The organism is Arthrobacter sp. UYCu723 (assembly GCF_054059215.1).
Genome location: NZ_JBSSBW010000001.1, coordinates 1,199,063 through 1,419,873, shown reverse-complemented (window position 1 = coordinate 1,419,873; position 220,811 = coordinate 1,199,063). Strand labels below are relative to the sequence as shown.

Here is a 220,811-nt window from a genome sequence, read left to right as displayed (position 1 = left end):
GCCGGTGGGGTGTCGGTCCGCAATGTTCCCGGCGGATGCCGGTTCGATGTCACCCTCCCGCGGTTCGGAGCCCGCACGGCTTAAGGGCCCGGCGTCGCGGAGCGCCGCGGGACGGTCGTTGCGGGGGCCCCATCGCAGCCGGCGTCCGGGATCCCCGGCGGCGGGTCTTCGGCCCTGCCTGTCCCGGTCAGCGGCTCGCGCCTCGCTGGGGAGCGGTGGCAAATTCGCGCATGCCTTCGGCAAAGCCGACGGCCGGGGACCAGCCCAGTTCGGCTTTGATCCGCTCGGAGGAGGCGGTGATGTGCCGCACGTCTCCGAGGCGGTACTCGCCGGTCACAACCGGCATCGGACCGGAACCGAACTCACTCAGCACCCGGGCTACGTCGCCGATGGTGTGCACTTCGTCGGCCCCGACGTTATAGGCGCGGAAGCCCGGGCCGCCGCCGGACAGCGCCTCCGCTGCGGCGGTATTTGCCGCGGCGACATCCCGGACATGGATGAAGCTGCGCCGCTGCGCGCCGTCTTCGAACACGCGTGGCGCTTCGCCGCGGGCCAGAGCCGAACGGAACAGCGAAGCGACGCCGGCGTAGGGAGTATCCCTGGGCATCCTGGGGCCGTAGACATTGTGGTAGCGCAGCGCGACCGCTGAGCCGCCGGTACTCCTGGCCCACGAAGCGGCAAGATGCTCCTGGCTGAGTTTTGATGCGGCGTACACGTTCCGAGGATCCAGCGGGGCGTCCTCGGTGACCATCGCCGGGATCAGGACTGCGCCCGTTTCCGGGTTGCGGGGATCGAAGATCCCTGCGCGCAGGTCAGCCTCGTCACGGGGACCCGGCCTGCAAGGCAGCCCGGTCTCGGAGTCCGTGTAGGCACCTTCGCCGTATACCACCATCGAGGAAGCCAGGACCAGCCGCGGGATGGCACGGCGTTCCATGGCAGCCAGCAGGACAGCGGTCGCGAAGTCGTTATTTCGGATGTAGTCGGGCGCGTCCGCGAAGCTGACGCCGAGCCCCACCTTCGCGCTTTGGTGGCAGACAGTGTCCATTCCCTCCAGCGCGCGGTCCACCGCGTCCGGGTCTGTGACATCTCCGGTCAGCAACTCCACCCTCGGATCAAACTCCGGCGGGCCGGCGTGGAGGGCAGGGTCCAGCGAATCCAGCACCCGGACTGACCATCCTTTGGCGAGCGCGGCGTCGACGATATGGGAACCGATGAACCCGGCACCGCCGGTGACGAGGAGCCTCACCGGGCGGACACTCCCTCGCCCGCAACCGGAAGAGCCATGATCCGGTCCACGGCTGTCTGATCCATCAGGGTGCGGGGGGCATAGTCATCGCCAATCGCGGCGATCGTCGCTTCGAGCACGGCCAGGACGCTGCGCTGGGCATTCTTCAGGCGCGCAAAAACGGCTTCGGCGGTCACCGGATCCGAACCGTCATGCCCGGTATCGGAATCGGTGATGAACGCCAGGTTGGCAAAGCCCATGTTCAGCTCGGCGGCCAGGACGGGTTCCGGGTACTGGGTCATGCTGATGATGTCAGCGCCGCCGGTGACGTACCAGGCCGACTCGGCCTTTGTGGAAAAGCGTGGCCCGTTGACAACCACCACGGTTCCCTGCGGAACGTAGCGGACATCCTGCGCCGCCAGCGCGGCACCGAGAAGTGAACGCAGTGCCGGGCAAAACGGCTCCGAGGCCGGCAGGTGCTGGACGCCGGCCGGGGTGACGCCGTCGGCCACGGTGCCGTCGAAGAAGGTATCGGTGCGTCCCCAGGTCCGGTCGATCAGTTGGTCCGTGACAACAAACGTCTCCGGCCCGAAGCCTTCGTGCAGTCCGCCCACCGCCGAGGAGGAAATCACCGCCTCGACGCCCAGGCTCTTGAGCGCCCAGAGGTTCGCCCGGTAGTTGATCTTCTGGGGCGGCAGCGAATGTTCCCCGCCGTGGCGGGGTAGGAATGCCACCGTCCGTCCGGCGACGTCGGCCAGCGTCACGGGGCCCGACGGCGGTCCGTAGGGAGTGCCGACGTCGACGGTCGCCCGGATTCTTGCGCCGGGGAGCCGGTATGTCCCGGAGCCTCCGATGATTCCGACGCGCGCCTGTGCCGTGCGGCTTGCTGATTGTTCCATAGGGCCATCCTGCCAGCCGTGCGGGAGCTCCGATGACGGGGCCGGTCCGGTCACCGCTGATCCGGGCTGCGGCTCAAGGCCTCGGTCCGGAGCGCCGACGCGGCGGCCAGGCGCAGCCCAGCTCGGCGCCGCAGCCAGGCTCCGGCGCCAAGTGCGGCGCCCGCGGCGAGGAGAACGCCCTGGTTGATCGGCTCGCTGTAAGGCTCGACCTTGGGCACCATGTAAATGACGTCCAGGGCAAGGATCACCGCGGTGTACTCCCACCTCCGGCTGAGCACGATGAACGGCAACAACATCAGCGCGTACCAGGGATAGTTGGGGCTGACAATCAGCAGGGTCAGCCCGATCATGACGGTCTGCTGGTCCCAGACGTTGTCGGCGCGTGTCCGCCGCATTACTCCCAGCGCCACGACGGCTAGGGCGGCCGCGCTGAGAAGCGGCGGCCACGTGCCGGTGGAAACGATCTGCGCGAGGCCGAACCGGATGCCGCCGCTCTGGCTGTACCCCTCTTCCCTGAGGTATCCGGGCAGGAACCCGAGAACCCCGGCCCCGGCGACCGCCAGGTACGGCACGTAGAGGAGCACGAACGTGCCCGCCGCCGCGGCGATGAACCTGACCGGGCGCCGGAAAAGCAGTGCGGGCGCGGCGATGACCGGGATGAGTTTGGTCGCCACCGCCGCCCCGAACGCCGCTCCCGAACGGAGCGGCCTCTCGCCGGCCAGCAGCATGCCGGCGGCCAGAATCAGCGCTCCGCTGAGCACGTCGACATGGGCGTTGTTCACCGCCTCAAGAAGCACGAACGGGCTCCACCCCCACACAGCGGCCAGCTCGCGGGGCAGCCCGCGTCTGGCCAGCACACGGAGCAGCATCAGGGTGACGGCCACACTGATGAGCAGCCCGCCGAGCTGGAAGGGGATGTAGCCGACGGTGTCCGGCACGGTGGCACGCACGCCGAGGAAGTAGAGCTCGGCCGCGGGCGGATAGATGGTGGGCACATGCGGCCGGTTGATCGCCGTGCACAACGGATCCCCGGAGGGAAAACCGGATGCGGCAACGGATTCCGTCCCGAACAGGTCCTGGGGACAGACAGGTTTGCCAGCGGGGCCGGAGGCGCCCGGCGCGAACAGCCAGCCGGGCCGGAGGCCGCTGAGGGTCTCGTCGATGGGCACATAGGAATAGGGCGAGATGCCTGCTTTTTGAATGATGCCGTCCCACGCATACCGGGCTGAATCGTTGCTGGTCCGGGGCGGGGCGCTCACGGCAACCACGCCCAGCAGGACAGTGCCCGCGACGATGACGGCTCCCACCCGGCGCCGCGGCACGTGCCGCAGGAGCAGGACGGCAGCGATGAGGACCAGCCAGGATAGGCAGGTGCCGACGACGGGCGCCGGCTGGAACGGGTTGCCGGGGAGCACCATCCACCTCAACAAGGCCGCACCCGCAAGGAACACGAAGGGAAGGACCACAAAGAGCCTGATCCCGTTTGTGCGGATTGATTCTGATGTACTGGCAGCCACCCTACCGATCCTGCCTCATTTCGGGCGCTGCCTTTGCGCTCTGCCGAAGGTTTCAGCGAATCGTAAGGTCTGGCGGCAGTTCGGCGGCCGGAATGGTGGTGTGATCTACGTATGGAGAAGCTCACCAACGCCTTGGCCGCCAGATTTGCGTCGCCGACGCGCAGTACGCGGCTGACGGTTGTTCTGGGGCGGTGGCTCGGCCTGAGCTTCACCATCTGTTTCCTGACGGGTCTTTTGAGCCACGGGTTGCAGGAACCGCCGTCGTGGATGTTCTTCCCCACCCGGCCTGTCTGGATCTACCAGCTGACCCAGGGGCTCCATGTGACCGCCGGTATCGCTGCCATTCCGCTGCTTCTGGCAAAGCTGTGGTCCGTCTACCCCGAATTGCTGAAGTGGCCTCCGATCAAGTCCGTGGCGCACGGCCTGGAGCGGGCTTCCATCGCCTTGTTCATCTCCTCTTCGCTGGTGCAGCTGACCATCGGCCTGATCAACACCTACAAGTGGTACCCCTGGCCCTTCCCGTTCCGTGAAACGCACTTCTGGCTGGCCTGGGTCATCTGGGGGTCGCTGCTGCTGCACATTGCCGTCAAGCTTCCGGCGATCATGGAGCACTGGCGCGCCCGTCCGGGCCGCGGGTCCGCGGGGGCTTCCGGCGCGTTGGTCCCCGTGCGTGAGACGAACGATGACGCGCCGCTGACCGACGACGGCGTGGCGCTGACCGACGACGGCGTGGCGGCGCCGGGCCGCTGGTCGCGGCGTGCTTTCCTGGCCGCCGTCGGGACCACCACGGGGGTGGTGGTGCTCACGACGGCCGGGCAGTCGTTCTCGTGGCTGGACCCGCTCAACTTTTTCGCGCCCCGGAACATGGGAACGGGCCCTCAGTCCGTTCCGGTGAACCGCACTGCCGCCGATGCGAAGGTCGCGGCCCTGGCCGGCGCTAAGGACTGGAAGCTGACCGTCAGCCACCAGGGGATCAGCCGTTCCTTCACCTGGGCGGAGCTCAAAGCCCTGCCGCAGTACGAGCACGAGCTGCCCATCGCTTGTGTCGAAGGCTGGAGCCAGACGGCCCGGTGGAGGGGCGTGCGGATCCGGGATCTGATCGGCGCTGTCGGCGCCCCGCCGTCGTCCTCGCTCCGTGTCACTAGCCTGGAACCTGAGGGCGCCTACCGGATCATGTCCATGCCCGCCATCTACGTGCAGGATGAGCTGACCTTGGTGGCCCTGGAAGTCAACGGGCAGACTCTCGATCTGGACCACGGGTATCCGGCCCGCATCATCGCCCCCGGACGCCCCGGCGTCCTGCAAACCAAATGGCTGCAGACTGTGGAGGTCCTGTGAAAACCGTGAAGAGCGCGAAGGTTTCAACCCCGGCCCGGGCGGGAAATTCCGTGAAGATCACGCGGTACGTCCTCGGAGTGGCGGGCGCAGGGTTGATCGGGTACGGGCTTTTGGGGTTGCCGACCAAGCTCGGGCCTCCGCAACTGATCGGGCTGCTGATCTGGCTGGCGGTGGCTGTCCTGCTCCACGACGGCGTCATGGTGCCGGTCTCCACCCTGGCCGGCGCGGGTCTCACCCGGGTGGGGTCCCGGCTGCGTCCGGCGTCGGCGGCGGTTCTCCGCGGCGCGCTTATGACGGGCGCCGTGGTAACGCTGATCGCGGGGGTGCTGCTCAAGGCGCAGTCCGTGGCCCGCAACACCAGCGCACTGGAGGGCGACTACGCCGCCAATCTGCTCTGGTTCTGGGCGATCCTGGTTACCCTGGCCGCAACCCTCATCTACGGGCTTGAACGTGCCTATAGGTCTGAACGTGGCGGCTCCGGCCGCGGCGAGAGACGGTAGAACACGCGGCCTTGACGGTGCTGGATGGCGGAGACCGTCCATCCAGCGGACTGCGCCCGGGATTCCAGACCTGCCCCGCCGGTCCGCGCCCAGCTGAAAGGCTCGCTCCGGTTGCCCAGTTCGTCTTCCAGCACCGCCGGGTAGGCGGTATCCAGGTCCTCGTCGGCCTCCACTTCCACCAGGAGCGTCCCGGAGGGTGCAATGAGCTGCCGGCAGCGGCGAAGCAGGGAGGTGATACTTCCCCCGATGCCGATGTTGCCATCGAGCAGGAGAACAGTCTGCCAGTGCCCGGATTGGGGTACCGCGGCGAATACCGACTGCTCCAGGGCGCGGTCACCGCGGCCGCGTGCCCAGCGGACCGCTTCGGCGCTCGTGTCTATGCCCACCGCCTGCAGCCCAAGTGACCGGGCCGCCGCCAGCAGCCTGCCGGGTCCGCAGCCGACGTCGAGGATCGGCCCTTGAAGACTGTGCAGGAGTGACCTTTCCATCAGGCTGGCATCCTCGCACCAGCTGCTGACATCGAATTCCACAGGTTCCGCGTGATGGTACTGGCTCTCCGGGCGCAGCGTCAGCGTTCCGGCACCATTCTGCAGGGCGCGGGCGTACGGCTCGCGCCGGCCCTGGCCAAAGAGCGCCACGGGTGCAACCCCGGCGGCGGTCACCGCAGGACTCCGGCGCGTAGGGGTTCGCCCTGTGCCAGATCCGAGGCCTCATCCACTGCGAAGGCGAAGTCTGTGCCCGGAATTTCAGCAGCGATCTGCAGGGCGTCGCTGAAGTGGTCCATGTCCCGAAGCTCGGGGAGCATTCCGACGGAGAGTCCGGCCGCGGCAAGCCGGGCGAGCTGCTCGGCTCCGGTGGTGTCAGTGGACATCGGCACTCCCCGGAGCAGCGCTCCGTCGGGCCGGAGCAGCGCAAGGGCCCAAAAGCCGCCGTCCGTTGCCGGCCCCAGCCAGGCTTCGTGCCGGGGTGCGTCCGAGGACCAGTCGCGCAGCAGTGGAGCGACGTGCTCCGTTGAGAGCTGCGGGGTGTCCATGCCGACAATGAGCAGCGGCCCCGTGGCTGCATCGCAGATGGCGGCCAGACGCTCGTCGAGGCCGCCGGCTGCCTGCGGCAGCACCGTGAATTGCGCCGCGTCAAGCGCGTTCGGGGTTCCGTCCATGACCAGAACCCTGTGGTGTGCCCGGAGAAGCCGAAGCGTGTTCAATGTGCGGCTGAGACTCAGCTGCGCCAGCGCGGCCGCGGCTTCGGGTGTCAGCGGAGGGCTGAGTCGGGTCTTGACCTTACCCGGCACGCACTCCTTGGCGATGACCGCAACTGTCAGATCCATGCTGTCCCTCATATGGTTTCTTCGTCGCGGGCGGCGGTCCGGATGGGTCCGGAAGCCGAAGCGGTGGCGGCAGCCTTGAGCTGGGCGGACATATCCTTGACCGCGGTCAATGTTCCGCGGACGGTGCCGGTCACCTTCGACTTCCCGGTGCGCGGGGCATAGGGCACGGGGACCTCCCGGATCCGCCAGTGCCGCAGGCTTGCCTTGAGGAACATCTCCAAGGGGTAGCCGCTGCGGCGGTCCTCCAGTCCCAGAGACAACAGACCCTCCCGGCGTGCGGCCCGCATCGGGCCGAGATCCGTGACCCGTTCCCCGGTCAGGCGCCGGAGCCGCCACGCCAGGACAACGTTGGCGATGCGGGCATGGAGGGGCCATGACCCGCGCTGGGGCTGCCGGCTGCCCAGCACCAGGTCCGCGCTTCCGTCCATGACGGGCGCGAGAAGCGTCGGCAGCTGCGCCGGATCGAGTGAGCCGTCGCAGTCGCAAAAAGCGACGAACTCTGCCGTTGAGGCGAGCAGGCCGGCATGGGCGGCGGCCCCGAAGCCCCGGCGGACCTCCGTCACCACGACGGCGCCCAGGCTGGCCGCCAGCGCGGCGGAACCGTCCGTGGAGCCGTTGTCGACGACGATGGCCCGGTACCCGCGCGGCAGGCGGGACAAAACCCACGGCAAGGCACCTCGTTCGTTCAAGCACGGCAGAACGACATCAACCCTTGCGTCGGTCATTTCAACCATCCTTCAAGGCTACGGATCCGGCAGCGTTGCTTGGCCCGGGAATCCTTACGGTATGCGCACGGAAAGTGCCGCGGACCTTCAGTGAGGGGCCGCGGCCTTCCCGCCGGTGCAGACCATGCATCCGGCAAGTTTTCCCGTGTGGGTTATTTGGTGTTGACGGTGATTTTGGCGATGCCGACGAGCATGTCGGCCTTCACGGCGTCGGTCTTGAAGGTTTTGTTCAGCAGGCCGGCGGCGGTCTCGGAGATCAGCACGCGGGTGCCTTCCAGGACGGCGGTGTCTCCGGACTTCGCCAGCGGCTTCAGGGTGGAGCCGTCGAGGTTGAAGATGTAGGCCTGCTTCGCGGCGGTTTCGCCGTTGACGGCGACGTCGCCGTAGAGCTTGGAGGTGCCCGGGTCGATGGTGAAGTTGGTCAGGTCCACCTTGGTGTCGCCGGCGGTGAGGGAGAAGCCGGAGCCGGCGTGGCTGATCAGGCCCTGGACGTAGGGGCGGTAGGCCTTGGCGGGGTCGTAGTAGTCAACCTTGCCGGCGGTGATGGGGAAGACCAGCGACCCGTCGGTGAGCGCGGCGGTGCCGACGACGCCGGGGGTCAGCTTCAGGGCCTCGAGGGCGGCGGCGAAGGAGGCGTCCAGCTTCACGGCGGTGCTGACCCCGGTCAGGGCCGGGATGGACGCCAGCGGCTTCGGCATTTCGGCCGACGCCGAAGAGGCGGCCGGGGCGGGGGCGTTGTTGGCCGGGCTGCAGGCGGCCAGGGAGAACATGAGGGAACCGGCGGCGGCGACGCCGAGGAATGTCTTGAGTGGGGTATGCATGGTGTGCTCCTTTTGTGTGGTGGGGGTGTCCCGTTCCCGAAGCCGTCGTGTTGGCCCGGGTTTTCCGGCGGGTCCGGAGTGGTCTGTCAGGAGTACTTCGGCGGCGGACCCCGCTCCGGATGGGTCCCGCCGCAACCGTCACCATTCCGTTACACCCACCCGGCCAGGCGCCGCGATGTCGACCCGCCGGCCACATCTTTGGTCGTCAAGGTGAGGCGAGGCCGAGTTGATAAACCCTGCTCGGCCCTAAGCCAAAGTTTTTGGACGAGGGCGGCCCCAGCCGAAGAGTCGACGCCGGCCGCCATGGCAACCGAGTCGAGTACTCACTGAACAACCAGCACATGCTTGCTGGTCTGGTCGTCGAGGCATCGAGGGCGATGGAGCGATTCACCCAGTTCCTGGCCGCCGAGACCTCCCGGTGGACAGAGCAGCCATTGCAGGTGACTCTGTTCGGTTCCGCGGCCCGCCGCGAGATGCGCAACGATTCGGACATTGACCTGCTGTTCGTCGTCCCGGACGGGGCTAGCGACCAGCTGTACGAAGGGATCGGTGACCTGGCCGTCGACGCGTACCGCCTCACCGGCAACGACGTCCGTCCGGTGGTCTACGAGGTATCCGAAGTCCACCGCGCGCCGGTCTTCGACTCGATCGACCGCGATGGCGTCCACATCTTCGGGGACAGCCGTTGGCTCTCGCGCCGGCTGCACGCGTTGGCGGTTGCCTGACGACGGCCCGCACGAACGCTAACGCGCGGCTCGAGGAAGCCCGCGTGTTCCTGGAAGCAGCGGAGACCATCGACACGCTGAACCGCCGTCGTATCCAGGGACGGGAAAATAGTACTCAACGCGGCGAACACCGCCAGGAACAGCCACAGGAGAATGCTGCGCCCGCGGCCCCAATGCTGTGCGGGACCCGGCGACTCAGGCGTGCGGTGTCCAGACCCAGGGAGTGGTGGTGGTGACTTCTTGGAAGCCGAGACGCCGGAGGATGGGCCTGCTGGCGTCAGAAGCATCGACCAGAAATAACTTGGTGCCGCGCTGGACCGCGATTTCGGCGCGGCGCGCAACGAGGGCACGGTAGATGCTTTGGCGACGCCACTGAGGCAGCGTCGATCCGCCCCATAGGCCGCCAAAATCGGTTCCGGGAACCGTGACCAGCCAGCCGGCCGAAACAATCTCACGCCCGGCCTCCGCGACCATGATGACGATGTCGCCAGGGGTCGAAGCCAGGCGGTCAGCCAGGTCATCGGACAGCCAGGACCGGTCCTGGCCCCAGACTTCGGATTCCATCCGGGCGACTCGGACAAGGTCCTCCCCGTCGGTCGTCGCGCGAAGTGACAGGCCGGTGGGGAGCGGGGGCAGCCCTGCCACTTCTTGGGCAGTGCAGATCAGAACCGTCTCTTCGTCCTCGGGCTCAAAACCGAACAGTTCCAGTCGCTGGGTCAGGTCCGCACGGTCATTGCCGTACGTCTTCCACTCGACGGCCTCGCCGCGCTCTGCAAATAGGTGCCCAACCGGCGGATGAGTGCATCCAACTCATCGACACTGAGCGCATCAAGGTCCTGGGCGAAGGCAAGCCCGCGCACGGGTGTCGTGACCCGAAGCAATGGTCCGTCCCAATCAAAATCCCAGCTACCCGGCAGCCGTGTCGCGATCCCCCCACGAACCTGTTGGTCGTGAGCGGCGAGGAGCTCTGCAGTGGTAAGCATTAGCCGATCCTGCCACACGGGCGGGCTCGGACCTCCGCTTAAGCTCGCTTTCAAGCTCGTTGACCTGTTAGAAACGATCAGTTTGTGACAAGCGGTGACCGCCAGCGGGGAATGGCGGCTCCTTCGCAGGATGAGTTGGCGGTTTCAGCGTCCAACCTTCTGGTAGAGAAGCTGCAGCCAGCGATTCACTTTCTCGGAATTGGAACACCAAAGTGCAGGTCCAGGTGCCGTCACGTCAGCTGGTCAACGTCCTTTTGAATCTCCCCCGGATTGAGCGCGCCCCATCTGCCAAAGTTTTTTGGGTCGCGTGGTTACACTTTGGGGGCTGCCGGACATTAACAGGGCATGAGCCTACAAACAGTCCGTAAGGAACGAGGGGACTTGGAGAAGGAGAAGCGCTTCTTGGCCGCGCATGCTGCCGGCCACGACCGCATCTATCGCTATTTCCGCCGTCGAACAGAAAACGCCGCTACCGCTGAAGACCTTTGTGCCGAGGTCTTCAGGATCACCTGGGAGAAGACAGGGCCGGACGACAGCCTTTCAGTCATGGTCCTCTTCGGGATAGCGAAAAACGTGCTCCGCAACCATGACCGGTCATCTGTCCGGTCCGCCGGCCTCCTCGGAGCTCTTCAGTTCGAACGGAACCACGAGCGCCACAATGATGAATCCCCCATCCATGAGGCACTGAGTCAACTTGGCCCCGACGATCGCGAAGTACTGCTTTTGACATACTGGGACGGCTTCAGCTCCACCGAGGTCTCCGACCTGCTTAACACCAGCGCCACCGCGGTCAGGATGCGCCTGCACCGGGCCCGCAAGGCACTCAGCCACCTACTTCAGACCCAGACGCAGCCAGAGGGAGCAGCAAGATGAACAAAACCACTATGTCCGGTGACCTCGAAAGCCATCTTGCATCTGTCGATCCGGGAAACTCAGTCACCGAATCTGAACTGGCCAGGAGCCGGGCCAGATCGCTGTCCTTCCTGACTCCCGACGCCGGCTCGGTGCCCCATGACCAGCTTCGCGCGGGCCACCTGGATGGGCCGTACACGCCCGTCGAAGCCCGGCCTGCCGTTACTTCGCTGTCCTCGCGCCGCCCGCGTCGGTTCGTGCGCCGGGTTGTGCTCGCCTCGGCAGCCGCCGCCATGCTCGTCGGGGCGATCGTGGCCGCCGACGTCATTGTGCCCGGCAGCCACGGCGGCGCAACCGCCGAGGCAGCCGAAGTGTTGAACGCCGCCGCAGCCGCAACCATCACCACGTCCGACCCGCTCGTCGGACCTGGCCAATACCTGAAGATAGATACCACAGCCGTCTACGCCATGGGCGTCCTATTGGGGGACCCTGGAGGAGACCGCCGTACGGTGGAGTGGCTGGACAAGTCCTCCGACCATCTCTACGTTCCCGCCGACCAGACAGCCGAATGGATCTGGAACCGCGAAGCCCGCATCCCAACGACGTTCTTCAGCGAGGATGCCAAGGCGGAGGCGGCCAAATACCAGCAGTCCCAGGCCGGTGACCCCATCAGGATGGGAGAACTGCTGAGGGCACCGGGTGGGAACTTCTACGGAGAACAGCGGATGCTGTTCGCCGGCATGCCCCTGCTCGAGGGGGTGAAGACTCTGCCCCGTGACCCCCAGGCCCTCCTGGACACAATTCGTCAGCGAGGAAAGCAAGGCAGGCCGGAAGCCGAAACGCTAGAAGCCATCGCGGAAGCCCTGGGCACCGGAGTCGTCCCGGCAGACCTCCGCGCTGCACTGTACAAAGCGGCCGCGCTCATTCCCGGAGTCACCGTCGTAGACCGGCAAGCGAACCTTGACGGCAAGGTAGGCACAGCGATCGGGATCGAGCGTCCGGGCATAGAAACCCGGATGGACATCATTATTGATCCGGCCACCGGGCTGCTGATCGGAGAACGGGAGGTTGCGCTGACAGCCACCGCTGATTTCCCCGCCGGAACGGCGACATCCTGGACCTCGGTTCAAACCTCAGTGGTCGATTCTGCGCCCTAGCAACCACTGAACCATCGGAAGACCTCCCGGCATCACGAGCTCCCGGGAGGTCTTCTCACTGTTCAGACCTCCGGTCTCATCGACGGCCCGGCGCTTCCGGCCAGATCCAGCCGGCACAACCGGCAGTCCAGGGTGTGAGTGAACCTTCAATCGTGGGTGCCTGCGACCCCGGATATGCTTGATTTTTCTCCCGATCAGGGACCCCTAGCGCATATCGCGGAAGCCTCCGTGAACTCTTTTGCGGGGAACGGGCAATACATAGTGTGAGCACAGACAACGACATCATCAGGCGGTCCCGGGCCAGCCCAGCAATTTTCGGGGAGTTGTACGACAGACACGCCTCAGTCATCTACAGATACGCCGCCAGAAGGGCCGGCGACTTCGCCGCCGACGACGTCACGTCGGAGACCTTTCTGGTCGCCTGGGAACAGCTGGAAACCTACGACCTTGACCGGGAAGATGCCCGGCCCTGGCTGTTCGGCATCGCCATCAATCTGCTCCGGCGGCACCACCGGGCCGAAGCCAAGGTGCTGAAAACCGCGGCGAAAGCGGCTTCACGGGAAGCCGTGGCTGATGCTTCGGACCGGATCGCCGGCCAGGTGGACGCCGGTGTGGCCACCGGGCGCATCGCCGGCACGCTGAAGTCCATGGCCGCCATCGACCGCGAAACGCTGCTGCTCTACGCCTGGGCAGACCTGACCTATGAGGGCATCGCCCTGGCCATGGACGTTCCGGTGGGCACCGTGCGGTCCCGCCTGAACCGCGCCCGCCGGACACTGCGGACCCAGCTCAACCTCGGAATACTTGATGAAACGGAGAACGACCATGGACGACTTGCAGCTGCTCCGCGAAATGCGTAGCGACATCGGCTCCGCCCCACCGGCCACCCTGGCCCGCGGCCGCACCAAACTCATGGCCAGGATCGACTCCGCTTCCCGTCCCGGGGCAACGACCAGTACGCACGCTCCAGCCAAGGTGAGTCCGATCCGCATCCGGCGCCGCATTGCGCTGGCCTCGGCAGCGGCAGCTTTCCTCGTGGGCGTCATCGTGGCGGCCGATGTTGTTCTGCCCGACCGTCCGGGAGCAACTGCCGAAGCAGCCGAGGTCCTGAACAACGCCGCGGCGGCAACCATCAAGACCTCCGACCCGGTGGTGGGACCGGGCCAGTACCTGAAAATCGAAACGACCGCCCTCTACGGCGCAAGCAGTGGTGGTACGGGGGGAAGCGTGTCCTGGCGGGAAAAAACCGGGGGCCAGGTCTATGTTCCGGCAGACCGGAAGGGGGAATGGGTCTGGAACCGTGAAGACCCTGTTCCTATGCAGTTCTCCAGTGAAGCCGCCAAGGCCGTAGAAGCCGAGATACGGAAAGCACGGCCGACGGAAGGGCGGCCCCTGCTGGTCGGGATTCTGCGTGCCCCGGGGGGCGCTTTCTACGGGAACGAGCAAACAGTCCTTAACGGCACGCCCCTCAACGAAGCCGGCAGCCTGCCCAAGGATCCATGGGCCCTGCTGGACGTCATCTACGAGCGGACAAAAGGCTCCGGGAAGTCCCCTGAAATAAAGGCCTTCGGTGCGATCGCGGATGCCCTGCGCACCGGCGTCATCCCTGCCGACCTGCGCGCCGCCCTATACAAGGCCGCCGCGCTCATCACCGGCGCCACCGTCGTGGATAAGCAGGCAACAGTTGACGGCAGGACGGGCATCGCCATCGGCATCCCGTCCCCGGATGGAGGATCCCGGACGGAGATCATCATTGATCCCGCCTCGGGACTGGTGATCGGCGAACGGGACGTCCTGCAGAAGGATTACCCTGATTCCCCCGCAGGAACAGTCATGTCCTGGACCTCCGTGCGGACGTCCGTGGTGAACTCCGCCCCCTAAGCTCCATCGGACAAGAATGGCCGCCTGGAAAGCTCAATTCCAGGCGGTCATTGCCCGCTCGCCTCGCCTCCGCCGCACGACACGGCCAGATCCAGTGATGCGAAGCTGGCGTCACACTATTCACTCAGTGTATAGATGGAGGGGTGAACAACTCCCTCACCCTGCTGGGCCTTCTCAGCCGCCAGCCCAGCTACGGCTACGACCTCAAGCACTCCTATGATCGCTATTTCGGGGCCGGGAAGCCCCTGGCCTTCGGGCAGGTGTATTCCACTCTGGCCCGGATGATCCGTGACGAGCTGATCCGCGCCCTGGGTGAGGAGACCGGCGGCGGTCCGGACCGCAAGAAGTACGAGATCACCGTTGCCGGCATGGACAAGGTGCGCGAGTGGTTGTTCACCCCGGATGTTCCATCGGAGACGCTTCAAAGCAACCTCTTTGCCAAGACCGTGATCGCCTTGCTGATCGACGATGACGCCGACCGGCTGCTCGACGTGCAGCGCAGCGAACACATGGCCCGCATGCGCGAACTGACCCGCCTGAAGCAGGACGCGGACCTGCTGCGGGTCCTGATGTGCGACCACGGCCTGTTCCACATCGAAGCCGACCTGCGCTGGATCGACCTCACCAGCGCCCGCCTCACCCGACTCAAGAAGGAGCTCCAGAGCGCATGAACACCAATGACACCACTGCACCCATCCTCAGTGCCCGCGGCCTGCACCACTCCTTCGGGCAGACCGAGGCCTTGCGGGGCATCGACCTCGACGTCCACGCAGGCGAAGTACTCGCCGTCGTGGGCCCGTCCGGATCCGGCAAGTCCACGCTGCTGCACTGCCTGGCCGGTGTTCTTGTCCCCGACGGCGGTTCGGTGACGTACAGTCCAGCAGGCCGGTCCCCGATGGAGATCAGTGCCCTCGGTGAGCCGAAACGGGCCCGGCTGCGGCTGACGGATTTCGGGTTCGTCTTCCAGTTCGGCCAGTTGCTGCCGGAGCTCACAGCGGTGGATAACGTCAGCATCCCGCTGCTCCTAGCCGGGACCAGGCGCCCGGAGGCGCTGCGCCGGTCGGCGGACCTGCTGGAACGCCTCGGCCTGGACGGGTTGGGCGCGAAGCTGCCCGGTGAACTGTCCGGAGGCCAGGCCCAACGAGTCGCCGTAGCCCGTGCCCTGGTGACCTCCCCTGCCGTGCTGTTCGCCGATGAGCCCACCGGCTCCCTGGATTCCCTCGCCTCAGAGAACGTGCTGACGCTCATGCTCGAGCTTGTCCGCGAAGCGGGCACCACCGTAGTGATGATCACCCACGATGCCCGCACCGCCGCATATGCGGACCGGGAAGTCATCGTGCGCGACGGCGCAATCAGCGCCGGCTACCGGGTGTCCGCGTGAATCCCGGGTTGCTCAAACTGGCAGTCGTCGGCAGCCGGTCCGCCTACGGCCGACTCGCCGGAATCGCTGGAGGGATCGCCGTCGGAGTATGCCTGCTGTTGTTGCTCTGGGGCGGCGCCAACGGACTGAGCGCCCGCGATGACCGCGGTGCCTGGCTGCGCGTGGACGGGAGCCTATCGGCCAGTACCCCGGTGGCCGCCGGCGATCCCGCCGCCGCGGGACCGGCAACACCAGCGCCTTTGACAGCCGACACTGTGCTCATGAGGACAAACCCGGTGGAGGTCTTCCGCGACCAACTGATCAACCGCCGCGATTTCGCGGCACTGAGCTCGGCCACCGTAAAAATTCCCGGGATCGATCATCTTCCGGCGCCCGGCCAATACTATGCCTCCCCTGCCCTCCAGCGCCTGATCGAGTCAACGCCACGGGACGAGCTTGGAGACCGTTTCGGGCAGTTTGCCGGCACGATTGACGATGCCGCCCTGCCCGGACCGGATTCCCTGATCGTCATCACGGGAGCAACGGAAACCGAACTCCGCCAGAGCGGGAGAGCTTTCCTGGTGTCAGACTTCACGACCAACCCTTATGGTGGCAGTGCGGCCGCCTACAGCACGGTGCTGTCCATCGGGGCCATTGCGGTGTTCTTCCCCGTGCTGCTGCTGATCAGCATCGCCACCGGCCTGGGCGCGGTCCAGCGCCGGGAACGTTTCGCGACCCTGCGCCTCATTGGCGCATCCCCACAGGTAATTTCGCGGATCGCCGCCGTCGAAACCGCTGTCCCCAGTCTGGTCGGTGCACTGCTGGGCGTCGTGCTGGCCGCCGTGCTGAGGCCGGCTGCCGCACAGATACCGGTCAATGGAAGCAGGATGTTCGAAGCTGATCTGGGCGCCGGGTGGGTGGCTGCCACCGCCGTCGTCGCCGTGGTGGTCGCGGCCTCGGCACTGGTGGCCGCGCACCGCACGGCCCGGGCAGGCATTGGCCCCCTGGGGGTGACGCGTGCCGTGCACGAAAAGACACCCACCATGTGGCGGATCGTGCCCTTGCTGGCCGGACTGGCCGCCATGATCACGGCTGTCGTCATCATCCGGATCCTGGAAGTGCGCCTGCCGTGGCTGGAATCACCGCTGCTCATCGGCGGTTTTGTGCTGATCCTGGTGGGCATCGTGGTCATCGGACCCTGGCTGACCCAGCTGGTGAGCCGGATCGGGCTGCGCCAGGCGCGGAGCGCTGCGGCAGTCATTGCCGCCAGCCGGATCCAACGAACCCCGGTGGCGACATTCCGTTCCGTATCGGGGCTCGTCATCGCAGTGTTCGTCGTCTCCGTCTTCGCCGGAGCATCCAGCATCATCGAGACCGCAGAGACGCCGCCGGCCCGCCCGGGTCTGCTCCAGCCCACCAGCCTCCACGCGACCGTGGGCACCGGACACACCACTGACGTGGTCTCGGAAGCCGCGCGCAAGGCCAAGGAACTGCCTGGAATCCGGAGCGCCACCGTCGGCTACGGCCCGGCAGCCCTCTCCGGAAGGGATGCAGGCCCTGAAATCTACCTTCGCGCCGCGGATGCTCCCGGCCTGGGATTCGAGGACATTCCGGCAACAGAGGCCGTTGCCGTTGATTCGTCGTTCCTCTACTTCTGGACAACGCAGCCACTTGCCCTGACCCCGGCTCCCGCCGGAACCCTGGACGGACTGGTACCGGTCGTGATTGTGCTCGGCACCGATGGGACTCCCGAGGCCATGGACCGCGCCCGGACAGCGCTGAACGGTTCAGGCATCACGGCCATCCCGGCCACCTCCCCGTTGGACATCAAATTGCAGTCCGCCACCCGCCTGATTCAAGGCCTGGCGGTGCTCGCCTACCTCGGCATGTTCGTCGCAATCGCAATTGCCGGCCTGTCCCTGGCCGTCGCCACCGCCTCCGCCGTCCTGGACCGGAAACGCGTCCTCGGCCTGATGCGGCTGATGGGAATGCCGGTCTCCGTCCTGCGCCGGATCATCACCCGCGAGGCAGCCGTCCCGCTCCTGACCGTGCTGCTGCTCTCGATCGGACTCGGGTTCCTCGTGGCCTGGCTGATGGTCACCGGCATCAACGACGCCTACCGGGTGACCTGGCCGGCGCCCGACTACTTCGCAGCTTTGGGCCTCAGCCTGCTCCTGGCCCTCGGCGCGGTGGCCGCAACCTTCAGCCTCATCCGGGGCAATACAGCAATGACGGTTACACGCTTCGAATAGGAGCGCCACGGCCCGCACGAAGGTTGTCCCATCGGTGCCAGGAGGCCCCGACCAGGAAGTCTGGTCGGGGCCTCACTTGCCGCCTCATTGGCCCGTCGCACTTCCTTGGGACTGACACGCCAATCGTTTGCGATCAGCGGGCTCGGCGGAGGCGTAGCAGGCTGCGGACCGTGGCAAAACTTTCTGGGTCAATGCGCGGCGCCCGGAAAACTCACGTTGCAATATCCGATTTTTTGGATATGCGTGTATAGCCTCTGATACGCGGCTGCTTGCAGCATGCGCCCGGGAACTCCGACGACAATAATTCTGGTCCGGGGCTTCTACGGTGCTCACTGTCTCGCAGCATCATAGACATCCCGCCGGTCCGGCGAGGGACGGGCGGGACGCACGGATCCGAGAAAAAATGCCCGCTTACGAGTTGGCCGGCTCCGCCCGGGACGGATGCCACCGAAGCCATTTGTCGTCCACGGCGCCGAGTACGTCGATGCCATGGTGCCTTGCCAGGAGGAGGATATGAGCGAAAACGTCGGCTATTTCAGCTTTGAAATTGTCCTCAATTTCGACTTGGCTCAACCCCTTGGATCGTGCCTGTCCGGTCTTCATAAGGTATGCCTGCGTGAGCTCTCCGACTTCTTCATGAAGCTTGAGTGTGTACCAGTTCGAGTCTCGCTCGATTCCATTTGTTCGCGCATACCTTTCAGATACGTCTTCTAATTCTTGCTCGAGTTGGCTCAGATCCATGGGGCAACCCTAAGGCCGCCTTGACGTGAGGGGTCAAAGGCACGCGGGCCAGATGTTCGCAGCTCGGCGACGACAATCTCATGGACTCATGGACTCATGGACTAGGCCTGGTCTGGGTCCAGATGATCGACATCGGTGAGAGCGACCACGGTGCGGTTGCGCCAGAATTTGTCCTGCCGCAGGTGAGTGATCGCCCCGGGTTTGGTCGCGAAGGATACGAAGCCTGCTGCTTCCACGGGGACCTGCAGCCACGTGGTGATGACGAAGGTCTGTGCATAGCCGTGTGTGACGACGATGTGGTCGTGGGCGCGGTCGGCCATCAACTCGCGCACGCACGCGCCGATCCTGGCCGCGACCTCGCGGCGGGTCTCCGCACCGGGGATGGGGCCGCGGTGATCAAGCCGATCGTGGTCGGGCGCCGGGACCTGCCGGTGGGCGAGCCAGCCGTTCGGCCGTCCCTCGGCTTCGCCGAAACTGATCTCCCGCAGCCGTGCATCCGGTGTGACGGGGGCGCCGAGCACGGTGGCAATGATCTGAGCGGTATCGGTGCAGCGGGCGAGGTCGGACGTGGTGATGCGCACCGGCCGTCTGGGCGACGGCGGCGCTCCAGTTCCTCCGCAACAAGGCCGGCGTCGCGGCGTCCGAGCGGGGTCAACTGCGAGTCATACCAGCCGCCGACGAGGTCAAGCTCCGTGTGCTCAGCGTGCGGATGGGTCACGACGTAGATCTCATGCATGGGCTGCCTTCCCCGAATATGTATCAGTGCAGGATTGGGGGTCGGCCGGACGGAGCCGGGAGTACATGTACAGATCCTTGCGCCGTCCGCCGATCTCTTGCCAGCTCCGCAGCAGCCCCTCGCGGGCATAGCCGCTGCGCTCGGCTGCGCGCCACGAGCCCTCGTTCCACGGCTCCACGTATAGCTCCAACCGGTAAATGCCTGACCTGGCAAGGCCTAACTGGAGAGGGCGTTCAGTGCTGTGGACGCGGCGCCTTTGCCCCGGTGGCTTGGCGCGATCCAATACCCGATGCTCGCCCGCCCCTGGTTTATGTTTTTCAACCACAGCCCGATCTGCCCGACCGCCCGGTTAGATGTTGCATCGGCTATTGCGAAGGAATAACCGGATCTGTTGGCCAGGCGTTGGTGCTGCCTTTCGATGAAGGACAGGGCTGCCAGTCTGGATCGGCTAGCGGGAACCGTCGTGATTAACGGGATCAGCGGATCCCTCGACGCTTCCTGGACAAGCGCAATATCACTGGCTGCAAACGGACGGAGCAGGTACGGTGGGGCATCAATTATGGGCTGATCCAGGGCATCCATTCACCAAACTCTACGGGCGGCCTCGGACTGCTGCTGTTGGCCTGCCGCAAGCCGTGCTTCACGCCGCCGGCATGCTCATTTCCACGGCTCAAGCCCCGATGCGACGCAGCACCTCCGCGTAGGCGTCATGGGCTAGTTCGAGCTGGAGGGCATCGCTGGGCGCGAACCATTTGACCTCGTCGTGCTCTTCTGCGGCAATATTCGCGGGGTTGCCTGACCATTCCGTGAGGACCCATCCGGAAAGAGCCAACCCGTCCGGCGAGTCCTCGTTTTCGCGGATGATGAAGTCGGGATCACCCGAAGGCGAGGCAACTATTACCGCGATTTCCTCACGAAGCTCACGAGTCAAAGCGTCGCCGGCCGTTTCGCCGTTCTCGACATGACCACCAGGAAAGTCCCACTTACCGGCATACCAGCGCACGGACGGGCGCCGGTGGCACAGGAGAACTCCCAAAGGCCCGACGAGCGCCCCGACTACAACACGATGGGTCATGGAACGAGTCGACCAGACAGGTTCGCGTCACACAAATCACAGCAGTCATGTCCGTCCGATGCACAAACCCCTACCGTTCGAGAAGACTCGAGCCTCGATCCATCCAGGCAGCGATCGTTAGCGTTCGCACTCGTTGCAATAGGCGTGGCCGTTTTTCTCACGGGCGAGCTGGGAGCGGTGCCTGACCAAGAAGCAGGAGTAGCAGGTGAACTCGTCTTTCTTTTGCGGGATCACCTGGACAGTGAGTTCTTCGGCGACGAATTCGCCGCCGGGGACGTCGAGCCCGTCCAGGCCGTCGGCTTCGTCCAGGTCCCGGACGACGCTTCGTGCGTCCGGGGCGTTGGCGGACTGCAGAGCCTCCAGGGAGTTGTTTTGTGATTCCTTGACGTCGGAGCGGGGTTCGTCGTAGTCGGTTGCCACTGAGGTGGTTCTCTTTTCTCGTGTTGCGGGTGTCGGCTATGCAACGTACACGATCTCGTCCGTATTCCATAGCCATTGGGCCGAACGAATTGCCTGTGGCGGCAGATTCGTGAAGTCCAGGGCAACCCGTGACCTCATGAGGTACTCGGGCGTCCAAGAGATGGTGTGAATTGTCAGGGCCTGCGCAGACGCTGGCCAGGGAGCCTAACGGGTGCCAAACGGACCGGGCAGTTTCGAAGTGTCGCTCTGTAGGCTGTAAAAATGCCGACTGAATTTGTTGTGGGCCTCGCCGTGGTTGTTTTGCTGTTGCTGCTCTTGCGGCTTTTTGTTCCCGGATTGCCCCTGGTGGGGCTGGCAGCCAAACTGGCCGCCGTGGATTTCGCACTTGCCGCGGCGGGGCTGCTGGGCCTCATGCTTCACTGTGCGTCGATGTTCTATCAGCCGCTCGTTGCCTTTATCCCGGGCAGCGCCGCCATCACCGAGCAGATCAATTCTATGGGCACCGCCAGTGTGATCTGGTACGTCGTTCCGGCGCTTCTGCTCCTGGCGGGCCTTCGGCGGCAAAAACCGGTGGTCCTGACTGTTTTGGCCGCCTCGCTGCTGGCGGTCGGGCTGACCATGTACAGCGGCGCGCCGCTCTCCACCCATCTCGCTGCCATCTTTGCGGCCGGCGTGGTGACCGCGGCCATCATGTTCCTTCTCGTCCAGCCTCCCTGGCAGGTCCGGCCCGAGCCTCACCGGGATTAACAATGGTGGGCCCGTTCGGCCCGGCAGCCACTTTGTAGATCAGGCCCGTTGTAGATCACGCCCGCCCCTTCAGGAACGGAAGGGTGCCGCGGACCCTCACGGAGGCCCGCACCGTTGTCCGCCTGCGTCCGCCTGCGTCCGGTCAGGGCCGGCGGGGGAGGCCGGGGTGGAGTGCGTGCAGGGTGGTGGCGGTTACGATGCCGTAGGCCAGGTGGGGGATGATGTCGCTGGCCCAGTCCGTGGGTGACCAGGTGCGGGGGTCGGTGATTCCGAGCATGGTCATGGGTCCGTTGCTGCCAAGGAGTGCGCCGGCGGTCGCGGACAATGAGGAGCCGAGGAGTCCGGGCCGGTAGCCGGCCTCCCGGGCGAGGCCGAGGACGGCGCCGACGCCGGCGCCGACGACGAGCCCTGTGAGCGGGCCGAGTCCGGCGATGCGGTTGGTGCGTTCTTCCTCGTTGCCCTTGATGGTGAGGCCGGTGACGTCGGCGAGTTTTTCCACGGTCGCCTCCGGGGTGCTGCTGGCGGGACGGGCCCGCCAGACCATGTCCAGGTAGGTGAGGGTGTTCAGTGCTGTGGTCCCGGCGGCCCCGGCGGCGGCTCCTGCGGCGAGCGCGCGGATGAATCTCATGGCTGCGGTGCCAGGCCGGTGACCACGTAGGCGAGGGCGACGTCGTCGTCGGTGGCTGTGAGGTGTTCGACGGCGATGTTCAGATCCGGGAATGACGCGCGCCGTCCCGTGAACAGGTCTTTGAATCCCTGCGGGCCCGGTCCCTGTTCGGGTGCGGGGTCGTGGTCGACGCAAGCGGCCGCGACGACCACATCGAGGTGATCGAGCCTGCGGCTGTTCGCGGCGGCTCCGAAGCGCTCCTGAGCGTGGATATTTGCGTCCCTGGTCATGAATCCTCCGGTTGTGGTCATCGGGCCGGTCCGCGCGGACCGCCGCTGTGGTCATCTGTCATCCTGCCCGCTGATCCGTTAGGGAGCAAGGGAGCAGTGCGTGTCCCGCCACTTCTGCTGACCCACAGCGGCCCCGGTTCCGGCTTTAGTGGGCGGCCTTGCTGGCAAGGGCGAGGCCGACGACGGCGCGGTTGCGGCCCGCAGCCTTCGCCTCGTACAGGGCGCCGTCCGCTTCCCGGATCAGCCGCTGGAGCCCGCTGATGCGGTTCCGCGTGTCGACGATTCCGAAGCTCGCGGTGGCCGGCGGCGCGCCGTCGGGCAGGGAGCTGTGCTCAGCCAGCACCGCATTGATCCGGTCCGCGATCCGTACTGCCTCTTCCGCATCGACGCCGGTGAGCAGCATGGCGAATTCCTCGCCGCCGTAACGTCCCACCAGATCGGCGGTCCGCATCGCGGAGCGGCAGGCATCGCTGAAGGCCCGGATGACGCCGTCGCCCGCGTCGTGGCCGAATGCGTCATTGATGGCCTTGAAGCTGTCCAGGTCCGCCATGACAATCGCCGTTTCAAGGCCGGCGTCCAGGTTGTTCCGGAGCTGCTGTTGCGCCTGTTGCGTGAATTCACGGCGGTTCAGCAGCCCGGTGAGCGCATCCCGGGAGGCCAGTTCCTTCAGGTCCTCGGTCCGGCGGGCCGTGTTCAGTGCGGTGATGCTGGAGGAGACGACCACCAGCAGCACCATCGCCATCAGCAGGGTGACGCCGGTGCCGAACAGGAGCTGGAACAGCGCGTTCTGGGGTCCAAGGACGGCCAGCCCGGCCATCCGGCTGAGGTAGTAGGCGGCACAGACAGCGGTGGCGATGGCGAGCGAGCGCACCAGGTGCCAGGAGCTTGCCCGTTCGCGCCAGAGCTCGAGTGAGGCCAGCCCGATTGCCGTCCCCATCATGGCCAGCAGGACGATGCTGCCGATCCGGGTGTCGCCCGACGTGTGGACCGCGAAGCCAACCGTGCAGGCCGCAGCAGCGGGAAGGGCCAGCAGCACGGGGCGGACGCGTCGTCCCGCCAGGGAGCGTACGCCCGCCCAGACGCAGCCGGAACCCAGCACCATGACCCCGTTCCCCACGCTCGGCGCCCAGGCCACGCCCGAGACCTCGCCCAGGAAGTAGAAGACGGCGGCACAAAAAAAGGAGCCGACGGCGACGCACCACCAGCCGGCAAACGGTGCCCGGCTCTTCCGGTAAGTGTCGAAGTAGAACAGCACCAGCATGGTCAGCGTCATCACGGCGAAGACCACCATGAGCGTTGACCTGTCGAGTAGGACCATTTCCGAACGATTTCCAAGCTGCCGGAGGCGGCCCCCGGCAGACCCTCAGCGTAGTTCCCTGCCGGATCAGGCCCCGGCCGGGTCAAGTCTCTCAGAACCCGGACCGGCACCCGGGTTGCGACGCGGTCTGCGGCTGGCGCCCCATACGTCAGGGTTAGTTGAGGCCCGTGTGGGCCCGGCCTGGTGCAAGATGGTGGCATGGACGCCGCCGCTGCCCTCAATGAGATTGCATTCTGGCTCGAACGCGAGCTTGCCCCCACGTTCAAGGTGCAGGCGTTTCGGAAAGCCGCCGGAATCATCGCCGGGCTGGAACTGGGGGAGCTCGAGGCGCGGGCCCGGGACGGCCGGCTCAAGCGGACGAAAGGGATCGGGGACCGCACCTTGGAAGTCATCCGGGAAGCCCTCGACGGCGATGTGCCCGGCTATCTGGCGGGACTGCGCAGCCGTGGCTCCCACCCCCTGGCTGAAGGCGGCCGAGAGCTGCTGGGATTGCTTCGGGGAGATCTGCACAGCCACAGCGACTGGTCAGACGGCGGGTCTCCGATTGAGCTCATGGTGGACGCCGCGCAGCTGCTGGGCCGCGAATACCTTGCGCTGACCGATCATTCTCCGCGGCTCACCATCGCCAACGGGCTGAGCGCCGAGCGTCTGGAGCAGCAGCTCGACGTCGTGGCACGCATCAACGCCCGCAGCAACGGGGACTTCCGCCTGCTGCGCGGTATTGAGGTCGACATCCTCGAGGACGGCACACTGGACCAGACGCCGGAACTACTGGAGAGGCTTGATGTGGTGGTGGCAAGCGCCCACTCGAAGCTCCGCTCGGACAAGCGCACGATGACCCGGCGGATGCTCAACGCGATTGCAGACCCGCACACGGACGTGCTCGGCCACTGCACGGGCCGGCTGATTCAAGGGCCGAGGGGGACGCGCCCCGAATCGGAGTTCGACGCGGAACTGGTCTTCGCCGCCTGCGCGGAACACGACGTGGCGGTCGAGATCAATTCGCGGCCGGAACGCCAGGACCCGCCGGACCGGCTCATCCAGCTTGCCCTCGACGCCGGATGCCTGTTCAGCATTGACAGCGACGCGCACGCCCCGGGCCAGCTCGATTTCCTCCAGTACGGGGCCGAGCGGGCGGCAGCCAACGGCGTCCCGGCGGAGCGGATCATCACCACCTGGCCGCTGGAACGCCTGCTGGCCTGGGCCGCGTCCGGTAACTGAATCCGGCTGTTTTGTGGCTCTCCTGACTCTTCCGTGGGTCAATTTCGGCCGGGGAGCACCGGTCGGTGTCCGCCGAGGCTGAGCATGGCGAGGGCGATGAGGGCGTCGGGTGATTTGAAGCCGAAGGCGATGCGGGTGATGAGTCGGATTTTGGTGTTCATGGATTCGATGCGTCCGTTGGAGAGGCCGTGCTCGATTGCGGCGAGGATCGCGGCGCGGTGGTTGACGATGCTGCGTTGGAGTTTCACGAACGCGGGGATCCGGCAGCGGCGGGCCCAGCCGACCCATTTGTCGAGGGCTTCGGCGGCTTCGTCGAGGGGGAGTTTGAAGATCATGCGGAGGCCTTCTTTGAGGTAGTAGGCGCGGCCGAGGGTGGGGTCGGTGTGCACGACCCAGGCGAGCTCGACCTGCTGCTTCTCGGTGAGGTTCTCCGGGTTCTTCCAGTGCGCGTAGCGGGAGTTCTTGAGGCCGGCCGCTTGGGCGCTGTCCGGGCGGGCCGGCGCATCGGCAGCAGGCCGGCCTCGGCCCCGTCGCGCCTCGTTACTGCGGGCCGCCTTGCGGGCATCGTTCCACGCGGCCCGACGGACTTCATCGAGGGCGTCGGTGGCGAGGTTTCGCAGGGATGCCATGAGTCTCGGGGCGTTGCCTGTACGGATCTGGGATTTGTCTTCCAGATACGTGACGTCTCGGGTCCAGTGGAGCTGGTTCTCTATCGTCCAGTGCCCGCGGATCCAGGTGTTGAGGTCGGCGGCGCTGGCTTTGTCGGCCGGCAGGGATGTGATCACATAGACGGTCTCAACACGCCACTTCCTGCCGCTGAGTGTGCGGGATCGGCGGGTGATCCGTGCGGCCTGGGCCGCATGCGGGAACAGTATCCCGGCCTCGATCGTGACGACTTTGATGGCCCTGCTGCCAGTGCGGCCATGGCTACGATATTGGTGCCGGTTCCCTACCGGCACCTGCTCCCACGGCAGCGACTTCAATTGCCGCTGCAGACTCCTCTGGTTGCCCTTGACGCAAAGGACATAGTGCGCGCCACGGGTATGGAGATACTGCGCATGGGCGCGTTGGGTATGCATCGCATCTGCCGTAACCACAACACCGTCCAGGTCGTTGAACGTCTCCAGGAGGGTGGTAAACATGGTGATCTCATTCGTCTTGACGCCCACGTCAACTTGCCCCAGAACAGTGCCGGTGGCGTGGTCCACGGCGGCCATCAGATGCACCCGGGAGCCGCCACCATTCTTCGCTCCACGGACTTCTTTCCCGTCTATGGCAATGACAGCCGGCTTCACCTGAGCGGTGACCCAGGCGCCGATGGCGGTATCGAAAGCGTCCCCATCCACTCGGGCAAGCACGCGTTGCATGGTGGTCACGTGCGGGACGCTGATCCCCACTTTGGCCAGTGGCTTGCGTCCCGTGTCGGCCGCCCATTCAGCGATTTCAGCGAAAGACTTCGCCCCGGAAAGGACCGCGCAGATCGCCAGCACAAGGATCCCGGTCAGCCCATACCGGACGCCCCGGCGCTTCCTCGGATCAGGGACAGAAGCAAGGACCTCCCGCATCGTTCCCGGCGTCACGGCCGACTTCACATCCTCTGGGATGTGTTCCAACTGGCGAGCAAGGGACTTGATAGGGGAAGATGGCACGAAGGAACTCCTGGCTAAACAGCGATCTTGAACAATCACCTGTTTAACAGGAGTTCCCCTACTTTAAAAGCACCCCACCCGGCGCGTGTCAGCGCCTATCCGCCGGACGAGCTCGACGACTTTGCATCAGCCCTGTCCCGCACCGGTTCCGCATCGAGCCTGTCGGCCTGACCGAGGCGACCAGAACCCCGGATTCATCGTCAAATTCGATGGCCTCGACGACCGTTTTCTCGACACCGAGGAGAGTTCGCCATAGTCTTGCATTTCGCACGCCGTTTTCCCGTCTGAAAGTTTCTGTTCCTTGAACAGTCAGAAACCTAGACAGGAAGCGGCGTGCGGTTACGTCCCGCTGAGTGGTGGAGTTTTTCTCGACACCGTGCAGGTCAGTTATTTGATTATGCTGCCGTGAGTTCGGGGAGCAAAATCGTCTCCTCTATCGGCGTGGCGGGGGTCGTGTTCATGGCTTTGAGTTCGGCCATGGAGGCCTCGGAGAGGTAGCGGCGGTCGCCGGCTTCCCATTCGTCGTGTTGCTCGACCAGGACCGCGCCGGCGAGCCGGAGGAGGGCCGCCGGGTTGGGGAAGACTCCGACGACATCGGTCCGTCTTTTGATCTCTTTGTTGACGCGTTCCATGGGATTCGTGGACCAGATCTGACGCCAGTGCCTGGCGGGGAACCCGGTGAATGCGAGCACGTCATCCCGGGCGTCGCCGAGCATGGCGGCAACCTTCGGGTGGGATTTGAGGAGCATCCGGGTGACTTCGTCGAACTGGGTGTTCACGTGTCCGGCGTCGGGCTGGGCGAAGGCGGTGCGGATGATCGAGGCGACCATGTCCTGGGATCCCTTCGGCACGGTCGAGAGCACATTGCGCATGAAATGCACGCGGCAGCGCTGCCACGCCGCGCCTTGGAAAACCGTGCCGATGGCTTTCTTCAGGCCGCTGTGGGCGTCGGAGATCACCAGCTTCACTCCGTCCAGTCCGCGGGCCTTCAGGGACCGCAGGAACGCGGTCCAGAATCCCTCGTTCTCGCTGTCGCCGACATCGAACCCCAGGACTTCCCGCCGCCCGTCCGCGGCCACGCCGAAGGCGACCACGACAGCCTGGGACACGACGCGGTGCCCGACGCGGGCCTTGCAGTAGGTGGCGTCGAGGAACACGTACGGGTAGTCCATGGCCGAGAGATCGCGGTCCCGGAACGCACCGACTTCGTGGTCCAGGTCCTCGCAGATCCGGGACACCTCGGACTTGGAGATCCCGGTCTCGGCCCCGAGCGCTTTGACCAGGTCATCGACCTTCCGCGTGGAAACCCCGTGCAGGTAGGCCTCCATCACCACAGCGTAGAGGGCCTGGTCCACGCGGCGGCGGCGTTCCAGCAGGGCCGGGAAAAACGACCCGTTCCGCAGCTTGGGGATCTTCAGGTTCAGGTCCCCGGCGGTGGTCGTCAACGTCCTGGGCCGGGACCCGTTGCGTTGGGTGGTCCGTGCCTCGGAGCGTTCGAACGGGGCGGCGCCGATGAACGCGGTCGCCTCGGCCTCGATGAGCTGCTGGTACAGGGTTTCGGTCGCGGCACGTATTCGATCGGAGACGTCGGTGAGTTTCAGTTGGCCAAGGAGGTCAAGCAGGGCAGACTGGTCTAGAGCCATCGTGTGTTTGTGTCCTTTGTGAGTTCTTTGATCGGTTCTCACTGACCATCGCACGATGGCTCACGACGTTGCCGGAGCAACGCGTAACTGCTGAGATCTACACCACTCCACGGGACGTAACCCGGCGTGCGTTCGTTAAGGCGCGCTGAAAACGCCCACGGAAGAGTCAGGAGAGCCTGAAAAAAGGACATCATGGCTTCATCGAGCTTTGCTGAGGCCAGTCTGGACCATTGTCGTACTAGCTTTTCAGGGCCGCAGCCGCGACCCTCCGGGGAAGGGGAAAATCTATTTTCACGTTAGGGGTGATTGCCCTGACGATCGAGGTGTGTCGGCAGTGGCCGGAAATTTTCTTCCCCGGTCATGCCATCGGCGAGTTCGTACGCAATCTGGCGTACGCTCTGAGCGGCGCGGTTTTATTCAACTGGATACTTATCGAGATTCCAGCGCAGCGTCGTAGGCGTCTCGCTTATCCACGCCACCAACTGGCTCTCCAGTTCCTAGTCCAAAGCGGGCCTCTTATGCTCGCCTGGTATCGCGGTGCCGCTCAGCTATTGGGGGTGGAAGAACGTAGCCTGGATGCATGGGACCGGGCGAGTATAGAGAAATGTGTGCGCTCGATATATGAGAAAACCCCCGTTGTGGCTCAGGAGAGACGTCAACTACTCGGCGTAGCTATTAACGGCATTCAAGTGTCCTTGGATGGCCTGGAAGCGGCTGCTGACTTTCTTGATCCCGACGTGGCGGTAGCTCTATCTCTCTTTCCAGCCGCGAAAGGAATGCACCAGCTACAACCACTGGGGGCTGACGACCCGGAACCATGGAAGCGAGATGTTCATATTGCCTGGGAACTTCTCGAAGCGAGCAGGAGACTCTACGAAGCATTGCGGTCATGTGTGCCGGACCTTGAACTCAACGTTGAAGACGGAAACGTCATTTTTCCGGATAAATCAACTTGGCACGTGAGCTTGAACGAATTGGTCCGTGAGGCTCAACCGGATTCAAAAACGACTCTGTCAATGGAGAGTTCCGCCGTTTCGACCTGATAAGTGGAATGGGCCGGCTAGAGAACTAGCCGGGCCCATCGCGGATAGTAGGGGATTCGAACCCCTGAGGGAAGTTGCCCTCGGCGGTGTCATACCGTCGTAGCAACAACATTGGTTTGAGCGGTGGGAGTTGCTGGTGGTTCGCAGGGCGTTGGCGATGTCTGACAGGGCGGATATTGCGGTAGGCATCAAGGCGGGCTGGACGGACCGGCGGATCGGTGCGGATATTGGCCGTGATCACACGATCGTGTGGCGGGAGCGACGCCGCAATTCCACGAAGACGCGGGCATACCGGCCGGTCACGGCGGACGTGAACGCGGAGAAGCGGAGGTCGCGTCCGCAGACACGGAAGATCGATGGGAATCCGGTGCTGGAAGCCCGGATTCGCGCTGATTTGAAGAGGTCGAGAACGCCACGGCAGATCGCTGGGCGTTTGCAATTGGAAGCGTCAGAGCCCAGCGTTGAGATCATGACCAAATCCCCTGATGCCGACGGCGCTACCGTCTCCCACGAGGCCCTCTACAGGTGGATCTACGCCCTGCCTAAAGGCGAGCTGGCCAAGGCCGGGATACTGCTGCAATCCAAGCGCACGAAGCGGAAAAGCCGTAAGCCCCTGGGTGAGCGGACCGGCGGCCGGATCATCGGGATGGTCAGCATCGATGACCGGCCCGAGGAAGCGACCGACCGGCGTATTCCTGGCGCGTGGGAGGGGGATCTCATCGTGGGTAAGGGCGGTAAATCCGCTGTGGCAACGCTCGTGGAACGATCGAGCCGGTTCGTGATCATGCTCGGCCTGCCCGAAGGTAAGAAGGCACACGGCCTGGCGGACGTTCTCATTGACCGGGTCCACGATCTGCCGGCCCTGATGCGTGGCTCCCTGACGTGGGACCAGGGTACCGAGATGGCCCGCCACGCCGCCTTGACCGTGGCAACGGATCTGCCCGTCTACTTCGCCCACCCGCATTCACCATGGGAGCGGCCAACGAATGAGAACACCAACGGGCTCATCCGCGAGTACCTCCCCAAGGGCACAGAGCTGACCAGTCACCAGCCCTACCTGGACTCCATCGCCGACGAACTCAACGACCGCCCACGAAAAGTTCTAGGCTTCTACACGCCACGGGAAGTATTCAACAAGCTACTCAACGACAACGTTGCTTAGACGAGTTGACACCGCCCTCCCTAAAACGTCGGCCGCGAAATCGAGAACCGCGTCACCGGCAACGACAGCCTCCGGCTCAAAGACCAGGGACTGAAAACTGAGACGACGTCGGCCGTTGACTACGGCTCAGCGGACCGCCAGGAAGCCTTCGCGGCATCCCTGGCTACAACCGGAGCGAACGAAACCCAAATCCGAGGGCGCGCCGCTGCCGAACGCAGCGAGGGCACCCACCCCAGCGCAGCCGTCACCATGAGCAAAGACGCAGCTAAGGCCAAGAAGAGCCGCACAGGCGTAGCAGTGGGCTCCGAGAGGAGCAAAAGCGGCCCAGCCCTGTAGGGCGATACAAAAACGGGGGAACAACCAACAGGTGGCAGGGCCCTCGAACGCCAGGCCGGCGCCCATCTTCTCGCGGTCGTAGAAGGCCGTGTCGAAGCTCGTGGGCTTTCCGCCGCTGCTGAAGACCACGGGACGCCGCACGATGACGGCGGCGGCAAGGTCGTCGTTGCCCTCCGGGGCGAGTGGTGGGGCGAGCTCGTCCAGCACTGACCTTACCCCGATGCAGATCTGGCGTCAGGAACGGCATAACTGGAAATTCCAATTCCCCGCGTTGTCCGCACATACTGGCTGCCCGTCTTAACGGCCCCTATCGCTCCTTTGTGGGTCAGAGAAGGGGCCCTTTCCTTGGCTTGAGTCGAGCCGTCGTCCTGATGCAGCGCCAGGACTGGTAGCTCTGAGTGACGCCGGCGCAGTCACGGCTGGGAGCAGGGTTGTTGCATCGGCAGATGGCAAAAGGAGAAGAACGCCTGCGGTGCAGGACCACCAGGCGACAGGCGTATGATTCCGCGGCACGCGATAGCTTTGGCCGTATCTGATCTATTTCACCGGGCTCCTTCTGTGCGTGGATTACTCGGCGATGTCCTCCGCCCATAGTTCGGGGTGTTCATCCTGGAAGGTGCGCATCATCTCGACGCATCGGGCATCATTCAACACCACCACTTCGACGCCGCGTGAGCGGAGAAGTTCGAATTCGCCCAGGAACGTCTCGGCCTCGCCCACCACCACGCGCGGAATCTTGAATTGGATGATGGTCCCGGTACACATCGCACACGGCGCCAGGGTGGTGTACAGGGTTGTGTCCCGGTAGCTCTTCTGGCGTCCGGCCGCCCGCAGCGCCGACATCTCGCCGTGGGCGTTGTGGCCGCTGGCAATGACGACCCCGCCGCGGGCCAAGGCAGCACCGATCGGAATGCCGCCCTCTCGAAGGCTCTTTTGTGCGGCCTCGTAGGCAGCGTCGAAGACCTGGTCTGTGATGGTTCGTTCAGTTTCGGACATGGGTGCAGTCTAATTCGCGGGCGTCCAAGAATTATGGGTAAGGCCGCTGACGGCTTGATATTGGCCCGCGCTCAATGACTCAAAGACTCCGGCGGTGACAGACATCCGGTTTCATGCTGCAACGGTCAGCTCTAAGCCTGAATCCACCGGCCGGCTGTCGCTGATGGCCGGATGGCAGGACCTCGCTGTCCGGTGGTGTTCCACTGTTTCTTTCGGTTGCGCCGTATCGGCTGGATTGACAGGGTTCAGGCCGGTTTGGGCGGCGGGAAGATCGTGTCGAAGAGCTTTTCCCAACCGTCCTGCCACGGCCAGTTTTCGGGCAGATGCAGTCTGATACGCCGGGCCGAAGATGCGGTCCGGGCGGCGACGTTGATGATTTTGGTCCGGATCGTCACGGTGGTGGCTTTGGCGAAATGCCCTCCGGCGCGGGTGAGGTTGAACGCCATGGCCGCGGCGGCGAGCCAGGCGGCGTTGGCGTTGAACTTTCCGGAGGGCAGGTGGGCCAGCGGACCGGCGCGCAGATCGGAATGGACCTGCGCGATCACCGCGTGGGCGCGGTGGGTCTTATCCGCCTTGACGGTGTCCAGGACGTCTGCGGCGACGGTGGTGAAGAACGCGTGAAACCGGTGGGTGTGAAACAGGGTTTCCTGACCCGTGACGGCCTTGGGGTTCAGTTCCGGGACCCTGCGGACCACCAGCCTGCCGGCAACGCGGTCTTCATATTTCTTGGAAATGAACGCGGTGAACCCGATTTCGGCGACCTCGGCATCGGAGATCCAGGTGTTGGATTCCTCGTCGAAGATCGCATTGGTGTATTTGATCTTCTCCCACGCGGAGTCCGGGATCTTCGCGATGGCTTTCTTCACGTGCGGGTCCATCCGGGCCGTGATCGAGACTTTCGCGTCGGCCCGTGCCGCGGCGGTGACAACCGCGTGGTTGTAGAACGCGCTGTCCGCGCGCAGCAGCACCATGCCGTCCGCGTCCGCCGAACGCAGCCGATTCACGGTGGCGAGGGTGTCGGCCACGAATTTGCCGGCCCCGCGCCGAACTGGTGGCGCCTTTGCGCAGCCGCGCCCCGGTGATGACGGGTGCGGCCTCGTTGGTGGTGACGGTCCCGATCAGCGCGTTCAGGCCCTTGACGCCGTTGTCCCCGTAACCGGCGCCCTGCTTCTGATAGCCGTAGGTCGCCTTGACCGTGTCGTCGATATCGACCAGTGCCAGAGCGTCGATCCCGGCCGTGACCGGGGCGGCCCTGGCCAATGCGGGCAGCCAGCGGGAGGCGACCGCGTCGAGCTGGCGGACATGGCCGAAAGTGAACGTCCGCAGAAACGATCCCAGCGTCGAAGGCGCGTAGGCGCCCTTGAACAGTTTCCCCATCCCACCGTGGCGCAGCAGTCCCATATCATCGATGGAATCGGCGCCGGCAACCATCCCGGCGACCAGGGCCGTGACCTTCAACCCCGCGTTGGCACCGAAATAGTCCGGCAGTTTCAGATGCTCATCGACCAGTTCCCCGAGCCCGGTTTTCCCGGCCAGACCCATGACCGGGACCAGCCCCGCGGCCGACACGAGATTCGGATCATCAAAAGCGCTGGAAATAGCCGACTGGGTATGGAAAAGTTGCATCTACGGAATGCTCCTCTGCAAGGCGAAAACGGAACTCTAGACAAGTCCTATTTTCCCTGATCAGAAGGGCATTTCCGGTTTAAAACGCCGGACCGGCCCAAACCCAACCGGTGGATTCAGGCTAACCCGGATTTTTCATCGGACGGTGGTCGGGGCGCCGGGCCCGGTTTTTGCCGTCCGGGCGGGCTGAATCGGATTTCGGGCGTGGCTGATGGGCCCGGTGTCGGCGGGCGGGGCGCGGGCTTCCACTGGTCCCGTTGGTGTTCTTCTTTCCTGCTCGTTGGTTGGCGGGGGCTGCGGTGTCAGGTCCGCAGCAGGAGTGCGGGGCGGTTCGCGGCTGCGGCGATCCGGCTGATCGCTTCGAGCAGTGCGGCGATGAGGGGCTTTTCCGGTGCGGCGTCGGGCAGCAGCAGGTGGTTCCGGCGGGCGCGGGTGATGACCTTCCCAGCGGTGGCGAAGAGCCGGTAGCGCCAGCGTTTGATGTCCCAGCCCCGTGCCTTGTGGCCGTCGGGCAGGGCGGTGAGCTGGAGCCAGGAGACCAGGTTCGCGGCCAGCACCGCGAGGTTCGCCCAGGCCTGGTTCGCGGGAAAATCGAAGAACGGGAGCTTGCCCAGGCCGGTGTTCTTCAGCGTCTTGATGCGGTTCTCGGCCCGGCCGCGGGCCCGGTGCCGGGCATCCAGGAACGGCCCGTGCCAGCGCGGGGCATTGGTCAGGAACGCTGTCACACGGTGACCGTCGAGGTCGAGCAGGGTCGGTGTCGCACCGGGGTGCAGCGGCTCGGCGCGCAGGAAGATCTTCGTCCCGGGCGGGTAGTCCTCCAGCGGGATCACCTGCGTGGCGTTGATGACCCAGGCATCGTCGCGTTCGTTGCCGTCCTGGTCCAGGGCCGGCTGCCAGTATTTCTTGTCGTTGATCCAGTCGATCATGTGGGCCTTGCCGACCGGCACCGGGTACGAGGCGGAGAACTGCACGCCCCGCCCGTGCAGGTACCAGAGGAACTTCCGGGACGCGCCGGCGCTGTCGGTGCGGACCAGGATCTTCTCCCCGTCCAGTTCCCCGTCTTCACCGTAGAGGGAGTCGGGCAGGACGGCGATGGCGGCCTCGAAGATGCGGATGTGGTCCTCGGCGTTGTTCGCCGTGGCCCCGCCGTGGCGCATCAGCACCGCGAGTTCCTCCCCGGTGCCGCTGCCGGCACCGTAATCGACGCTGGCGGTGAACGGGGCGAATCCGAACCCGCCCTTGTAGTTTCCGGTGTCTTGTTCCTTCTCCGAATGCGAGGTCACCAATGTGGCGTCGAGGTCGATGAGCAGCGGGTCCGCGGCCGTCGCCTTCACCGCGGGACTGCGGTCCCCTGCGCCTTCCCAGGCCCGGGTCCGCAGTTCCTTGGCCAGGGTCGAAAAGCCGTAATCGAAAACGTCCGGGTTCTTCACGGTGCGTTCGAAGAACCGCGAGACTGTCGCGTTCGAGGGCACGTTGCCGAACACGCCGGGCTCGGAGCGCAGGATGTCCAGGTCCGAGACGTGCTCGCCGCCGGCGGCGAGCATCACCGCCAGCGACCCGAGCAGCCTCCCGGGCCGGTGCGAGGCCATCGCGGGGACGAACTGCCCGAGCCGGTCCTCGCACAGATCCCGGAACCCGAGGGCGTCGATGAAAGACGTCAGGAGCCTGGCACCGGCATGGGAGACCAGCGACTGACCGGTGAAAGTGACCGGGACGGACGGGAAGACCTTGGTAGGCTGGTGCATCGAAAAGGTGCTCCTTCAAGACACGGAAATAACGGCGTAGACACCCCTATTTTCCCTTGTCAGAGCACCTTTTCGTCTCTTAAACACACCCGTCAGCCCCACCCTGATGAAAACCCCGGGCTAAGGCTGCTCAACGAACTGGAACGATTCGTTTACGAGGCCACCGGAGTGCCACTCGATGGCCCGGGCCACGCCGTCAGCGATCCGGTGAAGGGATGTAGCGATGCCTGAGGGGAGTCCGGACCAAGTGCTTTTCTGCCGCATGACGATGGTTAGATCTCAGACCAGGTTATCCATGCGCCGCGGGACGGAATCGAGGCACGCAAATCCTTGTAGTCTGCAGCAGGCATTGCGGCGCGGACGCACAGGGAATCAAGACGCACGGTAACACCGGCGTCGACTAAGCCTTGATCCACCGATGTTGATTGGGGCTACGTCGGCGTTTTAAACCGAGAATGGCCGCCTTTTCAAGGAAAATGAAGTTTGTCTAGAACTCATTTTTCACCGAAAAGAGGCCATCTCGTAGATGCAAGTTTCCCACAAACCATCCGCGGTGTCGGTTTCCTTTGACGAGCCCAATCTCGTGTCGGCTGCCGGGCTGCTGCCGGTCATGACGCTGGCCCGGGACGCCGGGCTGCACGAGCTCGCCCAGGACTGGCTGACGGTGCCGACGGATAAGGGCGCGAACGCCGGGCTGAAAGTCGCTTCCCTGGTCGCCGGGATGGTCGCCGGGGCAGACTCGATTGATGACATGACCCTGTTGCGCCACGGCGGGATGAAGCGGCTCTTCACCGCCTGCTACGCGCCCTCGACCCTGGGCTCGTTCCTGCGGTCCTTCACGTTCGGGCACGTGCGCCAACTGGACGCTGTCGCCTCCCGTTTCCTGGCCGGCCTGGGGACCCGGGCCCCGCTGCTCGGGAGCCCCGGGGCGGAGGACTTCGTGTTCGTCGATGTTGACGACACGATCATCGAGGTCCACGGCTACGCCAAGCAGGGTTCCGGCTACGGGTACTCCGGGGTCCGCGGCCTGAACGCCCTGCTGGCCACGGTCTCCACCAAAGACACCGCCCCGGTAATCGCGGCCCAGCGGCTGCGCAAGGGCGCGGCGAACTCGGCCCGCGGAGCCAAACGCCTGATCACCGATGCCCTGTCCACGCTCAAAGGCCTCCAGACCGGAGGGCAGAGTCGCGGGCGGGTGCTCTGCCGGTTCGATTCGGCCTTCTATGGCCATGCAGCGGTTTCCGCCGCGCTGGCCGGCGGGGCCGAGGTCTCGGTGACCGTGCGCATGGACCCGGCCGTCAAACGGGCTATCGCCGGGATCCCGGAGACGGCATGGGAAATGATCGAATACACCGACGCGGTCTTCGACGAGACCACCAACACCTGGGTCTCGAAGGCTGAGGTCGCCGAAACCGTGTTCACCGCGTTCTCCTCCCGGAAAAAGGCCGAGCAGGTCACCGGCCGGCTGGTGGTGCGCCGCATCCCGGAACTGAACAAGAAAGCCAGCGACGGACAACCCACCTTGTTTGAAACCCATCGGCACCACGCGTTCTTCACCACCGTGGACGCCAAGGTTCTGGACACTGTCGCCGCGGACCAAACCCACCGCAAACACGCTCAGATCGAGCAGGTGAACGCCGATCTGAAGGACAGTGCGCTGGCTCATATGCCCTCAGGTGTTTTCGCGGCGAACTCCGCCTGGCTGGTTGCCGCGGTCATGGCCTATAACCTCACCCGCGCCGCCGGGCTCCTCGCCGCAGGCCCCTTCGGCAAGGCCCGGACCGGCACGATCCGCCGCAAACTCATCCACGTCCCGGCCCGCATCGCCACCAGCGCCCGGAAAATCCGGCTTCATCTCCCCGAAGCCTGGCCCTGGCAAACAGCATGGCAGGGCCTCTTCGAGCACCTCTACCCGCCGCCACAACCGGCCTGAACCCACACCAACCAGCCACACGGCGCAACCAGGACCACCAGTGGAACACCCCGACAGCGAGGCCGGATGATCCACCATGCCCAAACACCTCACCGCAGCCAGCCCGGAATTACGCCCGGGACCGGCTGCCGATCGGTGGATCAAGGCTAAGTACGCGCCGAGTATCGCAGCCGCGCCTGCCCCGCCGGCCATTTCCCACAGCAGTTCCATGGTGTCCCTTCAAGGGCGATGCCCGGGCTGCTAGTGGCTGGGCGTGTCGTTGGTGGTGGGTTTTGAGCGTTTTGGTGGAAGCATTGCTGAATGCATGAGGTAGCTGGCCCGCACCTCGCTGACTCCGCAGCCGGTGCAGGTCTTCCACCGGTGTCCGTAGGCCGGTAGAGTCTCGTCCTGTCGGCCGTATCCTGGCCTGGGTGCACCCTTGGGTATCCGATGGGCGTAGTCCCGTGACAGGAAAGGCGCCGCGGGAAAGTATCCCGCGGCGCCTGAGTTTTACTGTGTGAATCGTGCTCTCTGTTGGTTCGGGTCCCGCCTACGCCGGAACGACTGCAGTCGCGGGCTCACTGAGCAGTTCACTTGCGAGGTCGACGGCCAGATCTTCGACGACCTGTCCGTACAGCAGCCCGCCCTTGGCTGCGCTGGAGCCCGCAGCCGATGAGAGGCAACCGGTGGCGGGTGTCCGCTCCGGCACCACCGGGAGCCTGTCGAAGCGCGGCAGGACCGCGGCAGGGCCGTCGACCAGGCTGTCAATGGCTACCTGGGCCGGTTCGAGGTGGAGCATGAGCGAAGTTTCCAGGACCCCGCCGTGCTCGATGTCCCAGCCCGGGAAGCCACCGGGATAGACCTGCCCCAGCGTGTCCTCGCTGACGAAGTCCCAATACGACAGCAGCAGCACGCTCTGCTCTGCCCCGGGCTTGATGCCCAATTCCTCAAGGGCAAGATCGATTCCCTCGAACAGGAACTGGTAGTTCTCGAAGTGGCCGTTGATGAATACCACGTGCCGGACGCCCTGATTGAGGAAGGACTTGACCAGGTTGCGGGCCACGCCGGTAAGGGTGGCGCCGTCCAGGCTGGTCGTACCGGAGAGGTGGTTGCCTCCGCCGGACTTCTGCTGCGATTTGTACCCGTACGCGATCGGCTGGGCAACAAGTCCACCCAGCCGCCGGGCAACACCCTCCGCGAAGTGGGATGACAGGATGGTGTCCGTTCCCAGCGGAAGGTGTGGACCGTGCTGCTCCAGGGACCCGACGGGAATGAGGACGATCGCGTCCCCGGACGCCAGGACTTCGCGGTAGGCGAAAGCATCCATGTCTTCCAGAAATACTGACTTGTCCATGCTGGTGGTGCTCCTCGTTAAGTACAGTGTGGAAATAGCGCCGGTTGCCGCCGAGTATCAGGCGCCGGCGATGGTGCGGGCCGGGGCCGGTGCCGTGGTTGCGTCGGCGCTGGTCAGGTGCAGGTAATGGCGGTGGTAGCGGGGTCCCATGATGGCGTAGGCTGCGGCGCTGGTCAGGCCGCCGGCGAGCCAGGAGAGGTCCCAGCCGCCGAGGGCCACGGCGATGGGTCCCTGCATGGCCGGCACCAGCCCGTACATGAACAGCCAGGTGGAGAAGATGCCGATCAGCAGGGATGCGATGCCGGCCGGGTTCACGCCGGGCAGTCGCTTGGTACCGACGGCGTCGAACAGCCGGGTGGGGTCGCCGGGCCAGCGCTTCTCGATCCAGAAGTAGTGGACCAGCATGACTCCGCCCCAGGCTGCTACCCAGGCGACGAGGCCGATCAGCCAGGCGTCCAGGACGGCGGCGAAGTCTTCCTGGAAGATGAAGAAGACGACGGCTGCGAGGGAGAAGACTCCGACGAACAGGTTGAGCTTGCGGCGGCTGATGGTGATGTCCAGCGCCTGAGTGGCTACGGAGAAGGTGTAGATGTTCAGGATGTTGGTGGCGATCGGTCCGTGCAGGACCATCAGCAGCACCGGGAGTGCCATGACGCCGAAGTTCTGTACGATCAGCTTGCCGGGGTCGATCTCACCGCTGTTGGTGGCCAGGCTGGCGCCGAGAATTCCGAGCCAGACGACGGGGATGAACTGGCCCAGCACGGAGGCCAGGTAGAGCTTGCGCTTGGGGACTTCGGTGCTGACGAAGCGGGAGTAGTCGGCGGCGTAGGTGAACCAGGTGATGCCCCAGCCGATGCCGATGGCCGTCATGACTGCGCTCATCGCGGCGATCCGTTCGGAGCCTTCGAGGATGTTGCCGGCGGGGCCGGCGTAGGTCCAGTTGATCTTCATGCCGAACCAGGCGACGACGGACATCACGGCGAGGATGATGATGGTCGGCGGGACCGTCCACTTTTCGAACGCCGCGATCGCCTTGTAGCCGAACCAGGCGATAGCGACCTGCGCGGCCATGATGGCGGTGGCCACGCCGATCTTCCAGGCATAGTTGTGGGCTGTCGGGTCCACCCAGCCGAGGGTGCCGAAGAGTGCCATGACGAGGTCCAGGATGATCCAGGTGTTGACGGCGCACCAGCCGATGACCAGCAGTGCCTGGATGGCTGCCGGCAGGTAGTTCCCCTGCCGACCGAAGGCGGCCCGGGCCAGTACCATGCCGGTGGCCCCGGTCTTTTGGCCGAGGAGCACAAAGCAGCCGAAGAGCAGCATGCCGATCAGGTTCCCCAGAACCAGAACGATGACTGTATCGGAGAATCCGAGGCCGAGGTGGATGCCGAGGGCGCCGAGTACCCAGTTGATCGGGGCGAGGTTGGCGCCGGCCCAGATCCAGAATTGACCGGAGACTTTCCGGGTCCGCTGGGATTCGGGAATGGGCTGGAGCCAGGCCTCGTGGTCTATGTGGTCCTCGTTGACCACTGGACCGGCGGGCATCGCCGGGGATTGTTCACGCATTGGAGCCTCCGTGAGAGTTTTAGGTCCTTCAAGGTTATGTGGCACGCACCACATCTACCTACATATAATGTGTCTATTCAATGCTTGTTCTATGCGACGGAGCGTCATGACAATACGCCTTCAGGATGTCCTGAACCACCCGACGCTGTCCGTCGCTGACCCCGTCATCCGGGCCGCGGCCGGCAGAGCGGCCGGCACCCAGCTCCGCTGGATCCACTCCAGCGAAATTCTGGACATCGCTCCCCTTCTTGACGGCGGGGAGCTGCTGCTGACGGGAGGCGAGGCTTTGGCTTACGTCTCCGAGGAACGGCAGATCATGTACGTCCGCCAGCTGGCAGAGCGGGGCGTGGCCGCGCTGGCGATCGAAACCGGCGTCACCCTCCCCTCGCTCCCGTCCGCGATGGTGTCGGCCGCCGAGGCAGCCGGCCTTCCGCTAATCGAACTCCGCAAAGTGGTGCCGTTTGTTGGTGTGATGCAGGCCATCAACTCAAAACTGGTCAGCGAGTCGGTGGCCCAGTTGCGGCGGGCGGACGAGGCGAGCCACGCGATGGCCGTGGAACTGGCGCACGGAGGCAGCCTGGACCGGATTCTGGCGGTGCTCGCCGGCATCATCAATGCCGAAGTGACGTTAGTTTCCCTCGCGGGCGCAACGCTCGCCAGCGCGACGCCGGGCGTCGCCGACGAAGACGAAGACGATGAAATTGCCGGCTCAGCTCCCGCCGGCCAGGTTCACGCCGGTCTGATCCACATTGACGTGCCGGTGCGCGGCATCCTTGCGGCGCAGCTGGTGCTCCGGGTCCCGGCGCACGAGGACGAAAACCTTGCCCGCACTGCCGGAAAACGCTCGGTGGATATCCTGGCCCTGGCCATGCTGCAACGGATGTCGCCCGGCCTCCGGGAGGTTGCGGTAGCTGTCCTGATCCGCGCGATTGATTCAGGCAGCCAGTCGTGGCGGCTGCAGCAGTTGGCCTCGGCAGCCGGAATCCCGGCGTCCGTCCCGCTGGTGGCCGTGGTGGTCCGGTCAGATACCTCTCAGCAGTTGCGGACGTCGGTGGAGCAGTTGCTGGCCCGGGCGGCGCACTCCCACGCCACTTACGTCGACAACGCTGAGCTTCTCGCGGTGGCGAACCTTGGCGGCGACAATCCGGACGAGAGCCGGCAAAAGCTTATAGCCGGTCTGTTGGAGCTCCCGGTCCTGGCCAGAACGCTCGCGGCTGTTGGCCCCTTGGTGGCCGGAGTTTCGGATGCTCCCTGGTCGCTGTCCGAGGCCAAGCTCACCCTGGAATTGGCCGCTTCCCGGGAACAGTCCCGTTCCGAAACTGGCGGCGCGCACCATCCCGTCGTTGACGCGGAGGCGTTCGCCGTGGAGCGGCTCGCCGTTCAATCGCTGGACCCCTATCAACGGCGGAATTTTGTGCGCCAGCAGCTGGGGTCGCTCCTGGATCATGATGCACGCCGCAACTCGCGGCTGCTCGAGACTCTGGAAACGTGGCTGGATTGCGGCTGCAACACCGCCCAGGCGGCGAGGGAGCTGCATCTGGAACGTCAGTCGATGCACCAGCGGCTGCGGCGGATCTTCGAGCTCTGCGGCGGTGATCCCAGGGAAACGGGACGGCTGGCCGCCTTGCATTTAGCCACCCTGCTCGCACGGCTCGTCTGAGGAGTAACCCCCCATTGAGCCTCGCCGCCGCCCGGGGCTGCCCTCAGCCCTGGCTTTGGTTGGCGAGTTCCGGGTTTCCGCCCAGCCGCGTGGTGACCTGGTGCGCAGCGGCGGCGCAAGCCTCGCCGAGGCTTTGCAGTCGTTCGCGGGAAACGCGGAACCGTGGGGCCGGGATGAGGACGGCGGCTACGATGTCGCCGCGGTGGTCGTAAACGGGCGCGGCCACGCCGACTTCGTCGATGGAGGATTCACCGTAGTTGATGGCCCAGCCGCGGCGGGATATGTCGCCGAGTTTGATCTGGTAGCCGTCCAGGCTGGCATCGTCCAGCCCCGGATAGGTGATGGTTCCGCTGCGGAGTAGGGCACGGACGCGCTCGGCGGGTTCGGCGGACAGGAAGACCTGGACGGAGGCGCTCATGGCGTCCTGGTACCGGGCGCCCAGCGGGGTGGTGTGTTTGATCTGGTGGTGGCTGGCGATTTGTTCCACGCACATTGATTCGGTGCCGTTCCACACCATGAGGGCGCTGGTTTCGCCGGTTTGTTCGGTGAGTTCGCGCAGGACCGGGTAGGCTACGCGCCGTTCTTCCAGTTCGGCGAGCAGCGGTCCGGCGACGGCGATCAGTCCCAGGCCGAGGCGGAAGCGGCGGGTTTCCGGGTCGCGTTCCACCAGGTGTTCCTGTTCGAAGGTGGCCAGGATCCGGGAAACCGTGCTCTTGTGCAGACCGACCCGGTTGGCGATCTCGGTGACGCCGAGCAGCGGCTCGTCGGCGGTGAAGGTCCGTAGCACGGCGATGGCGTTGACGATGACGGAGGTGCCTTTGGTGTCGCCGTTTCCGGTGGTCTCGGGAGATTCTGCTGGGGTCATGGTGTCTACCATCATTCCGTATGAGGGCCGAGAAGCGGCGCCACGTTGACCGTGGCGCCGCTTCTCTGTCCGTCCCTTTCAGGGGGTTGGGCCGGTCAGGCGCCGATGATGTTGTATTCAGGGCCGAAGGGGAACTTCGTGATGTTCTCGGCTCCGTCGTTACCGACCACCAGGATGTCGTGCTCGCGGTAGCCGCCGGCGCCCGGCTGGCCGTCCAGGACGGTGATCATCGGTTCCATGGAGACCACCATGCCCGGTTCCAGCACGGTGTCGATGTCCTCGCGGAGCTCGAGCCCGGCCTCCCGGCCGTAGTAGTGGCTGAGGACGCCGAAGGAGTGGCCGTAGCCGAAGGTCCGGTTGGCAAGCAGTCCGTGGCCCACGTAGATCTCGTTCAGTTCCGCAGCGATGTCCTTGCAGACCGCGCCCGGCTTGATGAGTTCGAGGCCGCGCTTGTGGACCTCCACGTTGATGTTCCACAGCTCCAGGGAGCGCGCGTCGGGTTCGCCGTAGAACAGGGTGCGCTCCAGTGCGGTGTAGTAGCCGGAGGTCATGGGGAAGCAGTTCAGGGACAGGATGTCGTGTTCCTGGATCTTGCGGGTGGTGGCCCAGTTGTGGGCGCCGTCGGTGTTGATGCCGGACTGGAACCAGACCCAGGTGTCGCGGATTTCGGAGTCCGGGAAGGTCCGGGCGATTTCGTGGACCATGGCTTCGGTGCCGATCAGGGCGACCTCGTATTCCGTGATCCCGGCGGTGATCGCGTTGCGGATGGCCTCGCCGCCCAGGTCACCGATGCGGGCTCCGTGCTTGATGACCTCGATCTCCTCAGCCGACTTGATCATCCGCTGGCGCATGGCCGCCTGCGCGACGTCGACCAGGGTGGCCGATTCAAAGGCTGCCTGGATCTTGTTGCGGTTGTCCAGCGGGAGCGAATCGTCCTCGACGCCGATCCGGCGCGGGTTGATGCCGCGGGTGCGGAGCACCTCCTGGATGGCGAAGATGTAGTTGTCCCGGCGCCAGTCCGTGTAGACCACGTTGTCGCCGTAGCTGCGGCGCCACGGCATGCCGGCGTCGATGTTGGCCGTGACTGTCACGGTGTCGTCCTTGGTGACCACCATGGCGTAGGAGCGGCCGAAGTAGGTGAAGAGGAAGTCGGAGTAGTACTTGATGGAGTGGTAGCTGGTCAGGACGACAGCGTCCAGGCTCTTTTCCGCCATGATGCGGCGCAGGCCGGACAGCCGGCGTTCAAACTCGGCGTCTGAAAAGGTCAGCTTTTCCTTCTGCCCGTTGTGCAGGACTTTCAGTCGCTCCAGTTCGGAAATCGACGAGGCGTTGGCAGATGCTGTGCTGGTCATTATGGTGATGCCTTTCTTCGGTGCTGTTCTTTTTCATCAGGAAAGTTGGCGCGGACTGGTTTATTCGTGGGTCAGTGGTTCTTTGCTGGTTTCACGGGAGAGTGCGACGGCGATCAGGGAGATGACTGCGGCCGCGACCAGGTAGAAGGCTGGAGCCAGATCGTTGCCTGTGGCGGCGATCAGGAGGGTGGCCATGAAGGGTGCGGTTCCGCCGAAGAGCGCGTTGGAGAGGTTGAAGCTGACCGCGAAGCCGCTGTAGCGGACACGTGTGGGGAACATTTCTGCCAGGAAGCTGGGCAGTGTTCCGTCATTGAGGGTGAGCATGGCGCCCAGCAGGATCTGGACCAGGACGATCACCAGGAAGTTCCCGGTTCCCAGCAGAGCGAAGGCGGGCACCGTCAGCACGATGAACGTGATGGATGCGGCGATGAGCACCCTCTTGCGGCCGTAGCGGTCTGAGAGCATTCCGGTCAGGAAGATGAAGCCGATGTAAGTGATCAGCGCGATCGTTGTGGCCAGGAAGGATTCGGTTGCACCGAGACCCAGTTCCGAGGACAGATAGGTTGGCATGTAGCTGAGGATCACGTAGAAGCCGACGGCGTTGAGCAGCACAGCTCCGACGGCCAGAAGCAGCTGCCGCCAGTGTTTCCGGAACAGACTGGACACGGGTGCCTTGACGGCCTCGCCCTCGGCGGCCAGTTCGCGGAACACCGGGGTGTCTTCCAGCTTGGTGCGGATGTAGCGTCCGATCAGGCCCATCGGGGCGGCCAGCAGGAACGGCAGACGCCACCCCCAGCTGTGCATTGCCTCGGTGCTGAGCAGGACTGTCAGCAGGCCCGCGAGGAGGGAGCCGAGCAGCAGGCCCGCGGCGGTGCTGGCCGGAACGACGGCGGCGTAGAGTCCGCGTTTGTTGGCAGGGGCGTATTCCACCAGGAAAGCGGATGCGCCGGCGTATTCACCCGAGGCGGAGAAGCCCTGGGCGACGCGGATGATCAGGAGCAGGATCGGAGCCCAGATGCCGATCGTGTCGTACCCGGGGATCAGGGCGATGCAGAACGTTGCCCCGGACATGATCAGGATCGACAGTGACAGGGCGGTCCGCCGCCCGACCTTGTCACCGATATGGCCCCAGACGAAACCGCCGAGCGGCCGCACCATGAACGAGATCGCGAACAGGGCAAAGGTCAGCAGAAGCCCTGTCTGCGGATTGGACTCGGGAAAAAAGACTGCGGCGATTGTGACAGCCAGGTAGCCGTAGACGGCGTAGTCAAACCACTCGACGAAGTTGCCGATGAAGCTGGCAGCGACCACTCGCCGTCGAGTGTCCTTGCTGACCGCGGAGTGTCCCTCACCCGGGCCGGAGCCGCCGGCCGCCGGCTGTGAAGCTGCGGGGTCCGGAGCCCGCCGGGAGCTGGGGTCCGGGATGGTTACCGCCTTGTTTGGTTCGTTACTCATATGTCCACCAATGAAAATTTGGGTTGCATTGAACGCAACGCTGTTGCATCAGATTATGCGTGAGCTGGAACACAGTCAAGGGTTGTCTATTAGCAGGAAAACAAATCTGCTTACACTCCGCGCCGGAGAAAATGTGATTGACGCAACACCACTCACGATCTAGAGTTGCATTCAACGCAACACTGTTGCATTCGTCTATCTGTTTCCTTGAACCGAAAGAGGCCGCCATGACGGGCACCCTGAATGAACCCCTGGCCAGCGTCGACGCCGACGTCGCCCGGGCCATTGACCATGAGCTGGACCGCCAGCAGTCCACGCTGGAGATGATCGCGTCCGAGAATTTCGCCCCGGCTTCGGTGATGGAGGCGCAGGGTTCGGTCCTGACCAACAAGTACGCGGAAGGCTACCCGGGCAAGCGCTACTACGGCGGCTGTGAGCACGTTGACGTGATCGAACAGCTCGCGATCGACCGGGTGAAGGCCCTGTTCGGCGCGGAGGCCGCCAACGTGCAACCGCACTCCGGCGCCCAGGCCAACGCCGCGGCCATGTTTGCCCTCCTGGAACCGGGCGACACGATCATGGGGCTCTCGCTGGCGCACGGCGGACACCTGACCCACGGCATGCGCCTCAACTTCTCCGGCAAGCTCTACAACGTGGTCCCGTACCATGTGAGCGAGCACAACCACGTGGTGGACATGGCGGAAGTGGAGGCCCTGGCCCTCGAGCACCGCCCCAAGATGATCGTGGCCGGCTGGTCGGCGTACTCCCGGCAGCTGGACTTCGCGGAGTTCCGCCGGATCGCGGATCTGGTGGGAGCCTACCTGATGGTGGACATGGCGCACTTCGCCGGACTCGTCGCCGCCGGGCTGCACCCGAACCCGGTGCCGTATGCCGACGTCGTCACCACCACCACGCACAAGACCCTCGGCGGCCCGCGCGGCGGGGTGATCCTAAGCAGAGAGGAGTATGCGCGCAAGATCAACAGCGCCGTGTTCCCCGGCCAGCAGGGCGGTCCGCTGGAACACGTGATCGCGGCCAAAGCCGTTGCCTTCAAAATCGCCGCCTCGGCCGAGTTCAAGGAACGCCAGGAGCGCACCCTCGAGGGTGCCCGCATTCTCGCGTCAAGGCTCCTGCGCGATGACGTCGCCGCAGCCGGGATCTCCGTGGTCAACGGCGGCACCGATGTGCACCTGGTCCTGGTGGACCTGCGGCACTCGGAGCTGGACGGACAGCAGGCAGAGGACAGGTTGCACCGGATCGGCATCACCGTCAACCGCAACGCCGTTCCGTTTGACCCCCGCCCGCCCATGGTCTCCTCCGGACTGCGGATCGGCACCCCCGCCCTGGCCACCCGCGGCTTCGGCGCCCCGGAATTCACGGAGGTGGCTGACATCATCGCCTCCGCACTCATTTCACCGGCAACAGACAACGAACTCAGCGACGAAACCGCCGCCGGCCTCCGCAGGCGCGTGGCCTCCCTGGCGGCACGATTCCCTCTGTACCCGCACCTTGGCGGCAAGGCAGCGGCATCCGGGCTTGAGGCAGAACTGATTGGAGCAGCACAATGACCACGGAACAGCTTCCGGAACACCCGGACTTCCTCTGGCGCAACCCCGAGCCCAAGTCCTCTTACGACGCCGTGATTGTCGGCGGCGGCGGCCACGGGCTCGCCACCGCCTACTACCTGGCCAAAAACCACGGGATGACCAACATCGCCATCCTCGAAAAAGGCTGGCTCGCCGGCGGCAACATGGCCCGGAACACCACCATCATCCGTTCCAACTACCTCTGGGACGAGAGCGCGGCGATCTACGAGCACGCCCTGAAGCTCTGGGAAATCCTGCCGGAGGAACTCGAATACGACTTCCTGTTCAGCCAGCGCGGCGTGATGAACCTGGCCCACACCCTCGGCGACGTCCGCGAAAGCATGCGCCGGGTCGGCGCCAACAAGCTCAATGGCGTGGACGCCGAGTGGCTGGACCCCAAGCAGGTCAAGGAACTCTGCCCGATCCTGAACATCAACGACAACATCCGCTACCCGGTCATGGGTGCCACCTACCAGCCCCGCGCCGGCATCGCCAAGCACGACCACGTCGCGTGGGCCTTCGCCCGTAAATGCGACGAGCTCGGCGTGGATATCATCCAGAACTGCGAAGTGACCGGCTTCCTCAAGGACGGGAACCGCGTAGTGGGTGTCAAGACCAGCCGCGGCACCATCCACACCGAAAAGGTCGGTCTCTGCGCGGCCGGCCACAGCTCGGTCCTCGCCGAAATGGCCGGCTTCCGGCTGCCGATCCAATCCCACCCGCTCCAGGCACTCGTGTCTGAACTGCACGAACCCGTCCACCCCACCGTGGTCATGTCCAACCACGTCCACGTCTACGTCTCCCAGGCACACAAGGGCGAACTGGTCATGGGCGCCGGCGTCGACTCCTACAACGGCTACGGCCAGCGCGGCTCCTTCCACGTCATCGAGCACCAGATGGCAGCCGCCGTCGAACTTTTCCCGATCTTCGCCCGCGCCCATGTGCTCCGGACCTGGGGCGGGATCGTGGACACCACCCTCGACGCCTCCCCCATCGTCGGCACCACCCCGGTGGAGAACATGTTCGTCAACTGCGGCTGGGGAACCGGCGGATTCAAGGGCACCCCGGCGGCCGGAATGACGTTCGCGCACACCATCGCCACCGGAACACCGCACACCCTCAACCAACCCTTTGCACTCGAGCGCTTCGAAACCGGCGCCCTGATCGATGAACACGGCGCCGCCGCCGTGGCCCACTAGAAAGAGGTACGGACATGCTCCTGATCCCCTGCCCCAACTGCGGCCCCCGGGACGAAACCGAATACCACTACGGCGGCCAGGCCCACATCGCCTACCCCGAAAACCCGGCAGAACTCACCGACCGCGAATGGGCCGAGTACCTGTTCTACCGCGACAACACCAAGGGCGCCTTCGCCGAACGCTGGCTGCACAGCACCGGCTGCCGGCAATGGTTCAACATGCTCCGCGACACCGTCACCTACGACATCCAGGCCGTCTACCCGATGGGCACGCCCCGGCCCGCCGCGGCCGCCCCGGCGGCCGAATCCGGCACCGCCAGCACCGCCGCCGACAGCACCACCACCGGAAACGCCGCGCCCAGCGCCTCCGCAACCAGCACCACCGCCCCGGAAGGAGCAACCAAGTGACTTCCCAGAACGCCCGCCTCGCCGCCGGCGGACGCATCGACCGCACCATCTCCTGGCGCTTCACCGTGGACGGCGAGGAATTCACCGGACACCCCGGCGACACCCTCGCCTCGGCCCTGCTTGCCAACGGCCGGATCGCCGCCGGCAACTCGCTCTACGAGGACCGTCCCCGCGGCATCATGTCCGCCGGCGTCGAGGAATCCAACGCCCTCGTCAGGATCGAGGCCCGCTTCCCGGGCCACGTGGCCGAGTCCATGCTCCCCGCCACCACCGTCACCCTCGTGGACGGACTCAAAGCGGACCTGCTTAACGGGCTGGGCCGCCTGGACCCGGACGAGGACCGTGCAGAGTACGACAAGAAGTACGTCCACGCCGATGTCCTGGTGGTCGGCGGCGGCCCCGCAGGCCTGGCCGCTGCCCGCCAGGCGGCCCGCACCGGCGCCCGGGTCATCCTCATTGACGACCAGCCCGAACTGGGCGGGACACTCCTGTCAGGCTCCACGGCGCCCGGACTGGCCGAGGCCATCGAAGGAAAGCCGGCCCTGGAATGGGTGGCTGACGTGGAAGCCGAACTGGTTTCGGGGGCCGAATGCACCGTCCTGAACCGCACCACCGCGTTCGGCGCCTACGACTCCAACTACGTCATCGCAGTCCAGAACCGCACTGACCACCTGTCCAGCCCGGCCGCATCCGGCGTGTCCCGCCAGCGGATCTGGCACATCCGTGCCGCGCAGGTCATCCTGGCCCCCGGCGCCCACGAACGCCCGCTGGTCTTCGAAAACAACGACCGGCCCGGCATCATGCTCGCCTCCGCCGTCCGCAGCTACCTCAACCGCTACGCCGTGCCCGCCGGTTCCCGGGTGGTCATCAGCACCACCAACGACAGCGCCTACGCACTCGCCTCTGACCTCCGGGCCGCCGGAATCGGCGTCGAAGCCGTCGTCGACGCCCGCCCCCGGCTCTCGAAGGTGGCTGCGACCGCCGTCGAAGCCGGCACGCGGGTACTGATCGGCAGCGCGGTTGCCAACACCTCCTCGGACGCCGATGGCCGGCTGGACGGTGTAACCGTCCGCAGCATCAACGACGCCGGCGAACTCACCTCCGGCGTCGAAGAGCTCGCCTGCGACCTGCTGGCCGTCTCCGGCGGCTGGTCACCCGTGGTGCACCTGCACTCCCAGCGGCAGGGCAAGCTCCGCTGGGACGAGGACCTTGCCGCTTTCGTGCCGAGCACCGTCGTTCCGAACCAGCAGATTGTCGGCTCCGGCCGCGGCAGCTTCGAATTGGGCGACTGCCTCGCCGAGGGCAGCTCGGCCGGGGCCGCGGCGGCCATCGCCGCCGGCTTCAGTTCTACGTTCGCGCCATCCGCACTGGGCGAGCCAACGGCATCCGCTCCGACCCGCCAGCTGTGGCTGGTCCCGGGGGAGAGCGGCACGCCGGATGACTGGCACCATCACTTCGTGGACTTCCAGCGTGACCAGTCGGTGGCCGACGTCCTGCGCTCCACCGGCGCCGGGATGCGGTCCGTGGAGCACATCAAGCGTTACACCTCCATCAGCACCGCCAACGACCAGGGCAAGACCTCCGGGGTGAACGCGATCGGCGTGATCGCCGCCGCACTGCGGACCGCCGGCGAAGCGTCCCGCGGCATCGGGGACATCGGCACCACCACCTACCGCGCCCCGTTCGCCCCGGTGGCGTTCGCCGCCCTGGCCGGACGCCAGCGAGGCGAACTGTTCGATCCCGCCCGGCTGACGTCCATCCACCCGTGGCACGTCGCCCGGGGCGCCCTCTTCGAGGACGTCGGGCAGTGGAAGCGGCCCTGGTACTACCCGCAGAACGGTGAGGACATGGACGCCGCGGTCCTGCGCGAATGCGCCGCCGTCCGGGAGTCCGTCGGATTCATGGACGCCACCACCCTGGGCAAGATCGAGATCCGGGGCAAGGACGCCGGCGAGTTCCTGAACCGCATCTACACCAACGCGTTCAAGAAACTCGCGCCGGGATCCGCCCGCTACGGCGTGATGTGCACCCCCGACGGGATGGTCTTCGACGACGGCGTCACGCTGCGCCTGGACGCGGACCGGTTCTTCATGACCACCACCACCGGCGGCGCCGCGAAGGTGCTGGACTGGCTGGAGGAATGGCTGCAGACCGAATGGCCGGACCTGGACGTGCACTGCACCTCCGTCACGGAGCAGTGGTCCACCATCGCCGTCGTCGGACCGAAATCCCGCGCCGTCGTCGCGAAGCTGGCCCCGGAACTGGCTGCCGACGGCGGCCTCGAGGCCGAGGCTTTCCCGTTCATGATGTTCAAGGAAACAACCCTGGCCTCCGGCGTCCGGGCACGGATCTGCCGGATCTCGTTCTCCGGCGAACTGGCCTACGAAATCAACATCCCGGCCTGGTACGGGCTGAACACCTGGGAAGCCGTGGCCGCGGCCGGGGCGGAATTCAACATCACCCCCTACGGCACCGAAACGATGCACGTGCTGCGGGCCGAGAAGGGCTACCCGATCGTCGGGCAGGACACCGACGGGACCGTGACCCCGCAGGACGCCGGCATGGAATGGGTCGTATCCAAGGTCAAGGACTTCATCGGCAAACGCTCCTATGCACGCAAGGATGCCGGCCGCACCGACCGGAAGCACCTGGTCAGCGTCCTGCCCGTGGACGGCACGATCCGGCTGCCCGAAGGCACCCAGCTGGTGGAGCAGGACATCACCGTCAACCCTGCCTACGGCCCCGTCCCCATGCAGGGATTCGTGACCTCCAGCTACCACAGTGCGGCGCTGGGACGCTCATTCGCCCTGGCCCTGATCAAGAACGGCCGCAACCGGATCGGCGAAACCCTGGTGGCCGCCGCCGGGGACCAGCTGGTGGACGTCGTTGTCGCAGAAACCGTACTTTTTGACTCTGAAGGGACCCGCAAAGATGGCTAATACAGCAGCACTCCATGGCGTCAATGGACTGCGGGACATCCGCCGCAGCCCCGCCTCCCACCTGACGCCCGCACTTGAATCCGGCTCCATCCCGGGAAAAGTAGTCCTCAACGAAGGCCCCTTCCAGACCATGGCCGGAATCCGCGTTGACCCCCGCTCCGAGGAAGGATCACGGATCGCGTCCCTTACCGGCGGCCTGCCGGCACGCTGCGGCGACGTGACCGGCTCGGACCGCATCAGCGTCCTCTGGCTCGGTCCGTCCGAGTTCATGGTCGTGGCACCGGAAGCTGCCCACGATTCCCTTGGCGGCAACCTCATCGGCTCTCTCACGGAAGCACTGGGCGACGCCCCGGGCCAGGTGGTGGATCTCTCCGCCAACCGCACCACGTTCGAACTGTCCGGTCCCCGGGCGCGGGCCGTCCTGGAGAAGGGCTGCTCCCTGGACCTGCACCCCCGCGTCTTCAAGCCCGGAACAGCCCTCGCCACCGAGGTCGGCAACATCCCGGTTGTGCTGCAGAAGACCGGGGAGGAAAGCTTCCGGCTCTTCCCCCGGGCATCGTTCGCGGACTTCCTTGGCCGGTGGCTCCTCGACGCGATGCGCGAATACGCCTCCCCCGAGGTCCCCTGATGGCGCTCAGCGTCCTGGACCTGTTTTCTGTTGGCATCGGGCCGTCCTCCTCCCACACGGTCGGCCCGATGCGGGCGGCGAAGCTCTTTGCCGACGGCCTCAAAAGCGGCGGGCTCCTGAGCTCAACCACACGGGTGCAGGCCGAACTGTTCGGCTCCCTCGGCGCCACCGGCCGGGGCCACGGTTCAGACAAGGCCGTGGTCCTGGGCCTTCAGGGCCAGGACCCGGAGAGTGTGGACACCGGAACCGCCGATGACCAGGTGGCGGCCGCTGCCCTGGATGCCGAACTCCGGATCGGCGGAGACCACCGCGTGGACTTCAACTGGGACGAGGACGTGGTGCTGCACCGCCGCAAGTCCCTGCCGGCCCACCCCAACGGCATGACCTTCCGGGCGCTGGACCACACCGGCGCCGTCCTCAGCGAACGGAGCTTCTATTCCATTGGGGGCGGCTTCGTGGTTGACGGCGATGCCGACGCCGGCGACCAGGTGGTGGCAGACGACACCGTGCTGCCCTACCCCTTCACAACAGCCGACGAACTCCTGGCCATCTGCGATCGGGAGGGCATGTCCATCGCCGAGGTCATGCTCGCCAACGAACTCGTCTGGCACAGCGAGGCCGAACTCCGGGACAAGCTCCTGGCCCTGTGGGCGGTCATGCGCCAGTGCGTGGAGAACGGCTGCGCGGCCGAGGGAATCCTGCCCGGCGGGTTGAACGTCAAGCGGCGGGCCCCTTCCCTGTTCAGGACGCTGGCAGCAACCGCTGTCAGCGCCGACGCGGAAGCCCGGAACCCGTCCCCGGTGCAGGTGCCTGCCGACCCGCTGCTCGCCATGGAGTGGGTGAACCTGTTCGCCCTCGCCGTCAACGAGGAGAACGCCGCCGGCGGGCGGATCGTCACCGCACCCACCAACGGTGCGGCCGGCATAGTGCCGGCCGTCTTGCACTATTACGTCAAGTTCGTCCCCGGAGCCAACGACGACGGCGTCGTCCGTTTCCTGCTGACGGCCGCCGCCGTCGGGATCCTGTTCAAGATCAATGCCTCCATCTCCGGGGCCGAGGTCGGTTGCCAGGGCGAGGTCGGATCGGCCTGCTCCATGGCGGCGGCCGGGCTGTGCGAAGTCCTCGGCGGCACCCCGGCGCAGGTGGAAAACGCCGCCGAGGTCGGGATTGAACACAACCTCGGGCTGACCTGCGACCCTGTCGGCGGGCTGGTGCAGATTCCGTGCATCGAACGCAATGCCATTGCCAGCGTCAAAGCCATCAACGCCGCCCGCCTGTGCCTCCACGGCGACGGCAGCCACAAAGTGTCGCTGGACAAAGCCATCAAGACCATGCGCGAAACAGGAGCGGACATGAAAACCAAGTACAAGGAAACCTCCCGCGGGGGCCTCGCCGTGAACGTGATCGAGTGCTGAACCGTGGAAACCCTAACTGGCAGCGCCGCTGAATACGTCCTGACCCTCGATTGCCCGGAAACACGGGGGCTCGTCCACGCCGTCTCCGGATTCCTGCTGGAACAAGGCTGCGACATCCTCGAAAGCAAGCAGTTCGATTCCCAGCTGGACGGCCACTTCTTCATGCGGGTCCACGTCTCATCGGCCGGGGACCAGACCACCCTGGATTCGCTCCGGGACGCCTTCGCGCCGGTCGCCGAAAAATTTGGCATGCAGTGGCAACTGCGAACCCACGGGACGAAACGCCGGGTCCTGATCATGGTCTCGAAATTCGAGCACTGCCTCAACGATCTGCTGTTCCGCGCCCGGATCGGGGAACTGCCGATCGAGATTGTCGGGGTCGTCTCGAACCATCCGGACCACCGGGGAATCGTCGAATGGCACGGCATCCCCTTCTTCCACGTGCCCGTCACGGCAGACACCAAGCCCGCGGCCGAACAGCGGCTCCTGGAACTGATCGACCGGCTGGACGTGGAACTGGTGGTCCTGGCCCGCTACATGCAGGTCCTCAGCGACAACCTCACCCGCCGGCTGGATGGCCGCGCCATCAACATCCACCACTCCTTCCTGCCAAGCTTCAAGGGCGCGAAGCCGTACCACCAGGCGCACGCCCGTGGCGTGAAGACCGTCGGCGCCACCGCCCACTACGTCAACGCGGAACTCGACGAAGGGCCAATCATCTCCCAACAGGTGGTGGAAGTGGACCACACCTACGGGCCCGACGACCTCGTGGCCGCCGGACGGGACACCGAGCGCAAGGCACTCTCCAACGCCGTCCGCTGGCACTGCGAGGGACGCGTCTTCCTCCAAGGCAACCGGACAGTCGTGCTGAAATAGCTGTCCACCGGCACGTCGGGCGATAGCCGCCTCATGCTGGCTTCTGTCACCACCACAACAACGAAAGACACATCCAGTGAATCAGTCACTTCCCCGGGTCACGGGCAGCAGCCGCGTTAAGCGCGGCATGGCGGAGATGCTCAAGGGCGGCGTCATCATGGACGTCGTCAACGTCGAGCAGGCCCTCATCGCCGAGGACGCCGGAGCCGTGGCAGTCATGGCGCTCGAGCGCGTTCCCGCCGACATCCGCGCCCAGGGCGGTGTGTCCCGCATGTCCGATCCCGACATGATCGAGGCGATCATCGCGGCCGTGTCCGTGCCCGTCATGGCGAAGGTCCGGATCGGCCACTTCGTCGAGTCACAGGTCCTCCAGACCCTCGGTGTGGACTACATCGATGAGTCCGAGGTCCTGACCCCGGCCGACTACGCGAACCACATCGATAAGTGGAACTTCACGGTTCCCTTCGTCTGCGGTGCCACGAACCTCGGTGAGGCCCTGCGCCGCATCAACGAGGGCGCGGCCATGATCCGTTCAAAGGGTGAGGCGGGCACCGGAGATGTCTCCAACGCCACCACCCACATGCGCCAGATCCGCGCCGAGATCAAGAAGCTCGCCGGCATGGCCGAGGACGAGCTCTACGTCGCCGCCAAGGAACTGCAGGCCCCGTACGAACTGGTCAAGGAAGTTGCCGCCACCGGCAAGCTCCCCGTGGTGCTGTTCACCGCCGGCGGCATCGCCACCCCGGCCGACGCTGCCATGATGATGCAGCTCGGCGCGGACGGTGTCTTCGTCGGGTCCGGGATCTTCAAGTCCGGCAACCCGGCCCAGCGTGCCGCCGCCGTCGTGAAGGCGACCACCTTCTTCGACGACCCGGAAGAGATCGCCAAGGCCTCCCGCGGCCTGGGCGAGGCCATGGTCGGCATCAACGTGGACGAGATCCCGCAGCCGCACCGCCTCGCCCAACGCGGCTGGTAGCAAAACCATTCTGAAAGGAACCGCCTTGATAATCCGCCATGACGACTGGTCCCACCTCATCGGTACAACAGTGGACATCAGGCTCCGGGGAGAAACTGTCCGCACAGGCCGCGTTGACCACGCCACAAAAGACTCCAACATCCTCTGGCTCGCCCAGGACGGCAACAACCCGAGGAAAATGATCGACAAAGCCCAAGGCTACGAAGCATGGGGCGTCTCCGCGTTGCCTCTCTGACCTCGGGGAATCTCCGTACAGTAGCGCATCCCCCTCTGCGGATGAACGCCCCGTCGCCAACCCTTCGGTGTGCGTGACTCAACGATGTTGTTAACTGCTGCCTTTCGGTGATGCACGCCCAAATGCCGGTGCTCCGCGGTACGAAATTTCCCTTGCCCTCTTGACAAGAAACGCCTACATTTTGTCCGGGTGATCTGTCCGGCTGATCTAAACACCCGAGGCCGGAACGCGTGGCGCGTTCCGGCCTCAAGTCTCCGGCCATCAGCTGCCGACTTTTGGTGCAGCCTATCGCAAAATCACGGTCCGGTTGCCGAGCAGCAGGATCCTGCCCTCGCAGTGCCAGCGGACCGCGTTGCGCAGGGCGGCGCATTCGGCGTCCCGGCCCACCGCCACCAGGTCGTCCGGGGTGTAGGTGTGGTCCACGTCGATGACCTGCTGCGAAATGATGGGCCCCTCGTCCAGTTCGGCATTGACGTAGTGGGCCGTGGCGCCCACGGTTTTCACGCCCCGGTCATAGGCCTGGTGGTAAGGCTTGGCACCCTTGAAGCTGGGCAGGAAGGAGTGGTGGATGTTGATGGTCCGGCCTGCCAGCTGGGCGGAGAGGCCGTCGCTGAGGACCTGCATGTAGCGGGCCAGGACCACCAGTTCCACGTCAAGTTCATCCACGAGTTCCAGCAACCTGGCCTCGGCCTCCGGCTTGGAGTCCTTCGTGACCGGCAGGTGGAAGAACGGGATGCCGTGCCACTGGACCAGTCCCTCCTGGTCGCGGTGGTTGGACACCACGGCCACGATGTCGATCGGAAGATCTCCGGTGCGTGCCCTGAAGAGCAGGTCGTTGAGGCAGTGCCCGAATTTCGAGACCATGACCAGGACCCGGCGCTTGCGGCCCTGTGGCTCCAGCTGCCAGTTCATCTTCCATTTTTCCGCCAGGGGCGTGAAATCCCCGCGCAGCTGCTCGGTGCCGAAGGACTCCTTCGCGGAGGAGAAGTGGACGCGCATGAAGAAGTGCCCTTGCCCGCGGTCGCCGTACTGTTTGATGTCGATGATGTCGCTGCCGTGATCCAGCAGGAACCCCGAGATCGCGTGGACGATGCCGGGGGACTCCGCACAGTCAAGGGTGAGCACATGCTCGGTCAGGGCGGTATGTTCCGCCGGTTCCTGGGTGGGATTGTTCAAAGTCTGCGCGGTGTTCATTGACCCTGCCGCCCGCTGGCTGCTTCCTGTTCCAGGGCGAGTTCGGTGGCGAGGTCGGCCTGGAATGTCGCGTAGCGGGCCAGGTGGACGGGGCGCCGGCGCAGGAAGAACCAAGCAATGCCAAGAATGATGAACCAGACCGGTGTGACCAGCAGGGCCGTCAGCGTGTCCGGCTGGGTGGTCAGTGTCCAGAGCACGAAGGCGAAGAAGGCGAAGACCACCCAGACCATGGGGATGCCGCCGGGCATCTTGAACTTGGATGCCTCGTGCAGGTGCGGGCGGCGCTTGCGGAAGGCAATGTAGCTGGCCAGGATGATGGACCAGACGAAAACAAAGCAGACAGCGGACACGGTGGTCACCATGTCGAAGGCCTTGCCGATGTCCTGGCCCGCGTACATCAGCACCACGCCGGAGAGCAGCAGTACGCAGGACAGGAACAGCGCGTTCTGCGGGACTTTCCGACGGGACAGGGCTCCGAACACGGCCGGAGCGTCGCCTTCCTGCGCCAGGCCATAGACCATGCGCGACGTGGAGTAGATGCCGGAGTTGGCCGAGGACATGGCCGAGCTGAGCACCACCAGGTTCACAACGGTGGCGGCGGCACCCAGGCCGGCCAGGGAGAACATGGCGATGAAGGGGCTGTGGCCGGCCTGGAACTGGGTCCAGGGGGTGACGGACATCAGGATGATGAGGGCGCCTACGTAGAAGAGCAGCACGCGGATCGGGATGGAGTTGATGGCGCGCGGCAGGTTCTTCTCCGGATCTTTGGCCTCTGCAGCCGTGGTGCCCACCAGTTCAATGCCCACAAAGGCAAACACGGCAATCTGGAAACCGGCTACGAAGCCCATGAACTCGTTCGGGAAGAAACCGCCATGGCTCCACAGGTTGGTGAAGGTGGCCGGGCCGGCGTCGGACTGGAAACCGCTAAAGATCATGAACAGGCCCACCACGATCAGCGCCGCGATGGCGATGATCTTGATCAGCGCGAACCAGAACTCGGTCTCACCGAACGCCCTCACTGTGGCCAGGTTCAGCAGCAGCAGGATGGCGATGGTGACCAGCCCGGGGATCCACAACGGTAGACCCGGCCAGAGTTCCTGCGAATAGCCGGCAATCGCAATAACATCCGCGATTCCGGTGATCACCCAGCAGAACCAGTACGTCCAGCCCGTGAAGAAGCCGGCCCAAGGTCCGAGCAGGTCCGCGGCAAAGTCGCTGAAGGACTTGTAGTGCAGGTTGCTCAGCAGCAGTTCGCCCATCGCCCTCATGACGAAGAACAACATAAAGCCGATGATCATGTACACGAAGATCACGGAAGGCCCGGCCGCCGAAATCGTCTTGCCGGAGCCCATGAACAGGCCGGTTCCGATGGCGCCGCCGATCGCAATCAGCTGGATATGCCGGTTGCTGAGCTGCCTCTCCAGGTGCGGGGCTTGCGCCAGGTTTTCAGTCTGGGTCTTCATTTTGCTGCTCCTTGAATCGAAACGAGTTCGGTAGCCACAGGACTCGACGGCGGGGTTGCCCGGTCCGTCACCGCGTTCAGGTGATTGAAAGTGTAGAAATGGATGCCTGATACCCTGTCCGGGTGTTCGGCAAGCTCGGAAATCAGGGACGCAGGCTCGTACCTTTCCCCGCTGAGGAGCCGGCGGGCCAGCGGGCCCTTGCGGCTGAGGAATTTCAGGGAGGCGCCGACGCCGATCTGGGTGCCAAGGGCGACCAGCCTGGTCCTGGGCACGGTACCGGCGACCCCCGCCCAGACCGGCAGCTCCACGCCCTCGCGGCGCAGCAGGCCCACGTAGTCCACGATCTTCTGGGCGGAAAAGCACATCTGGGTGACAATGTGGCTCGCCAGGTGCTGCTTGGCCAGCAGTGCGTCCAGGAGGTCGAGGCCGACGACGGAGGGGTGCCCCTCGGGGTAGCCGGCGACACCAATGGAGATTCCACCGCCGGAGTACTGGGCGATGTCTTCCATCAGCTCTGCCGCCGTGCCGTAGGGTCCGGCGGCCCGCGGGGAGTCCCCGCCGATGGCAAAGACTTCCCTGATGCCGGCCGCGTCGCAGTCGCGCAGGATTCCGACGAGCTGGGAGCGCTCCTGCAGGGCGCGTGCCGCGAGGTGCGGGACCACCGCGTAGCCCAGCTGGGCCAGCTCGACTGCCGCGCGCATGGTGCGCCCGATGCCGTGGTGGGGCAGGCAGGTGATGGTGAGTGTGGTGCCCATGGGCGCAGCCGCCGTGACTTTTTCGACGATGTCTTCGGAAGGGATGATCTCTAGTCGTGTGGGGAACATCTTTGGTCCTTTACGGGTGTTAGACGCCGGCGTGCGCGGCGAGGATTGAGCTGGCTTCCTGGCGGGTGCTGCCGGAGCTTTCGATGTGGGCGAGCTCGGCGGGGATTTCCCAGCCCTTCTTGCGCATCGCGGTGGCCCAGAGGCGGCCGGCGCGGTACGAGGAACGCACCAGCGGCCCGCTCATGACACCGAGGAAACCGATCTCATCGGCTTCCTGCTGCAGGTCCACGAATTCCTGCGGCTTGACCCAGCGGTCCACCGGCAGGTGCCGCTCGCTCGGACGCAGGTACTGCGTGATGGTGATCAGGTCGCAGCCGGCGTCGTGCAGGTCCTTGAGGGCCTCGGAAATCTCTTCCCGGGTTTCGCCCATGCCCAGGATGAGGTTGGACTTGGTGACCATGCCCAGGTTGCGGCCCTGCGTGATGACGTCCAGGGAGCGGTCGTAGCGGAAGGCGGGGCGGATCCGCTTGAAGATCCGGGGCACGGTTTCGACGTTGTGCGCGAACACCTCGGGCTTGGAGTCGCAGATGGCCTGGATGTGCTCGGGCTTGCCGGAGAAATCGGGGATCAGCAGTTCGACGCCGGTGCCCGGGTTCAGTTCGTGGATCTTGCGGACCGTTTCGGCGTAGAGCCAGACGCCCTCGTCGGCGAGGTCGTCGCGGGCCACACCGGTGACGGTGGCGTAGCGCAGCTGCATTGCCTGGACGGAGCGGGCCACCTTGGTCGGCTCGAAAACGTCAACGGGGGAGGGCTTGCCGGTATCGATCTGGCAGAAGTCGCAGCGGCGCGTGCATTCGGAGCCGCCAATCAGGAAGGTCGCTTCCTTGTCTTCCCAGCACTCGAAGATGTTGGGGCAGCCGGCCTCCTCACAGACCGTGTGCAGGCCTTCCTTTTTGACGAGGTTTTTGAGCTGCACGTACTCGGGGCCCATCTGGACCTTGGCCTTGATCCACTCGGGCTTGCGTTCGACCGGTACTGCCGAGTTGCGCTGTTCAACGCGCAGCAGCTTGCGGCCTTCAGGTGCCAGGGTCATAGTTTTCTTTCTTTTTGTTGTCAGCGTGCTTGTAGGTGGGTCTGCCCTCAGTTCCCATGGGTCGCTCCTCTAGCACTCCACCACGTTGACGGCGAGGCCGCCCATGGCTGTTTCCTTGTACTTGGAGGACATGTCCTTGCCGGTTTCGCGCATGGTCACGATGACCTCATCGAGGGAGACGCGGTGCGTGCCGTCGCCCCAGAGCGCCATCTTGGCGGCGTTGATGGCCTTGGCCGCGGCGATCGCGTTGCGTTCGATGCAGGGGATCTGCACGAGCCCGCCGATCGGATCGCACGTCAGGCCGAGGTTGTGTTCCATCGCGATCTCCGCGGCGTTCTCCACCTGCCCGGGGGTTCCGCCCATGACTTCGGCCAGGCCGGCGGCCGCCATCGACGACGCCGAACCCACCTCGCCCTGGCAGCCCACCTCGGCGCCGGAGATCGAGGCCTGCTCCTTGTAGAGCACCCCGACGGCGGCGGCGGTCAGCAGGAACTTGACGATCGTCTCGTCGCGGTCCTGCTGGGTGGCCTTGTCCATGCCGGGGGCAAAGTGCAGGGCGTAGTACAGCACGGCCGGGATGATGCCCGCCGCGCCGTTCGTGGGGGCCGTCACGACCCGCCCGCCGGAGGCGTTTTCCTCGTTGACGGCCAGCGCGATCAGGTTGACCCATTCCTGCCAGTACTTCGGGTCCCGGTCCTTGTCCTCCTTCAGGAGCCGCTCGTGCCAGTCTGGCGCCCGGCGGCGGACCTTGAGGCCACCGGGCAGCAGGCCATCGCGCTTGAGGCTGACCTGCACGCAGCCCTCCATGACGGAGTAGATGTGCAGCAGTCCCTCGCGGATCTCCTCCTCGGTGCGATTATCTTCTTCATTGACCCGCATGACGTCGCTGATGCTGAGAGAGGTAACCCGGCAGTGCTCCAGCAGTTCCGCGGCGGTGCGGAACGGCAGCGGCAGTTCCTTCTTGGACTCGTCCAGTTCCTTCAGGGCCGCGTCTTCCTCGCCCTCGCGGACGATGAAACCACCGCCCACGGAGAAGAACGTGACCTCGTGCAGCAGGGCGCCGTCGGCGTCGGAGACGCTGAACTTCATGCCGTTGGTGTGGCGCGGGAGCACGGTGAGCGGGTGCAGGACCATGTCCGATTCCCCGTACGGCAGCGGCATGCCGGAGGCCGGGTCCGCGCCGCCGCCCAGGTTCAGGGTGCCGGTTTCGGCGATCGATGCGAGCCTTTCCTCGACCTCATCGGGGAGGATGACTTCGGGGTGGTATCCCTCCAGGCCCAGCAACACGGCGGTCATGGTGCCGTGGCCGCGGCCGGTGGCGGCCAGCGATCCGTAGAGGTCAACGCGCAGCGAGGCCACGCGGTCCAGCGCACCGGAGTCCTTGAGTTCACCCGCGAAGACCGCGGCGGCCCGCATGGGGCCCACGGTGTGCGAACTGGATGGTCCAATACCAATCGAAAAAAGGTCGAAGACTCCAACGGCCATGGTCGGTTCCTAACTAGATAATCGTGGCAGGGACGGTGGGTGAGACGATCAGCAGGCCCCTTTGGGACCGACATCCGGAAGCGTGCGTCTAAGGGAGCGACACGTCCGCTCAGCGGGCGTCTTCGCGACCGAGCACGCGGAGGATGCCGGTCCCAATGGGCCGCGAGCCCCGGAGCCGGTCCCGGCGCCGTTAGGCGAGATTGGCCATGCCCGGGTAGAGCGGGTGCGCGGCGGCGAGGGCCTCCACGCGGTGACGCAGACCGGAAAGGTCGGCGCCGGCGTCGGCGGTCAGGGCCTCGGCGATGATGTCCGCGACCTCCGCGAAGGCTGCTTCGCCGAAGCCGCGGGTGGCCAGCGCCGGGGTGCCGATCCGCAGGCCTGAGGTGACCATCGGCGGGCGGGGGTCGAACGGCACGGCGTTGCGGTTGACCGTGATGTCGATTTCCGCGAGGCGGTCCTCGGCCTGCTGCCCGTTGAGCTCGCAGTTGCGCAGGTCCACCAGGACCAGGTGCACATCGGTGCCGCCGGAGATCACGTTGATCCCCTTGGCCGTGACGTCCGGCTGGACCAGGCGCTCGGCCAGGATCCGGGCGCCGGCGAGGACCCGTTCCTGGCGTTCCCTGAACTCCGGGGACGCGGCGATCTTGAAGGCCACGGCCTTGCCGGCGATGACGTGTTCCAGCGGGCCGCCCTGCTGGCCGGGGAACACCGCCGAGTTGATCTTCTTGGCGATGCCGGCGTCGTTGGACAGGATGATGCCGCCGCGCGGACCGGCGAGGGTCTTGTGCGTCGTGGACGTGGTGACGTGCGCGTGCGGCACCGGGGAGGGGTGCAGCCCGGCGGCGACCAGCCCGGCGAAGTGCGCCATGTCCACCATCAGGTAGGCGCCCACGGAGTCGGCGATCCGGCGGAACTCGGCGAAGTCCAGCTGCCGGGCGTAGGCGGACCAGCCGGCCACGATCAGCGCCGGCCTGTGCTCCAGCGCCAGCCGCTCCACCTCGGCCATGTCGATCCGGTGGTCCTCCTCGCGGACCTGGTACGGGACCACGTTGTACAGCTTGCCGGAGAAGTTGATCCGCATGCCGTGCGTGAGGTGCCCGCCGTGCGCGAGGTTCAGGCCCATGATGGTGTCGCCCGGCTTGATCAGCGCGTGCATGACCGAGGCGTTGGCCTGCGCGCCGGAGTGCGGCTGCACGTTGGCGTATTCCGCACCGAAGAGGGCCTTGACGCGGTCGATCGCGAGCTGCTCGATCACGTCCACGTGCTCGCAGCCGCCGTAGTAGCGCTTGCCCGGGTAGCCCTCGGCGTATTTGTTGGTCAGCACGGAGCCCTGCGCCTGCATCACGGCCACGGCGGTGTGGTTCTCCGAGGCGATCATTTCCAGGCCGTTCCGCTGGCGGGTGAGTTCGTCGTCGATCTTCGCCGCGATTTCCGGGTCCAGCTCGGACAGGTCTGCGTCCAGGCTCGGCGAGACAACCTGCTCAATGACGGATGTGTTGCTCACAGTTCACCACCGTTCGCAGCAGCGTATTCCTCGGCCGACAGCAGCGGGCCCTCGGACTCCACCGCGACCTTGAAGAGCCAGCCGGCACCATAGGGGTCCGTGTTGATCAGCGCGGGGTCAGCGGCGACGGCGTCGTTGATCTCGGTGACCTCGCCGGTGACCGGAGAGTACAGGTCCGAAACGGATTTGGTGGACTCAATCTCACCGCACGTCTCACCGGCGGTCACGGTGGAGCCGACCTCGGGCAGGTCAACGTACACGATGTCGCCCAGGGCGTCGGCGGCCACGGCGGAGACACCGATCACGGACGGTCCGGAGCCGTCAACGGCAACCCACTCGTGCTCTGCAGAGTACTTCAGTTCAGCAACTACCTTGCTCATATCAAATTCCTTAGGGTCGAAAGGGAGAAGAATTACTTCTGGCGCTTGTAGAACGGCAGGGCGACGACTTCGAAGGGCTCGGTCTTGCCGCGCAGATCGATGTCCAGGACGGTGCCGGGTTCGGCGTGCTCGACGTCGACGTACGCCATGGCCACCGGGTAGCCCAGGGTGGGGGACGGCTGGCCGGAAGTGACCTCGCCGACGAGGGTGCCGTTCTTCAGGACCGGGTAGTGGCCGCGGGCCGCGCGGCGGCCCAGGCCCTTGAGGCCCACGAGCTTCTGACCGGTTGAGGTGCCGACGCCGGCTGCCTTGATCGCGGTCAGGGCTGCCTTGCCGATGAAGTCGCTTTCCTTGGCGAGCGAGACAACCGGGCCCAGGCCTGCGGCGTAGGGGTTGCCGTGGCGGGAGAGCTCGTTGCCGTAGAGCGGCATGCCGGCTTCCAGGCGCAGCGAGTCGCGGCAGGCCAGGCCGGCCGGGATGAGCCCGCGGCTCGCACCGGTTTCCAGCAGTGCATCCCAGAGGCCTGCGGCGTCCCCGTTGGGCACGTAGATCTCGAAGCCGTCTTCGCCGGTGTAGCCGGTGCGGGCGAGCAGCAGCTCCTGGCCATTAATCTCTACCTCGACGGCGGCGTAGTACTTCAGCTCGGTGACGAGGGAGTGCTGTTCGGCCGGGACCAGGGTCAGCAGAATGGCCTCGGCGTTGGGGCCCTGGACGGCGATCAGCGAGGTCGCGTTGGAGACGTCCTCCACCACGACGTCGAAGCCTCCCTCTTTGCCGGAACCGGCCCTTTCGGCCAGCGCGGCGGCGACCACCTTGGCGTTGCCGGCGTTGGGAACCACCAAGTACTTGTCGGTGCCGTCGGCCCCCGCCGGACGGCGGTACGAGATGAGGTCATCGATGATGCCGCCGTCTTCCTGGCAGATCAGCGAGTACTTGGCCTTGCCCACGGCGACCGCGGAGAGCTTGCCGGCCAGGGCGTAGTCCAGGAACGCCGCGGCGTCGGGGCCGGTGACCCAGACTTCGCCCATGTGGGAGAGGTCGAAAAGGCCGGCGGACTGGCGGACCGCGTGGTGTTCGGCCAGCTCGGAGTCGTACTTCAGGGGCATCTGCCAGCCACCGAAGTCGGTGAAGGAGGCGCCGGCCTTCTGGTGCTGCTCGTAGAGAGCGGTGTAGTTCTCAGTCATCGGGGAAATCCTTAGTTTTCGAAGTCTGCTGTGTTGTCCTCGAAAGCTTCGAGGGGTGGGCAGGAGCAGACGAGGTTGCGGTCACCGGCTGCGCCGTCGATGCGGCCCACGGGCGGGAAGTACTTGTCCTGCTTGAGGTGGTGGACCGGGAAGGCTGCCTGCTCGCGCGGGTAGTCGCGGTTCCAGGCGGAGGAGACGACGGCGGCCGCGGTGTGCGGTGCGTTGCGCAGCGGGGAGTTCTCCAGGGTGAAGTCGCCGTTGGCGACCTGCTCGATCTCCTGGCGGATCGTGATCATGGCCGTGATGAAGCGGTCGATCTCGGCGAGGTCCTCGGACTCGGTGGGCTCCACCATCAGCGTTCCCGCCACGGGGAAGGACAGGGTGGGGGCGTGGAAGCCGTAGTCGATGAGGCGTTTGGCCACGTCTTCCGCGGTGACCCCGGTGCGGGCGGTCAGTTCACGAAGGTCCAGGATGCATTCGTGGGCCACGAGTCCGCCTTCACCGGTGTACAGGACCGGGAAGGACTCGTTCAAACGGCTCGCGATGTAGTTCGCAGCCAGCAGCGCGGACTTGGTGGCCTCCGTCAGGCCCTGGCCGCCCATAAGCTTCACGTAGGCCCAGGAGATCGGCAGGACACCGGCGGAGCCGAAGCGTGACGCGGAGATGGCCACGCCAGTCCCTGGCACGGAAGCGCCGGCTTCGTGCGCGGCCTTGTTGGCATCGCCCGGCATGAAGGGTGCCAGGTGGGCCTTGGCCGCGACCGGGCCGACGCCCGGGCCGCCGCCGCCATGCGGGATGCAGAACGTCTTGTGCAGGTTCAAGTGGGACACGTCGCCGCCGAACTTGCCCGGCCGGGCAAGGCCCACCAGCGCGTTCAGGTTGGCGCCGTCCACGTAGACCTGGCCGCCTGCCGCGTGCACGGAGTCGCAGACCTCGCGCACGTCGGCGTCGTACACGCCGTGCGTGGACGGGTAGGTGATCATGATGCAGGAAAGCGCATCCTTGTTGGTGTCGATCTTCGCGGCGAGGTCCGCGTGGTCGATCGTGCCGTCAGATGCCGTGGCGACCACGACGACCTTCATGCCGGCCAGCACTGCCGAGGCGGCGTTGGTGCCGTGGGCCGAGGCTGGGATCAGGCAGATGTCGCGGTGCTGATCGCCGCGGGACAGGTGGTAGCCGCGGATGGCCAGCAGGCCGGCGAGCTCGCCCTGGGAACCGGCGTTCGGCTGGATGGAGACCTGGTCGTAACCGGTGATCTCCGCCAGGTCAGCTTCCAGGCCATCGATCAGTTCACGCCAGCCCTCAGTCTGGGAGTCCGGAGCAAACGGGTGGATGGAGGCGAACTCCGGCCAGGAGATGGCTTCCATTTCGGCCGTGGCGTTCAGCTTCATGGTGCACGAACCCAGCGGGATCATGGTGCGGTCCAGCGCGAGGTCGCGGTCGCTGAGCTTGCGGATGTAGCGCAGCAGCTGGGTTTCGGAGCGGTGCGTGTTGAACACCGGGTGCTGCAGGAAATCGGAGGAGCGCACCACCGAGCCGGGCAGCTCAAAGCCCGTTGCAGAGCCAACCGGACCGGCGCCAAAGGCGACGGCTACCGCGGAGAGGATCTCCGGCGTCGTGGTCTCGTCAATGGAGACACCCACCGTGTCCGCGTCGATGGAGCGCAGGTTGATGCCGCGGGCTTCCGCCGCGGCGATGACCTTCTTGGCCTTGCCCGGGACGCGGACGGTGATGGTGTCGAAGAAGGACTCGGAAACGAGTTCGCGGCCGGCCGTCTTCAGCGTGGTGGCGAGGGTGCGGGCGTTGCCGTGGACGGTCTCGGCGATGGCCAACAGGCCTTCGGGGCCATGGTAGACGGCGTACATCGAGGAGACGATGGCCAGCAGTGCCTGCGCGGTGCAGATGTTGGAGGTGGCCTTCTCGCGGCGGATGTGCTGCTCGCGGGTCTGCAGGGCCAGACGGTAGGCGGGGATGCCGGTGTTGTCCTTGGAGACGCCGACGATGCGGCCCGGGAGGGTGCGCTCCATGCCTTCACGGACGGCCATGTAGGCGGCGTGCGGGCCGCCGAAGAACAGTGGAACACCCAGGCGCTGCGCGGTTCCGACGGCGATGTCCGCGCCCTGCTCACCCGGAGGGGTGATCAGGGTCAGGGCCAGCAGGTCCGCTGCGACCGTGACCAGCGCGCCGCGTTCCTTGGCGGCGGCAATCACGCCGGACTGGTCCCACACGCGGCCGGAAACGCCCGGCTGCTGCAGCACGATGCCGCTGATCTCGCCGTCGGGCAGGCCCTGGGAGAGGTCCGCGACCTCCACCTCGAAGCCAAGCGCCTCGGCGCGGCCCTTCACGATCGCGATGGTCTGCGGCAGCACATCGGCGTCCAGGACGGTCTTGCCGCCGGCAGCGGATTTGTTCTTGTTGGCGCGGCGCATCAGCAGCACGGCTTCTGCCACCGCGGTGGCTTCATCCAGCAGGGAAGCGTTGGCCACCGGGAGGCCTGTGAGGTCCTGGACCATGGTCTGGAAGTTCAGCAGGGCCTCGAGGCGGCCCTGGGAGATTTCCGGCTGGTACGGGGTGTAGGCGGTGTACCAGGCCGGGGCCTCGAGGATGTTGCGGCGGATCACCGGGGGCGTGACGGTGTCGTAGTAGCCCTGGCCGATCATCTGCACGGCCGTCTTGTTCTTTGAGGCCAGGCGGCGCAGCTCGGCAAGAACCTCAACCTCGCTCAGCGCGTTGTCCAGGCTGAGGGCGGTTTCCTGGCGGATCGAGTCGGGAACGGCAGTGTCCACCAGGCCATCAACGCTGTCGTAGCCGACAGCCTTGAGCATGGTGTCGATGTCGGCCTGGCGGCGGGCACCAATGTGACGGTCTGCAAACGTGGAAAGGGACGACTGAATCGTCATGAGGAACTCCATAATTCAGGTGGCACTAAGGGTGCCACGATGATTCGGGTTCCTCCCCGCTCTGTCTTGGACCTGAGAGATTCCGCAGACCCTGCTGTTACAGGGTGCCGCTTGCACCGTCGGTGAGTAAGGCCGGAGCCTTGCTGCTTTCCAGAGTTGCCTTGCCGCGGCGGTACATGGGCCTGAGAGATTCCTGGGGAGGATTTGCTCCTACGGCGCCTGCTGAATGTACCGGCAGGACTCTCCCGCCGCAGTTCATAAGCACGCATCACTCGTAAGTGACGCGCTTCACACACTAGCTGCTTTCCCGACTGCGTGCAAGAAAAATAAGTCATTTTTATCCGAGTGTGGTCCCTCTTGACATTGTCGAGTGACGGTGTTCACAATTGTCGCTGTGACTTCGGCAACGACGCCAGCCACCCTGATTCTCCGCTCCTGAGTCAACGGAAGCGGACTAAACAATCCCTGACGAAACTCCCGGATCCGGCCGAGTGATGCGTCACTCGAGGCCCGCCAGCGCTGCTGCACGCGTCGGCGCCGGCGTTTTTTGCGCCCATTTTGGCGCACTCCACCGCACACAGGAAAGAATCCATATGACGGAACTTCGTTCGACCCTCACTGCCGACGGAACAGCCCCAAGGCCTTCATCGCCCCCGCACCTTGCACGCTCGCTGAGCAACCGGCACATCCAGCTCCTGGCCATCGGCGGCGCCATCGGCACCGGCCTTTTCATGGGTTCCGGCAAGACCATTTCGGTGGCCGGGCCCTCCGTGATCTTCGTGTACATGATCATCGGCTTCATGCTGTTCTTCGTGATGCGGGCCATGGGCCAGCTGCTGCTGTCCAACCTGAACTACAAGTCCTTCAGCGACTTCGCCGGCGACCTCCTGGGCCCCTGGGCCGGCTTCTTCACCGGCTGGACCTACTGGTTCTGCTGGGTGGTCACCGGTGTGGCGGACGTGATCGCGATCGCCGGCTACGCCGAGCAGCTGTGGCCGGGCATCCAGCTCTGGGTCCCGGGCGTTGCCACCATCATCATCCTGCTCCTGCTGAACCTGCCCACCGTGAAGGCCTTCGGCGAGACCGAATTCTGGTTTGCGCTCATCAAGATCGTGGCCATCGTGGCGCTGATTGTGGTGGGCCTGGTGATGATCTTCACCGGCTTCCAGTCCAACGCCGGCACCGCCAGCTTCACCAACCTCTGGAGCCACGGCGGCTTCTTCCCCAAGGAATTCATGGGCTTCGTGGCCGGTTTCCAGATCGCCGTGTTCGCGTTCGTGGGCATTGAACTCGTGGGCACCGCCGCGGCCGAAACGAAGAACCCGGAGCACAACCTGCCCCGCGCCATCAACGCCATCCCGCTGCGCGTCATGCTCTTCTACGTCGGCGCCCTGATCATCCTGATGTCCGTCACCCCGTGGACCGAGTTCCAGGCCGGCCACAGCCCGTTCATCGGCATGTTCTCGCTGGCCGGGCTGGGCATCGCAGCGACCGTGGTGAACCTCGTGGTGCTGACGTCCGCGATGTCCTCCGCCAACTCGGGCATCTATTCCACCTCGCGGATGGTGTTCGGGCTGGCCAACGACGGCGACGCCCCCAAGCTCTTCGGCCGCCTCTCCACCCGCAAGGTCCCGCAGAACGCCCTGTTCCTCTCCTGCGTGCTGCTGCTCGCCGGCGTGGCCCTGCTCTACGCGGGCAAGGACGTCGGCGTCGCGTTCGACATGGTCACCACCGTGTCCGCCGTCTGCTTCATGTTCGTCTGGTCCATCATCCTGGCCAGCTACCTCGTGTTCCGGAAGCGCCGCCCCGAACTGCACCAGGCCTCACCGTTCAAGATGCCCGGCGGCATCCCCATGGTCTGGGTGGTCTTCGCGTTCTTCGCGTTCCTGATCTGGGCCCTGACCACCCAGCCGGACACCCTCACCGCGCTGCTGGTCACGCCGATCTGGTTCGCCATCCTGGGCGGAGCCTACGCCGTGGTCCGCAAGTCTCCGCTGCACCAGGCCCGCGTGGCCGAGTGGAAGGCCATGGCAGAGTCGGAAACCCTGGCCGCGGAAGCAGCCGCAGTCTAGGAGCCACCGCTTAAGCACGGCGCCGGAACCCGAGATGGGTTCCGGCGTCGCGCTTTAAGGGACTGCTTAGGACTCGGCCTTGCTGTCATTTTCCGAAGACGGGTGTCGCGGAATGTCCGAAGTCCACCCAGGGTGGGAGTCTTATCCGCGGCTTCTGAGCCGGATTGTCCGTGCCTGGTGGATGGCAGCCAGGGCAACCGCGCTGGCGGTGAGTCTCAGGGCGTGGACCCTGTACCACCGCTTCAGCAGGGGGTTGCGGCGCATCTCGCTGAGCGGTTGTGGGCTGAAGAACAGGTCGGGGTTGATGGACCGGAGCAGGTATGCGGTAGCGGCCGCACCCGTCGTGGAGCTGGCTGCAGCCACTATGAGCCAGACCCTGCTGTTGGAATGATTCCAACCCGCCGCGAGGGCAGCGATGGCGGCAGGGGCGTTGATCGGGGCGATCGGGGCGTAGTAGCGGCCGGGGCTTCCCGCTCCAAAGGGGGACCGCGGGAGTTCACGGCTTGCTTCCGAGGCCGCGACCCGGTGCGGGATTTTGACGAGGGCCTCATAGAGATTGCCGAAGAACCAGTGCGCGTGGCTGAACTCCGCTACACCCAAGAGCCGATCAGCGAGCAAATCTCGACGGCCTGAGGAAATCTGTCCCATGCCCACAATCTACCCCCGATGCTCAGCGCCGGGCCATGTCCATGTGGACGGTCGCCGGGACCGCATCACCCGGGCCATCTAAACCGCGGCTGCTCCCGGTTCAGGAATGCGTTGATGCCGATTCCCATGTCCGGGCTGTCTGGCATGGCTGCCCAGGCGTCCTCCCATTCCTTGTCAATGCCAGAGTGATTCATGTCCGTCAGGTTCACCAGGTGCTTCATGGAATGCATTGAAAAGCGGGAGTGGTTCAGGAGGGAGCTGACAATGGAGCTGCACCGCTCCTCAAACGCATCGTCGGGAACGGCCTCGGCCACCAGGCCGAGGGCCTGGGCTCGGGCTGCGGTAAACGCCTTGCCGGTGAGGAGAATGAATTTCGCGTTGGCGTGCCCGACCTGACGCACGAGCCGCTCGATGCCGGGCCGGGGGTAGATGATGCCGATCTTGGCCGGGGTGATGGCGAATACGGAGCGTTCGCTCGCGATGATGAAATCGCAGGCTGAGGCGATCTGCCAGCCCCCTCCCATGCAGGCACCGTCAACCATTGCCATGGTGGGTTTCGTGATCGATGCGATGGCTTGGTCGGCCCGGCTCAGTTGGTCGACGCTGGTGTCATCGTCCTGCCGGTCCAGAAGCACCGAGGACAGTTCGCCGATGGCCGCGCCCGCGCAGAACGTATTGCCAACGCCGCGAAGTGCCACGACGGTGACGTCAGGATCGGCATCAAGCCGTGGCATCAAGTCCTGGAGCTCCAGGCACATGGTCTTGGTCAGGGCGTTCCGCTGGGTGGGATTGTCGATCTCGACTGATGCCACCCCGCCGGTGATGCTGACGTTGATTCTGGGGTTGCGTGCTGAATTGCTCATCGCCGCGCTTCTGCCGTTTCCTTGTTGGTCTTCAAGTGGCCATTGGCCTCAAGCCGCTCGATGTCGTCGTCGGAGAAGCCAATCTCCCGCAGGACCTCCGCGGTGTGTTCGCCCAAAAGGGGAGGCGGTGACAGAATCTCGCTGGCCTCGCCGTCGAGACTCAGAGGCCCCCGCAGAAGCGGCAGTGCGGAACCGTCGCGCCGCCGGCTCTGCTGGACCAGACCCAGAGCGGCCACCTGCTGGGATGCCAGGGCTTGCGTGTAGTCGTAGATCGGACCGCACGGGATGCCTGACTGGTTGATCATCGGGACCCACTCCGCGGCGGCCTTGGAAGACAGCGCCGATTCAATAAGCTCCGTCAGCTGGTCTCTGTTTGCCGAGCGGTCCGCGCCGGTGATGAACCGGGGATCCTCCACCGCCAGTTGAACTTGGAGCAAATCGCAGAACGCCCGCCACTGCTTGTCATTGCCGACGGCGATGTTGATGGGTTCCGTGGCGGTCTTGAATATGCCGTACGGGGCGATCACCGGGTGGTTGTTTCCCTGAGGAAAGGGGGTCTCGCCGAGGCTGAGGGCTCTCTGGCCCTGGAACGCCGAAAGGTTCAGTGCCGTTTCCAGCAGGGACGTTGATACGCGGCTGATGGAGTGGCCGTTGCTCCGTCCCAGCAGTGCTGAGACGATGCCGAAGGCGCAGACCATTCCTGAGGTGATGTCCACAATCGGTACGCCTACACGGTAGGTGTGCCCGGGATCGGCGCCGGTGACGGACATGAGTCCGGACATTCCTTGGATCACCTGATCCAGGCCAGCGTCGTCCTTGAGCGGGCCGGCGGCGCCGAAGCCGGTGACGGACCCGACGACGAGCCGGGGGTTGAGCTCTTCGAGGTGCTCCGCGGTCAGCCCCATTTTCTCCAGGGTGCAGGGCTTGAAGTTCTCGACCAGGACGTCCGCCCCGGCGATCAGCCTGCCCAGGATTTCCCGTCCCTCCGGGGAGTAGAAGTCGAGGCAGACCGATGTCTTGTTGCGGTTCACAGAGTCGAAGTAGAGGCTGTGGTTGTCCTGGAACGGCGGCCATTGGCGGGCTGTGTCGCCGCCGTTGATGCTCTCGACCTTGATGATCTTGGCGCCCATGTCGGCAAGCAACGCGGTGCAGTACGGGCCGGCAAGCGCCCTGCTGAGGTCAACCACGGTGACTCCGTGGAGTGGCTTGATCATGATGGATTCCCTAATTCGTGTGGCACGGAAGACGGTTGAGCGATGTTCACAAGCTGGCAGGGATGACGAGCGCGCCGACCAGCATGAGCGGGCCGACCACCACCATTGAGAGGCCCCAGCGCGTGAGCAACTTGGTGATACGCGGCCGTTCGTCCTCATCGACGGTGGCCACAAAGGTGGCGCCGACCGTGGAGAATGGCGAGACGTCCACGATGGATGAACACACGCCCAGGGCGGCGATGACTGCCCAGCCGGCGATGTCCCCGGACGCGACCAGCGGCAGGGCCAGCGGCACCAGCGCCGCGAGCATTCCGGTTGTGGAGGCAAAGGCAGAAACCAGGCCGCCGATGGCGCAAATCACGAGCGCAGCAAGAAGCGGAGTCCCGGCGCCGGCGGCTGCTTTGCCGAGCAATGCGACGGCGCCCATGGTCTGAAGCACTCCGACGAACGTGATGATGCCGCCGACCAGAAGGACGGTGGACCAGTCGATCTTGGAGACTGCCGTCTTGCCCGAGTTTGGATCGCAGAGCGTCAGGACTGAGGCGAAGGCGAAGCAGAGGATGCCGATGTCCGGATTCCCGCCAAGGAGCGCCATCACGCTGACTGTCAGGACCAGGCCTGCCATGCAGAGCACGGTGATGATCTGGTTCCGGTTCATCTTTTCCGCCGCCGCCGCCACCGCACCCGGCTCGTCCAGAACCTGCACCCCGTGAGCCACGACCCGCCGGCTCCGCGCGGCATTGCCGTCGCGCTCAAAGGGGTGCGAGGGATTCGGGCGGCTTGTACTGAACCGCGGCAGATTGCCGAAACCGTCGGCGGTGCGGGTGTTCAGCAACTTGAAGCCGCCAAAGAGCACATAGGCGGCAGCGACCAGGAGCAGGTTTGCGCCAAGGGCGACGGTGAACAGCACCAGCGGGTCAAGACCGATTCCCGCGGCGCGGGCCGTTCCATACGTAACGATGCCGAACAGGCTGGTGGGGGCGAAGGCGCCGGCACTTAGGCCGGAGCCCATCGCGATGCCCATGAGCATGCGGTCGATTTTGTATTTCTTCGCCAGCGGCATGCCGATGGGAGCCATGACGAGACCGGCCAGGGGCGATCCCATGGCCGAGATCCCGGCGGTGAGCGCGAAGAACGCGAGGGGAAGGAAGAATGCCCTGTCCCCGACCTTGCTAATGGCTAGTCCGATAATGCGGTCGATGGTGCCATTGGCCTGGGCAATGGCAAAGAAATAGGTCACACCGACCAAGAGGACCAGGATCCCGACAGGGAAGCCCGCCACCACTTTCTCGATTGTCATGCCTGCCATCCAGATGCCGACGCCGGCGGCCGCGGCAAACATGAGCACGCCGATGTGCACCTTGCGCAGACTGGCCACCGCAAATACGCCAACAAAAATGACTAAAGCCGCAATTTGAATACCCATAGGGTCCGTTCTCCAATCAAACATCATCGGTCCACTGGTTGAACCACCGGTTCATTTCTGGAAGTCGGCTGTAATGTAGATCACTAAAGTGGGGCGGTCAAGGGCCAGCGATGATCAGGAGGTCGAATGAGCACTCAAAGCGTCGTCACGGCAATGAGGGTTCTCGAAGCCGTATCGGATAACCAGCCGGCGGGCCTGTCCGAACTCAGCCGCGAGGTCGACGTCCCCAAAGCCACCGTGCTGCGCATGCTCCGGACGCTCGGCGAACTTGGGTGGGTGGCGCAGTCAGAGGCGCAGGCCGGCAAATGGGTGCTGACCAACCATGCCTTTGCTGTGGCCAGCCGGGGCAGCAGCGGATCCGCGATCCGGGACGCCGCGATGGGGCCGTTGAACGGCCTGCAGCTGGACACCACCGAGACGGTGCACCTGGCCGTGCCGGACAGGCGCTTCATGTTGGTACTCGAACGGCTCGACACCCCGCACGTGCTGCGGGCCTTCCTGCCTTTGGGCTCGCGCGTGCCCATGCACGCTTCGGCCACCGGGATCGCGTACCTGGCCGCAGCCGAGGAGAGCTACGTGGACGAATACCTGTCCGTTCCGCTGGACGCCGTTACCCCTCAGACAGTGGTGGATCCGCCGTCGCTTCGGCAGATGATCGCGGACACCCGGGACCGCGGATTCTCCATCAACGAACAGGGCCTGAGTACCGGAATCACCTCCATCGGCGTCGCGTTCCTGGGCCCGGGCCAGGCGCCGGCCGGATCGATCTCGATCTCGGGTCCGTCGAGCCGGATTGTCCGCGAAAAATTCGATGAATACGGCCAAGCCGCCGTTGGAGCCGCCCGGGATATCAGCCGGGCGCTAGGCTCGTACTCGTCCAAGAGGTACTGACTCCGCGGCTGACGCCGGCTTCCTGCTGAACGGGGAGAAGAAGTGGATCGGCAACGGTTCCATCGGCGGCATGACGGTAGTCTGGGCCCGGGCCGAGGACGGCCAGGTGCACGGCTATCTGGTGCCCCAGAACTCCCCCGGCTACACGGCGACCACGATCGAAGGAAAGTCTTCTCTTCGGGCCATCTGGCAGGCCCACATCCGGCTGGAGAACGTCTTTGTCCCGGCCGAAAATGTCCTGCCGGGCGCCAACTCCTTCAAGGACACCACCCGGGTGCTGCTGGCCACCCGGTTGGGGGTCGCCTGGTCCGCTGTCGGCCACGCCACCGCCTGCTATGAGACCGCGGTGCAGTACACGGCGCAGCGCCAACAGTTCGGCCGCCCCCTGGCCGCCTCGCAGATCGTGCAGGAACGGCTGGCCCGGATGCTCTCCGAACTGGCAACCATGCAGCTGATGGTCATCCAGATGACCCGTCTGGATGAGGCTGGAAAACTCACCCCGGTGCAGGCATCGCTGGCAAAGTACACGTGCACCAGAACTGCGCGGTCCATCGCTTCGAACGCGAGGGATCTGCTCGGCGGCAACGGCATCCTGCTGGCCAACCGGGTCGCCCGGCACATGGCGGACATCGAAGCGATCCACACCCACGAGGGCACCGAAACCGTCCAAGCCCTGATCATCGGCCGCTCCATCACCGGCATCTCCGCCTTCAATTAAAGCGGCCGCCGCCGGCATCTCCGAGCAACTGCTGGTCCGGGTCCAGGACGCCCTCGCCGAAGAGATCGGACTCATGCTCGACGAAGGTGTCGTCGCCACCGCCCAGGACTTCGACCTGTGAATGATCACCGGGGGCCGGCTGGGCCCCTGCACCTGGGCGGCATCGCCCCCTACGTGGAGCGGACAGGAGCCTCCGAAAGAGTCAACGGGCGGTTGTTCCGTCCAGCCTCGAACGAGGAACTACCGGATCGCCAGCATGCCCTTTAGCGGATACGGAGTGAGGCAAGCCGCACCCGGACCGTCGACCCTGTCCACGTGCTTATGGGGGAGAGGGCAGCGAGGCGGTCGTCAGTCCCACTGCCCGGGCCGGACCCGTGGAACCAACTGCTGTCTCGACTTATTGACCTCTGCCTTCCTACGTGATCCGGGCTCAACACCAGACCGTAGGCGAAGATCGTCCCGTAGGCGCCGCCCTCGGCCAGATCCGCGGTGGCGGCCAGGGTTCGCCTTACGCTGGTGTCATCCTGCCAGTTCGGTAGCATGGGAATTCCGAGCACCAGGAGCGGAAAGGGGCCTTGCCATGACGGGATCCCCGGCGTCCCAGCCCGCCAATCACCGCCTGAGTCCTGCGCTCGTCACTGCGGTCGACCCCGCGGTCGTCGGGAGGCTCCGGGCGGCCGGCTGCGTTTTCGCCGAAGAAGAGGCCCGGCTGCTGGCCGCAGCCGCCGGCTCGACGGAGCAACTCGATACCCTCGTGGACCAGAGGGTTTCGGGGCTGCCGCTCGAGCACATCCTCGGCTGGGCGGAGTTCTGCGGGCTGCGGATCGACGTGGATGCCGGCGTTTTCGTTCCCCGCCGCCGCACCGAGTTCCTCGTGCGGCAGGGGGTGCTGCTCCTGCAGGCATCCGGGCAACCGTTTCCGTTGTCCGACGGCGCCGGTCTTCCGGTCGTCGTCGACCTGTGCTGCGGTTCGGGGGCCGTCGGGACCGCGCTCGCGGCACTGGCGGGGCCGGTGGAGCTGCACGCTGCCGACGTCGACCCGGCTGCGGTCAGCTGTGCGCGTCGGAATATCCTCCCCCTCGGAGGGGAGGTCCACGAGGGCGATCTGTACGGTCCGCTGCCGGCGGGGCTGCGCGGGCGGGTCGACCTGCTGGCGGTCAACGCGCCCTACGTGCCTACTGCGGGGATCAGGACCATGCCGCAGGAAGCCCGCCTGCACGAGCCGCGGGTCTCCCTCGACGGAGGTGCGGACGGGCTTGATGTACAACGGAGGGTGGCAGACGCGGCGACGCAATGGCTGGGACCGGGCGGGCACCTGCTGATCGAGACGAGCAGGCGTCAGGCGCCGCAGACGGTGGACTTGTTCCTCCGCAACGGGCTGACCGCCCGGGTGGCCAGATCCGAGGAACTGGATGCCACGGTGGTCATCGGTGCGCTGGTGTAGCTAAGACGCCTTGTCCGGATCAACGTTAGTGGCCGCCCCGGCAGCAGTGGCTCCGCCCTCGTCGGACCAGTCCTGGCCGGCCTGGTCGTTCAGGGCCGGATCCGACTCGACATCGGGCGCCGCGAAGGCCGCGGAGGTCCCGAGATTGACTGTTACCGGATGCGTGCTGTGGGCCGGGATGTTGCCTTCCGGAACCCCCTTGGCAGCCCCCTGAGCGCTGCCCTCGCGGCGGAGGGCGGAACCGATGACGGTTCCGGCGCGGCGCGCGGCCTCGGTGAACTGTTCCGACACCTCGGGGGCCTTTTCCTTGACTACCTCGCCAGCGGCGGTCAGCTTGTCCTGGACAGGTTTGCTCTCCCAGAGGGCTGCAGCCCGGGACTTGAGCTTTTCGTAGGCTGCCCGACCGGACCGAGACCCGAGGACGTAGCCCGCGGCCATTCCGGTTCCGAAGAGAAGTTTGGCTTTCATGCTGTACTCCTGCTCTTTAAAGTTTGTAGTGTGGCAAAAAGCGGGCCCCGGGATAAACCCCGGGGCCGGCTGTCAGCCAGGCTCCGCTATTAGCGAGCCGAGCGCCTGGTGATCATGCCATAAACGAGCAGGACGATGATCGCGCCGCCGATGGCCAGCAGCCACGTCGACAGCGAGAAGAACTCATTGATGCCCGTGTGGAAGAGCAGTCCGCCAATCCAGCCGCCAAGAATGGCACCGACAACGCCGAGCAGCAGCGTCATGAAGATGCCGCCGCCCTGCCGGCCCGGCAGGATTGCCTTAGCGATTGCTCCGGCGATCAGACCCAGAATCAGAAATGCGAAAAAACCCATGTTTATCGTTCCTTCTTCTTTCATTGAGGAGACACCCGGGTTGCCGGGTGCGCTTCATCCTTCCGCATCAATACTAATCATGCTTAGTAAAAAAGAGCCACCCGGGCTGGGGGAAAATCCCCGGCTCGCCTCACCAGGCATAGTCCTCCGGGGCGGTCCGGTGGCCAGGGAAGATTTCGTCGAGACGCTTGAGCGCATCGGCGTCGAGCGTCACATCGAGCGCGCGGACGGCGGCGTCGAGCTGGTCCTGGGTGCGGGGGCCCACGATCGGTGCGGTCACGGCGGGCTGGTGCAACAGCCAGGCCAGGGCCACGTCCCCGGGTTCGTGCCCCAGTTCACCGGCGAAGTCCTCGTACTGCCGGATCTGTTCCTCGTGTGTCTTGAGGGAATCGAGCGCGCGGCCCTCCGCGCGGCGGACGCCGTCGCGCTCCTTCTTCAGCACGCCGCCGAGCAGGCCGCCGTGCAGCGGCGACCAGGGGAGGATGCCCAGGCCATACTGCTGCGCGGCCGGAATGACTTCCAGCTCCACATTGCGGGTCAACAGGTTGTAGATGGACTGTTCGCTGACCAGCCCGTTCGTGTGCCGTCGCGAGGCTGCCTCCTGCGCCTGGGCAATGTGCCAGCCGGCGAAGTTGCTGCTGCCCGAGTACAGGATCTTGCCCTGCTGGACGGCGACGTCGATTGCCTGCCAGATCTCGTCCCACGGGGTGTTCCGGTCCACGTGGTGGAACTGGTAGAGATCGATGTAGTCGGTCTGCAGCCGTTTCAGGCTCGCGTCCAGGGCCCGCCTGATGTTCAGGGCGGAGAGCTTGGACTCGTTGGGCCGGTCCGTCATGGTGCCGTAGAGCTTGGTGCCGAGCACGGTGCGTTCGCGGCGTTCGCCGCCTTTGGCGAACCAGCGGCCCAGGATCTCTTCCGTCCAGCCCCGGTGGCCGCTTCCGCCGTAAACATTGGCGGTGTCGAAGAAGTTGATGCCGGAATCCAAAGCCGAATCCATGATCGAGTGGGCGTCCGCTTCCTCGGTCTGGGGGCCGAAGTTCATGGTGCCCAGGCAGAGGCGGGAAACTTTCAGGCCGGAGCGGCCCAGATGGGTGTACTGCACGGATTCTTCCTCGTTTTCTCTTGCTGGGACGTCCTAAAGCTGGCTGTGCGACGCCGTGGCGGGGTCTGAGCCGATCCGGGAACCGGTCTCCAGCTGTGTGATGGCGGCCAGCTCCGCGGGAGTCAGGGTGATGGCCGCTGACTTGAGGTTTTCCAGCATGCGGCCCGGCGTCGAGGACTTGGGGATGGCAATAGTGCCGGAGCCGAGGTGCCAGGCGAGAACGATCTGAGCCGGCGTGGCACCATACTTGTCGGCCAGGGCCGTGACCGTATCTTCAGCCAGGTCTGAACCCTGCCCCAGCGGGCTGTAGGCCTCGACGGCGATCTCCAGCGAGCGGCTCCTGGCGGCGAGTTCGCGCTGCTGGAAGCTGGGGTGGATTTCGATCTGGTTGACGGCCGGAACCACCTCCGCGGCTCCCAGGAGTGTGTCCAGGTGGCCGCTGAGGAAATTGGAGACACCGATCGCGCGGACCTGCTGCTGGGCGTAGAGCTGCTCCATTGCCTGCCAGGCTTGGGTGTAGAGCCCTTGTGCGGGCACCGGCCAGTGGATGAGGTAGAGGTCGATGACCTCGAGTCCCAGCGCCTTCCGGCTGTTCCGGAAGGCTTCGCGAGCGTTGCCCTGCTCGCCGTTCCGCAGCTTGGTGGTGACGAAGAGTTCCTCGCGCGGGATTCCGGAGGCGGCAATCGCCGCCCCCACCCCCGCCTCGTTGCGGTAGGCGGCGGCCGTGTCGATATGGCGGTAGCCGGCGGCCAGCGCGTCCTCGACGATCCGCTGGGTTTCCTCCGGCGGCACCTGGAACACGCCGAAGCCCAGCTGGGGGACGGTCACCCCGTTGTTGAGCGTCACTTCGGGGAGGATGGGGCGCTGCGCGGCGGCCGCTTCGGTGCCGCCGGGCTGGATCTCGGACATCTCGTGCTCTCTTCGCTGGTGGGGCCGGACCCTTGTGATGTTCCGGTGCTGCTTGAGGGTCCCTGTCGAACCGAGCCTATGCAGTCCCGCAGGGGATTCGGAAAATTCCTCAAAGCCATGCGGTCGCGGCTGAAGCCGGAGGATGCCGGCCTGCCCGGCGGTGTTGGCGCGGCATCCCCATGCGGTGCCGTCCAGTCACAGGGTGTGCGCCCGGCGCTGCGGCAGTTGCTGGAGGCCGGGGGGACGTGTCGGCCCTGGTCCTCGGGCGTCCTGCGGCTACGCCGCCCGATCGTCGGCGAGCCGGAACTGAATTTCGGGAACCTCGTCCTGCCGGACGATTCCGGCCAGATGCTGCGGATCTTCTCTGCCCGGCCGGGGACGCCGTCGGCCGATTCGCTGATGCTGCTGGCCAGCTACGGCGCCCCGGCCGCGGACATCAGCGCTCCAGGCGGAATCCGAGCTTGATCGTCACCTGCCAATCGGCAACCTCGCCGTTTTCGAGGTGGCCGCGGACTTCCTTCACTTCAAACCAGTCGAGGTTGCGCAGGGTCTTTGCTGCCTCCGAGATCCCATTGCGGACGGCCGCGTCAACGCCTTCATTCGAGGTTCCGACAATTTCAGAAATGCTGTAAGTGTGATTAGACAACTTCGCTCCTCGTGATCGCCTTCGATGCCCGGCTGCGGGCCGTTCCTGCAGATTAGCCGACAGATCGCGGCTGGACTAGGGGTGCGGCACGGCGCTTTCGGACCCAGCGACCGGACCCGGCCGGGGACGTTTGGCTGCCAGCGGCGCACCGTCGCCCCGTGGCCGGACCCGGCTCACCATCCAGGGCAGCAGGTAGTTCGTGAGCCAGGCGACGTCGCCTGCCTTGCTTTCCCGCCAGCCGCCGGACGGCAGGGGCTTGGGTTGCAGGGGCCGCAGGCTGTGGGGCACGTTCAGGGTCTCCAGGACCATTGCCGCGATGGTGTGGTGGCCCATCGGCGAGAAGTGCAGGCGGTCCGGATCCCACATCCGCGGATCCGACAGTTGCCGCAGCGTCCACAAATCGGCGATAACGCCGTTATGGCGCGCCGCGATGGTCCGGATGTTCTCGTTGAACACGGCCACTTTTCCCCGGATATGGCCAAACAACGGAGTGTCCCCCCAGTCCGGGCCGGTGAACAGAACGATGGTCGCCCCGGTGGCGCTGAGCATGCCCACCGCGGCGTCGAGGGTGGCGGCCAGCCGGTCCGGATCGCTCCGGTGGAAGACGAGATCGTTGCCGCCGGCCGAGAGGGTGACCAGATCAGGCTTCAGCTCGATCGCAGGGCCCAGCTGCTGGTCCAGGATCTGGCGAAGCACGAGTCCGCTGATGGCGAGGTTCGCGTACGCGAAGTCCCTCCGTCCCTCGCTCAGCTCTTCAGCAATACGGTCCGCCCAGCCCCTCATGCCGCCGGGACTGCGCGGCTCAGGGTCCCCGATCCCCGCGGTGAACGAATCCCCCATGGCCACGTACCGGTTCCACGGCCCGGCGATCCCTGCACCCGCGGTGTGGCCCCTGGTGTGGACTGTGGCGCCGGGGCGGCCGGCGCCTGAATCGAAGAAACGGGCGGCGTTCACATTCCCAGCAATACGCTGATATTCCGGGCGCCGGTAGGTACTAAGGTCCCTTGCGCGCCGAGGGCGGGAGGGTGCTCCGCGGCATTGTTCCATGTAGTTATACCGCTAGGGGTATACCTAATACTGCCCGGGGTATACGATGGATAAGAAGTCGACTGCTCCCGGAGGTGCCCATGGAACTCGATCCCGCCGACATGAAGTCCGTCATCAACCGCCTTCGTCGTGCCCAGGGCCAGCTTGCTGCCGTCACCCGGATGATCGAGGAGGGCCGCGACTGCAAGAGCGTGGTGACCCAGTTGGCGGCCGTCTCCAGCGCCTTGGACAAGGCCGGATTCTCCATTATCGCCACGGGCCTGCAACAGTGCATGCAGCAGGAAGACCCCAGCCTGGACCGGGCTGAGCTGGAAAAACTGTTCCTCTCCCTGGCCTGAGCCCGGGCAGCCCGGATGCCGCCCGGGCGCACTGCACGCCGCCGCAGCTTCGTGGTGCGCCCTAGCTAGGCGGAATGCACCTTCAGGACGTAGCTCTTGAGGTCGTCGAGCGTCTGCTGCATGTGTGCGTCCATGGCGTCGCGGGCGCGGTGCGGATCGCGTGAGGCCAAGGCATCCGCGATCTGCTGATGGTGCCAGACCGCATGCTCCTGGATGTCCGGCACCTTCGAGGTTTCGGTGCGGCCCTTCTCCAGAATCCGGTGCAGGGGTTCGAACAGCACTGCGGCAAAGACGTTCTCGGAGGCCTTGAGGATGAGGTCGTGGAACGCCAGGTCTGCCTCCACAAAAGCCGCGACGTCGTTGCTGCCGTGGGCGCTCCGCATCGCCTCCAGATGCCCGTAGAGGCTCTCGAGGTCGGCGTCCCCGATCCGGGCCGCGGCTAGTTCGCAGGCGCCGCTTTCCAGCATCCGGCGGAGTTCGATCAACTGGACGGCCGCGGAAGCATCGTTTTTCCCTTCCGAGGCTGCCCGCAGCACGGCCTCCAGGGATGCCCAGCGGTTGAGCGGGTTCACGAAAGTGCCCCGGCCCCGCTCCACGCTGAGGATTCGTTGGGCCTCCAGGGTCTTCATTGCCTCGCGTACGGTCATGCGGCTGACTTCGTGCCTCGCGCTTAGCTCGAGCTCGCCGGGGACACTTGTTCCCGGCGGAAACTCGCCGGCAATGATCCGGTCCAGCAGTTCGTCCGCCACGACCCCGACCAACGATTTCCTAGCCAATATTCCCCGTCCAACGACTTGGTCCTGCTTGATGACGTCCTGCTCGATGACGTCCTGCTCGAAGACACAGTCAACTTGCGCGCCCCTGTGCCTTATGACACACTATCACTCGGACATAAGATGTCAGACATCTTACAAATATCTCAACTGCGGACCTGCCGCAGATCTATATACACAATGGAGTGCAAAGTGCCCCTTGAAGCAGACGTACTCGCCGCCTTCCCGGCCGAGGTACAGATCCCCGCCCGGCTGGTCGCCAACAGCGTGGCCGCCTCGGCCCAGGACTTTCCCCGGATCCTGGTGGTCCTTGACGATGACCCCACCGGCACCCAGTCGGTAGCGGATCTGCCGGTCCTGACCCGCTGGGAGCCGGCCGACTTCGCCTGGGCCTTCGCCCACCAAATCGACGGCCAACGCCCCCGCGCCGTTTATGTGCTCACGAACACCCGCAGCCTGGACCCGGCCGAAGCGGCAGGCCGCAACGAGGAGGTCGTCCGGAACGCCCTGGCGGCCGCCGGTGCCGCCGGATCCAGTGCTGCTGAAGTCGCGATCCGCCTGAGTTTCGTCAGCCGCAGTGATTCCACCCTGCGGGGCCACTACCCGCTGGAACCGGATGTCATTGCCGCCACCGTCGCCGCGGTCAGCGGCGAGCAGACTGACGGCGTCGTGATCGTCCCCGCGTTCCCCGACGCCGGCCGCGTCACCATCGGCGGCGTGCACTACATGCGCGGCCCCGGTCCGGAGGTCGGCCGGCTCACGCCCGTCGCCGAGACGGAATTCGCCAAGGACGCGAGCTTCGGCTTCGCCAACTCCGAGCTGGCCAGGTATGTGGAGGAGAAGTCCCAGGGGCGTTTCGCCGCGGACTCGGTGATCGTCCTGGATCTGAACATCATCCGCGCCGGCGCCGCCCGGGACGGTGTCCCAGCGGACCCGGCCGTCTCCGCCAAGGCCATCGCCGACGCGATCGAGACCGCCGAGCAGTCCACCCCGATCGTCGCGGACATCGTCACCGAAAACGACCTCCGCGCCCTGGCCCTCGGCCTGGAGGAAGCCGAACGCCGCGGCAAGAAGCTCCTCTACCGCGTCGGCCCGCCGTTCGTCCGCGCCCGGATCGGCCAGGAGATCCGTTCCGAGCTCAGCGGCGAGGAAGCCTACGCCGGCAACACCCCCTCGGAGGCCGGCGGCCTGATCGTCGTCGGCTCGCATGTCGGCGTCACCACCCGCCAGCTCAAGGTCCTCACCGAACAGCACAGCGCCGCCCGCATCGTCGAGATCGACGTCGAACAGCTCCTCGGCGAGGAAGCGGACAGCTACCTGGACCGGACCGTTGACACGGTTATCGAAGCCCTGCACGGCGGCGACGTGATCGTCCACACCAGCCGCCTGCTGATCAAGACCGACGACGCCGCCGCAAGCCTGCGGATCGCGCGCACCGTCTCGGCCGCCGTCGTCGCCGTCGTGAACCGCACGCTCAAGGCCTTCCCGCCGCGGTTCGTGATCGCCAAGGGCGGCATCACGTCCTCGGACGTCGCCGCCCACGGGCTGGAGATCCGGCACGCGATCGTCCGCGGGCCCATGCTGCCGGGCATCGTGAGCCTCTGGGAACCGGTGGACGGGCCCGCGAAGGGCATCCCGTACATCGTGTTCGCCGGCAACGTCGGCGACGACGAGTCCCTGGCCCAGGTCACCCGCAAACTCAGCAACACCTTCTAGTCCCCACCTGCCCCTGGCAGGTGTGGGCCCACCCAAACTCACGCCTTCAACGGAGAAAACCATGACCGCACAGCACATGACCGCACACGACTACACAGTCGCCGTCCTCGGCCTTGGCGCCATGGGCCTGCCGATGGCCACCCGCCTGGCCACCCGGCTGACCGTCCACGGCTTCGACATCGCCGAGCCGCGGCTGAAGCTCGCCGAAGAGGCGGGCATCCGGACCTTTGTCTCCGCCCGGGACGCCGCCGGGGGCGCCGACGCCCTGCTGCTGGCCGTGCGCAACGGCGAACAGCTCGACGACGTCCTCTTCGGCGAGAACGGCGTCGCCTCCGTGCTGAAGCCGGGCGCCGTCGTGATCCTCGGCAGCACCGTGGGCACCGAAGCCATCCCGGCCACCGTCGCCCGCCTCGCGGAATCCGGCGTGGCCCTGGTCGACGCGCCGCTCTCCGGCGGACCCAAGCGCGCCGGCGAAGGCGACCTGCTGATCGTCGTCGGCGCCGAGCCGGCCGCCCTGGAAGCCGCCCGCCCGGTCCTGGAACTGCTCGCCTCCACCCTGACCGTGGTCGGGGACAAGCCCGGCGACGGCCAGGCCCTCAAGACCGTCAACCAGCTGCTGTGCGGCATCCACATCGCCGCCGCCGCCGAGGCCATGGCCCTGGCCGACGCCCTGGGCCTGGACCAGGCCAAGACCCTCGCCGCCCTCGAAGCCGGCGCAGCAGGCTCCTTCATGCTCTCCAACCGCGGCCCCCGGATCCTGGAGGCCTACACGGAAAACGGCGCCGAGGTCCTCAGCCGCCTGGACATCTTCGTCAAGGACATGGGCATCGTCGGCAAGGCCACCCGCGCCGCCGGACTCGCCGCCCCCGTGGCCGCCGCCGCCGAGCAGCTCTACCTCCTCGGCCAGGCCCAGGGCCTCGCCGCCGCCGACGACTCCGCCGTCATCAAGGTCATCGCCCCCACCAAACGCACGGCCTAGCAAGAATCCCTTCTGCTTCCCACCCCTACTTTTACGACACATTCCTGTCAAAGGAGACACCCTCACGATGACCCCCCTGATCAACTCCCTGGCGGTGCGCGCCGCAGACGCGCCCGTCATCAAGCCTGCCGTGGAGCTGGGAACTCCGCTGCTGCTGACCATCGCCGTTGCCGGCGTAGCCCTGCTTCTGCTGATGATCATCCGCTTCAAGATCCAGGCCTTCGTGGCCCTGCTGAGCGTCAGCATCCTGGTGGCCGTGGCCGCCCAGATCCCGCTCAAGGACGTGTTCACCGTGGTGGCCAACGGCGTGGGAAGCACGCTGGGCAAGGTCGCAATCCTGATCGCCCTGGGCGCCGTGCTGGGCCGGATGATCGAGGTCTCCGGCGGCGTCCAGTCACTCGCGGACCACTTCACCCGGAAACTGGGCGCCAAGCGCGTGGCCGTGGCCCTCACCGCCGTCGGCTTCCTCGTCGCCATCCCGGTCTTCTTCGAGGTGGGCATCATCGTGCTCGTCCCGATCGTCTACGCGTTCTCCAAGATCGCCAACCTGCACCCGGTGAAGTTCGGCCTGCCGATGGCGGGCATCATGCTCTCCATCCACGTCGCGGTCCCGCCGCACCCGGGAATCGTGGCCGGCGCGGGCGTGCTCGGCGCAGACATCGGCCTGATTGCCCTGATTTCCCTGGCCATCTGCGTGCCGCTCGGCTTCCTGTCCTACTGGGTGGCCAGCATCATGAACCGTAAGGACTACGAGCTGCTGCCGAGTGTTAAGGCCCAGGTCGACGAGTTCGGCTCCGATTCGCTGGTCCGAGCCGGCCACGTCGGCCCCGGCCACCACGCCATCGCCCCGCCCCGCCCGGGACTGATCATCTTCCTCATCGCCGCGCCGATCACGCAGATCCTGCTGGGCACCGTCGGCACCCTCGTGATCGACAAGAAGGACTACTGGTACGGCGTCGCCGCCTTCGTCGGCAACCCGTTCTTTGCCCTCCTCGTGGCGGTGGGGCTCTCCTTCTTCCTCCTTGCCGTCCGCCGCCAGTGGTCCCTGAAGGAAACCGGTGAGATCTTCGAGGGCGCGCTTCCGCCGATCGCCTCGATCCTCATGGTCGTGGCCGCAGGCGGTGTCTTCGGCGGCGTGCTGCAGGTGTCCGGCATCGGCAAGGCGCTCTCCGAGACGCTCGACACGCTGGGTGTGCCTTTGCTGCTGCTCGGCTTCATCATCTCCCTCGCGCTCCGTGCCGCCCAGGGCTCGGCCACCGTCGCCATCGTCACCACCACGGGACTCCTGTCCGCTGCGGTGGCAGCCGGCGGTTACACCCCGGCGCAGATTGCCGTGATCGTCATCGCGATTGGGTTCGGTTCCCTTGGGCTCTCGCATGTGACCGACGCCGGCTTCTGGGTCGTCGTGCGCTACTACGGATTGACCGTGGCGGACGGGCTACGCACCTGGACCGTGCTGACCACCATCCTCGGGCTCGCAGGCTTCGCGCTGACGTTCGTGGCCTGGATCATGGTGGGAGGCATGAGCGCCTGATGCGGGCCCGACTCGATCACCTTGTTTCCTCTGCCCTCCAGCAGGGCTCGGCGGTGCCGGCCTTCACATGCTACGACTTCACCACGGCCCTCGCCGTGGTGGGCGCGGCCGAGGAGGCCGGCCGGGGCGCCATCCTCCTGGTGGCGCCCAAGACGGCGGCCACGCCGAACGGCCTGCGGCTGATCGCCGCTCTTCGCGGGCTGGCCGACGGCGCCGGCGTGCCTATCGCAGTCCAGCTGGACCACGCCGCCGACCTCACCGTGATTGCCGACGCCGTCGCCGCGGGGGCGGACTCCGTGCTGGTGGACGGATCGTCGCTGCCGTACGAAGAAAACATTGCGCTGGTCCGGGCAGCCCGGACGGCCCTGGACGGGCAGGGGAGCGCCGACGTCGTCCTCGAAGCCGAACTCGGCGGCATCGCCGGCGACGAGGACCGCGCCTTTGAAGCCGACGCTGCAGGCAGCGCACCGGCAGCAGGCACCGCCGGTCTCACCGACTCCGGCCAGGTGGAGGACTTCGTGTCCCGGACCGGCGCACAGCTGCTGGCCGTGGCGGTCGGAAACGTCCACGGGAAGTACCAGGGGGAGCCACGGCTCCGCTGGGACGTGCTGCAGGACATCGCGGTGCGCACCCGCATCCCGCTGGTGCTGCACGGCGCCTCGGGTATCCCCGCCGCCGAACTCGTCAAGGCCGCCGCCATGAACGTCGGCAAGGTCAACTTCAATACCGAGCTGCGCACCGGAATACTGACGATGCTGGAGGAACGCACAGTGGCGCACCGGGCTGACGGCGAAAACCTCCAGGGCCTGCTGGCCGAGTGGGACCACGCCGCACGGAACTTCGCCGCGAACGCCCTGCGCACACTGTCCCGCTGACGCCGGCGCAAGACGCAACCGGCGGAAGGGGGAGGCCAGGATCAGACCATGATCCTGGCCTCCCTCCTTTTGGCCTGAACCAGTGGAGCAGCCTTGCGGATCCAGGCACCGCCTTTCTGGCGGCACCACGCCACAGCGTCGCTGACCCACAGCAGTGGTTCCTCGTGGGGCTTGCAGTGTATGTACTGCGAGCCCTCCCCACTACCGTGAGATTTCAGATGCTTTGCGATCATCCGGCGGTCGGCCCGTTCCAAAGATTCGTCGCTTTCCAGCACAAGCTTGGTTGCCCCGCGGCCACCAGATCAGCTTCCGAAGCGTGCTCTCCCGGAGCTCAGGCAGTAGTCGTGAATACTCAGGTGCGCCTTTCCAACTCCTCGTCAGGGTCATTTGCGGGGCTACTCGCCTCCGGACGGGCGAGGAACGCAAGCCGTTCGTGGATCCAGCCCCCGAGCTCGGCCAGGGTCTGGCCGGTAACGCCGTGCCCGCCGGGATCGCGGCGTGCGTATGCAGATGCAGCGGATTCCGTGACCAGGTACCGCCAGGTGCGCTGCAGCAGCTCCGGCGGGATAACTCTGTCCTGCTCACCCTGAGCGACGAATACCGGAACACCGGCCAACCGGGCAGGCGTGACGGGCACGCCTGCGTCGAACGGCAGGGTGCCATACAGAATCGCCGCGCCGGCAAAGCGTTGCGGGTCCGCAAGTAACAGGCCGCCCGCGAAGGCCGCGCCCCCGCTGAAACCGACCAGCACAACCGGCCGGCCGGCCGGGGCCACGGCGTCAAGCCAGGTCCGGAACCACGCCATGGTATCGGCTAGCGACTCCGCGACGGGGCGGCCGATGCCGCGGTTGGCGAACCACGCATAGCCGCCGCCTTCGGCAATCGGCGCCCGTACCGCGGCATAGGCAGGACCGGATGGCAACTGGTCGGCGAGACCGATAATCTCACGTTCGTTTGAGCCCCGGCCGTGCAGCAGCACCACCAGTGGCTGCGCCGGGTCAGATGATCCGGCAGTCGCCACCACAGGCGGGGTGTTGGTGGGTTGCATCTAGTTGGTGACCTTAAGGCCGGTGTCCCAGTTGAAGTCGGAGAACTCGGGGTTGGCCTGGAGTGTCATCAGGACAAACTGGAAGCCTTCGAGTTCCCCGGCGCGCTTGAGCGGTCCGACGACCAGGGGGCGCAGGCCTGCGGTGCTGACGAAGCTGCTGACTGCATTGGTGGCGTCGGCGTCGTCTCCGGCGATGAAGACATCCAGCGGCTGGCCGCCGGACTCGCCGGCGACAAGGGTGCCCGCGAAGGTGGTGTTGAAGGCCTTGACCACGTTTGCGCTAGCCGGGGCAAGCTTGGCGATTTCCTCGGCGGCGGACGTGCCTGCCTCCACCACCAGTGAGTCGAAGGTTTCGAAGTTCACCGGGTTGGTGATGTCCACGATTGTCTTTCCGGCCAGGGCTTCGCCGTACGTGCTGACCACGGACTTGGCGGCATCGAAGGGGACGGCCAGGACCACGATGTTGCCCTGCGGGGTGTCGGCGGTGGTGCCGAAGGTGACGCCTGCCCCCAGCTCGTTGGCCAGGGCCTGGGCCTTAGCGGTTTCCTGGCCGAGGATCTCGACTGTCTGGTTTGCGGCGAGGGCGCGGGTGGCGATGCCCCGGGCCATGTTGCCGTTGCCAATGATGGTGATGTTCGTCATGGGGGTCTTCTTTCCAAATATGCGGGCGAGGAGGATTTTCATCAGATTCTGTTCTGTCGAGTGATTTTTCAATACTTGAAGCTACAACCAACATACTCCTGAAAAGTTGAATACTCAAGCATTTGCGTGATTGCGCAGCTGCTCTACGTTGATGACGTCCATGATGACGCCGCCCTTGAACATCTCCGCCGTGCCGCGCTTGACGTGGCCGCAGGGCAGCAACCTTGCGCTGGGGCCGCCCGTCGCACTGGTCCTGTACTCCGGAAACAGTCTCCCTCGGCGATGCCGCCTCAACGGGCCCACGCTGGGACTCCTTGGCGGGGGAGCGGCATGTTTTGCGCTCGCGGTTCTGCTGCCGGGCCGCGACGGCCGGGAGGCATCCGAGGACGGGTCGGACGGACGGGTCGGACGGACCATTGCCACGCCCGCCTTTTAGTGCCAATGTCGAACCATGACGGAGAACTCGGCAGCCACTGAAGACACGTTCCGCCCGGACGTCACCACCACCCGCAATGATGCCCTGCACCGCTACGAGTTGCACGTCGGCGGCAAGCTGGCAGTCGAGATTCGTTACATCGACGAACCAGGCCACGTGGACTTCATCCGCACCGACACAGTGGAACAGTTCCAGGGCCAGGGGCTCGGCAAAGTGCTGGCCCACTTCGCCTTGGATGACGTTGTGGCGTCAGGCAAACGGATCATCCCGAACTGTCCGTTCATGTACCGGTACCTCCGCAAACATGACGCCTACAACCAGTGCGTCGACTGGCCGGAGCAGCCCCCGCCGGGAGCCTGATCGAGGTTCCGTGCACCTCCGGACAGGGCCCGGGGCACCACCTGGCCGCGGGACTGCCCCTGGCCTGATGGGCCGCCTGGCTCGCCTAAGCTGTCGCTATGACGCCAACCGCCGAGAAGCACTCTGACACCACTGCCCTGATCACCGGCGCCACCGCGGGAATCGGGGCGGAGTTCGCCCGCCAGCTCGCCGAGCAGGGGCACCATGTGGTGCTGGTTGCCCGCGACGCCGCCAGGCTCCAGGCCAAGGCGGAGGACTTGGAGCGGCGCTACAGTGTCCGCGCCGAAGTGATCTCCGCCGACCTGGCGGACGACGCCGGCGTGGCCACCGTCGTCGCACGGCTCTCAGATCCTTCACGGCCGGTGGAGATCCTGGTCAACAACGCGGGGATCGGTTTGCTGCGTTCCTTCGCGGAGAACGATATTGCCGAAGAGAGAAGGCATCTCAAGCTGCACGTTGAAACCGCCATGGAGCTCAGCCATGCCGCGCTGCAGGGAATGCTGGAGCGCGGGTCCGGCAGGATCATCAACGTGGCCAGTGTGGCGGCATTCCTGCCCCGCGGAACGTACTCCGCCGCGAAGGCCTGGCTGCTGAGCTTCTCCCGCGGCGCCAACCTTGCCTATGCCAAGCGCGGCGTGAACGTCACGGCGGTGTGCCCCGGCTTCACGCACACCGAGTTCCACGACCGCATGGGCATGGACAAGGCGGTGGCTCCGCGCTGGATGTGGCTGCAGGCGGAACGTGTGGTGCGCGAAGGCCTGGCCGACAACGGCAAAGGCAAGGCCGTCTCGATCCCGACCAGGCGTTACAAGCTGCTGACCGCGGCCGCGAGGATCCTGCCCTCCCGGTTTGTGGCCGGGCCGCCGCGCCGGGCGAAGTAGCCTCTCACCGCCGCCGGCGGATCAGGACAACAACGAGGATGCCGATGCCGGCGCCAAGCAGGGTCTCGACGGCGCGTTCAGTTACCAGCGTCCGGGGGTCTGCGGGGGCTGCGAGCTGGGTCATCAGCAGGATCACTGGCGTGAAGGACACCATGGCCAGCCCATAGTGCCGGGTCATGAACAGCTCCGTGGTGAATTGCAGGACAATCACGAGCAGTGCCAGGACAGCGGTCTCGTGGCCGGGAAAGGCACGCAGGGGAGAGAGCACCCAGGGAAACAGCACCAGGGAAACCACGACGAGTCCCACCAGGGTCCCGACGATCCGGTGCAGGCCGCGGTAGACGCTGCTGGGCATGTCCGCCCCTGCCAGGGGCACTGCCGCGGCGGCCATAGCCCAGTGCGGGTGCCCGCTTCCGCTGAGGACCCCGATGGATCCGGCCACCCCGACCGCGGCGAGATAGCGGGCCGCATGAATCCGGGCTGCCCGGCGTCGGGCCCCGAGCAGCGGCGGGACATCGCGTTCGGCGCCGCGTTCCCAGACGCGGCCTCGCATCCAGCCGCCAAAGCCAACCACCATGGAAAACAGAGCGGACAGCGCGCCGATCAGGACCGCGGTGTGCCAGTGGACGGTTGTGGGAATGGAGGCGCAGGCGCCCAGGGCCAGAATACCGAAGAACGGGCCGTTGGGCTTCAGTGCGACCTTGTCCGCGAACACGGACCCTGCCACCGCCAGCAATGCTTCGGTGACTACGAGCACCCAGGATTGGACATGGTTTATCGAGAGGAAGACGCCGACGGCCAGCCCGCCCACCAGCAGGAAGGCGGCCTGGCCCTGGTGCTTGAGCCGCAGCTGATGGGGCTCGGCCCGGCCGTACATGCCGGTCAGGGCGCCGAACACCGCGTAGATGATGAGGTCCGGGCCGCCCGCGACGAGGAGCGCGAGGGACGGGACGGCCACGCTGACGGCCATGCGCACCGCTGAGACATGGTCCCTGTTGGCCGGTGCCAGGCGGTGCAGGCTTCGGAGGTGCCCTCTGAGGGACTGCACGGGGTGCCTCCTTTTCCTATCTCGGGCTGGGCGGGCTGCTGGGGGCTGCTTCACGGGTTGCTTCCGGACGCGCCTAAGGCCTGCCTTGAGTGCTTCCCCCAAGGGGTAAAGCACGCAAGGCAGGCCTCAACGGGCGGGGCTGAACTACAAAGTCTGAACTAGCCGGTCCGGATCAGGATGATCCGGACCGGGCTGCCAGGGGGCAAGCTCAGGCCGGGGCCGGAACTTTTTCGGTTTCGCGGGCCGTCGTCGAATCAGCCGCCGGAGCAGCGAATGGCATGTCCATGTGCTCCAGATCGATCAGCGGGTTCTCGTCCTGGGTAGCAACGAGCTCGCGGGCCTCGGCCTGCGTGTCGACGCTGGGCATGGAGCCCGGCAGCGGACGCTGGGCCGATTCCTTCAGGAAGTAGATGGCCACCGCGCCGATCAGCGAGGTCCCCATCAGGTAGTAGGCGGGCATCATGTCGTCGCCCGTGGCGCCGATCAGTGCAGCGACGATGAACGGCGTGGTTCCGCCGAAGATGGCCACGGCGAAGTTGTAGGCAATGCCCATGGCCCCGTAGCGGCTGGCGGTGGGGAACTGCGCCGGAAGGGCTGAAGCAAGATTCGCCACGTAGAACGTCACCGGAAAAGCGATGAGCGACAGCCCGGCCAGCGTGGACCAGATATCGCCGATGCCGATCAACAGGAACGCAGGGGTTGCCAGCACCACGGTGCTGATGGCGCCGATCCACAGGACAGGCCGGCGGCCGATCCGGTCGGACAGCTTGCCGGTCAGCGGAATGCAGAGGCTCATGATGACGAGCACGGGGATCGTCAGCAGTGTGCCGTGAACGGGATCGTACCCCTTGGACTCGGTGAGATACGTCGGCATGTAGGAAGTCAGGGCGTAGCCGGCCGTGTTGGCGGCTGCCACCAGGATCATGGCAACGATGAGCGAGCGCCAGTAGGCCTTCACGATGCCCACCGGGCCCTTCGACGCGGCGGCATCCCCGGCGCTGGCGTCCTTGGAAGTTTTCTCCTGGGCGTCCAGGGTCGACTGGAACTGCGGGGATTCCTCGATCTTGTTCCGGAAGTAGATTGCGATCAGGCCCAGCGGGCCGGCCACGAGGAACGGAATCCGCCAGCCCCACTGCTCCATGGTGTCCTGCCCCAGGGTCAGCTGGAGCGCGGAGACGAGGGCGGCGCCGAGGGCGAAGCCGATGTAGCTGCCCATGTCCAGGAAGCTGGCGAAGAATCCCCGGCGTTTGTCCGGGGCGTATTCGCTCACGAACGTGGTGGCGCCGGCGTATTCGCCGCCGGTGGAGAAGCCCTGGACGAGTTTGAGGACAACCAGGAGCGCTGCTGCCCAGATGCCGATCTGGGCGTAGCCGGGCAGGAGCCCGACGGCGAAGGTGCTGGCCGCCATGATCATCAGCGTGGTCGCGAGAACCTTCTGGCGGCCGATCTTGTCGCCGAGCAAGCCGAAGAGGACACCGCCCAGGGGGCGGGCAATGAAGGTGGCGGCAAAGGTTCCCAGCAGGAACAGCGTCTGCACGGACTTGTCAGCCTCGGGCAGAAACACCGGTCCCATGGTGGTGATCAGGTAGCCGAACACGCCGACGTCGTACCATTCCATGGTGTTACCGACGATGGTGCCGCCGAGGGCTTTCTTGAGCATCGGCTGGTCCACGACGTTTACGTCGGACTCTTTGAGTCGACGGCGAAGTAGCTTTGGTTTTCTCGCACCCTTGGGTGCAATTTGGTTGGTCCGGCTGGCGTTCAAAACGCCTGCTGAAGAGTCGGTCATGCTTCGGTCTGTGGGCATATGGGAAACTCCTGTGGAGGTCATTTGCTTGCGACTTGTAGCTGCCCCGCTCTGGGCAGGCTTTCAATTTTACTCGATTTCCATGGATTTTCCGAGTCCAGTGCAGTATGATCCACTGTTTCCGCCCTCTGCAGGGCCGGTCGGCGAAATTTTTTTCCCCGGTTTCACCGCGCCATTGCTAGGAAGCGGCGGCGTGCGCGGGGCCGCATCCAAACTTTCTGCAGCGACGGCGTCCGGAACCGGGTTCTGGCCGGAATCGGCGCCTTCCGGGCCGGCCGGGACGCACCGCCGAGGACCCCTTGGCACCCGAAAAAAGGGGGTACCCACGGTGTCCGGAATGCACTTAGGGTTGAATCCAGCGGAGTGCTGATGAGAAGCCACACTGAGGAGAGCAGTCCATGACTGGCAAAGACACCGAAAAAAGCAACAAGACCGCACCCGAAACCGGTGCGGATGCCAAGCCGGCGGAGGAGGGGAAGGGCATCAAATCCCGCCTGACCGATGCTCAAAAGGAAATGCTGGCCAGCAAGTCGCGCGGCGGAGCCGGTTCACAAAGCGTCGGCCACAGCCACAAGCCGACCCACGTCAGCGGAAAGCAGGGCCCGGCGGAAAAGAAGGTCCGCTGGTAACCGCTACAGACAACTCATCCGTGCCGACCTACCATGGATGAACACTTCATTTCACAGCGGTAGTGCACATGATCAATGTGCACCGACGTTAATTTGCACCGACGTAAATGTGCACGGCGGTTACTTGCACGGCGGTTAATTTGCGCAGCGGAAAGGAAGAGCAATGGCGGAACATCACCACGAAAAAGAGATCGAACCGGAGGTGGCGAGCCATTTGGCGGAGTCCATCGATGACGCTCCTGGCCCCGAACCGGTGCACCGCGTCCCACCGCCAGCGTCCGAGGGGCACGAGTGGCCGGACGGCAGCGGCAAGCATCGCCATCCCAAGGAGCACGAACCGAAGCTGGGCAGGGCGGGCCAGGAGGCCGCGGTGAACGCGGTCCACCGGATCACCCCGCCGGACACACCGCACTCCTCTTGAACCGCCACCGCTCCGGCTCTTGAACGGCGCCCGGATGGCCCGGAACAACCGGACTCGGTTGCTCCGGGCTTCTCCGTGTCCAGGAATTGTGCGCGCTTGCGTTGCCTGTTGCAGCCGCTCACCCTGCGCGCTGCTCAACCCTGTGCGCTGCTCAACCCTGCTCGAGCACCACGTCCGCCGGTTTCTTGTCCAGCCGCCAGCCGCGCCAGACGGGGTGGCGGAGTTTGCCGCTGCCGGTCCATTCGCCGTAGGTGACTTCTCCGACGAGGGTGGCACTCACCCAGTGCGCGTCCGAGGCGTCAACGGCCGGCACCTCTTCAAAGGGCGAGGTCTTCCGGGGCAGGGCATCAAGCTGCTGCCGCAGCTCCTTGAGTTCCCGCATGCTGAAGCCGCTGCCCACCCGCCCCACGTACCGGAGTTTCGAGCCGTCCGGGATGCCCAGCAGCAGCGAGCCCACGGATTGGCTGCGCCCGCCCTTACCCGGACGCCAGCCGCCGACAACTACTTCCTGGGTGCGTTCAAACTTGAGCTTGAGCCAGGACCGGCTGCGCTGGCCGACGTACCGGCCGTCCGTGCGTTTGGCCATCACACCCTCGAGCCCCAGCTCCTGGGCGCTTTCCAGGATGTGGGTGACCTCGCCGTCGATCACCGCGGAGAGCTCCACCGGGCAGCCGGAGGGCTGGAAGAACTTCTCCAACCGGCCGCGGCGCTTCGCCAGCGGCAGACGGCGGAGGTCCTCGCCGCCGTCGGACAGCAGATCGAACAGCATCAGCCGCACCGGCGTGGACGGCTGGGCCCTCGCGACGTCGGAGGGCTTGGTCAGCTTCATCCGCCCCTGGAGCAGCCCGAAGTCGGGACGCCCGGCCGGCCCGACGGCGATGATCTCGCCGTCGGCGATAAAGTCCCGTTCCGGCCAGCAGGACCGGTCGGTCAGCTCGGGGTACGTTGCGGACATGTCGATGCCGTTGCGGCTGATGAGGCGGACCTGCGTCGCGTCCGCCACGACCAGGGACCGCACGCCGTCCCATTTGAGTTCGAACTGCCAGTCCTTGTCCGGCAGGTCCGCCGTGGTTCCCGGGCTGGCCAGCATCGGTGTGAAGTCCGCGGCGGGCCGGGCGGCTCGGGCGCCACCTGACTCCGGTCCCTCTTGCGCCTGCTTCTCCGCCGTGCCGTTTCCGGGGCGGTCCTTCGACGCCGGCGCCGAGTACCCCGTCTTCGGGCCCCGGGGGTCCATCAGATGGATGAGCCACTGGTCGTCGGCCTGGCCGGTGTGGATCAGGGCGAATCTTCGGGTACCGCCGAGACCGCCGTCGTCCTGTCCGGTCAGGGTGGCGATGACCTCCTTGCCCGCGATCCACTTCTCGCATTCGTAATACCCGCGGTCCCAGATGCTGACCGTCCCGGCGCCGTACTGGCCTTTGGGGATGGTGCCTTCGAAGTCCGCGTAGTCCATCGGGTGGTCCTCGGTCTGGACGGCGAGGTGGTTCTTCGTCTTGGACGTGGGGACGCCTTTGGGCAGCGCCCAGGACACCAGGACGCCGTCGCGCTCCAGCCGGAAGTCGAAGTGCAGCCGGCTGGCGTGGTGTTCCTGGATGACGAACGTCTCCCGGAGGGTGCCGCCGTCGGTCTCTGCGCGGTGCCGCACCGCGGTGAAGGGCTCCGGGGTGAAGGGCTCCGGGGTGGCCGCCGGGTCCCGCTTCGTGCGGTACTTTCCCAGCCGGGGATCGGAGTCTCCGCCGCCGCCCGTGCCGCCGCCCGTGCCGCCCGTGCCGCCCGTACTGTCGGAGGGACGGTCCCCGGAGCGTGCCGCCGCGTGGCCGCCGGCTCCCTTTCCTCCCGAAATGGCGGCGAAGGGATCCTTGCCGGCCTTCACCCGCGTCATGACCTCCTGGTAATCCAGCTGGTGCAGGGACGGGGCGCTGAGCTCGCGCCAGGTCCGGGGCGCCGCCACCATGGGCCGGAGCCGGCCGCGCAGGGAGTAGGGGACGATGGTGGTCTTTGCGGCACTGTTCTGGCTCCAGTCCACCAGGACCTTGCCGGTGCGGAGCGATTTCTTCATGTCGCTCACCGCCAGCCCCGGATGGTCAGCCTCCAGCGACCGCGCCAGCTCATGGGCGAACTCCGAGATCTGCTCCGAACTCTGCGTCCCGTCGAGGGACGCGTAGAGGTGGATACCCTTGCTGCCGCTGGTTACCGGCACCGGGTCCAGGCCGACATCCTGCAGGATGGTCCGGGCCAGCTTGGCCACCTCCGCGCACTCGGCCAGTCCGGCGTCCTCGCCCGGGTCGAGGTCCAATACCAGCCGGTCCGGCGCCATGGCGTTTCCATGCGAGTCCACGCGCCACTGCGGGACGTGGATCTCGAGCGCGGCGGTTTGGGCCAGCCAGGAGAGGGTGGCGGGATCGTTCACCAGCGGGTACTGGTTGGTCCCCTCCTTGTGTTTGATCGAGGCGCGCGGCACCCAGCCCGGCGTCGAATGGTCCAGGTTTTTCTGGAAGAACATTTCGCCGGGCGCCTCGGCGGTTCCCACGCCGTGGACCCAGCGCTTCCGGGTGGCGGGCCGGTTGGCTGCCGCCGGGATCAGTACGGGCGCCACGGCCGCGTAGTAGGCCAAGACGTCGGCCTTGGTGGTGCCGGTCTCCGGATACATGACCTTGTCCAGGTTGGTTACCAGGAGCTCGCGGCCGTCAACGCGGACACGTTCCCGGCTGCTGGCCGGTGTTCTTTCCGGCATGGGGCTTCACCTCCGTGCAGCTGTGATGTTCACTTGATCCATGAGAGCCATCTGGAAAGGCGCGATAGCGTTCGGGCTGGTCAACGTGCCGGTCAAGGCCTACACGGCGACCGAGGACCACGACATCAGCCTGCATCAGGTCCACAACGCCGACGGCGGCCGGATCCGCTACCAGCGCCGCTGCGAGGTCTGCAGCATCATCGTGGACTACGAGGACATCGACAAGGCCTATGAGGACGACGGCCGAACGGTGGTGCTCAGCCGCGAGGAGCTCAAAGCCATCCCCGCCGAGAGCAGCCATGAGATCGACGTCGTGCAGTTTGTTCCAGCCGAGCAGCTCGATCCCATCATGTTCGAGAAGAGCTACTACCTGGAGCCCGACTCCAAGTCGCCCAAGGCCTACGTGTTGTTGCGCAGGGCGCTTGAGGACACGGACCGGGTGGCGATCGTCCAGTTTGCGCTGCGCGACAAGACCAGGCTGGGGGCGCTGCGGATCCGCGGCGAGGTGCTGATGCTGCAGGCGCTGCTGTGGGCGGACGAAGTGCGCGAGGCCAGCTTCCCGGCGCTGGAGACCTCCATCCGGATTTCCGCCCAGGAGCGGGAGATGTCCGCCGCGCTGGTGGACTCGATGGCCGCCGACTTCGAGCCGGAACAGTTCACTGATGATTACCAGCTCCAGCTGCGCCAGCTCATCGAGGCGAAGCTGGAAAAGGGGGAGTCCCTGGACACCGAGGAAACCTTCGGCGCCCCGGCGGCCGAGGCCGGCAGCGGCGAAGTGATCGACCTGATGGAGGCGCTCAGGCGGAGCCTCGAGAAGAAGCGCGGTGGCGGCGCGGCTGGCGCCGCAGGCAAGGCGGCGGACCAGCCGGTCACGAACAAGTCCGCGAAGTCTGCGACGAAACCCGCCGCCACGTCGGCGCCGGCCAAGGCCGCGGCCGGGGCGGGTGCCAAGACACCTGCCAAAACTGCCGCCACGGCCACTGCTAAGAGGACCGCTGCGAAAGCCGCTCCCAAGGCCGCCACAAAGAGCACTCGCAAGGAGGCCTGAGCCCGGAGTGCGGCCCGCGGCCATCGCGATCAGGAGTTCCTGAGCGCGGAAATGAGCTCGCTTTTCTTCTTCGCCGAGTAGCCCTTGAGCCCGATTTCCCTGGCCCGTTCCTTCAGCTGGGGGACCGTCCAGTCCTCGTAATCGCCCGCCTGGCCGCCCTTCCGGCCCACGGCGGAGCGGCCCCGCTTTGCGGCGGCGTTGGAGATGCGGGCGGCCTTCTGCTTGGAGGCCCCGTCCTCCAGCAGTTCCTCGTACAGTTCCGGGTCCTTGATGCTCGGGTTCCCGGAGCCGGTCGGGGGGTTCTTCTTCGTGGGCATGGCTACCTCGGCACCAGGTGTCCGGTGTTGCGGGGCTTGTCCGTGCTGACCCAGGCGATCTTCCGGTCGGGGGTCTGCTCGGTGATCCGGGCGAGGTAGTGCACGCTTGCCACGGGGTTGCCTCCTCCGGACGGCTACTCAATCTGCGGCCCCGGGTGGTAGTGCCGCGGATTCCAAACTATCGGCGCGGGAGTGCTGTGACAAGCACTTACCAAGGCTGCTTACCGCAGGGGAGAGGGGGCCGGTTGTCTGCTCGCGACTGTCCGCAGCCCGGCTCTCGGGGTAGTCTCGGTGCCGGGCGGGCCGCCCGCCCGAACTGTAAGGAAAGGGAAGCCATGGCAAGCAACTATGTGGCGACGTCGACAACGACACCGCTGCGGCTGCCCAGCACTCCCAAGGCATGTGGGACCAGCTCGTGGCCGGCGTCAGGAAGATCGCGGAACGGGCGTAGGTCCGCCGTCGCCAAGCACGGCTGGACCGGGTCAAATATCCCCTTAACGACCTCCGGCCGCCGTCCCGCCACAGCCCACGGCAAGCGGGCGGAAGGCGGCACGGCGGCCGGAAGGAAGGGCTGCTATTCGGCGTCGTGATCCGTCTCGAGGATCTGCACGAGCCGCTCGAGGGCGGCGTCGGCGCCGTCGCCCTCGGCACGCAGCACCACAACTTCGCCGTGTGATGCACCCAGGCTCATCAGCGACAGGATGCTGGCGGCGTCCATGGCTTCGTCTTCCGGTTCGCCCAGCCGGGCGATGGTGATTTCGAGATCGAACTCGCCTGCAGCCTCGGCAAAGATGGCGGCCGGGCGGGCGTGCAGCCCTACGCGGCTGCCAATGGTGGCGTTACGTTCGGTCATTTCTGCTCCTTGAATATCAAAAAAGGAATGTCAGCCGGGAAATTCAGCTGGGGAAAAGTCGTCTTGGGCCGGGTCAGACGGTTACGGGAACCGGTTCCACCGTATCAATCGTCTTCTTGACTGCCCAGCGCTTGAGGCCGATCACGGCCAGCGCAGTGACGACGGTGCCGGCAATAATTGCGACGACGAACATCAGGAAGTTGTCGATGGCGAAGAAGACGAAGATGCCGCCGTGCGGGGCCTTCGACCCCACCCCGGCCGCCATCGAGATGGCCCCTGTCACGGCGCCGCCGAGCATGCTGGCCGGGATGACGCGCAGCGGATCCGCAGCGGCGAAGGGGATGGCGCCTTCGGAGATGAAGGAGGCACCCAGCAGCCAGGCTGCCTTGCCGTTTTCCTGTTCCGCCAGGCTGAAGAGCTTCCTGTTCAGCACTGTCGAGGCGAGTGCCATGGCCAGCGGCGGGACCATGCCAGCGGCCATTACGGCCGCCATGATCTGCCACGGCGCCTGGTTGGTCAGGGTCGCTGCGCCGAGGCCGGCGACGGCGAAGGAGTAGGCAACCTTGTTGACGGGTCCGCCGAGGTCGAAGCACATCATCAGGCCCAGGATCACACCGAGGGCGATGGCGCTGGCCCCGGTGAGGCCGGACAGCCAGCTGTTGAGCCCAACCGTAATCGCCGTGATGGGTCCACCCAGAATCACGAACATCAGGCCGGACGCGACGAGGGACGCAAGCAGCGGGATGATCACCACCGGCATCAGTCCGCGCAGCCAGCGGGCGACCTGGAGCTGGCCGATGACGTGCGCGATGTAACCGGCGAGCAGGCCGCCGACGATGCCGCCGAGGAAGCCGGCGCCCATGAAGCCGGCCACCGCACCGGCCACGAAGCCGGGGGCGATGCCAGGGCGGTCGGCGATCGCGTAGGCGATGTAACCGGCCAATGCCGGCACGAGGAAGCCGAGCGAGAGGGCACCGATCTTGAACAGCACCGCGCCGAGGTAGGCGCCGAGCGGGCCCCAGGCATTGTCCGGGAACTGGGTGGGCAGGTTGAAGATGCTGTTTTCCACCACGATGGTGTCCGCGAACTTGGTGATCAGGTAGCCGCCCATCAGGAAGCCGAGGGCGATCAGCAGACCGCCGCCCGCCACGAAGGGGATCATGTAGCTGACGCCCGTGAGCAGGGCTTTCTTGAGCTTTTGGCCGATGTGCTCGCCCTTTTCCTCGGCCTCGTGCTCGGCCTGCTCCTCGGCGCCGAAGTGCGGCACCCGGCGGGCGTTCGGGTTGTCCGCGGCGGCCAGGGCCTCTTGGACCATTTTGCCGGGCTCGTCAATACCGCGCTTCACCGGGGCGTTGATGACCGGCATGCCGGCGAAGCGCTCCTTGCCGCGGACGTCGACGTCGACGGCGAAGATGACGGCGTCGGCGGCGGCAATCACCGCCGGGTCCAGCGGCTTGGCGCCGGAGGAACCCTGGGTCTCGACCTGCAGGTCCACGCCGGCTTCCTTGGCCGCGGCCACGAGCGAATCGGCCGCCATGTAGGTGTGCGCGATGCCGGTGGGGCAGGCCGTGACGGCAACGAGGCGCCTCGGCCCCCGGGCGCCAGCCGCCCCGGCAGCGGCGGCGGGTGCTGCCGCTTCGGCGGCAGCCGCGGCAGCGTGGGCTGCCGGCTTGTCCGCCAGTGCGCCCTCGACCAGCTCGACGACTTCCGCCGGTGAGCTGGCTGCGCGCAAGGCCGCGGTGAAGTCCTTCTTGATCAGGGAGCGGGCCAGCTTGGAGAGCAGCTTGAGGTGCTCCTGGTCCGCGCCTTCGGGTGCCGCGATGAAGAAGATCAGGTCCGCAGGGCCGTCCTTCGCGCCGAAGTCGACCGGCTGGGAGAGCCGTGCCATGGCCAGGGTGGGCTCGGTGACCGCCGTCGAGCAGCAGTGCGGGATCGCGATGCCGCCGGGGACACCGGTGGCGGTCTTCTGTTCCCGGGCGAAGGCGTCGGCGAAGAGGCCTTCCACCTCGGTGGCGCGTCCGTTGGCTGCAACTTTGCCTGCCAGGTGCCGGATCACGTCCTCGGGCGAGCTGCCCAGGTTCTGGTCGAGCTCGACCAAGTCGGTGGTAATGAGCTGAGTCACTGTCAATCCTTCCGGAGGGCCGTGATGGTTACGGCATCAGGGGTGGTTTGGTGGACTGCCGGCACCGTGGAGCCCGGCAGGGAAGCGGCGGCGGCACCATGGGCCACCGCCTGTCGGAGGCAATCGGCCGGGGCGGCGCCCTGGCTGGAGGCGAGCAGGTAGCCGGCCAGCGAGGAATCGCCGGCGCCGACGGTGCTGACAGCCTTGACCGGCGGATGCGTGGCGAGCCACGCGCCGTCGGACGTTACAAGCACCGCACCCTTGGAGCCGAGGGTCGCCAGCACGGCACCCACTCCGGAACGCACGACGGCGGCGGCGGCCGCCGCGGCAGCCTCGGGGTCCGCTTCGAGTTCCTCGGCGGTCTTGCGGGTGGCGAACCCGGCTGCGGCAGCCAGTTCCGCCAGTTCCTCGGCATTGGGTTTCAACAGGTCCGGTTTCCCCGCCGCGTCGCCGGAAATTGCGGCGGCGAGCGGTTCGCCGGAGGAGTCGACGGCGATGCGCGGCGCATCGGTCCCGTCATGGATGGACCGCAGCCGCCGGGTGACGGTGGCGTAGAAGTCGGCGGGCACTCCTGGCGGGAGCGAGCCGGCCAAAACCACCCAGCTGGCGCCGCGGGAGTGGTCCAGGAGCAGCCCGATCAGGGCCTCCTGCTGGTCCTCACTCAGCACCGGGCCGGGTTCGTTGATTTTCGTCGTGACGCCGCCGGGCTCGGTCAGCGCCACGTTGCTGCGCAGCGGCTCTCCGATCGGGAGGGCCGCGAAGGGCACGTCGCCGTCCCGCAGACCGGCGAGGACTGGATCGGCCTCGGACCCGGGCAGCACGGCAAGGGTCTTCAGCCCGGACGCGACCAGGGCGCGGGAGACGTTCACTCCCTTGCCGCCGGATTCCTGCCGGACGGAGATTGCCCGCTGGACTTCCCCTCGGAGCAGGGGGCCCGGCAGTGCTACAGTGCGGTCCAGGCTCGGGTTCGCGGTCAGGGTGACGATCACGCGACCACCACCTCCACGCCGGCATCGGCAAGCGCGTCGGCCAGGGCCCGGCTTGGTTTCGTGTCAGTGATCAAGGTGTCCAGATCTTTCAACGAGGCGAACTGGACGAGCGTTTCCGCGTCCAGCTTGGAGGAATCAGCCAGCACCACAATGCGGCGCGCTGATTGGACGAAGGCAGCCTTGACGGCGGCTTCTTCCGGATCCGGTGTGCTCAGCCCGAAGGCTGCGTGGATGCCGTTGGTCCCGATGAAAGCGATGTCCGGCCGGATCCGGCGTGCCGCTTCCACCGTGGACTGGCCGACGGCGGCCTGGGTGAGTCCGCGGACCCTCCCGCCGAGCAGGTGGAGGGCGATCCCGGGTTCCCCGGACAGCTTCACTGCGATGGGCAGTGCGTGGGTGATGACGACAAGTTCGGTATGGGAACCCTGGGCGGCGCCGGCTGCCGCGCGTGCGGCCAGCAGGTCCGCGAGGGCCTCCGTGCTGGAACCGGCGTCGATCAGGACGCTGCCGGAGTGGTCCTTGGGGATCAGCGCCAGGGCGGCCTCTGCGATGCGGGTCTTTTCCGGCTGCCGCAGGACGGTCCGCTCCAGGATGCTTTCCTCGGTGGTGCTGAAGCGGTCCGGGGAGACAGCGCCGCCATGGACCCGGCGTACGCTGCCGGCCGCTTCAAGGGCGGCAAGGTCCCGGCGGATGGTCTCGGTGGTGATGCTGAAGCGATCGGCGAGGTCCGTGACGCTCGCCCGGCCGCTGGCGGAGACGAGCCCCGCAATCAGCTGTTGGCGTTCTTCGGCGAACACTGGCCCTCCCTTGCGTCAGTAGTGAGGATTCTCGTTGCAGATCCTCCGACCGCTTCCGTGATAGCCATCACATGAAGTGGAATTGATTGACTTTATCTTTGATCGTGTTGCTTTGTCAATGGAAAACAACATGAACGCAGATATTGCTTGGTGCCTCCCGTGGGACATGTCCAGTCTTCGCGCGCTGGAGTGAGCATGTTGGGACCATGTCCAGCGGCGGTCCCGAGCGCGGGACATGTGCGCTGGGCGTGCTGCGACGCGGATCCGCGCAGCGGCCGTCCGATTCCCGGGCGCATTTCCGGACAAGGCCTCGACGCTGCGCGGGATTCGGGCACGTACTCTTGAAGGGTGCATGGCGTCAGGCCTTGAAGCACGTCCGCCCTCGCACTCCCGGAGGGCCTATCAGCGGGCCTCACAGAAACACGGTTAGCAATGTCTGAATTTTCCCCCAGGATCGTTGTCACCGGGCTGGGCGCGGTGACCCCCGTCGGCGGCACGGCCGCCGAAACCTGGTCCGCACTCCTGGCCGGGCGCTCCGGAATCGCGGCCCTCGACCAGGACTGGGCGCAGGAGCTGCCCGTCCGGATGGCAGGCCGGGTCACCGTCGACGTCGCCTCGCAGCTGTCCACCCCCGAGTACAAAAGGATGGACCGGTGCGGGCAGCTGGCGCTCATTGCGGCCAGGGAGGCCTGGGCGCAGGCCGGCCGTCCGGACGCCGACCCGGAACGGCTGGCCGTGGTGATCGGCTCCGGCTACGGCGGCCTGGACACCACGCTGGAGCAAACCCGGGCGCTGGATGCCAGCGGACCCCGCAGGGTATCCCCGCACACCCTTACCCGGATCATGGCCAATGCCCCCTCCGCCTGGGTGTCCATGGAGGTGGGCGCCAAGGGCGGCGCGCGGACTCCGGTGAGCGCCTGCGCCTCCGGAGCGGAAGCCATCTCGCAGGGAGCAGACATGATCCGGGCCGGTGCCGTGGACGTGGTGATTGCCGGCGGTGTGGACTCCTGCATCAACGGCCTGATCGTCAGCGGTTTTGCCCAAATCCGGGCCTTGTCCACGCGCAACGGAGACCCGCAGTCCGCCTCCCGGCCTTTCGACCGGGAGCGGGACGGCTTCGTGCTGGCAGAAGGCGCCGGGATCCTCGTGCTGGAACGCGAAGACCATGCCCGGGCCCGCGGCGCGGAAATACTCGGCGTCGTAGCCGGGACCGCGGTGACGTCCGACGCCGTCGACATCGTGGCTGCCGATCCCGCCATGCAGCGGCGCGTGATGGAAAAGGCCATTGCGGCCGCGGGCCTTGGACCCCAGGACATCGGGCTGGTCCATGCCCACGCGACGTCCACCCCGGTGGGGGACCGGCTGGAGGCGGAAGCCATCAAGGCCGTCCTCGGCAACCAGGTGCCGGTCACGTCGACGAAGTCCCTCACCGGGCACCTTCTCGGTGGTGCCGGCGCGCTCGGCGCCGTCGTCATGGTGCAGGCATTGCGGGCCGGAACGTTCCCGGGCACGCGAAACCTTGAAGACCCGGATGAGGGGATCGACCTGAACATCATCGCGGAAACAGTCTCGGGGCTCCCGGCGACGGCGGGCATAGCAAACGCCTTTGGATTCGGCGGGCACAGCACCGCCCTGGTGATCACCGGAAGCTAGGCTTGCCCGATGGAGACAGTCGTCTGGTCGAAACCGGAACACCAACGTGCCGGAACGCCGCTGCTGGTGATGATGCACGGGTACGGGACGGACGAATCCCGGATGGCGAAACTGTTCGACAGCCTCCCGCCCGACTTCACCTGCGCCGCCCTGCGCGGCCCCAAGGTGATCGGGGACCACCACGGCTGGTTCCTGCTGGACTACTTCCTGACGCATGACTTCGCGGACGTCATCTCCTCCACCAACGCCGTCTTCAACTGGATCGAGTCGGTCAAGGCCCGGCACAGCAGCGTCAGCCTGCTGGGCTACTCGCAGGGGATGGCCATGGCGAGCACCCTGCTGCGCTTGCGGCCGGCGCAGTTCCGGGCCGTCGTCGGGCTGTCCGGTTTCGTCCTGGAGAACGAACTCCTGGCCATGAGCGAGTCCTTCGAGGCGCGTCCGCCGTTCTTCTGGGGCCGGGATAAGGACGACATGGTGATCAACGATGCTGCCACGGAACACACCGAGGAATGGCTCCATGAGCACACCCAGCTCACGGCCCGCAGCTATCCCGGAATGGGACACAGCATCTCCAAAGAGGAGCTCGTGGACGTCGGCGCCTTCCTGCGCCACTACGTGCTGCACTGACGACGCCGGCGCAGCCTCCGGAACAGGCCCGGTGTGCACCGCAAGCTCTGCGGCGGCATTGCCGGGCCGTCCCGGCGGGCGGACGGTGTGCAGCTGCTGAATATCGCCCTCAGCGAAGCCGAAACGGCAGCCCTCCCCGCCTCGGGGCTGGCCGGCAGCGAAGCCAGTGAACCCTCCCTGACCACCGCCAATGAGCGGCTGGCTGATGGCTTTGCGGGATCTCGGTTTGTCAGCACCGAAAAACGTGTCCATCATAGGAAGAGACGATCATCAGATGAGCCGGTTCCTGGGACCGGCCACGATCGCCCAGCCAGTAGCCGATCAGGGCGCGTTTGCGGCCAGTCTGCTGATTGAAAGACTTCAACGCTCGGGGCTTCCAAATCCCCGTCCAGCCACGTGCTGGCGACCAAACTGGTGAGCGCAAGAGCACCCGCCGCCGGCGCTGACGCCTGCGGAGGCCGCCCGGTGGCCACGACCCCTCACAGAGTCCCCGTCCACGGCGTGCCTTCACGTGCGGGCACCACTGACTTCCCGTCAAGGTCTGAAAGGACATCGATCCATGACTGAGCTTCCCAACGGCCCCGCTGCCGGCCGTGCCGACGCGATCTCCGGTGCTTCCGCCATCCTCTTTGACCTCGACGGCGTGCTGACGCCGACGGCGGTGGTGCACGAACACGCGTGGCAGGAACTCTTCGATGGCTTCCTGAAGACCGTCCCCGAGGCGCCGCGTTACCGCGAGAGCGACTACTTCGACCACATCGACGGCAAGCCTCGCTTCGACGGTGTCCGCGACTTCCTGGCCTCCCGCAACATCGTCCTGCCGGAAGGCCCGCTGGATGACGACCCGGCGCATGACACGGTGCACGGCCTGGGCAACCGCAAGAACAAGGTCTTCAACGACATCGTGGCCGCAGGTGGCGTCCAGCCGTACGAGGGCTCCGTGCGGTTCATCGAAGCCGCACAGGCCCGCGGACTCAAGCTCGCCGTCGTGTCCTCGTCCCGCAACGCCCCGGCCGTACTCCAGGCCGCCGGGCTCTCCGGCCACTTCCCGGTGGTGGTGGACGGCGTCGTCGCTGTGAGGGAAGGGCTGCCCGGCAAGCCCAACCCGGACACCTATGAGTACGCCGCCCGGCTGCTGGGCCTGCCCAGCGAGGAATGCGTCGTCGTCGAGGACGCCGTGTCCGGAGTCCAGGCCGGAAGCGCGGGGAGCTTCCACTCGGTGATCGGCGTGGACCGGGGCGCGGGCCGGCAGACCCTGCTGGACGCCGGCGCCAGCCTGGTGGTCAACGACCTCGCCGAACTGCTCTAGCCGTCCACGCCAGCCGCACCCACCACTGCAAGCGGCACGACTCTTACCCGCAGCACTTTCACCGCAATACTTTCACCGCCAAAAGGATCCCCCACCATGGCTCTCATCACCTCGGACCGCGCACGGTTCCCCAACGACCCCTGGCAGCTCGTGGAGACCGTCCACCTCCCCGGCAGCGCCGGGACGCTGGAGACCTTGTTCAGCCTCGGCAACGGCCACCTGGGTATCCGCGGCGCCCACTGGGCTGCCGCCGACGCCGATCTGCCGGGCAGCTTCATCAACGGCTTCCACGAGACCTGGGACATCAAGCACGCTGAAAACGCCTACGGCTTCGCCCGCACCGGCCAGCGGATCCTCTACATTCCGGACGCCAATAACTTCACGGTGATCATCGACGGCGAGACGCTCAGCCTCGACGAGTCCACGGTGCTGGACTACCGGCGCAGCGTTGACTTCGCCACCGGCATCTACGAATGCCGGATCACCTGGCAGTGCCGCTCGGGCGCCACCGTGACCACCACGGAACGCCGCGCCGTCGGCTACGAGTCCCGCGGCACACTTGGCATCTCCCTCGAGGTGGCAGCCGACAGGGACATCTCCGCCGACGTCACATCCTCCGTGATCAACCGCCAGGACCAGCCGGTGGACGACCACTCGGCGCATGACCCGCGCCGTGCCGGTCGCCACGCCGGCCGCGTGCTGCTGCCGGTGCGCCTCGAAGGCGGCGACGGCTCACTGCGCCTCGCGTGGGAAGCTGCGGAATCCGAGCAGCGACTCGGCATGGCCGTGGACCACTGGACGTCCGCCGGGGTCCAGCCCTTCGACACCCTCGTGGACCAGGACGACAGCAGCGTCCGCTACGTCCTGGCCGTCGGCGCGGACGAGCCGTTCGTGCTGGAAAAGAGCGTCAGCTACGCCGTCGGGCAGGCCTCGACGGACCTGGCCGACGAAGCCGAAGCCGGCCTCAAGCCCCTCGGCGAGATCTTCGCCGAGAGCACGGCGTACTACCGCGATTACTGGACCACGAGCGACATCGAACTCGCCGGCCAGACCGAACTCCAGCAGGCCGTCCGCTGGAACCTCTTCCAGCTGGCGCAGGCAACGGCCTGCGCCGACGTCGCCGGCATCCCGGCCAAGGGCGTCAGCGGCTCCGGCTACGACGGGCACTACTTCTGGGACCAGGAGGTGTACCTGATGCCGTACCTGACCTACACCAGCCCCGGGAACGCCCGCCAGGTGCTCGAGTTCCGGCACAAGATGCTGCCCGAGGCCAAGATCCGCGCCGAGGAGCTCAGCGTCGGCGGCGCCCTCTTCCCGTGGCGCACCATCAACGGGCTCGAGGCCAGCGCCTACTACGCCGCCGGCACGGCCCAGTTCCACATCGCCGCCGCGATCGCCTTCGCGACCAACCGCTACATCTGGGCCAGCGGGGACACCGGCTTCCAGGACACCCTGGGCTCCGAGCTGCTGATCGAGACCGCCAGGATGTGGGTCTCGCTCGGCTTCTTCGGCAAGGACGGACTGTTCCACATCCACGGCGTCACCGGCCCCGACGAGTACACCGCCGTCGTCAATGACAACCTGTACACAAACGTCATGGCGCGCTTCAACCTGCGTGCCGCCGCGGCGCTGGACCACCCGGAGATCGGCGACGCCGAACGCCAGCTCTGGGAGCAGGCCGCCAACCGCATGCAGCTGCCCTACGACGAGGACCTGCAGGTCCACTCGCAGGACAACGACTTCATGACCCTGGAGCCGTGGGACTGGAGCACGCCGCGGTCCAAGTACCCGCTGCTGCTGAACTTCCACCCACTGGTGATCTACCGGCACCAGGTGCTCAAGCAGGCCGACACCGTGCTGGCCATGTTCCTGCAGTGGCAGGACTTCACGGCCGAGGAAAAGCACCGCGCCTTCGACTTCTATGACCCGATCACCACCGGCGACTCCACCCTGTCCGCCTGCGTCCAGGGCATCATGGCGGCCGAGGTCGGTTACGGCAAGGCCGCGCTGGACCACTTCACCCATGCGCTCTTCATCGACCTGGACGACACCCACGGCAACACGATCGACGGCGTCCACATCGCCTCCACCGGCGGCGTGTGGAGCTCGCTGGTCAGCGGCTTCGCCGGCCTGCGCGACCAGGGCACGGTGCCGTACTTCGATCCGCGCCTGCCCGCCGAATGGGACGGCCTGTCCTTCTGCCTGTTGATCCAGGGCCGGCTGCTGCGCATCGGCCTGGAGCAGGGCTCCCTCAGCCTGACCGTCCGGGAGGGCGCACCGCTCGACGTCGACGTGCGCGGGGAGTTGCTGACAGTGGGCGGAGACCCCGTCCGGGTACCGCTGGCGCCCGTCGCGGCCCCCGAACCGACCATCTTCCCCAGCGGTCTCCCGACGGCGTCGATCCCGGTGGTGCGCGCGGCGGTCTGAGTCGCCGTCAAAGCAGCGCGGGGTCACTTAACGCCCGCCCCGGGGACATGGGCGTTAAGTGACCCCGCGTTGTTTCGGACCGGACTGCCCTGGACCGGAGGCTTCGGCAGGGGCCGTGGCATCCGCGACGTCGTCGCCCCGGTCCAGGGGATGGGCCAGTTCGTCGGCGGGCATCCTGGCCACCACCATGGCGACGACGGCCATGACGGGGCACACGGTCCCGGCCACGAGGAAGATGAGCCACACCGGCAGCACCTCCGCGGCCGGTCCGGCGAGGGCCATGGAGACCGGCATGAGGGCCAGCGAGACGAAGAAGTCCAGGCTCGAGACGCGGCCCAGCAGATGCGGCGGCACCCGGCGCTGCAACAGAGTCCCCCAGATCACCATGCCGACGCCGCCGGTGGCACCGAAGATGAACAGGGCGGCCGCCAGGGCCCAGAAGCTGTCCATGATGCCGACGGCGGCGATCGGCAGGCTGCCGGCGCCCCAGGACACCATCATCACGCTGAGGTAGCGGCGCGGGAGCGGAAACGAGGCGGTGGCCAGCGACGCTGCGGCGCCTCCGACGCCCATGACGGCGAGCAGGAAACCGAACATGCGCGAGTCGCCGCCGAGCTGGTCCCGGACCACAAACGGGACCAGGACCTCGATGGGGCCGATCAGGAACAGCACGGAAATGCAGGCCCAGAGCAGGGTCCACAGCAGCCAGGGCGTCCGGACGGTATAGCTGACGCCCTCGCGGAGATCGCGGAGCAGGGCGGTCTTGGCCCGGGTCTGGACAGCGTCTGCGGCCTTGCTGCTCCCTGTGCCCGGCGCCTCTGGCCGTGGCTGGCTGCGGAGGAAGTTCAGGATTGAAAATGCCAGGAGATGGCAGACGGCAACACCGGTGACGGCATGCGAGGGTGACAGGGCTGCCACCAGGATGCCTCCCACTGCCGGTCCCGCGGCCTGCTGCAGGATCGGTCGCATCGTCCCCTCCATGCCGTTGGCCGCCAGCAGGTCCTCGGCGGGCAGGATCCGCGGCAAAATGGCGGAGTAGGCGGGGAAGAAGAAGGCGGCGCCGACGCCGAGCACAAAGGCCCCGAGCGCCAGGTGCCAGAGCTGGAGCCAGCCCGCCATGGCCAGCCCGCTGACCGTCGCAATCACGGCCAGGTTGGCGCCCTCCACGGCGATGATCAGGAGCCGCTGTGGCAGCCGGTCCGCCGCGACGCCGCCGGCCAGGACAAACGCCACGAGGCCCACGCTGCCCGCCGCGGCCACCAGGGAAAGTTCCAGCGGGCCGCCGCCGAGGTGGATCACCTCGTAGACCATCGCAACGGCCCACATCCCGGAGCCGAAGATGGAGATGGCCAGTGCCGTGATCAGCACCCGGTATTCCCGGTGCGCGAAAGGCCGGAGGGCTCTCAGTGAGCGCATGGATTTAGTCTAAACGCGTGCCCGCGCCCGGGAGCGGCGGACTTCGGCCGCGACGGACGATACCGGGAAGGCCCAGGGCGTGGCGGGCCGGCTGGACACCGGCATAGTTCATCATTTCCGGAAAGTTTCATGGGCGGGCGACCGAGGTGAGATTTCACGCCCAAGATCGGACGGGACATCGGCGCGAAATGTCACCTCGACGGCGGCCGACGGCGGGCTGTGGCCTAGTGTTAAGACACGCACCGACTGTTCCGGTTCCGACGAGAGGCGATGATGGCCAAGCGCAGCAACCCGGCAATGAAGATGGCCCAGAAGACCGCCCACAACGCGATGTTCGACGCCGAGGGCAAGCCCAAGCCAGGGGTCCACAACGTGCTCCTGCGCGCCGTCGAGATCCAGCGCCCCCTCGTGCTGGCAAACCTCCGGCGCCTGCAGAAGAGGCACCCGCACGCCACGGCGGCCCAGCTCGCCGCGAAGCTGGAACGCGACTATCTCGTCGCCGTCACCGGCGGAGGGGCGCTCGTGGGCGGATCCGCCGTGGTCCCGGGCGTCGGAACAATCGCCGCCCTGGGCCTTTCGGCCGCCGCAACCGTGGGTTTCCTTGAGGCCACCGCACTCTTCGCCACCTCGCTCGCCGAACTGCACGGCGTGCGGATGGTGGACCCGGAGAAGGCCAGCGCTTTGGTCATGGCCATCATGCTCGGCGAAGAGGGCACCGCACTGCTCAGCTCGCTGAGCGGCCAGGCCGCCGGGCAGGGCAAGGGCCCCACCCAGGCCTGGGGCTCCCTCTTTGCACGCCGCGTCCCGCTGGCCGGCCTCGGCCCGGTGCGCGAGCGGATCCAGACGATGTTCCTCCGGAGCCTGCTGAAACGCCAGGGTACGGCCCTGCTGGGCCGGGCGCTGCCGTTCGGCGTCGGGGCCGTGGTGGGCGGCGTCGGCAACCGCCTGATGGGACGCGCCGTCGTCGCCAACGCCAAGGAAGCGTTCGGATCCATGCCGGACACCATCCCGGGCGAACTGCGGGCCATCGCAAAAACCACCGGGCCGGACGCGCTCCGCACTACCGGCCCAGACCCTCTCGACGACACCGCACCGGACACCGCACCGGACTCCGGCCCGGGCGCCCCCACTGGCGACGGCAGCCGGAAAGACTCTGCTAACGAAGGCGGCAACTTTTGGATCTGAACGCTGACCTGGGGGAGTCCTTCGGGACCTGGACCATGGGCGACGACGCCGCCGTGTTCCCGCTCGTCACAAGCGCCAGCGTGGCCTGTGGCCTGCACGCCGGTGACCCCGTGACGATGCTGGACACCTGCCGGGCGGCCTACGAGCTCGACGTCCGGGTGGGTGCCCACATCGGCTACCCGGACCTCGTCGGCTTCGGCCTCCGGTCCCTGGACATGTCCTTCGACGATCTCTTCGGGACGGTGCTGTACCAGCTCGGCGCGCTGGACGGGGTGGCCCACGCCGTCGGGGCTTCGGTTGACTACGTCAAAATGCATGGCGCCCTCTACGACCGGACGGTGCTCGACGCCGAGCAGGCGTCCGCGGTGATCGCTGCCATCCAGGCCTACGACCCGGGGCTGCCGGTTCTCGGCTTCCCCGGCTCCGCCCTGCTAGCGATCGCAACGGAAGCCGGCCACCCCGTCTTCTCCGAAGCCTTCGCCGACCGCGCCTACCTCCCGGACGGCACCCTCATGCCGCGCTCGCAGGAAGGCGCCCGGCTGCACGACGAAGGACAGATCGCCGAGCGGGCCGTGCGGCTTGCCACCAAGGGCGAAGTCGAGGCGGTCGACGGCACCGTGCTCCGGATCGAACCGCACTCGCTGCGCGTCCCCGGGGACGCGCCCGGTTCCGCGGGCACGGCCACCGCGATCCGTGCCGCGCTGGAGTCCGCCGGCGTCGAACTGGAGAGTTTCGCCTGAGCTGCTGCAGGATTCCCGCCGGGTCGGCAGTCGCCGGCCGGCACCTGCCTTGCTGACGGGTCTCTCCTCGCCTGGTCATCGCGGGCTCGGATCCGGCCCCGTACTGTCAGTCGGTGCCGGCGCGGCTGGCGTTACTTGGCATGGCCATTGCCGTATTACGCCGGGGACATCGCAGCGCTGGTTCTCGCGTTAGCCCTGGTGTCGAGGTGGCGGCCGGATCCGCGGGCGCGGCGGCGCGTCGGGCGGCAGAAGGCCCTTTGGGGTTCGGACTGAAAGTGAGTGCGGAGCCCCGGGATCCTGTGCTGTCAGCCCGGTATGGTGTGCTCGGGGCTGGTGGCGTAACCCAGGATGTGGGCGACCGCAGGGGCCAGGGGATGGACCGCGAAGCCGAAGCGCCGGCTGTCCCGGATGGTGAACCCGGCTGCAGCGATAGAACTGAGGGTATCCCGGTTGGGGTGGCAACCTCCGGCGATTCGCTGCCATGCCGGGGTGAGCAGGTCTTCGGCCGTGGCGAGCAGGCGATGGGCGGAGCGGACGTGTTCGGAATCGTTGCCGATGCCCATGGTGTCCCCTCTTTCGTTAGGTTTCGTCTGATCTGTCCCTGCCCCCGGCGGCGGCCGGGGGTGTGTTTCAATTCTCGGAAGTTCCGGCGCCGCTCAGGGCGGCCAAGGCTGCGCGGAGTCTGGCGTCGGCGTCGTCGGCGTCGTTGGCGACGTCCCGGATGGACGGACTGTCGCTGAGCTGGACCATGGTCCGCGGGTCGATGGCCTGGATGGGCTTGCCGCGGCGCACGACGGCGTTGCAGGGCAGAAGCGCGCGGGCTGTGTCTCAGGCGAGGGACAGGAAGAGCTTTTCGAGGTCCTTCTTGTCCATGCTGGGGTCTTCGCTTCTGAGGCACTGCTCCAGGCCGGTGGCGATGATCGCGAACCCTGCCCGGTCCAGCGCCTTCGAAACGGCGGCGAGCTGGGTAACGATGTCCTTGCAGTCCCGGCCTTCCTCCAGCATCCGGGTGACTGCGGCGAGCTGGCCCTGGGCACGCTTGAGCCTGTTCACGACGGGGGTCAGTTCTGATGAATCAAGTTGCATGGGATCTCCAAATCACGGGGTGTCTGTCCAAAATTCTATACCCCCGGGGGTGTGTTGACTACCCCCGGGGGTGTGTTGACTACCCCCGGGGGTATCTGTAATACTCGGTGGGGTATCCGGCTGTAGCCAGTAGTTGTCTCGAAAGGACATCCATGACCTCCTCTTCCACGCAAGCTTCGGCATTCCCGGCAGTGACCGCACTGGACCCGGAAACGCTTCACGGCTGGTCCCGGGACCACGAGGACCTGCTCGTGATTGACGTGCGGTCCGGCGCCGAGTTCGAGTCCCTGCATATCCGCGGCTCCTACAACGTGCCCCTTCCGCTGCTCGCCGAGCACACCGGCGAACTGGCTTCCCGGCTGGGCAGCCGCGTCGTGCTGGTCTGCCAGTCCGGAGTCCGCGCCGAACAGGCCCGCCAGCGTCTGGGCGCCGCGGGCATCGACACCGCCTACGTCCTCACCGGCGGGGTTCCGGGATTCGCCGCCGCCGGCGGCGACGTCGTCCGGGGCAAGGGGCGCTGGGACATGGAGCGCCAGGTCCGCCTCGCCGCGGGCTCGCTCGTGGTTCTGGGCCTGGCCGGCGGCCGGTTCGTCTCCCCGAAGGTGAGGATGCTGGCGGGCGCGATCGGCGCCGGCCTGACTTTCTCGGCCGCAACCAACACCTGCGCCATGGGCAAGGCGTTGTCCGCGATGCCGTGGAACAGGGCCGCCACGGAACCCACCCGCGAAAGCGCTATCCTGTCCCTGCCCGGAGCAGGCGGGCGCACCGGACCGGCACAGACGGCATGATTCCGGCCCTGGTTCTGGGGCTTGTCGTCGGAATCGTGCTGGGCGTGGTCGGGGGCGGCGGATCGATCATTGCCGTCCCCGCCCTGGTCTATGGCGTGGGCCTGAGTCCCGCCGAGGCCATCCCCACCTCGCTGCTGGTCGTGGGCTTCTCCTCGCTGGCGGCCCTGGTCCCCCGGATCCGCCAGGGCCTGAACTGGCCGGTCATCCTGCTGGTCGGCGCCGCCGGCATCCCGTCCGCCTGGGCGGGCGCGGCGGTGGGCCGGCTGCTGGATCCGAACATCCTGATGCTCGCCTTCGCGGCCATCATGGTGATCGCCGGAATCCGAATGCTCTCCCACACCGCCGAAACCGAGGGCTCCTGCAGCACAGGCCCGAACCGCGCCTTCCGCTCCTGCGCCCCCAAGGCCATCGCCGTGGGCCTGCTGGTCGGGTTCCTCACCGGGCTCCTGGGTGTCGGCGGCGGATTCCTCCTCACCCCGGCACTGACCCTCTTTCTGGGACTACGGATGAGACAGGCCGTCGGGTCATCACTGGCGATCATCGTGCTCAACTCCGCCTCCGGCTTCAGCGCCCACGCCGCAGGCTTCACGATCGACTGGCCCACCGTGCTGGCCTTCGCCGTCCCCGCCGTCGTCGGCTCCCTGGTAGCGGCCCGCTTTGCCCGCCTCCTCAAGGACAGCCACATCCGCATATCGTTCGCCGTGCTCATCTTCGTCGCCGCCGCCGGGGTGACCGCAAGCACCGTCCTCACCCTGACAAGCACCAACCGGTACAGCGCCGCCAAGGAGATCACCCATGGGACTCATCAGCTCCCTCAAGAACGCATTCACCAAACCGCTTAGGACCATTTCCGTGGCCGAAGCCAAGGAGCTGCTGGCCTCCGGCGCGGCGCTGATCGACGTCCGCTCCGCCCAGGAATGGCGGACCGGGCGTGCGCCCCAGGCCAAGCATGTGCCCCTGGACCGGCTGCAGACCAGCACCACAGGCATCCAAAAAACCCGGCCCGTGATCGCCATGTGCCAGTCCGGCAGCGCCCAGGCCACCCAACAGCAGGCCTACCCCCGCTAAAAAAAGAAGAGGCACTGGACCCGGCATACCCCGGCCCGCCCTCAAACCCTCAGCGGCCCGGGAACCGCACTCTTTGCGGCCTACCCCCGGGGCATTTGAATTGTAGTCAGCAGACGGAGGAAAGGTTCCACCCCGCCTTCCACCGCCCTCACGAAGGAGAGCACCATGCTCATCGAGCGCATTTACGACGAAGATCTCGCCCAGGCCAGCTTCCTCATCGGCTGCCAAAGCAAAGGCGAGGCGGTCGTCGTCGACGCCCGCCGGGACGTAGCGGTCTACCGCGCCCTCGCCGCGGCCAACGGCATGAAGATCGTGGCCGTCACCGAGACCCACATCCACGCGGACTACCTTTCCGGCACGCGGGAACTGGCGGCGGCGACCGGGGCCACGGTCTACGTCTCGGGAGAGGGTGGACCGGACTGGCAGTACGAATTCGACGGCGAACGCCTGCACGACGGCGACAGGATCACCATCGGCAACATCAGCATCCAGGCCCTGCACACCCCCGGCCACACACCCGAACACCTGTCCTTCCTCGTCACCGACGGCGCGTTCAGCGACAAGCCCGGCTACCTGCTCTCCGGAGACTTCGTCTTCTCCGGAGACCTGGGCCGCCCGGACCTGCTGGACGAAGCGGCCGGCGGCGTCGACACCCGCTTCGAAGGCGCCAAGCAGCTCTTCGCCAGCCTCCGGAACAAGTTCCTGACCCTGCCCGACTACGTCCAGGTCCACCCCGGACACGGAGCCGGCAGCGCCTGCGGCAAGGCCCTCGGCGCTATCCCCTCCTCCACCGTCGGCTACGAACGGCTCTACGCCTGGTGGGGCCCCTACCTGACCGCTAACGACGAGCAGGGATTCATCGACGAGCTCCTCAACGGCCAGCCCGAGGCCCATGCCTACTTCGGGCGAATGAAGCGCCAGAACCGGCGGGGCCCGGCCATCATGGGCGAACGCGCCCCGCTGGCAGAGCTCGACCCCGCGACCGTCACTGCCCGGCTTGCCGCCGACGCCGTGACCTTCGTTGACACCCGCCCCAACAACGACGTGCACAAGGGGACCGTGGCCGGAGCCCTGAACATCCCGGCAGGCAAGAGCACCGCCAGTTTCGGCGCCTGGGCCATCGATCCGGAGCGCGACAGCCGCCCGCTCGTGCTGCTGGCAGCAGACCAGGAGCAGGCACATGAAATCTGGGATCACCTGGTACGGGTCGGCATCGACAAAGTGAACGGCTACGTGACCAGCCTCCAGGGCCTGCCTGCCAGCACACCGCAGCTAATCCAGCCCGAAGAACTCGAGGGCTTCGATATGGCCCTCCTGCTGGACGTCCGCGCCAGGACCGAGCACACCGCCGGACACATCCCCGGCTCCCGCCATCTGAACGGCGGCCGCGTGCTGTGGAACTTGGACCAGCTGCCCGGCGCCGGCACCATCGTGTCCTACTGCCAGAGTGGGGTCCGGAACTCCGTCGTGGCCAGTACCTTGCGCCGCGAAGGCTACGACGTCGTCGAACTCGACGGCAGCTACGCCGTCTGGGCCGCGCGGCAGGACGCCCCGGCCCCGGCCCGCTAACCGACGGCAGCACCACAAACAGATATCCACCAGCTTCAAACAGATATCCACCAGCTTCGGCGGTGGTTCAGGACACCGGACCGCCGCCGATGACGGCTGCCGACGCCTCCGACGCTTCAGGTGCCGGGAAGCGGCACCGGCCCCCGGAACACAAAAAGCCAGGAGCGGCTCATCCATGCCTCTTGACAACCGGACCTACATATCAGCCGAACACCAGGTGGGCCACGGTGAAGATGGCCAGCCCGGCGAGGGCGCCCACCACGGTGCCGTTGATCCGGATGAACTGCAGATCCCTGCCGACCTGGAGCTCGATCTTCTGCGAGGTTTCCTCGGCGTCCCAGCGGCCCACGGTATCGGTGATCACGCCGGCGATGTCAGAGCGGTAGGTCTTCACGAGGTAGCCCGCGGCGTCGCCAATCCACTTGTTCACCTTGCCGGCCAGCTCGGGATCGACCACCAGCCGGGTGCCGAAATCGTGCACGGCCGCCTTGAACCTGACGGTCAGCTCGCTGTGCGGATCGTCGACGGCGGTGAGCAGCGCCGCCTTGACCGTGCCCCAGGTGCGGGAGGCGAGTTCCCGGACCTCCGGGTCGCCGAGCACTTGGGCCTTGATGCCCTCGGCACGGGCGATCATGACCGGGTCATGCTGCAGGTCCTGCGCGAGTTCCTGGAGGTATTTGTCGATGGACTTCCGGACCTGGTGCTGTGGATCGGACTGCACCGCGCGGGTGAACTTCAGGATCTCCACGTAGACCTTGTCTCCCACGAGCCCGTCCACGAACGTGGGCACCCACGTCGGAGAACGGTCGGTGACGAGCCTGCTGACGGTCTCGTGGTTGTCCCGCACCCAGTCCACCGTGCGGTCAACGAGCAGGTCCACGAGCGCGTGGTGGTGCCCGTCGTCGAGGATCCGTTGCGCGAGCCGGCCCACCGGAGGTCCCCACGGCGGAGTGAGCAGATGTTTGCGGACCATGCCCTCGATCACGGCCTGGACGTCGTCGTCGTTCAACACCGTGAACGCGCCGCGGATGACGGCGGCACCTTCCTTGGCGACGCGCTCGGCGCCGCCGGGCCCGGACAGCCAGGCGCCCGCCTTGCGGGCGATGTCCACGGAGGCCAGCTTCTCCTGGACCACCTTCTCGGAGAGGAAATTGGTCTCCACGAATTCGCCCAGCGAGGCGCCGATCTGGTCCTTGCGGCGCGGAATGATGGCGGTGTGCGGGATCTTGAGACCCATCGGGTACTTGAACAGGGCCGTGACGGCGAACCAGTCGGCGAGGGCGCCCACCATGCCGCCCTCGGCTGCCGCCCGGACGTATTCGAGCCACGGATACTGCTTCTGCAGGGCGAAGGCCGCCACGAAGATGACGGCCATGACGATCAGCAGCGACACCGCCAGCAGCTTCATCTTCCGCAGCGCCACGGCCTTCTCGGCGTCGGCCGCGTTGAGCCGGTGTTCGACGGCGGCGCCGGACCCGGGCCGGGCGGATCGATCAGTGTTCACCTGCATGTGCCCAGCCTAGCCGTGCTTGAGGCAGGCCCGGTCCGCTAACGTGGCACCATGACGACTGACGAGTGCCGCGCCGCCCGTCCGCTGGTCTACGCGCACCGGGGCTCCAGCGAAGCCTTCGCCGAGCACACCCGCGCCGCCTACCTGCAGGCCATCGCCGAGGGCGCGGACGGTGTCGAGTGCGACGTCCACCTGACCCGGGACCAGCACGCCGTGCTGCTGCACGACGCCAACCTGGACCGCACCTCGGATGGCACCGGGCCCGTCGCGGACCGGACCCTCCAAGAGCTCCGCCGGCTGGATTTCTCCTCCTGGCGGGGCGCCAGGATTCCCGCCGAATACGGTGGTGTATCGACCCAGTTCCTGACCCTTCCCGAGCTGCTGGACATCCTCCGGGAGGTGGACCGGGAGATCGGCCTCGCGATCGAGCTCAAGCACCCGAGCCCCTACCAGCTCAAGCTCGAAGACCGCGTCCTCGAGGTCCTGAGGGCCGAGGGGTGGAATCCCGATACGTCGATGCTGGGCAACATCAAGGTGTCCTTCATGAGCTTCAGCCCGGATGCGGTGAAGCACCTGCTCAAGTCCGTACCGGCTGAGGCCGTCTGCCAGCTCATCGACGACATCGACGTGGAGGAAATCCGCGAAGAACTCGGCCTCGGGGCGCTCACCGGCGGTGCGCTGGCAAATGTCATGAAGGCGGCCCAGACCGAGGGAGGGCGGATCCTGGACGACTGCGAGGTCGGCATGGCCGGACCCGGCATCGACTACGTCCGCAAGCACTCGCGGACCGTCCGGCGCTGGCTCGACTCCGGACGCCGGTTCCGGGTCTGGACCGTGGACTCGGACAACGACGTCGCCCTCTGCCAGGGTCTGGGCATCCAGGAGATCACCACGAACAGGCCGGCGCAGGTCCTCGCCCAGCTCTCGGCGGGCAGCCAGCGGCTTCGCTGAGTGCCGGCGCCCGGGCTCAGGCGGCGAGGTCCCGGCGCCGCCAGCCGAGGTAGCCGAGGGCGGCAAGCACCGCAGCGGCTGCCGTGAGGCCGGCCAGCTCACCCATCGAGCCGGACCCCACGGGGAGCAGCGGGGAATGCCGGAACGGGGAAAGATCCATCAGCCATTGGGGTGCGTTCCAGAGCACGCCGAACTCGCCTAGTGCGACGAAGGCGAACAGCAGCCCCCAGACAGCGCCGGCGAATCTCGGCGCCCAACCGAACACGGTCAGGGCGGCGCTCGTCATGACCCAGGCCGCCGGGATCTGGGCCAGGGCAGCCGCCGTGGACCGGCCCAGCTGGTCGACGTCCAGGAGGACGGAGGCGGCTCCGGCGCCGATGGACAGCCCGGCGAGCAGCATCAGGGCGCTGACTCCCGCCAGGGCAGCCGCATAGTGGCTGCTCGCCCAGCGGACGCGGGTGGTGGCGGTGACGAGGAGAGCTTCGGTATGGCCTGCGGCCTCCTCGCTGCGCAGGTGGTTCGCTGCGGACACGCCATAGACGGCTGCGAGGAGCCCCATGATGCTGATCTCGGCGGCGAGGAAAGCATCGTTAAGGGCCTGCCGCCCGCCCAGCTGCGTGATCAGGTCCTGGGCAGTGGGGGAACTCAGAAGCTCCGCCACGTTCCCGACCAGCGAGCCGATCACCACGCCGAAGAGCACGAACGCCACGGCCCAGGCAACCCAGATCCGCAGCTGCAAGCGGACCGCCAGGTCCCAGACACCGGACAAGGAGCCACGGACCGGCCCCGGGCCCGCCTCGCGGAGGCCGGAGCCAAGGTCGCGCCGGGCCCGGAGGGCGCGGGCTGCCGGCACCAGCACTACGGTCAGGGCCAGCGGGAGGGCCAGCACCCACCAGTGATCCCCGGCGAAGGCCCGGACCTGCTGGTTCCAACCGATGGGGGAGAGCCAGGCCAATACCGAAGGTCCCGGTTCGGCGAGGTCGCCGACGGCGCGAAGGGCGTAGGTGACGGAGACGACGCCGATGCCAAGGCCGGTGGCGGCCCGGGCGCTCGCGGTCAGCTGGGCCGTCACCCCGGCGACGGCGCTGAAGGCCATCCCGGTGGCGGCCCAGCCCAGCCCGAACACCATTGACCCGGTTGCCGGGAGGCCGCCGGCAATCAGCGCGGCGGCGGAGAGCAGCCCGAGGGCCAGGCTGGCACCGAAGCTGATCGCCAGGGCGGACACGAGCGGGGCATCGCGGCCGAGCCTGCCGCCGCCGAGCAGCTCCAGGCGCCCGCTCTCCTCGTCGGCGCGGGTATGCCGGACCGTCAGAATCACCATGAGGACGGCCAGGATGGCCGTCATGAAGGCGGTGTATTTGATCAGCGAGAGCGCCCCGAGCGAGGACGGATCATAGATCCGTCCGAACATCGCCACCATCGAGGCCGTGGCGTTCAGGGCAGTAGCGGCCTCGACGCGGCTGGCGACTTCCGGATAAAGCTCGGCGCCGGCCGCCGCCGTCGAATAGGCGATCAGGGCAAAACCGAGGATCCAGACCGGCAGCAGCCAGCGGTCCCGCCGCAGTGCAAGCCGGATGAGCTCACCGGTCCCGGCCAGCGTCTCACGCATCGCCGGACCGGCCCGTTCCCGAGCCAGCGGTTCCTGAACCTACGGTTCCCGGGCCAGCGGTCCCTGAACCTACGGTTCCCGGGCCTGCGGTTCCCGGGCCAGCGGTCCCTGAACCTACGGTTCCCGGGCCTGCGGTTCCCGAACCGGAAACTCCCGCCCCGGCGGCGGCACCGTAGTGCCGCAGGAACACGTCCTCCAGCGTCGGCGGCTGGCTCGTGAGTGACTGCAGGCCCGCCGCGGTCAACGCCTGCATGAGCTGGTTCAGCCCGGAGGGCTCCACCTGGGCGTTGATCCGGTGGCTGGTGACCACGACGTCGTGGACTCCCGGCAGGAGGTCGAGGCCTTGAGGCACGGTTGCGACGTCGGCGGTGACGGACGTCCGGGTCAGGTGCCGCAGCTGCTGCAGCGGGCCGGTCTCCACCACGCGGCCGGCGCGGATGATGCTGACCCGGTCCGAGAGCGCCTCAGCTTCACTCAGGATGTGGCTGCTCAGCAGCACGGTGCGCCCCCGGGCGCGCAGTTCGCGGACGAAGCCGCGGAAGGCGTCCTCCATCAGCGGATCCAGTCCGCTGGTGGGCTCATCGAGGAGGAAGAGTTCGGCGTCGGTGGCGAGCGCGGCGACGAGGGCCACCTTTTGCCGGTTGCCCTTGGAGTAGGTGCGCGATTTCTTGCCCGGATCCAACTCGAAGAGCTCCAGCAGCCGGTCCCGCCGGACCCGGTCCTGGCCGCCCTGCAGCCGGCCGAGCAAATCGATCACCTCGCCGCCGGTCAGGTTCGGCCAGAGGGCGACGTCACCGGGGACGTAGGCGAGCCGGCGGTGCAGCGACGCCACCTCGCGCCAGGGGTCCATACCCAGCACCCGGATGGAGCCTGCATTGGCATGCAGCAGCCCCAGAAGCAGCCGCAGGGTGGTCGACTTCCCGGCTCCGTTGGGGCCGAGGAATCCGTGCACCTCGCCCGCGACGACCTCGAAATCCAGGCCGTCGAGGGCAGTCACAGTTCCGAAACGCTTTACGACGCCGGTCATCTCCACGACACTGCTCATAGTCAACAAGGTACGCCGCATCGGGGCGCGGGACCCCGGCCCTAAGACCCGTCCGCGGAGCACTCGCGGTTTCAGCGGGGTCCGTGGCTGTGATTGAGTTGTTGCATGCCATTTCGCTGGTCCGGCCGGGCCACCCAGACGCTTGCCGCGGCTGCCCTGAGCGCGTTGCTGCTGGCCAGCGCCGGAAAGCACTTCCGGGAGCCGGAGTTCTTTGACCAGGTGGTTCCGGACTTCCTTTGCCGCGACGACTCCGGTGCCGGGCCCAACGGTCCGCTCGCGGTGCTGTCCCGGCAGGAATGGGTTGCCGTGTGCGGGCTGCTGGAAGCCGGCGCCGCCGTCGGACTCCTGATCCCGGCCACGCGCCCGGCGGCGGCCGGCTGCGTCACCGCCCTGTTCACGCTCTTTCTGGCCGGGCACGTCGACGCCCTGCGCCGGGCCTATGGACCGGACGGCACGCCCCGCCAGCGCCGGGTCCACGCCCTGCGCCTCCCGCTGCAGGCACCGCTGATGGCCTGGGCCTGGAGCCCCACGAAGCCGGGGGCCGGCCAACCGGCCCTGCCGAAAACCGTCCCGGGGCGGCGGCCATGAAGTTCCTGCAGTCCCCGGCCGTGCGGGTGGGGCTCTCGATCAGCATCGCCACGGGCCTCTATGGCGTGTCTTTTGGTGCCTTGTCGGTCACCTCGGGGCTGGACTTCTGGCAGACCATGGCCCTGAGCCTGCTGCTCTTCAGCGGCGGTTCGCAGTTCGCCTTCATCGGCGTGGTGGCCGGAGGCGGCTCCGGCGTCGCCGCGATGGGGGCGGCCACGCTGCTGGGCATGCGCAACGGGATTTACGGCATGCAGATCAACGCCCTGCTCCGGCCACGCGGCTGGCTCAGGTTCGCCGCCGCCCACGTGACGATCGACGAGTCCACCGCCACCAGCACCGGGCAGACGGATCCGATCGAACAGAGGCGCGGCTTCTGGACGGCAGGCCTCGGCATCTTCGTGTTGTGGAACGTGTTCACCGCGGTCGGCGCGCTCGCGGGAGCCGCCCTGGGCGACCCCAAGCAGTGGGGTCTCGACGGCGCCGCGGTGGCGGCGTTCCTGGGCCTGCTCTGGCCGCGGCTGAAGGGCCGCGAACCGGTGGCGATCGCCGTCGTGTGCGCGCTGGCCACGGTGCTTGCCGTCCCGTTCGTGCCCGCCGGGGTGCCGATCCTGGTGGCCGCCGTGGTGGCAGCGGGAATCGGCTGGCTGAGCCACGGCCGCAGTGACGAAGGCCTGGAACCGGATGTGGATCCCTATGCGGCGCATCACCCCGCCCACCCCTCTTCCCGTCCCTCTTCCCGTCCCTCAGGGGATACCCCATGAGCCTGTGGCTGTGGCTGCTCCTCGCCTGCCTGCTGGGCTATGCCTGGAAACTGCTCGGCTATCTGGTTCCCGCCAGCCTGCTCCGCGATCCCCGGATGTCCAGGATCGCCGGCACCATGACCATCGGGCTGCTGGCATCCCTGACCATCGTGAACGCGGTGGCTTCGGGCCAGTCGTTGGCGCTGGACGCCCGGCTGGGGGCGCTGGCGGCGGCCGGCGTCGCCTTGTGTTTCCGGGCGCCGTTCCTTGTGGTGGTCCTCGCCGGTGCCGGCGCCGCCGCCGGGCTTCGGCTGCTGGGCTGGAGCTAGCAGGGCCGCCGCATACCGCCGTCGTACCGGGCCGTAACGGTCTTTAGTCCCTACTTACCCCGGATGCCCCATGGGAGCATTCGAATATGAGCGACAACGACGTTCCGGAGCGGGGTGCAGCCGGTAAGGGGCAGCACCCCAAACCGCACGAGCCTCATGTCCCCCCGGGACCTGAGTCCACCCGGGAACTGCGCGAGATGGCACGCCGCCGCCGCGAGGCCGAGGAGAAGCTGCAGCACCATCTCCAGGAAGCCAAAGAGAAGCCGGCGGAGGACTGAAGCGGAGAATCCGGCTTTCGTAGCGCAGGAGCTTTCGGAGCGCAGGACCAGGGCCGCCATGATGACATCGTCGGCGTAGCCGATCACGGGCAGGAAGTCCGGCACCGGGTCGATCGGTGACGGCAGGAACGTAGCAGACCGCCGACAATTCCGCCGATGGTCTCCCACGCCACCGGCGCTAGCCGAGTACGGCGTCGAACGCCGTGCTCGGCAGCGGCCCCTGCGGCGGCAGCGGCCGGTGCGGCCGTTCCGTGCGGATGGCGTCCTCGACCAGGGCCACGGGGCGGCGCCAGGCGTCCGAGCCGGCCTCCATGGTGTCCACGACGCCGATCAGCATGGCCAGGAGCCGGATCAGGTCCGTCATCGAAATGTCGCTGCGCAGGGTTCCCTGGCCCTGTCCGCGGCCGAGCAGCACGGCTACGGATTCGATCAGGTCACCGGTGATGCCGGTCAACAGGCCACGCCGGCCGGCGACGGCGCCGAGCAGGTTGGCCTCCTCGCTGGCGACGCCCATCAGCGCGTCGATCACGCGGAAGAGCCCGTCGGCGGCATCCGGGTTGGCAAGGGCCTCCTCGATGACTGGACCCACCAGCAGTCCGAGCTGCCGGTGCAATGCTGCGAGGACCAGTTCTTCTTTGTCCGCAAAGTTCCGGAACAGGGTGGCGGGTCCCACCCCGGCGGTCACGGCGATGGTCTGCAGCGGGACTTCCGGGCCGTGCTCGCGGAAGCATTGCCGGGCCGCCGTGATGATCTTGTCCACATTGCGCGCGGCGTCCGCGCGGAGCGGCCTGCCTTCTATAACCCGGTTCATTTGCTCAGGGTAGCAACGCAAAGGTTGAGTAAACCTGTTACCGACGCGTAGTGCCCAAGATGACGATTGCCGGGCCGGAACCGGTCCCGGCACCGGTGCCGGAACGGGTGCCGGAACGGGCCCCGACGGGTGCCGACGGTCTCCTGGCGGCATGAAAGACTGGGACCATGTTGCTTGCATTTTCTGTCGCCCCCTCCGGCCGGCCCGCACCCGGCGCCTCGTCCGGCCCAACAGATTCCTCCGCCGCGGCGGACGAGGCCTCGGTCCACGACGCAGTCGCCGAGGCGGTGCGGATCGTCCGGGAGTCCGGGCTGCCCAACCACACCGATTCGATGTTCACCACTATCGAAGGCGAATGGGACGAGGTCTTCGCGGTGGTGAAGCGCGCCACGGAGGCCGTCGGACGCTACGGCAGCCGTGTCTCGCTCGTCATCAAAGCGGACATCCGCCCGGGCTACTCGGGGGAACTTACCGGCAAACTGGAACGTCTCGAAGCTGCGATCGGCGAGGCCAAGGCCCCCGGCCAGGGCTAAAACACCGGAGGTTGGGAGGTTCCGGCCGGACGCTACCGCCGGGCCCGCCCAGCTGGAAGACTGGGGGCATGATCGAGCATCAGTCCACCGCCCGCTGGATCGCCGTCGAGGACTTCCTGTCCGACGTCGTGGTCCGTCCGGACAGCTCCCTGAAACGCGCCGTGACAAGTGCCCTTGAAGCGGGCCTGCCACCCATCGAGGTGACGGCCAATGCCGGCAAGCTGCTCAAGCTGCTGGTCCAGCTCTCCGGTGCCCGCCGCGTGCTGGAGATCGGTACGCTGGCCGGCTTCAGCACCATCTGGATGGCCCAGGGGCTGCCCGACGGCGGCAAGCTGGTCACCTGCGAATTCCTTCCCAAGCATGCCGAAGTGGCCCGCGCAAATGTCGACGACGCCGGACTCGGCCACAAGGTGGAGGTCCGGGTCGGCGCGGCGCTGGACACTCTGCAGGCCCTCCAGGACGAGGGCGCCGAGCCGTTCGATTTCGTCTTCATCGACGCGGACAAAGAAAACGACGCACACTACCTTGACTGGTCCATCAGGCTCGGCCGGCCCGGCACCACGGTGGTCATGGACAACGTGGTCTGGGAAGGCGCCGTGCTGGACCCGGCCCTCGATACCGTCAACGCGCCCGGCATCATCAGTGCGCTGCAGATGATGGGCGAGGACCCGCGGCTGGACGCCACCGTGATCCAGACCGTGGGCTCGAAGGGCTGGGACGGCTTCGCCCTGGCGCTCGTCCGCTAGATCGTGCGCCGGCATCCGGGGTTCTGTGCGGCTGCCCGGCGACCGGCACGGGGCAAGCGGGCTGTAAGCCCCACCCGTTCACTGCAACCTGACGACCCCGATCCGTGGGTCCCCGCGGCGGCATTCGCGGCGACACGGACACCATCCTGTATTAGCGCTCAGTCCTGGTTTGCGAGGCCGACGATGGTCCGGGCCAGAACGTTGATGCCATCGGACTGACCGCCCACGGGCCGGACGGTGATCTGGGCCCCAACCTTGAGGTGGTCACCGATATGAGCAAGACCCGTCTTGCGACTTCACCGGCTACCGCCGAACGGACGACTCCTTCATCCTCCTGTTCGACCGGTACCGGGCCTCCTGATTCCGGCAATGTCATAGACAGGCCCGCGGCCCGGCCATGAGCGCGCGGGCCTTTCAGCCCTAGGCGGGCCCGGGCCCGTGGTGCCACAGTGAACCATGTGGTCGATTTTTTCCGACCGGCGGCGCGTGCTGGCTGCTGGGGCTGCTGTGGCGCTCGTGGTAGCCGCGGTGTTCGTGGCTCTCGCCTTCTCCATGCGCCCCCCGGCTGCCGAGCCGACTGCCACGCCGACGGCCCCGGTTACGGGGACGCCGACCGGAAAATCGGCCACCCGGACGCCGGGTACGTCGGCCAGCCCGCCGCCGTCGGAAACTTTGGTTCCCGCCCCAAGCGGGTCGGTCCCCGCTGAGCCGGCCCCAGCACCACCGGCCCCGGAGCCACCGGCACAGGGCCCGCTTGTACCTCCGCCCCCGCGGCGCGGTTCCCCGCCGCGCTCGCCGGCCGCGACCTCGAGCTCATCCCCGGTGCCGGCCGGGTGGTGGTCCTGACGTTCGACGCCGGAGCCAACTCGGCAGGGCTACCCAGCATCCTGCAGACGCTTGGTGCCACCGGCGTGCGCGGCACGTTCTTCCTGACCGGCAGCTGGGCCGGCGCCAACCCGGCGGGAGTCGCGGCGATCGTGGCCGGGGGCCACCGCGTGGGCAACCATTCGATGACGCATCCGGGCTTCACCGGACTCTCGGACGCTGCGATCGGGGACCAGCTGGTCCGGGCGCAGCAGGCAATCCAAGCCGCCGGCGGGGATCCCCGGCCTTTGTTCCGGTTCCCCTTCGGTGAACGCGATGCCCGGACCATCGCCACAGTGAACACCCTCGGCTACCTGCCGGTTCGCTGGACCGTGGACTCGCTTGGCTGGAAAGGCACCAGCGGAGGGATCACGGCGCAGGTGGTGGCGGACCGGGTCCTCGGGCAGCTGCGGCCGGGGGAGATCGTCCTGATGCACGTCGGCTCCAATCCCGACGACGGGACCACGCTGGACGCCGACGCCCTGTTACAGATCATCAACCGGATCCGGCAGGCCGGCTACGGTTTCACCACCCTCGCTGCGCTGCTGGATTAGCGATCCGTGGACTGCCGCGGCCCACTCCGGCGAGGACTGGGTCAGGTACCGGCTCAGGTCATGAGCAGCACGGCGGCCCCGGTGATCCGGCCCTCCGCCAGGTCCAGCAGCGCTTTGTCCGCGGAGGCGAAGGGATACGCCACCGTGGTGGGGTGGAGTGGGATCTCGGCGGCGATGCGGAAGAACTCCTCGCCGTCGGCACGGGTGTTGGCCGTGACGCTTCGGAGCTGGCGTTCCTGGAATAGTTCCCTGGCGTAGTTCAGCGGCGGAATATCGCTTAAGTAGATGCCCGCGACGGCGAGGGTCCCGCCGCGGTCCAGGGCGCGAAGCGCCACCGGCACCAGGCCGCCCGCCGGCGCGAAGAGGATCGCGGAGTCCAGCGGGTCCGGCGGATCCTCCTCCGCGCCGCCGGCGAATGTGGCGCCCAGCTCGAGGGCAAGACGCCGGGCGTCCTCTGACCGGGTCATGACGTACACGCGTGCACCCCGGTACAGGGCGATTTGGGTGGCCAGATGCGCGGACCCGCCGAAACCATAGATCCCCAGCCGGCCGCCGATGGGCAGCTCCGCCCGGGCCAGGGCGCGGTAGCCGATGATCCCGGCGCAGAGCAGGGGCGCTGCCTCCTCGTCCGTAAAGACGTCCGGAATCCGGTAGGCGAACTGCTCGGCCACGGTGATCAGCTCGGCATAGCCGCCGTCGCGGTCCCACCCGGTGAAGGTGGGGGACAGGCAGAGGTTTTCTTCACCGCGCAGGCAGAACCGGCAGGAACCGCAGGTCCCGCCCAGCCACGCCACACCGACGCGCTCCCCGGGCCTGAACCGCCTGGCCCGCGTGCCGCAGCGGAGTACTTCGCCGACGACTTCGTGGCCGGGAATGGTTCCGGCGTGCTTCGGCTCCAGCTCACCCTCCGCCAGGTGGAGGTCCGTCCGGCACACCCCGCAGACCCGCACCCTCAACAGCACCTCGCCGGGGCGGGGCCGGGGGTCCGGGCACTCGCCTGCAACCAGGGGGCCGCTTCTGATCGGTCCCGGCTGAGCAACCCGCCAGGCTCGCACGGCGCTCTCCTCTCCTCGCGCTTCCGGTCCCGTACAGCCGTGGCCGCTGAGGCGGCATTCCGGCGTAACGGGATCAGCGGGTGATCAGCACGTTGCAGCGTGCTTTGTGCAGCACTGCGGAGACGGTGTTGCCGGGACCGCCCTCGCGATTGTGGGTTCCAATCACCAGTACGTCCGCGTCGCTTGCCGCTGCGAGCAGCTCCTTGGACGCGGAATGGCCTTGAACCAGCTTGCCGGAGACCGCCAGCTCCGGGGCCAGCTTCACAGCGTCAGCCAGGGCGTGGTCCAGCAGCTCCTGACCATGGAGCGGGGCATGGCGGCCATGCTCTTCGCGGTCCGCTTCGCGTGACTGGTCGATGTGGATCAGCTGCAGGGAGGTGCCGAGCGCGGTCGCGAGCCGGACGGCACCGGCCAGTGCCGCCGAAGCCCGGGACGTCGCGTCGATCCCCACCACCACGGGGCTCCCGGGGCTGCGCGGACGCCGGATGACCATCAGCGGGCAGGGGGAGGAACCGGCCAGATCCAGGCAGACCGAACCGGCCAGCTGGCCCAGCACGCCGCCGATGCCGAGGCTGCCGACCACAAGGAGGCGCGCGTCCCGGGCAGCGCTGCGCAGGACCTGCGCCGGGAGCCCGGCTTCGATGACGCCGTCGACGTCGGCCCCGCCGCCGGCTAGGGTCCCGGCGCTGGCTGGGGTCCCGGCGCTGGCTGGGGTCCCGGCCCCGGCGTCGGTCGTGGCGAGCGGGCGGTAGGCCTGGCGCCCCAGCTCGATGCCTTCGGCCAGGATGGTTTCGGCCGAGTGCCGCAGCCCGCTGCCTTCCACGCCCTTGACCGGGCCGAGGTTTTTGGTGAACACCGGCCAGACCCAGGCGTGGATGACGCGGAGCGGCGACCGTACGGTGACCGCGTAGTCGGCGGCCCATCTCACGGCCTGCTGCGCGGCCTCGGACCCGTCGTAGCCCACAGCCACGGTACTGCGTCCCTGCCCTGCTGCGGGTGCCAAATGCTGCCTCCCGGGTCGTCGTCCCTACCCTGCCCCCAGCGTTACTTGCCCCCAGTAGAGCGCAGGACGCCCGGCCGGGCTAGGGGCTTTGGTCCCGCGAGGAGGCCCTGAACGGCGGCGATTTTCCTGCGGTGATCGCCATCGGCGCCGCCGCCTCAGGCCCCAGCCGCTGCGGCCCGGTGAACTAGGCTTGAAACATGAGCAAAACGGTGGACGACTGATGGCGAAGCGGGGCAGGGCGGCCGGCCGGAACACCGGAAACACGACGCCGGGAGTTGTGGAAGTGCCCAAGGGCAGCCGCCCGGACGGTCCGGTTGAAGGCATCTACTACATCGACACCGGTGACTGCGAGCTGATCGCGGACCAGGACAACTCCACCGGCTGGTTGCTGCGCATCAACGGCGTGATGAGCTCCCACATTGACCTCGCCGATCCGCTGTTCCTCGACTTCGAGTACATGCGCTGGATCTCCGCGCTGGTGGAATCGCGCTGGCCCCGGGAGACGAAGCCGAAGCTGCGCGCCCTGCACCTCGGCGGGGGAGCTTGCTCCCTGGCCCGTTACTTCCACGCCGCCTACCCTGAGGCCCGCCAGGTCGTCGTCGAACTGGACGGCAGACTCGCCGAATACGTCCGCGGCTGGTTCGACCTGCCCAAAGCCCCGTTGCTGCGCCTGCGCGTGGGGGAAGCCCGCGAGGTCACCGAGAGCCTCACCCCGCAGACTCGGGATGTGATCATCCGCGATGTCTTCGCCGGCTCCGTGACGCCCAGGACGCTCACCACCCGGGAGTTCAACGAGCACGCCAGGGCTGTCCTGGCTCCCGGCGGGATCTACATAGTGAACTCGGGTGACGCCCCGGATTTGAAGAACTCCCGCGAGGATGCCGCCACCATCGCGGATGCCTTCAAGCACACCGTGATCATTGCCGACCCGGCAATGCTCAAGGGCCGGCGCTACGGAAACATGATCATGGCCGGAAGCGACGTTCCGTTCGACGACGACCCCCAGTTGGCGAGGCGGCTGCTCGGCGGTGCGGTGCCCGCCCACATCTGGGACGACGCGAAAGTCCGCGCCTTCGCCGCCGGCGCCCCGGTCCGGCACGACCCGAAAGTTCCGATGGCCGCAATGCCGGAATCACCCGCGGGCTGAGCCCCGGCCCATGAGCGCCTCGCGGTGGTCCGCGGTCTGTAGGCGCAGTGCCTGCGCCACCGCCGCCACGGCCGGTCGACGCATGGAATCGGGACGCAGCACCATCCAGTACGGCAGCAGTTCGGCGAAGGACCCGGGCAGGAGCCGGACGAGGTCCGGGTGCAGATCCGCCGCGAAGCAGGGCAGGAAGCCGATCCCGGCGCCGGCGCGGGTCGCCTCCACGTGGACAAACACGTTGGTGGAACTCAGCCCCTCCCGCATAGTCGGCACCAGCCGGCGCGGGGCGTCCAGATCGTCCACCTGTTGCATGGAATCGACAAAGTAGACGAGGGGGTGGGCGGTCAGTTCCGCCACCGTGGCGGGGGTGCCATATTCGGCCAGATAGTCGCGCGAGGCATACATTCCGAGCATGTATTCGCCGAGCCGTGCAGCCGCGGCCCGGTGCACCTGCGGCTCTCCGACCACCACCTCGATGTCCAGGCCGGAGCGCTGCTGGAGCGCCCGCCGGGTCACGGTAATGATCTCGACGCTGAGACCGGGATGCTCGCGGCGCAGCCGGGCCACTGCGGGGGCGGCGATGTAGGCGCTGAAGCCGTCCGTGGCGGTCATCCGGACGACGCCGGTGATCGGGTCCGGGGTGCTCCCGGGCTGTTCGAGGGGCTGGATGGCAGCTTCCACCTGTTCGGCTACCCGCACGGCTTCGGCGCCGAGGTCCGTGAGCTCCCAGCCGCCGGCGGCGCGGGACAGGACCCGGCCGCCCAAAGCCTTCTCAAGGGCCGCTATCCGCCGGGAAACAGTGGTGTGGTTCAACCCGAGGGCCTGGGCCGCCGTCGTGAACTTCGCGGAACGGGAGACGGCCAGCAGCACCAGCAGGTCGTCGGGGTTTGCGGTCATATCTGCAATTCTGCACATAAGGGGTGCTGCTTTGACCATTGAATCGCCGACTTTCTGCGGCAATACTCAGTGAAGCTGCTCAGTGCCGTGCATCCTGCCTCGCCTGGGCCGTTAAAAATGCGAACTGAGGAGTGCAGACATGGAGAGCAGCTTGAACGGCCGCAAGGCCCTCGTCACCGGCGGAGCCGGCGGGATCGGGGCTGCAAGCGTCCGCGCCCTGGCGGCGCGGGGCGCCAAAGTGGTGATCGCGGATGTCGACGACGCCGCGGCCTCCGCCCTCGCGGATGAAGTGGGCGGAACGGCCTGGGCTGTCGACCTGCTCGACGTCGAGGCGCTCGAGGCCCTCAGCCTGGACTGCGACATCCTCGTCAACAACGCCGGAATCCAGCGGATCAGTCCCATCGAAAACTTCGATCCGGCCGACTTCCGCCGCATCATCAAGCTCATGCTGGAGGCGCCGTTCCTGCTGATCCGGGCCGCCCTGCCGCACATGTATGCCAACGGCTTCGGCAGGATCATCAACCTGTCCTCCGTGCACGGCCTGCGGGGCTCGCCGTTCAAGAGCGCCTACGTCTCCGCCAAGCATGGACTGGAAGGGCTAAGCAAGGTGACGGCGCTGGAGGGCGGCGCCCACGGCGTCACGTCCAACTGCATCAACCCGGGCTACGTCCGGACGCCGCTGGTCGAGTCGCAGATTGCCGACCAAGCCAAGGTGCACGGCATTCCGGAATCCGAGGTGCTGGCGAAGATCATGCTGACCGAATCCGCGGTGAAGCGGCTTGTGGAGCCGGAGGAGGTGGCGTCCCTCGTGGCGTGGCTCGCCTCGGACGACGCCGGTATGGTCACCGGCGCCAGCTACACCATGGACGGCGGCTGGTCGGCAAGGTAGCTTGCTGCACCCTTCGACGACGCCGAGGTGACAGTTGGCGCCCGTGTTCCTCGGGAATATGGGCGCCAACTGTCACCTCGGCGCTAGTTCTTGTTGCCGAAAAGCGCCAGGGTGCCGCCCAGCCCGATCATCATCACACCACCGGTGGTGCCCAGGGCGGCGATCCTCCGGGGCGAACTGGCGAACCAGTGGCGGGCGGTCCCGGCCGCGAGGGCCCATGCGCTGTCCGAGATCAGGGCGATCAGCAGGAACAGCGCCCCGAGTGTACCTAGCTGCAGCGGAATCGCACCGGCCTGATAGTCCACGAACTGCGGGAGCACCGCCACGAAGAAGATAATGGACTTAGGGTTGGTGGCGCCGACGATGAACCCTTCCCGGAGCACGCGGAACGTGGATGCCGAGCGGGATGGGTCTGCCGCCGCCGGACCACCTCCGCGGTGCCGGATCGCCTGGATGCCGAGGAAAATGAGGTAGGCGGCGCCGGCGATTTTAACCACGCTGAACAGCAGCACGGACTGGGCCAGCACCACCCCGACGCCCACCGCCACCGCGGCGATCTGCAGCAGTTCGCCGAGTGCGTTACCCAGCACGCTCAGCAGGCCGCCCTTGCGTCCCAGGGCCAGCGTCCGTCCGATCACGAACAGCACGCTGGGCCCGGGAACGGCAATGATAACGAAGGCGGCAATCGCGAAAGTCAGCAGGTTGGCGGCGGGGACCATGCCCGATCGTAACTCCGGGCGGCCCCCAGCGGGAGGCCCCTAACGTGCCGCCGGAACCTGCGGAACCTGCGCGGTCGTGTCCGCGGTCTCGTCCGCGAGTTCGGCCCGGACCCGGCCGTGGCCGCGGACCCAGAGGCGGTACGCAACCACGAGCAGTCCGAGCCAGACGGCGCCCACGTAGAGCGCCACCCGGGTGTCCTCAAAGGCGCCGAGGATTCCGATGACGAGGGCCATGAAGACGATGGTCAGCACGGAAGCCGCAGGCCACCACGGGGAGGGGAATTCCGACTCCGGCAGTCCCTTGCGGGAGATCTCGCGCTTCATCGCGACGTGGGAGGCCAGGATCATCACCCAGACCCAGACGGTGGCGAAGGTGGCGATCGAGGCGATCAGCAGGAACACGTCCTCCGGGATGACGGCATTCAGGACCACGCCCACCAGCAGGATGCCGGCCATCATCACCACGGTCAGCCAGGGCACGCCGTGCCGGGAGACCTTGCCGAAGCTGGCGGGGGCGTGCCCCTGCCGGGCCAGCCCGAAGAGGATCCGGCCGGCGCCGAAGATGTCGCTGTTGATCGCGGAGAGCGCGGCAGTGATCACCACGGCGTTGAGGATGTGGGGCGCGGCCGGAATGCCCAGGCCGCTGAAGATCTGCACGAACGGGCTGCCGCTGGTGCCGATCTCATTCCACGGGAACAGGCTCATGAGCACGCCGAGGGTGAGCACATAGAACAGCAGCACCCGCACCGGAACCGTGTTGACGGCCTTCGGGATGACCGACTTCGGATCGGCTGCCTCGCCGGCCGTGACGCCGATCGTCTCGATCCCGCCGAAGGCGAACATCACGACGGCGAACGAGGCCAGAAGTCCTTCGAAACCGTTGGGGAAGAGCCCGCCGTGTTCCACGAGGTTGCCCAGGCCCGGGGCCACGGTGGCGCCACCTGCCTGGAAGCCGAACACGATGATGGCGGCCCCGCCGGCGATCATGGCGATGATCGCCACCACCTTGATCAGCGAGAACCAGAATTCGAGTTCGCCGAAGACTTTCACGCTGAGCAGGTTCAACGCCGCGAGGAAGAAGATGATGGCCAGGACCCAGATCCAGCGTTCCACCTCGGGGAACCAGAAGCCCATGTAGATGCTGAAGGCGGTGACGTCCGCGATGGCCACGATCGCCATCTCGAACACGTAGGTCCAGCCGGTCACGAAGCCGGCCAACGGGCCGAGGTACCGGCTCGCATACTGGCCGAAGGAGCCGGACACCGGGTGCCGCACCGCCATCTCGCCCAGGGCCCGCATCACCATGAAGACGGCGGCGCCGCCGATCATGTAGGCGAAAAGCACGGCCGGGCCCGCCTTCTGGATGGCCGAGGCGGAGCCGTAGAACAGCCCGGTGCCGATGGCCGAGCCGAGGGCCATGAAGCGGATGTGCCGGACGTTGAGTCCCCGGCTCAAGACGGTCTCGACGGCGGCGCCGACGGTTCTGCCGGCGCTCCCGGCCTGGGCTGAACGGGGTGCTGCCTCGGCGGCGGTTTGGGCTTGTTGCATGCGAATACCTTCTCGTCATTGGGAGGGGGATCGCTATCCAGCAGACCATGTCCGGCGGAGCTGTGATGAGCCTCACGGGCAACCGGTGTCTTTGATCTCAGACTGCGCGGCCGGAGGGGCAATTTTCTTCGACGTCGAAAACCCTTGACACCATGTCAAAGTTTCTTTACCTTTAGGGATGTCAGCTTTGTTTTACATGGGAGCGGAAATGTCCTTTGAAGAGAAGAGCGCCTGGGTCATGGGGGTGCTGGCGGTAGCGGCCTATGCCGTATACCTCGCTATCGTGTTCGGACTGTCCGGGTCCACGCCGTTGACCGAGGTGCCGTACGTGGCGCCGCTGCTGTGGACGGTCGGAGGATCGATCGTGGCCTCCATCGTGCTGCACACCGCGATCCGGGCGTTCTCGGCCAAAGAAGCCGGCATCAAGGATCAGCGCGACAAGGAGATCTACCGCTTCGGTGAGTCAGTCGGCCAGTCCTTCCTCGTCGTCGGGGGAGTGGCGGCCCTGATCATGGCGATGGCTGAGGCGGACCACTTCTGGATCGCGAATGCCATTTACCTGGCCTTCTTCCTCTCGGCGATCCTGGGCTCCGTGGCGAAGATTGTGGCCTATCGCCGGGGCTTCCAGCCATGGTGAAGCCGACCAGGGTCACGAACTCGATCCGCCGCCTGCGGTTTGAGCGTGGCGAGCTGACCCAGGCGGAGCTTGCGGAGCGCATCGGCGTCACCCGACAGACCGTCATCGCCATCGAACAGGGCCGCTACTCGCCCTCGCTCGAGCTGGCATTCCAGATCGCCCACGTCCTCAGGGTTCCCCTCGACGATGTGTTCCAGTACCCCGACCCTGAAGGAGAAGCACCATGAAAGCGATCATCCAAGACGTATACGGTTCCACGGAGGTCCTGGAGCTGCGCGACGTCGACAAGCCGGTGCCCGGCGACGACGAGGTGCTCATCCGGGTCCATGCGGCCGGCGTCGACCAGGGGGTCTGGCACCTCATGACCGGACTGCCGTACCTGACCCGCGCCGTCGGCTTCGGGCTGCGGGCACCCAAGACCGGCATCCGCGGTCGGGAGGTTGCCGGCGAAGTGGAAGCGATCGGCAGGAACGTCGTGGGATTCCGTCCCGGTGACGAAGTCTTTGGCACGTGTGAGGGCTCCTTTGCCGAATATGCGTGCGCCAAGGAGGGAAAACTGGCGCTGAAGCCGGCGAACCTCAGCTTTGAGCAGGCGGCCGCCGTGCCCGTCTCCGCAGTCACGGCGCTCCAGGGGCTCCGCGACAGCGGGCAGGTCCGGCCAGGACAGGAAGTCCTGATCATCGGTGCGGGTGGAGGCGTCGGCGCCTACGCCGTGCAGCTGGGCAAGGCGTTCGGGGCGCAGGTCACGGGCGTGTGCAGCACCGGGAAGCTGGAGCTGGTCCGCTCAGTCGGCGCGGACCACGTCATCGACTACAAGCACGACGACTTCGCCGACGGCCGGAAACAGTACGACCTCATTCTCGACACGGCGGGCAACCGCCCGCTCTCCGTCCTCCGGCGGGCACTCAAGCCGCACGGAACCCTGGTCATCGTCGGCGGGGAAGGCGGCGGAAAATGGACCGGCGGCTTCGGGCGCTCGCTTCGTGCCGCAGCGCTGTCCCTCTTCCTGGGCCAGAAGCTCAAGGGGCTCCTGGCGGTCGAACGCGCCCAGGACCTCCGCGCCCTGGCGGAACTCATCGAAGCAGGCACCGTGAAGCCGGTCATCGACCGGAGCTTCGCCCTGGCTGACGCCCCGGCCGCGATCCAGTACATGCACGATGGCAAGGCCCGTGGCAAGGTGGTTGTCACGGTCTGAGCGGCCGGCCCAAGGCTCTGAATGTCTGCCGGAAACACCGGAATACTCACCGGTACCCGGAGGCGTCCGCCGGAAGCCCGGCATCCTGCACTTCCACCAGGTACCGCCAGCAGTCGGGCTGGGAGCCGTCGACGTCGGTGAAGCCGTACTCGCGTGACAGGCCGCCGGAGGAGTAGGAGCCGCCGCGGCGGTGAACTACTTCGGGGTCCGCGGCGAGGGCCGCGACCGCACGACCGACGAACCGCGGGCTTTCCGAGATCGCGGCAAAATGCGGCTGGATGGCGGCGGCGTCCCGCCAGTTCCCCTCGCTGACGCCGAAGGCTTCAAGCATCATCTCGGAGCGCATCCAGCCGGGGGTGAGGGCCACCGCGGCGCAGCCGTAGGGTTTCAGATCCTCGGCCTGGCTGAAGGCGAGGCGGAGCACGGCAGTCTTGACCAGGTCGTAGAACACGGACACGCGGTAGTGCCCGGCGTTGTACTCGCGGGTCCCGTCGGTATCTCCACCACAAGCCCGCCGGGTCGCCGGATGAGCAGCGGCAGCGCGAAATGGCTCGTGACCAGGTGCGTGTCGACGCCCGTGTGCAGCATCCGGAGCCCGGCCTCCAGATCCTGGGCCCACAGCGGGGTGTTCCACCGGATGAGGTTTTCGCCGCCCCAGATGTCGTTGACCAGAATGTCCAGCCGGCCCTGTTCGGCGTCGATCCGCTGGACCAGTGCCCCCACCTGGCCCGGCTCGCGGTGGTCGACGGCGACGGCGATCCCCGCGCCACCGGCAGCGGTCACCAGCTCGGCCGTCTCTTCGATGGTTTCCGGCCGGTCGTAGTCGGAGCGCCGGCCCAGCGCCGAGCGGCCGGTGCAGTACACCGTTGCCCCGGCCTCCCCGAGGGCGACGGCGGTCCCGCGGCCTGCGCCGCGGGTGGCCCCGGCCACCAGGGCCACTTTGCCCGAGAGGTCCGGTTTCATGCCTTCCCCCGTCGTTCGTCAGACCGTCAGCCGCGACTTGTTCAACGGCAATCGAAACACCCCTGGGTCCGGGCGGGCTAGGGGCGGAAGGCCCGCCGGCGCCCTGGGAAGTGTCTGGAATTCCAGACACCTTACGGTCACCCGCCCTGTCCGGGAACCGCGGAAGGGCGCATGCTTAAGTACGGGATACCGGACACAACCCATTTCGAAGAGGACCGATGCCAACCACCAGCACAGCCTTGAGCGGCACTTCCATGAGCGGTACTGCCGCGGATGCCGCCGTCGTCGAACCCTCGCCCCAGCCGGCCGCCGCCAGGACCATGTCCAAGGCGACGTCCAAGGTGCCGGCGGCGGAGAACACCCTGCGCATCCTCAAACTGCTGGCCTCAAAGCGCGGGCCGATGGCGGCGTCGAACATTGCCACGGCACTGGGCCTGCCGCGCTCCAGCGTCTACCACCTGCTCGGCGTGATGGAGGCAAACGGGTTCGTGCTGCACCTGCACGAGGAGCAGCGGTACGGCCTGGGCATCAGCGCCTTCGAGCTCAGTTCCGCCTATTCGAGGCAGGAACCGCTGTCCAGGCTGGGCCGGCCGATGCTCGCCTCGCTCGTGGACGTGATCGGCGAAAGCGCCCATCTCGCCGTGCTCCACGGCCGGGATGTGCTCTACATCGTGGAGGAGCGGGCCAAGAACCGCCCCTCGCTGGTGACCGACGTCGGCGTCCGGCTCCCCAGTCACCTCACCGCCAGCGGGCGCGCCATCCTCGCCGCTCTGCCGAAATCCCAGGTCCGCGCGCTGTACCCGAACGCCGCCGCGTTCACGGCCCGGCACGACATGGAAGGTGCCATCATGAAGTACTCGGCGCTGTCCTCGCACCTGGACCAGGTCCGGCAGCGCGGGTACGCCACCGAGCACGGCGAGGTGACGCCCGGATTCGGGTCGATCGCCGCGGCCGTCACGGACCACGTGGGCTGGCCGACGGCGGCAGTCGCCGTGACCTTCCTGGAGGACAAGCTGCCAGCGGATCAGTGGCCCGCCCTGGCCGCGCGGGTGCAGAAGGTCGCGGACGAGCTCTCGGTCCGGATCCACGGCCGCCGCTCCGCCTGATCCCTGTCCGCACGCCCCGCACGCCTTTTGCCCCGCACGCCCCGCCCTCCGAGTTGCGCTATCACTTAGGGCTCCCATTTGCCCGTTTTAGCGACCGGAAGTGATGGCGCAACGGGCGAGAGGGGTGGGTCTGGAATCCCGGACAGCACCCACCAACAAGCCCTGTTTCCGCGGCCGCGCACAGGCTTTAGTGGATATAGAACTTCATCCCCCGAACCACCACGAAACTAAAGGAGCCCCTCATGGCACCCGCCGATTTCACCACCGGTGCCCGCCCGGTCAAAGCAGCCCGCGGCACCACGCTCACCGCCAAGAGCTGGCAGACGGAAGCCCCGCTGCGCATGCTCATGAACAACCTGGACCCCGAGGTCGCCGAACGCCCCGATGACCTCGTGGTCTACGGCGGCACCGGCCGCGCCGTCCGCTCCTGGGCCGCCTTCGACGCGATCACCCGCACCCTGGAAACCATGGAAAAGGACGAGACCCTGCTGGTCCAGTCCGGCAAACCGGTCGGCGTCTTCCGCACCAACGAATGGGCGCCGCGGGTGCTCCTGGCCAACTCCAACCTTGTCGGCGACTGGGCAAACTGGCCCGAGTTCCGCCGGCTCGAGGCGGAGGGCCTGATGATGTACGGCCAGATGACCGCCGGGTCCTGGATCTACATCGGCACCCAGGGCATCCTGCAGGGCACCTTCGAGACTTTCGCCGCGATCGCCCGCAAGCTCACCGGAGACGAGGACGGCACCCTCGCCGGCACGCTGACCCTCACCGGCGGCTGCGGCGGCATGGGCGGCGCCCAGCCGCTCGCCGTCACCCTCAACGACGGCGCCTGCCTGATCGTCGACGTCGACGAGAGCCACCTGCGGCGCCGCGCCGGCAAGCGCTACCTCGACGAGGTGGAGACCGACCTCGACGCCGCCATCGCCAAGGTCCTCAAGGCCAAGGAGGAGCGCCGCGGCTGGTCCGTGGGCTACGTCGGCAACGCCGCCGAGGTGTTCCCGGAAATCCTGCGCCGCCACAACGCCGGCGGGCTCACCGTGGACATCGTCACGGACCAGACCTCCGCGCACGATCCCCTGAGCTACCTCCCCGAGGGCATCACCGTGGAGGAATGGCACCGCGAGGCCGCGGCCGATCCGGAGGGCTTCACCAAGAAGGCCCAGGCCTCCATGGCCAAGCACGTCCAGGCCATGGTGGAGTTCCAGGACGCCGGCGCCGAGGTGTTCGACTACGGCAACTCGATCCGCGACGAGGCACGCAAGGGCGGCTACAACCGCGCCTTCGAATTCCCCGGCTTCGTCCCGGCCTACATCCGGCCGCTGTTCTGCGAGGGCCTGGGCCCGTTCCGCTGGGTGGCGCTCTCCGGCGACCCGGAGGACATCGCTGTCACGGACAAGGCCATCAAGGAGCTGTTCCCCGAGAACAAGCACCTGCACCGCTGGATCGACGCCGCGCAGGAGCGCGTCGAGTTCGAGGGCCTGCCGGCCCGCATCTGCTGGCTGGGCTACGGCGACCGTGCCAAGGCCGGACTGCTGTTCAACCAGCTCGTCAAAGAAGGCAAGGTCAAGGCGCCCATCGTGATCGGCCGCGACCACCTCGACTCCGGCTCCGTGGCCTCCCCGTACCGCGAGACCGAGGCCATGGCCGACGGCTCCGACGCAATCGCCGACTGGCCGCTGCTCAACGCGCTGCTCAACACCGCCTCCGGCGCCACCTGGGTCTCCATCCACCACGGCGGCGGCGTGGGCATCGGCCGCTCCATCCACGCCGGCCAGGTCTCCGTCGCCGACGGCACCGACCTCGCCGCCCAGAAGCTCGAACGCCTGCTCACCAACGACCCCGGCATGGGCGTCATCCGCCACGCCGACGCCGGCTACGACCGCGCCGTCGAGGTCGCCCAGGAACGCGGCGTCCGCATCCCGATGAACGAAAGCAATTAGGAACATCATGTCTGTACTGACTCACGAACCGCTCACCGTCACCCTCGGCTCCAGCGGCGTCACCCCCGAGGACGTCGTCGCCGTCGCACGCCACGACGCCAAGGTGACCATTTCGCAGGACGCCCTGGACGCCGTCGCCAAGGTCCGCGCCCACATCGACGACCTCGCCCACAGCGAGGTCCCGGCCTACGGCATCTCCACGGGCTTCGGCGCCCTCGCCAACCGGCACATCCCGAACGAGCTGCGGACCCAGCTGCAGAAGTCGCTGATCCGCAGCCACGCCGCCGGCATGGGCCCGGCCGTGGAACGCGAAGTGGTCCGCGGCATAATGTTCCTGCGCGCCAAGACCCTCGCCTCCGGCCGCACCGGTGTCCGCCCGGTGGTGCTGCAGACCATGGTGGATGTGCTCAACGCCGGCATCACCCCGGTGGTCCGCGAGTTCGGCTCCCTCGGCTGCTCCGGCGACCTCGCCCCCCTGTCCCACTGCGCCCTGGTCCTGATGGGCGAGGGCGAAGCGACAGGACCGGACGGAACGCCCTACGGCGCACGCGGAGAAAGCACTGTCGCCGAACTCCTCGCCGAACACGGGATCGAACCCGTCACCCTCGCCGAGAAGGAGGGCCTGGCGCTCGTCAACGGCACCGAGGGCATGCTTGGCATGCTGCTGATGGCCATCGCGGACATCCGCCAGCTGCTCACGACGGCGGACATCACCGCCGCGCTCAGCGTCGAGGCGCTGCTCGGCACGGACCAGGTGTTCCTGCCCGAGCTGCACGCGGCGCTGCGTCCGCACCCGGGCCAGGCTGCCTCAGCGGACAACATGCTGCGCGTGCTGTCCAACTCCCCGATCGTGGCCTCGCACCGGATCAACGACACCAAGGTGCAGGACGCCTACTCGCTGCGCTGCGCCCCCCAGGTGGCCGGCGCCGTCCGCGACACCGTGGACCACGCCGCCCTGGTCGCCTCCCGCGAACTCGCCGCCGCGATCGACAACCCGGTGGTCCTGCCGGACGGCCGGGTCAGCTCCAACGGCAACTTCCATGGCGCACCGGTGGCCTACGTGCTGGACTTCCTCGCCATCGCCGTCGCGGATCTCAGCTCCATTGCCGAGCGCCGCACGGACCGGATGCTGGACCCGGCCCGCTCGCACGGGCTGCCGGCCTTCCTCGCCGCGGACCCGGGCGTCGATTCCGGCCTCATGATCGCCCAGTACACCCAGGCCGGGCTGGTCTCGGACAACAAGCGGCTGGCCGTTCCGGCGTCGGTGGACTCGATCCCGAGCTCCGCGATGCAGGAGGACCACGTCTCGATGGGCTGGCATGCGGCCCGCAAGCTCCGCCGGTCGGTGGAGAACCTGCGCCGCGTCCTGGCGATCGAACTGGTGACCTCGGCCCGGGCGCTCGATATCCGCACCCAGGTCTCCGGCGGGGAGCTCACGCCGGGGCCGGCGGGCGCCGCCGTGATCGCGGCACTGCGCGACGTCGTCGACGGTCCGGGGACGGACAGGTTCCTCTCGCCGGAACTGGAGGCGGCGGATCTGCTGCTCGCCTCGGGCAAGGTCCGCGCGGCGGCCGAATCCGCCGTCGGAAATCTCGCCTGAGGGAAAACAAAATGCAGTTTCCGTGAACATTTTCCGGCGCCCCCGAAATACTCGGCAACACGGCCAGCGGGGGCCCGGGAAGTGTAGTACTAATGGAGAGTCACACCAATGAAGTTGTGGCGAAGAACATATACAAAGGGGTAGAAGTTCATGAAAGCACGCGGGACGGTTCTGTCCAGGCGCCTGGCATCAGCCGCCACGGTTTCCGACTGGAGAAGCCTCAAGGCCGGAGATCGGGTCGAAATCCTCAAGCACGCACAGGTTTTGGCGGCCGGTGAAGTCGAAGAAGTCTCGGTGAGCGGCAACGTGCTCTGGCTGGTCCCGGCGGGCCCGTCCGAGACGCAGCTTTTCCTGAAGTCCGACGGCGTCCAGGTGCGGCGCAGCTAGCCGCACCCGGCGTCACCACAAGAAGTCCCCGTCTCCCGGACCGGTCCCCGCATCCAGCGGGAACGGTCCGGGAGGCGGGGACTTTTTGCGTTCCGGCAGCCCGTGTCCTTTGGCTCCGCCTCCGCCTACCCCAGCAGCGTAGTGATCAGCCGGGCGGCCACCCTGGCCGTGCGGCCGTCAATGTCGAACTCCGGGTTCAGCTCGGCGACATCCAGGTGCAGGAGTTTCCCGCTCGCCGCGACCTGCCGGCACACGGCGCTGATCACGGGCAGCGGCACACCGTACGCGGCCGGAGCGCTCACGCCCGGGGCCACCGATGCCGGCAGCACGTCCAGGTCGATGGTCAGGTAGAGCGCGTCCACCTGCGCCAGGAACGCCGCCACAAAGGTATGCGCGGTCTCCGCCGAGCAGTCCTCGTCCAGCAGGTAGTCCACGCCGAGCTCCCCGGCAGTGCGGAACAGTGCCTTGGTGTTGTTCGGTTCGGAGATCCCGACGACGGCGTACCTCAGTTCGCGGCCGGCGGCAGCTTCCGCGCGGGCCATCTGCAGGAACGGGGTGCCGGAGCTCGGCACGGGCTCGTCGCGGAGGTCGAAGTGTGCATCCAGGTTCAGCACGCCCACCCGCAGGCCCTCCCGGACCGCGGCCGAGCCGGCCACGCCGAGGTAGCTGGCGAACGCGGTCTCGTGCCCGCCGCCCAGCACCACCGGAAGCCTGCCGGCGTCGAGCAGTCTGCTGATGGCGAGTCCGGCACGGGCCTGGCCGGCCTCCAGGGCGTCCCCGGCCACGGTGACGTCACCGGCGTCGTGCACGTCCCGGGTCAGGTGGAAGGCGAGCGGGCCCAGTGCGGCGCGGATGGCGGCGGGGGCCGCGGCGGCGCCCGTGCGGCCCTTGTTGCGGCGTACCCCGGCGTCGCTGCCGAAGCCAAGGACGACGGCGGCCCGCGTGCCGGATCCGGCCGGAAGAGTGCGCCCGGAGTACGGGGTGACGGCCTGCCACCAGCGGCGGTCCTCGGCGCCGTCGCCGTCGAACCGCCCGGTCCAGGGCTGCGGCGGGATATCGACGGAGAGCGCGGGAGAATCCATGGTCCCAGCTCACCGCAGCCGCGACCCGAAAGCCAGCCGCGCCGCCGTCGGGCTGTCCGGAATCCCGGAAAACTGGCCGAAACGCCGCCGAAACGCCGCCGAGGTGAGACTTCACGCCGATGTCGTGGAGGCAAAGTCAACTAGTCGGACAAACATGGGCGCGAAGTCTCACCTCGGCGGAGGGGATCGGAGGGAGAGGCCCTTAGTGCATCCCGAGGGCGGCTTCGATCGGGCCGATTGCGAAGAACAGCAGGAACGCGGCCGCCACGGCCCACATCAGCGGGTGTACCTCGCGCGCGCGGCCCTGGAAGGTGCGGATCAGGACGAAGGCGATGAAGCCCGCGCCGAGGCCGTTGGCGATTGAGTAGGTGAACGGCATCAGGGTGAAGGTCAGGAAGGCCGGGATCGCGATGCCCCAGTCCTGCCAGTCGATCTTGCCGACCTGGGAGACCATCATGAAGCCGACGACGACGAGGGCCGAGGCGACGGCCTCGAACGGAACCAGGTTGATCAGCGGGGTGAAGAACATGGCGACGAGGAACAGCAGGCCGGTGACGATCGAGGCCAGGCCGGTGCGGGCGCCTTCACCGATGCCGGCACCGGATTCCACGTAGATCTGGTTGGAGGAGACCGACGCGCCGCCGCCGACAATGGCGCCCACGGCGTCGACCATCAGCACGCGGTCAACGTTGGGGATGTTGCCCTCCTTGTCGATCGTGCCGGCCTCCGTGGCCAGGCCCACCATGGTGCCCATGGCGTCGAAGAAGAAGCTCAGCAGGATCACGAAGGCCAGCAGGGCCGCGGCCACGACGCCCAGGTGTTCAAACGCGCCGAAGGGATTGGCCTTGCCGATCAGGGACAGGTCCGGGGCCGCCCAGTCCGTGAACTTCGGGGCCACGAGGGACCAGCCCTGCGGGTTGAAAGGCTTATCCTTCTGAATGCTGGGACCGATGTGCAGGGTGAATTCCAGGACCACGGACAGGATCGTGGAGGTGACGATGCCGATCAGGATCGCGCCCTTGACCTTGCGGACCACGAGGGCGATGGTCAGGATGAGTCCGAAGACGAAGACGAGGGTGGGCCAGCCCAGGAGCTTCCCGTCGAAGCCCAGCCCGACCGGGACGGTGGTGCCGGCGGCGTCCGGGATGCGGCGCACGAAGCCGGCGTTGACCAGGCCGATCAGGGCGATGAACAGGCCGATGCCGACCACGATCGCGGTCTTCAGCCCGTCCGGGACGGCCTTGAACACCGCGGTCCGGAACCCGGTTAGGACCAGGATCAGCATGGTGACGCCGGAAATGACCACTACGCCCATCATGTCCGGCCATGTCAGGCCCGGGTTGGTGGACACCGTGACCGCCACGAACGCGTTGACGCCGAGTCCGGTTGCCAGCGCGAAGGGGTGCTTGGCCCAGGCTCCCATGAGGATGGTCAGGATGCCGGCCACGAACGCGGTGACCGCGGCGACGGCAGGGAAGCCGAGGGTGGCGCCGGAGGAATCGGGACCGGAGAGGATCAGCGGGTTCAGGACCACGATGTAGCTCATGGCGAAGAACGTGGCGAAGCCTCCACGAATCTCGCGCGAGAAGTTCGAGCCCCGCTCGGAAATCCTGAAATACCGGTCGAGCGCAGAGCCCTGCTTGAGCATTAGTCCTCCGGGAGATATGGGTGGTTACCTGAATCCTACTTGGGCGCGGACCCGCCGACCCAGCGATTTCGCCTAGTCTGTTAGCAAGCCAACACGAGGAGTAGTCAGCCCATGCGCCTGATCCGACAGCTGCTGAGCGCCCTGCTCGGTGCCATGATTCTTGCCGCCGCCCTGCTCGGAGCCGCCGCGCCGGCGTCGGCGCACGACACCGAGGAATCGAGCAGTCCGGCATCGGGAGCCACCGTGCCGACGCCGCCGGAAAAGGTCTCGGTCACGTTCAGCAAGAACCCGCTGGCGATAGGTTCGCAGATCGCGGTGACCGACGCCGCGGGGACAAACTGGGCCGACGGCGCCGTGGAGATCGTGGACAACGTCGCCTCGGAGAAGCTCAGGCCCGGTGCCCCTGCCGGGGTGTTCACCGTCGCGTGGCGTGTGGCCAGCTCGGACGGCCACCCCATCGAGGGCAGCTTCACCTTTACCGCGACGTCAGGGGCAGGGGCCGCGGGTTCGGCGCCGGCCGCCGCGGTCCCCACGCTGGGGACGCCCCAACCCGGCCTCACGGCGACACCGACGCCGGCGTCGGGCGCTTCCGAGCCGTTCCCCTTCAGCATCGTGATCTTCGTCGGAACGGCCGTAGGCATCCTGGTCGTCCTGGGCCTGATGGCAAAGCGGCGCCTCGGCCCGGGCAGCGAGGACGACGGCACTGAGTACAGCAGCAGTGACGACAACGGCGCTGCCGACGACGACGGCGGGGAACCGGGCCCCGCGGGCCAGGCCAGCGAAGGCGACCGCAAAACCAAAGAATAGGCCCCCTAGGCAGGTGCCGCCAGGGCAAAGCCGCCGGACAACGTGGACGGAAAGCCGCCCGGGTGGACCTTGGCGGAGATCGCGTGGCCTACCACCTTGGCCTGGCGCAGTACTTCCTTCGGTGTGGGAGTGATGAGCTCGCCGACCCCCACCAGGTACATCCCCAGTGCGTGCATTGCTGCCATCAGGTTCTGCCCGGCGGCCACGCCGAGTTCGGAGAGCATCCGGCGCAGCTGGCTGTGGGCGCAGCGGGTCAGGACAAGATGATCCGCCAGGAGGACGCCGCCCGGGGTGCGGACGGCCCACTGCTTTGCGGGGGACCCGGGACCGCCGGCGTCGAGGTGGTCCAGCTGCAGGGCCCGGATGTTGTTGCGGACGTCCAGCTTGTGGCTCGCGGCGTAGTTGCGCAGATGCCGCAGGATTTCGTTGCGTTCCCGGAGCGTGGCGGCGTCTGCCGCATCGCAGCGCTGCAGGGACGACGTGTTGGCAGGATGGCCCGCGCCCAGCAGATCAAGCCCGTCCACAATGATGGAGTCCACTCCGCGGCGCTGCAGTTCGCTGGCGACCGCGAGTCCGGAAAGGCCCGTGCCGATGATTACCGCGGTGGTCCGCTCGATACCCCCAGGCGCAGGCATGTTCGACACTGCTAGGGTCCCTTCTCGAATGGTGCCAGTCACGGGGCCGTACCCCGGACGCGATCGCTGACCTGGTCCGGACGCCGGCTCCGGTGCGGAGCCGCGTCCTGAAACACGAGTTCTGAAACACTAGTCTCGGTTCAGCGATGCCTCGAAGACTACCTAAGAATCCCTGCCGTGGATAGAGCCAGCCACACATTCCCGAAGTGCGGGCATTTCCGGCCAGTACGCCCCGGACGGACGGCCGAAAACCGCGGGATCCTGCCCCGCCGGACAGCCTGTTAACACTGTGTAAAACCTTCCGTTAACACTGTGTAAAACCTTCGCCGGGCTGCCGCCGCAGGGTGCCCGGCGGCCAGCTTGCCAGTTGCCGATTAACCGAGAATAGTGAGGAAAATCAGGGGTTGTAGCGCGCAGATTCCGGGGCGCGACGCCGGTGGACGGTGCACCCGGGCCCTGCACGCCGACGCCTCTGGCAGAATAGCCGCAACATCAGGCAAGAATCGCGAGGAGGCGGACCCCATGGGCCGAGAACAGGTGCATCCGGACCCGGCAGGGGAAGCCGACGGCGGGCCGTCGGCTCCGCGGGGGATCGTGGTCGGTGTGGACGGTTCAGACCACAGCCAGTGCGCCCTCGTCTGGGCTGCCCGCGAGGCCGAGCGCCGCCAGCGTCCCCTGCATATTGTGACCGCCTACTCCGTCCCGATCTTCGCCGCCTCAGGGCTCGACGGCGGCTACGCCACGGTCGACGACTCGGTGATCCGCGAAGGTGCGGAAGCCATCCTGAAGCAGGCCCTGGACAAGGTCGCCGGCTACAACATCGACGTCGACGCCTCCGTCGAGAACGGTGACGCGTCCGGTGTGCTGCTGGAAATGACCGAGACCGCCGAACTCCTCGTCTTCGGCACCCGCGGCCGCGGCGGCTTTGTCGGCCGGCTGCTCGGTTCCGTCAGCAGCGCCCTGCCGGCCCATGCGAAGTGCCCCACGGTCACAGTGCCTCTGATCTGTGCCGACCGCCTCGGCGAAACCACCGATGACAAGCACGTCCTAGCCGAACGGGCGAAGTCCGGCCGCCAGCCGATCGAGAACGTCGTCGTCGTGGGTGTGGACGGCTCTGAGCAGGCCCGTGTGGCCGTGCTGGAGGCGGCGGCCCAGGCCGAGCGGTTCTCGGCGCCCCTCCGGCTCGTCTGCGCCGTGCCCCAGTACAGCGGATCGCTGGCCTGGGTTCCCACCCCGATGGACCGCGAAGCCCTCTTCGCCGACATCAAGGTCCAGCTCGACGCCGGCGTGGCCTGGCTCAAGAGCCACTTCCCCCGGCTGGCGGTGGAGACGCAGCTCGTGGACGGTTCCCCGGTCGACATGCTTGTCGAGGCCAGCCGGCACGTGGAACTGGTGGTGGTCGGCACCACGCGGCCGCGGCGGGTTCGCGGGAATGCTGCTCGGCTCGACCTCGGACGGCATCCTGCACCACGCCAAGGGCCCCGTCATGGTGATCCCGGACCGGGATGATCCGCGGCTGGCAGACCGGGCAAACTTCGGGCCCATCCTCGGCGACTGACAGACCCGGAATCTTCCGCGCCGAAGGGAGGGCCGGCCGATGGAGCAGCTCCGCAGCCCGGGCACGCCGGGGCGTGCGCCGCGGGATGAGCCGCGGCACCACCTGGTGCTCGGGCTGGCGCTGGTCAGCAAGGACATGCTCCCCGAGGTCGGCGGGAAGGCAGCCAACCTGGGCGAACTGCTGCGCGCCGGGCTGCCGGTGCCGGCCGGGTTCTGCGTGACCACGGAGGCCTACCGGCAGGCCATGGCGCCCGCCGGGCTGGAACAGGTCCACCGCCGACTCACCGCGACCGACGCCGATGACCTCCCGGCACTGGCCGGGCTGGCCGCAACCGCCCGGGGCCTGGCCCTGGACGCCGCCGTCCCTGCCGGAATCGCCGATGCCCTCCGGGCCTCGTATGCGGCGCTCGGGGCGGACATTCCGGTTGCCGTGCGGTCCTCCGCCACGGCCGAGGACCTGCCGTTCGCCAGTTTCGCTGGCCAGCAGGACACGTTCCTGAACGTGGTCGGCGCCGAGGCCGTTATTGCCGCCGTCCGCCAATGCTGGGCCTCGCTGTGGACGGACCGGGCCGTGAGCTACCGCGCCACCCACGGAATCAGCCCCTCGACCGTGGCCCTGGCAGTGGTGGTGCAGGGGATGGTAGACGCCGCCGTCGCCGGGGTGCTTTTCACCGCGAATCCGGTTACCGGGAGGCGGCACGAGGCGGTCATCGATGCCAGCCCCGGCCTCGGAGAGGCGGTGGTCTCCGGGGCGGTCAACCCGGACCACTTCGTCGTGGACGGAGCAAGCCGGAGAATCCTGGAGCGCCGGATCGGCAGCAAGGCCCTGGCCATCCGGTCCCTGCCGGGCGGCGGAACCGAGCGGATTGAACAGTCCGACGGCGCTTCCGCACCCTGCCTGACCGACCCCCAGCTCGCGGCGCTGGAACTGCTCGGCCGCCGCGCGGAGGTGCACTTCGGCTCGCCGCAGGACCTCGAATGGGCCATCGACGGGGACGGCACCGCATGGCTGACCCAGTCCCGCCCCATCACCACGCTCTACCCGCTGCCGGACAAGCCTCCTTCCGGGGACGGGCTGCGCGTCTATCTGTGCTTCAGCCTGGCCCAGGGCCTCACTCGCCCGCTGACCCCGATGGGGCTGGCCGGCTTCCGGCTGATAGCCTCCTCCGTGGCCGTTGCCGCACATTTTGACGTCCCGGAACCGTCCAAGGGCCCTTCCCCCTGTGTCCAGGCGGGACAGCGCATCTTCTTCGACCTGACCCCCGTGGTCCGCAGCTCCACGGGCCGTGCGATTGTCCCGCGCGTGTTCGACGTGATGGAGTCCCGCTCCGCGACGGTGCTGCGCCGGCTCTTCGGGGACCCGCGGTTCTCCGTCACGGTCAGATCCCCCTGGCCGGTCCTGAAGCACGTCGTTCCCGTGGCCGCCCGCGCCCGGGTCCCGGAGTCCCTGCTCCGCGCCTTGTTCCGCCCGGAGGCGGCACTGCGCCACGTGGAACGGTTCGGCGAGCGGTTCAGGGCCGCTCTCGTGGTGCCGGCGGACTCGACGCCGGTCCAGCGGCTGGACCACGCCGAGCGCATCCTGGGCCAGGAGCTCTTCCCGGTGGTCCCCAACGTCATTCCCCTTCCCGCCCTCGGCTTCGCCCTGCTGGCCGCCGCCGGCAAGCTGCTCGGACGCCGCCCCGAACCGGGGGAACTGCAGGCCGTCCTGCGGGGGCTGCCCAACAACGTGACCACCGAGATGGACCTGGCCCTCTGGCAGCTGGCCGCCGCCATCCGGGCCGACGCCGCCTCCGCCTCGGTGTTCGCCGGCACTGCGCTCCCGGAGCTGGTCCGCCGCTACCGGGCCCGTGAGCTTCCCGCCGTCGTGCAGTCCGGGCTCGCCGGTTTCCTGAGCCGCTACGGCCACCGGGCGGTGGCCGAAATCGACCTCGGGATGCCCCGCTGGTCCGATGACCCGGCACATATCCTCGGTGTCCTGGCCAACTATCTGCGGCTGGACGATCCCGCTCTGGCCCCGGACCGCCAGTTCGGCAACGCGGCGCGCCAGGCGGAGGAGCAGGTGGGCAGGCTCGTCGCCGCGGCGGGGGAGCGGAACCGGCTGCGGGGCGCGCTGGTCCGCGCGGCCCTGAAACGGACCCGCCTGTTTGCCGGGCTGCGCGAGCTGCCGAAGTACCACCTCGTGGAGGCCCTGGCCTCAGTGCGGCAGCAGCTCGCCCTGGTCGGGACGGAACTGGCAGCGGCCGGACGCATCCGCGAAGCCGATGACGTTTTCTTCCTGGAGCTTGCCGAGGCCCGCGCTGGCCTGGGCGGAAAACTGCTGCACGGCATCGTGGGGCAGCGCCGCGCCGCCTACGAAGCGGAACTCGGCCGCCGGCACATTCCCCGGGTGCTGCTTTCGGACGGCACCGAGCCCGAGGCCCTGCAGCCCGCCGCCGCCGCCGCGGCGGGCACGCTGCGGGGATCGCCGGCCTCGGCCGGCACCGTCACCGCCAGGGCCCGCGTCATCCTGGACCCGCAGGGGGCCCACCTTGAACCCGGCGAGATCCTCGTCGCGCCGTCCACGGATCCGGGCTGGACGCCACTGTTCCTGACCGCCGGCGGACTCGTCATGGAGATGGGCGGTCCCAACTCCCACGGCGCCGTCGTCGCCCGTGAATACGGAATTCCCGCCGTGGTAGGTGTACCGGACGCCACCACCCGGATTCTCACCGGCCGCAGCATCACGGTCGACGGCGCCGCCGGCACCGTGGTGGCGGCGGGCTGACTCCCGTGGCGCCGGCGGCGTTAGGCCCTTCCCCGGAGCCGGCGTCTCGCTACAGTGAGGCCATGAGTGAGTGGGGCCATGAGTGAAGAGAGCAGCCCGGGCATCCGGACGCCGGCCGACGGCGGACCGGCTCGGCGGCCGCCGTTGCCGGGCACGGACGATCCCTGGCTGCCCGGGTGGCTGGTGCGTCGCCCGCTGACGGCCGGCTGGGTCTGGACGGGAATCTGGGCGGCGCTGATCGTCGCCGATGAATTCCTCGACCTGGCGGGCTGGGCCTGGTACGTCCTGGTCGGGATGGCTGCGCTTCCCACCCTGCTGGCGACGCTGATGCTGCTGCAGGCCACACCGCGCAGATTCCTCAAGCCGCGGAGGGAGTCGGTGCTGGGACATTTCTTCGTCCGCTTCCTGGCCCTGATTGCGGCGTTCCTCGTCTGGGGGCTCTCGGTGGTCATGAGCGCCTCGGTCTCTACGACCATCCAGTCGCTGGTCGGCGCCTCGGAACGGGAGGTCACCTCCTTGGGATTCAACCTGCTGCTGGCAGCGATTCCCCTCGTGGTCTCGGTGCTGTGGCTGGCTTTCATCATCCGTTGTGCCTGGTTCCTCCGCCGGCTACGCGGCTGGAAGCAGGATCCGGCCGGGGCCCGCGTGCCGAAGAAGTTCCTGCGGAGCAGGCCACGGCTCAGACGGGTGGTGCTCGGGCTCGCCCATCCGGGGCTGCTGCTCGTCGCCGGGCTGGGCACCTCCGTCCTCGCGCTCCTGCTGGGAGCAGTCGAGCTGACGCTGTCCGTGCTGCAGTAGCGGTAGCCGCCGCAGCGTTGCCGCATCGTCAGTGTCCCGCAAGGGTGAAGCCGTGATGTTCCAGGCGTACTGTTGAACCATGAGCTGCAACGTTGGAGTGCGGTCCCTGTGACCGGTAAATGGCTGCGCTGGATTCCTGCCGTGGCCGTCCCCGCCGTGATCGCCGGGGGCGTGCTGGTGGGTTCCCTACCCGCGAGCGCCGGGGATCCCCTGCCGGCCAAGACCCCCCAGCAAGTGTTGCTGATGATCGCCCAGCACCAGGAGAAGTCCCTTTCGGGAACCCTGGAGCAGAGTTCCGAGATCGGCCTGCCCCAGCTGCCGAAGGCCGGACCGGGCGCCGGATCCCCGGACACCGCCTGGCTGGAGCTGCTGACCGGTCCGCACACTGCGCGCGTCTACCTCGACGGACCCGAGAACGCCCGTGTCCAGGTCATGGACCGCATGGCGGAACGGAATGCCATCAAGCACGGCAACGAGCTCTGGTTCTACAACTCCAAAGACAACACTGCCGCCCACGCCCAGCTTCCGGCCGGCACCGCTGAGCACCACCGGACCGGGCCAGGCACCATGCGGACCCCGGCGGAGCTGGCCGACACGCTGCTGGCCAAACTTGACGAGACCACGGACGTGAAAGTAGGCCCGGACGTCCGGGTGGCCGGCCGGCCCGCGTACAACCTCGTGCTCACGCCCAAATCCACGGTGACCCTGATGGGTTCCATCGCCATCTCGGTTGACGGTGAGAGCGGACTGCCGCTCGGCGTCGAACTGAAGGCGCGCGGACAGTCCGAACCGGCCTTCCGGGTCGCGTTCACCAACCTCTCGCTGGAAACCCCTGACGCTTCCGTCTTCGAGTTCAGCCCGCCGCCCGGGGCCACCGTCAAGGAAATTCCGGTTCCGGAGCACACCTCGGAAGGCCCGATGGCGCGGCCGGACAAGGCCCACGAATCGAAGGGCGCCACGCGGCCTGCCGTTACCGGAACCGGCTGGGAATCCGTAATCGAGCTCCCGGCCGGGGCGCTGGCGGCACCGCCGACGCCGGCCGGCCCACCGTCGCCTGACCGCGGGCTTTCCGGCGGGTCCTCCTCCGGCGCTGCCGCGTTGCTTGAGCAGGCGGCAACCCCCGTCCCCGGCGGCAGGCTCGTATCCACCGCGCTGGTGAACGTCCTGATCCTCGACGACGGGCGCGTCTTCGCCGGCGCCGTGCCCCTGGAACGGCTCCAGTCCGCCGCCAAGGGTTGATCGCGCGGTGACGGCGCGCGGTGACTGTCCGGTGGGCCTCCGGTGACCGCCGTCGTTCTTGATGCTGACCTGAGCATCGAGACCCGGGGTCTCAGCAAACGGTTCGGCCATCAGCTGGCCGTCGACAGCGTCGACCTGGCCGTGCCGAAAGGCTCGGTCTTTGGTTTCCTCGGCCCCAACGGCTCGGGCAAGACCACCACCATCCGGCTCATGCTCGGCCTCGCCGCGGCCACCGGAGGTTCCGTGCGCCTGCTGGGCCAGGAGATGCCCCGGCAGCTGCATGAGGTGCTGCCCCGCGTGGGCGCCCTCGTCGAAGGGCCGGCCTTCTACCCTTTCCTGTCCGGCACGGCCAACCTGCACCGTTTCGACGCCGCGGACCCGCACGGTTCGGCCGCCACCCGGAAGGCCCGGGTCCAGTCAGCCCTGGAAAAGGTCGGCCTGACACACGCCGCGGACAAGAAGGTCCGGGCCTACTCGCTGGGGATGAAGCAGCGGCTCGGCATCGCCAACGCGCTGCTGGCTCCCCGCGAGCTCCTGGTCCTGGACGAGCCCACCAACGGCCTCGATCCGCAGGGGACCCGCGAGGTCCGCAGCCTGGTGCGTTCGCTTGCGGCCGACGGCGCCACGGTGTTCGTCTCAAGCCACCTGCTGGCCGAGGTGGAACAGATCTGCACGCACGCTGCCATCATGAGTGCGGGCCGGCTGGTGGCGCAGGGGACCCTTGCGGAGCTCCGCCAGGCCGGGCAGGCACGGCTCCGGGTGCTGACCCCCGACGCCGGGGACGCGGTCCTGGTCCTGGCCGGCCTGGGATTGACGGTCGACGCCGACGGCGGCGGCAGGTTCGCCGGTGGCCGTTCCGGCGCGGGAAACTCCGCCAACGGTTCCACGAGGGAGGGCGAAGTGCTCTTCGCGCCCCTGCCGGCCGGGGCCGACGGCGGGGTGGAACCCGAGACGGTGGTGGCCGCCCTGGTGGCAGCCGGTGTCCGGGTCCGGGGCTTTGCGACCGAACAGGTCAGCCTCGAGGAACGTTTCGTGGCACTGACCGGGGAGGGCTTCGACGTTGTCCAGTGAATCTTCCGGGGCAGCCCGGGTCCGGCGCCGGCCGTGGGGCGGCGGCCTGCTCGGGTCCGAACTGGGTGTGCTGTTCCGGCGCCGCCGGACCTGGGCGATGCTCTGCGCCCTGGCCGCCATCCCGATCCTCGTTGCCGTGGCGGTGCGGGTCTCCTCCAACGTGCCGCCGGGCCGCGGCCCGGCCTTCCTGGACCGAATCTCCCAGAACGGGTTGTTCGTCGGCCTCACCGCCATGCTGGTGTCCGTTCCGCTGTTCCTCCCGCTGACCGTGGGGGTGGTGGCAGGGGATACCGTGGCGGGCGAGGCCGGGCTCGGGACGCTGCGCTACCTGCTGGTGGCCCCCGCCGGCCGGGTCCGGCTGCTGCTGGTTAAATACGCCGGTGCGGTGGCGTTCGCGGTCGTGGCCCCGCTGGTTGTGGCGCTGGTCGGGGCGGGAATCGGGGCCGCGCTCTTCCCGGTGGGCCCGGTGACGCTGCTGTCGGGGGACACTGTCGGGGCCGGCGAGGCGTTCGTGCGGCTCCTGCTCATCGCCGCCTACCTCGCCGTCTCGTTGATGGGGCTCTCGGCGATCGGTCTGTTCACGTCCACCCTCACGGATGTTCCGGTGGGGGCCATGGCGGCCACGGTGGTGCTCTCGGTGGTCTCGCAGGTGCTCGACGCACTGCCGCAACTGGAGTGGCTGCACCCCTGGCTGTTCAGCCACTACTGGCTGGATTTCGCGGACCTGCTCCGCCAGCCCGTGTCCTGGGACTCGTTCGCCACGAACGCCCTGCTGCAGGGCGGGTACGTCGCCGTCTTCGGCGCCCTCGCCTATGGCAGGTTCGTCACCAGGGACGTGCTGTCCTGAGGGCGGCGACCGGCCGCCGGAGGTGCGGGGCTGCCGCCGCCGGGCTCAGGCGTGCTGGCGGGCCTCGTGCTCCGCGTGGGTCGCGGGTTCCAGCTGGAACGTGCAGTGTTCGGTGTCGAAGTGTGAGCCCAGACAGGTGACGAGTTTGTCCAGCACGCGGTCGGCGCCGCGGGCGCCCAGGGCTGCGTCCGCCACCACCACATGGGCGGAAAACACCGGCACTCCGGAGGTGATGGTCCAGATGTGGATGTCGTGGACGGACATTACCCCTTCCACGGCCAGGATGTGTTCCCGGATGAGCTGCACGTCCACGCCCTTGGGGGTGGCTTCGAGGAGCACGTCCACGACGTCGCGCAGCAGGTGCCAGGCCCGGGGAAGGATCATGAAGGCAATGACAATCGAGGCGATGGTGTCCGCCGCCTCGTACCCGGTGACCATGATGACAATTGCGGCGGCGATCACGGCAAAGGACCCGAGCAGGTCGCCCAGCACCTCGAGGTAGGCGCCGCGGACGTTGAGGCTTTCCTTCTGGGCGCCGCGGAGGATCAGCAGCGAGACCAGGTTGGCGACGGCGCCAAGGACGGCGGCGGCCAGCATGACGTCGGTCTGCACTTCGGGAGCCGAGCCGAGCCGCCGGATGGCCTCGGTGAAGATGACCACCGCGATGACGATCAGGACCAGCGCGTTGGCCAGCGCCGCGAGGACTTCGGCGCGCTGGTAGCCGTAGGTGCGCTGGTCGCTCGCCGGACGGGTGGCGATCCAGGCGGCCAGCAGGGCGATGAAGACGCCGGCGGCGTCGGACAGCATGTGCCCGGCGTCGGCCAGCAGCGCGAGCGAACCCGACACCACGGCCCCGACGATCTGGACCAGCACGACGGCGAGGGTGATGCCGAGGACGGCGACCAGGCGCTGCCGGTGCTTCCCGGTCGCTGTGATGCCGTGTGAGTGGCTGTGGTCGTGTCCCATGCCTACTAGGCTATCCCCAGCCGAGCTCGTGCAGGCGGTCGTCGCTGATGCCGAAGTGGTGCGCAATCTCGTGCACCACCGTGACGGTGACCTCCTCGATCACGTCCTCGCGGGAGGCGCAGATGTCCAGGATGGGCTGGCGGTAGATCGTGATGCGGTCCGGCAGCGAGCCGGCGTCCCACCAGGAGTCCCGTTCGGTCAGCGGCACGCCCTCGTAGAGGCCCAGCAGCACCGTGTCCGGGTCCTCACCCGGCTGCGGCGTGTAGTCGTCCTCGATGAAGATCACCACATTGTTCATGGTCTTCGCCAGCTCCGGCGGGATCCCGTCCAGGGCGTCGCTCACCGCGGCTTCGAACTCGGATTCCGACATCGGGAACGGCATTGAACCGCCGTCGTTGTCGCCGTCCGGGTCATCCGGGACGATGGGCAGGCCGGGCGGCAGCGAAGGGGGCATAGCTGAACTGTAGCGCTGAACCTAGCGGGACCCGCGCCGGGTCAGTCCGACGCCGACGAGGCAGATGACGCCGCCGACCAGGCCCCAGATGGTGGGAATTTCGCCCAGCACGAGCCAGGAGATCAGGATGGTGGTGCCCGGCACCAGATACGTGGTGGCCGCAAGCCGTCCGGCGTCGATCAGCGAGAGGGCATACGCCCAGGTGGTGAAGGCGATGGCGGTGGGGAAGACGCCCAGGTACACGAGTCCGAGCGTGGCCGGCAGCGGTGCGGCCTGAAGTTCGGTGAGAAGCTGGCCGCTGAAGGGCAGGCAGCAGACGGCGCCCACCATGATGCCGAACCAGGTTGCCTGGGCTGCGGGGAATTTCCGCAGCACCGGCTTCTGCACGATCACGCTGACGGCAGCGAGGGCGGCGGCGAGCAGGCACAGCAGCACCCCGGCGACGTCCGCCGTCGAGCGCTGCCCCGAACCGAGCGCGATCACGGCGACCCCGCCGAACGCCACCAGGCTGCCGACGATCAGCCAGCGCGGGAACCCCTCCTTCAGGATCAGCCCGGCCATGACCGCGACGAGGATCGGATTGACGTTGATCAGCAGGGCGGCGGTCCCGGCGTCGAGCAGGTGTTCCGCGGCGTTCAGGGCGACGTTGTAGCCGCCGAACCACATGACGCCGTAGGCCAGGATCGGCCACCACTCGCGGCCCTGGGGCAGCATGCTCTTTTTTCGGAGCTTTGGCAGTACCACGAGCCCCAGCACGACGGCGGCAACCGCCAGCCGTCCGAGCGTCAGGGGGCCGGGGGAGAAGCTGGGGCCCACGGCGCGGATGCCTACGAAGGCGGACGCCCAGAGCACCACGGTGACCACGACGGCGGCGATGCCGAGCCTGCTGATCCGGCCGGGCGGGAGCGGCGGTTTCGGGGATGCGGGGGTGGGAGCATGCGGCGGCACTTCGTGGGTGCTGTCCGGCTGCGTCTTTTCCCGGTGGGTGCTGTCCGGGGTGGGGGAGCCTGTCTCGGCGGTTGTTGCCATGCTGCCAATCTAGTCCGTGCGGCGCCCGGGCGGCTGGCGGAAATCGGTCACTTCTAGTCGAGTTCCTGCCAGTCAACGGGCCATCGGCGTCACCGGAGCACCCGCGCCGCGTCCTGGATCGCCGAGGCCACCTCATCGAGTGCCGCCGATCCATACCGCCACTGCTGCCAGTGAAGCGGCACATCGAGGTAGCTCGAGGGGGCCAGGGCAGTCAGCCGCCCGTGTTCCAGGTCTTCCGTTGCTTCGATCTCGGGGAGCAGACCCCAGCCCATTCCCAGCCGGATGGCTTCGCCGAATTCGTGGGCGGCGGGGACGTAGTGCCGCGGCGGCTGGAGGAGTTTCCGGCTGAATCTGCGCAGGTAGCGGTCCTGCAGATCGTCCTTGCGGTCGAAGTGGATGACCGGGGCCTTGGCGAGCGTTTCCGCCGTCACGTCGGCGTCGAACCATAGCCGGGCGAAGTCCGGGCTGCAGACCGGCAGGTAGCGCATCACGCCCAGCCGGCGGGACGAGCAGCCGGGGGCGGCTTTGGCCGTGGTGGTGATGGCTGCGGCGGCGGCACCGCTGCGGAGGAGCTCCAGCGAATAGTCCTGGTCCTCACGCAGGATTTCGAGCTGGACCGCGCCGGCCACCGCGGCGAGGCCGGCCAGCGCCCAGGTGTGCAGCGAATCGCTGTTGATCACCAGGGTGAGCCGGATTCCGGAGTGAGGGACGCCGGGCTGGAGTTCCTCGGCCAGATCGGCGGAGAGCATGTCCAGCTGCCGGGCGAAGCGCACCACGGCTTGCCCCGAGGGGGTGAGTTCGACGGGACGCGTTCTTCGCAGTACCGGGCGGCCGACGGCTACCTCGAGGGCACGGACGCGTTGGCTGACGGCCGAGGCGGTGACCGACAAGTGGCTGGCCGCCGCGTCGAAGCTTCCATGGGCGACGATGGCCGCCAGCGTCCGGGCCTGCTCGGGGTGAATGTCTATCATTAGCTGATCTTATGTTGAAGCAGAAAGATTAACTGGTTTCATGGCAGTCCCGCGCCTAGCGTTGGGCTGGTGATCCTCTCCGCGTTTTCCGGCCTGGCAAGTGGGCTGTCCCTTATTGTCGCCATCGGTGCCCAGAATGCCTTCGTGCTCCGCCAGGGCATCCTGCGTTCCCATGTCGTCCTGGTTGTCGCCGTGTGTGCAGTGTCGGACCTCGTGCTGATCGTGCTGGGTGTGGCCGGCATCGGCGTCGTCATTGAGCGGGCGCCCGCGGTCCTCGTCGTCGTGCGCTGGGCAGGTGCCGCCTTTCTCCTGGTCTACGGCGCACTCGCTGCCTCGCGTGCCATCCGCGGCGCAGAGCCGGCCCAGCCCGGAGCCCGCCACGGCGGCACGCGGCTGGCGGCCCTGGGCACCTGCCTGTCCCTGACCTGGCTGAACCCGCACGTCTACCTGGACACGGTTTTGCTGCTGGGATCCCTGGCCGGCACTCACGGCACGGAAGGACGCTGGTGGTTTGCCGCCGGGGCCGGCCTGGGCAGCATCGCCTGGTTCGCTGCGCTCGGGGCCGGCGCGCGGTTCCTCGCGCCGCTGTTCGAGCGCCGGAACGCGTGGCGCGTGCTCGACGCCGGCATTGCCGTGGTCATGATCACCCTCGCGGTGATGCTCGTCGCCTGAGCCCCGCCGGGTGCCGGGCGTGCTGCGGCGGCTTTTGTGGGTGCCCGGCCGATTTTGGATAATCCGGGGGTCTGCCCTTATAGTTTTATAGTCCAGTTCGGAGGAACCCGAAAGGACAAAAACGAAAGGCTTCGGCCCTTAATTTTTGCCCTTGTTTTTCGCGTGTTTAGCCGGATGGCGTTCTGGCCCCCATCGTCTAGCGGCCTAGGACACCGCCCTTTCACGGCGGCGGCACGGGTTCGAATCCCGTTGGGGGTACGCAAGGAACTGGTCAAACCGGGGGTGAAAGTCTGGTAGGCTAAAGGCCTTGAAAAATTGCGGTAGCGATACTGCAGAGAAGCAAGAAAATAGCAAGGCCCTGTAGCGCAGTTGGTTAGCGCGCCGCCCTGTCACGGCGGAGGTCGCGGGTTCAAGTCCCGTCAGGGTCGCTCTGATTGCCGGAAGAGATTCCGGCTGTCATGGTGACATGTCACCTAGGCTCTGTAGCTCAGTTGGTAGAGCGTTCGACTGAAAATCGAAAGGTCACCGGATCGACGCCGGTCGGAGCCACCAAACCCCCGGTCAGCCGGGGGTTTTTAGTTTCTAACCGTCAGCCACCCCGCACAAACCCCGCACATTCAGATCAGGCCGTCGAGCCGCTGCCCATGACCTCGGCAGCCCGCGTCGATCCCTTGAGGGTATTCATGTAGACATCCTGGGTCATCGACGGATTCTCGTGACCAAGGTAGTCAGCGATCTCAGTAGCCGGCAGCCCCTCCCTGTCGAGGATCGTCGCCACTGTCTTGCGAAACGAGTGCGTGGACAGCTCGGGATAGCCGAGTACGCAGCGCCGATCCCGGATCTCGCGCTGTGTGTTCGACGGGTCACGCAGGCGCATCAGCGGCGTCGGGAACAGCAGCGTGGTGAACTCCTTCAGTCGCTCGTGACGGCGGCGGAGCAGGTCCACCGTCTTCACTGGCAGCGGACTGATGCCTGCGGACTTCTCGGTCTTGGGGAACGCCTGCCGCACAACGCCCTTGCCCCTTACCCGGACGTTAATGGCCTCGACAGTTGCAGTGCCGATCGTAAAATCAACCGAGGCGATGTCGAGGGCACAGGCCTCCGCCATACGCCAGCCCGACGAAAGCATGAATTCGATCAGTTCGACGGTATCCCACTTGTTCAGATCCGCGTCGGCGCGGGCCTTGGCGAGAAATGTGGGCAGCTCGTCGATCGGGATTGCTGCGCTGCCACGTCTCTTCCCCTTGGGACGAGAAATTCGGTCCAGCTCACGCACGGGTTTCTTTTCGATCGCGCCATTGACCACGGCCAACGCCATCATGCCGCTCAGTGTTGAGCGGCAGTTCTTGGCGGCACCGGCCCCGCTGTCCTTCTCGACGCGGTTGAGGAAGGGCTGCAGGCGTTCCGGCTTGGCCTCGGCCGCGGTGAGGTCGCCCATCTTTGGTGTGATGTGAGCGGTGACAGCGTAGCCGTAGGTCTCCAACGTGCCCTCGGACCGCCCTACATCGCGCTTGGCATCCAAGAACATCTGCGCGAGGACACGCAAGGACGTGGTCGGCTTCAGCTCACCGCCCCGATCCGCTTCGACAGTCGTGAGCGCCTGCTTGAGTGCAGAGAGCGCCTTTGCCCTGCTCGGTGCGTATTTTTCTACCTGACGAGCCTTCCCGTCGGCGAAACGGTAACGCGTGCGCGCCCGCCACTTTCCAGGCTGAACTTCGGTCGCGTTAATAATGCCGTAGGTTCCAATTCCCATTCTCGGTCGAGCCATCAGCGTTCCTCCTTCACGGACTCTCGGAGCTCGTCAACGAGCACGCGAGTGACACGGCCGCGGGCCTGCGGCGTGCTGTCAGCGCCCGCCCTGCTGCGCGCCTCCGCCTCGAGCGAACGCCCCCAGAGTTGGATTGATCGCTGCTGAAGTTCGAGAGGTCGGATGCTCAGCTTCTTCGCGGCGCGGGACTCCGCGAGGCTGACTCCCGGCCGTCGAGGACTGCGGTATTCAGCGGGCGCGGGCGGCTCGATCGTGGCTTCCCAGAGGGCGCCGACGTGGGCGTGACGATCTTCGTCAGTCAAAGGCCGGCTACCGCGCTGTGCGACAGCGCGGTCCAGGTCCTCATCCCAGGGGGCGGCGGGGCGCTTGTACGCGTGCTGATAGTCCGCGTCCGTCAATTCAACCCTGGATCCGGAGAGGGCTCGCTCCACCCAGGATCGCAGGACCGGCTGGTCAGGTCTGTCTACGTACGGTCGGTCAAGCACTTCTGCGGAGCTGAGGAGATCTGCGAGCCTGAGCGGCTCCCCGGACAGTCGCCCCAGAACAAGCGCGAGAGTCAGGAGGGTTGGAAGCGTCGGAGCCGCCCTCCCGCCTTCGATTAGTCCAAGGCCCCTGGTCCAACGGTGAGGTCGCCGATCGCGGTGGCGGACTGGATTGGGTTGACGCAGTCTAATGGCATCCGGGAACCCGAGAAGACAGGATTGATGTCCGCTGTGGCCGGCGACAGGGCGTCTGTCGGCACCGGTGCTGGCGCCGTGCACGACGACAACAGGACGACGGCTGCAATTGCGGCGAACCAGCTGTCAACACGATTGCCACCCCACTGCAAGCTCCCCATGCACGCACCTAGTAGTACTTAGTTAGGTCGGCGTGGCGGCTTTTAATCCCTGACCGATCCTGTTAATTTTCGAGGCATGAAACCGGATGAGCTTGCCGAGACCAAAGCGGAACTGGAAGCGTTCGTTCAGGATGTGTTCGCGTCGCTTCCGCGTAAGGATCAGCGGAACAAGGGGAACCTGTATCTGCACGGTCTGATGCTGGACGGGCGGCGGAAATCGATGCAGCCGATGGGCGGCCGGCTCGGGGTCGATTACCAGCAGCTGCAGCAGTTCGTCTCGTCCTCGCCGTGGAAGCTCGAGCCGGTCCGCCGGGTCCTGGTGCGCAAGGCCGTCGAGGTGATCGGCCCCGACGCGTGGGTGGTTGACGATACCGGTTTCAAGAAGGACGGCGGCTCCTCGCCGTGCGTTGCCCGGCAGTATTCGGGCACCCTGGGCAAGATCGGCAACTGCCAGATCGCCGTCAGCATCCACGCGGCCACCGACCAGGCGTCCTGCCCGCTGGACTGGCGGCTCTATGTGCCGGAAGCCTGGGATGACACGTCCGCAGACACGAACGCCCACGCCGAAATGATCGCCGCCCGCCGGGCCAAGGCGCAGATCCCCGAGATGCAACGCCATCGTACGAAGTGGGCGATGGCGCTGGAAATGATCGACGAACTCGGCGCCTGGGGGTACCGGCCCCCGATCATGGTCGGGGACGCCGGCTATGGCGAGATCACCGCGTTCCGGTCCGGGCTCAGCGAACGAACGATCCCCTACATGGTCGCCGTCAAGCACTCGACGACCGCGCACCTCCAAGACGCAGCCATCGGCGTGGCCGAGTACGCCGGCAAAGGCCCCCGCTCAAACCAGCGCCGATACCTGGACGCCCCAAAGTCACTCAAAGACCTCGTCATGGACGCCGGCCGCCGGAAGCTACATCAGGTCACCTGGCGGCACGGCACCAAGTCCACCACCAGCAACAAACCCGCGTCGATGACCTCCAGGTTCATCGCACTGCGGGTCCGGGCAGCCAACCGCGATATCCCCCGCGCCGAGGACGGTTCCCTCCCCGCCGAGTGGCTGCTCGCCGAATGGCCCAAAGGCGCACCCGCGCCCACCGACTACTGGCTCTCCACCTTGCCGGAGACGACACCGCTGAAGGAACTCGTCCGGATCGCCAAAATCCGGTGGCGCATCGAGCACGACTACCGCGAACTGAAGACCGGTCTCGGCCTCGACCACTTCGAAGGCCGCACCTGGCTGGGCTGGCACCACCACGCCACCCTCGTCACCGCCGCCCACCTCTTCATCACCACGCTGCGCCTGACACGCCCAAAAGCGCCTGGGGCAGCCTGAGTCTCTACGGCATCCTCCGCGAGCTCCAACACCTCGTCGCCGTCCGGACCGGCTACTGCCCCTACTGCCAACCGCGAGCTCCAACCTAACTAAGTACTACTAGCCCGGGGAGTGTGGACCAACAAGCCCATGCAGCCGCCCGAAATGGTCCGTCCCGTGATCCTGGTTGTCAGTAGTTATGCCTGCTGGCTTCGTTTGGTCATAAATCTCAGCTTGGGTTGGCGGTTCTCCGGTCCCGTAGGGGAACCTTCGGCGGACGTTCTGTTGCGCCTGGTGTTGGTTAGTCCGTAGTGATGCGGAGTGTGTTGGTTGCCCCGACGGTCAGCTCGGATCGGCCGCCAATGGGCAGCGTAATCTGCGGCTGTGTGTGTCCAAAGTCTGCATTGGCCAGGACGGGAAGCCCGGTGAGGGCCGGCTGGGTCCTGACGATTTGCCGCAGAAGGACACGGGTCATCCGGCTTGCCTGCTGGAAGCGGCCAATGACCAGTCCCGTGATACCGGCGGCGTCCGGCACCTGCAGGAGGGATGTCAGGTCACGGGCGAATGTTGCCGGATGGCTTTCGTAGTCGTCCTCAAGGAAGAGCAGCGCACCGTCGAGGATCGGCATGTGGGGCGTGCCCTGGAGCAGATTAAGCGTGCATAGATTACCGCCGACGACGTGGCCGGACGCAGTGCCCGGCTGAAGCGCCCACCATCCGTCTCCGGCGAGAGGGTGCCGGTTGTCCTGGTCAAGGAACCAGTCGTCGTCGGTCCACGATTCGGAAGGTTTCAAGTCCATGGGCCGGCCGTCCAGTAGCGCTTCCATGAACCACTGTCGAGTTTGTTCGAAATGGTCCCTCATGCCAAAGCTGGACCAGTGTGGTCCGGAGTACGTCACCAGTCCGGTGTGGGCGAGGATGGCGTTCTGCAAGGCCGTGATATCCGAGTAGCCGCAGAGGATCTTCGGATTGGCCGCGATCAGGTCCCAGTCAAGGTAGGGAAGGAGTTCGTTGCTGTTGAACCCACCGATGACGGTGAGGATGCCTGCCACCTCCGGGTCTGCGAAAGCAGCGTGGATGTCAGAGACCCTGGACTCAACTGGGGAGGAGTCCAGGGTGTCGCGTTCGTCGACGTGGGACCCGTACGAGATGCGCAGTTCCATCTGAGCGAACCGTTGCTCGATCAGGGCGCTGTGGTCATGTTCGGCCACCATTGCCCGGCTGCGGGCGGGCGCGACAATTCGGATCATATCGCCGGGCCTGAGTTTCGGAGGATGAGTAACATTCATGTCAGGGACGCTAACGTGCAATGCTCGCCGAAGCCAACCGCCGGCCAGAGCAGACCCTGGATGTCGCAACCACAGCGCGGACTGGATAAGCAGTCCCGTGGCCAATCCTTCACCGGCGCAAGCGCCACCCAAAATTTCCGGATCACGATCGCCTCGTTTCCGCGTGTGACTGATAACCCGGAAAGGCGGCTAAATCGCAGCTTCAAATGGCGGTTTTGGCCTTCCGTATACGGAACCTCAAACGGAATGTTCGAAGGTCTCGCCAGCGGGCTTACTTGAGTCGAAAACCGACCAGCAGATGTCGTTGCGCAAACGCTGGTCATCAAGTACCAGCTCTCGAATGGCCACCGGGAGCTGGTCGCGCTGCCATTGACACTCGAGTTGCCCTGCGGCGACGTCCCCGCCTTCCGGAGCTGCCGCCCGTGCGGCCTTGATCGCATACGCGGCCGCCCCAAGCTCGTGAGCGGCGACATGCGCGACGACCCCGGCCTGGCCGGCCGCATACGCGGCATAGCGCGCTGCCCCACGCAGGTCCCTGGCCGCACCCATCGCATGCCCGCCTACGGCGCGCGCCTCCATCATCTTGACCTCGCCACGCACCCACGCGCGGGCACTCTCGATTGCCTGACGCGGGCGTAGGTCCACCGGCCGAGCTGACTCGAAAAAATTGAGAACGTGCTCTGCGCACAAGGCTGCCCAAAGAGCGAGGAGATGGTGATCGGAATCAGTGAGGGTCCCACCCCGGCGGATCGTAATAAAGTGAGGGTCGCGGATCTTCGGGAGAATCATATTGGAACTCCTTATGGTGTGAATCGCAGAGTTATCCGGCGGGATTCAGCACGGTGATCGACCCTCTAACGGAACGAATTGGAGTGTCTATACAGGCTCCCGCGGATGTTGTCTTCGCTGGCTCCGACCAGGCCTCCCTGTGGGTGTACTCCCGTGACAAAATAGGCGTTACGCACCACCATATCTGCGTTTGCGCTTGCGCGAAGGATAGGAAATGAAGAGAGAGCTGAAGGACGCCGCGAACGCGGTCGAGGACGCATCGAACTCTAGGGCTCTTGTGATTGCCGCCAGGGCAGGTTTTGCCGTCAGCGGCCTGTTGCACCTGCTGATCGGGTTCGTCGCCATCCAGTTGGCAACAGGCAAGGCCGGACAGGCGGATCAGGCCGGTGCAGTCGCCCAACTCGCCGCCCAGCCGCAGGGTCTGCTGCTGCTGTGGGCCGGATTCGCCGCCTGCGTGGCTCTGGCGCTCTGGCAAACCAGTAACGCCGTGTTCGATTACGGTCAGCTGGAGGCCAGGAAGAAGGTCGGGAAGAAGCTTTCCGCAGCCGGCAAGGCTGTGGTGTTCGCCGTCATGGCGCTGACGTTCGCTGCCTCCGCAAGCGGAAACAGCAAGAACAGCGGACAGTCCACGAGCGATTTCACGCTTTCGATCATGAAGGCGCCCGGGGGTTCGGTCCTGCTGATCGCCATCGGGGCCGGGATCGCCGCCGCCGGCCTTGTCTTTGTGGTCCTCGGAGTCAAAGGATCGTTCAAGAAGGATCTGCGGCTGCCGCCCTCGGGCACAGGTCGGTCCGTCGTGACCGGGCTGGGAGTGGTTGGCTACGTGGCCGAGGGCGTCGCACTGTTTCTGGTGGGCTTGCTGTTCATCATCGCCACCGCCAACGCCCGCCCTCAGGAGTCCACCGGCCTGGATGGCGGATTGAAGGCGCTGCGAGAGCAGCCGTACGGGGTTTACATGCTGACCGCCGTCGGCGCCGGTCTGATCTGTTACGGGCTCTACCTGATGGTGAAGGCCAAATTCGCGCGGATGTAAGCTCCCCGCCGACGCGGCCAGCTCCTGCTCCACTGGCCTAATGGAGCGGTGTGCTCTACCGCGACGGCGGCAGCCAAGAGCGCGCCGCCAGGCGAAGGGGCAGGGCGGCGGGAAGGTCAGCAGACCTCACCGGAGCCGATCTGCGCGGTGCGGACGTGAGCCGTGCCGATCTTTCGGAAAGCCTGTGTTCACACCCGGAGGGAGCCCGCCAAGCCGGCCCTGTCCTTCACCGGCCAGACGGCGTACCCTAAGCACACTCGCACACCCGTACCCGCCCGGGAATTGCCTCATTCCTCCGGGCTCGCTCAGGAAGGCATCATCAATGGAGATGAATATCAGGGACCGCTGGGACCGGCTCAGCCCCGCCACCCGGCAATGGCTCACCGACAACCCCGGATGCCTGATCCTGCCGCGCACCATGGCCGAAACGATCTGCCAGGAATCCGGCACCAGCGCGGACTGTGACCAGCACGGCCAGGCAACGCTCTCCTCGGAAGACCTCGCCTTCCTCCACGCCGAGGCGGAAGGACCCCCGGCCCCGCCGGAACACCGGTTCTTTGACGCGATACAGCCCGGGGAAGGCACCTGAAGCCGGCACCGCCCCCGCCCTAGGTTCCACGCAGTGCTGGAACCCAGGGCGTGCCTCCGATATCGGGCATTACCTGCGTATAGGTCGGGCGGTCTGGCGCTGCGACTTGTTCAGGTGAAACAGGTGCGGGAAAAGTATCGCGGTCAATCGCAGGCTCAGCTGATGCGGGGACGGTGTGCTCTAGGCAAAAAGGGACGATCGGTTCAATATCTTATGACTGTAGCCCAGTGCGTTGGCGGCCCTTCGCAGCGGCACCGTTAGCTGAAATTCACCCGCATCCGAGGAGGTAAACACCACCAGAGAGCAGTTGCCGGAGCCTAACCCACAACAACAACCAGTACCGACCATAGGAGGTCATGATGCCAGGTTTAGTTCGTAAGAGCCTCGATTCGCCCGAGGAGACGCGTCCCTTCGAGGGCGGTACGGGCCAACTTCAACTCGTCAATCTGGAGCAGGGCGCCGTGGGCCGCGCCACATTCCTGCCCGGATGGCGCTGGTCCGAGCACGTAAAACCGATCGCCCAAACGGAGAGCTGCCAGGCCGCCCACATGGGGTATTTCGTTTCCGGACGAATGAAGGTCGTTATGAACGACGGCGAAGAAATGGAGTATGGGCCGGGCGACTTCGCCACCATGGCGCCCGGGCACGACGCCTGGGTACTGGGCGACGAACCCTGTGTCGTGATCGACTGGCAGGGATTCGCCGACTACGCCAAACCCTGACCCCAGGAACCCGGCACGCCAGTGATCCGAAGTCCGCTTCCGCCACGTCCGCCAAGGCCCGGGCTTCTCACCAACCGCCGGCAGTGATATCGGTGAATCTCACGGGCCCCTTACCGGAGGACGGCAGGGCCGCGGCGTGGATTGCCTTAACTATGCGATGGACACGGGGTGGTTCGGCTACTGGCGCTGGAAGATGTTGAGAATGTTGCCCTCGCTATCTGTGAACCAGGCAGCCTTCCCCACGGGGGTCGTCGCGATGCCGTTCTCAGTCTTCAGGCCCGGAAAGTCGTACTCATCGAAGACGACGCCGCGGCCCCGCAGATCCTCGACCTCGGCCTCGACGTTGTCGGTCCCCCAACCCATCTGGGTGGCGTATCGGCTCGTCGTCGCGCGGCGTTGTTCTGCTGTGTGTTGTCCCCAGCTCGGTGACGCGGCGGTGCAGACGGTCGACATCGTCGGGGCCCCGAGCCGGACTCTCGCCATGCCTGTTCACCGAGATGCTCGGACAGACGCCAGCGGAGTTGGGCGTTTTCGCCAGACAGACGGGTGATGAGGTCATGAGCGTTGGCCAGGTCGGCAATGAGGGATGGCCGACTGACGCTCGGTCCTCCGGTCCTGGTGGTGGTCGGTTCGGCAGCTTTGACGAGCACCGCGGCGTGCAGGTCGCGGTGGCGACAGAGGAAGCTGCGGTCCACCCCGGCGCGGCGGGCGATCGCGGAGATGCTGATTTCGGTGCCCAGATGGACAGCTTGCTCGACGAACACCTGACCGACACACGGAGAGAACCCGTCGCCCACCAAGCAAGCGATCAAACCTGTGCCACAGTCCACTACGGTCGATCGGACCCCCATAGAACCTAGGAACTGAGACGCCACACTTGCCTCGTCAGGCCGGCCATTTCTGCCGCTGACACCGCTTCAACGGGCGTTCTGCCGGGCGGGGTATTTGACGCGATTTCGGCTGTGCGGCGAAGGGTGCCGTATGCACTCTTCGGCTGTCCTCTGAACCGACGGCGAGTTCAATCGGCCAACGGACAGACAGTGGCGCCTCGCCACTGGAGCTAATCGCTCCGCCTTGGTAGCTTTCAACGCATGGCCATCAAATTTGAGAATGTGGGTATCACTGTTCGCGACATCGAAGCAGCAATCACCTTTTTCACCGATCTCGGTCTTACACTCATCGGCCGTGACACGGTCAGCGGCGAGTGGACCGATACTGCCGTTGGACTTGATGGAAACCACGCCAACATCGCGATGCTCCAGACCCCAGATGGTCATGGTCGACTCGAGCTCTTCGAATACATCCATCCCGAAGCGATCGAGTCGAACCCAACTCGTCCCAACGACATTGGCATGCACCGCGTGGCCTTCTCGGTAGACGACATCGATAAGGCCCTCGAGGTAGCTGCAAAGCACGGATGCCATCCGCTACGCGGTGTGGCGACCTACGCCGACGTCTATAAACTCACGTACCTCCGCGGCCCCAGCGGAATCCTCGTGATGCTCGCCGAGGAACTGAAGAAAGACTGAGGTCGAGAGACTGTCCGGTGAAGGATCCGTCACCGCTCGGCTTGGTTCCAATGCTCACGGAGCAGCCGCGCCAGGCGGTCCGGCTCGATCCGGTGCGGGGGATCGAAGTGATGTCGCTCCGCAAACACTTCGAGGCGGAAGTCCGGGAAGACCGTGGCCAGGCGTTCAGCAATTTCGCCGTAGTCGTCAGGATTGCTGAGACCGCCGAGGACGAAGAGAACCGGGGCAGTGAAGCCAGCCAGCCGTGTGCGGTCCAGATCATATGTTTTGAAGTTCTGCAGGAATGCCTTGATTCCGGCGGGCCGCTTTGACATCCATGGCGGCGGGGGACCTGGCGGGGGTGGCGGTGGGACGACGTCGGGCTTGACTCCGAGCCTCATGAAGGAGCTCATGAATTCCGTGGGCGGCAGTACTTCAAGCAGCTCGTACTGCTTCCAGAGTTCGGCGTGGGCAGGGCTCCAATCCCAATTTCCGGCCCAGGCTGCTTCGAGCAGGGTAAGGCTCAGAATGCGGTCCGGGTGCTTGGCGGTCAAGGGCAAGGCAGCAGCGCCGCCGCCCGAATAGCCAACCAGGTGGAAGGTCTCCCAGCCACGGGCATCGGCCTCCCGCAGGACGGCATCGGACTCGGTGTCCAAGCTCCAGCCCGGCGGCTTCCGTTGTCGGCGTAGAGTTCGAGGTCCTTGGCCACGGCCTGCACGCCAGTTCCCAGCACCTCGATGAGCGCGCCGTAGGCGGGCTGTGCGGGGAGTACGCTTCCCGGAAGGAGAATGACCCGAGTTGATCCCATGGCAGGATGGTACGCCTCGTCGTGGGAGTCCAGAAGAGCGTGCCGGTTGGGCTGGCACTCTCAAAAGACGATACGCGACCCTCTCGTGCGGGGGTTTCCGGGGGGATCCCCGCACCGTCCTGCCCTGCGGTGGCCGGCCCGGGGCAGGTCGGTCGACTAGGTCCGCGGCGTGGCGGGAACGTCGGTCCACCCCGAGCTTATAAGCCGTTTCTACGCGTCAGCGCGGGGTATTGACGACTGTCAAGGTCGGGAGTACTTTGCGGCTGTGGGGTTCCGGGGGCCCACCCTAGGAAGGAACTCAGATGGCATGGCAAATTGAAGGCACATACTTCGAAAACTGCAACTGCGATATGGTCTGCCCGTGTTCTACCTCCGGCCGCACCGCGCCCGGTGACAGAGACCGCTGCAACGTCATGCTGGCCTTCCACGTCGAGAGGGGCGATATTAACGGCATTGATGTCGGCGGTCTGAACGTCGCCGTCGTGGCTGATACTCCGGCGCTGATGAGCGAGGGTGGCTGGAAGATGGGCGTGCTGAGGCCACGATGACCAGGGCGGAGATGCCGTAGAGGAAGGCCTGCATCAGGGTCAGGGAGCCGTTCTCGCTCTTGTAGGAACCCAGGGCCTGGAAGGATCCGGTGCGTGAAGCGCTGACGGTGTGTGCTGCGGTGTTGGCGGCGGCTTCGTCAACGGTGGCGCCGTCCTTGTAGGTGATGGCGGCGACGGTTCCGACCTGTCCGGGGTCGCTCAGGTGGGCGAGTTTGGACCAGGTGGGAAGCGCGGTCCAGACGACGCTGGTGTGGGAGTACCACTGGTCCTCGACCACGGCGCTGACGGTCAGTTCGGTGCCTCCGACGCTGGCTTTGTCTCCGGTGTTCAGGGAAAGGGCCTTGGCGACGGTCTTGCCGATCACGACGGTGTCGGCACTGACACGGGACGGTGCGGGAAGCGGGTCTGGCTGATGCCCAGGGCTTCGGCGTTCTGCACGCCCGCCCGGTTCTTCCAGCCCTCAACCTGTGCGGCGGTGACTTCGCTTTCGGTGAAGGAGGCCTTGGGCTCGTTGGTGCCTGGGGCGCCGAAAACGATGCTGTCCACCGCCCTGGACTTAACTCCGCTGGCGTGGACGGTCCCGAGTTTGTCAATGGCCGAGGTCGACTGGTCGCCCAGGCCGGCCGTCAGCCCCGAGAGCATGACGAGCAGCAGGGTGATCAGGGCAACGACGCCGCCCATCAGGGCGAACCTGCCCTTGGCAAAGCGGATATCGCGGATAGCAAGAAACACGTTTTCTCTTCTTTCAGTGGATGACGCCGGGGCCGAAAAGCTCCTATAACCACCCTCCCGCGGTCAACCGCCTGCGCCATCGTGCAGAAGGTTGATACGCGAAGAATGGTTGATCCCCGGGTCAACCAATTGGTTGATCCGTCCCGGACCGGGTCCGCATAAGCTGATCCAATGCCCGCCACAGACTCACTCCCTGCCCCGGACAGCGACGGTCCCTTAGCCTTGATCCACCGATCGGCAGCCGGTCCCGGGCGTAATTCCGGGCTGGCTGCGGTGAGGTGTTTGGGCATGGTGGATCATCCGGCCTCGCTGTCGGGGTGTTCCACTGGTGGTCCTGGTTGCGCCGTGTGGCTGGTTGGTGTGGGTTCAGGCCGGTTGTGGCGGCGGGTAGAGGTGCTCGAAGAGGCCCTGCCATGCTGTTTGCCAGGGCCAGGCTTCGGGGAGATGAAGCCGGATTTTCCGGGCGCTGGTGGCGATGCGGGCCGGGACGTGGATGAGTTTGCGGCGGATCGTGCCGGTCCGGGCCTTGCCGAAGGGGCCTGCGGCGAGGAGCCCGGCGGCGCGGGTGAGGTTATAGGCCATGACCGCGGCAACCAGCCAGGCGGAGTTCGCCGCGAAAACACCTGAGGGCATATGAGCCAGCGCACTGTCCTTCAGATCGGCGTTCACCTGCTCGATCTGAGCGTGTTTGCGGTGGGTTTGGTCCGCGGCGACAGTGTCCAGAACCTTGGCGTCCACGGTGGTGAAGAACGCGTGGTGCCGATGGGTTTCAAACAAGGTGGGTTGTCCGTCGCTGGCTTTCTTGTTCAGTTCCGGGATGCGGCGCACCACCAGCCGGCCGGTGACCTGCTCGGCCTTTTTCCGGGAGGAGAACGCGGTGAACACGGTTTCGGCGACCTCAGCCTTCGAGACCCAGGTGTTGGTGGTCTCGTCGAAGACCGCGTCGGTGTATTCGATCATTTCCCATGCCGTCTCCGGGATCCCGGCGATAGCCCGTTTGACGGCCGGGTCCATGCGCACGGTCACCGAGACCTCGGCCCCGCCGGCCAGCGCGGCGGAAACCGCTGCATGGCCATAGAAGGCCGAATCGAACCGGCAGAGCACCCGCCCGCGACTCTGCCCTCCGGTCTGGAGGCCTTTGAGCGTGGACAGGGCATCGGTGATCAGGCGTTTGGCTCCGCGGGCCGAGTTCGCCGCGCCCTTGCGCAGCCGCTGGGCCGCGATTACCGGGGCGGTGTCTTTGGTGGAGACCGTGGCCAGCAGGGCGTTCAGGCCGCGGACCCCGGAGTACCCGTAGCCGGAACCCTGCTTGGCGTAGCCGTGGACCTCGATGATCGTGTCGTCAACATCGACGAACACGAAGTCCTCCGCCCCGGGGCTCCCGAGCAGCGGGGCCCGGGTCCCCAGGCCGGCCAGGAAACGGGAGGCGACAGCGTCCAGTTGGCGCACGTGCCCGAACGTGAAGGACCGCAGGAACGAGCCCAGGGTCGAGGGCGCGTAGCAGGCGGTGAAGAGCCGCTTCATCCCGCCGTGGCGCAACAGGGTCATGTCATCAATCGAGTCTGCCCCGGCGACCATCCCGGCGACCAGGGAAGCGACTTTCAGCCCGGCGTTCGCGCCCTTATCCGTCGGCACCGTCAGCCAGTCCTGGGCGAGCTCGTGCAGCCCGGCGTCCCGGGCCAGCGTCATGACCGGCAGCAGCCCGGCAGCCGACACGAGATTGGGCTCGTCAAAGGAAACCGACACCGCGGATGGTTTGTGGGAAACTTGCATCTACGAGATGGCCTCTTTTCGGTGAAAAATGAGTTCTAGACAAACTTCATTTTCCTTGAAAAGGCGGCCATTCTCGGTTTAAAACGCCGACGTAGCCCCAATCAACATCGGTGGATCAAGGCTTAGGTCCGGGCGATGCCCTGCTTAGCGGCCTGGACGCTGCGCCCTCCGTTGCGATCCTGCGCGTCCTGAGAGTGACGCTGCACGTCGGCTTCGCCGCCCTGCTCGGTGTCGCTGTCCTGAGACTGCTGGTATCCGGTGGCGGGGACCCACTGCGGTATGCCTTGGCCGGGACCGCGCTTGTTCTGGCCGGGGTTTACCTGACCGGCACCATCTTGGAAAAGCGCTTCGCCGCCGGCAGCACGGGTTTCGATCCGCGCCGCTACGGTTTCCTGTGGCTGGGACTCGTCACCGCCCTGTGGGCCGTCCTGCTGGCCGGAAGTTCCGACTTCGCCTGGCTGGCATTCCCCTCTTCTTCCTGCACCTGCACTTGCTTCGGCGACGGATTGCACTGCTGACCATCGCCTTCATGACGTCAGCGGTGATTGCCGCCCAATGGACAGCGAGTGGACTCCCCGTCCCCCACATCGCGGTCGTCCTGGGTCCGGCGTTTGGTGCGGGGTTCGCTGTCGTGACCGGGCTGGCCTACCGGGCGCTCTACCGTGAGGCGGAGAACCAGCGCCGTGCAGCCGATGAACTCCGCCGCACCCGTGCGGAGCTGGCAGCGTCCCAGCACGATGCCGGCATCCTGGCCGAGCGCGAACGGCTGGCCCGGGAAATCCACGACACACTCGCCCAGGGATTCTCCAGCATCGTGCTGGTGGCCCGTGCGGCCGAAAAATCGCTGGCGGACGGAGACACCGCCACCGCTGCCGCACGCTTCGCGCTGGTGCAGCAGACCGCCTCGGAGAACCTGGCCGAGGCCCGGAATTTCGTCCGCGGACTCTCTTCCCCGCATCTGCAGGGAACCTCGCTGATCGAGAGCCTGCGCCGGCTCTGCGAGAGCACCGAAACCAGCGCCGCTGCCCGTGGGTCGGGGCTGCGCTGCCGGTTTGAACTCGACAGCGACCCCGCCGAGCTGCCGCAGCCGTACCGGGTGACCCTGCTCCGGGCAGCCCAGGCCAGCCTCGCCAACGTCAGAGACCACGCCAAAGCCAGCAACGCCGTCGTTACGGTCGCCTTTCTGGGCAGTGAAGTCACCATGGACATTTATGATGACGGTGTCGGCTTCGACCCCGCCGGGTTGACCGCGCGGATGGATGCCCGGACGGACGGGAGCGGTTTCGGGATCCGGTCACTGCAGGAACGGGTGACGGCGCTCAAAGGCTCTCTCGAACTCGAATCGGCCCCCGGGGAGGGTACGGTGGTGGCCATCCGTCTGCCCCTGGACGACGCGCCTGAGAGGGAAGAACAATGAACGACATCTGTATCCTGCTGGTCGATGACCATCCCGTGGTCAGGGCCGGGCTGCGGGCCATGCTCACCGAATTCGAAGGCATCTCAGTAGCAGCCGAAGCCGCCGACGGCGACGCAGCACTCAAGGAACTCAAACGGCTACACATCCTGGGCGACCCGGTCGATGTCGTGCTCATGGACCTGCAAATGGGCGCCGGCATGGACGGAGTCACCGCCACCTCCCGGATCAGGCTGCTGGAGGATCCTCCACCGGTCCTGATCCTGACCACCTACGACACGGACGCGGACATCCTGGCCGCCGTGGAGGCAGGCGCCAGCGGCTACATGCTTAAGGACGCACCGCCCGAACAGATCCGGCAGGCCGTGCTGGCAGCCGCCGCGGGCCAGACTGCCCTGGCTCCCAAAATAGCGGCCCTGCTCATGAACCGGATCAGCAATCCCGCCGCCGCGCTCACCCCGCGGGAAGTCCAGTTGCTCGAATTGCTGGCGACCGGGCTGTCCAACCGCGCCATCGCAAAACAGATCTTCATCTCCGAGGCAACCGTGAAAACCCACCTGGTGCACATCTACGGCAAACTCGGCGTGGACAACCGCACCGCAGCCATCGCAGCCGCAACCCAGCGCCGCATCATCCGGGCTCCGGGCCAGCAGGCATGAGGCCAGTCCGGGCAGTGTTCGCACCCAAGACCCTGGCGAGGGTTATGGCCGCCGACAAAGGCCTCGCCCGCGCAACCGCCGTCGTGACATCATCCGAATCACTGGCGGAAACATCCGCCTAATCGACAGGCTCCTGACCCAGACCAAACGCGTCCGAACTCTCAACCCTGCGAGGATCTTTGCCTCACAACCGGGCCCATGGGCACCGCAATGCTCACGATCATGGCGGCATTCGCGCAGCTGGAGCGCGACACGATGATCGAACGCACCAGAGCAGGTCTCGCCGTGGCCGCGGCCAACAACCGCCACGGCGGAAGGCCCCGCAAAGTGGACGCCGCTGCCGCTGCCAGGGCCAACGAACTCAAGGCAAAGGAGTCAGCGCCTCCGATGTCGGCAAGATGCTCGGAGTCTCCCGCGCCATGGTCTACCGATACCTCATATAGGCGACGCGCAGACATCTGGCAATCCGGCAACGACATGGCCAAATACTGGAGCGAAGGTGAGGAGTGCCGCTCCGGCGGGGCAGGCTCAGAGCGAAATCCCCGCAGCAGATCGTCGATGTCTTCCGGGGTGAGCATCGTGTCTCCTTGGTTCTTCTGTATGTGCAGGTTGGGGTGGCTTGTGGAAAAGTGAAATATCCGACGCTAAGGTCGTGTTCTTCGGCGTGACTTGTTCTTAGTAGATGACAGTGCCGGTGGTCTCCACGGTGGTACCGGAAATGGCGTTGCGGCCACTGACCTCGAGCTGGATTCCTGTCCGCCGCAGCGGTGTCTCCAAGGCCGTGGCGAGGTCCGGAATGACCCGGGTGTTGATGCTGTGGAGGACGTCCTGGATGTCGGCGCGGTTGTTGACCGTGACTTTCATCGTCAGATCCGGGTCCACGGCTGTGCCGCGCAGCAGTGCCGAGGAACCCACAACCCCGGGCAGGGCATTGATCTGGTTTTCCACGGCGGAGGCCAGCACCGAGGCTTCACATAGCGTGGTTCCGGAGGCGGGGTCCTGATGCAGCCGGTACCTGTCGGCGGGATTCCTTCGTGGAATCTGTGCCAGGATCCACGACAACCCCAGGGCGCCCAGGACAACCCCGGCCACCAGGACAATGGCTGTAGCAGAGGCAGGGCCGAAGACCGTGTGCAGGTCCCCTGTCACGACGGGACTCTCTGCAGCCACCGTTGCGGGGCTCATGGCGTGCAGCGTTCCGCTGGCCATCAGGAGTATCAGGACGCCGCCGGCCAGGGCGAGAATGCCAAGGATGACCAGCCAGGAGCGGTTCAGCGCTCCGGCGTGTTGTCGCATGGGGTGCCTTCTTTCCGGAATGCGGCCGCGTTCATTCCTTGGACCGGACGGACGCGGTGATTTTTGGGACCGGGTTGAGCCCGGCACCGGCCAGGCGTTCCCTGACCTCGGCAATGACACGGCCGCGCAGCTCCCCTGTTTCATGCAGGGCCGTGGTCACGTTCAGATGGACCGCGCGGGCCGTGGCCGTGGCCGATGCTGAACCGACGCCGTCGATGTATTCACAGTGCGCGGCCGCGTACCGCGCAACGGCCCGCCGCGTCATGACAATTTCCTGCGTGCCTGCCACCGGGACTTGCCCCTCGTCCGCGGGTGCCTGCAGCCGCAAGGCGTTAAAGCGGCCAGGAACCAGTGCTGCCGCGAGCAGGACCAGTCCTACGACCGCCGCCGCAGCCCCGACGGCCCAGACTCCCGGATCGTTCCAGGTCAAACCGGTCAGCCAGTCCCGGGGTCCTGCCAGAAACACCGGCCACGAACCCGTGGCCAGCCGCGCCACTGCCGCCCATACCAGTGCCACGCCGGCGGCCAGAAGCAGCGTTCCCAGGATCAGGGCAGGAACAGCCCGGCTGGGACGGTGCCGCAGGGGTGTGGCTTTCCCATCGTGCCGGCTCATAACAGCCTCCGGCGGCCGGTGGATTCATCGGCAGGTTTCAGCCAGGACACTGTGATGTCGATCTGGCGCACCTCCACCCCGGTCAGGGCGGTGACGCGTTCGTTGATCCGGCGGCGCAGTTGTTCGGTGACCTGGCGCAGCGGTACCGGGTAGAGCAGCCCTATTTCCACGCTTAGCACGGCGATATTGCCTGCCAGCTCCACCGTGGCTTTGGGCCGGGCGGAAAAGTCCGAATGTGCTCCGATGCCCAGAAACCCTCCCGAGGACCCGCCGGCCAAGGACTCTTCGCTGGCGACCTGACTGGCGATCTTCTCCAGCACCTTCCGGTCAAGGACGGTGCGCCCCCGCGAATCCAGGTCCCGGGAGCCGGCATGTGCTGCGGTGGCATTCATCGGCTGGATGCTTTGCCGAACAATGCCTGCAGATCCAGTTTTCCTTCCGCAATACGGCCCACTACCAGCCCAATCAGGCCAAAGAGGAGCACTGTCACCAGGGCTGTAAAACCTCCGAAGGCCAAAACGATTCCTAGTACCAGACCGACTGCCAGACACCATCGTGTAGTGGACATGCGGCACTCCTTCCAAAATCGGTTACCGCCCGCAAACGGGACGGAGCGGGTGAGCTGGTTACTCCAGAGGCTTCTTGGCGTCCTCTTCGGGCCCCTCATCATCGGGCAGATGAACATCGGTGACGTGGACATTCACTTCCAGCACCTCCAGACCGGTCGCGCGCTCCACCGACTGGATGACATTGCGCCGGATATCCTGGCTCACCTCGACAATGGACGTTCCGTACTCGACGACGATGCTCAAGTCGATGGCGGTCTGGCGTTCACCCTTCTCCACGCTCACCCCACCGCTGACATTCGTCTGGGAACCGGGAATGCGCTCGGCCATCGCGCCGAACGCGCGCCGGACAGCGCTGCCCATCGCATACACACCGGGAACCTCACGCGTAGCCATGCCGGCCAGCTTCTGGACCACGGTTTCCTCAATGGTGGTATCCCCCCGGGCCGTGTGCAGCAGGTCGGTCGTGCGGCGCGTCTCAACGGGGGCGTTCCGTTTCTGCCCCTCCTCGGTAGCCACCATGCCACCGGACTGTGCTGGGATCTGCGGGGCTTCTGTCACGGGAACCATCTCCTCAATCAACCGTGCGATGTTGCCTACATGGTTAAAGACGCACGTCACCGCCAAACGTCACGCGAAAAGGGAAATTGTTTTGTCCCCTGCTTCCCGCACCGGGCATTCCCATTACCAGCCCCGTCTGAAATATTGGTCATAAGACCGGAACCCGGGTGGCGCGGTTCGGGGGCAAAAGGGGACGGCGGTGACGATGGATGAACGTGAACCCGTTGTCCTGACACGGCCCGATGATCTGGACGAGGCAACCGTCGTCGCCCGGGCCCAGGACGGCAACCTGGACGCCTTCGAATACCTCGTCGAGGCGTATCAGGGCAGGCTTTTCCGTCTCGCTTTCCGGATGCTGCATGACCGGGGCGACGCCGAAGACGTCGTGCAGGACACCTTGGTGGCCTGCTGGAGAAAGCTGCCGCTGCTGATCAACGGGCAGGCTTTCAGCGGGTGGCTTTACCAGATGGCCACCAACCGCTGCCTGGACAGTCTGCGTCGACGGTCCAGTCAGGCGGAGGTCGTCCAGGAACCGGCAACTCTGCAAACAACCGCGGATTCCTTCGCCGGACCGGGAGCCGGAGGCGATCCCGCCCGCGAGGCGGAAATCTCCTGCGAGATCGACGGCCTGGCCGCAGCGCTGCTGACCCTCCCGCCCGGGCAGCGCGCCTGCTGGCTCCTGCGGGAAATCCACGAACGCAGCTACGCTGAAATAGCCGCAACGCTGAAGGTCAGTGAACAGACGGTCAGAGGCCGCCTCGCCAGAGCACGCGCACAACTCGCGGGAAAGATGAGTCAATGGCAATAGACGAACCCCCCCGCCTGGGCTGTGGCCGCGGCATCGACGAGGTCTGGGCATCCATTAACCAGCCCCCCACCGCCCATGAAAGCGGCTGCGTCCAGTGCCGGACGGCACGGGCCAGCCTGGCAAGGCTCGCGGAGGCCACCCGCACGCTTCGGGACGACGATGCAGAAGACCCCTCCCTGCAGCCGCATCACGCCGTCAAGGACGCCATCATGAACCTGGCCCGCGCCGAAGTCCGAAGGGGCAACCGGCTCCCCGTCTACCGGGCTGAGCAGGGGGGCATCACGATCAGCGAACAAGCCATCACTTCAGTCATCTGGTTCGGCGCCGATGCCCTTCCGGGAGTACGGGCCCGCCGCTGCCGCGTCCATCCTGACCCGGATACCGCGGACGCCCCCCGCCCGGCCGGGACCTCCGACATCTCGGTGGACCTTCGAATCGCCGTGGCCTCCGACACCGACATCCCCGGAACCGCCGAGCTGCTGCGTCAGCGGATCATCAGCATGATCACAGCACACGTCGGACTCAACGCCGGAGCCATCAACATCACCGTGGAGGATTTCTACGATGTCTGAGCATCCCCTCGAAGCCCGGCTGATCAGCAGCCACCTTATTGCCGACCTTGCTGCCCGCACCGCCCTCGATACACCAGGTGTCCTCCGTCTCGAACCGACCCTGAAAAACCTCCTCACCCGCCTGGGAAAAGGAACAATCCAAAATCTCCGCAGGACAGACACCCGCACCACTCCCGCCCGGCACGACGGCGTCTTCGTCACCGTCCACGACGGCATCGCCGACGTCCAGCTCGACATCGCCACCGATATCGCCTTCGCAGCCCTGAACGTCGCCCAGGCCGTGCGGGAGCAGATCACCCGGACCATCAGCCACACCGGCCTCACCCCCGGGCGCATCGACATCTCGGTCCTGGCCATAGAGCACCCACCCACCGCCGCAGCGGCCCGTCCTCCCAGGCCCCTCTGATCCAGGACACCGGCATGACGGCCACCCCACCATCATCGTTACGGATCAGCCTGACGATTCCGAACCACCGCACCCGGACTCCCGAGCGCTACCCCCTCGGCATGGGACCGGCATGAACTCTGAACCCAACAACCACGAAAATCCGACCGAAGGAAACACGAACGGAACCGGCCGCCACCAAGGCAGGACATTCTGGGCAGCAGCCATCCTCCTCCCGCCGGCGCTGCTGGCGTGCGGCGTCTGGCTGCTGCTGATTGCCAGCTACCTTCCCGCCGCCGTGTTCTTCTTTGCCGCCATGGCCTCTCTGGCCTACTTCGCAGCCAGACGCCGGCGCGGCCGCAGCCCAAAATAGACGCCGGAACGGCCTTCCGGCCGGCAGGCCAACTTTCCCTGTTGGAGCAGGTCTCAGCTTTAAGCATCGGGTGCCGTCTGCCTGTTTACCTCCGGGGTATGTGGAATGCTTCAGCCATGCCGTTCTACGTCGAATACACCGTTAATCAGAATGCCGACATCCGTTCGGCGCTGGACGCCGCTGACCGGGAGGAAGCTCTGAGCAGGGCCACCGATGCGGTGAGGGAGGCCGGGTGCCGGGCCGCCCTGCTGCGCTTCGAGGCCACAGCGAGTACCTCCTTCGGCCAGGGTGTCTTGGTTGCCCGATATTCGGAAACCGTTGGCTGGGAAACGCTTTAGGACAGCCCTCGGGAGCCCTGCGGATGCTGCGAAGCCGGTCAGCCATACACCCTGGCTATCTTTCAAGAGTGCTGCGGGCCCGTCGAATCCGCAGGATGGGAACCGCCCGGCCGGGACCTATCCGCTGCCTGTTCGATCCCCACGTCCCGCGCCAAAATTTACCGGAAGGATGCTGATCCAGTGCTCCCGATGAACCAACGTCCCCGCGCCGTAATCCGCGACGAATCAGGTTCCATCGTTCCTCCGGAACGCTGGAACGACGAGCAGCGCCGCGAGGCGCGCGCATCCATCATCGATCAGTTCCGCCGCGGCATCCAGCGGCACACCCTGGAAGAGATCCGCGACGAAATGGCGGCCCGCTGGAAGTACGTTGAATCCTGGGAGGAAGAACAGGCCGTGAGGGAATGGATCCTCAGACAGTTAGACGGCCTGATCGAGCTCGACAAGACCGGCCAGGTCAACCACCAACCCACCGAGACGGGTACACCGTAATTCCTGGATCCCATCGCCGCGAAAGAACCGGACGCAGGACAGAGACTTCCTGAGCCGAGGAAAAACAGGGAGGCCGGAACCGGCACCTGTCACAGCCCCGGGGTGGATGCGAGTGCCGCGCGTGGACGGGGACATCCTGCGGGCACCGGAACAAACCCGGCAGCCAGGTCGGAGTCTGTTCCTGGCATTTTCCGGGATTGATGTCAGACGGCGTCCCCGGGCTGGGCTGCTTCGGGCTCTCCGCTTCCGGGAAGGCCCCGCCAGATAAGTACTCCGGCGGCGTCAGTGTGAGGACAACTGCGTGAACCACCTCGGGCATATTGGCGTCGTCAAGCCGGGACAACGCCCAGCGCACGACGGCGTCCACCTGGGGCGAGGGGTCCGGGTCGGCGTGCTTGATCCAGCCCGCCCCAGGCGTAGTAGCCCGAGCGGGACACGCCGAGGAGTCTGATCATTCTCGTGATGGTGAAGTGGCTCATTCCGCGTGCATCAACTCGAACGCTTGCCGTTCGTATCCGACGCTTCCTGGGCGAAGAAGAGCGACGCTTTTTTCTGGAACGCCCGGTCCAGCTTCAGGTCCGCGTTCTCCTTCCGGAGCCGGACCAGCTCGGCCCGCTCCGTTTCTGACAGGGCGCCATCGCCAGCCTCGTGCCGAGCCTTGTAAGCGTTCACCCAGTTGCCGAGCGTCTGCTCGACGATGCCAAGCTCGCGGGCCACGGTCGCGACCGGCCTACCGGTGTTGATCACCAGCTTCACGGCCTCGTCCTTGAACTCAGGCGTGTACGCCTTACGTTGACTTCTCATACTGAACATCCTCCATTAGAAGGGATCCACCCAACGGGGTCACGGCGATTGGATCAGCAGTTTGGGTATTTCGCGACTGAGTCCATCACGCGCATTTTCATTGGCCATTGGGTTGGTGCGATCTGTTGTGATGCAGACCGCACCAACTGCAATTCGTCAGTGACTCAGTGCGCCGTAGAACTCACGGATGTCACCGGTGAGTAGTTCGGGGACTTCGAGGGCGGGGAAGTGACCACCCGAGAAGAACTCCGACCAGTGGGTGATGTTGTGTGTCTTCTCCGCGAAACGACGGATAGCGAAGTCGGCCTTGGCGAACACCGCGACCCCGGTCGGTACGGTGCCTTTGGGCTTGGGCGCCCACATGGAGGGGTCGTTGAACCGCTCGTAGTAGAAGTTGGCCACGCTGCGGGCAGTGTCGGTGAGCCAGTAGATTGTTGCCGTCGTCAGAATCTGGTCTGGGGTGAGGGCTTGCTCGGCCCACTCGTGGTATTTCTCGACTATCCAGGCGAGCTGACCCGTGGGCGAGTCAGCGAGTAGTTGGGCGATCGTGTTCGGGCGAGTCCCGGCGACTTGCATGTAGGCCGAACCGTTCTCTTGGAACTCCTTCATTGCACCGAGCCGTGCTTTCTCCCCATCAGTCAATGCCGCCATGTCGGCCGGATCGCCGGTGGGGAATGTCACCAATGCATTGGTGTGTACGCCGATCACGTGCTCGGCGTCCTCACGACCCAGCCGGGAGGCTATGAAAGCGCCGTGGTCTCCGCCCTGGACCCCATAGCGGTCGTACCCAAGGCGGGCCATCAGCTGGGCGAATGCACCGGCGATAACGCCATCGTTCCACCCCCTGGTGGTGATTGGGCCGGAAAAGCCATGACCGGGCAACGATGGGATGACCAGGTGGAATGCCGGGATGTCGGCGTCGTCTGGGTTGGTGAGTGGCTCGATCAGCTCCAGGAAGTCGGCTACGGTGCCGGGCCAGCCGTGAATCAGTAGCAGCGCGGTGGCGTCCGGGCGCTGCGAGCGGATGTGCAGGAAGTGGATGTTCTGGTCGTCGATCGTCGTGGTGAACTGTGGGTACTGGTTGAGGCGCGCCGCAACTGCGGACCAGTCGAACTTCTCGGCCCAGTATGTTGTCAGGTCACGCAGGTACCCGGTAGGCACACCTCGCTCCCAGCCTGTGTCGGGTAGCTCGTCGATCCAGCGGGTGCGAGTGAGCCTGCGGTGCAGCTCATCCAGCTCTGCCTGAGAGAACTTGATGGCGTATGGGTGGATTTCGTTGTTGGTCATACCAGTAATGGTTCCGGTAAAGACCCCCTTCGCGCATCATGCATCTTCGTTATCTTCTACCGTTAGCTAGTGACTACCTCTACCGTCAGTGATGTCCTCATTGGGCGAGCCGTTGAAGTCTCGGCGCTCAACGACGCTATCCGCGATCCCCAGGTGCGCACAATATTGCTCGCCGGTGAGGCCGGGATTGGCAAGTCTCGCCTGGTGACTGAGCTTTCACGGCGGTTAGGTGATGAAGCCTGGATCCTGGTCGGCCGATGTTCCGAATTCGGAGCCGAAGGCGTTGCGTATGCGCCATTCCTGGGCGTGATGCGGGCCTTGGTGCGGGCAGTCGGGTCCGATCGGCTCGCCGCGATGCTGCCGCCTCAGCCCGCGCTGGCCCAGTGGCTTCCCAACTAGCCGGCAAAACCGGCTACGCCGCACCCTCCACCGACCGGATCGCCCTATTCGGTGAGATCCTCACTGTTCTGGAGCAGGTGGCGCTGAAGCAGCGGTTGCTGCTGGTGTTCGAGGATCTGCACTGGGCAGACGAACACACCCGTGACCTGTTGACATTCCTGGTGGCCAACCTCGCTGAGGGCGAGGTCAACATCCTTGGCACCTATCGGCCCGCCGAAGCTGGGCCGTTGCGATCTCTAGTCGCGGAGCTGCACCGCCACCCGGGGACTCGATTGGTCAGTCCTGCGCCGTTGAACCGGCACGAAGTGGGCCGGCTGCTGGCTGCTTTGCTGGGTAGCGAACCCAACAAAGCCGTGATCAGTCGAGTGTTCGATCGCAGTGGCGGGAATCCGTTGTTCGTCGAGGCGCTCAGCCGGTCGCCCGAGGATACTCCGGCTGGCCTGACCGAACTACTTCTGGGCTTCCGGGTGGGGCTGCCAGCAGATGCGCAAACGATTCTCACCCTCGCTTCAGCATGCGGTTCCGGGGTTCGGCATGAGTTGCTCAGTGACGCGGCACTGCTGTCATTCGAAGATTTGGTCACCGCGCTTCGAATGTTGATCGACCTGCAGCTGCTGCGGGCTGAGGCGACCGGGTACGAGTTCCGGCACGTCCTGATCCGGCAAGCGATCTACGACGATCTGCTGCCAGCGCAGCGCGTTGATGTGCACCAGCGGCTAGCACGCGCGCTGTCCGACAAGGACTATCCTGCGGAAATGGCCCATCACGCGGCGGCTGCAGGCGACTATCAGTTGGCCGCCACCGCTTCCTGGCGGGCGGCGGTGATCGCCGGGGACATTGGCGCCCACGCGGAGCGATTGCGCCAGCTAGAGCGAGTGATGGACTTGTGGGACCGGGTGCCCCGGCTCGCCGAGCTGCTCGACACCACACCAGCGTCGGTCCTCGAGCAGATCGTCGATGCGGCGTCGCATAGCGGTGCGATTGGTCACGGTATCGAGGCGGCCACTGCGGCCATTGCTCTCGTAGATCCGCAAGCCGAGCCGTTGCGCGCGGCCGCACTGTATCAACGGCGGGCGGGGTTGAAGGGCCGTACCGGGCAGGGGCCGGGTGCCGATCTGGAGGCGGCTTTGGCTCTCACCTCCGCCAAACAGTCCACCATTGAACGCGGCGAGGCCCTAGCCCAGCGAGCAATAACCCGGGTGTTTGGCGGGGAGAGTGTCGCTGCCGAAGCAGATGCCCGCGCGGCTGTGGACATCGCCGAACAGCTGGGCGCAACAGATTTGGCTGCTCGCGCATATTCGTACCTCGCGCTAGCCACCGGGGATCATCCCGATTTGGCGGGCACCTATTTCGCCAAAGCGCATGCCTTCGCTGGCGACCAGAGTCCGGAGGTCGCCACTTGGGAATCGGCAATGCTGCTCAACGCGGGGCAGCTACATGAGGCCATCTCTGTGATTCAGCGAGCATTGCGGGGCGCCCACGCTACATACCGGTTCGGTGAACTGGCCCCAATCATGCTGGTCAGATGGGCACGCGCCTTAGTTGCCCTGGGTGAATGGTCGCAAGCCCTTTCCCTGGTGGACGACGCTCAGTTTCTGCAGTTGACACCGCTGAGCCGAGCTGCGCTGCTGCAGTGCTACGCGGAGATCGCCTTGTCGCAAGGCGACGCGACGACCGCACGTGGCCACCTGTCGGATGCCGAAGGGCTGCTAGGCGAGGGACGGTGGGCCGAGCCATACCGCATCAAGCAGCAGGCCCTGGAGTGCCAGTTGGCGCTCGACCTCGGCGACCACCCAGCGGCGGCCCGTGCTCTGGCCCAGAGTGAACCAGATGTATGGGTGCGCCACCCCCATGAGACATGGCCGTTGGTGTTGCTGGCAGTTCAGGTGACTGGCGCACCGACAGAGCTGTTGACCCTGGCCGAAAAGCTGCCAGCCGTCACCTCGCCGACTGCCGCCTATCACGCCACCTACCGCGCCACAACCGAAGGAACAGCTAGTCGATGGGAGGATGCCGCTTCGTCCTGGCGAGCATTGAAGCGGCCTTACGATCAGGCACACAGCCTTGTCGCCGTCGCGCAGGTACACGCATTGGCGGGCGATCGGGTGGCCGCCGAGACCGCCCTGCGTACCGCCGCCGCTCTCGCCACGAAACTCGGCGCTGTCCCATTGGCGTCCACGGTGCACAAGGTGGCCCGTCGCGCCCGAATCACTCTTGATCCACAGGCGTCCGCACCGGCGCCTGCGACGTCGACTCTCGGGCTGACCGTCCGCGAGCTCGACGTGTTGGGACTGGTCGCGAAGGGATATAGTAACCGGCGCATCGCCACCGAATTGTTCATCAGCGCCAACACCGTCGGGGTGCACGTGTCGCGAATCCTGGGGAAACTCGGAGTGGCCACACGCACCGAGGCTGCGGCGGTCGCCTACGAGCGGCAGCTATTCGACTAGGTTGGATGAGTGTTCCCGACGTCGCCAACAACGACTCAACCCCTTAATCCACCGATCAGGATTGACCTGAGCGCGAGGGTTAAACCGAGAATGCCCTCGGATCTGGGAAAATTGAGCTTGTCTAGAGTTCATTTCCTAAGGAAATGTTCCGGCGGTCCGCCGCCCTGGCAGCAAACGCTTCTGGTCACCAGCGACGGACCGCCGTTCAGCGCGACCCAGCATGACGCCCCTTTGTAACCGCGCATCCGGGAAGAACGCACGTTCCCGCCGCGGCAGCATCACCACCAGTTCAGCCAGGCTGAACCCCCAGCAGCAGGGCGCCCAGGCCCAAACTGTCATTCCGGAACTCCTCGGCGCGCCGGCAGCCAGGCCGGAGTCCGTTCCTGGCATTTTCCGGGATTGATGTCAGACGGCGTCCGTGGGGAGGTCCCCGGGCTGGGCTGCTTCGGGCTCTCGCTTCCGGTCCCGCCAGATAAGTACTCCGGCGGCCGCGGCCGCGGCGAGAAGACCTGCGGCCAGCCATGCGTGGCCGTGACCGTGGTACGTGCGCCTGAGTTTCCGCTCCGCGCGGTGTACTGCCTGTTCGGCAGCCTCCCGTGCCTGTTTCGCGGCCTTCCTGTTCCCCGTCAGTGTGAGGACAACTGCGTGAACCACCTCGGGCATATTGGCGTCCTCAATCCGGGACAACGCCCAGCGCACGGCGGCGTCCACCTGGGGCGAGGGGTCCGGGGCGTGCTTGATCCAGCCCGCCGCGCGGTGCTGAACGTCGTGCGCAGTCTTGTACCATCCGATCATGGTCTTCTCCTTTACGAAGCGATGGCTGCCAGCACCAGAGTACGCCCGGGGCTGCCGGCTGACTCCCGGTCTGCTGTTGCTGCTGCCGTGCGTGCCATGACGCCCGCCCCACGGGGCCAAAACCAATTTGACACGATCCGGCAACCGTCACCGGTCTTCACCCTGCGCGCTGGCTGACATGCTCACCGTCGGGCCCAGGTTCTGAGGGGGAGGCGGGCACAGCACGCTGTTCATACCGGGCTGTGGCGCTGCGGCTTCGGCTTGCCCTGGGGGCCGGCCGCCCGGTGGAAGGAGCCCGCGGGCAATCAGTGCCAGTAACCGGGGAGCCCCGGCCAGGAACAGCAGGGCGGTGAACAGCACGAGCTCGGCGAGGAACATGGTGAATCCCAGGACGAGGGTTCCCAGAAAGACGAGGTGCAGGGAGGGTCCTCCACACCCCCCCTTCTCCCTGGACCATGTCATCTAGCCGCGCCTGCGGCTCCTCATTCTCTCCCACAAACGGCCCGTGGGAGGGCTGGGCGCTGCCGCATGCCCGCGCATCAGGCGGGCGGCGTCAAGGATCCTGCGGGCGAAAATGAGGCACTGGTCATCGCTGAGTATCGCTGCGCTGGCAGTTGCCCATCCGCGCTCCCCGTCGTGGACCGTCGTCATGGCCTCGCGCAGATCCAGCTGGAGGGCATAGACCGTCGGAGGCAGCCTGTGGCTGATGTTCGCGTCGTCGGCGATGAGGCTGTACCGGTAGGCGTCGGCCAGGCGCTGCTGGATGCGCTCGGTCCCGGTGGCCAGGGTTTCCACGGCATGCTCAAGCAGGGTGAGTATATGTTCCGCTTCCGCCCGGTCTGCGCCCATGCGGTAACTGTAGCTCTGCCAAGGACCCGTGCCGGGAACCGGCGCCAGTCCCGTCCCTCAGGTGTTTGCCGCCTGGAAAGCCTCCACGATCGTGTCCGGGATCTGCCCGCGGGAGGCCATCTGATACCCGCTGTCGATGGCCCACCGGCGGATCCTGCCGGCGTCTGAGCTCCTGGCCGCGGAGCCGCGGGGCCGCCTTGCCGCGGTTCCGGCGGTCCCTTTGGTCTTCCGTCCGGCGGAGATGTATAGGGCCAGAAGGGACCGGAGCGCGGCGGCGTTGGAGGCGGAAAGGTCGATTTCGTGACCGGCTCCGTCGAGAGTGAATGTCACTGTCTCATCGGCGGCGCCGCCGTCAAGGTCGTCGATCAGGATGACGGTTGCCTTCGTGGCCATGCAATCAGGTCCTTACTGTTGTTCTCCCATTAATTAGGTTCCATTGAACCCTGCCACGGTGATCACCAACCACCCCGGCTTTAGGTACCTGGTCCGGGCTGTGTCGCGTCAAAGAACCGGTGCTCCGGCGGGGGTGTTCAGGTTCCTTCTGCCTTGGCCCGGAGGAAGTCCAGGTCCTCCCGGGAAAGCGTTGCCTGCCCGTGCTGGTCACTGTCGGCGCTTACGCCGGTTTCCTGGCAGATCGTTTCCGTCGTGGTGCGCGGCAGGATCAGGCATCCGGGGTTGTCTGTGAGCCATTGCCGTGTGGCGGGGCTGAGCCGGTCCCAGTGATCCCGAATGTTCATCGCCATTGATGCTGCCTTCCTGAGGGGACCCGGAGCCAATCCTTGGCCCCGGTACTTGGTTGTGAGCACAGGGTACGCCCGGCGGATCGGCTGGTGGGGTGTCGCAGCCGGCGTTTTTTTGGGAGGCGGTCAGTAGGAGTGTCGGTTGCGTGCCTGGCCGATGGCTCCTTGCAGGAACAGAACACGGTTGAGGACGTCCGCACTCCTGACCTGCACGCTCGTGGCCTTGCCGGCCATGTACGATCTTCGGATCGGCACGGTTGTCAGGGGCGTCCGGCGTTGTAGTGGGCCGCTATCTGGGCGGGGGTGAGCGCGGTGGAGTAGACGGCGGCGAACCTCATGGTCCCGGTGAAGGCATAGCTGGAGGGTTCGTTGGGGCCCCAACCGGCGAGGTTGTTGTAGCCGATGCGCCAGAACCCGCTGAACGTCTCACCGGTCGTAGTGGCAGGGTCCTGCGCGACGAGCTGACCGTCGACATAGAGCCTCATCCCCGCCGGGGACAGGGTTGCGGCGATGTGGTGGGGTGCCCCGTCGTTGTAGCTGGCGGCGGTGGTGATGACTTTCACGGTGCCGGGGTAGACCCCGAAGACGAGCTGGCCGGCGTTGTTCATGAAGATGTGCCGGTCATAGGTCGTGGAGGTTCCGGTGGCGGTGTTGCCCCAGCCGATCAGCCGACCGCCCGGAGTGCTTGTCCTGAACCAGACCTCCAGGGTGAAGGTGTTCGTGGAGGCCCGGGCGATGAGGGAACCACCGGCTGAAACATACGTTGAAGTGCCGGTCAGGGCGTAGGATCCGCCGGAGTCCCGCGGCGTGCAGGGCCGGTTCGCTGAGGTGGTGTCGGAGGTCATGGTGCCGCGGTAGGTGCCGGGGTTGTTTTTGCCGGAGAAGTCCGCCGCCATGGCCGACCCGGAGGTTTCGTTGAGCCGGTACGCAAATATTGCCGAGGATTTGTCCGCTGCCATGGCGCCCTCGCAAGTGAAGTAGGGGGCGGTGCCGGAGGTGTTGGTGCTGTTCGTGACCCGGGCCAGATACCCGCCGGAGGTGGCAGGGGTGGCCAGCGCGGCCAGAGCGATCACCAGGGCCAGGGCGAGGGCAGCGGCAGGAAGGGGACGGCGGTGCCGGGGTCCGCCCGGTTCCGTGCTCATCCGGGCACCCGGTCCGGTGATTCCCGCAGGTCGCCGGCCCGCAGGCCCCGGATAAGGACCCAGAAGACGGGCAGCAGGCAGAGCAGGGCGGTGATGATCCATCCCCACCAGGGCAGGTCGGCGGACGAGGACAGATAGTAGTAGCCTCGCCGTCGTTGGCGGTGAGTTCGGTGACCTGGCCGCTGGCCAGCTCGGCCGTGGTGCCGTGCTCGGCCCGGACCGTGATCGGCAGCAGGCCGGTGGAGGCGACGCTTGCCCGGGTCCCCGTTTCGTCCGTGATGACTTCCAGCAGGGCGATTCCGATGAAGGGACGGAGCAGGATGACTGTGAGGGAAACGACGGCGCAGGCGCCGAAGAGCCGGGCGGGTCCCTGCCACGGCCCGGTGATCCAGTATCTGGTCACCACCCACAGGATCAGGCCTCCGGCCAGCAGCAGGGGCACGGCCTTGACCAGCCATCCCCAGCCCGGCAGGAGCGTGGCCACGCCGAGAATGTTCTGCGGTGTCAGGACCCAGGGGTCATTGGTTCCGTTGATGTCCCCGCGGGTGGTGATTCCCCCGGCCCCGTCGATTCCGGCGATACGGTGGGTGTAGACCGTTCCGGGCCGCCCGGGCGGGGTGAAGGTGATGACGTCCCCGGTGTGCAGCGCGGAGGCGGCGACGGGTGCAGACAGGACCAGGGAACCGACGGGTGCGCTCTGGCCCATCGAGGGGGTGGAGACAACGAACCAGCGCCACCCCGCCAGAAAGAACAGGACGGCTACGACGACGAGGCCCGCGGCCAGCAGGGCACAGACGGCCAGGGCCATGCTGCGGGACCGCAGCCCTGCGGGAGCCGCCATGGGTTTCCTTTCCGCGCGATGACGAGGGTGCGGTGCCCGTGCCGGCATCAGGTCTTCCGGCACGGGCACCGCAGGGTATTATTCTTAGCTGGCGAAGGCCCAGGTGAGCGGCAGTGATGCGGCCAGGCCCTGGTAGGTGTTGTCCGCCGTCGCGTCGAGGGTGACCTTGATGTTGACCGGGACGCTCACACCGGCGGCCGGGGCCGGGGTGATGCTGATCGCGGGGGCCCCGGCGAGGGTCGCGGCGGTGCCGTTGAAGATGGAGGTGCCGCCGGCGGTGATGACGACCTTAAGCTTCGCGCAGAGGTCCGTCGCGGTGCCGTTGACGGCACCGTTGTTGGACTGCGTACAGGCCGCGCCGGGAGTCAGGGCAAACGTGCCGGCGTTGGCCGTGCCGATGTTTTTGATCGTGATGTCGGTGCTGACCGTGTTGCCCGGCACCAGAACGGTGCTCCCGCCGAACTTGTTGATCGTCGCGCACGTCGCGGTGTTGGTTCCGACGCCGCCGGTGCCGGAGTTGGAAGTGCAGGTCACCGGGGTCCCGCCGACGGACTGTTCCTGCATCACCAGGGTGCCGGAGCCTGCGGTGTTAGCGCTGTTGGTGATGCTCGCGGCGAAACCGGAGAGCGTCCCAGTGGCCAGGATCGCCGCACTGGAGAACCAGGGCGCGGAGCTGGTGGCGCAGTTGCAGCAGGCAAGCACGGCCGAACTCCACGCCCGCACGGACGCAGCGGAGGCCGGGGTCAGGCTGGCCGCGGCCGAGGCGCGGGCAGAGACCCTGCAAAAGGCACACGATTCGCTCCTGCAGCGCATCGTGCCGCAAGCCACGGGCAGGGATGAGCGGGCCGACGAACCGACGGCGTAGAGTAAGTTCCCCCTGGCTGGGCACCAGCTCCGGGGAAGGGGCGTCGATGTTGATCCGGCCCGCACGCACCCTGGCTCGTCACTGCTCGGTCCGTCACGAGTTGTACCAAATAGGTATGGAGTGTTCGTTCCTGCAGACGGGGCAGCTTCGAAGATGTCGAAACTGGCGCCGGCAGGAACAGGACAACTAAAGCCGAGGCGGGCCGTCTCGATGTCGGCTTGGGCGTGATTTGACCAGAGACTCGGCCGCCTTAGTGAGCGAGTCGATCGCAAACTGCCCGTTGCCCTGGCGATGCTAAAGCACAGACCCCTCGATATTTTTGTTACCGCTGCGTTACTGTGGGGCGAATTCCTGGGCAAAGAAAAACCCCTGCTTCCCTTTGTTTACAAGGGGAGCAGGGCCTTTCCATTCCGCGGTGACGGTGGGATTTGAACCCATCGTTGCAGCAGGAGTGACATTGCTAGGTTTGATCTGCCTTGCCGGGAAGAAGTTTCACGAGGAGGGAACGACGAAGAAGGCTGAGCGAGAGACGACCGTCATCCACGTGGGTTTTGAATGAACTCACGTACGTGGAAGTCGTCCTCCATGCGCTCACTGTCCGCTTTTCCCTTCAGATGGATGCGGACAAGTCACGCGGTCTTTGACCATGCGCGCACCTGAGACTGTCGCCGAACCCCGCATCTATTCCGCAGATTCGATGACAACCGTCGAAAGCGGATGACAGCAGAAAAAAGCCTTGACCAGCGACGATCGAAGATGCTGATACCCCGCAGAAACCACTGGCAGAGCCGTACTCTTACTCGAAAGGTCACCGGATCGACGCCGGTCGGAGCCACCACTGGGAAGCATCAGTTCTATTAGAACTGGTGCTTTTCTTCTTTAAGCCGCCTCGATGGGTCCTCCGCGCCGAAAGCCAGAGCCGCTCAGGAGATTCTCCGGCTCCGGATCCTGCTGAATGCGGCTTCTGCCGCTGGACGCTGCTTGGAGACTTCACTGCCGGCCGGGCTAGACTCGCACGCTGGGGAAAGAACGCCAATGCCGCCGGCCGCCCGACCGGGCCGGCGGTGACATCTCAACCGGAAAAGTGATTCCTGAACCGTGATTTCTAAGAACATTGCACGCCCTCTGACCGTAACCGCCCTCTTCGCCGCCCTGGCGCTCACCTCGTGCTCCGCGCCGGAAGCCGGCAGCTCACCGTCGGCCGCGGCCGCCAGCGCCGCTCCCTCCTCTGCGACACCGAGCCCCAGCAAGTCATCCGGACCCTATGGCGACTTCCCGACCGCGGCGGAAGCCTGCGCCAAGATTTCAGAACAGGCCACCGGCGCCACCCTGCTGCCGCTCTCGGCGGCGCAGGGAAAGACAGCCGAGCTGGAGCAGTCCAAGACGGAACTGAGCCGGACCGCGGAGCGGGTCCCGGACAGCGTCAAGGCCGACTTCGCCAAGCTCACCCAGGTGGCGGTCGCCGGGGTGAAGGACCAGACCGTCTTCTCCAGCGGCAAGCTCCAGGAGGCCATGGCCCCGGTGCAGGGCTGGCTCGCTGCCAACTGCACCTAGGTTGCCCGGAACCCCGCAGCACCGGGCTTGCCCTCACTGGGGTGTCCTCACCGGCTGTCCGGCCCTGTTCAGCGGCGTTCCTCCGGCAGTAGCCTTGCCCTGCTGAGTGTCACCGGAATTCCGTGAAGGGGCTGGCATGGGACAGATCACGTCGCAGAATCGTCGTCGGGGCTTTAACGCAGGGGCCGCAATCCTCGCACTGGCCCTCGCAGCGTGCTCCGGCCCGGCGCCGTCGGGCCCGGCGCAGTCGGGCCCGGCGCCGTCGGGCCCGGCGCAGTCGGGCCCGGCGCAGTCGGGCCCGGCGTCCAGCCCTGGAACGTCCAGCCCGGTAACGTCCACCCCGACGCCGGCTTCCCCCGCCACCAGCGTCTCCCCCTCGCCTGCGGCGACATTGGACACTGCCACGCCGGGCGCTGACAGGAGTGCGGAGGCCAGCGCAGCCCCGGGCGACGGCGGGCTGGGGGGCTTCGGCAGCATTGCGGAGGCCTGTGGTGCCGTCAGCGCTACGGTGCTGTCCGTGCTGGTCCTGCCGATGGCCGCGGCAACCGGCAAGGACACGGCCGATGTCGAGAAAGCCAAGGAGGCGCTGGCGAAGATGCAGGGCCAGGTGCCTGCCGAGCTCAAGGATTCCTTCGACAAGCTGACGTCCATCGCGGACGACGCCGGCCAGGACTACTCGAAGTTCAACACCGAGGAGTTCGACAAGGCCATCGCACCCATTGATGCCTGGCTCCAGGCCCACTGCTGACGGCCCGGCCACTGGAACCCGGCCACTGGAACCCGGGCACTGGAACCCGGGCACTGGAACCCGGGCACTGGAACCCGGGCACTGGAACCCGGCCCCTAGTGCCCCGCGTCCTGATAACCGGTACAGGTCCCGACTTTTCGGCCATCCCGCGGCATGCGGTCACCTTGTCGCAGGCAGGGGCTAGGGTGGTGTCAACGAGAAGGGGGAGTGCCTCATGGAATACCCGAATTCCGAGCCCATGGCGGGTTCCGTTCCGGAGCTGCCCGCAGCCGCGCCGGGAGGCGGCGGACGCACCATCATTTCCGAGGCCGCCGTCGCGAAGGTTGCCGGGATCGCCGCCCGCTCGGTTCCTGGCGTCTATTCCCTTGGCTCCGGACCGTCCCGCGCCCTCGGGGCCATCCGCGATGCTGTCGGCGGTTCGGACCACGCCGCCGGCGTCCGTGCAGAAGTCGGCGAAACCCAGGTGGCCGTGGACATTGACCTCGTAGCGATCTACGGCACACCCCTCCATGCCCTGGCGGACCAGGTCCGTGCCGCCGTCTACGCAGCCGTTGAGGAGCTTGTCGGGCTGCAGGTCATTGAGGTCAACATCGAGATCCATGACGTGTACGTGCCCGGCCCGGCGAAGCCGCCTGCTCCCGGTGAAGCCCGGTCCATGAGGGAGGCAATCCAGTGAATCTGACCGTTGTTGGGATCGCAGCCGGCGCCTTCCTGGCGTTCATGTCCTTCCAGTTTGGCGCGTGGGGGTTCCTCGGCTCCTTGCTGTTCATGGGCATCGGAGCCCTGCTGGGCCGTGCAGCGGAAGGGAAACTGGACCTGCGCAGCGTGCTCGACGCCCTCACGGGCCGGCGCTCCTCCTCATGAGCAGCGCGGCTGGGGCGGCGGTCCACGGCAGGGCGCTTGTCGGCCACAACCGGATCAGCACCCAGGCCCTGACCAGCGTGGCACGGGCAGCCGCGGCAGAGGCCCTCGGCGTGGCGCCGCAGGAGGTGCGCGCCGAGTGGTCCGACGACGACGGCCTGCTGGCGTTGTCCCTCGTCGCCCCGATCACCGTGCCCTCGCTGTCGGCAGTTCTCCGGGACCCGGGCCGGGTGGCAGGCTTCGGCGGCTCCATCTGGGACCGGACCGTGGCCGCCAAAGCCACGATCCTGCGGCGCGTGACGGAGCTGAGCGGCGCCCAGCTGAGCCGGGTGGACATCCGGATCAGCGGTGCCAGCGTGAGGGAAGGAAGGCGGGTCCGGTGAGCCACGATACGGACCGCAGGAACCCCGGGCACGACGCAGGCCCGGGCGGCCCCGGGGCCGGGACACGGACCCCGGCGGGGACTGGAGCCGCGGGCATGGACTGGATCCTCAAGCGCGAAACCCGTTCCTCACGGGCCGTGGCAGCCGTCATCGCCGCCGTCCTCGTGATTGCGCTGTGCGGCTACGCCCTCCTGGAAACAGCAGTCCGCGCCGTCGGGCAGCCGCCATGGCTCGTGGATCCGGAAACCGCCGCGGAGCAGCTCGTGGCGCTCCCCAGCGGGGTCCCGCCGCTGCTGCTCGGCGCCCTCGGCGCGGTGCTGGTCATGGTCGGCTTGTTTTTCTTCCTCAATGCCGTGCTGCCAGGCCGCCGGGCCCGCCACCTGCTGCGGGACCGCCGCGCCGCCGTCGTCGTGGACGACGAAGTGATCGCCTCCGCGCTGGCGCGCCGGGCGCGGCTGGCCGCCAACGTGACGCCAGAACAGGTGATGGTGATCGTGTCGCGAAGCCGCGTACTCGTCAATGTCCGCCCTACCTCCGGGGTCCCGCTGAGCGCGGATGCCGTGCTGGCGGCGGTCCAGAACGAACTCCGGGAGATGGGGCCGTCCCCGATGCCGGAGGTCCGGATTAATGTGGCCTCGGCGGGAGTGATCGGCGCATGAACGGCACCCCCAGACTCCTCAACCGGATCCTGATCGGCATTCTGGGAATCAAACTCCTTGCCATCGGCACGCTGCTGATGCTGCTGGCCACCGTGCCGGCCGTCGCCTCCTGGTGGCGGGGCTGGTCCGCCGGGGCCTGGAGCAACTGGCGTGACCTCTTCGGGCGCACGCGCTTCCCCGGGCGCCAGGAGAGTTGGCTGTGGATTGTGCTGGTGCTGCTGCTGGTGGTGGTGATCGGGGCCATGGTGGCCTGGGCCGCCCAACAGGGCAAGGGCCGGGCCAACCTGCTGGTGGCCGAAGAGGATCCGGGCGAGGTGCCCGGAAACGTCCGGATCGGCAGCGGGGTCGCCGAGCAAGCGCTCCGGGCAGCGCTGGCCGACCGTCCGGACCTCGCCGGATCCACCGTCGCCACCTATGAGGTCCGCGGCGAACCGGCCCTGAAGATCCGCGTGCAACCGCGCCAGGGCGTGGCCCCGCATACGCTGGCCGCCGAAGTGTCCGCCCTCGTTGAGGCGCTCGACTCCGTGCTCGGCAAACGCACCCCCGTGCTCATCCACATCGGTTCGGGAGCGCGGTCCAGGTTCGGCCGGGCAGAACGCGTCCGCTGAGACGCTGGTGAAGTCTGTGCAAACCTTCGCGTCCGGTGCCGCACCGGCCCAGTCCTGCCGATAACGCCGGACTGGAGCGGGAAACGGCCTGCGTGACATGCATCTCCTTTTGGTAAAGAGTGATGTAAACGCTTGCATTCCTCACCTCCTGTTGATTAGTGTGATGGTCACCACACCAACTGCACCGCTTTTTTACCGGTACTCAGCGAGGAGCCCCCCAGTATGAAAACCCCTAAATTCCTACTTCCCGTAGCCACGGCAGGCGTTCTGGCCCTGACCCTTTCAGCCTGTGGTGGCGGAGGGGGCGGCGGCACCAGTGCCGGTGGCGGCGGCGGCGACGCCGCTCAGGGCCTGGACGGGCGCGGCCCCATCACGTTCGTCCAGGGCAAGGACAACAGCAACGTGGTCCGTCCGCTGATCGAAAAGTGGAACGCGGCCCACCCGAACGAGAAGGTCACGTTCAAGGAGCAGACGGACAACGCCGACCAGCAGCATGACGACCTGGTCCAGCACTTCCAGGCCAAGGACGCCGGCTACGACGTGGCGCGAGTGGACGTCGTCTGGACCGCCGAGTTCGCGGCGAAGGGCTGGCTGCAGCCGCTCAAGGACAAGACGACGCTGGACACCTCGAAGATGTTGAAGCCGACCGTTGAGGCCGCCTCCTACAAGGGCACGCTGTACGCCGCACCGGAGACCTCGGATGGGGGGATCCTCTACTACCGCAAGGACCTGGTCCCCACGCCCCCGAAAACCTGGGACGAGATGATGAGCATGTGCTCCATCGCTACGGCCAACAACATCGGCTGCTACGCCGGTCAGTTCAAGAAGTATGAGGGCCTCACGGTCAACGCCTCCGAGGCGATCAACTCCGCCGGCGGGTCCGTGCTGGACAAGGACGGCAAGCCGAGCCTGAACACCCCCGAGGCAAAGGCAGGCCTCGGAAACCTGGCCAAGGCCTACGCGGACGGCAACATCCCGAAGGAGGCCATCACGTTCCAGGAGGAGGAGAGCCGCCAGGCGTTCCAGGACGGCAAGCTGCTGTTCCTCCGCAATTGGCCCTATGTCTACAACCTGGCCACGACTGAAGGCTCGTCCAAGGTCAAGGACGTTCTGGGCATGGCAGCCCTCCCGGGCAAGGACGGACCGGGCGCTTCCTCGCTTGGCGGCCACAGCAACGCAATCAGCGTGTACTCGAAGAACAAGGCCACGGCACTGGACTGGATCAAGTTCCTCACCACGGAAGAGACCCAGAAGTTCTACGCCACGCAGGGTTCGCTCGCACCGGTGCTCGGCAGCCTCTATGACGACCAGGAGCTCGTCGCCAAGCTGCCGTACCTGCCGGTCCTGAAGACCTCGATCGAGAACGCCGTGCCGCGCCCCGTCACCCCGTTCTACCCGGCGGTCACCAAGGCCATCCAGGAGAACGCCTACGCCGCGATCAAGGGTGAGAAGGCAGTCGACGCCGCACTGTCTGACATGCAGAAGTCCATCGAAACCCAGTCCAAGTAGTCAGCCATGGCAACCGAATTGGGCCCGGCGCCGGTAAAAAAGCCGGCGTCGGGCGGGACTGAGATCCATCACGCACCCAAGGGTGTGGGGGAAGACAACGCTATTGCGAGCCAGGGCCGGTGGGCGGCCTGGCTGCTGGCCCCCACCGTTCTCGCGCTCGCGATCGTCATTGTTTACCCGATTGTCAGCGCCATCATCATGTCCTTCCAGAAGGACGCCGGACTGGACCCCGCCACCGGCCTCTTCACCGAGGGCGGGCCGGCCGGCATCTCGAACTACGTCAACTGGATTGCCCAGCAATGTGCCGCTCCCGACGGCGGGACCCTTGCCTGCCCGCCGGGAACGCTCGGTGCGCAGTTCTGGTCCGCCACAGCGACGACCTTCTTCTTCACCGTCGTCACCGTGGCGCTGGAGACCGTGCTGGGGTTCTGGATGGCGATCATCATGGCCCGGACCTTCAAGGGCCGCAGCCTGGTCCGCGCCGCCGTCCTGGTGCCGTGGGCCATCCCCACCGCCGTTACGGCCAAGCTGTGGCTGTTCATCTTCGCCTTCGAAGGCATCGCCAACAAGCTCTTCAACACCAGCATCCTGTGGACCGGCAGCGAATGGCCGGCCAAATGGGCAGTGATCATCGCGGATACCTGGAAGACCACTCCGTTCATGGCGCTGCTGATCCTTGCCGGCCTGCAGATGATTCCCGCCGAGGTTTACGAGGCGGCCAGGGTCGACGGCGCCTCGGCCTGGCAGCGGTTCCGGCTGATTACCCTGCCGCTGGTGAAGCCGGCGCTGATGGTGGCCATCCTCTTCCGCACCTTGGATGCACTCCGTATGTTCGACCTCCCGTACATCCTGACGGGCGGAGCCAACAACACCACCACGCTCTCGATCCTGGTGATCAACCAGATCAGGCAGGGCTTCAACGCGGCCGCGGCATTGTCCACCATCACCTTCATCATCATCTTTCTTGTCGCTTTCATCTTCGTGCGCTTCCTCGGAGCGAACGTCGTGGAACAGAGCGGCGCCACCGGTAAGGGGAAGAAATGACCGCTGCGACCGAGCTACGCGCAGAGCAGGACCGGGGACGGAAGACCGCCCAGAACCGCGAAAAGCGGGCCCAGGGACGCACGTACATCAGCGCCGCAGTGATCCTGATCTGGTGCCTGGCTCCGGCCTACTGGATGGTTGTGACGGCGTTTCGCGACGTCGGCTTCACCTACGACACCTCGCTGCTGCCGACCCACGTGACGCTGGACAACTTCAAGACGGCGTTCGACACGTCGTTCGGCAACCGCTTCGGACAGGCGCTGCTCAACAGTGTGTTCATCGGCGTCGTCGTCACCCTGATTTCGCTGCTGATCGGCGTGTTTGCCGCCTACGCGCTTGCCCGCTTGAACTTCCGGTTCAAGTACCTCGTGCTGGGTTTCATCCTGGGCGCCTCGATGTTCCCGGGCGTCGCCCTCATCACGCCGTTGTTCCAGCTGTTCACCAATATCGGCTGGATCGGCACGTACCAGGCGCTGATCATCCCGAACATCTCGTTCGTGCTGCCGCTGACCGTCTACACCATGACGTCCTTCTTCCGGGAGATGCCCTGGGAGCTGGAGGAATCGGCGCGGGTGGACGGCTGCACGCAGGGACAGGCGTTCAGGAAGGTCATCATGCCGTTGGCGGCGCCAGCCATCTTCACCACGGCCATCCTGGCGTTCATCTCCTCCTGGAATGAATTCCTGATCGCCAGCCAGCTCTCCAGCGACGCGACGCAGCCGGTCACCGTGGCCATTGCCAGCTTCGCGGGCGCACAGCCCAACCAGGTCCCGTACACGGCGATCATGGCTGCGGGCACCATTGTGACCATTCCGCTGGTCATCATGGTGCTGGTGTTCCAGCGCAAGATCGTGGCCGGCCTGACGGCCGGCGCGGTCAAGTGACGGCTGCGTTATGACCGGCAAGCAGAACCAGGGCCACGTGGCCGGGGTGCACCGCAAGGTACGTTCCGGCGAGGACTTCGACATCATCATCGGATTCCTCGGCTTCTGGGCCATGGTGCTGCTGGCGGTCACTGTCTGGATGGAGGTGACCGCTCAGCCTGCCCTTGGTTGGGCCCTGGGTCTGCTGGCGAGTCTGGCCGCCCTGTACGGAATGATCAGATTGCGACGGCGGCTGCCCGGCCGTACGGCTGCCCGACGCCGCTGAGGGCGGGAGTGCTTTGAAAGGTCTGGCAACCGCCCGGGCGGCAAGCTCAGTCGATCCCGCGGATAGCAGGCAAGGGGACACGGTGGTACGGACAAATGCGAGGGCCCAGCGCGGCGGCCACTCCGGAGTCAGCATTGAGGACGTGGCAGCCGCGGCAGGAGTCTCCACCGCCACCGTGTCCCGGGCTGTCCGCGGCCTGCCCAGGGTTTCACCGGCCACCCGGGAGAAGATCCTGGGCATCGCTGAAGCACTGGGCTACGTGGCCTCCTCCTCGGCTTCCGGCCTGGCCACGGGGCGCACCAAGACCATCGGCGTGCTGGCACCTTTCGTCAGCCGCTGGTTCTTCTCCAAAGCGATTGAGGGCGCGGATCGGGAACTGCACGCCCGCCAGTACAACCTCTCCCTTTTTAATCTGGGCGGCCACGGAAGCAACCGTGAGCGGCTCTTCAGCAAGACCATGGTCTACAAGCAGATCGACGCGCTCCTGGTCCTCTGTATGGCCCTGACGCACGAAGAAATCGAGCACCTCCAGAAGATCGACATCCCCCTCGTCATCGTGGGCGGACATGTGGAGGACTGCCCCTACGTCGGCATTGACGACTACGCCGCAGCCGCCACGGCCGTGCGCCACCTCATTGGTCTAGGGCACCGGGACATCGCCTTGCTGCACGGCGATGACGAGACCGACCTGAATTTCGACGTCCCGAGGGTCCGGATCAGGGCCTTCCAGGAAGTGATGGCCGATGCCGGGCTGGCGGTCCGTCCCGAGTGGGACGAGTGGGGGGATTTCACCGTACGAAGCGGCCAGGACGCGTTCAACCGGCTCTGGGACCGCCCCGGTCCGAAGCCCACCGCCATCTTCTGCGCTTCGGACGAGATGGCCATGGGAGTGATTTTCGAGGCGAACCGGTGGGGGGTCCGGGTTCCGCAGGACCTCTCCGTGATCGGAATCGACGACCATGACTTCGCCGATGCCATGGGTCTCACCACGGTCGGGCAGAGCCCCGACGAGCAGGCCGAGCTGGGGACGAAAATGCTGCTGGACGAGCTCGACGGCATGGCCGGCGCCGTCCGCTCGACCATTGCGCCGCACCGGCTGATCGTCAGGCGTACGACGGCGCCGCCGCGGTCCGGGGACCCGGCCACCTAGGAGGCGGCAGCGCGTCCGGGACGGCTGATCAGGAGGCGCGTGCGAGCTGCCGGATGGGAATCCAGCGGGACGCCAGCCGGCGGTACGCTGCGGCCGCGCCGGTCATATCGCCCTCGGCCAGGCACTCGATGCCCAGCCTCACATCAAGGGGTGAGTCGTCCGGGTAGACCTTGTCCGCCACCGCACCGTAGTCGAGTTCCACCACGGAGCCCGGGTGGAAGAGCTCGAGCCATTCGGTGAGCTGGGTCAGGTCCTCGAGCATGTCCAGGTCCGGGGCGGCCAGTGCCAGATGTCCCACTGCATAGCGGACCCTCTCCAGCGATTCGCGGATGCCGGCACGGATCCGCACGGTGACGATATGCCCCTCGGATTCCACCACGTCTGTGGGGTCCGATTCCTGGAACAGGCAGAACCAGCTGAACGGGATGCCCCAGGTCGATGCCCGGGTGTGGACCCGGCCCAGCCCGGCGTGTGCCCGCACCTCATCGATGCGTTCCTGATGCTTGTCGCGCTGCTCTTCCGGGATCAGCAGCTGGGCCAGGGGTCCGTGGATCCCCTCCATCAGGGCGTTTGCGGCGAGCCCGGCGCGGAGCACCAGCTGGCTCGGGCAATACAGCAGCCTGTCCGGGGTGCCGCCGTCCGACGGCGCAGCGCCGGTACCGGCTTCGGTGCCGGCACCCGCGGCGGACGGGGCGGCGTGGGCCGTGCCGTCCCGGGGCGGTGCGGCGACAACCCGGACCAGGTCGGTCCGTCCGGTGGGGAACGGATCCCCGCCGGCGCGGGTGATCCGGCCGAGGGAAGCGAGCAGTTCGGCGTTTTCCACCGCCGCACGGGACGCGCCCCGGGCCCCGGCCGTCCGCAGGGTGTCCTGCTGGTCCGCCGGGTAGGCTTCCAGCGGCTCATAGATCCGCAGCGCGGAAAAGAACGGCAGGCCGGCCTGTCCCCGGTAGAGGTTGCCCGTCATCGGAGCACGCCGCTTCGGTGGTCCGGGGTCATCAGTCGCTCAGCTCCACGATGACCGGGGCGTGGTCCGAGGCGCCCTTGCCTTTGCGCTCCTCGCGGTCGATCGCCGCGCCGGTGACGCGTGCGGCCAGGGGCGCGGAGGCCAGGACGAAGTCGATCCGCATGCCTTCCTTCTTCGGGAAGCGCAGCTGGGTGTAGTCCCAGTAGGTGTAGACGCCGGGGCCGGGGGTGTACGGGCGCACGACGTCCTGGAATCCGGCGTCTTCGAAGGCGTGGAAGGCCGCCCGTTCCGGCGCACTGACGTGGGTGAGGCCCTCGGCACGGAAATAGTCGATGTCCCAGACATCATCGTCCTGCGGGGCGATGTTCCAGTCGCCCATCAGCGCGATCAGTGCTTCGGGATCATCCTTGACCCAGCCCTGGGCATGCGTCTTCAGCGTGTCCAGCCAGCTCAGTTTGTAGGGCATGTGCTCGTCGTCGAGGGCCCGGCCGTTGGGCACGTAGAGGCTCCAGACGCGGATGCCGCCGCAGGTGGCGCCGATTGCCCGGGCCTCCTGCACGGCGTCTTTGCCGCTCTTGCCGAAGACCGGCTGGTCGATGAAGGTTCGTTCTACGTCGGCAAGACCCACCCGGGAGGCAATCGCGACGCCGTTCCACTGGCTCAGGCCGAAGTGTGCCACCTCGTAGCCCAGGTTCTCGAACAGCTCCCACGGGAAGTTGTCGTCCTTGCACTTGGTTTCCTGGATGGCCAGGACGTCGCAGTCGGTGCGCTGAAGCCAGGCTTCCACGCGGTCGGCTCGGGCGCGGAGGGAGTTCACATTCCAAGTAGCAATCTTCACACTCCCTAACTTACCGAACTTGGCTGCCAGGCGTTGCTGCCGGGGACAGGCGGCTCTCTGGAAATTAGTAGGAAGTCCGAGTATATTCAGCACCAGAGATGATCTGGATCACATGCAAAGGAGCATTCGACCATGGTTCGCGAACTATCCCATTACATTGACGGTCAGCGGGTGGAGGGCACCTCGGGGCGCTTCAGTGACGTCTACGATCCCTGCACCGGCGAAGTCCAGGCCAGGTTGCCGCTGGCCAGCGCCGAGGAAGTGCGCAACGCGATTGCCAGTGCGGAAAAGGGCCAGCTCGAATGGGCCGCCATGAACCCGCAGCGGCGCGGCCGGATCCTGCTCAAGTTCGTCGACCTCGTCAACGAGAACATGGACGAGCTCGCCACCCTGCTGTCCTCCGAGCACGGCAAGACCTTCCCGGACGCCAAGGGTGACATCCAGCGCGGCATCGAAGTCGTGGAGTTCGCCGCCGGCGCCCCGCACCTGCTCAAGGGCGAGTTCTCGGACAGTGCCGGGACAGGCATCGACGTGCACTCGATGCGCCAGCCGCTCGGCGTCGTTGCCGGCATCACGCCGTTCAACTTCCCGGCGATGATCCCGCTGTGGAAGTCCGGCCCGGCCCTCGCCGCCGGCAACTCCTTCATCCTCAAGCCCTCCGAACGGGATCCCTCCGTGCCGCTCCGCCTGGCGGAGCTCTTCACCGAGGCGGGCCTGCCCGACGGCGTCTTCAACGTGGTCAACGGGGACAAGGAAGCCGTGGATGCGCTGCTGGAGGACCCCCGGGTCCAGGCGATCGGCTTCGTCGGTTCAACGCCCATCGCCCAGTACATCTACGCCACCGCCGCGGCGAACGGGAAACGCGCCCAGTGCTTCGGTGGGGCGAAGAACCACATGGTGATCATGCCGGACGCCGACCTGGACATGGCCGCGGACGCCCTGATCGGCGCCGGCTTCGCGTCCGCCGGCGAACGCTGCATGGCCATCTCCGTAGCCGTCCCGGTGGGCGAGGAAACCGCCAACGAGCTCGTCGCCAAGCTGCAGGAACGGATGAAGACCCTCAAGGTGGGCCACAGCCTGGCCAAGGACTCGGACTTCGGCCCGGTAGTGGCCGGCTCCGCCAAGGAACGGATCGAAGGCTACATCCAGTCCGGCGTCGACGAAGGCGCCACGCTCCTCACGGACGGCCGCGGCCTCAAGGTCGAGGGCTACGACGGCGGTTTCTGGGTGGGACCCACGCTCTTCGACAACGTCACCAAGGACATGAAGATCTACAAGGAAGAGATCTTCGGCCCCGTGCTGAGCGTACTCCGCGCCGCTGACTACGACGAAGCCCTCCGGCTCTGCAGCGAGCACGAATTCGGCAACGGCGTCGCGATCTTCACGCGCGACGGCGACGCCGCCCGGGACTTCGCCAGCCGGGTCCAGGTGGGCATGGTGGGCATCAACGTCCCCATCCCGGTGCCGATCGCCTACTTCAGCTTCGGCGGCTGGAAGGCCTCGGGCTTCGGGGACCTCAACCAGCACGGCGCCGACGCCTTCCGCTTCTACACCAAGACCAAGACGGTCACCACCCGCTGGCCCTCGGGCATCCGCCAGGGCGCGAGCTTCGTGATGCCGGAAGGCAGCTGATGGCGGGGAAGCACGCCGAGGAAGTCTCCGAGCCGGCCGCTGAGGTCCTGTTCGACGAAGTTCTTTTTGAAAAGCGCGGCCGCCTCGGCATCGTCACCCTGAACCGGCCCACGGCGGTCAATGCGCTCACCGCGGGCATGGCCTCGGCCATGCTGAAGCAGCTCACGCAGTGGGCCGACGACGACGCCGTGGCCACCGTGCTGGTCCGCGGCGCCGGCGGGCGGGGCCTGTGCGCGGGCGGGGACATTGTGGCCATCTACCGGGACATGCTCGACGGCGGCCATGCCACCGCGGACTTCTGGGCGGAGGAGTACCGGTTGAATTCCATCATCTCCGGCTACCCCAAACCTTATGTGGCCTTCATGGACGGCCTGGTCCTCGGCGGCGGCGTGGGCATTTCCGCGCACGGCTCGGTCCGGATCGTCACGGAACGCACCCGGATGGGCATGCCCGAAACCACGATCGGCTTCGTGCCCGACGTCGGCGGGACCCTGCTGCTCTCCCGTTCGCCGGGGGAGTCCGGCACCCACGCCGGGCTGACCGGCGCTCACCTGAGCGGTGCCGACGCGCTGTTCCTGGGGCTGGCGGACCACTTCGTGGCATCCGGACGCCTGGCTGAACTGGCGGTGGCGCTGGAGAGTGAGACGGCGGACGCCGCCGTCGTACGCTTCACGGAACAGGCTCCACCCTCGACACTGGCGCAACAGCAGGAGTGGATTGACGCCTGCTACTCCGGCGACGACGCCGAGGAGATCCTGCGCCGGCTGCGCGCCTTTGAGGGAGGAGCGGACGGAGAAGGGGCCGGGGAGGCCGCCGAGGCGGCCGACACGATCGCGGCCAAGTCGCCGACTGCCGTGAAGGTGGCGCTGGAATCCCTGCGGCGCGTCCGTGGGCTGAGCCTGGAGGAAGCCCTCGAGCAGGAGTACCGGGTGGGCCTGCGCTTCCTGGCCGGCCCCGACTTCCGCGAGGGCATCCGGGCCCAGGTGGTGGACAAGGACCGCAATCCGCACTGGCAGCCCGCCACACTCGCGGAGGTCAGCCGCGACGACGTCGAGTCCTACTTTGCGCCGCTGGGCGACCGCGAACTCAAACTGGCTTCAAAGGAGACAGACCATGTCTGAAAAACTACAGGCTGAAACAGTGCAGCCTGACCCAGCGCCGTCCGGGACCACGCCGGACGCGGGCTCCATCGCGTTCCTGGGCCTCGGCCACATGGGCGGACCGATGGCCATCAACCTGGTCAAGGCAGGCTACGCCGTGACCGGGTTCGACGTCGTACCGGCGGCGATCGACACCGCCCGGGCGCATGGCGTCGCGACCGCGGCCACCGCGGCCGAAGCGGTGGCGGGTGCCGCCGTCGTACTGACCATGCTGCCCAGCGGCAAGCACGTCCTGGATGCCTACCGCGGCACGGGCGGGCAACCCGGGCTGCTGGCGACCGCGCCGGCCGGCACGCTATTCCTGGACTGCTCCACGATCAACGTGGACGAGGCCCGCGAGGCCGCCGGGCTGGCCGTCGCCGCCGGCCACCGCTCCGTGGACGCCCCCGTCTCCGGCGGTGTTGTGGGGGCCGAAGCCGGCACCCTGACGTTCATGGTCGGCGCGCTGCCGGAGGACTTCGAGGCGGTGAGGCCGATGCTTGAAGTCATGGGCAAGCGCGTGGTCCACTGCGGGGAGCACGGCGCGGGACAGGCGGCAAAAATCTGCAACAACCTGATCCTCGGGGTCTCCATGATCGCGGTCAGCGAGGCCTTCGTGCTCGGTGAGAAGCTCGGGCTGACGCACCAGGCGCTGTTCGACGTCGCCTCCGCGGCCTCGGGACAGTGCTGGGCGCTGACCACCAACTGCCCCGTGCCGGGACCGGTCCCCACGAGCCCTGCCAACCGGGACTACCAGCCCGGATTCGCGGGTGCACTGATGGCGAAGGACCTCAAGCTGGCGCTCAACGCCCTCGAAAGCACCGGCGTCGCCGCCCGGCTGGGACCGCTTGCCTCCGAAATCTACGATACTTTTGCCGCAGAGGGCGGTGCCGGCCGGGACTTCTCCGGCATCATCACGGACATCCGGGACAAGTCCGCGCACTAGCGGCCCGGCCCACCAGCTCTGAATCAAGACCATCCGAAAGACAACCCGAAAGGGGACACGAATGACGGAGCAGTACGCAAACATCCTGGTGGAGCGCCGCGGCCGCGTGGGTCTCGTGACGCTCAACCGGCCCGAGGCGCTCAATGCCCTCAACAAGGCCACCATGGACGAACTGGTGGCTGCCGTCACCGCTCTGGACGCGGACCCCCAGGTGGGCGCTGTGGTGGTGACCGGCTCGGCGAAGGCCTTCGCCGCCGGGGCAGACATCAAGGAAATGCAGTCCAAGGGCTACATGGACATGTATGCCGCAGACTGGTTCCGTGGGTGGGAGGACTTCACCAGGCTCCGGATCCCCGTCGTGGCGGCGGTCTCCGGGTTCGCCCTGGGCGGCGGCTGCGAGCTCGCGATGATGTGCGATTTCATCATCGCCGGGGACAACGCCAAGTTCGGCCAGCCGGAAATAAACCTGGGCGTGCTGCCCGGCATGGGCGGCTCGCAGCGACTGACGCGGGCGGTGGGCAAGGCCAAGGCGATGGACATGATCCTGACCGGGCGCTTCATGGATGCCGAGGAAGCGGAACGCTCCGGCTTGGTGTCCCGCGTGGTGGCGGCCGCGGATGTGGTCGAGGAGGCGCTGAAGGCCGCCGGGGTGATCGCCTCCAAGTCCAAGCCAGTGGCTATGGTGGCGAAGGAAGCGGTCAACGCGGCTTTCGAGACCGGGCTGGCCCAGGGCGTCCTGTTTGAACGGCGCGTGTTCCATTCGTTGTTCGCCACCGAGGACCAGAAGGAAGGCATGGCGGCCTTCAGCGAGAAGCGCCAGCCGGAATTCAACCACCGCTAGGCAGCTTTCGCGGCGGGGCTCCGGGAGCGGCTCAGCCGGTAACGGCGGCGGTCCGGCCCGTCCACGCCGCGACGGCTTCCGCCAGTTCCTCCGCCATCAGGTCCGCATTGATGCCGACGCCGGCCCACGCTCCGGCGGCTGCCGAGGACAGCACCTGCGCGCGGAGATCGGTGACGTTGCCTGCCGCCCACACCCCGGGCACGCCGGTGGCTCCGTCGTCGTCGGTTTCGAGGTGTTCGCCCATTCCGGTCGGGTGCTGGACGGCCTTGAGTCCCAGCTTCGCAAAGGCAGCTGTCCGTGCGATGAACCGGGGTGCCGTCACCACAGCGTCCACTGCTACGACGCTGCCGCCGATCAACGCGACTCCGGTCAGCCTGTCCCGCTCCACGCGAAGGGAGTCCACGCGGCCGTCAATCACCGCGATGCCGCGCGCTGCCAGCTGCAGCAGTTCCACGTCCGTGGGCTGCAGGGCGTCATTGAGGAACAGCGTGACGTTGGCGCTCCACTGCCGGAAAAGTAGTGCCTGGTGGGCCGCGAGCGGTCCGGTGGCAAGGATGCCAATGGCCTGGTCCCGGACTTCCCAGCCGTGGCAGTAGGGGCAGTGCAGGACATCCTTGCCCCAGCGTTCGCGCAAACCCGGTATGTCCGGCAGTTCGTCCACCAGCCCAGTGGCGATGAAGAGCCTGCGGCCGCGGACCATGCTTCCGTCCGCCAGCGCTACCGAAAAGCGGCCCTTGGAGCCGGTGACGCCAACCACCTGCCCGTTCAGGAACCGGCCGCCGTAGGACTCCGCCTCGACGCGGCCAATCCGGTACAGCTCGGCGGGGCTGATCCCGTCGCGGGACAGGAAGCCGTGCACCGCGTCGGCCGGTGCATTCCGGGGTTCACCGCCGTCCACCACCAGTACCGACCGGCGTGACCGGCCCAGCATCTGGGCCGCGTTCAGGCCGGCTGCACCACCGCCAACAATGACGACGTCCACCAATGTGTTGTTCATTTCTGTCATTTTTCTTACCTCCACATCCATCGTCGGTGGCGGCCCGGACGGTGGCAACCTTCTTTGCCGAAGTGGCAAACTGAAAGCATGGATGAACTTGATGATGTCCTCGCGGCCGTCGGTCCGCGGCTCCGCGCCCTGCGGATCAGCCGCGACACCACCCTGTCTGCGCTTTCGGCGGTCACGGGTATCTCGGTCAGCACGCTCTCGCGCCTGGAATCGGGGCAGCGGCGGCCCAATCTGGAACTGCTCTTGCCCCTGGCCAAAGCGCACCAGGTTCCGCTGGACGAACTGGTGGGTGCGCCCACCACCGGGGATCCGCGGGTTCACCTGCGGCCCATCATCAATAAGAGGATGACCATTGTGCCGCTGACCCGCCGGCCCGGTGGCGTGCAGGCCTACAAGCTCGTCCTGAACGCAGGTAGTCCAGAGGAGCCGACACCTCAGGTCCATGAGGGCTACGAATGGATTTACGTGCTCAACGGCAAGCTGCGGCTGGTGCTCGGGGACCAGGACATCGTGCTGCCTCCCGGCGAAGCGGCAGAGTTCGACACGCGGATCCCGCATTGGTTCGGCCGGGCGGATACCCGGCCGGTGGAGTTCATCAGCCTCTTTGGGCGCCAGGGCGAGAGAATGCACGTCCGCGCGAAGCCGGCCCGCGGCTGAGCAGGGCCGAAGTTGAGCAGGGCCGCGGGAGCGGCTCCGCCGGTAGCTGTCGGGGAGCGGGCAGACTACGCCGCGCTGATCCCGAACAGGCCGATGATGAGGGCCATGACCTCAAAGGTGGCCAGTTCGTGGGCGCAGTTCAGGATCGTCAGGCGGGCGGGGCGGCCCTCGAAGGCATCGTGGGTGATGAAGCGGGCCGCGGTGAACCCGGCCCAGAGGATGGTGGCAGTGATCAGGGTGTTGGCCAGGAAATTTCCGCCGTAGAAGTGCTGGGAGATGGCGGCGGAACCGGCAAGGACCCAGGCACTGACGAAGCTGACCACGAGGGTGACCAGAATGGGCTTGACGGCGTCCCGTGAATTGCCGCTCGGCGTGACCTTGGCGACGCGCATCCAGTAGTTGCCGAACACCTTGGGCGTGTACCAGACGGAGCCCACCACCATGCTGGACAGCGTGGCCGCCAGTACCGCCCAGAAGTTGATTTCCGGAATCATTGTGTTCTCCTCAGGTCCCAGGCACGTTCCATCCGAACGCTCCGCTCCACCGAAGTCTAGGGGACGGCCGGGCCGCGTTCACGGCCAGACGGCGCTTGGTGTTTAACCTCAGCCGCCGATGCCTCCCGCCGTTGCCGCGGAAGCAGGCCCGGATCTCACAGGACCTTTGAAAGGAACTCCCGGGTCCGGGCGTGCTGGGGGTCAGCGATCAGCTGGCGCGGGTCGCCGCTTTCGACGACGACGCCGCCGTCCATGAAGGTCAGCGTGTCACCGACCTCCCGGGCGAAGCCGATCTCGTGGGTCACCACGATCATGGTCATGCCGGACTTGGCCAGGTCCTTCATCACGTTGAGGACATCACCCACCAGTTCGGGGTCGAGGGCGGACGTGGGCTCGTCGAAAAGCATCAGTTCCGGGTCCATAGCCAGTGCACGGGCAATGGCCACGCGCTGCTGCTGGCCGCCCGAGAGCTGGGCGGGATAGTGATTGGCGTGGTTGGCCAGGCCCACCCTGTCCAGCAGCTCCATGGCCCTCGCCCGGGCCTTCACCTTGGATTGTCCTTTGACCTGGGTGGGTGCCTCGATGATGTTCTGCAGCGCGGTACGGTGGGCGAAGAGGTTGAACTTCTGGAACACCATGCCGATGTCCCGCCGCTGCGCTGCTATCTCCTTGGTGGTGAGGTCATGGAGGCGCCCGCGGCTTTCGCGGAAACCGATGAGGTCATCGCTGACGCGGATCCGGCCGGCGCTGATGGTCTCGAGCATGTTGATGCAGCGCAGAAGCGTGGACTTCCCGGACCCGGACGGCCCGATCAGCACTGAAACCTCACCCTGCCGGACTGTCATGTCAATGCCGCGGAGCACATGGTGGCTGCCAAAGTACTTGTGGACCCCGTCAATCCGGACGAGGGCTTCCTTCGTCACGACGTCACTGGTGATGGTCACAGAACCTCATCCTCTTTCCGGGGTGCGTGGGGTGCGTGGGCTGCCGGGGCGGCGACGGCGCTGGCGGGGGCTTGTAAGGGTTTGACCGGCGCGGGAACGAGGTTGTCCACACCCTTGCCGAAGTGGCGTTCGATGTAGAACTGACCCACCATGAGAACGCTGGTGATGACGAGGTACCAGACCGCGGCGACGATCAGCAGGGGAATGGGCAGGTAGCTCCTGTTGGCGATTCCATTGGTGGCGAACGTCAGATCCAGGGTGAAAGGCACTGCAAGGACCAGCGAGGTGGTCTTGAGCATTCCGATGGTTTCATTGCCGGTCGGGGGCACGATCACGCGCATGGCCTGGGGCAGGATGATGCGCCACATGATCTTGGACTTGCGCATGCCCAAAGCCTCGGCGGCCTCCATCTGGCCGGGGTCGACCGATTTCAGGCCCGCCCTGAAGATCTCGGCAAGGTACGCGGACTCGTTCAGCCCCAGCCCCAGGACCGCCGCCACGAAGGCGGTGATCACGTCCTGTGTGCTGAAGCTGAACAGCTCGGGCCCGAACGGAACGCCCACGGCGATCTTGGGATAGAGCACCGAAATGAGGCCCCAGAAGACGAGCTGGGTGTAGACCGGCGTTCCGCGGAAGAACCAGACCCAGGCCCAGCTCACGCCCCGGAACAGCGGGTTGTCGGACTGGCGCATGAAGGCGAGCAGCACGGCCAGCACAATGGCGATTACCATCGAGAGCACCGTCAGGAGCAGCGTCCAGCCGATGCCTTGGACCACCAGAACGTCCAGGAGGTACTTCCCCACCGTCTCCCAGCGGAAGTTGGCGTTGGTGAACACGCTCTGGGCCATGATGGCGGCGAACAGCAGGATGACAGCGCCCGCGGCCCATCGGCCGGGGTGCCGGACCGGAACGGCGTTGATGAGTTCCGGTCCCCGGCGTCGTTGCCCGGGCTGGACGGTTGTGGTCTCGCCCTGCGTCAGGATGCTCAACTGCCCACCACCGGGTTCACTTCAGACGTGGTCACGGCGCCCTTGGAGTTGTTCCATTTGTCCAGGATTTTCCCGTAGGTGCCATCGCTGATGAGCTTGTTCATGACCTTGCCGATGAGTTCGGACAACGCAGTGTCCGACTTCGCAATGGCAATTCCCTGCGGTGCGGCGTCGTAGACTTCGCCCAGCGTCTGGAGTTTGTCCCCGGTCTGCGACAGGGCGTAACCGATGACCGGCGAGTCTGCGGCCATGGCGTCGATGCTGCCGTTGACCAGGCGCGTGGTGACATCTGTCTGGTTCTTCAGCGTGACGATGTCGATGGCGGGCTTGCCCTCGGCGACGCACTTGCGGGAGCGGCCGGACACATCGGGGTCCTCCTCTACGGTGCCGGTCTGGACTCCCACCTTCTTGCCGCAGATATCCTCCACCGCGAAGTTCTTCGGGTTGCCCTTGGCCACGGCCCACAGCACGCCTGCATTGAAATAGCTGACAAAATTCACGGTCTGGGCGCGCTCGGGGTTGATGGTGAACGAGGAGATGCCGAGATCATACTTGGGGCCCAGTGCCGGCAGGATGCCGGTGAACTCCGCCGTCTCAACCTTGGTGCTCAGGCCGAGGGTGGCACCGACCGCTTTGGCGATGTCGACGTCGTAGCCCTGCGGCGTCTGGCCATCGGCACCCAGGAATTCGGCGGGGGCGTAGGACGTGTCGGAGCCGACGGTCAGGACGGCTTTTGCCTTCAGCTCCGGGGAAACCAACGCGGCCAGTACTTCGTCCTTCCGGATTGCCGAGGGGTCGAAGCCGTCAGGCACCGACGAGGAGCCTGCGGCGGTCTGCGAGGCGTTGGTGCAAGCGGTGAGGGCCAGCGCGGCGGCTGCGACAACGGCAGCGAGCCTCAGCGACGGCATGAAGGAAGACGGCATCTTTTAACCCTTTGAACTTGGTGGGAGCGGAGTGGCGGCAGCGTTTCTTGTGTCCTGCATCACCGCTGCGACAACACTACGGTTGAGTGATGTGCATCCTCAATGGCCAAAAAACCAACTTTTCATTGAAAAAACTCACAAAACGATGAAGCCGGGTATACATTATGACGATGACCCCCCTCACTGACCTTGATCGCCGGCTCCTCTCCGCCCTCCGTGAGGACGGCAGGGCCTCGGTGGCCAGCCTGGCCCGCAGGCTCGATGTCGCCCGGGCAACCGTCAACAGCCGGCTGGAGCGGCTGGTGGCATCGGGGACCATCGTCGGCTTCACGGTCCGGGTGCGCGACGAGCTCGATCCCCTGGCGATCCACGCCATTGCCCTGATCGCTGTGGAGGGCAGGACTACGGACAGGGTCATCCGCCAGCTCAGGGGCTTTCCGGAAATCACGGCGCTGCACACCACCAACGGAGGCTGGGACCTGGTGGCAGAGCTCCGGACCGAGAGCCTCACCGGCTTCGACCAGGTCCTGGGGCGGATCCGGGGGGTCGACGGCATTGTCAACAGCGAGACGAGCCTCCTGCTCAGCTCGGTGCTGCGCTAGGGAACGGGCATCCGGGGATCCGGCGGGGGATCCAGAGGACCAGGTGTACACAATGCGCAAAGCCGCTCGTCATTATGCTCCGTAACTCAACAAATAGCTTACTATTCGGCAATTGAGCCTGCATATCGCCGAAGCTTAGAGTTGTGGCATCAATGGATAGCTAGAGAATTAGGGGGCGCAGATGACGCGCTTTGTCGATGTCCACAACATGGTGCGCTGGGCTGCAGGACGCGGGCCGGAGAACATCATTTCCGGAATGATCCAGTACCTTGAGGATGATTTCCGGCGCTGGGAATCGTTCGATAAGACGCCCCGTGTGGCCAGCCACACGCCGTTCGGCGTCATCGAGCTCATGCCCACGAGCGACCACGAGACCTATGGTTTCAAGTACGTCAACGGGCACCCGTCCAACCCCGCGCGTGGGTTCCAGACCGTGACGGCGTTTGGCGTCCTGGCCGACGTCCACAACGGCTACCCCACGTTCCTTACCGAGATGACGGTGCTGACGGCGCTGCGCACCGCGGCGACGTCCGGCATGGTGGCGAAAAAGCTGGCCCGTACCGACGCGCGCGTCATGGCGATGATCGGCAGCGGAAGCCAGTCCGAGTTCCAGGCCCTCGCGTTCCGCAGCGCCCTGGGTATCTCCACGCTCCGGGTATGGGACACCGATCCCGCCGCACTGGAGAAGTTCGTGGCCAACATGGCGCCCCTGGGCTTCGACATCACGATCGCCACGTCCGCAGCCGATGCAGTGCGCGGTGCCGATGTCATCACCACGTGCACCGCGGACAAGGCGAACGCCACCGTCCTCACAGCGGACCTGATTGAACCGGGCGTCCACATCAACGCCATCGGCGGGGACTGCCCGGGTAAGACCGAGCTTGAACCTGCGATCCTCGGACGCGGCGACGTGTTCGTGGAGTACGCCCCCCAGACCCGCATCGAAGGGGAGATCCAGCACATGCCGGCCGACTTTGGCGTGACGGAGTTCTGGCAGGTCCTGGCGGACAGGGCGCCCGGGCGCACGTCCGCTGCGCAGATCACCATCTTCGACTCAGTCGGCTTTGCCATTGAGGATTTCTCGGCCCTGCGGTTCGTGCGCGACGCCGTCGACGGCACCGACTTCTTCGTGGAGATCGACCTCGTGGCAAGCCCGGAGGACCCGAAGAACCTGTTCGGTCTCGTGGGTGCTCTCTCCCCGGTTGGCTCCTGAGTCTCCGATGTCCGTTCAAGCCCCGTCCGCCGTCGTCCTCGTACGGCCGCACAACTTCATGCCCAACCCGGCGACGGCAGCGGACAATGCCTTCCAGATGCCGGCCCACTCCGCAGACCGGCAAACGCTGGCCGCTGCAGCCCGTGATGAGGTGACAGGGCTGGCCGAGGCGCTGGAATCTGCCGGTGTCACGGTGCATGTGTTCGAGGACTATGACGAAACCCGCCCGGACAGCGTGTTTCCCAATAACTGGCTCTCCACCCATGCGGGCGGCCACATTGGGATATTCCCGATGTACGCCCCCAACCGCCGCCACGAACGCCGCAGCGACATTCTCGACTTCCTCAAGACCCATTACCGTGTGCAGGACGTTATCGACTACTCCGGGCTGGAACTGGATCGCGTGTTCCTGGAGGGAACGGGCGCCATGGTCCTGGACCACGCCGGCCGTGTGGCGTACGCCGCACGCTCCCGCCGGGCCGATCCCGTCGCGCTGGAGCGGTTCTGCACGAACTTCGGCTATGAGCCCATGCTGTTCGACGCGGCCGACGCGGACGGCACCGCCGTCTATCACACGAATGTGATGATGTCCGTGGCGACGGACTTCGCGATGGTCGGGCTGGGCCTGATCCCGTCGGCGGAGCGCCGGCGCGAGGTGGCGGAACGGCTTTCCGGCGGGGGACGGACGGTGATCGAGTTGAGCCACAACCAGATCCTCAATTTCGCAGGCAACGCGATCGAGCTCCAGGGCGCGGAGGGCCGCGTGCTGGCGCTGTCCCGGCGGGCCCTGGGGAGCCTGACGGCGGAACAGAAGGCCATCATCGAAAGCAGCTGTACCCTGCTGCCCGTCGATGTTCCCACGATTGAACTGGCCGGCGGCTCCGTGCGGTGCATGATCGCCGGAATCCACCTCGATCGCAGGCCCGTCCTCGCCGGCATCGGAGGCTGAGCCGGCTTTTCAGCCGCTGAAGTCCCCGGCATTGCGGCGGAAGGCGCCCAGGATCCGGATCAGCTGGTCGACGTCCTGCCCGTCGAAACCGGACTGGCCGAAGACCTCGGAGTTGAGCACCGCCGTCGCCCGCTTGGCAAGGGTGCGCCCCTCGGCGGTGAGTTCAATCAGGGTGGTGCGCCCGTCGGTGGGATGCTTGGTGCGGACCACCAGCCCGGCGTCCTGGAGGCGGTCGACGGCGTTGGTCACCGAGGTGGGGTGGACCTGGAGCAGGGCGCTGGCCTTGTTCATGGGCAGCGCGCCGCTGCGGGCAAAACTCAGCAGCGCCAGCAGTTCGTACCGGGCGAAGGTCAGCCCGAACGGCTTGAGGGCGCCTTCGATCCGGGCCAGCAGGATCTGTTGGGTCCGCATGATGGCGGTGATGGCGGCCATTGGCGCGGCGACGTCGGCCCAGCCGTCCCGCTCCCAGTTCAGCCGGGCATCGGCGATCGGATCACGCGGCAGCGGAGTTCCCACGGCACTCCCTGCTGCTCGTCTCAAGCGTCATCGGTTCAGCCTAGCTTTTCAGGCTGGCTTTTCAGGCCCGGGAAATCGGCCTCGGAGTACTCCGTGCCGAGGCCCGCCGGCAGCGTCCCTCCGCCGTGGCGGACTTCCTCACTGTGGCGCAGCTCCACGCGCCGGATCTTGCCCGAGATCGTCTTGGGCAGCTCGGCGAATTCCAGCCGGCGGATCCGCTTGAACGGGGGCAGATGGTCGCGGCAGTACCGCAGGATCTCCTCGGCCAGTTCCGGCCCGGCCTCGTGCCCGGCAGCGAGGACCACAAACGCCTTGGGCACCGAGAGCTTAAGCGCGTCGGGGGAGGGGACGACGGCGGCCTCAGCCACGGCCGGGTGCTCGATCAGCACGCTTTCCAGCTCGAACGGGGACAGCCGGTAGTCGGAGGACTTGAAGACGTCGTCGCCGCGGCCCACGTAGGTGATGATGCCGCGCTCGTCCCGGCTCGCCATATCGCCGGTGTGGTAGTAGCCGTTGCGGAAGGCGTCCGCCGTCTTTTGGGGGTCGCCGTAGTACGCCTTCATCAGCCCGACGGGGCGGGGATCCAGGCGCAGGCAGAGCTCGCCGTCGTCGGCTTCCTCGCCCGTGGCGGGATCAATGAGCACGACGTCGTAGCCCGGCAGCGGCTTGCCCATGGCGCCGATCTTGATCGGCTGGCCGGGAGTGTTGGCGATCTGCACGGTGGATTCGGTCTGGCCGAAGCCGTCCCGGATGGTCTGACCCCAGGCGCGGTGGACCTGGTCGATCACCTCCGCATTGAGCGGCTCGCCGGCGGACACCACCTTGGTGGGCGGGTTCTTCAGCTGCGTCAGGTCGGCCTGGATCAGCATGCGCCACACGGTGGGCGGGGCGCAGAAGCTCGTCACGGACTCGCGGTCCATCTGTTCCATCAGGGCCTTGGCGTCGAAGCGCTCGTAGTTGTAGATGAACACGCAGGCCTCGGCGATCCACGGCGTGAACACATTGGACCAGGCATGCTTCGCCCAGCCCGGCGAGGCGACATTGAGGTGCACGTCGCCCGGCTCCAGCCCGATCCAGAACATCGTGGACAGGTGCCCCACGGGGTAGGACGTGTGCGTGTGTTCCACCAGCTTGGCCTTGGAGGTGGTGCCCGACGTGAAGTAGAGCAGCAGGGTTTCGTCAGCCATGGTGGGGGCGTCCGGGGCGAAAGCCGCGTCGGCGTCGTGGGATTCGGCGTACTGCAGCGCGCCGGTGCTGCTGCGCTCGCCGGCGCCGACCTCGATCAGGGTGTAGCGTCCCGGAACGTCGGCGAACTTGGCGATGTTGGCGCTGCCGACGGCGGCCCAAAGTGCCTCGCCGCGCTCCACCCGGTCCCGCAGATCGGCAGGGCCCATCAGGGTGGTGGTGGGGATCATCACGATGCCCAGTTTGATGCCGGCCAGCATCAGCTCCCAGAGCTCAACCTGGTTGCCGAGCATGATGATCATCCGGTCCCCGCGCCGGACGCCCTGGCCGCGCAGCCAGTTGGCCACCTGGGAGGAGCGGCGTGAGAGCTCCGCGAAGCTGCGGCGGGTCGCGGAGCCGTCCTGCTCGACGATCACGAGGGCCGGACTGCCTGCCTTGGCGGGATCCGCGGCGATCTGGTCAAACCAGTCCAGCGCGAAGTTGAATTCTTCAAACCGCGGCCACTGGAATTCGTTGCGCGCCCCGCTGTAGTCCTCGCGGAGGGCAAGCAGTCTGTCGCGTGCGGCGCGGAATTCCTCGGTGACGGTCATGGTGCACCTTTCGACGTCTGGTGGCGCCGCCGTTCCGGGCCCGGCGCCGTTGCCCGGGGGACCGCAATCCTAGTGATCCCCGTCACTGTGCAATATACTAGGACATCCAAGGGTTTGGAAGAGCGGCGCTGCTCTGCGGGCGCTGCATGACGAAGGGATACATGCCTGTGCAGCCACAAGGACGTGCCAGCGGACAGGCGGCACCCCCGGAGGGGACGGCGCCGGGTATGGTGCCGAAGGACGTGGCGTCGCCGCCCTTTCCGGACGCCGACCTGATGTACATCGTGGACCTGCTGCCCCCGGACGAACAGGCCCGCTACCAGGAGGTGCGGGACTTCCTCCAGTCCCGGATCCGGGCGGCCTCGATCGACTACTGGAACCGTGAGGAGTTCCCCTTCGGGCTGCTGGCCGAGCTGGGGAAGTACGGCCTCGGCGGGCTGCAGACGGACGGCACCTCCAAGCTCTTCAAGGGCCTCATGTATGTCGAGGTGGCCCGCGCCGATGTTTCGCTCTCGGCCCTCGTGGGGATCCATAATGAGCTGATTGTCGGCATGATCGACCAGCTCGGCTCGGAGGAACAGAAGCAACGCTGGCTGCCGGGACTCACCGCCTTCACCCAGCTCGGCGCCTTCGCCCTCACCGAGCCGGACCACGGCTCGGACATCGCCGGCGGGCTGGCCACCACTGCACGGCGCCAGGACGGCGAGTGGGTGATCAGCGGCGCCAAGCGCTGGATCGGCGCCGGGACTATAGCCGACTTCGCCCTGGTCTGGGCCCGCGACGTTGCCGACCAGCAGATCAAGGGCTTCATCGTGGAGACGGACCGCCCCGGCTACACCGCCACCAAGATCGCCAACAAGATCGGGCTGCGGATCATGCAGAACGCGGACATCGTGCTGGACGAGGTCCGCATCCCGGAATCGAACATGCTGCCCGGCGCCACCGACTTCTCCAGGGCCAACGAACTCCTGCGCGATTCGCGCGCCTGGGTGGGCTGGCAAGGTGCCGGCATCCAGCTGGCCGCGTTCGACGTCGCGCGTGCCTACTCGCTGGAACGCAAGCAGTTCGGCAAGGAACTGGCCAGCTTCCAGCTCATCCAGCAACAGCTGGCCGAGATCCTGGGGAATGCTTCCGCCTCCTTGGCGCTCATGGCGCAACTGGCGAGGATCCAGGAGGAGGGCAAGCTGGAAATGGTCCAGGCCGCGATGGCCAAGTCCACCACCACGCGGCTGGCCCGGGCTTCCGTGGCGATGGGACGGTCCCTGATGGGCGGCAACGGCATCAGCAGCGACTACGAGATGGGCAAGCTCTTCGGCGACGCCGAAATCCTGTACACCTACGAGGGCAGCTACGAGATCAACTCGTTGATCGTGGCCCGGGCCGTGACGGGGAAATCGGCCTTCGTCTAGGAACCAACGAGACGGTGCCGGCCAGGATCTAATCCTGGCCGGCACCTGTCCGAGATGATCGTCCGCCGTGCGGTCAGTCGATCGGTGTCACGTAGGCCCCGGAGATCCCGCCGTCAACCAGGAAAGTCGAGGCGGTGATGAACGAAGCATCATCGCTGGCCAGGAACGCCACGGCTGCAGCGAGTTCCTCAGGCTCCGCGAACCGGCCCAACGGGACGTGGATCAGCCGGCGCGCGGCCTTCTCCGGATCCTTGGCGAAGAGTTCCTTCAGCAGCGGGGTGTTCACCGGTCCTGGGCACAGGGCGTTGATGCGGATGCCCTGACGGGCGAATTCGACGCCGAGTTCCCGGCTCATGGACAGCACACCGCCCTTGGACGCGCTGTAGGAAATCTGCGACGTCGCCGCACCCATGACGGCGACGAAGGAGGCGGTGTTGATGATGGAGCCCTTGCCCTGCTCCTGCATGTACGGAATGGCGTACTTGCAGCAGTAGTACACAGACGTCAGGTTTACTTCCTGTACCTTGCGCCAGGCATCGATGCCGGTGTCCAGGATCGAGCCGTCGTTGGCCGGGGAGATGCCGGCATTGTTGAAGGCGATGTCAACGCTGCCATAAGTTTCCTTGGTCTGGGCATAGAGGTTCCGGACTTCCTGCTCGCTGGTGACATCGACCTTGACAAAGAGGCCGCCCACTTCGGTTGCCGCTGCCAGCCCCGTAGTGGGCTCGATGTCGGCGATCACCACGTTGGCTCCTTCGGCGGCCATGCGGCGGGCCGTGGCCAGGCCGATGCCGCTGGCGCCACCGGTGATGACGGCGCTGCGTCCTTCGAGGCGGTTGGAGACTACTGCTTTCATGGGAACTCCTTTAGTAATGGTGGAAAGTGCCGGGATTGTTTAGGCCAGGGCCTGGGTTGAGATGAAGACGTTCTTGGTTTCGGTGAAAGAATCCAGGGCATCGGGTCCGAGTTCACGGCCCAGCCCTGACTGCTTAAAGCCGCCGAAGGGCGTGGAATACCGGACGGAGGAGTGGGAATTCACGGACAGATTTCCGGATTCAACGCCCCGGGCCACACGCAGCGCGCGGTCCACGCTAGAGGTCCAGATGGAGCCGGACAGCCCGTAATCGGTGTTGTTGGCGATCCGGATCGCGTCGGCCTCATCCGTGAAAGGAACCACGGCCACCACGGGGCCGAATATCTCTTCCGTGAAGGACGGTGAGCCCAGGTCCGGGGTGAGCACAGTAGGCGGGAACCAGAACCCCGGTCCGGCCGGGGCCTGGCCCTGAAAGGCGATGGGGGCGTCGTCCGGCACGAAGCCGGCGACCGTCTGGCGCTGCTGGGCCGAGATGAGGGGGCCCATTGAGGTTCCTTCGTCGGCAGGATCGCCGACGGTGAGGGCCATGACGGCGGGCTCAAGCAACTCCATGAAACGGTCGTAGACGTCGCGTTGGACCAGGATGCGGGATCGTGAGCAACAGTCTTGACCTGCATTGTCAAAGGCGCCGCCGGGCGCCGCCGCCGCTGCCATTTCCAGATCGGCGTCGTTGAAGACAATGTTGGCGCTCTTCCCCCCGAGTTCCAGCGTCACCCTCTTCACCTGGCCGGCGCAGCCCGCCATGATCTTCTTGCCGACACCGGTGGACCCTGTAAAGACCACCTTCCGGACGGCAGGATGGGTGACGAAACGTTCGCCCACCACCGAACCCTTTCCCGGAACCACCTGGAAGACACCCTCCGGGATGCCGGCCTGAAGCGCCAGTTCCGCCAGGCGGATGGCAGTCAGCGGAGTCATCTCGGCCGGTTTCAGCACTACGGTGTTGCCCGCCGCCAGTGCAGGGGC

220 protein-coding genes, 3 tRNA genes, 14 pseudogenes and 2 riboswitches (2 of these 239 running past the window's edge) are annotated in these 220,811 nt (G+C 66.5%); of the genes and pseudogenes, 121 read left to right on the top strand and 116 right to left on the bottom strand.

What is annotated here, in order from left to right; all coding sequences use genetic code 11:
- Window positions 1-84, top strand: the end of a protein-coding gene (locus ACVWZ8_RS06585; protein WP_456504172.1) for a sensor histidine kinase. The gene continues 1,065 nt to the left of window position 1, outside the view; only the last 84 of its 1,149 coding nucleotides appear in the window; its start codon lies beyond the left edge, outside the window; it ends in the stop codon at window positions 82-84.
- Window positions 85-187: 103 nt separating this feature from the next.
- Here ACVWZ8_RS06585 and ACVWZ8_RS06580 read toward each other — a convergent pair whose 3' ends face one another.
- Genes ACVWZ8_RS06580 through ACVWZ8_RS06570 form a run of 3 tightly spaced genes read right to left on the bottom strand, consistent with a single transcriptional unit; the run spans window position 188 to window position 3,641 of the window.
- Window positions 188-1,246, bottom strand: a complete 1,059-nt coding sequence (locus tag ACVWZ8_RS06580) for an NAD-dependent epimerase/dehydratase family protein (RefSeq protein WP_456504171.1) — start codon at window positions 1,244-1,246, stop codon at window positions 188-190.
- A complete protein-coding gene (locus tag ACVWZ8_RS06575; protein ID WP_456504170.1) occupies window positions 1,243-2,124 on the bottom strand; it encodes an MTAP family purine nucleoside phosphorylase in 882 nt (293 codons plus the stop codon). Before ACVWZ8_RS06575 ends, ACVWZ8_RS06580 begins: the two co-directional genes overlap by 4 nt.
- Window positions 2,125-2,174: 50 nt before the next feature.
- A complete protein-coding gene (locus ACVWZ8_RS06570) occupies window positions 2,175-3,641 on the bottom strand; it encodes a glycosyltransferase 87 family protein (protein WP_456504169.1) in 1,467 nt (488 codons plus the stop codon).
- Window positions 3,642-3,752: 111 nt separating this feature from the next.
- Here ACVWZ8_RS06570 and ACVWZ8_RS06565 point away from each other — a divergent pair, with 111 nt between their 5' ends.
- On the top strand, window positions 3,753-4,979 hold the full coding sequence (locus tag ACVWZ8_RS06565) for a molybdopterin-dependent oxidoreductase (protein ID WP_426975697.1): 1,227 nt from the start codon (window positions 3,753-3,755) through the stop codon (window positions 4,977-4,979).
- Window positions 4,976-5,479, top strand: coding sequence for a hypothetical protein (locus ACVWZ8_RS06560; protein WP_456504168.1), 504 nt, complete (start codon window positions 4,976-4,978; stop codon window positions 5,477-5,479). The genes ACVWZ8_RS06565 and ACVWZ8_RS06560 overlap by 4 nt, the downstream gene beginning before the upstream one ends.
- Here the strand turns inward: ACVWZ8_RS06560 and ACVWZ8_RS06555 are convergent.
- From ACVWZ8_RS06555 to ACVWZ8_RS06540, 4 genes are all read right to left on the bottom strand, one after another.
- On the bottom strand, window positions 5,434-6,141 hold the full coding sequence (locus ACVWZ8_RS06555; protein WP_456504167.1) for a class I SAM-dependent methyltransferase: 708 nt from the start codon (window positions 6,139-6,141) through the stop codon (window positions 5,434-5,436). The two genes, ACVWZ8_RS06560 and ACVWZ8_RS06555, sit on opposite strands and share 46 nt — an antisense overlap.
- Complete coding sequence (locus tag ACVWZ8_RS06550) at window positions 6,138-6,806, bottom strand: TIGR04282 family arsenosugar biosynthesis glycosyltransferase (protein ID WP_456504166.1); 669 nt, start codon at window positions 6,804-6,806, stop codon at window positions 6,138-6,140. The genes ACVWZ8_RS06555 and ACVWZ8_RS06550 overlap by 4 nt, the downstream gene beginning before the upstream one ends.
- Window positions 6,807-6,814: 8 nt before the next feature.
- Window positions 6,815-7,531, bottom strand: a complete 717-nt coding sequence (locus ACVWZ8_RS06545) for a glycosyltransferase family 2 protein (RefSeq protein ID WP_456504165.1) — start codon at window positions 7,529-7,531, stop codon at window positions 6,815-6,817.
- 152 nt (window positions 7,532-7,683) lie between these two features.
- Window positions 7,684-8,352, bottom strand: a complete 669-nt coding sequence (locus ACVWZ8_RS06540) for a hypothetical protein (protein ID WP_456504164.1) — start codon at window positions 8,350-8,352, stop codon at window positions 7,684-7,686.
- A 341-nt stretch (window positions 8,353-8,693) separates the two neighbouring features.
- Here ACVWZ8_RS06540 and ACVWZ8_RS06535 point away from each other — a divergent pair, with 341 nt between their 5' ends.
- Complete coding sequence (locus tag ACVWZ8_RS06535; protein WP_456504163.1) at window positions 8,694-9,077, top strand: nucleotidyltransferase domain-containing protein; 384 nt, start codon at window positions 8,694-8,696, stop codon at window positions 9,075-9,077.
- A 195-nt stretch (window positions 9,078-9,272) separates the two neighbouring features.
- Here the strand turns inward: ACVWZ8_RS06535 and ACVWZ8_RS06530 are convergent, their stop codons facing one another.
- Window positions 9,273-9,641 carry a GNAT family N-acetyltransferase gene (locus ACVWZ8_RS06530; RefSeq protein WP_456504162.1) on the bottom strand — a complete coding sequence of 123 codons (369 nt, stop codon included), beginning with the start codon at window positions 9,639-9,641 and terminating at the stop codon, window positions 9,273-9,275.
- 800 nt (window positions 9,642-10,441) lie between these two features.
- Here ACVWZ8_RS06530 and ACVWZ8_RS06525 point away from each other — a divergent pair.
- From ACVWZ8_RS06525 to ACVWZ8_RS06495, 7 genes are all read left to right on the top strand, one after another.
- A complete protein-coding gene (locus ACVWZ8_RS06525; RefSeq protein ID WP_426975706.1) occupies window positions 10,442-10,933 on the top strand; it encodes an RNA polymerase sigma factor in 492 nt (163 codons plus the stop codon).
- On the top strand, window positions 10,930-12,069 hold the full coding sequence (locus ACVWZ8_RS06520; protein ID WP_426975707.1) for a CU044_5270 family protein: 1,140 nt from the start codon (window positions 10,930-10,932) through the stop codon (window positions 12,067-12,069). The genes ACVWZ8_RS06525 and ACVWZ8_RS06520 overlap by 4 nt, the downstream gene beginning before the upstream one ends.
- A gap of 263 nt (window positions 12,070-12,332) precedes the next feature.
- Window positions 12,333-12,929: an RNA polymerase sigma factor gene (locus ACVWZ8_RS06515; protein ID WP_426975708.1), complete on the top strand. Its 597-nt coding sequence runs from the start codon at window positions 12,333-12,335 to the stop codon at window positions 12,927-12,929.
- Window positions 12,895-13,950, top strand: coding sequence for a CU044_5270 family protein (locus ACVWZ8_RS06510; protein WP_456504161.1), 1,056 nt, complete (start codon window positions 12,895-12,897; stop codon window positions 13,948-13,950). The genes ACVWZ8_RS06515 and ACVWZ8_RS06510 overlap by 35 nt, the downstream gene beginning before the upstream one ends.
- Window positions 13,951-14,093: 143 nt before the next feature.
- Window positions 14,094-14,621, top strand: a complete 528-nt coding sequence (locus ACVWZ8_RS06505; protein ID WP_426975710.1) for a PadR family transcriptional regulator — start codon at window positions 14,094-14,096, stop codon at window positions 14,619-14,621.
- The gene (locus ACVWZ8_RS06500; protein WP_456504160.1) at window positions 14,618-15,331 is read left to right on the top strand and encodes an ABC transporter ATP-binding protein; all 714 of its coding nucleotides are present in this window, start codon (window positions 14,618-14,620) and stop codon (window positions 15,329-15,331) included. The genes ACVWZ8_RS06505 and ACVWZ8_RS06500 overlap by 4 nt, the downstream gene beginning before the upstream one ends.
- 8 nt (window positions 15,332-15,339) lie before the next feature.
- Window positions 15,340-17,562: an FtsX-like permease family protein gene (locus ACVWZ8_RS06495; protein WP_456504159.1), complete on the top strand. Its 2,223-nt coding sequence runs from the start codon at window positions 15,340-15,342 to the stop codon at window positions 17,560-17,562.
- Window positions 17,563-17,973: 411 nt separating this feature from the next.
- Here the strand turns inward: ACVWZ8_RS06495 and ACVWZ8_RS06490 are convergent, their stop codons facing one another.
- The 5 genes from ACVWZ8_RS06490 to ACVWZ8_RS06470 all read right to left on the bottom strand — a co-directional run bounded on the left by ACVWZ8_RS06490 (window position 17,974) and on the right by ACVWZ8_RS06470 (window position 20,534).
- On the bottom strand, window positions 17,974-18,303 hold the full coding sequence (locus ACVWZ8_RS06490; RefSeq protein ID WP_426975713.1) for a nucleoside triphosphate pyrophosphohydrolase family protein: 330 nt from the start codon (window positions 18,301-18,303) through the stop codon (window positions 17,974-17,976).
- Window positions 18,304-18,404: 101 nt separating this feature from the next.
- Complete coding sequence (locus ACVWZ8_RS06485; protein ID WP_426975714.1) at window positions 18,405-18,884, bottom strand: histidine phosphatase family protein; 480 nt, start codon at window positions 18,882-18,884, stop codon at window positions 18,405-18,407.
- Window positions 18,885-19,255: 371 nt separating this feature from the next.
- Window positions 19,256-19,621, bottom strand: coding sequence for a GNAT family N-acetyltransferase (locus ACVWZ8_RS06480; RefSeq protein ID WP_426975715.1), 366 nt, complete (start codon window positions 19,619-19,621; stop codon window positions 19,256-19,258).
- An 88-nt stretch (window positions 19,622-19,709) separates the two neighbouring features.
- A complete protein-coding gene (locus ACVWZ8_RS06475; protein ID WP_426975716.1) occupies window positions 19,710-20,114 on the bottom strand; it encodes an NUDIX domain-containing protein in 405 nt (134 codons plus the stop codon).
- Between the two features lie 117 nt (window positions 20,115-20,231).
- Window positions 20,232-20,534 carry a DUF4193 domain-containing protein gene (locus ACVWZ8_RS06470; protein ID WP_426975717.1) on the bottom strand — a complete coding sequence of 101 codons (303 nt, stop codon included), beginning with the start codon at window positions 20,532-20,534 and terminating at the stop codon, window positions 20,232-20,234.
- Between the two features lie 261 nt (window positions 20,535-20,795).
- Here ACVWZ8_RS06470 and ACVWZ8_RS06465 point away from each other — a divergent pair, with 261 nt between their 5' ends.
- Window positions 20,796-21,281: a hypothetical protein gene (locus ACVWZ8_RS06465; RefSeq protein WP_426975718.1), complete on the top strand. Its 486-nt coding sequence runs from the start codon at window positions 20,796-20,798 to the stop codon at window positions 21,279-21,281.
- Between the two features lie 142 nt (window positions 21,282-21,423).
- Here ACVWZ8_RS06465 and ACVWZ8_RS06460 read toward each other — a convergent pair whose 3' ends face one another.
- From ACVWZ8_RS06460 to ACVWZ8_RS06450, 3 genes are all read right to left on the bottom strand, one after another.
- Window positions 21,424-21,909, bottom strand: coding sequence for a hypothetical protein (locus ACVWZ8_RS06460; RefSeq protein ID WP_456504158.1), 486 nt, complete (start codon window positions 21,907-21,909; stop codon window positions 21,424-21,426).
- Window positions 21,906-22,178, bottom strand: coding sequence for an ester cyclase (locus ACVWZ8_RS06455; protein WP_456504157.1), 273 nt, complete (start codon window positions 22,176-22,178; stop codon window positions 21,906-21,908). The genes ACVWZ8_RS06460 and ACVWZ8_RS06455 overlap by 4 nt, the downstream gene beginning before the upstream one ends.
- Before the next feature lie 145 nt (window positions 22,179-22,323).
- Complete coding sequence (locus ACVWZ8_RS06450; protein ID WP_456504156.1) at window positions 22,324-23,496, bottom strand: GGDEF domain-containing protein; 1,173 nt, start codon at window positions 23,494-23,496, stop codon at window positions 22,324-22,326.
- 198 nt (window positions 23,497-23,694) lie between these two features.
- Here ACVWZ8_RS06450 and ACVWZ8_RS06445 point away from each other — a divergent pair, with 198 nt between their 5' ends.
- Window positions 23,695-24,717 (top strand): PHP domain-containing protein, encoded by a 1,023-nt coding sequence (locus tag ACVWZ8_RS06445; RefSeq protein WP_456504155.1) that lies wholly within the window; start codon window positions 23,695-23,697, stop codon window positions 24,715-24,717.
- A 38-nt stretch (window positions 24,718-24,755) separates the two neighbouring features.
- Here the strand turns inward: ACVWZ8_RS06445 and ACVWZ8_RS06440 are convergent.
- From ACVWZ8_RS06440 to ACVWZ8_RS06425, 4 genes and pseudogenes are all read right to left on the bottom strand, one after another.
- Window positions 24,756-25,325 (bottom strand): annotated as a pseudogene (locus ACVWZ8_RS06440) (ISL3 family transposase); the annotation flags it as partial.
- Window positions 25,326-25,328: 3 nt separating this feature from the next.
- Window positions 25,329-26,282 (bottom strand): annotated as a pseudogene (locus ACVWZ8_RS06435) (ISAs1 family transposase); the annotation flags it as partial.
- Between the two features lie 220 nt (window positions 26,283-26,502).
- A pseudogene (locus ACVWZ8_RS06430) lies at window positions 26,503-26,637 on the bottom strand (ISL3 family transposase); the annotation flags it as partial.
- A gap of 124 nt (window positions 26,638-26,761) precedes the next feature.
- Complete coding sequence (locus ACVWZ8_RS06425; protein WP_456504154.1) at window positions 26,762-28,009, bottom strand: IS256 family transposase; 1,248 nt, start codon at window positions 28,007-28,009, stop codon at window positions 26,762-26,764.
- A gap of 302 nt (window positions 28,010-28,311) precedes the next feature.
- Between ACVWZ8_RS06425 and ACVWZ8_RS06420 the strand changes: the two genes are divergently transcribed.
- A complete protein-coding gene (locus ACVWZ8_RS06420) occupies window positions 28,312-29,052 on the top strand; it encodes a hypothetical protein (RefSeq protein WP_456504153.1) in 741 nt (246 codons plus the stop codon).
- Between the two features lie 136 nt (window positions 29,053-29,188).
- Window positions 29,189-30,214, top strand: coding sequence for an IS30 family transposase (locus ACVWZ8_RS06415; RefSeq protein WP_456504152.1), 1,026 nt, complete (start codon window positions 29,189-29,191; stop codon window positions 30,212-30,214).
- Window positions 30,215-30,340: 126 nt separating this feature from the next.
- Here the strand turns inward: ACVWZ8_RS06415 and ACVWZ8_RS06410 are convergent, their stop codons facing one another.
- From ACVWZ8_RS06410 to ACVWZ8_RS06395, 4 genes and pseudogenes are all read right to left on the bottom strand, one after another.
- The gene (locus ACVWZ8_RS06410) at window positions 30,341-30,757 is read right to left on the bottom strand and encodes a hypothetical protein (RefSeq protein WP_456504151.1); all 417 of its coding nucleotides are present in this window, start codon (window positions 30,755-30,757) and stop codon (window positions 30,341-30,343) included.
- 360 nt (window positions 30,758-31,117) lie between these two features.
- Window positions 31,118-31,546 carry a nucleoside deaminase gene (locus ACVWZ8_RS06405; protein WP_456504150.1) on the bottom strand — a complete coding sequence of 143 codons (429 nt, stop codon included), beginning with the start codon at window positions 31,544-31,546 and terminating at the stop codon, window positions 31,118-31,120.
- Window positions 31,547-31,791: 245 nt separating this feature from the next.
- Window positions 31,792-33,172 (bottom strand): annotated as a pseudogene (locus ACVWZ8_RS06400) (IS1380 family transposase).
- A gap of 302 nt (window positions 33,173-33,474) precedes the next feature.
- The gene (locus ACVWZ8_RS06395; protein ID WP_456504149.1) at window positions 33,475-34,917 is read right to left on the bottom strand and encodes an IS1380 family transposase; all 1,443 of its coding nucleotides are present in this window, start codon (window positions 34,915-34,917) and stop codon (window positions 33,475-33,477) included.
- A gap of 526 nt (window positions 34,918-35,443) precedes the next feature.
- On the opposite strand from ACVWZ8_RS06395, the gene ACVWZ8_RS06390 reads away from it, so the two are divergent.
- Window positions 35,444-36,850, top strand: coding sequence for an IS1380 family transposase (locus ACVWZ8_RS06390; protein ID WP_456503408.1), 1,407 nt, complete (start codon window positions 35,444-35,446; stop codon window positions 36,848-36,850).
- A gap of 529 nt (window positions 36,851-37,379) precedes the next feature.
- Here ACVWZ8_RS06390 and ACVWZ8_RS06385 read toward each other — a convergent pair.
- A complete protein-coding gene (locus ACVWZ8_RS06385) occupies window positions 37,380-38,183 on the bottom strand; it encodes a creatininase (protein ID WP_456504148.1) in 804 nt (267 codons plus the stop codon).
- Window positions 38,184-38,240: 57 nt separating this feature from the next.
- Window positions 38,241-39,749 (bottom strand): purine-cytosine permease family protein, encoded by a 1,509-nt coding sequence (locus ACVWZ8_RS06380; protein WP_456504147.1) that lies wholly within the window; start codon window positions 39,747-39,749, stop codon window positions 38,241-38,243.
- A gap of 106 nt (window positions 39,750-39,855) precedes the next feature.
- Here ACVWZ8_RS06380 and ACVWZ8_RS06375 point away from each other — a divergent pair, with 106 nt between their 5' ends.
- Window positions 39,856-41,409, top strand: a complete 1,554-nt coding sequence (locus ACVWZ8_RS06375; RefSeq protein ID WP_456504146.1) for a PucR family transcriptional regulator — start codon at window positions 39,856-39,858, stop codon at window positions 41,407-41,409.
- A gap of 43 nt (window positions 41,410-41,452) precedes the next feature.
- Here ACVWZ8_RS06375 and ACVWZ8_RS06370 read toward each other — a convergent pair whose 3' ends face one another.
- The 3 genes from ACVWZ8_RS06370 to ACVWZ8_RS06360 form a co-directional block, all read right to left on the bottom strand.
- A complete protein-coding gene (locus ACVWZ8_RS06370) occupies window positions 41,453-42,274 on the bottom strand; it encodes an IclR family transcriptional regulator (RefSeq protein ID WP_456504145.1) in 822 nt (273 codons plus the stop codon).
- Between the two features lie 95 nt (window positions 42,275-42,369).
- Window positions 42,370-43,626, bottom strand: a complete 1,257-nt coding sequence (locus ACVWZ8_RS06365) for an aminopeptidase P family protein (protein WP_456504144.1) — start codon at window positions 43,624-43,626, stop codon at window positions 42,370-42,372.
- A 60-nt stretch (window positions 43,627-43,686) separates the two neighbouring features.
- Entirely contained in the window at window positions 43,687-45,081 is a 1,395-nt protein-coding gene (locus ACVWZ8_RS06360; RefSeq protein ID WP_456504143.1) for an MFS transporter, read from the bottom strand.
- A 227-nt stretch (window positions 45,082-45,308) separates the two neighbouring features.
- Here ACVWZ8_RS06360 and glyA (ACVWZ8_RS06355) point away from each other — a divergent pair, with 227 nt between their 5' ends.
- The 9 genes from glyA (ACVWZ8_RS06355) (at window position 45,309) to ACVWZ8_RS06315 (ending at window position 55,342) form a co-directional block, all read left to right on the top strand.
- A complete protein-coding gene (gene glyA / locus ACVWZ8_RS06355; protein ID WP_456504142.1) occupies window positions 45,309-46,649 on the top strand; it encodes a serine hydroxymethyltransferase in 1,341 nt (446 codons plus the stop codon).
- Window positions 46,646-47,866 (top strand): sarcosine oxidase subunit beta family protein, encoded by a 1,221-nt coding sequence (locus tag ACVWZ8_RS06350; RefSeq protein ID WP_456504141.1) that lies wholly within the window; start codon window positions 46,646-46,648, stop codon window positions 47,864-47,866. Before glyA (ACVWZ8_RS06355) ends, ACVWZ8_RS06350 begins: the two co-directional genes overlap by 4 nt.
- Before the next feature lie 14 nt (window positions 47,867-47,880).
- Entirely contained in the window at window positions 47,881-48,273 is a 393-nt protein-coding gene (locus ACVWZ8_RS06345; RefSeq protein WP_456504140.1) for a sarcosine oxidase subunit delta, read from the top strand.
- The gene (locus ACVWZ8_RS06340) at window positions 48,270-51,212 is read left to right on the top strand and encodes a sarcosine oxidase subunit alpha family protein (RefSeq protein WP_456504139.1); all 2,943 of its coding nucleotides are present in this window, start codon (window positions 48,270-48,272) and stop codon (window positions 51,210-51,212) included. Before ACVWZ8_RS06345 ends, ACVWZ8_RS06340 begins: the two co-directional genes overlap by 4 nt.
- Window positions 51,205-51,840, top strand: a complete 636-nt coding sequence (locus tag ACVWZ8_RS06335; RefSeq protein WP_456504138.1) for a sarcosine oxidase subunit gamma — start codon at window positions 51,205-51,207, stop codon at window positions 51,838-51,840. The genes ACVWZ8_RS06340 and ACVWZ8_RS06335 overlap by 8 nt, the downstream gene beginning before the upstream one ends.
- Complete coding sequence (locus ACVWZ8_RS06330) at window positions 51,840-53,255, top strand: L-serine ammonia-lyase (protein WP_456504137.1); 1,416 nt, start codon at window positions 51,840-51,842, stop codon at window positions 53,253-53,255. The genes ACVWZ8_RS06335 and ACVWZ8_RS06330 overlap by 1 nt, the downstream gene beginning before the upstream one ends.
- 3 nt (window positions 53,256-53,258) lie before the next feature.
- Window positions 53,259-54,131 carry a formyltetrahydrofolate deformylase gene (purU, locus tag ACVWZ8_RS06325; protein ID WP_456504136.1) on the top strand — a complete coding sequence of 291 codons (873 nt, stop codon included), beginning with the start codon at window positions 53,259-53,261 and terminating at the stop codon, window positions 54,129-54,131.
- 76 nt (window positions 54,132-54,207) lie between these two features.
- Window positions 54,208-55,107: a pyridoxal 5'-phosphate synthase lyase subunit PdxS gene (gene pdxS / locus ACVWZ8_RS06320; RefSeq protein ID WP_456504135.1), complete on the top strand. Its 900-nt coding sequence runs from the start codon at window positions 54,208-54,210 to the stop codon at window positions 55,105-55,107.
- Window positions 55,108-55,132: 25 nt separating this feature from the next.
- Window positions 55,133-55,342 carry a hypothetical protein gene (locus tag ACVWZ8_RS06315; protein ID WP_456504134.1) on the top strand — a complete coding sequence of 70 codons (210 nt, stop codon included), beginning with the start codon at window positions 55,133-55,135 and terminating at the stop codon, window positions 55,340-55,342.
- A 285-nt stretch (window positions 55,343-55,627) separates the two neighbouring features.
- Here the strand turns inward: ACVWZ8_RS06315 and purU (ACVWZ8_RS06310) are convergent, their stop codons facing one another.
- The 9 genes from purU (ACVWZ8_RS06310) to gcvP all read right to left on the bottom strand — a co-directional run bounded on the left by purU (ACVWZ8_RS06310) (window position 55,628) and on the right by gcvP (window position 67,321).
- Window positions 55,628-56,536 carry a formyltetrahydrofolate deformylase gene (gene purU, locus ACVWZ8_RS06310; RefSeq protein WP_456504133.1) on the bottom strand — a complete coding sequence of 303 codons (909 nt, stop codon included), beginning with the start codon at window positions 56,534-56,536 and terminating at the stop codon, window positions 55,628-55,630.
- Complete coding sequence (cycA, locus tag ACVWZ8_RS06305) at window positions 56,533-57,999, bottom strand: D-serine/D-alanine/glycine transporter (RefSeq protein ID WP_456504132.1); 1,467 nt, start codon at window positions 57,997-57,999, stop codon at window positions 56,533-56,535. The genes purU (ACVWZ8_RS06310) and cycA overlap by 4 nt, the downstream gene beginning before the upstream one ends.
- The gene (locus ACVWZ8_RS06300) at window positions 57,996-58,823 is read right to left on the bottom strand and encodes a methylenetetrahydrofolate reductase (RefSeq protein WP_456504131.1); all 828 of its coding nucleotides are present in this window, start codon (window positions 58,821-58,823) and stop codon (window positions 57,996-57,998) included. The genes cycA and ACVWZ8_RS06300 overlap by 4 nt, the downstream gene beginning before the upstream one ends.
- Before the next feature lie 19 nt (window positions 58,824-58,842).
- Window positions 58,843-59,856 carry a lipoyl synthase gene (gene lipA / locus ACVWZ8_RS06295; RefSeq protein WP_456504130.1) on the bottom strand — a complete coding sequence of 338 codons (1,014 nt, stop codon included), beginning with the start codon at window positions 59,854-59,856 and terminating at the stop codon, window positions 58,843-58,845.
- A gap of 69 nt (window positions 59,857-59,925) precedes the next feature.
- Window positions 59,926-61,341: an L-serine ammonia-lyase gene (locus ACVWZ8_RS06290; RefSeq protein ID WP_456504129.1), complete on the bottom strand. Its 1,416-nt coding sequence runs from the start codon at window positions 61,339-61,341 to the stop codon at window positions 59,926-59,928.
- 190 nt (window positions 61,342-61,531) lie between these two features.
- Complete coding sequence (glyA, locus tag ACVWZ8_RS06285) at window positions 61,532-62,845, bottom strand: serine hydroxymethyltransferase (protein WP_456504128.1); 1,314 nt, start codon at window positions 62,843-62,845, stop codon at window positions 61,532-61,534.
- Entirely contained in the window at window positions 62,842-63,225 is a 384-nt protein-coding gene (gene gcvH / locus ACVWZ8_RS06280; protein ID WP_456504127.1) for a glycine cleavage system protein GcvH, read from the bottom strand. Before gcvH ends, glyA (ACVWZ8_RS06285) begins: the two co-directional genes overlap by 4 nt.
- A 32-nt stretch (window positions 63,226-63,257) precedes the next feature.
- The gene (gene gcvT / locus ACVWZ8_RS06275; RefSeq protein WP_456504126.1) at window positions 63,258-64,409 is read right to left on the bottom strand and encodes a glycine cleavage system aminomethyltransferase GcvT; all 1,152 of its coding nucleotides are present in this window, start codon (window positions 64,407-64,409) and stop codon (window positions 63,258-63,260) included.
- A gap of 11 nt (window positions 64,410-64,420) precedes the next feature.
- Window positions 64,421-67,321, bottom strand: a complete 2,901-nt coding sequence (gene gcvP / locus ACVWZ8_RS06270; protein WP_456504125.1) for an aminomethyl-transferring glycine dehydrogenase — start codon at window positions 67,319-67,321, stop codon at window positions 64,421-64,423.
- 39 nt (window positions 67,322-67,360) lie between these two features.
- Window positions 67,361-67,468, bottom strand: a riboswitch (glycine riboswitch).
- Between the two features lies 1 nt (window position 67,469).
- Window positions 67,470-67,567, bottom strand: a riboswitch (glycine riboswitch).
- A 335-nt stretch (window positions 67,568-67,902) separates the two neighbouring features.
- Here gcvP and ACVWZ8_RS06265 point away from each other — a divergent pair.
- On the top strand, window positions 67,903-69,381 hold the full coding sequence (locus tag ACVWZ8_RS06265) for an amino acid permease (RefSeq protein ID WP_426975731.1): 1,479 nt from the start codon (window positions 67,903-67,905) through the stop codon (window positions 69,379-69,381).
- A gap of 141 nt (window positions 69,382-69,522) precedes the next feature.
- Here ACVWZ8_RS06265 and ACVWZ8_RS06260 read toward each other — a convergent pair whose 3' ends face one another.
- From ACVWZ8_RS06260 to ACVWZ8_RS06245, 4 genes are all read right to left on the bottom strand, one after another.
- The gene (locus ACVWZ8_RS06260; RefSeq protein WP_426975732.1) at window positions 69,523-70,029 is read right to left on the bottom strand and encodes a hypothetical protein; all 507 of its coding nucleotides are present in this window, start codon (window positions 70,027-70,029) and stop codon (window positions 69,523-69,525) included.
- A gap of 65 nt (window positions 70,030-70,094) precedes the next feature.
- Window positions 70,095-70,892 (bottom strand): enoyl-CoA hydratase/isomerase family protein, encoded by a 798-nt coding sequence (locus tag ACVWZ8_RS06255; RefSeq protein WP_456504124.1) that lies wholly within the window; start codon window positions 70,890-70,892, stop codon window positions 70,095-70,097.
- The gene (locus ACVWZ8_RS06250) at window positions 70,889-72,106 is read right to left on the bottom strand and encodes a CaiB/BaiF CoA transferase family protein (RefSeq protein ID WP_456504123.1); all 1,218 of its coding nucleotides are present in this window, start codon (window positions 72,104-72,106) and stop codon (window positions 70,889-70,891) included. Before ACVWZ8_RS06250 ends, ACVWZ8_RS06255 begins: the two co-directional genes overlap by 4 nt.
- 46 nt (window positions 72,107-72,152) lie before the next feature.
- On the bottom strand, window positions 72,153-73,532 hold the full coding sequence (locus tag ACVWZ8_RS06245) for an SLC13 family permease (RefSeq protein ID WP_456504122.1): 1,380 nt from the start codon (window positions 73,530-73,532) through the stop codon (window positions 72,153-72,155).
- A 126-nt stretch (window positions 73,533-73,658) separates the two neighbouring features.
- On the opposite strand from ACVWZ8_RS06245, the gene ACVWZ8_RS06240 reads away from it, so the two are divergent.
- The 4 genes and pseudogenes from ACVWZ8_RS06240 (at window position 73,659) to ACVWZ8_RS06225 (ending at window position 76,585) form a co-directional block, all read left to right on the top strand.
- Window positions 73,659-74,423: an IclR family transcriptional regulator gene (locus ACVWZ8_RS06240; protein ID WP_426975736.1), complete on the top strand. Its 765-nt coding sequence runs from the start codon at window positions 73,659-73,661 to the stop codon at window positions 74,421-74,423.
- Window positions 74,398-75,141 (top strand): annotated as a pseudogene (locus tag ACVWZ8_RS06235) (acyl-CoA dehydrogenase family protein); the annotation flags it as partial. The gene ACVWZ8_RS06240 and the pseudogene ACVWZ8_RS06235, both read left to right, overlap by 26 nt.
- Before the next feature lie 19 nt (window positions 75,142-75,160).
- Window positions 75,161-75,408, top strand: a pseudogene (locus tag ACVWZ8_RS06230) (3-hydroxyacyl-CoA dehydrogenase NAD-binding domain-containing protein); the annotation flags it as partial.
- A 313-nt stretch (window positions 75,409-75,721) separates the two neighbouring features.
- Complete coding sequence (locus ACVWZ8_RS06225) at window positions 75,722-76,585, top strand: putative protein N(5)-glutamine methyltransferase (RefSeq protein ID WP_456504121.1); 864 nt, start codon at window positions 75,722-75,724, stop codon at window positions 76,583-76,585.
- Here the strand turns inward: ACVWZ8_RS06225 and ACVWZ8_RS06220 are convergent, their stop codons facing one another.
- The 4 genes from ACVWZ8_RS06220 to ACVWZ8_RS06205 all read right to left on the bottom strand — a co-directional run bounded on the left by ACVWZ8_RS06220 (window position 76,586) and on the right by ACVWZ8_RS06205 (window position 79,417).
- Window positions 76,586-77,053, bottom strand: coding sequence for a hypothetical protein (locus tag ACVWZ8_RS06220; protein WP_456504120.1), 468 nt, complete (start codon window positions 77,051-77,053; stop codon window positions 76,586-76,588).
- A gap of 89 nt (window positions 77,054-77,142) precedes the next feature.
- Window positions 77,143-77,406, bottom strand: a complete 264-nt coding sequence (locus ACVWZ8_RS06215; RefSeq protein ID WP_426975739.1) for a GlsB/YeaQ/YmgE family stress response membrane protein — start codon at window positions 77,404-77,406, stop codon at window positions 77,143-77,145.
- Window positions 77,407-77,536: 130 nt separating this feature from the next.
- Entirely contained in the window at window positions 77,537-78,508 is a 972-nt protein-coding gene (locus ACVWZ8_RS06210; RefSeq protein WP_426975740.1) for an aldo/keto reductase, read from the bottom strand.
- A gap of 33 nt (window positions 78,509-78,541) precedes the next feature.
- Window positions 78,542-79,417, bottom strand: a complete 876-nt coding sequence (locus tag ACVWZ8_RS06205) for an aldo/keto reductase (RefSeq protein ID WP_456504119.1) — start codon at window positions 79,415-79,417, stop codon at window positions 78,542-78,544.
- 117 nt (window positions 79,418-79,534) lie between these two features.
- Between ACVWZ8_RS06205 and ACVWZ8_RS06200 the strand changes: the two genes are divergently transcribed.
- Window positions 79,535-79,882 (top strand): MmyB family transcriptional regulator, encoded by a 348-nt coding sequence (locus ACVWZ8_RS06200; RefSeq protein ID WP_456504118.1) that lies wholly within the window; start codon window positions 79,535-79,537, stop codon window positions 79,880-79,882.
- On the opposite strand, the gene ACVWZ8_RS06195 is transcribed toward ACVWZ8_RS06200, so the two are convergent.
- Together ACVWZ8_RS06195 and ACVWZ8_RS06190 are read right to left on the bottom strand one after the other, a co-directional pair.
- Window positions 79,854-80,063 (bottom strand): dodecin, encoded by a 210-nt coding sequence (locus ACVWZ8_RS06195; RefSeq protein WP_426975743.1) that lies wholly within the window; start codon window positions 80,061-80,063, stop codon window positions 79,854-79,856. The genes ACVWZ8_RS06200 and ACVWZ8_RS06195 overlap by 29 nt on opposite strands.
- Window positions 80,064-80,138: 75 nt before the next feature.
- Window positions 80,139-80,933, bottom strand: a complete 795-nt coding sequence (locus tag ACVWZ8_RS06190) for an SGNH/GDSL hydrolase family protein (RefSeq protein ID WP_456505912.1) — start codon at window positions 80,931-80,933, stop codon at window positions 80,139-80,141.
- A 257-nt stretch (window positions 80,934-81,190) separates the two neighbouring features.
- Here ACVWZ8_RS06190 and ACVWZ8_RS06185 point away from each other — a divergent pair, with 257 nt between their 5' ends.
- Window positions 81,191-81,448, top strand: a complete 258-nt coding sequence (locus tag ACVWZ8_RS06185; RefSeq protein ID WP_354245727.1) for a metal-sensitive transcriptional regulator — start codon at window positions 81,191-81,193, stop codon at window positions 81,446-81,448.
- A gap of 65 nt (window positions 81,449-81,513) precedes the next feature.
- Here the strand turns inward: ACVWZ8_RS06185 and ACVWZ8_RS06180 are convergent, their stop codons facing one another.
- On the bottom strand, window positions 81,514-82,224 hold the full coding sequence (locus ACVWZ8_RS06180) for a FadR/GntR family transcriptional regulator (RefSeq protein ID WP_426975745.1): 711 nt from the start codon (window positions 82,222-82,224) through the stop codon (window positions 81,514-81,516).
- Window positions 82,225-82,413: 189 nt separating this feature from the next.
- On the opposite strand from ACVWZ8_RS06180, the gene ACVWZ8_RS06175 reads away from it, so the two are divergent.
- The 4 genes from ACVWZ8_RS06175 (at window position 82,414) to ACVWZ8_RS06160 (ending at window position 87,325) form a co-directional block, all read left to right on the top strand.
- Window positions 82,414-83,937: a four-carbon acid sugar kinase family protein gene (locus tag ACVWZ8_RS06175; RefSeq protein ID WP_456504117.1), complete on the top strand. Its 1,524-nt coding sequence runs from the start codon at window positions 82,414-82,416 to the stop codon at window positions 83,935-83,937.
- Window positions 83,938-84,013: 76 nt separating this feature from the next.
- Complete coding sequence (locus ACVWZ8_RS06170) at window positions 84,014-84,916, top strand: NAD(P)-dependent oxidoreductase (protein WP_456505911.1); 903 nt, start codon at window positions 84,014-84,016, stop codon at window positions 84,914-84,916.
- Between the two features lie 67 nt (window positions 84,917-84,983).
- A complete protein-coding gene (locus ACVWZ8_RS06165) occupies window positions 84,984-86,450 on the top strand; it encodes a GntP family transporter (protein ID WP_426975747.1) in 1,467 nt (488 codons plus the stop codon).
- On the top strand, window positions 86,450-87,325 hold the full coding sequence (locus ACVWZ8_RS06160; protein WP_456504116.1) for a class II fructose-bisphosphate aldolase: 876 nt from the start codon (window positions 86,450-86,452) through the stop codon (window positions 87,323-87,325). The genes ACVWZ8_RS06165 and ACVWZ8_RS06160 overlap by 1 nt, the downstream gene beginning before the upstream one ends.
- 352 nt (window positions 87,326-87,677) lie before the next feature.
- Here the strand turns inward: ACVWZ8_RS06160 and ACVWZ8_RS06155 are convergent, their stop codons facing one another.
- Both ACVWZ8_RS06155 and ACVWZ8_RS06150 read right to left on the bottom strand, forming a co-directional pair.
- Window positions 87,678-88,373 (bottom strand): alpha/beta hydrolase, encoded by a 696-nt coding sequence (locus ACVWZ8_RS06155; RefSeq protein ID WP_456504115.1) that lies wholly within the window; start codon window positions 88,371-88,373, stop codon window positions 87,678-87,680.
- Entirely contained in the window at window positions 88,374-89,015 is a 642-nt protein-coding gene (locus ACVWZ8_RS06150; protein WP_426975750.1) for an NADPH-dependent F420 reductase, read from the bottom strand. It abuts the gene before it with no gap.
- Between the two features lie 451 nt (window positions 89,016-89,466).
- Between ACVWZ8_RS06150 and ACVWZ8_RS06145 the strand changes: the two genes are divergently transcribed.
- Complete coding sequence (locus ACVWZ8_RS06145) at window positions 89,467-89,811, top strand: GNAT family N-acetyltransferase (protein WP_426975751.1); 345 nt, start codon at window positions 89,467-89,469, stop codon at window positions 89,809-89,811.
- 98 nt (window positions 89,812-89,909) lie between these two features.
- The gene (locus tag ACVWZ8_RS06140) at window positions 89,910-90,692 is read left to right on the top strand and encodes an SDR family NAD(P)-dependent oxidoreductase (RefSeq protein WP_426975752.1); all 783 of its coding nucleotides are present in this window, start codon (window positions 89,910-89,912) and stop codon (window positions 90,690-90,692) included.
- Window positions 90,693-90,696: 4 nt separating this feature from the next.
- Here ACVWZ8_RS06140 and ACVWZ8_RS06135 read toward each other — a convergent pair whose 3' ends face one another.
- Together ACVWZ8_RS06135 and ACVWZ8_RS06130 are read right to left on the bottom strand one after the other, a co-directional pair.
- The gene (locus tag ACVWZ8_RS06135; RefSeq protein WP_456504114.1) at window positions 90,697-91,740 is read right to left on the bottom strand and encodes an FUSC family protein; all 1,044 of its coding nucleotides are present in this window, start codon (window positions 91,738-91,740) and stop codon (window positions 90,697-90,699) included.
- 208 nt (window positions 91,741-91,948) lie between these two features.
- Window positions 91,949-93,547 carry an MFS transporter gene (locus tag ACVWZ8_RS06130; protein ID WP_426975754.1) on the bottom strand — a complete coding sequence of 533 codons (1,599 nt, stop codon included), beginning with the start codon at window positions 93,545-93,547 and terminating at the stop codon, window positions 91,949-91,951.
- A gap of 398 nt (window positions 93,548-93,945) precedes the next feature.
- Here ACVWZ8_RS06130 and ACVWZ8_RS06125 point away from each other — a divergent pair, with 398 nt between their 5' ends.
- Both ACVWZ8_RS06125 and ACVWZ8_RS06120 read left to right on the top strand, forming a co-directional pair.
- Window positions 93,946-94,176 carry a hypothetical protein gene (locus ACVWZ8_RS06125; protein WP_426975755.1) on the top strand — a complete coding sequence of 77 codons (231 nt, stop codon included), beginning with the start codon at window positions 93,946-93,948 and terminating at the stop codon, window positions 94,174-94,176.
- Between the two features lie 163 nt (window positions 94,177-94,339).
- On the top strand, window positions 94,340-94,597 hold the full coding sequence (locus ACVWZ8_RS06120) for a hypothetical protein (protein WP_456504113.1): 258 nt from the start codon (window positions 94,340-94,342) through the stop codon (window positions 94,595-94,597).
- A gap of 151 nt (window positions 94,598-94,748) precedes the next feature.
- Here ACVWZ8_RS06120 and ACVWZ8_RS06115 read toward each other — a convergent pair whose 3' ends face one another.
- Window positions 94,749-97,331, bottom strand: coding sequence for an ATP-dependent DNA ligase (locus tag ACVWZ8_RS06115; protein WP_456504112.1), 2,583 nt, complete (start codon window positions 97,329-97,331; stop codon window positions 94,749-94,751).
- Window positions 97,332-97,371: 40 nt separating this feature from the next.
- Here ACVWZ8_RS06115 and ku point away from each other — a divergent pair, with 40 nt between their 5' ends.
- Window positions 97,372-98,379 carry a non-homologous end joining protein Ku gene (gene ku / locus ACVWZ8_RS06110; RefSeq protein ID WP_426975758.1) on the top strand — a complete coding sequence of 336 codons (1,008 nt, stop codon included), beginning with the start codon at window positions 97,372-97,374 and terminating at the stop codon, window positions 98,377-98,379.
- Window positions 98,380-98,408: 29 nt separating this feature from the next.
- Here the strand turns inward: ku and ACVWZ8_RS06105 are convergent, their stop codons facing one another.
- The 5 genes from ACVWZ8_RS06105 to ACVWZ8_RS06085 all read right to left on the bottom strand — a co-directional run bounded on the left by ACVWZ8_RS06105 (window position 98,409) and on the right by ACVWZ8_RS06085 (window position 103,457).
- The gene (locus tag ACVWZ8_RS06105; protein ID WP_456504111.1) at window positions 98,409-98,696 is read right to left on the bottom strand and encodes a DUF7218 family protein; all 288 of its coding nucleotides are present in this window, start codon (window positions 98,694-98,696) and stop codon (window positions 98,409-98,411) included.
- A gap of 574 nt (window positions 98,697-99,270) precedes the next feature.
- Entirely contained in the window at window positions 99,271-99,549 is a 279-nt protein-coding gene (locus tag ACVWZ8_RS06100; protein WP_354245651.1) for an HPr family phosphocarrier protein, read from the bottom strand.
- Between the two features lie 73 nt (window positions 99,550-99,622).
- A complete protein-coding gene (locus ACVWZ8_RS06095; protein ID WP_456504110.1) occupies window positions 99,623-101,671 on the bottom strand; it encodes a PTS fructose transporter subunit IIABC in 2,049 nt (682 codons plus the stop codon).
- Between the two features lie 2 nt (window positions 101,672-101,673).
- A complete protein-coding gene (locus tag ACVWZ8_RS06090) occupies window positions 101,674-102,660 on the bottom strand; it encodes a 1-phosphofructokinase family hexose kinase (protein ID WP_426975762.1) in 987 nt (328 codons plus the stop codon).
- Window positions 102,657-103,457: a DeoR/GlpR family DNA-binding transcription regulator gene (locus ACVWZ8_RS06085; protein ID WP_426975763.1), complete on the bottom strand. Its 801-nt coding sequence runs from the start codon at window positions 103,455-103,457 to the stop codon at window positions 102,657-102,659. The genes ACVWZ8_RS06090 and ACVWZ8_RS06085 overlap by 4 nt, the downstream gene beginning before the upstream one ends.
- Window positions 103,458-103,889: 432 nt before the next feature.
- Here ACVWZ8_RS06085 and ACVWZ8_RS06080 point away from each other — a divergent pair, with 432 nt between their 5' ends.
- The 5 genes from ACVWZ8_RS06080 to ACVWZ8_RS06060 all read left to right on the top strand — a co-directional run bounded on the left by ACVWZ8_RS06080 (window position 103,890) and on the right by ACVWZ8_RS06060 (window position 109,473).
- A complete protein-coding gene (locus tag ACVWZ8_RS06080) occupies window positions 103,890-105,110 on the top strand; it encodes a beta-ketoacyl-[acyl-carrier-protein] synthase family protein (protein ID WP_426975764.1) in 1,221 nt (406 codons plus the stop codon).
- Between the two features lie 9 nt (window positions 105,111-105,119).
- Entirely contained in the window at window positions 105,120-105,737 is a 618-nt protein-coding gene (locus ACVWZ8_RS06075; protein ID WP_426975765.1) for an alpha/beta hydrolase, read from the top strand.
- Window positions 105,738-105,927: 190 nt separating this feature from the next.
- The gene (locus ACVWZ8_RS06070; protein ID WP_456504109.1) at window positions 105,928-106,155 is read left to right on the top strand and encodes a substrate-binding domain-containing protein; all 228 of its coding nucleotides are present in this window, start codon (window positions 105,928-105,930) and stop codon (window positions 106,153-106,155) included.
- 141 nt (window positions 106,156-106,296) lie between these two features.
- Window positions 106,297-107,046 carry an HAD family hydrolase gene (locus tag ACVWZ8_RS06065; RefSeq protein WP_426975766.1) on the top strand — a complete coding sequence of 250 codons (750 nt, stop codon included), beginning with the start codon at window positions 106,297-106,299 and terminating at the stop codon, window positions 107,044-107,046.
- A gap of 96 nt (window positions 107,047-107,142) precedes the next feature.
- Entirely contained in the window at window positions 107,143-109,473 is a 2,331-nt protein-coding gene (locus ACVWZ8_RS06060) for a glycoside hydrolase family 65 protein (RefSeq protein ID WP_456504108.1), read from the top strand.
- A gap of 54 nt (window positions 109,474-109,527) precedes the next feature.
- Here the strand turns inward: ACVWZ8_RS06060 and ACVWZ8_RS06055 are convergent, their stop codons facing one another.
- Complete coding sequence (locus tag ACVWZ8_RS06055; protein ID WP_456504107.1) at window positions 109,528-110,889, bottom strand: MFS transporter; 1,362 nt, start codon at window positions 110,887-110,889, stop codon at window positions 109,528-109,530.
- A gap of 273 nt (window positions 110,890-111,162) precedes the next feature.
- On the opposite strand from ACVWZ8_RS06055, the gene ACVWZ8_RS06050 reads away from it, so the two are divergent.
- Together ACVWZ8_RS06050 and ACVWZ8_RS06045 are read left to right on the top strand one after the other, a co-directional pair.
- The gene (locus tag ACVWZ8_RS06050) at window positions 111,163-112,074 is read left to right on the top strand and encodes a hypothetical protein (protein WP_426979790.1); all 912 of its coding nucleotides are present in this window, start codon (window positions 111,163-111,165) and stop codon (window positions 112,072-112,074) included.
- Window positions 112,065-112,814: a LamB/YcsF family protein gene (locus ACVWZ8_RS06045; RefSeq protein WP_426975769.1), complete on the top strand. Its 750-nt coding sequence runs from the start codon at window positions 112,065-112,067 to the stop codon at window positions 112,812-112,814. The genes ACVWZ8_RS06050 and ACVWZ8_RS06045 overlap by 10 nt, the downstream gene beginning before the upstream one ends.
- 305 nt (window positions 112,815-113,119) lie before the next feature.
- Here ACVWZ8_RS06045 and ACVWZ8_RS06040 read toward each other — a convergent pair whose 3' ends face one another.
- The 3 genes and pseudogenes from ACVWZ8_RS06040 to ACVWZ8_RS06030 all read right to left on the bottom strand — a co-directional run bounded on the left by ACVWZ8_RS06040 (window position 113,120) and on the right by ACVWZ8_RS06030 (window position 113,900).
- Window positions 113,120-113,377: a hypothetical protein gene (locus ACVWZ8_RS06040; protein WP_456504106.1), complete on the bottom strand. Its 258-nt coding sequence runs from the start codon at window positions 113,375-113,377 to the stop codon at window positions 113,120-113,122.
- A gap of 67 nt (window positions 113,378-113,444) precedes the next feature.
- Window positions 113,445-113,630: pseudogene (locus ACVWZ8_RS06035) on the bottom strand (DUF302 domain-containing protein); the annotation flags it as partial.
- A 12-nt stretch (window positions 113,631-113,642) separates the two neighbouring features.
- Window positions 113,643-113,900, bottom strand: coding sequence for a metal-sensitive transcriptional regulator (locus ACVWZ8_RS06030; RefSeq protein WP_426975770.1), 258 nt, complete (start codon window positions 113,898-113,900; stop codon window positions 113,643-113,645).
- A gap of 152 nt (window positions 113,901-114,052) precedes the next feature.
- On the opposite strand from ACVWZ8_RS06030, the gene ACVWZ8_RS06025 reads away from it, so the two are divergent.
- The 4 genes and pseudogenes from ACVWZ8_RS06025 to ACVWZ8_RS06010 all read left to right on the top strand — a co-directional run bounded on the left by ACVWZ8_RS06025 (window position 114,053) and on the right by ACVWZ8_RS06010 (window position 117,325).
- Complete coding sequence (locus ACVWZ8_RS06025; protein WP_426975771.1) at window positions 114,053-114,688, top strand: rhodanese-like domain-containing protein; 636 nt, start codon at window positions 114,053-114,055, stop codon at window positions 114,686-114,688.
- A complete protein-coding gene (locus tag ACVWZ8_RS06020; RefSeq protein ID WP_426975772.1) occupies window positions 114,685-115,530 on the top strand; it encodes a sulfite exporter TauE/SafE family protein in 846 nt (281 codons plus the stop codon). The genes ACVWZ8_RS06025 and ACVWZ8_RS06020 overlap by 4 nt, the downstream gene beginning before the upstream one ends.
- Window positions 115,484-115,732 (top strand): annotated as a pseudogene (locus ACVWZ8_RS06015) (rhodanese-like domain-containing protein); the annotation flags it as partial. The gene ACVWZ8_RS06020 and the pseudogene ACVWZ8_RS06015, both read left to right, overlap by 47 nt.
- Window positions 115,733-115,921: 189 nt before the next feature.
- Window positions 115,922-117,325, top strand: coding sequence for an MBL fold metallo-hydrolase (locus ACVWZ8_RS06010; RefSeq protein WP_456504105.1), 1,404 nt, complete (start codon window positions 115,922-115,924; stop codon window positions 117,323-117,325).
- A 202-nt stretch (window positions 117,326-117,527) separates the two neighbouring features.
- Here ACVWZ8_RS06010 and ACVWZ8_RS06005 read toward each other — a convergent pair whose 3' ends face one another.
- Window positions 117,528-118,835, bottom strand: coding sequence for a DUF445 domain-containing protein (locus tag ACVWZ8_RS06005; protein WP_426975774.1), 1,308 nt, complete (start codon window positions 118,833-118,835; stop codon window positions 117,528-117,530).
- Window positions 118,836-118,886: 51 nt separating this feature from the next.
- On the opposite strand from ACVWZ8_RS06005, the gene ACVWZ8_RS06000 reads away from it, so the two are divergent.
- On the top strand, window positions 118,887-119,786 hold the full coding sequence (locus tag ACVWZ8_RS06000; RefSeq protein ID WP_426975775.1) for a glycerophosphodiester phosphodiesterase: 900 nt from the start codon (window positions 118,887-118,889) through the stop codon (window positions 119,784-119,786).
- Window positions 119,787-119,802: 16 nt separating this feature from the next.
- On the opposite strand, the gene ACVWZ8_RS05995 is transcribed toward ACVWZ8_RS06000, so the two are convergent.
- Window positions 119,803-121,395: an ABC transporter permease gene (locus ACVWZ8_RS05995; protein ID WP_456504104.1), complete on the bottom strand. Its 1,593-nt coding sequence runs from the start codon at window positions 121,393-121,395 to the stop codon at window positions 119,803-119,805.
- Window positions 121,388-122,440, bottom strand: coding sequence for an ABC transporter ATP-binding protein (locus ACVWZ8_RS05990; RefSeq protein ID WP_456504103.1), 1,053 nt, complete (start codon window positions 122,438-122,440; stop codon window positions 121,388-121,390). The genes ACVWZ8_RS05995 and ACVWZ8_RS05990 overlap by 8 nt, the downstream gene beginning before the upstream one ends.
- Window positions 122,441-122,545: 105 nt before the next feature.
- On the opposite strand from ACVWZ8_RS05990, the gene ACVWZ8_RS05985 reads away from it, so the two are divergent.
- The 4 genes from ACVWZ8_RS05985 to ACVWZ8_RS05970 all read left to right on the top strand — a co-directional run bounded on the left by ACVWZ8_RS05985 (window position 122,546) and on the right by ACVWZ8_RS05970 (window position 124,375).
- Window positions 122,546-123,028 (top strand): DoxX family protein, encoded by a 483-nt coding sequence (locus ACVWZ8_RS05985; protein ID WP_456504102.1) that lies wholly within the window; start codon window positions 122,546-122,548, stop codon window positions 123,026-123,028.
- A complete protein-coding gene (locus ACVWZ8_RS05980; protein ID WP_456504101.1) occupies window positions 123,025-123,789 on the top strand; it encodes an AzlC family ABC transporter permease in 765 nt (254 codons plus the stop codon). The genes ACVWZ8_RS05985 and ACVWZ8_RS05980 overlap by 4 nt, the downstream gene beginning before the upstream one ends.
- Window positions 123,786-124,097, top strand: coding sequence for an AzlD domain-containing protein (locus ACVWZ8_RS05975; RefSeq protein ID WP_426975780.1), 312 nt, complete (start codon window positions 123,786-123,788; stop codon window positions 124,095-124,097). The genes ACVWZ8_RS05980 and ACVWZ8_RS05975 overlap by 4 nt, the downstream gene beginning before the upstream one ends.
- A gap of 86 nt (window positions 124,098-124,183) precedes the next feature.
- Entirely contained in the window at window positions 124,184-124,375 is a 192-nt protein-coding gene (locus ACVWZ8_RS05970) for a hypothetical protein (protein ID WP_456504100.1), read from the top strand.
- 57 nt (window positions 124,376-124,432) lie between these two features.
- Here the strand turns inward: ACVWZ8_RS05970 and ACVWZ8_RS05965 are convergent.
- Both ACVWZ8_RS05965 and ACVWZ8_RS05960 read right to left on the bottom strand, forming a co-directional pair.
- Window positions 124,433-124,543, bottom strand: a pseudogene (locus ACVWZ8_RS05965) (DUF1232 domain-containing protein); the annotation flags it as partial.
- Between the two features lie 10 nt (window positions 124,544-124,553).
- Entirely contained in the window at window positions 124,554-125,186 is a 633-nt protein-coding gene (locus tag ACVWZ8_RS05960) for a TetR/AcrR family transcriptional regulator (RefSeq protein WP_426975781.1), read from the bottom strand.
- A gap of 167 nt (window positions 125,187-125,353) precedes the next feature.
- Between ACVWZ8_RS05960 and ACVWZ8_RS05955 the strand changes: the two genes are divergently transcribed.
- From ACVWZ8_RS05955 to ACVWZ8_RS05945, 3 genes are all read left to right on the top strand, one after another.
- Window positions 125,354-125,719: a thiamine-binding protein gene (locus tag ACVWZ8_RS05955; RefSeq protein WP_426975782.1), complete on the top strand. Its 366-nt coding sequence runs from the start codon at window positions 125,354-125,356 to the stop codon at window positions 125,717-125,719.
- Between the two features lie 68 nt (window positions 125,720-125,787).
- A complete protein-coding gene (locus ACVWZ8_RS05950; protein ID WP_426975783.1) occupies window positions 125,788-126,465 on the top strand; it encodes an O-methyltransferase in 678 nt (225 codons plus the stop codon).
- 833 nt (window positions 126,466-127,298) lie between these two features.
- The gene (locus ACVWZ8_RS05945; protein WP_456504099.1) at window positions 127,299-127,883 is read left to right on the top strand and encodes a polysaccharide deacetylase family protein; all 585 of its coding nucleotides are present in this window, start codon (window positions 127,299-127,301) and stop codon (window positions 127,881-127,883) included.
- Window positions 127,884-127,936: 53 nt separating this feature from the next.
- On the opposite strand, the gene ACVWZ8_RS05940 is transcribed toward ACVWZ8_RS05945, so the two are convergent.
- Together ACVWZ8_RS05940 and ACVWZ8_RS05935 are read right to left on the bottom strand one after the other, a co-directional pair.
- Window positions 127,937-128,938: a zinc-dependent alcohol dehydrogenase family protein gene (locus tag ACVWZ8_RS05940; RefSeq protein ID WP_426975785.1), complete on the bottom strand. Its 1,002-nt coding sequence runs from the start codon at window positions 128,936-128,938 to the stop codon at window positions 127,937-127,939.
- A gap of 73 nt (window positions 128,939-129,011) precedes the next feature.
- Complete coding sequence (locus ACVWZ8_RS05935; RefSeq protein ID WP_456504098.1) at window positions 129,012-129,941, bottom strand: universal stress protein; 930 nt, start codon at window positions 129,939-129,941, stop codon at window positions 129,012-129,014.
- A gap of 220 nt (window positions 129,942-130,161) precedes the next feature.
- On the opposite strand from ACVWZ8_RS05935, the gene ACVWZ8_RS05930 reads away from it, so the two are divergent.
- A complete protein-coding gene (locus tag ACVWZ8_RS05930) occupies window positions 130,162-131,088 on the top strand; it encodes a spermidine synthase (RefSeq protein ID WP_426975787.1) in 927 nt (308 codons plus the stop codon).
- Here ACVWZ8_RS05930 and ACVWZ8_RS05925 read toward each other — a convergent pair.
- Entirely contained in the window at window positions 131,074-131,982 is a 909-nt protein-coding gene (locus tag ACVWZ8_RS05925; RefSeq protein ID WP_426975788.1) for a LysR family transcriptional regulator, read from the bottom strand. The two genes, ACVWZ8_RS05930 and ACVWZ8_RS05925, sit on opposite strands and share 15 nt — an antisense overlap.
- 139 nt (window positions 131,983-132,121) lie before the next feature.
- Between ACVWZ8_RS05925 and ACVWZ8_RS05920 the strand changes: the two genes are divergently transcribed.
- A complete protein-coding gene (locus ACVWZ8_RS05920; RefSeq protein ID WP_426975789.1) occupies window positions 132,122-132,871 on the top strand; it encodes a 3-hydroxybutyrate dehydrogenase in 750 nt (249 codons plus the stop codon).
- A gap of 83 nt (window positions 132,872-132,954) precedes the next feature.
- On the opposite strand, the gene ACVWZ8_RS05915 is transcribed toward ACVWZ8_RS05920, so the two are convergent.
- Together ACVWZ8_RS05915 and ACVWZ8_RS05910 are read right to left on the bottom strand one after the other, a co-directional pair.
- Entirely contained in the window at window positions 132,955-133,590 is a 636-nt protein-coding gene (locus ACVWZ8_RS05915) for a LysE family translocator (RefSeq protein ID WP_456504097.1), read from the bottom strand.
- Window positions 133,591-133,629: 39 nt separating this feature from the next.
- Entirely contained in the window at window positions 133,630-135,138 is a 1,509-nt protein-coding gene (locus tag ACVWZ8_RS05910; protein ID WP_456504096.1) for an amino acid permease, read from the bottom strand.
- Window positions 135,139-135,346: 208 nt separating this feature from the next.
- On the opposite strand from ACVWZ8_RS05910, the gene ACVWZ8_RS05905 reads away from it, so the two are divergent.
- Genes ACVWZ8_RS05905 through ACVWZ8_RS05895 form a run of 3 tightly spaced genes read left to right on the top strand, consistent with a single transcriptional unit; the run spans window position 135,347 to window position 136,970 of the window.
- A complete protein-coding gene (locus ACVWZ8_RS05905) occupies window positions 135,347-135,775 on the top strand; it encodes a hypothetical protein (RefSeq protein WP_426975792.1) in 429 nt (142 codons plus the stop codon).
- Window positions 135,769-136,002 carry a helix-turn-helix transcriptional regulator gene (locus ACVWZ8_RS05900; protein ID WP_426975793.1) on the top strand — a complete coding sequence of 78 codons (234 nt, stop codon included), beginning with the start codon at window positions 135,769-135,771 and terminating at the stop codon, window positions 136,000-136,002. The genes ACVWZ8_RS05905 and ACVWZ8_RS05900 overlap by 7 nt, the downstream gene beginning before the upstream one ends.
- Window positions 135,999-136,970 carry an NAD(P)-dependent alcohol dehydrogenase gene (locus tag ACVWZ8_RS05895; RefSeq protein ID WP_426975794.1) on the top strand — a complete coding sequence of 324 codons (972 nt, stop codon included), beginning with the start codon at window positions 135,999-136,001 and terminating at the stop codon, window positions 136,968-136,970. The genes ACVWZ8_RS05900 and ACVWZ8_RS05895 overlap by 4 nt, the downstream gene beginning before the upstream one ends.
- A 46-nt stretch (window positions 136,971-137,016) precedes the next feature.
- Here the strand turns inward: ACVWZ8_RS05895 and ACVWZ8_RS05890 are convergent, their stop codons facing one another.
- On the bottom strand, window positions 137,017-137,421 hold the full coding sequence (locus ACVWZ8_RS05890; protein ID WP_456504095.1) for a hypothetical protein: 405 nt from the start codon (window positions 137,419-137,421) through the stop codon (window positions 137,017-137,019).
- Complete coding sequence (locus tag ACVWZ8_RS05885) at window positions 137,358-137,933, bottom strand: SDR family NAD(P)-dependent oxidoreductase (protein ID WP_456504094.1); 576 nt, start codon at window positions 137,931-137,933, stop codon at window positions 137,358-137,360. The genes ACVWZ8_RS05890 and ACVWZ8_RS05885 overlap by 64 nt, the downstream gene beginning before the upstream one ends.
- 320 nt (window positions 137,934-138,253) lie before the next feature.
- Here ACVWZ8_RS05885 and ACVWZ8_RS05880 point away from each other — a divergent pair, with 320 nt between their 5' ends.
- From ACVWZ8_RS05880 to ACVWZ8_RS05865, 4 genes are all read left to right on the top strand, one after another.
- Entirely contained in the window at window positions 138,254-139,039 is a 786-nt protein-coding gene (locus tag ACVWZ8_RS05880) for an IclR family transcriptional regulator (protein ID WP_426979791.1), read from the top strand.
- A 242-nt stretch (window positions 139,040-139,281) separates the two neighbouring features.
- The gene (locus ACVWZ8_RS05875; RefSeq protein WP_456504093.1) at window positions 139,282-140,979 is read left to right on the top strand and encodes a urocanate hydratase; all 1,698 of its coding nucleotides are present in this window, start codon (window positions 139,282-139,284) and stop codon (window positions 140,977-140,979) included.
- A gap of 7 nt (window positions 140,980-140,986) precedes the next feature.
- Window positions 140,987-142,579: a histidine ammonia-lyase gene (gene hutH, locus ACVWZ8_RS05870; protein ID WP_456504092.1), complete on the top strand. Its 1,593-nt coding sequence runs from the start codon at window positions 140,987-140,989 to the stop codon at window positions 142,577-142,579.
- Between the two features lie 150 nt (window positions 142,580-142,729).
- Window positions 142,730-142,966 carry a hypothetical protein gene (locus ACVWZ8_RS05865; protein ID WP_456504091.1) on the top strand — a complete coding sequence of 79 codons (237 nt, stop codon included), beginning with the start codon at window positions 142,730-142,732 and terminating at the stop codon, window positions 142,964-142,966.
- 125 nt (window positions 142,967-143,091) lie between these two features.
- Here the strand turns inward: ACVWZ8_RS05865 and hutG are convergent, their stop codons facing one another.
- On the bottom strand, window positions 143,092-144,048 hold the full coding sequence (hutG, locus tag ACVWZ8_RS05860; RefSeq protein ID WP_426975800.1) for a formimidoylglutamase: 957 nt from the start codon (window positions 144,046-144,048) through the stop codon (window positions 143,092-143,094).
- A gap of 202 nt (window positions 144,049-144,250) precedes the next feature.
- Window positions 144,251-145,696 (bottom strand): NCS2 family permease, encoded by a 1,446-nt coding sequence (locus ACVWZ8_RS05855; protein ID WP_456504090.1) that lies wholly within the window; start codon window positions 145,694-145,696, stop codon window positions 144,251-144,253.
- Window positions 145,697-145,807: 111 nt separating this feature from the next.
- Between ACVWZ8_RS05855 and ACVWZ8_RS05850 the strand changes: the two genes are divergently transcribed.
- Window positions 145,808-146,503 carry a copper resistance CopC family protein gene (locus ACVWZ8_RS05850; RefSeq protein ID WP_456504089.1) on the top strand — a complete coding sequence of 232 codons (696 nt, stop codon included), beginning with the start codon at window positions 145,808-145,810 and terminating at the stop codon, window positions 146,501-146,503.
- A 5-nt stretch (window positions 146,504-146,508) separates the two neighbouring features.
- Here ACVWZ8_RS05850 and ACVWZ8_RS05845 read toward each other — a convergent pair whose 3' ends face one another.
- Complete coding sequence (locus ACVWZ8_RS05845; protein ID WP_426975803.1) at window positions 146,509-147,138, bottom strand: FAD-dependent monooxygenase; 630 nt, start codon at window positions 147,136-147,138, stop codon at window positions 146,509-146,511.
- 603 nt (window positions 147,139-147,741) lie between these two features.
- Here ACVWZ8_RS05845 and ACVWZ8_RS05840 point away from each other — a divergent pair.
- The 6 genes and pseudogenes from ACVWZ8_RS05840 (at window position 147,742) to ACVWZ8_RS05815 (ending at window position 155,414) form a co-directional block, all read left to right on the top strand.
- Window positions 147,742-148,696: pseudogene (locus ACVWZ8_RS05840) on the top strand (universal stress protein).
- Between the two features lie 39 nt (window positions 148,697-148,735).
- Complete coding sequence (locus tag ACVWZ8_RS05835) at window positions 148,736-151,459, top strand: PEP/pyruvate-binding domain-containing protein (protein ID WP_456504088.1); 2,724 nt, start codon at window positions 148,736-148,738, stop codon at window positions 151,457-151,459.
- Window positions 151,460-151,537: 78 nt separating this feature from the next.
- Window positions 151,538-152,257, top strand: coding sequence for a hypothetical protein (locus ACVWZ8_RS05830; RefSeq protein ID WP_456504087.1), 720 nt, complete (start codon window positions 151,538-151,540; stop codon window positions 152,255-152,257).
- A 108-nt stretch (window positions 152,258-152,365) separates the two neighbouring features.
- Complete coding sequence (locus ACVWZ8_RS05825) at window positions 152,366-153,496, top strand: LolA family protein (RefSeq protein ID WP_456504086.1); 1,131 nt, start codon at window positions 152,366-152,368, stop codon at window positions 153,494-153,496.
- A gap of 42 nt (window positions 153,497-153,538) precedes the next feature.
- Window positions 153,539-154,567, top strand: coding sequence for an ABC transporter ATP-binding protein (locus ACVWZ8_RS05820; RefSeq protein ID WP_456504085.1), 1,029 nt, complete (start codon window positions 153,539-153,541; stop codon window positions 154,565-154,567).
- Entirely contained in the window at window positions 154,557-155,414 is an 858-nt protein-coding gene (locus tag ACVWZ8_RS05815) for an ABC transporter permease (RefSeq protein WP_456504084.1), read from the top strand. Before ACVWZ8_RS05820 ends, ACVWZ8_RS05815 begins: the two co-directional genes overlap by 11 nt.
- Before the next feature lie 45 nt (window positions 155,415-155,459).
- Here the strand turns inward: ACVWZ8_RS05815 and ACVWZ8_RS05810 are convergent, their stop codons facing one another.
- The 4 genes from ACVWZ8_RS05810 to ACVWZ8_RS05795 all read right to left on the bottom strand — a co-directional run bounded on the left by ACVWZ8_RS05810 (window position 155,460) and on the right by ACVWZ8_RS05795 (window position 158,834).
- Window positions 155,460-156,380 carry a cation diffusion facilitator family transporter gene (locus ACVWZ8_RS05810; RefSeq protein ID WP_426975809.1) on the bottom strand — a complete coding sequence of 307 codons (921 nt, stop codon included), beginning with the start codon at window positions 156,378-156,380 and terminating at the stop codon, window positions 155,460-155,462.
- A 10-nt stretch (window positions 156,381-156,390) separates the two neighbouring features.
- Window positions 156,391-156,834 carry a metallopeptidase family protein gene (locus ACVWZ8_RS05805; RefSeq protein WP_456504083.1) on the bottom strand — a complete coding sequence of 148 codons (444 nt, stop codon included), beginning with the start codon at window positions 156,832-156,834 and terminating at the stop codon, window positions 156,391-156,393.
- 21 nt (window positions 156,835-156,855) lie between these two features.
- Window positions 156,856-157,863: a DMT family transporter gene (locus ACVWZ8_RS05800; RefSeq protein ID WP_456504082.1), complete on the bottom strand. Its 1,008-nt coding sequence runs from the start codon at window positions 157,861-157,863 to the stop codon at window positions 156,856-156,858.
- Between the two features lie 89 nt (window positions 157,864-157,952).
- Entirely contained in the window at window positions 157,953-158,834 is an 882-nt protein-coding gene (locus ACVWZ8_RS05795) for an ArgP/LysG family DNA-binding transcriptional regulator (protein WP_456504081.1), read from the bottom strand.
- 69 nt (window positions 158,835-158,903) lie between these two features.
- Here ACVWZ8_RS05795 and ACVWZ8_RS05790 point away from each other — a divergent pair, with 69 nt between their 5' ends.
- The 4 genes from ACVWZ8_RS05790 (at window position 158,904) to ACVWZ8_RS05775 (ending at window position 160,058) form a co-directional block, all read left to right on the top strand.
- Window positions 158,904-159,506 (top strand): LysE/ArgO family amino acid transporter, encoded by a 603-nt coding sequence (locus tag ACVWZ8_RS05790; protein WP_426975813.1) that lies wholly within the window; start codon window positions 158,904-158,906, stop codon window positions 159,504-159,506.
- 185 nt (window positions 159,507-159,691) lie between these two features.
- Window positions 159,692-159,764, top strand: a tRNA-Glu gene (locus ACVWZ8_RS05785).
- Window positions 159,765-159,860: 96 nt separating this feature from the next.
- Window positions 159,861-159,934: transfer RNA gene (locus ACVWZ8_RS05780), tRNA-Asp, on the top strand.
- Window positions 159,935-159,982: 48 nt separating this feature from the next.
- A tRNA-Phe gene (locus tag ACVWZ8_RS05775) sits at window positions 159,983-160,058 on the top strand.
- Window positions 160,059-160,128: 70 nt separating this feature from the next.
- Here ACVWZ8_RS05775 and ACVWZ8_RS05770 read toward each other — a convergent pair.
- On the bottom strand, window positions 160,129-161,259 hold the full coding sequence (locus ACVWZ8_RS05770) for a site-specific integrase (RefSeq protein WP_456504080.1): 1,131 nt from the start codon (window positions 161,257-161,259) through the stop codon (window positions 160,129-160,131).
- Window positions 161,260-161,273: 14 nt separating this feature from the next.
- Window positions 161,274-161,576, bottom strand: coding sequence for a hypothetical protein (locus tag ACVWZ8_RS05765; protein ID WP_456504079.1), 303 nt, complete (start codon window positions 161,574-161,576; stop codon window positions 161,274-161,276).
- A gap of 612 nt (window positions 161,577-162,188) precedes the next feature.
- Here ACVWZ8_RS05765 and ACVWZ8_RS05760 point away from each other — a divergent pair.
- A complete protein-coding gene (locus ACVWZ8_RS05760) occupies window positions 162,189-163,451 on the top strand; it encodes an IS701 family transposase (RefSeq protein ID WP_456504078.1) in 1,263 nt (420 codons plus the stop codon).
- Between the two features lie 280 nt (window positions 163,452-163,731).
- On the opposite strand, the gene ACVWZ8_RS05755 is transcribed toward ACVWZ8_RS05760, so the two are convergent.
- Together ACVWZ8_RS05755 and ACVWZ8_RS05750 are read right to left on the bottom strand one after the other, a co-directional pair.
- Window positions 163,732-164,679, bottom strand: coding sequence for a S66 family peptidase (locus ACVWZ8_RS05755; protein WP_456504077.1), 948 nt, complete (start codon window positions 164,677-164,679; stop codon window positions 163,732-163,734).
- A 276-nt stretch (window positions 164,680-164,955) separates the two neighbouring features.
- Window positions 164,956-165,507, bottom strand: a complete 552-nt coding sequence (locus tag ACVWZ8_RS05750; RefSeq protein ID WP_456504076.1) for a putative immunity protein — start codon at window positions 165,505-165,507, stop codon at window positions 164,956-164,958.
- A 214-nt stretch (window positions 165,508-165,721) separates the two neighbouring features.
- Here ACVWZ8_RS05750 and ACVWZ8_RS05745 point away from each other — a divergent pair, with 214 nt between their 5' ends.
- The 4 genes from ACVWZ8_RS05745 (at window position 165,722) to ACVWZ8_RS05730 (ending at window position 167,851) form a co-directional block, all read left to right on the top strand.
- Complete coding sequence (locus ACVWZ8_RS05745) at window positions 165,722-166,540, top strand: DUF1206 domain-containing protein (protein WP_456504075.1); 819 nt, start codon at window positions 165,722-165,724, stop codon at window positions 166,538-166,540.
- Window positions 166,541-166,590: 50 nt separating this feature from the next.
- The gene (locus ACVWZ8_RS05740; RefSeq protein WP_456504074.1) at window positions 166,591-166,791 is read left to right on the top strand and encodes a pentapeptide repeat-containing protein; all 201 of its coding nucleotides are present in this window, start codon (window positions 166,591-166,593) and stop codon (window positions 166,789-166,791) included.
- 71 nt (window positions 166,792-166,862) lie between these two features.
- Window positions 166,863-167,129 (top strand): hypothetical protein, encoded by a 267-nt coding sequence (locus ACVWZ8_RS05735; RefSeq protein ID WP_456504073.1) that lies wholly within the window; start codon window positions 166,863-166,865, stop codon window positions 167,127-167,129.
- 359 nt (window positions 167,130-167,488) lie between these two features.
- Window positions 167,489-167,851: a cupin domain-containing protein gene (locus ACVWZ8_RS05730; RefSeq protein WP_456504072.1), complete on the top strand. Its 363-nt coding sequence runs from the start codon at window positions 167,489-167,491 to the stop codon at window positions 167,849-167,851.
- A 177-nt stretch (window positions 167,852-168,028) separates the two neighbouring features.
- Here ACVWZ8_RS05730 and ACVWZ8_RS05725 read toward each other — a convergent pair.
- Window positions 168,029-168,220 (bottom strand): annotated as a pseudogene (locus ACVWZ8_RS05725) (VOC family protein); the annotation flags it as partial.
- A 722-nt stretch (window positions 168,221-168,942) separates the two neighbouring features.
- Between ACVWZ8_RS05725 and ACVWZ8_RS05720 the strand changes: the two are divergent.
- Window positions 168,943-169,380 (top strand): VOC family protein, encoded by a 438-nt coding sequence (locus ACVWZ8_RS05720; RefSeq protein WP_456504071.1) that lies wholly within the window; start codon window positions 168,943-168,945, stop codon window positions 169,378-169,380.
- 29 nt (window positions 169,381-169,409) lie between these two features.
- Here the strand turns inward: ACVWZ8_RS05720 and ACVWZ8_RS05715 are convergent, their stop codons facing one another.
- Entirely contained in the window at window positions 169,410-170,015 is a 606-nt protein-coding gene (locus tag ACVWZ8_RS05715) for an alpha/beta fold hydrolase (protein ID WP_456504070.1), read from the bottom strand.
- A 454-nt stretch (window positions 170,016-170,469) separates the two neighbouring features.
- Here ACVWZ8_RS05715 and ACVWZ8_RS05710 point away from each other — a divergent pair, with 454 nt between their 5' ends.
- Window positions 170,470-170,715 (top strand): DUF1326 domain-containing protein, encoded by a 246-nt coding sequence (locus ACVWZ8_RS05710; RefSeq protein WP_456504069.1) that lies wholly within the window; start codon window positions 170,470-170,472, stop codon window positions 170,713-170,715.
- On the opposite strand, the pseudogene ACVWZ8_RS05705 reads toward ACVWZ8_RS05710, so the two are convergent.
- A pseudogene (locus ACVWZ8_RS05705) lies at window positions 170,705-171,447 on the bottom strand (ABC transporter permease); the annotation flags it as partial. The gene ACVWZ8_RS05710 and the pseudogene ACVWZ8_RS05705 sit on opposite strands and share 11 nt — an antisense overlap.
- Before the next feature lie 366 nt (window positions 171,448-171,813).
- On the bottom strand, window positions 171,814-173,220 hold the full coding sequence (locus tag ACVWZ8_RS05700; RefSeq protein WP_456503408.1) for an IS1380 family transposase: 1,407 nt from the start codon (window positions 173,218-173,220) through the stop codon (window positions 171,814-171,816).
- A 152-nt stretch (window positions 173,221-173,372) separates the two neighbouring features.
- On the opposite strand from ACVWZ8_RS05700, the pseudogene ACVWZ8_RS05695 reads away from it, so the two are divergent.
- From ACVWZ8_RS05695 to ACVWZ8_RS05685, 3 genes and pseudogenes are all read left to right on the top strand, one after another.
- Window positions 173,373-174,637: pseudogene (locus ACVWZ8_RS05695) on the top strand (sensor histidine kinase).
- Entirely contained in the window at window positions 174,634-175,293 is a 660-nt protein-coding gene (locus ACVWZ8_RS05690; protein WP_456504068.1) for a response regulator, read from the top strand. The pseudogene ACVWZ8_RS05695 and the gene ACVWZ8_RS05690 overlap by 4 nt, the downstream one beginning before the upstream one ends.
- Before the next feature lie 198 nt (window positions 175,294-175,491).
- Entirely contained in the window at window positions 175,492-175,926 is a 435-nt protein-coding gene (locus tag ACVWZ8_RS05685) for a recombinase family protein (protein ID WP_456504067.1), read from the top strand.
- Between the two features lie 42 nt (window positions 175,927-175,968).
- Here ACVWZ8_RS05685 and ACVWZ8_RS05680 read toward each other — a convergent pair whose 3' ends face one another.
- Genes ACVWZ8_RS05680 through ACVWZ8_RS05660 form a run of 5 tightly spaced genes read right to left on the bottom strand, consistent with a single transcriptional unit; the run spans window position 175,969 to window position 178,338 of the window.
- Complete coding sequence (locus ACVWZ8_RS05680) at window positions 175,969-176,589, bottom strand: hypothetical protein (RefSeq protein ID WP_456504066.1); 621 nt, start codon at window positions 176,587-176,589, stop codon at window positions 175,969-175,971.
- A 31-nt stretch (window positions 176,590-176,620) separates the two neighbouring features.
- Window positions 176,621-177,202, bottom strand: coding sequence for a DUF6286 domain-containing protein (locus ACVWZ8_RS05675; RefSeq protein WP_456504065.1), 582 nt, complete (start codon window positions 177,200-177,202; stop codon window positions 176,621-176,623).
- Window positions 177,199-177,594 carry an Asp23/Gls24 family envelope stress response protein gene (locus tag ACVWZ8_RS05670; RefSeq protein ID WP_456504064.1) on the bottom strand — a complete coding sequence of 132 codons (396 nt, stop codon included), beginning with the start codon at window positions 177,592-177,594 and terminating at the stop codon, window positions 177,199-177,201. Before ACVWZ8_RS05670 ends, ACVWZ8_RS05675 begins: the two co-directional genes overlap by 4 nt.
- The gene (locus tag ACVWZ8_RS05665; protein ID WP_069950833.1) at window positions 177,591-177,770 is read right to left on the bottom strand and encodes a hypothetical protein; all 180 of its coding nucleotides are present in this window, start codon (window positions 177,768-177,770) and stop codon (window positions 177,591-177,593) included. Before ACVWZ8_RS05665 ends, ACVWZ8_RS05670 begins: the two co-directional genes overlap by 4 nt.
- A gap of 58 nt (window positions 177,771-177,828) precedes the next feature.
- Window positions 177,829-178,338, bottom strand: a complete 510-nt coding sequence (locus ACVWZ8_RS05660) for an Asp23/Gls24 family envelope stress response protein (RefSeq protein ID WP_456505910.1) — start codon at window positions 178,336-178,338, stop codon at window positions 177,829-177,831.
- A 196-nt stretch (window positions 178,339-178,534) separates the two neighbouring features.
- On the opposite strand from ACVWZ8_RS05660, the gene ACVWZ8_RS05655 reads away from it, so the two are divergent.
- The 6 genes from ACVWZ8_RS05655 (at window position 178,535) to ACVWZ8_RS05630 (ending at window position 181,297) form a co-directional block, all read left to right on the top strand.
- Window positions 178,535-179,137, top strand: a complete 603-nt coding sequence (locus ACVWZ8_RS05655) for an RNA polymerase sigma factor (protein ID WP_456505909.1) — start codon at window positions 178,535-178,537, stop codon at window positions 179,135-179,137.
- Window positions 179,128-179,709 (top strand): hypothetical protein, encoded by a 582-nt coding sequence (locus ACVWZ8_RS05650; protein WP_456504063.1) that lies wholly within the window; start codon window positions 179,128-179,130, stop codon window positions 179,707-179,709. The genes ACVWZ8_RS05655 and ACVWZ8_RS05650 overlap by 10 nt, the downstream gene beginning before the upstream one ends.
- On the top strand, window positions 179,702-180,115 hold the full coding sequence (locus ACVWZ8_RS05645; protein ID WP_456504062.1) for a hypothetical protein: 414 nt from the start codon (window positions 179,702-179,704) through the stop codon (window positions 180,113-180,115). Before ACVWZ8_RS05650 ends, ACVWZ8_RS05645 begins: the two co-directional genes overlap by 8 nt.
- A gap of 112 nt (window positions 180,116-180,227) precedes the next feature.
- On the top strand, window positions 180,228-180,467 hold the full coding sequence (locus ACVWZ8_RS05640) for a hypothetical protein (RefSeq protein ID WP_456504061.1): 240 nt from the start codon (window positions 180,228-180,230) through the stop codon (window positions 180,465-180,467).
- Between the two features lie 116 nt (window positions 180,468-180,583).
- On the top strand, window positions 180,584-180,805 hold the full coding sequence (locus ACVWZ8_RS05635) for a hypothetical protein (RefSeq protein ID WP_456504060.1): 222 nt from the start codon (window positions 180,584-180,586) through the stop codon (window positions 180,803-180,805).
- A gap of 189 nt (window positions 180,806-180,994) precedes the next feature.
- Window positions 180,995-181,297 carry a hypothetical protein gene (locus tag ACVWZ8_RS05630; protein ID WP_456504059.1) on the top strand — a complete coding sequence of 101 codons (303 nt, stop codon included), beginning with the start codon at window positions 180,995-180,997 and terminating at the stop codon, window positions 181,295-181,297.
- A gap of 489 nt (window positions 181,298-181,786) precedes the next feature.
- Here the strand turns inward: ACVWZ8_RS05630 and ACVWZ8_RS05625 are convergent, their stop codons facing one another.
- Both ACVWZ8_RS05625 and ACVWZ8_RS05620 read right to left on the bottom strand, forming a co-directional pair.
- Window positions 181,787-182,101 (bottom strand): transposase, encoded by a 315-nt coding sequence (locus ACVWZ8_RS05625; protein ID WP_456504058.1) that lies wholly within the window; start codon window positions 182,099-182,101, stop codon window positions 181,787-181,789.
- Window positions 182,102-182,257: 156 nt separating this feature from the next.
- Window positions 182,258-183,388, bottom strand: coding sequence for an epoxide hydrolase family protein (locus ACVWZ8_RS05620; RefSeq protein WP_456504057.1), 1,131 nt, complete (start codon window positions 183,386-183,388; stop codon window positions 182,258-182,260).
- A 69-nt stretch (window positions 183,389-183,457) separates the two neighbouring features.
- On the opposite strand from ACVWZ8_RS05620, the gene ACVWZ8_RS05615 reads away from it, so the two are divergent.
- Both ACVWZ8_RS05615 and ACVWZ8_RS05610 read left to right on the top strand, forming a co-directional pair.
- Window positions 183,458-183,787, top strand: coding sequence for an AAA family ATPase (locus ACVWZ8_RS05615; RefSeq protein WP_456504056.1), 330 nt, complete (start codon window positions 183,458-183,460; stop codon window positions 183,785-183,787).
- Entirely contained in the window at window positions 183,772-186,237 is a 2,466-nt protein-coding gene (locus tag ACVWZ8_RS05610) for a LuxR C-terminal-related transcriptional regulator (RefSeq protein ID WP_456504055.1), read from the top strand. Before ACVWZ8_RS05615 ends, ACVWZ8_RS05610 begins: the two co-directional genes overlap by 16 nt.
- 405 nt (window positions 186,238-186,642) lie before the next feature.
- On the opposite strand, the gene ACVWZ8_RS05605 is transcribed toward ACVWZ8_RS05610, so the two are convergent.
- The 8 genes and pseudogenes from ACVWZ8_RS05605 to ACVWZ8_RS05570 all read right to left on the bottom strand — a co-directional run bounded on the left by ACVWZ8_RS05605 (window position 186,643) and on the right by ACVWZ8_RS05570 (window position 191,171).
- A complete protein-coding gene (locus ACVWZ8_RS05605; RefSeq protein WP_456504054.1) occupies window positions 186,643-187,032 on the bottom strand; it encodes a hypothetical protein in 390 nt (129 codons plus the stop codon).
- Window positions 187,033-187,179: 147 nt separating this feature from the next.
- A complete protein-coding gene (locus ACVWZ8_RS05600; protein ID WP_456504053.1) occupies window positions 187,180-187,494 on the bottom strand; it encodes a hypothetical protein in 315 nt (104 codons plus the stop codon).
- Complete coding sequence (locus tag ACVWZ8_RS05595; RefSeq protein WP_456504052.1) at window positions 187,495-187,881, bottom strand: hypothetical protein; 387 nt, start codon at window positions 187,879-187,881, stop codon at window positions 187,495-187,497. It abuts the gene before it with no gap.
- 57 nt (window positions 187,882-187,938) lie between these two features.
- Complete coding sequence (locus ACVWZ8_RS05590; protein WP_456504051.1) at window positions 187,939-188,274, bottom strand: histone-like nucleoid-structuring protein Lsr2; 336 nt, start codon at window positions 188,272-188,274, stop codon at window positions 187,939-187,941.
- A 137-nt stretch (window positions 188,275-188,411) separates the two neighbouring features.
- Window positions 188,412-188,624 carry a hypothetical protein gene (locus tag ACVWZ8_RS05585; protein ID WP_456504050.1) on the bottom strand — a complete coding sequence of 71 codons (213 nt, stop codon included), beginning with the start codon at window positions 188,622-188,624 and terminating at the stop codon, window positions 188,412-188,414.
- A gap of 257 nt (window positions 188,625-188,881) precedes the next feature.
- Complete coding sequence (locus ACVWZ8_RS05580) at window positions 188,882-189,763, bottom strand: LamG domain-containing protein (RefSeq protein WP_456504049.1); 882 nt, start codon at window positions 189,761-189,763, stop codon at window positions 188,882-188,884.
- Window positions 189,764-190,337: 574 nt separating this feature from the next.
- Window positions 190,338-190,571 (bottom strand): annotated as a pseudogene (locus ACVWZ8_RS05575) (S26 family signal peptidase); the annotation flags it as partial.
- Between the two features lie 117 nt (window positions 190,572-190,688).
- Window positions 190,689-191,171, bottom strand: coding sequence for a hypothetical protein (locus tag ACVWZ8_RS05570; RefSeq protein WP_456504048.1), 483 nt, complete (start codon window positions 191,169-191,171; stop codon window positions 190,689-190,691).
- Window positions 191,172-191,238: 67 nt separating this feature from the next.
- On the opposite strand from ACVWZ8_RS05570, the gene ACVWZ8_RS05565 reads away from it, so the two are divergent.
- From ACVWZ8_RS05565 to ACVWZ8_RS05505, 13 genes are all read left to right on the top strand, one after another.
- Entirely contained in the window at window positions 191,239-191,469 is a 231-nt protein-coding gene (locus ACVWZ8_RS05565; RefSeq protein ID WP_456504047.1) for a hypothetical protein, read from the top strand.
- A gap of 1,098 nt (window positions 191,470-192,567) precedes the next feature.
- On the top strand, window positions 192,568-193,023 hold the full coding sequence (locus tag ACVWZ8_RS05560) for a hypothetical protein (protein WP_456504046.1): 456 nt from the start codon (window positions 192,568-192,570) through the stop codon (window positions 193,021-193,023).
- 136 nt (window positions 193,024-193,159) lie between these two features.
- On the top strand, window positions 193,160-193,771 hold the full coding sequence (locus ACVWZ8_RS05555; RefSeq protein ID WP_456504045.1) for a hypothetical protein: 612 nt from the start codon (window positions 193,160-193,162) through the stop codon (window positions 193,769-193,771).
- 214 nt (window positions 193,772-193,985) lie between these two features.
- The gene (locus ACVWZ8_RS05550; protein WP_456504044.1) at window positions 193,986-194,447 is read left to right on the top strand and encodes an Asp23/Gls24 family envelope stress response protein; all 462 of its coding nucleotides are present in this window, start codon (window positions 193,986-193,988) and stop codon (window positions 194,445-194,447) included.
- Window positions 194,444-194,635, top strand: coding sequence for a hypothetical protein (locus ACVWZ8_RS05545; RefSeq protein WP_426975820.1), 192 nt, complete (start codon window positions 194,444-194,446; stop codon window positions 194,633-194,635). Before ACVWZ8_RS05550 ends, ACVWZ8_RS05545 begins: the two co-directional genes overlap by 4 nt.
- Window positions 194,632-195,015 carry a hypothetical protein gene (locus ACVWZ8_RS05540; protein WP_426975821.1) on the top strand — a complete coding sequence of 128 codons (384 nt, stop codon included), beginning with the start codon at window positions 194,632-194,634 and terminating at the stop codon, window positions 195,013-195,015. Before ACVWZ8_RS05545 ends, ACVWZ8_RS05540 begins: the two co-directional genes overlap by 4 nt.
- Window positions 195,012-195,674, top strand: a complete 663-nt coding sequence (locus tag ACVWZ8_RS05535) for a DUF6286 domain-containing protein (protein ID WP_426975822.1) — start codon at window positions 195,012-195,014, stop codon at window positions 195,672-195,674. The genes ACVWZ8_RS05540 and ACVWZ8_RS05535 overlap by 4 nt, the downstream gene beginning before the upstream one ends.
- A complete protein-coding gene (locus ACVWZ8_RS05530; RefSeq protein WP_456504043.1) occupies window positions 195,671-196,282 on the top strand; it encodes a hypothetical protein in 612 nt (203 codons plus the stop codon). The genes ACVWZ8_RS05535 and ACVWZ8_RS05530 overlap by 4 nt, the downstream gene beginning before the upstream one ends.
- 222 nt (window positions 196,283-196,504) lie before the next feature.
- Window positions 196,505-197,791 carry an ABC transporter substrate-binding protein gene (locus ACVWZ8_RS05525; RefSeq protein WP_456504042.1) on the top strand — a complete coding sequence of 429 codons (1,287 nt, stop codon included), beginning with the start codon at window positions 196,505-196,507 and terminating at the stop codon, window positions 197,789-197,791.
- 6 nt (window positions 197,792-197,797) lie between these two features.
- Complete coding sequence (locus tag ACVWZ8_RS05520; protein WP_456504041.1) at window positions 197,798-198,835, top strand: carbohydrate ABC transporter permease; 1,038 nt, start codon at window positions 197,798-197,800, stop codon at window positions 198,833-198,835.
- Window positions 198,832-199,719 carry a carbohydrate ABC transporter permease gene (locus tag ACVWZ8_RS05515; protein ID WP_456504040.1) on the top strand — a complete coding sequence of 296 codons (888 nt, stop codon included), beginning with the start codon at window positions 198,832-198,834 and terminating at the stop codon, window positions 199,717-199,719. The genes ACVWZ8_RS05520 and ACVWZ8_RS05515 overlap by 4 nt, the downstream gene beginning before the upstream one ends.
- Window positions 199,720-199,729: 10 nt before the next feature.
- Window positions 199,730-199,984 (top strand): hypothetical protein, encoded by a 255-nt coding sequence (locus ACVWZ8_RS05510; RefSeq protein ID WP_426975827.1) that lies wholly within the window; start codon window positions 199,730-199,732, stop codon window positions 199,982-199,984.
- An 82-nt stretch (window positions 199,985-200,066) separates the two neighbouring features.
- Window positions 200,067-201,134, top strand: a complete 1,068-nt coding sequence (locus ACVWZ8_RS05505) for a LacI family DNA-binding transcriptional regulator (RefSeq protein WP_426975828.1) — start codon at window positions 200,067-200,069, stop codon at window positions 201,132-201,134.
- A gap of 28 nt (window positions 201,135-201,162) precedes the next feature.
- On the opposite strand, the gene ACVWZ8_RS05500 is transcribed toward ACVWZ8_RS05505, so the two are convergent.
- Window positions 201,163-202,098 carry a hypothetical protein gene (locus tag ACVWZ8_RS05500; protein WP_426975829.1) on the bottom strand — a complete coding sequence of 312 codons (936 nt, stop codon included), beginning with the start codon at window positions 202,096-202,098 and terminating at the stop codon, window positions 201,163-201,165.
- A gap of 31 nt (window positions 202,099-202,129) precedes the next feature.
- On the bottom strand, window positions 202,130-202,936 hold the full coding sequence (locus ACVWZ8_RS05495; protein ID WP_426975830.1) for an exodeoxyribonuclease III: 807 nt from the start codon (window positions 202,934-202,936) through the stop codon (window positions 202,130-202,132).
- Window positions 202,937-203,068: 132 nt separating this feature from the next.
- Between ACVWZ8_RS05495 and ACVWZ8_RS05490 the strand changes: the two genes are divergently transcribed.
- The 4 genes from ACVWZ8_RS05490 to ACVWZ8_RS05475 all read left to right on the top strand — a co-directional run bounded on the left by ACVWZ8_RS05490 (window position 203,069) and on the right by ACVWZ8_RS05475 (window position 207,494).
- Window positions 203,069-204,568 carry a CoA-acylating methylmalonate-semialdehyde dehydrogenase gene (locus tag ACVWZ8_RS05490; RefSeq protein ID WP_426975831.1) on the top strand — a complete coding sequence of 500 codons (1,500 nt, stop codon included), beginning with the start codon at window positions 203,069-203,071 and terminating at the stop codon, window positions 204,566-204,568.
- Entirely contained in the window at window positions 204,568-205,689 is a 1,122-nt protein-coding gene (locus ACVWZ8_RS05485; protein WP_426975832.1) for an enoyl-CoA hydratase/isomerase family protein, read from the top strand. Before ACVWZ8_RS05490 ends, ACVWZ8_RS05485 begins: the two co-directional genes overlap by 1 nt.
- Window positions 205,682-206,653 carry a 3-hydroxyisobutyrate dehydrogenase gene (mmsB, locus tag ACVWZ8_RS05480; RefSeq protein WP_456504039.1) on the top strand — a complete coding sequence of 324 codons (972 nt, stop codon included), beginning with the start codon at window positions 205,682-205,684 and terminating at the stop codon, window positions 206,651-206,653. Before ACVWZ8_RS05485 ends, mmsB begins: the two co-directional genes overlap by 8 nt.
- A gap of 61 nt (window positions 206,654-206,714) precedes the next feature.
- Window positions 206,715-207,494, top strand: coding sequence for an enoyl-CoA hydratase (locus ACVWZ8_RS05475; protein ID WP_456504038.1), 780 nt, complete (start codon window positions 206,715-206,717; stop codon window positions 207,492-207,494).
- Between the two features lie 31 nt (window positions 207,495-207,525).
- On the opposite strand, the gene ACVWZ8_RS05470 is transcribed toward ACVWZ8_RS05475, so the two are convergent.
- The gene (locus tag ACVWZ8_RS05470; RefSeq protein WP_456504037.1) at window positions 207,526-208,500 is read right to left on the bottom strand and encodes an NAD(P)/FAD-dependent oxidoreductase; all 975 of its coding nucleotides are present in this window, start codon (window positions 208,498-208,500) and stop codon (window positions 207,526-207,528) included.
- Between the two features lie 78 nt (window positions 208,501-208,578).
- On the opposite strand from ACVWZ8_RS05470, the gene ACVWZ8_RS05465 reads away from it, so the two are divergent.
- A complete protein-coding gene (locus tag ACVWZ8_RS05465) occupies window positions 208,579-209,157 on the top strand; it encodes a helix-turn-helix domain-containing protein (RefSeq protein WP_456504036.1) in 579 nt (192 codons plus the stop codon).
- A gap of 65 nt (window positions 209,158-209,222) precedes the next feature.
- On the opposite strand, the gene ACVWZ8_RS05460 is transcribed toward ACVWZ8_RS05465, so the two are convergent.
- The 4 genes from ACVWZ8_RS05460 to ACVWZ8_RS05445 form a co-directional block, all read right to left on the bottom strand.
- Window positions 209,223-209,651, bottom strand: coding sequence for a DUF1761 domain-containing protein (locus ACVWZ8_RS05460; RefSeq protein WP_456504035.1), 429 nt, complete (start codon window positions 209,649-209,651; stop codon window positions 209,223-209,225).
- A 155-nt stretch (window positions 209,652-209,806) separates the two neighbouring features.
- Window positions 209,807-210,595 carry an amino acid ABC transporter ATP-binding protein gene (locus tag ACVWZ8_RS05455; protein WP_354247642.1) on the bottom strand — a complete coding sequence of 263 codons (789 nt, stop codon included), beginning with the start codon at window positions 210,593-210,595 and terminating at the stop codon, window positions 209,807-209,809.
- On the bottom strand, window positions 210,592-211,575 hold the full coding sequence (locus ACVWZ8_RS05450) for an amino acid ABC transporter permease (RefSeq protein ID WP_456505908.1): 984 nt from the start codon (window positions 211,573-211,575) through the stop codon (window positions 210,592-210,594). The genes ACVWZ8_RS05455 and ACVWZ8_RS05450 overlap by 4 nt, the downstream gene beginning before the upstream one ends.
- A 5-nt stretch (window positions 211,576-211,580) precedes the next feature.
- Window positions 211,581-212,507 carry an ABC transporter substrate-binding protein gene (locus ACVWZ8_RS05445; RefSeq protein ID WP_426975837.1) on the bottom strand — a complete coding sequence of 309 codons (927 nt, stop codon included), beginning with the start codon at window positions 212,505-212,507 and terminating at the stop codon, window positions 211,581-211,583.
- A gap of 170 nt (window positions 212,508-212,677) precedes the next feature.
- Here ACVWZ8_RS05445 and ACVWZ8_RS05440 point away from each other — a divergent pair, with 170 nt between their 5' ends.
- The 3 genes from ACVWZ8_RS05440 to ctlX all read left to right on the top strand — a co-directional run bounded on the left by ACVWZ8_RS05440 (window position 212,678) and on the right by ctlX (window position 215,271).
- The gene (locus tag ACVWZ8_RS05440; protein WP_426975838.1) at window positions 212,678-213,109 is read left to right on the top strand and encodes an Lrp/AsnC family transcriptional regulator; all 432 of its coding nucleotides are present in this window, start codon (window positions 212,678-212,680) and stop codon (window positions 213,107-213,109) included.
- 181 nt (window positions 213,110-213,290) lie between these two features.
- Entirely contained in the window at window positions 213,291-214,322 is a 1,032-nt protein-coding gene (locus ACVWZ8_RS05435) for an ornithine cyclodeaminase (protein WP_456504034.1), read from the top strand.
- A 7-nt stretch (window positions 214,323-214,329) separates the two neighbouring features.
- A complete protein-coding gene (gene ctlX, locus ACVWZ8_RS05430) occupies window positions 214,330-215,271 on the top strand; it encodes a citrulline utilization hydrolase CtlX (RefSeq protein WP_456504033.1) in 942 nt (313 codons plus the stop codon).
- 9 nt (window positions 215,272-215,280) lie between these two features.
- Here ctlX and ACVWZ8_RS05425 read toward each other — a convergent pair whose 3' ends face one another.
- Window positions 215,281-215,787, bottom strand: a complete 507-nt coding sequence (locus tag ACVWZ8_RS05425) for a MarR family winged helix-turn-helix transcriptional regulator (protein WP_456504032.1) — start codon at window positions 215,785-215,787, stop codon at window positions 215,281-215,283.
- 35 nt (window positions 215,788-215,822) lie between these two features.
- The gene (locus ACVWZ8_RS05420; protein ID WP_456504031.1) at window positions 215,823-217,562 is read right to left on the bottom strand and encodes an AMP-binding protein; all 1,740 of its coding nucleotides are present in this window, start codon (window positions 217,560-217,562) and stop codon (window positions 215,823-215,825) included.
- A 227-nt stretch (window positions 217,563-217,789) separates the two neighbouring features.
- Here ACVWZ8_RS05420 and ACVWZ8_RS05415 point away from each other — a divergent pair, with 227 nt between their 5' ends.
- A complete protein-coding gene (locus ACVWZ8_RS05415; RefSeq protein ID WP_426975843.1) occupies window positions 217,790-218,971 on the top strand; it encodes an acyl-CoA dehydrogenase family protein in 1,182 nt (393 codons plus the stop codon).
- 73 nt (window positions 218,972-219,044) lie between these two features.
- On the opposite strand, the gene ACVWZ8_RS05410 is transcribed toward ACVWZ8_RS05415, so the two are convergent.
- Both ACVWZ8_RS05410 and ACVWZ8_RS05405 read right to left on the bottom strand, forming a co-directional pair.
- Window positions 219,045-219,827 carry a 3-oxoacyl-ACP reductase gene (locus ACVWZ8_RS05410; RefSeq protein ID WP_426975844.1) on the bottom strand — a complete coding sequence of 261 codons (783 nt, stop codon included), beginning with the start codon at window positions 219,825-219,827 and terminating at the stop codon, window positions 219,045-219,047.
- Between the two features lie 39 nt (window positions 219,828-219,866).
- On the bottom strand, window positions 219,867-220,811 hold the 3' portion of the coding sequence (locus ACVWZ8_RS05405; RefSeq protein ID WP_426975845.1) for an aldehyde dehydrogenase family protein. The gene runs 429 nt beyond the window's last position; only the last 945 of its 1,374 coding nucleotides appear in the window; its start codon lies beyond the right edge, outside the window; the stop codon is at window positions 219,867-219,869.

Coding starts and splice junctions, on each gene's coding strand:
- ACVWZ8_RS06575 (WP_456504170.1), bottom strand. CDS start 2,124: ATGGAACAATCAGCAAGCCGCACGGCACAGGCGCGCGTCGGAATCATC.
- ACVWZ8_RS06565 (WP_426975697.1), top strand. CDS start 3,753: ATGGAGAAGCTCACCAACGCCTTGGCCGCCAGATTTGCGTCGCCGACG.
- ACVWZ8_RS06550 (WP_456504166.1), bottom strand. CDS start 6,806: ATGGATCTGACAGTTGCGGTCATCGCCAAGGAGTGCGTGCCGGGTAAG.
- ACVWZ8_RS06545 (WP_456504165.1), bottom strand. CDS start 7,531: ATGACCGACGCAAGGGTTGATGTCGTTCTGCCGTGCTTGAACGAACGA.
- ACVWZ8_RS06540 (WP_456504164.1), bottom strand. CDS start 8,352: ATGCATACCCCACTCAAGACATTCCTCGGCGTCGCCGCCGCCGGTTCC.
- ACVWZ8_RS06535 (WP_456504163.1), top strand. CDS start 8,694: ATGCTTGCTGGTCTGGTCGTCGAGGCATCGAGGGCGATGGAGCGATTC.
- ACVWZ8_RS06530 (WP_456504162.1), bottom strand. CDS start 9,641: ATGGAATCCGAAGTCTGGGGCCAGGACCGGTCCTGGCTGTCCGATGAC.
- ACVWZ8_RS06520 (WP_426975707.1), top strand. CDS start 10,930: ATGAACAAAACCACTATGTCCGGTGACCTCGAAAGCCATCTTGCATCT.
- ACVWZ8_RS06510 (WP_456504161.1), top strand. CDS start 12,895: ATGGACGACTTGCAGCTGCTCCGCGAAATGCGTAGCGACATCGGCTCC.
- ACVWZ8_RS06500 (WP_456504160.1), top strand. CDS start 14,618: ATGAACACCAATGACACCACTGCACCCATCCTCAGTGCCCGCGGCCTG.
- ACVWZ8_RS06490 (WP_426975713.1), bottom strand. CDS start 18,303: ATGGATCTGAGCCAACTCGAGCAAGAATTAGAAGACGTATCTGAAAGG.
- ACVWZ8_RS06480 (WP_426975715.1), bottom strand. CDS start 19,621: ATGGATGCCCTGGATCAGCCCATAATTGATGCCCCACCGTACCTGCTC.
- ACVWZ8_RS06475 (WP_426975716.1), bottom strand. CDS start 20,114: ATGACCCATCGTGTTGTAGTCGGGGCGCTCGTCGGGCCTTTGGGAGTT.
- ACVWZ8_RS06465 (WP_426975718.1), top strand. CDS start 20,796: ATGCCGACTGAATTTGTTGTGGGCCTCGCCGTGGTTGTTTTGCTGTTG.
- ACVWZ8_RS06460 (WP_456504158.1), bottom strand. CDS start 21,909: ATGAGATTCATCCGCGCGCTCGCCGCAGGAGCCGCCGCCGGGGCCGCC.
- ACVWZ8_RS06455 (WP_456504157.1), bottom strand. CDS start 22,178: ATGACCAGGGACGCAAATATCCACGCTCAGGAGCGCTTCGGAGCCGCC.
- ACVWZ8_RS06450 (WP_456504156.1), bottom strand. CDS start 23,496: ATGGTCCTACTCGACAGGTCAACGCTCATGGTGGTCTTCGCCGTGATG.
- ACVWZ8_RS06445 (WP_456504155.1), top strand. CDS start 23,695: ATGGACGCCGCCGCTGCCCTCAATGAGATTGCATTCTGGCTCGAACGC.
- ACVWZ8_RS06425 (WP_456504154.1), bottom strand. CDS start 28,009: ATGGCTCTAGACCAGTCTGCCCTGCTTGACCTCCTTGGCCAACTGAAA.
- ACVWZ8_RS06405 (WP_456504150.1), bottom strand. CDS start 31,546: ATGTCCGAAACTGAACGAACCATCACAGACCAGGTCTTCGACGCTGCC.
- ACVWZ8_RS06395 (WP_456504149.1), bottom strand. CDS start 34,917: ATGCACCAGCCTACCAAGGTCTTCCCGTCCGTCCCGGTCACTTTCACC.
- ACVWZ8_RS06390 (WP_456503408.1), top strand. CDS start 35,444: ATGCAAGTTTCCCACAAACCATCCGCGGTGTCGGTTTCCTTTGACGAG.
- ACVWZ8_RS06385 (WP_456504148.1), bottom strand. CDS start 38,183: ATGGACAAGTCAGTATTTCTGGAAGACATGGATGCTTTCGCCTACCGC.
- ACVWZ8_RS06380 (WP_456504147.1), bottom strand. CDS start 39,749: ATGCGTGAACAATCCCCGGCGATGCCCGCCGGTCCAGTGGTCAACGAG.
- ACVWZ8_RS06375 (WP_456504146.1), top strand. CDS start 39,856: ATGACAATACGCCTTCAGGATGTCCTGAACCACCCGACGCTGTCCGTC.
- ACVWZ8_RS06370 (WP_456504145.1), bottom strand. CDS start 42,274: ATGACCCCAGCAGAATCTCCCGAGACCACCGGAAACGGCGACACCAAA.
- ACVWZ8_RS06365 (WP_456504144.1), bottom strand. CDS start 43,626: ATGACCAGCACAGCATCTGCCAACGCCTCGTCGATTTCCGAACTGGAG.
- ACVWZ8_RS06360 (WP_456504143.1), bottom strand. CDS start 45,081: ATGAGTAACGAACCAAACAAGGCGGTAACCATCCCGGACCCCAGCTCC.
- glyA (WP_456504142.1), top strand. CDS start 45,309: ATGACGGGCACCCTGAATGAACCCCTGGCCAGCGTCGACGCCGACGTC.
- ACVWZ8_RS06350 (WP_456504141.1), top strand. CDS start 46,646: ATGACCACGGAACAGCTTCCGGAACACCCGGACTTCCTCTGGCGCAAC.
- ACVWZ8_RS06345 (WP_456504140.1), top strand. CDS start 47,881: ATGCTCCTGATCCCCTGCCCCAACTGCGGCCCCCGGGACGAAACCGAA.
- ACVWZ8_RS06335 (WP_456504138.1), top strand. CDS start 51,205: ATGGCTAATACAGCAGCACTCCATGGCGTCAATGGACTGCGGGACATC.
- ACVWZ8_RS06330 (WP_456504137.1), top strand. CDS start 51,840: ATGGCGCTCAGCGTCCTGGACCTGTTTTCTGTTGGCATCGGGCCGTCC.
- purU (WP_456504133.1), bottom strand. CDS start 56,536: ATGAACACCGCGCAGACTTTGAACAATCCCACCCAGGAACCGGCGGAA.
- cycA (WP_456504132.1), bottom strand. CDS start 57,999: ATGAAGACCCAGACTGAAAACCTGGCGCAAGCCCCGCACCTGGAGAGG.
- ACVWZ8_RS06300 (WP_456504131.1), bottom strand. CDS start 58,823: ATGTTCCCCACACGACTAGAGATCATCCCTTCCGAAGACATCGTCGAA.
- lipA (WP_456504130.1), bottom strand. CDS start 59,856: ATGACCCTGGCACCTGAAGGCCGCAAGCTGCTGCGCGTTGAACAGCGC.
- ACVWZ8_RS06290 (WP_456504129.1), bottom strand. CDS start 61,341: ATGGCCGTTGGAGTCTTCGACCTTTTTTCGATTGGTATTGGACCATCC.
- gcvH (WP_456504127.1), bottom strand. CDS start 63,225: ATGAGCAAGGTAGTTGCTGAACTGAAGTACTCTGCAGAGCACGAGTGG.
- gcvT (WP_456504126.1), bottom strand. CDS start 64,409: ATGACTGAGAACTACACCGCTCTCTACGAGCAGCACCAGAAGGCCGGC.
- gcvP (WP_456504125.1), bottom strand. CDS start 67,321: ATGGAGTTCCTCATGACGATTCAGTCGTCCCTTTCCACGTTTGCAGAC.
- ACVWZ8_RS06265 (WP_426975731.1), top strand. CDS start 67,903: ATGACGGAACTTCGTTCGACCCTCACTGCCGACGGAACAGCCCCAAGG.
- ACVWZ8_RS06260 (WP_426975732.1), bottom strand. CDS start 70,029: ATGGGACAGATTTCCTCAGGCCGTCGAGATTTGCTCGCTGATCGGCTC.
- ACVWZ8_RS06255 (WP_456504124.1), bottom strand. CDS start 70,892: ATGAGCAATTCAGCACGCAACCCCAGAATCAACGTCAGCATCACCGGC.
- ACVWZ8_RS06250 (WP_456504123.1), bottom strand. CDS start 72,106: ATGATCAAGCCACTCCACGGAGTCACCGTGGTTGACCTCAGCAGGGCG.
- ACVWZ8_RS06245 (WP_456504122.1), bottom strand. CDS start 73,532: ATGGGTATTCAAATTGCGGCTTTAGTCATTTTTGTTGGCGTATTTGCG.
- ACVWZ8_RS06240 (WP_426975736.1), top strand. CDS start 73,659: ATGAGCACTCAAAGCGTCGTCACGGCAATGAGGGTTCTCGAAGCCGTA.
- ACVWZ8_RS06225 (WP_456504121.1), top strand. CDS start 75,722: ATGACGGGATCCCCGGCGTCCCAGCCCGCCAATCACCGCCTGAGTCCT.
- ACVWZ8_RS06220 (WP_456504120.1), bottom strand. CDS start 77,053: ATGAAAGCCAAACTTCTCTTCGGAACCGGAATGGCCGCGGGCTACGTC.
- ACVWZ8_RS06215 (WP_426975739.1), bottom strand. CDS start 77,406: ATGGGTTTTTTCGCATTTCTGATTCTGGGTCTGATCGCCGGAGCAATC.
- ACVWZ8_RS06205 (WP_456504119.1), bottom strand. CDS start 79,417: ATGTCCGAGATCCAGCCCGGCGGCACCGAAGCGGCCGCCGCGCAGCGC.
- ACVWZ8_RS06200 (WP_456504118.1), top strand. CDS start 79,535: ATGCGGTCGCGGCTGAAGCCGGAGGATGCCGGCCTGCCCGGCGGTGTT.
- ACVWZ8_RS06185 (WP_354245727.1), top strand. CDS start 81,191: ATGGAACTCGATCCCGCCGACATGAAGTCCGTCATCAACCGCCTTCGT.
- ACVWZ8_RS06170 (WP_456505911.1), top strand. CDS start 84,014: ATGACCGCACACGACTACACAGTCGCCGTCCTCGGCCTTGGCGCCATG.
- ACVWZ8_RS06165 (WP_426975747.1), top strand. CDS start 84,984: ATGACCCCCCTGATCAACTCCCTGGCGGTGCGCGCCGCAGACGCGCCC.
- ACVWZ8_RS06160 (WP_456504116.1), top strand. CDS start 86,450: ATGCGGGCCCGACTCGATCACCTTGTTTCCTCTGCCCTCCAGCAGGGC.
- ACVWZ8_RS06155 (WP_456504115.1), bottom strand. CDS start 88,373: ATGCAACCCACCAACACCCCGCCTGTGGTGGCGACTGCCGGATCATCT.
- ACVWZ8_RS06150 (WP_426975750.1), bottom strand. CDS start 89,015: ATGACGAACATCACCATCATTGGCAACGGCAACATGGCCCGGGGCATC.
- ACVWZ8_RS06145 (WP_426975751.1), top strand. CDS start 89,467: ATGACGGAGAACTCGGCAGCCACTGAAGACACGTTCCGCCCGGACGTC.
- ACVWZ8_RS06140 (WP_426975752.1), top strand. CDS start 89,910: ATGACGCCAACCGCCGAGAAGCACTCTGACACCACTGCCCTGATCACC.
- ACVWZ8_RS06130 (WP_426975754.1), bottom strand. CDS start 93,547: ATGCCCACAGACCGAAGCATGACCGACTCTTCAGCAGGCGTTTTGAAC.
- ACVWZ8_RS06125 (WP_426975755.1), top strand. CDS start 93,946: ATGACTGGCAAAGACACCGAAAAAAGCAACAAGACCGCACCCGAAACC.
- ACVWZ8_RS06120 (WP_456504113.1), top strand. CDS start 94,340: ATGGCGGAACATCACCACGAAAAAGAGATCGAACCGGAGGTGGCGAGC.
- ACVWZ8_RS06115 (WP_456504112.1), bottom strand. CDS start 97,331: ATGCCGGAAAGAACACCGGCCAGCAGCCGGGAACGTGTCCGCGTTGAC.
- ku (WP_426975758.1), top strand. CDS start 97,372: ATGAGAGCCATCTGGAAAGGCGCGATAGCGTTCGGGCTGGTCAACGTG.
- ACVWZ8_RS06105 (WP_456504111.1), bottom strand. CDS start 98,696: ATGCCCACGAAGAAGAACCCCCCGACCGGCTCCGGGAACCCGAGCATC.
- ACVWZ8_RS06100 (WP_354245651.1), bottom strand. CDS start 99,549: ATGACCGAACGTAACGCCACCATTGGCAGCCGCGTAGGGCTGCACGCC.
- ACVWZ8_RS06080 (WP_426975764.1), top strand. CDS start 103,890: ATGTCTGAATTTTCCCCCAGGATCGTTGTCACCGGGCTGGGCGCGGTG.
- ACVWZ8_RS06075 (WP_426975765.1), top strand. CDS start 105,120: ATGGAGACAGTCGTCTGGTCGAAACCGGAACACCAACGTGCCGGAACG.
- ACVWZ8_RS06070 (WP_456504109.1), top strand. CDS start 105,928: ATGAGCGGCTGGCTGATGGCTTTGCGGGATCTCGGTTTGTCAGCACCG.
- ACVWZ8_RS06065 (WP_426975766.1), top strand. CDS start 106,297: ATGACTGAGCTTCCCAACGGCCCCGCTGCCGGCCGTGCCGACGCGATC.
- ACVWZ8_RS06060 (WP_456504108.1), top strand. CDS start 107,143: ATGGCTCTCATCACCTCGGACCGCGCACGGTTCCCCAACGACCCCTGG.
- ACVWZ8_RS06055 (WP_456504107.1), bottom strand. CDS start 110,889: ATGCGCTCACTGAGAGCCCTCCGGCCTTTCGCGCACCGGGAATACCGG.
- ACVWZ8_RS06050 (WP_426979790.1), top strand. CDS start 111,163: ATGGCCAAGCGCAGCAACCCGGCAATGAAGATGGCCCAGAAGACCGCC.
- ACVWZ8_RS06040 (WP_456504106.1), bottom strand. CDS start 113,377: ATGGGCATCGGCAACGATTCCGAACACGTCCGCTCCGCCCATCGCCTG.
- ACVWZ8_RS06030 (WP_426975770.1), bottom strand. CDS start 113,900: ATGCAACTTGATTCATCAGAACTGACCCCCGTCGTGAACAGGCTCAAG.
- ACVWZ8_RS06025 (WP_426975771.1), top strand. CDS start 114,053: ATGACCTCCTCTTCCACGCAAGCTTCGGCATTCCCGGCAGTGACCGCA.
- ACVWZ8_RS06020 (WP_426975772.1), top strand. CDS start 114,685: ATGATTCCGGCCCTGGTTCTGGGGCTTGTCGTCGGAATCGTGCTGGGC.
- ACVWZ8_RS06010 (WP_456504105.1), top strand. CDS start 115,922: ATGCTCATCGAGCGCATTTACGACGAAGATCTCGCCCAGGCCAGCTTC.
- ACVWZ8_RS06005 (WP_426975774.1), bottom strand. CDS start 118,835: ATGCAGGTGAACACTGATCGATCCGCCCGGCCCGGGTCCGGCGCCGCC.
- ACVWZ8_RS06000 (WP_426975775.1), top strand. CDS start 118,887: ATGACGACTGACGAGTGCCGCGCCGCCCGTCCGCTGGTCTACGCGCAC.
- ACVWZ8_RS05995 (WP_456504104.1), bottom strand. CDS start 121,395: ATGCGTGAGACGCTGGCCGGGACCGGTGAGCTCATCCGGCTTGCACTG.
- ACVWZ8_RS05990 (WP_456504103.1), bottom strand. CDS start 122,440: ATGAGCAGTGTCGTGGAGATGACCGGCGTCGTAAAGCGTTTCGGAACT.
- ACVWZ8_RS05985 (WP_456504102.1), top strand. CDS start 122,546: ATGCCATTTCGCTGGTCCGGCCGGGCCACCCAGACGCTTGCCGCGGCT.
- ACVWZ8_RS05980 (WP_456504101.1), top strand. CDS start 123,025: ATGAAGTTCCTGCAGTCCCCGGCCGTGCGGGTGGGGCTCTCGATCAGC.
- ACVWZ8_RS05975 (WP_426975780.1), top strand. CDS start 123,786: ATGAGCCTGTGGCTGTGGCTGCTCCTCGCCTGCCTGCTGGGCTATGCC.
- ACVWZ8_RS05970 (WP_456504100.1), top strand. CDS start 124,184: ATGAGCGACAACGACGTTCCGGAGCGGGGTGCAGCCGGTAAGGGGCAG.
- ACVWZ8_RS05960 (WP_426975781.1), bottom strand. CDS start 125,186: ATGAACCGGGTTATAGAAGGCAGGCCGCTCCGCGCGGACGCCGCGCGC.
- ACVWZ8_RS05955 (WP_426975782.1), top strand. CDS start 125,354: ATGTTGCTTGCATTTTCTGTCGCCCCCTCCGGCCGGCCCGCACCCGGC.
- ACVWZ8_RS05950 (WP_426975783.1), top strand. CDS start 125,788: ATGATCGAGCATCAGTCCACCGCCCGCTGGATCGCCGTCGAGGACTTC.
- ACVWZ8_RS05930 (WP_426975787.1), top strand. CDS start 130,162: ATGGCGAAGCGGGGCAGGGCGGCCGGCCGGAACACCGGAAACACGACG.
- ACVWZ8_RS05925 (WP_426975788.1), bottom strand. CDS start 131,982: ATGACCGCAAACCCCGACGACCTGCTGGTGCTGCTGGCCGTCTCCCGT.
- ACVWZ8_RS05920 (WP_426975789.1), top strand. CDS start 132,122: ATGGAGAGCAGCTTGAACGGCCGCAAGGCCCTCGTCACCGGCGGAGCC.
- ACVWZ8_RS05915 (WP_456504097.1), bottom strand. CDS start 133,590: ATGGTCCCCGCCGCCAACCTGCTGACTTTCGCGATTGCCGCCTTCGTT.
- ACVWZ8_RS05910 (WP_456504096.1), bottom strand. CDS start 135,138: ATGCAACAAGCCCAAACCGCCGCCGAGGCAGCACCCCGTTCAGCCCAG.
- ACVWZ8_RS05905 (WP_426975792.1), top strand. CDS start 135,347: ATGTCCTTTGAAGAGAAGAGCGCCTGGGTCATGGGGGTGCTGGCGGTA.
- ACVWZ8_RS05900 (WP_426975793.1), top strand. CDS start 135,769: ATGGTGAAGCCGACCAGGGTCACGAACTCGATCCGCCGCCTGCGGTTT.
- ACVWZ8_RS05895 (WP_426975794.1), top strand. CDS start 135,999: ATGAAAGCGATCATCCAAGACGTATACGGTTCCACGGAGGTCCTGGAG.
- ACVWZ8_RS05885 (WP_456504094.1), bottom strand. CDS start 137,933: ATGAAACCGGACCTCTCGGGCAAAGTGGCCCTGGTGGCCGGGGCCACC.
- ACVWZ8_RS05880 (WP_426979791.1), top strand. CDS start 138,254: ATGTCCAAGGCGACGTCCAAGGTGCCGGCGGCGGAGAACACCCTGCGC.
- ACVWZ8_RS05875 (WP_456504093.1), top strand. CDS start 139,282: ATGGCACCCGCCGATTTCACCACCGGTGCCCGCCCGGTCAAAGCAGCC.
- hutH (WP_456504092.1), top strand. CDS start 140,987: ATGTCTGTACTGACTCACGAACCGCTCACCGTCACCCTCGGCTCCAGC.
- ACVWZ8_RS05865 (WP_456504091.1), top strand. CDS start 142,730: ATGAAAGCACGCGGGACGGTTCTGTCCAGGCGCCTGGCATCAGCCGCC.
- hutG (WP_426975800.1), bottom strand. CDS start 144,048: ATGGATTCTCCCGCGCTCTCCGTCGATATCCCGCCGCAGCCCTGGACC.
- ACVWZ8_RS05855 (WP_456504090.1), bottom strand. CDS start 145,696: ATGCTCAAGCAGGGCTCTGCGCTCGACCGGTATTTCAGGATTTCCGAG.
- ACVWZ8_RS05850 (WP_456504089.1), top strand. CDS start 145,808: ATGCGCCTGATCCGACAGCTGCTGAGCGCCCTGCTCGGTGCCATGATT.
- ACVWZ8_RS05845 (WP_426975803.1), bottom strand. CDS start 147,138: ATGCCTGCGCCTGGGGGTATCGAGCGGACCACCGCGGTAATCATCGGC.
- ACVWZ8_RS05835 (WP_456504088.1), top strand. CDS start 148,736: ATGGAGCAGCTCCGCAGCCCGGGCACGCCGGGGCGTGCGCCGCGGGAT.
- ACVWZ8_RS05830 (WP_456504087.1), top strand. CDS start 151,538: ATGAGTGAAGAGAGCAGCCCGGGCATCCGGACGCCGGCCGACGGCGGA.
- ACVWZ8_RS05810 (WP_426975809.1), bottom strand. CDS start 156,380: ATGGGACACGACCACAGCCACTCACACGGCATCACAGCGACCGGGAAG.
- ACVWZ8_RS05805 (WP_456504083.1), bottom strand. CDS start 156,834: ATGCCCCCTTCGCTGCCGCCCGGCCTGCCCATCGTCCCGGATGACCCG.
- ACVWZ8_RS05800 (WP_456504082.1), bottom strand. CDS start 157,863: ATGGCAACAACCGCCGAGACAGGCTCCCCCACCCCGGACAGCACCCAC.
- ACVWZ8_RS05795 (WP_456504081.1), bottom strand. CDS start 158,834: ATGATAGACATTCACCCCGAGCAGGCCCGGACGCTGGCGGCCATCGTC.
- ACVWZ8_RS05770 (WP_456504080.1), bottom strand. CDS start 161,259: ATGGGAATTGGAACCTACGGCATTATTAACGCGACCGAAGTTCAGCCT.
- ACVWZ8_RS05760 (WP_456504078.1), top strand. CDS start 162,189: ATGAAACCGGATGAGCTTGCCGAGACCAAAGCGGAACTGGAAGCGTTC.
- ACVWZ8_RS05755 (WP_456504077.1), bottom strand. CDS start 164,679: ATGATCCGAATTGTCGCGCCCGCCCGCAGCCGGGCAATGGTGGCCGAA.
- ACVWZ8_RS05750 (WP_456504076.1), bottom strand. CDS start 165,507: ATGATTCTCCCGAAGATCCGCGACCCTCACTTTATTACGATCCGCCGG.
- ACVWZ8_RS05745 (WP_456504075.1), top strand. CDS start 165,722: ATGAAGAGAGAGCTGAAGGACGCCGCGAACGCGGTCGAGGACGCATCG.
- ACVWZ8_RS05735 (WP_456504073.1), top strand. CDS start 166,863: ATGGAGATGAATATCAGGGACCGCTGGGACCGGCTCAGCCCCGCCACC.
- ACVWZ8_RS05730 (WP_456504072.1), top strand. CDS start 167,489: ATGCCAGGTTTAGTTCGTAAGAGCCTCGATTCGCCCGAGGAGACGCGT.
- ACVWZ8_RS05720 (WP_456504071.1), top strand. CDS start 168,943: ATGGCCATCAAATTTGAGAATGTGGGTATCACTGTTCGCGACATCGAA.
- ACVWZ8_RS05710 (WP_456504069.1), top strand. CDS start 170,470: ATGGCATGGCAAATTGAAGGCACATACTTCGAAAACTGCAACTGCGAT.
- ACVWZ8_RS05700 (WP_456503408.1), bottom strand. CDS start 173,220: ATGCAAGTTTCCCACAAACCATCCGCGGTGTCGGTTTCCTTTGACGAG.
- ACVWZ8_RS05690 (WP_456504068.1), top strand. CDS start 174,634: ATGAACGACATCTGTATCCTGCTGGTCGATGACCATCCCGTGGTCAGG.
- ACVWZ8_RS05685 (WP_456504067.1), top strand. CDS start 175,492: ATGGGCACCGCAATGCTCACGATCATGGCGGCATTCGCGCAGCTGGAG.
- ACVWZ8_RS05680 (WP_456504066.1), bottom strand. CDS start 176,589: ATGCGACAACACGCCGGAGCGCTGAACCGCTCCTGGCTGGTCATCCTT.
- ACVWZ8_RS05675 (WP_456504065.1), bottom strand. CDS start 177,202: ATGAGCCGGCACGATGGGAAAGCCACACCCCTGCGGCACCGTCCCAGC.
- ACVWZ8_RS05670 (WP_456504064.1), bottom strand. CDS start 177,594: ATGAATGCCACCGCAGCACATGCCGGCTCCCGGGACCTGGATTCGCGG.
- ACVWZ8_RS05665 (WP_069950833.1), bottom strand. CDS start 177,770: ATGTCCACTACACGATGGTGTCTGGCAGTCGGTCTGGTACTAGGAATC.
- ACVWZ8_RS05660 (WP_456505910.1), bottom strand. CDS start 178,338: ATGGTTCCCGTGACAGAAGCCCCGCAGATCCCAGCACAGTCCGGTGGC.
- ACVWZ8_RS05655 (WP_456505909.1), top strand. CDS start 178,535: ATGGATGAACGTGAACCCGTTGTCCTGACACGGCCCGATGATCTGGAC.
- ACVWZ8_RS05650 (WP_456504063.1), top strand. CDS start 179,128: ATGGCAATAGACGAACCCCCCCGCCTGGGCTGTGGCCGCGGCATCGAC.
- ACVWZ8_RS05645 (WP_456504062.1), top strand. CDS start 179,702: ATGTCTGAGCATCCCCTCGAAGCCCGGCTGATCAGCAGCCACCTTATT.
- ACVWZ8_RS05640 (WP_456504061.1), top strand. CDS start 180,228: ATGAACTCTGAACCCAACAACCACGAAAATCCGACCGAAGGAAACACG.
- ACVWZ8_RS05635 (WP_456504060.1), top strand. CDS start 180,584: ATGCCGTTCTACGTCGAATACACCGTTAATCAGAATGCCGACATCCGT.
- ACVWZ8_RS05630 (WP_456504059.1), top strand. CDS start 180,995: ATGAACCAACGTCCCCGCGCCGTAATCCGCGACGAATCAGGTTCCATC.
- ACVWZ8_RS05625 (WP_456504058.1), bottom strand. CDS start 182,101: ATGAGAAGTCAACGTAAGGCGTACACGCCTGAGTTCAAGGACGAGGCC.
- ACVWZ8_RS05620 (WP_456504057.1), bottom strand. CDS start 183,388: ATGACCAACAACGAAATCCACCCATACGCCATCAAGTTCTCTCAGGCA.
- ACVWZ8_RS05605 (WP_456504054.1), bottom strand. CDS start 187,032: ATGATCGGATGGTACAAGACTGCGCACGACGTTCAGCACCGCGCGGCG.
- ACVWZ8_RS05600 (WP_456504053.1), bottom strand. CDS start 187,494: ATGACATGGTCCAGGGAGAAGGGGGGGTGTGGAGGACCCTCCCTGCAC.
- ACVWZ8_RS05595 (WP_456504052.1), bottom strand. CDS start 187,881: ATGGGCGCAGACCGGGCGGAAGCGGAACATATACTCACCCTGCTTGAG.
- ACVWZ8_RS05590 (WP_456504051.1), bottom strand. CDS start 188,274: ATGGCCACGAAGGCAACCGTCATCCTGATCGACGACCTTGACGGCGGC.
- ACVWZ8_RS05585 (WP_456504050.1), bottom strand. CDS start 188,624: ATGGCGATGAACATTCGGGATCACTGGGACCGGCTCAGCCCCGCCACA.
- ACVWZ8_RS05580 (WP_456504049.1), bottom strand. CDS start 189,763: ATGAGCACGGAACCGGGCGGACCCCGGCACCGCCGTCCCCTTCCTGCC.
- ACVWZ8_RS05555 (WP_456504045.1), top strand. CDS start 193,160: ATGGGACAGATCACGTCGCAGAATCGTCGTCGGGGCTTTAACGCAGGG.
- ACVWZ8_RS05550 (WP_456504044.1), top strand. CDS start 193,986: ATGGAATACCCGAATTCCGAGCCCATGGCGGGTTCCGTTCCGGAGCTG.
- ACVWZ8_RS05540 (WP_426975821.1), top strand. CDS start 194,632: ATGAGCAGCGCGGCTGGGGCGGCGGTCCACGGCAGGGCGCTTGTCGGC.
- ACVWZ8_RS05530 (WP_456504043.1), top strand. CDS start 195,671: ATGAACGGCACCCCCAGACTCCTCAACCGGATCCTGATCGGCATTCTG.
- ACVWZ8_RS05525 (WP_456504042.1), top strand. CDS start 196,505: ATGAAAACCCCTAAATTCCTACTTCCCGTAGCCACGGCAGGCGTTCTG.
- ACVWZ8_RS05520 (WP_456504041.1), top strand. CDS start 197,798: ATGGCAACCGAATTGGGCCCGGCGCCGGTAAAAAAGCCGGCGTCGGGC.
- ACVWZ8_RS05515 (WP_456504040.1), top strand. CDS start 198,832: ATGACCGCTGCGACCGAGCTACGCGCAGAGCAGGACCGGGGACGGAAG.
- ACVWZ8_RS05510 (WP_426975827.1), top strand. CDS start 199,730: ATGACCGGCAAGCAGAACCAGGGCCACGTGGCCGGGGTGCACCGCAAG.
- ACVWZ8_RS05500 (WP_426975829.1), bottom strand. CDS start 202,098: ATGACGGGCAACCTCTACCGGGGACAGGCCGGCCTGCCGTTCTTTTCC.
- ACVWZ8_RS05490 (WP_426975831.1), top strand. CDS start 203,069: ATGGTTCGCGAACTATCCCATTACATTGACGGTCAGCGGGTGGAGGGC.
- ACVWZ8_RS05485 (WP_426975832.1), top strand. CDS start 204,568: ATGGCGGGGAAGCACGCCGAGGAAGTCTCCGAGCCGGCCGCTGAGGTC.
- mmsB (WP_456504039.1), top strand. CDS start 205,682: ATGTCTGAAAAACTACAGGCTGAAACAGTGCAGCCTGACCCAGCGCCG.
- ACVWZ8_RS05475 (WP_456504038.1), top strand. CDS start 206,715: ATGACGGAGCAGTACGCAAACATCCTGGTGGAGCGCCGCGGCCGCGTG.
- ACVWZ8_RS05470 (WP_456504037.1), bottom strand. CDS start 208,500: ATGACAGAAATGAACAACACATTGGTGGACGTCGTCATTGTTGGCGGT.
- ACVWZ8_RS05465 (WP_456504036.1), top strand. CDS start 208,579: ATGGATGAACTTGATGATGTCCTCGCGGCCGTCGGTCCGCGGCTCCGC.
- ACVWZ8_RS05460 (WP_456504035.1), bottom strand. CDS start 209,651: ATGATTCCGGAAATCAACTTCTGGGCGGTACTGGCGGCCACGCTGTCC.
- ACVWZ8_RS05445 (WP_426975837.1), bottom strand. CDS start 212,507: ATGCCGTCTTCCTTCATGCCGTCGCTGAGGCTCGCTGCCGTTGTCGCA.
- ACVWZ8_RS05440 (WP_426975838.1), top strand. CDS start 212,678: ATGACCCCCCTCACTGACCTTGATCGCCGGCTCCTCTCCGCCCTCCGT.
- ACVWZ8_RS05435 (WP_456504034.1), top strand. CDS start 213,291: ATGACGCGCTTTGTCGATGTCCACAACATGGTGCGCTGGGCTGCAGGA.
- ctlX (WP_456504033.1), top strand. CDS start 214,330: ATGTCCGTTCAAGCCCCGTCCGCCGTCGTCCTCGTACGGCCGCACAAC.
- ACVWZ8_RS05420 (WP_456504031.1), bottom strand. CDS start 217,562: ATGACCGTCACCGAGGAATTCCGCGCCGCACGCGACAGACTGCTTGCC.
- ACVWZ8_RS05415 (WP_426975843.1), top strand. CDS start 217,790: ATGGTGCCGAAGGACGTGGCGTCGCCGCCCTTTCCGGACGCCGACCTG.
- ACVWZ8_RS05410 (WP_426975844.1), bottom strand. CDS start 219,827: ATGAAAGCAGTAGTCTCCAACCGCCTCGAAGGACGCAGCGCCGTCATC.